Source organism: Sulfitobacter sp. SH22 (assembly GCF_965641905.1).
Lineage (GTDB): Bacteria > Pseudomonadota > Alphaproteobacteria > Rhodobacterales > Rhodobacteraceae > Sulfitobacter.
Window position 1 is genome coordinate 2,845,991 of the sequence record NZ_OZ282573.1, and the last position, 230,686, is coordinate 3,076,676.

Annotated in this window: 217 protein-coding genes and 1 pseudogene (2 of these 218 cut by a window edge); 122 read left to right on the forward strand and 96 right to left on the reverse strand. The window is 56.6% G+C overall.

The features are described from left to right. Together ACSQ13_RS15995 and ACSQ13_RS16000 are read right to left on the reverse strand one after the other, a co-directional pair. Positions 1-267 carry the beginning of a saccharopine dehydrogenase family protein gene (locus tag ACSQ13_RS15995; RefSeq protein WP_295512516.1) on the reverse strand. It extends 975 nt beyond the left edge of the window, so 267 of the gene's 1,242 nt are visible here — the first part of the coding sequence; the start codon lies at positions 265-267; the stop codon falls past the left edge of the window. A gap of 44 nt (positions 268-311) precedes the next feature. Then, on the reverse strand, positions 312-1,406 hold the full coding sequence (locus ACSQ13_RS16000) for a carboxynorspermidine decarboxylase (protein ID WP_176250432.1): 1,095 nt from the start codon (positions 1,404-1,406) through the stop codon (positions 312-314). 477 nt (positions 1,407-1,883) lie between these two features. Between ACSQ13_RS16000 and ACSQ13_RS16005 the strand changes: the two genes are divergently transcribed. From ACSQ13_RS16005 to ACSQ13_RS16080, 16 genes are all read left to right on the forward strand, one after another. Further along, positions 1,884-2,777 (forward strand): DMT family transporter, encoded by an 894-nt coding sequence (locus tag ACSQ13_RS16005; protein ID WP_176250431.1) that lies wholly within the window; start codon positions 1,884-1,886, stop codon positions 2,775-2,777. Between the two features lie 264 nt (positions 2,778-3,041). Continuing rightward, positions 3,042-4,247 (forward strand): 3-oxoadipyl-CoA thiolase, encoded by a 1,206-nt coding sequence (gene pcaF, locus ACSQ13_RS16010; protein ID WP_295512515.1) that lies wholly within the window; start codon positions 3,042-3,044, stop codon positions 4,245-4,247. Between the two features lie 29 nt (positions 4,248-4,276). Further along, positions 4,277-5,269 carry a 1,2-phenylacetyl-CoA epoxidase subunit PaaA gene (gene paaA, locus ACSQ13_RS16015; RefSeq protein WP_176250429.1) on the forward strand — a complete coding sequence of 331 codons (993 nt, stop codon included), beginning with the start codon at positions 4,277-4,279 and terminating at the stop codon, positions 5,267-5,269. A gap of 6 nt (positions 5,270-5,275) precedes the next feature. Next, positions 5,276-5,569 (forward strand): 1,2-phenylacetyl-CoA epoxidase subunit PaaB, encoded by a 294-nt coding sequence (gene paaB, locus ACSQ13_RS16020; RefSeq protein WP_295507941.1) that lies wholly within the window; start codon positions 5,276-5,278, stop codon positions 5,567-5,569. 29 nt (positions 5,570-5,598) lie between these two features. Beyond that, positions 5,599-6,321, forward strand: coding sequence for a 1,2-phenylacetyl-CoA epoxidase subunit PaaC (paaC, locus tag ACSQ13_RS16025; RefSeq protein WP_176250452.1), 723 nt, complete (start codon positions 5,599-5,601; stop codon positions 6,319-6,321). Continuing rightward, a complete protein-coding gene (gene paaD, locus ACSQ13_RS16030; protein ID WP_295507947.1) occupies positions 6,315-6,782 on the forward strand; it encodes a 1,2-phenylacetyl-CoA epoxidase subunit PaaD in 468 nt (155 codons plus the stop codon). Before paaC ends, paaD begins: the two co-directional genes overlap by 7 nt. A 3-nt stretch (positions 6,783-6,785) precedes the next feature. Next, a complete protein-coding gene (locus tag ACSQ13_RS16035) occupies positions 6,786-7,850 on the forward strand; it encodes a ferredoxin--NADP reductase (RefSeq protein WP_176250426.1) in 1,065 nt (354 codons plus the stop codon). A 10-nt stretch (positions 7,851-7,860) separates the two neighbouring features. Then, on the forward strand, positions 7,861-9,885 hold the full coding sequence (paaZ, locus tag ACSQ13_RS16040) for a phenylacetic acid degradation bifunctional protein PaaZ (protein WP_295507951.1): 2,025 nt from the start codon (positions 7,861-7,863) through the stop codon (positions 9,883-9,885). Next, the gene (locus tag ACSQ13_RS16045; protein ID WP_295507953.1) at positions 9,875-10,645 is read left to right on the forward strand and encodes a PaaX family transcriptional regulator C-terminal domain-containing protein; all 771 of its coding nucleotides are present in this window, start codon (positions 9,875-9,877) and stop codon (positions 10,643-10,645) included. Before paaZ ends, ACSQ13_RS16045 begins: the two co-directional genes overlap by 11 nt. Before the next feature lie 55 nt (positions 10,646-10,700). Further along, positions 10,701-11,315: a ribonuclease D gene (locus ACSQ13_RS16050; RefSeq protein WP_176250423.1), complete on the forward strand. Its 615-nt coding sequence runs from the start codon at positions 10,701-10,703 to the stop codon at positions 11,313-11,315. After that, positions 11,312-12,274: a KpsF/GutQ family sugar-phosphate isomerase gene (locus tag ACSQ13_RS16055; RefSeq protein WP_295507957.1), complete on the forward strand. Its 963-nt coding sequence runs from the start codon at positions 11,312-11,314 to the stop codon at positions 12,272-12,274. The genes ACSQ13_RS16050 and ACSQ13_RS16055 overlap by 4 nt, the downstream gene beginning before the upstream one ends. Before the next feature lie 5 nt (positions 12,275-12,279). Beyond that, the gene (lptC, locus tag ACSQ13_RS16060; RefSeq protein WP_176250421.1) at positions 12,280-12,888 is read left to right on the forward strand and encodes an LPS export ABC transporter periplasmic protein LptC; all 609 of its coding nucleotides are present in this window, start codon (positions 12,280-12,282) and stop codon (positions 12,886-12,888) included. A gap of 35 nt (positions 12,889-12,923) precedes the next feature. Then, positions 12,924-13,379, forward strand: a complete 456-nt coding sequence (gene lptA, locus ACSQ13_RS16065; protein ID WP_176250451.1) for a lipopolysaccharide transport periplasmic protein LptA — start codon at positions 12,924-12,926, stop codon at positions 13,377-13,379. After that, positions 13,379-14,137, forward strand: coding sequence for an LPS export ABC transporter ATP-binding protein (lptB, locus tag ACSQ13_RS16070; RefSeq protein WP_176250420.1), 759 nt, complete (start codon positions 13,379-13,381; stop codon positions 14,135-14,137). The genes lptA and lptB overlap by 1 nt, the downstream gene beginning before the upstream one ends. 251 nt (positions 14,138-14,388) lie before the next feature. Then, positions 14,389-14,955, forward strand: a complete 567-nt coding sequence (gene hpf, locus ACSQ13_RS16075; RefSeq protein WP_176250419.1) for a ribosome hibernation-promoting factor, HPF/YfiA family — start codon at positions 14,389-14,391, stop codon at positions 14,953-14,955. A gap of 44 nt (positions 14,956-14,999) precedes the next feature. After that, entirely contained in the window at positions 15,000-15,464 is a 465-nt protein-coding gene (locus ACSQ13_RS16080) for a PTS sugar transporter subunit IIA (RefSeq protein WP_176250418.1), read from the forward strand. A 5-nt stretch (positions 15,465-15,469) separates the two neighbouring features. Here the strand turns inward: ACSQ13_RS16080 and ACSQ13_RS16085 are convergent, their stop codons facing one another. From ACSQ13_RS16085 to cysQ, 9 genes are all read right to left on the reverse strand, one after another. Beyond that, positions 15,470-16,897, reverse strand: coding sequence for a nodulation protein NodH (locus ACSQ13_RS16085; RefSeq protein WP_176250417.1), 1,428 nt, complete (start codon positions 16,895-16,897; stop codon positions 15,470-15,472). A 3-nt stretch (positions 16,898-16,900) separates the two neighbouring features. Beyond that, the gene (locus ACSQ13_RS16090) at positions 16,901-18,598 is read right to left on the reverse strand and encodes a DUF5927 domain-containing protein (protein ID WP_176250416.1); all 1,698 of its coding nucleotides are present in this window, start codon (positions 18,596-18,598) and stop codon (positions 16,901-16,903) included. Further along, positions 18,595-19,575 (reverse strand): glycosyltransferase family 2 protein, encoded by a 981-nt coding sequence (locus ACSQ13_RS16095; protein WP_176250415.1) that lies wholly within the window; start codon positions 19,573-19,575, stop codon positions 18,595-18,597. Before ACSQ13_RS16095 ends, ACSQ13_RS16090 begins: the two co-directional genes overlap by 4 nt. 95 nt (positions 19,576-19,670) lie before the next feature. Continuing rightward, on the reverse strand, positions 19,671-20,801 hold the full coding sequence (locus tag ACSQ13_RS16100) for a glycosyltransferase (RefSeq protein WP_295507970.1): 1,131 nt from the start codon (positions 20,799-20,801) through the stop codon (positions 19,671-19,673). A 67-nt stretch (positions 20,802-20,868) separates the two neighbouring features. After that, positions 20,869-21,852, reverse strand: coding sequence for a UDP-glucose 4-epimerase GalE (gene galE, locus ACSQ13_RS16105; RefSeq protein ID WP_176250413.1), 984 nt, complete (start codon positions 21,850-21,852; stop codon positions 20,869-20,871). A gap of 20 nt (positions 21,853-21,872) precedes the next feature. Next, the gene (gene galU, locus ACSQ13_RS16110; protein ID WP_176250412.1) at positions 21,873-22,766 is read right to left on the reverse strand and encodes a UTP--glucose-1-phosphate uridylyltransferase GalU; all 894 of its coding nucleotides are present in this window, start codon (positions 22,764-22,766) and stop codon (positions 21,873-21,875) included. A 109-nt stretch (positions 22,767-22,875) separates the two neighbouring features. Continuing rightward, on the reverse strand, positions 22,876-24,108 hold the full coding sequence (locus ACSQ13_RS16115) for a glycosyltransferase family 2 protein (RefSeq protein WP_295507975.1): 1,233 nt from the start codon (positions 24,106-24,108) through the stop codon (positions 22,876-22,878). Beyond that, positions 24,105-24,905, reverse strand: coding sequence for a 3-deoxy-manno-octulosonate cytidylyltransferase (locus ACSQ13_RS16120; RefSeq protein WP_295507978.1), 801 nt, complete (start codon positions 24,903-24,905; stop codon positions 24,105-24,107). The genes ACSQ13_RS16115 and ACSQ13_RS16120 overlap by 4 nt, the downstream gene beginning before the upstream one ends. Next, complete coding sequence (gene cysQ / locus ACSQ13_RS16125; RefSeq protein WP_176250409.1) at positions 24,905-25,702, reverse strand: 3'(2'),5'-bisphosphate nucleotidase CysQ; 798 nt, start codon at positions 25,700-25,702, stop codon at positions 24,905-24,907. Before cysQ ends, ACSQ13_RS16120 begins: the two co-directional genes overlap by 1 nt. Before the next feature lie 113 nt (positions 25,703-25,815). Here cysQ and ACSQ13_RS16130 point away from each other — a divergent pair, with 113 nt between their 5' ends. After that, positions 25,816-26,640: an ABC transporter permease gene (locus ACSQ13_RS16130; protein ID WP_176250408.1), complete on the forward strand. Its 825-nt coding sequence runs from the start codon at positions 25,816-25,818 to the stop codon at positions 26,638-26,640. 1 nt (position 26,641) lies between these two features. Here ACSQ13_RS16130 and ACSQ13_RS16135 read toward each other — a convergent pair whose 3' ends face one another. Continuing rightward, the gene (locus ACSQ13_RS16135) at positions 26,642-27,244 is read right to left on the reverse strand and encodes an alpha-ketoglutarate-dependent dioxygenase AlkB family protein (RefSeq protein WP_295507981.1); all 603 of its coding nucleotides are present in this window, start codon (positions 27,242-27,244) and stop codon (positions 26,642-26,644) included. Positions 27,245-27,453: 209 nt separating this feature from the next. On the opposite strand from ACSQ13_RS16135, the gene dnaK reads away from it, so the two are divergent. From dnaK to ACSQ13_RS16155, 4 genes are all read left to right on the forward strand, one after another. Next, complete coding sequence (gene dnaK / locus ACSQ13_RS16140; protein ID WP_176250406.1) at positions 27,454-29,361, forward strand: molecular chaperone DnaK; 1,908 nt, start codon at positions 27,454-27,456, stop codon at positions 29,359-29,361. 77 nt (positions 29,362-29,438) lie between these two features. After that, complete coding sequence (gene dnaJ, locus ACSQ13_RS16145; RefSeq protein WP_176250405.1) at positions 29,439-30,596, forward strand: molecular chaperone DnaJ; 1,158 nt, start codon at positions 29,439-29,441, stop codon at positions 30,594-30,596. Positions 30,597-30,692: 96 nt separating this feature from the next. Then, positions 30,693-31,454 carry a RadC family protein gene (gene radC, locus ACSQ13_RS16150; RefSeq protein WP_176250404.1) on the forward strand — a complete coding sequence of 254 codons (762 nt, stop codon included), beginning with the start codon at positions 30,693-30,695 and terminating at the stop codon, positions 31,452-31,454. A 67-nt stretch (positions 31,455-31,521) separates the two neighbouring features. Beyond that, on the forward strand, positions 31,522-32,109 hold the full coding sequence (locus ACSQ13_RS16155) for a hemerythrin domain-containing protein (RefSeq protein ID WP_295507987.1): 588 nt from the start codon (positions 31,522-31,524) through the stop codon (positions 32,107-32,109). Positions 32,110-32,113: 4 nt separating this feature from the next. Here ACSQ13_RS16155 and ACSQ13_RS16160 read toward each other — a convergent pair whose 3' ends face one another. From ACSQ13_RS16160 to ACSQ13_RS16225, 14 genes are all read right to left on the reverse strand, one after another. After that, a complete protein-coding gene (locus ACSQ13_RS16160) occupies positions 32,114-33,676 on the reverse strand; it encodes a phosphate ABC transporter substrate-binding/OmpA family protein (protein WP_295507990.1) in 1,563 nt (520 codons plus the stop codon). A gap of 18 nt (positions 33,677-33,694) precedes the next feature. Beyond that, on the reverse strand, positions 33,695-34,702 hold the full coding sequence (locus tag ACSQ13_RS16165) for a hypothetical protein (protein ID WP_176250402.1): 1,008 nt from the start codon (positions 34,700-34,702) through the stop codon (positions 33,695-33,697). Between the two features lie 114 nt (positions 34,703-34,816). Continuing rightward, positions 34,817-36,946, reverse strand: a complete 2,130-nt coding sequence (locus ACSQ13_RS16170; protein WP_295507994.1) for a polysaccharide biosynthesis tyrosine autokinase — start codon at positions 36,944-36,946, stop codon at positions 34,817-34,819. Positions 36,947-37,184: 238 nt separating this feature from the next. Then, positions 37,185-37,748, reverse strand: coding sequence for a PqiC family protein (locus ACSQ13_RS16175; RefSeq protein ID WP_295507997.1), 564 nt, complete (start codon positions 37,746-37,748; stop codon positions 37,185-37,187). Positions 37,749-37,751: 3 nt separating this feature from the next. Then, on the reverse strand, positions 37,752-39,836 hold the full coding sequence (locus ACSQ13_RS16180) for an intermembrane transport protein PqiB (protein WP_255200200.1): 2,085 nt from the start codon (positions 39,834-39,836) through the stop codon (positions 37,752-37,754). 1 nt (position 39,837) lies between these two features. Next, on the reverse strand, positions 39,838-40,434 hold the full coding sequence (locus tag ACSQ13_RS16185; RefSeq protein ID WP_176250449.1) for a paraquat-inducible protein A: 597 nt from the start codon (positions 40,432-40,434) through the stop codon (positions 39,838-39,840). A gap of 11 nt (positions 40,435-40,445) precedes the next feature. Continuing rightward, positions 40,446-41,093 (reverse strand): paraquat-inducible protein A, encoded by a 648-nt coding sequence (locus ACSQ13_RS16190; protein ID WP_176250398.1) that lies wholly within the window; start codon positions 41,091-41,093, stop codon positions 40,446-40,448. 126 nt (positions 41,094-41,219) lie between these two features. Beyond that, positions 41,220-42,542 (reverse strand): aspartate aminotransferase family protein, encoded by a 1,323-nt coding sequence (locus ACSQ13_RS16195; RefSeq protein ID WP_176250397.1) that lies wholly within the window; start codon positions 42,540-42,542, stop codon positions 41,220-41,222. Positions 42,543-42,566: 24 nt separating this feature from the next. Next, positions 42,567-43,538 carry a C45 family autoproteolytic acyltransferase/hydolase gene (locus ACSQ13_RS16200; protein WP_295508006.1) on the reverse strand — a complete coding sequence of 324 codons (972 nt, stop codon included), beginning with the start codon at positions 43,536-43,538 and terminating at the stop codon, positions 42,567-42,569. Between the two features lie 18 nt (positions 43,539-43,556). Then, positions 43,557-45,017 (reverse strand): biotin carboxylase, encoded by a 1,461-nt coding sequence (locus tag ACSQ13_RS16205; protein ID WP_435988125.1) that lies wholly within the window; start codon positions 45,015-45,017, stop codon positions 43,557-43,559. Positions 45,018-45,034: 17 nt separating this feature from the next. Next, entirely contained in the window at positions 45,035-47,773 is a 2,739-nt protein-coding gene (locus ACSQ13_RS16210; protein ID WP_176250394.1) for an aminotransferase class I/II-fold pyridoxal phosphate-dependent enzyme, read from the reverse strand. A 79-nt stretch (positions 47,774-47,852) separates the two neighbouring features. Continuing rightward, positions 47,853-48,971: a carbon-nitrogen hydrolase family protein gene (locus ACSQ13_RS16215; RefSeq protein ID WP_176250393.1), complete on the reverse strand. Its 1,119-nt coding sequence runs from the start codon at positions 48,969-48,971 to the stop codon at positions 47,853-47,855. A gap of 170 nt (positions 48,972-49,141) precedes the next feature. Continuing rightward, positions 49,142-51,910 (reverse strand): TRAP transporter permease, encoded by a 2,769-nt coding sequence (locus ACSQ13_RS16220; protein ID WP_295508008.1) that lies wholly within the window; start codon positions 51,908-51,910, stop codon positions 49,142-49,144. Between the two features lie 122 nt (positions 51,911-52,032). Beyond that, complete coding sequence (locus tag ACSQ13_RS16225; RefSeq protein ID WP_295508015.1) at positions 52,033-52,992, reverse strand: TAXI family TRAP transporter solute-binding subunit; 960 nt, start codon at positions 52,990-52,992, stop codon at positions 52,033-52,035. Positions 52,993-53,437: 445 nt separating this feature from the next. On the opposite strand from ACSQ13_RS16225, the gene ACSQ13_RS16230 reads away from it, so the two are divergent. Continuing rightward, entirely contained in the window at positions 53,438-55,054 is a 1,617-nt protein-coding gene (locus tag ACSQ13_RS16230; protein WP_295508018.1) for an FMN-binding glutamate synthase family protein, read from the forward strand. A 116-nt stretch (positions 55,055-55,170) separates the two neighbouring features. Here ACSQ13_RS16230 and gabT read toward each other — a convergent pair whose 3' ends face one another. Then, positions 55,171-56,481, reverse strand: coding sequence for a 4-aminobutyrate--2-oxoglutarate transaminase (gene gabT / locus ACSQ13_RS16235; RefSeq protein WP_435988255.1), 1,311 nt, complete (start codon positions 56,479-56,481; stop codon positions 55,171-55,173). A 254-nt stretch (positions 56,482-56,735) separates the two neighbouring features. On the opposite strand from gabT, the gene ACSQ13_RS16240 reads away from it, so the two are divergent. Beyond that, a complete protein-coding gene (locus ACSQ13_RS16240) occupies positions 56,736-57,287 on the forward strand; it encodes a cupin domain-containing protein (protein WP_295508024.1) in 552 nt (183 codons plus the stop codon). Between the two features lie 21 nt (positions 57,288-57,308). Here the strand turns inward: ACSQ13_RS16240 and ACSQ13_RS16245 are convergent, their stop codons facing one another. From ACSQ13_RS16245 to ACSQ13_RS16260, 4 genes are all read right to left on the reverse strand, one after another. Continuing rightward, the gene (locus tag ACSQ13_RS16245) at positions 57,309-57,467 is read right to left on the reverse strand and encodes a hypothetical protein (RefSeq protein WP_176250388.1); all 159 of its coding nucleotides are present in this window, start codon (positions 57,465-57,467) and stop codon (positions 57,309-57,311) included. A 311-nt stretch (positions 57,468-57,778) separates the two neighbouring features. Beyond that, positions 57,779-59,500 carry a sensor histidine kinase gene (locus ACSQ13_RS16250; RefSeq protein WP_176250387.1) on the reverse strand — a complete coding sequence of 574 codons (1,722 nt, stop codon included), beginning with the start codon at positions 59,498-59,500 and terminating at the stop codon, positions 57,779-57,781. 2 nt (positions 59,501-59,502) lie between these two features. After that, a complete protein-coding gene (locus tag ACSQ13_RS16255; RefSeq protein WP_176250386.1) occupies positions 59,503-60,060 on the reverse strand; it encodes an RNA polymerase sigma factor in 558 nt (185 codons plus the stop codon). Then, positions 60,057-60,227, reverse strand: a complete 171-nt coding sequence (locus ACSQ13_RS16260; RefSeq protein WP_176250385.1) for a NepR family anti-sigma factor — start codon at positions 60,225-60,227, stop codon at positions 60,057-60,059. The genes ACSQ13_RS16255 and ACSQ13_RS16260 overlap by 4 nt, the downstream gene beginning before the upstream one ends. 104 nt (positions 60,228-60,331) lie before the next feature. On the opposite strand from ACSQ13_RS16260, the gene ACSQ13_RS16265 reads away from it, so the two are divergent. The 4 genes from ACSQ13_RS16265 (at position 60,332) to ACSQ13_RS16280 (ending at position 63,032) form a co-directional block, all read left to right on the forward strand. After that, positions 60,332-61,141 carry a response regulator gene (locus tag ACSQ13_RS16265; protein ID WP_176250384.1) on the forward strand — a complete coding sequence of 270 codons (810 nt, stop codon included), beginning with the start codon at positions 60,332-60,334 and terminating at the stop codon, positions 61,139-61,141. Positions 61,142-61,275: 134 nt separating this feature from the next. Further along, entirely contained in the window at positions 61,276-62,154 is an 879-nt protein-coding gene (locus ACSQ13_RS16270) for a glycosyltransferase family 2 protein (RefSeq protein WP_295508031.1), read from the forward strand. Between the two features lie 189 nt (positions 62,155-62,343). Continuing rightward, entirely contained in the window at positions 62,344-62,646 is a 303-nt protein-coding gene (locus ACSQ13_RS16275; protein WP_255200199.1) for a DUF883 family protein, read from the forward strand. Further along, positions 62,646-63,032, forward strand: a complete 387-nt coding sequence (locus ACSQ13_RS16280; RefSeq protein ID WP_255200198.1) for a hypothetical protein — start codon at positions 62,646-62,648, stop codon at positions 63,030-63,032. Before ACSQ13_RS16275 ends, ACSQ13_RS16280 begins: the two co-directional genes overlap by 1 nt. Before the next feature lie 65 nt (positions 63,033-63,097). Here the strand turns inward: ACSQ13_RS16280 and ACSQ13_RS16285 are convergent, their stop codons facing one another. Beyond that, the gene (locus ACSQ13_RS16285; protein ID WP_176250445.1) at positions 63,098-63,979 is read right to left on the reverse strand and encodes a YihY/virulence factor BrkB family protein; all 882 of its coding nucleotides are present in this window, start codon (positions 63,977-63,979) and stop codon (positions 63,098-63,100) included. A 386-nt stretch (positions 63,980-64,365) separates the two neighbouring features. Between ACSQ13_RS16285 and ACSQ13_RS16290 the strand changes: the two genes are divergently transcribed. After that, positions 64,366-65,616 (forward strand): aminotransferase class V-fold PLP-dependent enzyme, encoded by a 1,251-nt coding sequence (locus ACSQ13_RS16290; RefSeq protein WP_176250382.1) that lies wholly within the window; start codon positions 64,366-64,368, stop codon positions 65,614-65,616. 100 nt (positions 65,617-65,716) lie between these two features. Further along, the gene (locus ACSQ13_RS16295; RefSeq protein ID WP_176250381.1) at positions 65,717-66,997 is read left to right on the forward strand and encodes an acetylornithine deacetylase/succinyl-diaminopimelate desuccinylase family protein; all 1,281 of its coding nucleotides are present in this window, start codon (positions 65,717-65,719) and stop codon (positions 66,995-66,997) included. Between the two features lie 3 nt (positions 66,998-67,000). Here the strand turns inward: ACSQ13_RS16295 and ACSQ13_RS16300 are convergent, their stop codons facing one another. Continuing rightward, positions 67,001-68,272 (reverse strand): Hsp70 family protein, encoded by a 1,272-nt coding sequence (locus tag ACSQ13_RS16300; protein ID WP_295508038.1) that lies wholly within the window; start codon positions 68,270-68,272, stop codon positions 67,001-67,003. A 144-nt stretch (positions 68,273-68,416) separates the two neighbouring features. Here ACSQ13_RS16300 and ACSQ13_RS16305 point away from each other — a divergent pair, with 144 nt between their 5' ends. Together ACSQ13_RS16305 and ACSQ13_RS16310 are read left to right on the forward strand one after the other, a co-directional pair. Then, positions 68,417-69,895 (forward strand): ABC transporter substrate-binding protein, encoded by a 1,479-nt coding sequence (locus ACSQ13_RS16305; RefSeq protein ID WP_295508039.1) that lies wholly within the window; start codon positions 68,417-68,419, stop codon positions 69,893-69,895. Positions 69,896-70,057: 162 nt separating this feature from the next. Next, entirely contained in the window at positions 70,058-70,246 is a 189-nt protein-coding gene (locus tag ACSQ13_RS16310) for a CTP synthetase (protein ID WP_176250378.1), read from the forward strand. A 9-nt stretch (positions 70,247-70,255) separates the two neighbouring features. Here ACSQ13_RS16310 and ACSQ13_RS16315 read toward each other — a convergent pair whose 3' ends face one another. Together ACSQ13_RS16315 and ACSQ13_RS16320 are read right to left on the reverse strand one after the other, a co-directional pair. After that, on the reverse strand, positions 70,256-71,365 hold the full coding sequence (locus tag ACSQ13_RS16315) for an acetoin utilization protein AcuC (RefSeq protein ID WP_295508042.1): 1,110 nt from the start codon (positions 71,363-71,365) through the stop codon (positions 70,256-70,258). A gap of 99 nt (positions 71,366-71,464) precedes the next feature. Then, the gene (locus tag ACSQ13_RS16320; protein WP_295508044.1) at positions 71,465-71,911 is read right to left on the reverse strand and encodes an HdeA/HdeB family chaperone; all 447 of its coding nucleotides are present in this window, start codon (positions 71,909-71,911) and stop codon (positions 71,465-71,467) included. 178 nt (positions 71,912-72,089) lie between these two features. Between ACSQ13_RS16320 and ACSQ13_RS16325 the strand changes: the two genes are divergently transcribed. From ACSQ13_RS16325 to ACSQ13_RS16355, 7 genes are all read left to right on the forward strand, one after another. Next, positions 72,090-73,037 carry an ABC transporter permease gene (locus tag ACSQ13_RS16325; RefSeq protein WP_176250375.1) on the forward strand — a complete coding sequence of 316 codons (948 nt, stop codon included), beginning with the start codon at positions 72,090-72,092 and terminating at the stop codon, positions 73,035-73,037. Next, positions 73,034-73,849, forward strand: a complete 816-nt coding sequence (locus ACSQ13_RS16330; protein WP_176250374.1) for an ABC transporter permease — start codon at positions 73,034-73,036, stop codon at positions 73,847-73,849. The genes ACSQ13_RS16325 and ACSQ13_RS16330 overlap by 4 nt, the downstream gene beginning before the upstream one ends. After that, on the forward strand, positions 73,846-75,447 hold the full coding sequence (locus ACSQ13_RS16335; RefSeq protein WP_295508051.1) for an ABC transporter ATP-binding protein: 1,602 nt from the start codon (positions 73,846-73,848) through the stop codon (positions 75,445-75,447). The genes ACSQ13_RS16330 and ACSQ13_RS16335 overlap by 4 nt, the downstream gene beginning before the upstream one ends. Further along, positions 75,444-75,908, forward strand: a complete 465-nt coding sequence (locus ACSQ13_RS16340) for a GNAT family N-acetyltransferase (RefSeq protein WP_176250372.1) — start codon at positions 75,444-75,446, stop codon at positions 75,906-75,908. Before ACSQ13_RS16335 ends, ACSQ13_RS16340 begins: the two co-directional genes overlap by 4 nt. A 91-nt stretch (positions 75,909-75,999) precedes the next feature. Beyond that, positions 76,000-76,746 (forward strand): SDR family oxidoreductase, encoded by a 747-nt coding sequence (locus ACSQ13_RS16345; RefSeq protein WP_295508055.1) that lies wholly within the window; start codon positions 76,000-76,002, stop codon positions 76,744-76,746. Positions 76,747-76,811: 65 nt separating this feature from the next. Then, on the forward strand, positions 76,812-77,807 hold the full coding sequence (locus tag ACSQ13_RS16350; RefSeq protein ID WP_295508058.1) for a P1 family peptidase: 996 nt from the start codon (positions 76,812-76,814) through the stop codon (positions 77,805-77,807). A gap of 127 nt (positions 77,808-77,934) precedes the next feature. Continuing rightward, entirely contained in the window at positions 77,935-79,311 is a 1,377-nt protein-coding gene (locus tag ACSQ13_RS16355; protein ID WP_295508062.1) for a tetratricopeptide repeat protein, read from the forward strand. Between the two features lie 56 nt (positions 79,312-79,367). Here ACSQ13_RS16355 and ACSQ13_RS16360 read toward each other — a convergent pair whose 3' ends face one another. The 7 genes from ACSQ13_RS16360 to ACSQ13_RS16390 form a co-directional block, all read right to left on the reverse strand. After that, positions 79,368-79,805: a c-type cytochrome gene (locus ACSQ13_RS16360; protein WP_176250368.1), complete on the reverse strand. Its 438-nt coding sequence runs from the start codon at positions 79,803-79,805 to the stop codon at positions 79,368-79,370. A 77-nt stretch (positions 79,806-79,882) separates the two neighbouring features. After that, complete coding sequence (gene maiA, locus ACSQ13_RS16365) at positions 79,883-80,530, reverse strand: maleylacetoacetate isomerase (RefSeq protein ID WP_295508066.1); 648 nt, start codon at positions 80,528-80,530, stop codon at positions 79,883-79,885. Beyond that, positions 80,527-81,231 carry a fumarylacetoacetate hydrolase family protein gene (locus tag ACSQ13_RS16370; protein ID WP_295508069.1) on the reverse strand — a complete coding sequence of 235 codons (705 nt, stop codon included), beginning with the start codon at positions 81,229-81,231 and terminating at the stop codon, positions 80,527-80,529. The genes maiA and ACSQ13_RS16370 overlap by 4 nt, the downstream gene beginning before the upstream one ends. A gap of 69 nt (positions 81,232-81,300) precedes the next feature. Next, complete coding sequence (locus ACSQ13_RS16375; protein WP_295508073.1) at positions 81,301-83,547, reverse strand: heavy metal translocating P-type ATPase; 2,247 nt, start codon at positions 83,545-83,547, stop codon at positions 81,301-81,303. Positions 83,548-83,702: 155 nt separating this feature from the next. Further along, positions 83,703-85,211, reverse strand: a complete 1,509-nt coding sequence (locus ACSQ13_RS16380) for a heme biosynthesis protein HemY (protein WP_295508076.1) — start codon at positions 85,209-85,211, stop codon at positions 83,703-83,705. A gap of 10 nt (positions 85,212-85,221) precedes the next feature. Continuing rightward, positions 85,222-86,412, reverse strand: a complete 1,191-nt coding sequence (locus tag ACSQ13_RS16385) for a COG4223 family protein (protein ID WP_255200196.1) — start codon at positions 86,410-86,412, stop codon at positions 85,222-85,224. A 216-nt stretch (positions 86,413-86,628) separates the two neighbouring features. After that, entirely contained in the window at positions 86,629-87,333 is a 705-nt protein-coding gene (locus ACSQ13_RS16390; RefSeq protein ID WP_295508078.1) for a uroporphyrinogen-III synthase, read from the reverse strand. An 80-nt stretch (positions 87,334-87,413) separates the two neighbouring features. Here ACSQ13_RS16390 and tsaD point away from each other — a divergent pair, with 80 nt between their 5' ends. The 4 genes from tsaD to ACSQ13_RS16410 are packed head-to-tail and all read left to right on the forward strand — an operon-like array spanning position 87,414 to position 90,142. Continuing rightward, the gene (gene tsaD, locus ACSQ13_RS16395; RefSeq protein ID WP_176250362.1) at positions 87,414-88,499 is read left to right on the forward strand and encodes a tRNA (adenosine(37)-N6)-threonylcarbamoyltransferase complex transferase subunit TsaD; all 1,086 of its coding nucleotides are present in this window, start codon (positions 87,414-87,416) and stop codon (positions 88,497-88,499) included. Then, the gene (locus ACSQ13_RS16400; protein ID WP_176250361.1) at positions 88,496-89,449 is read left to right on the forward strand and encodes an NAD(P)H-dependent glycerol-3-phosphate dehydrogenase; all 954 of its coding nucleotides are present in this window, start codon (positions 88,496-88,498) and stop codon (positions 89,447-89,449) included. The genes tsaD and ACSQ13_RS16400 overlap by 4 nt, the downstream gene beginning before the upstream one ends. 1 nt (position 89,450) lies before the next feature. Then, the gene (locus ACSQ13_RS16405) at positions 89,451-89,723 is read left to right on the forward strand and encodes a YciI family protein (RefSeq protein ID WP_295508081.1); all 273 of its coding nucleotides are present in this window, start codon (positions 89,451-89,453) and stop codon (positions 89,721-89,723) included. Beyond that, positions 89,723-90,142 (forward strand): EVE domain-containing protein, encoded by a 420-nt coding sequence (locus ACSQ13_RS16410; RefSeq protein WP_295508083.1) that lies wholly within the window; start codon positions 89,723-89,725, stop codon positions 90,140-90,142. The genes ACSQ13_RS16405 and ACSQ13_RS16410 overlap by 1 nt, the downstream gene beginning before the upstream one ends. 235 nt (positions 90,143-90,377) lie before the next feature. On the opposite strand, the gene ACSQ13_RS16415 is transcribed toward ACSQ13_RS16410, so the two are convergent. Continuing rightward, entirely contained in the window at positions 90,378-90,719 is a 342-nt protein-coding gene (locus ACSQ13_RS16415; protein ID WP_295508085.1) for a DUF2853 family protein, read from the reverse strand. Positions 90,720-90,823: 104 nt separating this feature from the next. After that, positions 90,824-91,582 (reverse strand): MBL fold metallo-hydrolase, encoded by a 759-nt coding sequence (locus ACSQ13_RS16420; protein WP_295508087.1) that lies wholly within the window; start codon positions 91,580-91,582, stop codon positions 90,824-90,826. Positions 91,583-91,624: 42 nt separating this feature from the next. Between ACSQ13_RS16420 and ACSQ13_RS16425 the strand changes: the two genes are divergently transcribed. Together ACSQ13_RS16425 and ACSQ13_RS16430 are read left to right on the forward strand one after the other, a co-directional pair. After that, positions 91,625-92,761, forward strand: a complete 1,137-nt coding sequence (locus tag ACSQ13_RS16425) for a pyridoxal phosphate-dependent aminotransferase (protein ID WP_295508089.1) — start codon at positions 91,625-91,627, stop codon at positions 92,759-92,761. 28 nt (positions 92,762-92,789) lie between these two features. Next, complete coding sequence (locus ACSQ13_RS16430) at positions 92,790-94,142, forward strand: cytochrome-c peroxidase (protein ID WP_295508091.1); 1,353 nt, start codon at positions 92,790-92,792, stop codon at positions 94,140-94,142. On the opposite strand, the gene ACSQ13_RS16435 is transcribed toward ACSQ13_RS16430, so the two are convergent. Continuing rightward, positions 94,139-95,653 carry a CRTAC1 family protein gene (locus ACSQ13_RS16435; protein ID WP_295508093.1) on the reverse strand — a complete coding sequence of 505 codons (1,515 nt, stop codon included), beginning with the start codon at positions 95,651-95,653 and terminating at the stop codon, positions 94,139-94,141. The genes ACSQ13_RS16430 and ACSQ13_RS16435 overlap by 4 nt on opposite strands. Further along, positions 95,650-96,849, reverse strand: a complete 1,200-nt coding sequence (locus ACSQ13_RS16440) for an ROK family protein (protein WP_176250353.1) — start codon at positions 96,847-96,849, stop codon at positions 95,650-95,652. The genes ACSQ13_RS16435 and ACSQ13_RS16440 overlap by 4 nt, the downstream gene beginning before the upstream one ends. Positions 96,850-97,131: 282 nt before the next feature. On the opposite strand from ACSQ13_RS16440, the gene xylF reads away from it, so the two are divergent. The 6 genes from xylF to ACSQ13_RS16470 all read left to right on the forward strand — a co-directional run bounded on the left by xylF (position 97,132) and on the right by ACSQ13_RS16470 (position 103,836). Continuing rightward, positions 97,132-98,154, forward strand: a complete 1,023-nt coding sequence (gene xylF / locus ACSQ13_RS16445; protein ID WP_176250352.1) for a D-xylose ABC transporter substrate-binding protein — start codon at positions 97,132-97,134, stop codon at positions 98,152-98,154. Positions 98,155-98,279: 125 nt separating this feature from the next. Further along, entirely contained in the window at positions 98,280-99,593 is a 1,314-nt protein-coding gene (locus ACSQ13_RS16450) for a sugar ABC transporter permease (RefSeq protein ID WP_295508098.1), read from the forward strand. Continuing rightward, on the forward strand, positions 99,590-100,336 hold the full coding sequence (locus ACSQ13_RS16455; RefSeq protein WP_176250350.1) for an ATP-binding cassette domain-containing protein: 747 nt from the start codon (positions 99,590-99,592) through the stop codon (positions 100,334-100,336). The genes ACSQ13_RS16450 and ACSQ13_RS16455 overlap by 4 nt, the downstream gene beginning before the upstream one ends. A 22-nt stretch (positions 100,337-100,358) precedes the next feature. After that, entirely contained in the window at positions 100,359-101,792 is a 1,434-nt protein-coding gene (xylB, locus tag ACSQ13_RS16460) for a xylulokinase (RefSeq protein ID WP_295508103.1), read from the forward strand. Positions 101,793-101,814: 22 nt separating this feature from the next. Further along, the gene (gene xylA, locus ACSQ13_RS16465; RefSeq protein ID WP_295508106.1) at positions 101,815-103,113 is read left to right on the forward strand and encodes a xylose isomerase; all 1,299 of its coding nucleotides are present in this window, start codon (positions 101,815-101,817) and stop codon (positions 103,111-103,113) included. Between the two features lie 30 nt (positions 103,114-103,143). Then, positions 103,144-103,836, forward strand: a complete 693-nt coding sequence (locus ACSQ13_RS16470) for a DUF1045 domain-containing protein (protein ID WP_295508108.1) — start codon at positions 103,144-103,146, stop codon at positions 103,834-103,836. On the opposite strand, the gene ACSQ13_RS16475 is transcribed toward ACSQ13_RS16470, so the two are convergent. The 4 genes from ACSQ13_RS16475 to ACSQ13_RS16490 are packed head-to-tail and all read right to left on the reverse strand — an operon-like array spanning position 103,810 to position 108,815. Continuing rightward, positions 103,810-105,342 carry an indolepyruvate oxidoreductase subunit beta family protein gene (locus ACSQ13_RS16475; RefSeq protein ID WP_295508110.1) on the reverse strand — a complete coding sequence of 511 codons (1,533 nt, stop codon included), beginning with the start codon at positions 105,340-105,342 and terminating at the stop codon, positions 103,810-103,812. The genes ACSQ13_RS16470 and ACSQ13_RS16475 overlap by 27 nt on opposite strands. After that, the gene (locus ACSQ13_RS16480) at positions 105,339-107,474 is read right to left on the reverse strand and encodes an indolepyruvate ferredoxin oxidoreductase subunit alpha (RefSeq protein ID WP_176250345.1); all 2,136 of its coding nucleotides are present in this window, start codon (positions 107,472-107,474) and stop codon (positions 105,339-105,341) included. The genes ACSQ13_RS16475 and ACSQ13_RS16480 overlap by 4 nt, the downstream gene beginning before the upstream one ends. A gap of 10 nt (positions 107,475-107,484) precedes the next feature. Then, complete coding sequence (locus ACSQ13_RS16485) at positions 107,485-107,958, reverse strand: MarR family winged helix-turn-helix transcriptional regulator (protein WP_176250344.1); 474 nt, start codon at positions 107,956-107,958, stop codon at positions 107,485-107,487. A 59-nt stretch (positions 107,959-108,017) separates the two neighbouring features. Further along, complete coding sequence (locus ACSQ13_RS16490) at positions 108,018-108,815, reverse strand: cyclase family protein (protein ID WP_373028356.1); 798 nt, start codon at positions 108,813-108,815, stop codon at positions 108,018-108,020. A 177-nt stretch (positions 108,816-108,992) separates the two neighbouring features. On the opposite strand from ACSQ13_RS16490, the gene ACSQ13_RS16495 reads away from it, so the two are divergent. Then, complete coding sequence (locus tag ACSQ13_RS16495) at positions 108,993-110,045, forward strand: aminotransferase class V-fold PLP-dependent enzyme (protein ID WP_295508114.1); 1,053 nt, start codon at positions 108,993-108,995, stop codon at positions 110,043-110,045. Here the strand turns inward: ACSQ13_RS16495 and ACSQ13_RS16500 are convergent. Next, positions 110,042-111,202, reverse strand: a complete 1,161-nt coding sequence (locus ACSQ13_RS16500; protein WP_295508116.1) for a pyridoxal phosphate-dependent aminotransferase — start codon at positions 111,200-111,202, stop codon at positions 110,042-110,044. The genes ACSQ13_RS16495 and ACSQ13_RS16500 overlap by 4 nt on opposite strands. A 98-nt stretch (positions 111,203-111,300) precedes the next feature. On the opposite strand from ACSQ13_RS16500, the gene ACSQ13_RS16505 reads away from it, so the two are divergent. Then, complete coding sequence (locus ACSQ13_RS16505; protein ID WP_295508118.1) at positions 111,301-112,023, forward strand: SDR family NAD(P)-dependent oxidoreductase; 723 nt, start codon at positions 111,301-111,303, stop codon at positions 112,021-112,023. A gap of 72 nt (positions 112,024-112,095) precedes the next feature. Here the strand turns inward: ACSQ13_RS16505 and ahcY are convergent, their stop codons facing one another. Further along, entirely contained in the window at positions 112,096-113,484 is a 1,389-nt protein-coding gene (gene ahcY / locus ACSQ13_RS16510) for an adenosylhomocysteinase (protein WP_176250339.1), read from the reverse strand. A 208-nt stretch (positions 113,485-113,692) separates the two neighbouring features. Here ahcY and ACSQ13_RS16515 point away from each other — a divergent pair, with 208 nt between their 5' ends. After that, positions 113,693-114,289 (forward strand): HD family hydrolase, encoded by a 597-nt coding sequence (locus ACSQ13_RS16515; protein ID WP_295508120.1) that lies wholly within the window; start codon positions 113,693-113,695, stop codon positions 114,287-114,289. Further along, the gene (locus tag ACSQ13_RS16520) at positions 114,286-114,771 is read left to right on the forward strand and encodes a GNAT family N-acetyltransferase (RefSeq protein ID WP_295508123.1); all 486 of its coding nucleotides are present in this window, start codon (positions 114,286-114,288) and stop codon (positions 114,769-114,771) included. Before ACSQ13_RS16515 ends, ACSQ13_RS16520 begins: the two co-directional genes overlap by 4 nt. A 3-nt stretch (positions 114,772-114,774) precedes the next feature. Here ACSQ13_RS16520 and ACSQ13_RS16525 read toward each other — a convergent pair whose 3' ends face one another. Both ACSQ13_RS16525 and ACSQ13_RS16530 read right to left on the reverse strand, forming a co-directional pair. Then, positions 114,775-115,329: an ActR/PrrA/RegA family redox response regulator transcription factor gene (locus ACSQ13_RS16525; RefSeq protein ID WP_176250336.1), complete on the reverse strand. Its 555-nt coding sequence runs from the start codon at positions 115,327-115,329 to the stop codon at positions 114,775-114,777. 78 nt (positions 115,330-115,407) lie between these two features. Then, positions 115,408-116,025: an SCO family protein gene (locus ACSQ13_RS16530; RefSeq protein WP_176250335.1), complete on the reverse strand. Its 618-nt coding sequence runs from the start codon at positions 116,023-116,025 to the stop codon at positions 115,408-115,410. Positions 116,026-116,125: 100 nt separating this feature from the next. Here ACSQ13_RS16530 and regB point away from each other — a divergent pair, with 100 nt between their 5' ends. The 8 genes from regB to trxA all read left to right on the forward strand — a co-directional run bounded on the left by regB (position 116,126) and on the right by trxA (position 128,003). Continuing rightward, the gene (regB, locus tag ACSQ13_RS16535; protein WP_176250334.1) at positions 116,126-117,517 is read left to right on the forward strand and encodes a sensor histidine kinase RegB; all 1,392 of its coding nucleotides are present in this window, start codon (positions 116,126-116,128) and stop codon (positions 117,515-117,517) included. Between the two features lie 93 nt (positions 117,518-117,610). Further along, positions 117,611-119,125: a PAS-domain containing protein gene (locus tag ACSQ13_RS16540; RefSeq protein WP_295508127.1), complete on the forward strand. Its 1,515-nt coding sequence runs from the start codon at positions 117,611-117,613 to the stop codon at positions 119,123-119,125. A gap of 50 nt (positions 119,126-119,175) precedes the next feature. Then, a complete protein-coding gene (gene tsaE, locus ACSQ13_RS16545; protein ID WP_295508130.1) occupies positions 119,176-119,646 on the forward strand; it encodes a tRNA (adenosine(37)-N6)-threonylcarbamoyltransferase complex ATPase subunit type 1 TsaE in 471 nt (156 codons plus the stop codon). Beyond that, complete coding sequence (locus tag ACSQ13_RS16550; RefSeq protein ID WP_435988256.1) at positions 119,643-120,647, forward strand: aminoglycoside phosphotransferase family protein; 1,005 nt, start codon at positions 119,643-119,645, stop codon at positions 120,645-120,647. Before tsaE ends, ACSQ13_RS16550 begins: the two co-directional genes overlap by 4 nt. Continuing rightward, complete coding sequence (locus ACSQ13_RS16555) at positions 120,623-121,315, forward strand: nucleotidyltransferase family protein (protein ID WP_295508136.1); 693 nt, start codon at positions 120,623-120,625, stop codon at positions 121,313-121,315. Before ACSQ13_RS16550 ends, ACSQ13_RS16555 begins: the two co-directional genes overlap by 25 nt. Beyond that, positions 121,308-124,271 (forward strand): double-strand break repair protein AddB, encoded by a 2,964-nt coding sequence (addB, locus tag ACSQ13_RS16560; protein ID WP_295508137.1) that lies wholly within the window; start codon positions 121,308-121,310, stop codon positions 124,269-124,271. Before ACSQ13_RS16555 ends, addB begins: the two co-directional genes overlap by 8 nt. Then, positions 124,268-127,645 carry a double-strand break repair helicase AddA gene (gene addA, locus ACSQ13_RS16565; RefSeq protein ID WP_295508140.1) on the forward strand — a complete coding sequence of 1,126 codons (3,378 nt, stop codon included), beginning with the start codon at positions 124,268-124,270 and terminating at the stop codon, positions 127,643-127,645. The genes addB and addA overlap by 4 nt, the downstream gene beginning before the upstream one ends. A gap of 37 nt (positions 127,646-127,682) precedes the next feature. Continuing rightward, complete coding sequence (gene trxA / locus ACSQ13_RS16570) at positions 127,683-128,003, forward strand: thioredoxin (protein WP_176250328.1); 321 nt, start codon at positions 127,683-127,685, stop codon at positions 128,001-128,003. Positions 128,004-128,053: 50 nt separating this feature from the next. Here trxA and ACSQ13_RS16575 read toward each other — a convergent pair whose 3' ends face one another. Beyond that, positions 128,054-128,962: a hypothetical protein gene (locus ACSQ13_RS16575; RefSeq protein WP_295508142.1), complete on the reverse strand. Its 909-nt coding sequence runs from the start codon at positions 128,960-128,962 to the stop codon at positions 128,054-128,056. A gap of 100 nt (positions 128,963-129,062) precedes the next feature. Here ACSQ13_RS16575 and hslV point away from each other — a divergent pair, with 100 nt between their 5' ends. Genes hslV through ACSQ13_RS16590 form a run of 3 tightly spaced genes read left to right on the forward strand, consistent with a single transcriptional unit; the run spans position 129,063 to position 132,189 of the window. Further along, complete coding sequence (gene hslV / locus ACSQ13_RS16580; protein WP_176250326.1) at positions 129,063-129,620, forward strand: ATP-dependent protease subunit HslV; 558 nt, start codon at positions 129,063-129,065, stop codon at positions 129,618-129,620. After that, positions 129,617-130,924, forward strand: coding sequence for an ATP-dependent protease ATPase subunit HslU (gene hslU / locus ACSQ13_RS16585; RefSeq protein WP_176250325.1), 1,308 nt, complete (start codon positions 129,617-129,619; stop codon positions 130,922-130,924). Before hslV ends, hslU begins: the two co-directional genes overlap by 4 nt. 38 nt (positions 130,925-130,962) lie before the next feature. Further along, on the forward strand, positions 130,963-132,189 hold the full coding sequence (locus ACSQ13_RS16590; RefSeq protein ID WP_295508148.1) for an MFS transporter: 1,227 nt from the start codon (positions 130,963-130,965) through the stop codon (positions 132,187-132,189). Here ACSQ13_RS16590 and ACSQ13_RS16595 read toward each other — a convergent pair. Genes ACSQ13_RS16595 through ACSQ13_RS16605 form a run of 3 tightly spaced genes read right to left on the reverse strand, consistent with a single transcriptional unit; the run spans position 132,180 to position 134,448 of the window. After that, on the reverse strand, positions 132,180-132,761 hold the full coding sequence (locus ACSQ13_RS16595) for a Smr/MutS family protein (protein WP_176250323.1): 582 nt from the start codon (positions 132,759-132,761) through the stop codon (positions 132,180-132,182). The genes ACSQ13_RS16590 and ACSQ13_RS16595 overlap by 10 nt on opposite strands. Further along, on the reverse strand, positions 132,758-133,768 hold the full coding sequence (gene mltA, locus ACSQ13_RS16600; RefSeq protein WP_295508188.1) for a murein transglycosylase A: 1,011 nt from the start codon (positions 133,766-133,768) through the stop codon (positions 132,758-132,760). Before mltA ends, ACSQ13_RS16595 begins: the two co-directional genes overlap by 4 nt. Before the next feature lie 20 nt (positions 133,769-133,788). Continuing rightward, a complete protein-coding gene (locus ACSQ13_RS16605) occupies positions 133,789-134,448 on the reverse strand; it encodes a Tim44/TimA family putative adaptor protein (protein WP_295508151.1) in 660 nt (219 codons plus the stop codon). 102 nt (positions 134,449-134,550) lie between these two features. On the opposite strand from ACSQ13_RS16605, the gene ACSQ13_RS16610 reads away from it, so the two are divergent. Both ACSQ13_RS16610 and secB read left to right on the forward strand, forming a co-directional pair. Then, positions 134,551-135,048, forward strand: a complete 498-nt coding sequence (locus ACSQ13_RS16610; RefSeq protein ID WP_176250321.1) for an FxsA family protein — start codon at positions 134,551-134,553, stop codon at positions 135,046-135,048. 63 nt (positions 135,049-135,111) lie between these two features. Then, a complete protein-coding gene (secB, locus tag ACSQ13_RS16615; protein ID WP_176250320.1) occupies positions 135,112-135,603 on the forward strand; it encodes a protein-export chaperone SecB in 492 nt (163 codons plus the stop codon). On the opposite strand, the gene dnaQ is transcribed toward secB, so the two are convergent. From dnaQ to ACSQ13_RS16635, 4 genes are read right to left on the reverse strand one after another with little or no spacing between them, the layout of a single operon-like run. Further along, the gene (dnaQ, locus tag ACSQ13_RS16620; RefSeq protein WP_295508156.1) at positions 135,600-136,286 is read right to left on the reverse strand and encodes a DNA polymerase III subunit epsilon; all 687 of its coding nucleotides are present in this window, start codon (positions 136,284-136,286) and stop codon (positions 135,600-135,602) included. The genes secB and dnaQ overlap by 4 nt on opposite strands. Beyond that, positions 136,279-136,869, reverse strand: a complete 591-nt coding sequence (gene coaE / locus ACSQ13_RS16625) for a dephospho-CoA kinase (protein ID WP_176250318.1) — start codon at positions 136,867-136,869, stop codon at positions 136,279-136,281. The genes dnaQ and coaE overlap by 8 nt, the downstream gene beginning before the upstream one ends. Next, positions 136,869-137,702, reverse strand: a complete 834-nt coding sequence (locus tag ACSQ13_RS16630) for a shikimate dehydrogenase (RefSeq protein WP_176250317.1) — start codon at positions 137,700-137,702, stop codon at positions 136,869-136,871. The genes coaE and ACSQ13_RS16630 overlap by 1 nt, the downstream gene beginning before the upstream one ends. Beyond that, positions 137,699-138,298 (reverse strand): Maf family protein, encoded by a 600-nt coding sequence (locus tag ACSQ13_RS16635; RefSeq protein WP_176250316.1) that lies wholly within the window; start codon positions 138,296-138,298, stop codon positions 137,699-137,701. The genes ACSQ13_RS16630 and ACSQ13_RS16635 overlap by 4 nt, the downstream gene beginning before the upstream one ends. Before the next feature lie 402 nt (positions 138,299-138,700). On the opposite strand from ACSQ13_RS16635, the gene ACSQ13_RS16640 reads away from it, so the two are divergent. The 7 genes from ACSQ13_RS16640 (at position 138,701) to ACSQ13_RS16670 (ending at position 146,037) form a co-directional block, all read left to right on the forward strand. After that, positions 138,701-139,150, forward strand: a complete 450-nt coding sequence (locus ACSQ13_RS16640; RefSeq protein WP_295508160.1) for a CopD family protein — start codon at positions 138,701-138,703, stop codon at positions 139,148-139,150. 125 nt (positions 139,151-139,275) lie between these two features. After that, on the forward strand, positions 139,276-140,547 hold the full coding sequence (rho, locus tag ACSQ13_RS16645) for a transcription termination factor Rho (RefSeq protein WP_176250314.1): 1,272 nt from the start codon (positions 139,276-139,278) through the stop codon (positions 140,545-140,547). A 30-nt stretch (positions 140,548-140,577) separates the two neighbouring features. After that, the gene (mnmE, locus tag ACSQ13_RS16650) at positions 140,578-141,864 is read left to right on the forward strand and encodes a tRNA uridine-5-carboxymethylaminomethyl(34) synthesis GTPase MnmE (protein WP_295508164.1); all 1,287 of its coding nucleotides are present in this window, start codon (positions 140,578-140,580) and stop codon (positions 141,862-141,864) included. 14 nt (positions 141,865-141,878) lie between these two features. After that, positions 141,879-143,741, forward strand: a complete 1,863-nt coding sequence (mnmG, locus tag ACSQ13_RS16655; protein ID WP_295508165.1) for a tRNA uridine-5-carboxymethylaminomethyl(34) synthesis enzyme MnmG — start codon at positions 141,879-141,881, stop codon at positions 143,739-143,741. Next, positions 143,738-144,346, forward strand: a complete 609-nt coding sequence (gene rsmG / locus ACSQ13_RS16660) for a 16S rRNA (guanine(527)-N(7))-methyltransferase RsmG (RefSeq protein WP_295508167.1) — start codon at positions 143,738-143,740, stop codon at positions 144,344-144,346. The genes mnmG and rsmG overlap by 4 nt, the downstream gene beginning before the upstream one ends. Further along, entirely contained in the window at positions 144,339-145,139 is an 801-nt protein-coding gene (locus ACSQ13_RS16665; protein WP_176250310.1) for a ParA family protein, read from the forward strand. Before rsmG ends, ACSQ13_RS16665 begins: the two co-directional genes overlap by 8 nt. Before the next feature lie 10 nt (positions 145,140-145,149). Continuing rightward, positions 145,150-146,037 (forward strand): ParB/RepB/Spo0J family partition protein, encoded by an 888-nt coding sequence (locus tag ACSQ13_RS16670; RefSeq protein WP_295508170.1) that lies wholly within the window; start codon positions 145,150-145,152, stop codon positions 146,035-146,037. Here ACSQ13_RS16670 and hemW read toward each other — a convergent pair. Genes hemW through rph form a run of 3 tightly spaced genes read right to left on the reverse strand, consistent with a single transcriptional unit; the run spans position 146,034 to position 148,505 of the window. After that, positions 146,034-147,191: a radical SAM family heme chaperone HemW gene (gene hemW, locus ACSQ13_RS16675; RefSeq protein ID WP_295508172.1), complete on the reverse strand. Its 1,158-nt coding sequence runs from the start codon at positions 147,189-147,191 to the stop codon at positions 146,034-146,036. The genes ACSQ13_RS16670 and hemW overlap by 4 nt on opposite strands. Continuing rightward, the gene (rdgB, locus tag ACSQ13_RS16680) at positions 147,184-147,795 is read right to left on the reverse strand and encodes an RdgB/HAM1 family non-canonical purine NTP pyrophosphatase (protein ID WP_295508175.1); all 612 of its coding nucleotides are present in this window, start codon (positions 147,793-147,795) and stop codon (positions 147,184-147,186) included. Before rdgB ends, hemW begins: the two co-directional genes overlap by 8 nt. After that, positions 147,792-148,505, reverse strand: coding sequence for a ribonuclease PH (gene rph / locus ACSQ13_RS16685; protein ID WP_176250306.1), 714 nt, complete (start codon positions 148,503-148,505; stop codon positions 147,792-147,794). The genes rdgB and rph overlap by 4 nt, the downstream gene beginning before the upstream one ends. Positions 148,506-148,604: 99 nt before the next feature. Between rph and hrcA the strand changes: the two genes are divergently transcribed. Together hrcA and ACSQ13_RS16695 are read left to right on the forward strand one after the other, a co-directional pair. Beyond that, positions 148,605-149,669: a heat-inducible transcriptional repressor HrcA gene (hrcA, locus tag ACSQ13_RS16690; protein ID WP_176250305.1), complete on the forward strand. Its 1,065-nt coding sequence runs from the start codon at positions 148,605-148,607 to the stop codon at positions 149,667-149,669. Between the two features lie 9 nt (positions 149,670-149,678). Then, entirely contained in the window at positions 149,679-150,242 is a 564-nt protein-coding gene (locus tag ACSQ13_RS16695; protein WP_176250304.1) for a nucleotide exchange factor GrpE, read from the forward strand. Positions 150,243-150,308: 66 nt separating this feature from the next. On the opposite strand, the gene mutS is transcribed toward ACSQ13_RS16695, so the two are convergent. Beyond that, the gene (gene mutS / locus ACSQ13_RS16700) at positions 150,309-152,930 is read right to left on the reverse strand and encodes a DNA mismatch repair protein MutS (protein ID WP_295508190.1); all 2,622 of its coding nucleotides are present in this window, start codon (positions 152,928-152,930) and stop codon (positions 150,309-150,311) included. 151 nt (positions 152,931-153,081) lie between these two features. On the opposite strand from mutS, the gene ACSQ13_RS16705 reads away from it, so the two are divergent. From ACSQ13_RS16705 to ACSQ13_RS16715, 3 genes are all read left to right on the forward strand, one after another. Beyond that, positions 153,082-154,812: a glycosyltransferase family 61 protein gene (locus ACSQ13_RS16705; protein ID WP_176250303.1), complete on the forward strand. Its 1,731-nt coding sequence runs from the start codon at positions 153,082-153,084 to the stop codon at positions 154,810-154,812. Positions 154,813-154,887: 75 nt separating this feature from the next. After that, positions 154,888-157,146, forward strand: coding sequence for an NADP-dependent malic enzyme (locus ACSQ13_RS16710; protein WP_435988126.1), 2,259 nt, complete (start codon positions 154,888-154,890; stop codon positions 157,144-157,146). Next, positions 157,143-158,030, forward strand: a complete 888-nt coding sequence (locus ACSQ13_RS16715) for a ribokinase (RefSeq protein WP_295510950.1) — start codon at positions 157,143-157,145, stop codon at positions 158,028-158,030. Before ACSQ13_RS16710 ends, ACSQ13_RS16715 begins: the two co-directional genes overlap by 4 nt. Here ACSQ13_RS16715 and msrA read toward each other — a convergent pair. Then, positions 158,020-158,685, reverse strand: a complete 666-nt coding sequence (gene msrA, locus ACSQ13_RS16720) for a peptide-methionine (S)-S-oxide reductase MsrA (RefSeq protein ID WP_176250300.1) — start codon at positions 158,683-158,685, stop codon at positions 158,020-158,022. The genes ACSQ13_RS16715 and msrA overlap by 11 nt on opposite strands. A 147-nt stretch (positions 158,686-158,832) precedes the next feature. On the opposite strand from msrA, the gene ACSQ13_RS16725 reads away from it, so the two are divergent. Then, positions 158,833-159,741 (forward strand): D-amino acid aminotransferase, encoded by a 909-nt coding sequence (locus tag ACSQ13_RS16725; protein ID WP_176250299.1) that lies wholly within the window; start codon positions 158,833-158,835, stop codon positions 159,739-159,741. Further along, on the forward strand, positions 159,741-160,433 hold the full coding sequence (locus ACSQ13_RS16730; protein ID WP_295510953.1) for an HAD family hydrolase: 693 nt from the start codon (positions 159,741-159,743) through the stop codon (positions 160,431-160,433). The genes ACSQ13_RS16725 and ACSQ13_RS16730 overlap by 1 nt, the downstream gene beginning before the upstream one ends. Before the next feature lie 86 nt (positions 160,434-160,519). On the opposite strand, the gene ACSQ13_RS16735 is transcribed toward ACSQ13_RS16730, so the two are convergent. Further along, complete coding sequence (locus ACSQ13_RS16735) at positions 160,520-161,740, reverse strand: argininosuccinate synthase (RefSeq protein WP_176250297.1); 1,221 nt, start codon at positions 161,738-161,740, stop codon at positions 160,520-160,522. Between the two features lie 125 nt (positions 161,741-161,865). Between ACSQ13_RS16735 and ilvA the strand changes: the two genes are divergently transcribed. After that, positions 161,866-163,098, forward strand: coding sequence for a threonine ammonia-lyase IlvA (ilvA, locus tag ACSQ13_RS16740; protein ID WP_176250296.1), 1,233 nt, complete (start codon positions 161,866-161,868; stop codon positions 163,096-163,098). Positions 163,099-163,100: 2 nt separating this feature from the next. On the opposite strand, the gene ACSQ13_RS16745 is transcribed toward ilvA, so the two are convergent. Then, positions 163,101-163,433 carry an Hpt domain-containing protein gene (locus ACSQ13_RS16745; RefSeq protein WP_176250295.1) on the reverse strand — a complete coding sequence of 111 codons (333 nt, stop codon included), beginning with the start codon at positions 163,431-163,433 and terminating at the stop codon, positions 163,101-163,103. A 209-nt stretch (positions 163,434-163,642) separates the two neighbouring features. On the opposite strand from ACSQ13_RS16745, the gene ACSQ13_RS16750 reads away from it, so the two are divergent. Then, positions 163,643-164,845: a fused response regulator/phosphatase gene (locus tag ACSQ13_RS16750; protein WP_255200192.1), complete on the forward strand. Its 1,203-nt coding sequence runs from the start codon at positions 163,643-163,645 to the stop codon at positions 164,843-164,845. Here the strand turns inward: ACSQ13_RS16750 and ACSQ13_RS16755 are convergent. After that, entirely contained in the window at positions 164,832-165,275 is a 444-nt protein-coding gene (locus tag ACSQ13_RS16755) for an NUDIX domain-containing protein (protein WP_176250293.1), read from the reverse strand. The two genes, ACSQ13_RS16750 and ACSQ13_RS16755, sit on opposite strands and share 14 nt — an antisense overlap. An 80-nt stretch (positions 165,276-165,355) precedes the next feature. Between ACSQ13_RS16755 and ACSQ13_RS16760 the strand changes: the two genes are divergently transcribed. The 8 genes from ACSQ13_RS16760 to ACSQ13_RS16795 all read left to right on the forward strand — a co-directional run bounded on the left by ACSQ13_RS16760 (position 165,356) and on the right by ACSQ13_RS16795 (position 174,475). Beyond that, entirely contained in the window at positions 165,356-166,342 is a 987-nt protein-coding gene (locus tag ACSQ13_RS16760; RefSeq protein WP_176250292.1) for an Hsp33 family molecular chaperone HslO, read from the forward strand. 43 nt (positions 166,343-166,385) lie between these two features. Continuing rightward, entirely contained in the window at positions 166,386-166,928 is a 543-nt protein-coding gene (locus tag ACSQ13_RS16765) for a CoA pyrophosphatase (protein WP_255200204.1), read from the forward strand. Next, complete coding sequence (locus tag ACSQ13_RS16770) at positions 166,907-168,091, forward strand: CCA tRNA nucleotidyltransferase (RefSeq protein ID WP_295510959.1); 1,185 nt, start codon at positions 166,907-166,909, stop codon at positions 168,089-168,091. Before ACSQ13_RS16765 ends, ACSQ13_RS16770 begins: the two co-directional genes overlap by 22 nt. Before the next feature lie 67 nt (positions 168,092-168,158). Next, a complete protein-coding gene (locus tag ACSQ13_RS16775; RefSeq protein WP_295510961.1) occupies positions 168,159-169,994 on the forward strand; it encodes an ABC transporter ATP-binding protein in 1,836 nt (611 codons plus the stop codon). A 2-nt stretch (positions 169,995-169,996) separates the two neighbouring features. Then, the gene (locus tag ACSQ13_RS16780; RefSeq protein WP_295510964.1) at positions 169,997-171,826 is read left to right on the forward strand and encodes an ABC transporter ATP-binding protein; all 1,830 of its coding nucleotides are present in this window, start codon (positions 169,997-169,999) and stop codon (positions 171,824-171,826) included. Positions 171,827-171,865: 39 nt separating this feature from the next. Further along, positions 171,866-173,104, forward strand: coding sequence for a class I SAM-dependent RNA methyltransferase (locus ACSQ13_RS16785; RefSeq protein ID WP_295510966.1), 1,239 nt, complete (start codon positions 171,866-171,868; stop codon positions 173,102-173,104). An 11-nt stretch (positions 173,105-173,115) separates the two neighbouring features. Beyond that, positions 173,116-173,889 (forward strand): ion transporter, encoded by a 774-nt coding sequence (locus tag ACSQ13_RS16790; RefSeq protein WP_176250286.1) that lies wholly within the window; start codon positions 173,116-173,118, stop codon positions 173,887-173,889. A gap of 85 nt (positions 173,890-173,974) precedes the next feature. Continuing rightward, the gene (locus tag ACSQ13_RS16795) at positions 173,975-174,475 is read left to right on the forward strand and encodes a L,D-transpeptidase family protein (RefSeq protein WP_176250285.1); all 501 of its coding nucleotides are present in this window, start codon (positions 173,975-173,977) and stop codon (positions 174,473-174,475) included. 39 nt (positions 174,476-174,514) lie between these two features. Here ACSQ13_RS16795 and ACSQ13_RS16800 read toward each other — a convergent pair whose 3' ends face one another. Continuing rightward, the gene (locus tag ACSQ13_RS16800) at positions 174,515-175,024 is read right to left on the reverse strand and encodes a CAP domain-containing protein (RefSeq protein WP_295510969.1); all 510 of its coding nucleotides are present in this window, start codon (positions 175,022-175,024) and stop codon (positions 174,515-174,517) included. A gap of 170 nt (positions 175,025-175,194) precedes the next feature. Between ACSQ13_RS16800 and ACSQ13_RS16805 the strand changes: the two genes are divergently transcribed. Beyond that, entirely contained in the window at positions 175,195-175,800 is a 606-nt protein-coding gene (locus ACSQ13_RS16805) for a L,D-transpeptidase (RefSeq protein ID WP_176250283.1), read from the forward strand. Positions 175,801-175,940: 140 nt separating this feature from the next. Further along, on the forward strand, positions 175,941-176,120 hold the full coding sequence (locus ACSQ13_RS16810) for a hypothetical protein (RefSeq protein ID WP_176250282.1): 180 nt from the start codon (positions 175,941-175,943) through the stop codon (positions 176,118-176,120). A 135-nt stretch (positions 176,121-176,255) separates the two neighbouring features. Here ACSQ13_RS16810 and hemH read toward each other — a convergent pair whose 3' ends face one another. Both hemH and ACSQ13_RS16820 read right to left on the reverse strand, forming a co-directional pair. Continuing rightward, positions 176,256-177,302, reverse strand: a complete 1,047-nt coding sequence (hemH, locus tag ACSQ13_RS16815; protein WP_176250281.1) for a ferrochelatase — start codon at positions 177,300-177,302, stop codon at positions 176,256-176,258. A gap of 53 nt (positions 177,303-177,355) precedes the next feature. Further along, entirely contained in the window at positions 177,356-178,174 is an 819-nt protein-coding gene (locus tag ACSQ13_RS16820; protein WP_176250280.1) for an SAM-dependent methyltransferase, read from the reverse strand. 18 nt (positions 178,175-178,192) lie between these two features. Here ACSQ13_RS16820 and ACSQ13_RS16825 point away from each other — a divergent pair, with 18 nt between their 5' ends. Genes ACSQ13_RS16825 through ACSQ13_RS16840 form a run of 4 tightly spaced genes read left to right on the forward strand, consistent with a single transcriptional unit; the run spans position 178,193 to position 180,491 of the window. Then, on the forward strand, positions 178,193-178,921 hold the full coding sequence (locus tag ACSQ13_RS16825) for a ComF family protein (protein WP_295510975.1): 729 nt from the start codon (positions 178,193-178,195) through the stop codon (positions 178,919-178,921). Positions 178,922-178,958: 37 nt separating this feature from the next. Beyond that, positions 178,959-179,216 carry a glutaredoxin 3 gene (gene grxC, locus ACSQ13_RS16830; protein WP_176250278.1) on the forward strand — a complete coding sequence of 86 codons (258 nt, stop codon included), beginning with the start codon at positions 178,959-178,961 and terminating at the stop codon, positions 179,214-179,216. Then, entirely contained in the window at positions 179,216-180,046 is an 831-nt protein-coding gene (locus ACSQ13_RS16835) for a carbon-nitrogen hydrolase family protein (RefSeq protein ID WP_295510977.1), read from the forward strand. Before grxC ends, ACSQ13_RS16835 begins: the two co-directional genes overlap by 1 nt. A gap of 7 nt (positions 180,047-180,053) precedes the next feature. Beyond that, positions 180,054-180,491 (forward strand): MarR family winged helix-turn-helix transcriptional regulator, encoded by a 438-nt coding sequence (locus ACSQ13_RS16840; RefSeq protein ID WP_176250276.1) that lies wholly within the window; start codon positions 180,054-180,056, stop codon positions 180,489-180,491. Positions 180,492-180,500: 9 nt separating this feature from the next. Here the strand turns inward: ACSQ13_RS16840 and ubiG are convergent, their stop codons facing one another. Further along, positions 180,501-181,247 (reverse strand): bifunctional 2-polyprenyl-6-hydroxyphenol methylase/3-demethylubiquinol 3-O-methyltransferase UbiG, encoded by a 747-nt coding sequence (gene ubiG / locus ACSQ13_RS16845; RefSeq protein WP_295510981.1) that lies wholly within the window; start codon positions 181,245-181,247, stop codon positions 180,501-180,503. Positions 181,248-181,295: 48 nt separating this feature from the next. Here ubiG and pip point away from each other — a divergent pair, with 48 nt between their 5' ends. The 6 genes from pip (at position 181,296) to infB (ending at position 188,602) form a co-directional block, all read left to right on the forward strand. Beyond that, positions 181,296-182,267, forward strand: a complete 972-nt coding sequence (pip, locus tag ACSQ13_RS16850) for a prolyl aminopeptidase (RefSeq protein WP_295510983.1) — start codon at positions 181,296-181,298, stop codon at positions 182,265-182,267. Next, entirely contained in the window at positions 182,264-183,118 is an 855-nt protein-coding gene (locus ACSQ13_RS16855) for an ABC transporter substrate-binding protein (protein ID WP_295510985.1), read from the forward strand. Before pip ends, ACSQ13_RS16855 begins: the two co-directional genes overlap by 4 nt. A 149-nt stretch (positions 183,119-183,267) precedes the next feature. Next, entirely contained in the window at positions 183,268-183,846 is a 579-nt protein-coding gene (rimP, locus tag ACSQ13_RS16860; protein WP_295510988.1) for a ribosome maturation factor RimP, read from the forward strand. Then, positions 183,847-185,463, forward strand: coding sequence for a transcription termination factor NusA (gene nusA, locus ACSQ13_RS16865; RefSeq protein ID WP_176250271.1), 1,617 nt, complete (start codon positions 183,847-183,849; stop codon positions 185,461-185,463). Positions 185,464-185,485: 22 nt separating this feature from the next. Next, positions 185,486-186,106 (forward strand): RNA-binding protein, encoded by a 621-nt coding sequence (locus ACSQ13_RS16870; protein WP_176250270.1) that lies wholly within the window; start codon positions 185,486-185,488, stop codon positions 186,104-186,106. Between the two features lie 9 nt (positions 186,107-186,115). Beyond that, on the forward strand, positions 186,116-188,602 hold the full coding sequence (gene infB, locus ACSQ13_RS16875) for a translation initiation factor IF-2 (RefSeq protein WP_295510993.1): 2,487 nt from the start codon (positions 186,116-186,118) through the stop codon (positions 188,600-188,602). A 268-nt stretch (positions 188,603-188,870) separates the two neighbouring features. Here the strand turns inward: infB and ACSQ13_RS16880 are convergent, their stop codons facing one another. The 4 genes from ACSQ13_RS16880 to ACSQ13_RS16895 form a co-directional block, all read right to left on the reverse strand. Continuing rightward, positions 188,871-189,005: a hypothetical protein gene (locus ACSQ13_RS16880; RefSeq protein ID WP_255200191.1), complete on the reverse strand. Its 135-nt coding sequence runs from the start codon at positions 189,003-189,005 to the stop codon at positions 188,871-188,873. Positions 189,006-189,127: 122 nt separating this feature from the next. Further along, positions 189,128-189,526 carry a (deoxy)nucleoside triphosphate pyrophosphohydrolase gene (locus ACSQ13_RS16885; RefSeq protein ID WP_176250268.1) on the reverse strand — a complete coding sequence of 133 codons (399 nt, stop codon included), beginning with the start codon at positions 189,524-189,526 and terminating at the stop codon, positions 189,128-189,130. Beyond that, on the reverse strand, positions 189,523-190,749 hold the full coding sequence (argJ, locus tag ACSQ13_RS16890) for a bifunctional glutamate N-acetyltransferase/amino-acid acetyltransferase ArgJ (protein WP_176250267.1): 1,227 nt from the start codon (positions 190,747-190,749) through the stop codon (positions 189,523-189,525). The genes ACSQ13_RS16885 and argJ overlap by 4 nt, the downstream gene beginning before the upstream one ends. Positions 190,750-190,755: 6 nt before the next feature. Then, entirely contained in the window at positions 190,756-191,604 is an 849-nt protein-coding gene (locus ACSQ13_RS16895) for a peptidylprolyl isomerase (protein ID WP_176250266.1), read from the reverse strand. A 175-nt stretch (positions 191,605-191,779) separates the two neighbouring features. On the opposite strand from ACSQ13_RS16895, the gene secA reads away from it, so the two are divergent. Both secA and ACSQ13_RS16905 read left to right on the forward strand, forming a co-directional pair. Continuing rightward, a complete protein-coding gene (gene secA, locus ACSQ13_RS16900) occupies positions 191,780-194,458 on the forward strand; it encodes a preprotein translocase subunit SecA (protein ID WP_176250265.1) in 2,679 nt (892 codons plus the stop codon). Between the two features lie 115 nt (positions 194,459-194,573). Further along, a complete protein-coding gene (locus ACSQ13_RS16905; RefSeq protein ID WP_176250264.1) occupies positions 194,574-194,843 on the forward strand; it encodes a spike base protein, RCAP_Rcc01079 family in 270 nt (89 codons plus the stop codon). 49 nt (positions 194,844-194,892) lie between these two features. Here the strand turns inward: ACSQ13_RS16905 and ACSQ13_RS16910 are convergent, their stop codons facing one another. Continuing rightward, complete coding sequence (locus ACSQ13_RS16910; protein ID WP_176250263.1) at positions 194,893-195,564, reverse strand: sugar transferase; 672 nt, start codon at positions 195,562-195,564, stop codon at positions 194,893-194,895. 96 nt (positions 195,565-195,660) lie between these two features. Beyond that, positions 195,661-196,386: a metallophosphoesterase gene (locus tag ACSQ13_RS16915; protein WP_176250262.1), complete on the reverse strand. Its 726-nt coding sequence runs from the start codon at positions 196,384-196,386 to the stop codon at positions 195,661-195,663. Between the two features lie 140 nt (positions 196,387-196,526). Here ACSQ13_RS16915 and ACSQ13_RS16920 point away from each other — a divergent pair, with 140 nt between their 5' ends. The 7 genes from ACSQ13_RS16920 to ACSQ13_RS16950 all read left to right on the forward strand — a co-directional run bounded on the left by ACSQ13_RS16920 (position 196,527) and on the right by ACSQ13_RS16950 (position 204,467). Next, positions 196,527-198,647 carry a YjbH domain-containing protein gene (locus ACSQ13_RS16920; protein ID WP_176250261.1) on the forward strand — a complete coding sequence of 707 codons (2,121 nt, stop codon included), beginning with the start codon at positions 196,527-196,529 and terminating at the stop codon, positions 198,645-198,647. Continuing rightward, positions 198,644-199,303 (forward strand): YjbF family lipoprotein, encoded by a 660-nt coding sequence (locus ACSQ13_RS16925; protein ID WP_295511002.1) that lies wholly within the window; start codon positions 198,644-198,646, stop codon positions 199,301-199,303. The genes ACSQ13_RS16920 and ACSQ13_RS16925 overlap by 4 nt, the downstream gene beginning before the upstream one ends. A gap of 62 nt (positions 199,304-199,365) precedes the next feature. Continuing rightward, positions 199,366-200,721: a polysaccharide biosynthesis/export family protein gene (locus ACSQ13_RS16930; protein ID WP_295511004.1), complete on the forward strand. Its 1,356-nt coding sequence runs from the start codon at positions 199,366-199,368 to the stop codon at positions 200,719-200,721. A 185-nt stretch (positions 200,722-200,906) separates the two neighbouring features. Next, entirely contained in the window at positions 200,907-201,857 is a 951-nt protein-coding gene (locus tag ACSQ13_RS16935) for a glycosyltransferase family 2 protein (RefSeq protein ID WP_176250259.1), read from the forward strand. After that, positions 201,857-202,261: a GtrA family protein gene (locus ACSQ13_RS16940; protein ID WP_176250258.1), complete on the forward strand. Its 405-nt coding sequence runs from the start codon at positions 201,857-201,859 to the stop codon at positions 202,259-202,261. Before ACSQ13_RS16935 ends, ACSQ13_RS16940 begins: the two co-directional genes overlap by 1 nt. Beyond that, positions 202,258-203,031 carry a methyltransferase domain-containing protein gene (locus ACSQ13_RS16945; protein WP_295511007.1) on the forward strand — a complete coding sequence of 258 codons (774 nt, stop codon included), beginning with the start codon at positions 202,258-202,260 and terminating at the stop codon, positions 203,029-203,031. Before ACSQ13_RS16940 ends, ACSQ13_RS16945 begins: the two co-directional genes overlap by 4 nt. Positions 203,032-203,039: 8 nt before the next feature. After that, positions 203,040-204,467 (forward strand): hypothetical protein, encoded by a 1,428-nt coding sequence (locus tag ACSQ13_RS16950; protein WP_255200189.1) that lies wholly within the window; start codon positions 203,040-203,042, stop codon positions 204,465-204,467. On the opposite strand, the gene ACSQ13_RS16955 is transcribed toward ACSQ13_RS16950, so the two are convergent. Continuing rightward, on the reverse strand, positions 204,453-205,376 hold the full coding sequence (locus tag ACSQ13_RS16955) for a carbohydrate kinase family protein (protein ID WP_295511009.1): 924 nt from the start codon (positions 205,374-205,376) through the stop codon (positions 204,453-204,455). The two genes, ACSQ13_RS16950 and ACSQ13_RS16955, sit on opposite strands and share 15 nt — an antisense overlap. Before the next feature lie 124 nt (positions 205,377-205,500). Here ACSQ13_RS16955 and ACSQ13_RS16960 point away from each other — a divergent pair, with 124 nt between their 5' ends. Then, positions 205,501-207,093, forward strand: a complete 1,593-nt coding sequence (locus ACSQ13_RS16960; protein WP_295511012.1) for a GMC family oxidoreductase — start codon at positions 205,501-205,503, stop codon at positions 207,091-207,093. A 61-nt stretch (positions 207,094-207,154) separates the two neighbouring features. Here ACSQ13_RS16960 and idi read toward each other — a convergent pair whose 3' ends face one another. The 3 genes from idi to ACSQ13_RS16975 form a co-directional block, all read right to left on the reverse strand. Continuing rightward, positions 207,155-207,673 carry an isopentenyl-diphosphate Delta-isomerase gene (gene idi, locus ACSQ13_RS16965; RefSeq protein WP_295511014.1) on the reverse strand — a complete coding sequence of 173 codons (519 nt, stop codon included), beginning with the start codon at positions 207,671-207,673 and terminating at the stop codon, positions 207,155-207,157. Between the two features lie 188 nt (positions 207,674-207,861). Then, a complete protein-coding gene (locus ACSQ13_RS16970; protein WP_295511016.1) occupies positions 207,862-209,007 on the reverse strand; it encodes a CaiB/BaiF CoA transferase family protein in 1,146 nt (381 codons plus the stop codon). 10 nt (positions 209,008-209,017) lie between these two features. Then, a complete protein-coding gene (locus tag ACSQ13_RS16975; protein ID WP_295511019.1) occupies positions 209,018-209,791 on the reverse strand; it encodes an enoyl-CoA hydratase-related protein in 774 nt (257 codons plus the stop codon). A gap of 141 nt (positions 209,792-209,932) precedes the next feature. Here ACSQ13_RS16975 and ACSQ13_RS16980 point away from each other — a divergent pair, with 141 nt between their 5' ends. After that, complete coding sequence (locus tag ACSQ13_RS16980) at positions 209,933-211,327, forward strand: DUF2793 domain-containing protein (RefSeq protein WP_295511022.1); 1,395 nt, start codon at positions 209,933-209,935, stop codon at positions 211,325-211,327. Positions 211,328-211,441: 114 nt separating this feature from the next. Next, positions 211,442-213,934 (forward strand): calcium-binding protein, encoded by a 2,493-nt coding sequence (locus ACSQ13_RS16985; protein ID WP_176250250.1) that lies wholly within the window; start codon positions 211,442-211,444, stop codon positions 213,932-213,934. Between the two features lie 31 nt (positions 213,935-213,965). On the opposite strand, the gene ACSQ13_RS16990 is transcribed toward ACSQ13_RS16985, so the two are convergent. From ACSQ13_RS16990 to ACSQ13_RS17005, 4 genes are read right to left on the reverse strand one after another with little or no spacing between them, the layout of a single operon-like run. After that, on the reverse strand, positions 213,966-214,784 hold the full coding sequence (locus ACSQ13_RS16990) for an ABC transporter permease (protein WP_176250249.1): 819 nt from the start codon (positions 214,782-214,784) through the stop codon (positions 213,966-213,968). Further along, complete coding sequence (locus ACSQ13_RS16995) at positions 214,784-215,698, reverse strand: sulfotransferase (RefSeq protein ID WP_295511027.1); 915 nt, start codon at positions 215,696-215,698, stop codon at positions 214,784-214,786. Before ACSQ13_RS16995 ends, ACSQ13_RS16990 begins: the two co-directional genes overlap by 1 nt. 28 nt (positions 215,699-215,726) lie before the next feature. Continuing rightward, a complete protein-coding gene (locus tag ACSQ13_RS17000) occupies positions 215,727-216,383 on the reverse strand; it encodes an ABC transporter ATP-binding protein (protein WP_176250247.1) in 657 nt (218 codons plus the stop codon). Between the two features lie 8 nt (positions 216,384-216,391). Beyond that, positions 216,392-217,750 (reverse strand): capsule biosynthesis protein, encoded by a 1,359-nt coding sequence (locus tag ACSQ13_RS17005; protein WP_176250246.1) that lies wholly within the window; start codon positions 217,748-217,750, stop codon positions 216,392-216,394. Positions 217,751-217,867: 117 nt separating this feature from the next. Here ACSQ13_RS17005 and ACSQ13_RS17010 point away from each other — a divergent pair, with 117 nt between their 5' ends. Further along, positions 217,868-218,755, forward strand: coding sequence for a glycosyltransferase (locus ACSQ13_RS17010; protein WP_295511042.1), 888 nt, complete (start codon positions 217,868-217,870; stop codon positions 218,753-218,755). A 5-nt stretch (positions 218,756-218,760) separates the two neighbouring features. Here the strand turns inward: ACSQ13_RS17010 and ACSQ13_RS17015 are convergent, their stop codons facing one another. From ACSQ13_RS17015 to ACSQ13_RS17040, 6 genes are all read right to left on the reverse strand, one after another. Further along, entirely contained in the window at positions 218,761-219,525 is a 765-nt protein-coding gene (locus ACSQ13_RS17015) for a sulfotransferase family 2 domain-containing protein (RefSeq protein ID WP_295511031.1), read from the reverse strand. Continuing rightward, positions 219,522-220,247, reverse strand: a complete 726-nt coding sequence (locus ACSQ13_RS17020; RefSeq protein ID WP_295511033.1) for a CatB-related O-acetyltransferase — start codon at positions 220,245-220,247, stop codon at positions 219,522-219,524. The genes ACSQ13_RS17015 and ACSQ13_RS17020 overlap by 4 nt, the downstream gene beginning before the upstream one ends. A gap of 8 nt (positions 220,248-220,255) precedes the next feature. Further along, the gene (locus ACSQ13_RS17025; RefSeq protein WP_295511036.1) at positions 220,256-221,326 is read right to left on the reverse strand and encodes a hypothetical protein; all 1,071 of its coding nucleotides are present in this window, start codon (positions 221,324-221,326) and stop codon (positions 220,256-220,258) included. 26 nt (positions 221,327-221,352) lie between these two features. Next, positions 221,353-222,482 (reverse strand): IS3 family transposase gene (locus ACSQ13_RS17030; RefSeq protein WP_295513100.1). Its coding sequence is split into 2 segments (ribosomal slippage): positions 221,353-222,236 and positions 222,236-222,482, totalling 1,131 coding nucleotides; the frame shifts between segments, so codons are not numbered across the junction. Between the two features lie 12 nt (positions 222,483-222,494). Beyond that, positions 222,495-223,997 carry a glycosyltransferase family 2 protein gene (locus tag ACSQ13_RS17035; protein ID WP_295511918.1) on the reverse strand — a complete coding sequence of 501 codons (1,503 nt, stop codon included), beginning with the start codon at positions 223,995-223,997 and terminating at the stop codon, positions 222,495-222,497. A gap of 38 nt (positions 223,998-224,035) precedes the next feature. Then, positions 224,036-224,407, reverse strand: a complete 372-nt coding sequence (locus tag ACSQ13_RS17040; protein ID WP_295511920.1) for a hypothetical protein — start codon at positions 224,405-224,407, stop codon at positions 224,036-224,038. 81 nt (positions 224,408-224,488) lie between these two features. On the opposite strand from ACSQ13_RS17040, the gene ACSQ13_RS17045 reads away from it, so the two are divergent. Then, entirely contained in the window at positions 224,489-224,770 is a 282-nt protein-coding gene (locus tag ACSQ13_RS17045) for an acyltransferase (protein ID WP_295511921.1), read from the forward strand. Between the two features lie 323 nt (positions 224,771-225,093). Here the strand turns inward: ACSQ13_RS17045 and ACSQ13_RS17050 are convergent, their stop codons facing one another. Then, positions 225,094-225,549 carry a MarR family winged helix-turn-helix transcriptional regulator gene (locus ACSQ13_RS17050; RefSeq protein ID WP_176250240.1) on the reverse strand — a complete coding sequence of 152 codons (456 nt, stop codon included), beginning with the start codon at positions 225,547-225,549 and terminating at the stop codon, positions 225,094-225,096. A gap of 81 nt (positions 225,550-225,630) precedes the next feature. On the opposite strand from ACSQ13_RS17050, the gene ACSQ13_RS17055 reads away from it, so the two are divergent. The 5 genes and pseudogenes from ACSQ13_RS17055 to ACSQ13_RS17075 all read left to right on the forward strand — a co-directional run. Continuing rightward, positions 225,631-226,149, forward strand: coding sequence for a TRAP transporter small permease subunit (locus tag ACSQ13_RS17055; RefSeq protein ID WP_295511925.1), 519 nt, complete (start codon positions 225,631-225,633; stop codon positions 226,147-226,149). Further along, positions 226,149-227,456 carry a TRAP transporter large permease gene (locus tag ACSQ13_RS17060; protein WP_295511927.1) on the forward strand — a complete coding sequence of 436 codons (1,308 nt, stop codon included), beginning with the start codon at positions 226,149-226,151 and terminating at the stop codon, positions 227,454-227,456. The genes ACSQ13_RS17055 and ACSQ13_RS17060 overlap by 1 nt, the downstream gene beginning before the upstream one ends. 32 nt (positions 227,457-227,488) lie before the next feature. Continuing rightward, positions 227,489-228,508: a TRAP transporter substrate-binding protein gene (locus ACSQ13_RS17065; protein ID WP_255200185.1), complete on the forward strand. Its 1,020-nt coding sequence runs from the start codon at positions 227,489-227,491 to the stop codon at positions 228,506-228,508. 55 nt (positions 228,509-228,563) lie between these two features. Further along, the gene (locus ACSQ13_RS17070; protein ID WP_295511929.1) at positions 228,564-229,469 is read left to right on the forward strand and encodes an alpha/beta fold hydrolase; all 906 of its coding nucleotides are present in this window, start codon (positions 228,564-228,566) and stop codon (positions 229,467-229,469) included. 135 nt (positions 229,470-229,604) lie between these two features. Next, positions 229,605-229,834 (forward strand): annotated as a pseudogene (locus tag ACSQ13_RS17075) (integrase); the annotation flags it as partial. A gap of 796 nt (positions 229,835-230,630) precedes the next feature. On the opposite strand, the gene ACSQ13_RS17080 reads toward ACSQ13_RS17075, so the two are convergent. Continuing rightward, positions 230,631-230,686: the final stretch of an RNA 2'-phosphotransferase gene (locus ACSQ13_RS17080; RefSeq protein WP_176251362.1), read on the reverse strand. The gene runs 328 nt beyond the window's last position; only the last 56 of its 384 coding nucleotides appear in the window; its start codon lies off the right edge, out of view — the gene reads right to left on this strand; the stop codon is at positions 230,631-230,633.

Sequence of the window (230,686 nt, forward strand, 5' to 3'; positions counted from 1 at the left end):
CCCTACGTTGATCACGATCTGGGCACCGGTCTTGGTGATCAGGGCAGCGACCGCGTCACTGTCCATGCCGTCGACCTCATGCGCTTTGAACACGCCGTCCTGTTTCATCGCAGCCTTATCATGCACGCTTTGGATGATCGCCTCGCATTTCGCGACTGTCCGGCTGGCAATATGAAGATCGCCCAGAACATCGTTATTTTGCGCGCATTTATGCGCCACGACCTGTGCGACGCCACCAGCGCCAATGATAAGAACATTGCGTTTCATGTATCCAAAAGACCTCTTTTGTTGTTGCGTTCGTGTGAGCAGTTTTACGACAGGGCCGCGGCGAAATCATCGTAGTCAAAATCGCGTACCAAGCGCGTTGTCCCGTCGAGTTCACGGATCGCGATGCCTGGCATCTTGACCCCGTTGAACCAGTTTTTCTTGACCATTGTATAGCCTGCGGCGTCCTGAAACGAAAGCCGGTCCCCGGCCTTCAACGGCGCATCAAAGCGGAATTCGCCAAAGATATCGCCCGCGAGGCAGGATTTCCCGCAGATCATCCATTCATGATCGCCGGTGTTCGGGCTGATTTTCGCGGGCTCGCGGTAGATCAGCAGATCCAGCATATGCGCCTCAATCGAGCTGTCGACGATGGCAAGGTTCTTGCCGTTGTACATGGTGTCCAGCACGGTCACCTCAAGCGTTGCGGCCCCTGTGATCGCGGCCTCGCCCGGTTCCAGATAGACCTGAACGCCATAGGTCTGCGCAAAAGCTTTCAGCCGCGCGGCCAAGCGGTCAAGCGGGTAATCCGCGCCGGTAAAATGGATGCCGCCGCCCAGACTGATCCAGTCCATATCACGTATCACCGCGCCAAACCGATCCTCGATCAAGGTCAGCATCTCGTCAAACCGTTCAAAACTGTCGTTTTCGCAATTGTTGTGGAACATCAGCCCGCTGATCTGGTCCGCGACGGCGGCAATCCGGTCGGGATCATGTTCGCCAAGCCGGCTGAACGGGCGCGCGGGATCGGCCAGATCAAATTCGGAAGTGGATACCCCGGGATTGACCCGAAGCCCCCTGATATGGCCCTGCGACGCATCAGCAAATTTGGTCAGCTGACCGATGGAGTTGAAAATGATCTTGTCGGAGCATTCCAGCACTTCGGCGATCTCGTGATCGGCATAAGCAACTGAATAAGCGTGGGTTTCACCGGGAAACTTTTCGTGCCCCAAGCGGACTTCGTACAAGGACGATGACGTTGAGCCGTCCATGTATTGCGCCATGAAATCAAACACCGACCACGTCGCGAAACACTTGAGCGCCAACAACGACTTCGCCCCGGACTCCGCGCGCAGCCAGGCGATTTTCTCGAGGTTCGGCAGCAGGCGCGCCTTGTCGATCAGGTAATATGGTGTTTGCAATTCAAGATCTTTCAACACGTTTCCGAGGTCTGTCTAGGTAGGGCCGAATGATCAAATCGGCAAGGCTTTGAGTAGGGCAATGTGGCTGAATTAGCGTCAACGCCAACCAACAGCCCGCGCGTGTCCTGGGGCCGCAGGCGACGTCAACCACCAATCAGGACACACCCCTGCAACCAAAGGATCAGCGAAGAGCGCATGATCCAGACCCACGCGAGCCGTTTCACCCCAGACAAACAGGCGTTTGCGATTTGAAATCGGGCGGCGAAGATCCGCGCCAGAATCAACGCGCGGGCATTCAGCAACCCCGGCTGGAGAAGCAGGCAGTTTCAACGATGCAAGGCTCAGTGCGCCCGCCCTGCCCCTCAACCTGTGATGTTCGGTCAATTCCTTTGGCTTTCTCTTGCCCTGCCCCGATACTGGTCCTACTGCTGGTGGTCTGGGAATTTTCCCATCGTTTTTTGGGATGGCAAAGCGCAGATGACCACCGGAAATCCCTCACAGGTCACTGGCTATACGGCCGCTTGGGTGATCGTCTTTGTCTGGTCCTTTTGGCTGATCGTCAGCCGTGTCGCAAATAACAGCGGCCTGACAGTGTATGATCTGGCCGCGATGCGCTACGGGCTGGCGTCCATCGTGGCGATACCGCTTTGCCTTTATTACAAACCGTGGCGGGGGCTTTCGCTGACGCAGATTGCAGTGCTCTCGTTCATTCTGGGGCCTGTCTATATCCTGTCGGTGTTTTCCGGCTTCCTTTTTGCGCCTGCCGCACATGGCGGTATCTTCATGAACGGGATACTGCCGCTGGTCGGCATCATTTTGGGTCTGGTCCTTTTCAGCGCAAAGCCCAGCCTGCGGCAGATGCTGGGGGCCGCGCTGATCCTCGTGTCTGCGGTCGTGCTGGCCTGGGACGGGGTCGCCACCAGAAGCGAGACAGCATGGATCGGCGACCTGCTGTTCATCGTGGGGGCGGTGTTCTTTTCATTTTACATGATCCTGTCAGAGCGGTGGCAGCTGGGGGCGATGCAGATCATCTTTTGCGGCACCGTCGTGAATGCAGCGCTCTATCTGCCCGTCTGGGCGCTGTGGCTGCCCTCTGGCATTGCTGACGCGCCGATGGGGCCGCTTTTGTTACAGGCCGTTTATCAGGGGTTTGTGCCCAACCTGATCGGGCTGCTGTTCATCGCCCACGCCTCGCGCAGGATCGGAAACGGCAATACCTCGTCCATCCTTGCGGCTGTCCCAGGTGTGGGCGGAATTTTAGGTGCGTTGATCCTGGGCGAAAACCTGAGCTGGCTGAGCATTGCCGCCCTTGGCCTTTTGACAGTTGGATTGTTGATCAGCGTGCGCAAGCGCCAGATGCTGCCGCCATGATGTGGCACCGCCCGTCCACCTAAAGGGGCCATGTTTGCGGGCAAGCATCGCAGACTCGTTGACAACGCGCAGGCGAAACCTGTCGGCCAAGGTGAATGACGCACACGCCCCAGGGTTCACGCTTTGACAAAGGGTACACGGATTTGGGGGCCGCGCTATCGGAACATTGTGTTACAGTTATTTATATCACCCAATTTTTAAGTAACATTTAAGTTGCGGCGAATCACGACTAACCCTAAGTTCGTCAAACTAAGGGAGACTTTCATGGACGCTTACATTTGTGACGCACAGCGCACGCCCATTGGCCGCTTTGGTGGGGCTTTGTCATCGGTTCGGGCCGATGATCTGGCCGCAGTGCCGATTGCTGCGCTGATGGCACGCCACCCCGATCTGGACTGGTCAAAGGTGGACGATGTGATCTTTGGCTGCGCAAATCAGGCGGGCGAAGACAACCGTAACGTCGCGCGGATGGCCGCCTTGCTGGCTGGCCTGCCTGTCGATGTTCCGGGTGCCACGATCAACCGTCTATGCGCATCGGGTATGGATGCCGTTGGTGCCGCCGCCCGTGCGATCAAGGCTGGCGATATGGATCTGGCCATTGCCGGTGGCGTTGAAAGCATGACGCGTGCGCCGTTTGTGATGCCCAAGGCCGAAACCGCGTTTTCGCGCGGCAATGCGGTCTATGACACCACCATCGGTTGGCGGTTTGTGAACCCCAAGATGAAATCAAAATACGGCGTCGAATCCATGCCCGAAACCGGTGACAATGTGGCCACCGACTATAACATCAGCCGCGCCGATCAGGATGCGTTTGCCAAGCGCAGCCAGGACCGTTGGGATGCCGCCGACAAGGCTGGCATTTTCGCGGATGAAATCGCACCTGTGACAATCCCGCAGCGCAAGGGTGATCCGATTGTGTTTGACCGCGACGAACACCCGCGGTCCGGCACGTCGATGGAAGCGCTGACAAAACTGCGCCCTATCAACGGCCCTGATCTGACCGTCACAGCCGGCAATGCGTCCGGCGTCAATGACGGTGCCGCTGCAATGCTTATGGCGTCCGAAGCGGCGGCCAATCTGCACGGCCTGACCCCGATTGCCCGCGTCGTCGGCATCTCGGCCGCCGGTGTCGAACCGCGCGTGATGGGCATTGGCCCGGTGCCCGCCAGCCAAAAGGTTCTGGCCCGCGCCGGTCTGACCATCGACCAGATGGATGTGATCGAACTGAACGAGGCATTCGCCAGCCAGGGCATCGCCACATTGCGCGCCCTTGGGGTTGCGGATGACGCGCCACATGTGAACGCAAATGGCGGCGCGATTGCCATTGGTCACCCGCTTGGCATGTCGGGCGCACGGTTGGTGATGACTGCCGCGTTGCAACTGAAACGCACAGGCGGCCGCTATGCCCTGTGCACCATGTGCGTCGGTGTCGGCCAAGGTGTCGCCATCATTCTTGAACGCGCAAGCTAACTGGTAAATCCCCTGAAAGGATCTGAACGATGTATGCACAGATGATCAAATCCACCGGCGAAGGTGTCAAATCTCTCGAAGAGATGGATCCGCAAGAGCGCGCCTTTCAGGAACGGATCAATGCAGGCGGCAAGATAGAGCCGAAAGACTGGATGCCGGACGGGTATCGCAAGAACCTGATCCGGCAGATCGGCCAACATGCGCACTCTGAAATCGTCGGTCAACTGCCCGAAGGCAACTGGATCACCCGCGCGCCCACGCTGGAACGCAAGGCGATCCTGCTAGCCAAGGTGCAGGACGAAGCAGGCCACGGTTTGTATCTGTATTGTGCCGCAGAAACGCTGGGGGTGACCCGTGATCAACTGACGCGCGATCTGCTGTCGGGCAAGATGAAATACTCCTCCATCTTCAATTATCCGACCCTAACATGGGCAGATATGGGTGCTGTGGGCTGGTTGGTTGATGGTGCCGCGATCATGAACCAGGTGCCATTGCAACGCACATCCTACGGGCCCTATGCCCGCGCGATGGTGCGTATCTGCAAGGAGGAATCGTTCCACCAGCGCCAAGGTTACGACATCATGATGAAGATGGCGAATGGCACGGCAGCGCAGAAAAAGATGGCGCAGGACGCGCTGAACCGCTTTTGGGGGCCTGCGTTGATGATGTTCGGCCCGTCAGATGAAAATTCGGTCCATTCGGCGCAATCCATGGCGTGGAAGATCAAGATGAACAGCAATGACGAGCTGCGTCAGAAGTTCGTCGATGAATGCGTCCCGCAGGCTGAATATCTGGGCCTGACCGTCCCTGACCCCGATCTGAAATGGAACGAGGAACGCGGGCATTACGATTTCACCCAGCCCGATTGGGATGAGTTTTTCGACGTGCTTAAGGGCAACGGCCCTTGCAACACCGAACGGCTCGAAGCGCGCAACAAGGCGTGGGATGACGGCGCTTGGGTACGCGATGGCCTGATGGCCCATGCGGCGAAAAAACGCGCCGCAAAACTGGCAGCGGAGTAGACTGAAATGACCAATACAACACATGAATGGCCCCTGTATGAGATCTTTATCCGTGGACAACACGGGCTAAGCCACCGCCATGTCGGATCGCTGCATGCGCCCGACGCGGAAATGGCGATCAAGAATGCGCGCGACGTTTATACCCGCCGCAACGAAGGCGTCAGCATCTGGGTCGTTCAGGCATCAGATATCGCCGCGTCATCGCCCGAGGAAAAAGGGTCGCTTTACGAGCCTGCGAATGACAAGGTTTATCGCCACCCGACTTTCTTTGATATCCCCGACGAAGTGGGTGCAATGTGAGCGATCACCTGTTTGAATACCTCTGCCGGATGGGCGACAACACCTTGGTTTTGGGGCACCGCGTGTCTGAATGGTGCGGCCACGCGCCCGTGCTTGAGGAAGACATCGCGCTTGCCAATACCGCGCTGGATCTGATCGGGCAAACGACCCTGTGGCTGGATCTGGCCGGAGAAGTCGAAGGCGCAGGTCGTGACGCTGACAAACTGGCCTTTCACCGCGATGTCTGGGATTTCCGCAATCTGCTGTTGGTCGAACAACCCAACGGGGATTTCGGCCAGACCATGATGCGGCAGTTTCTGTTTGATGCGTGGCACCTGTTGCAGCTCAAGGCGCTGATGGGCAGTAGCAATGCGCAGGTTGCCGCCATCGCCGAAAAATCCTCCAAGGAAGTCACCTACCATCTGGAACGGGCCACCGACACGGTGGTTGGTCTGGGCGACGGGACCGAGGAAAGCCACAACCGGATGCAGGCCGCATTGGATAAATTATGGCCCTATGTCGGGGAAATGTTCACTTCTGATGATGTGGACGCCGCTATGGTAGATGCTGGTATCGCACCCGATCCGGCATCCTTGCGCCCTGCATTTGACGCGCTGCTGGACGATGTGTTCACCGCCGCCACGCTGGTCAAGCCGCAGGATGACTTTGGTCACAAGGGCGGCAAATCCGGCAAGCGGCATACCGAACATCTGGGTCACATGCTGACGCAAATGCAATGGCTGCAACGCGCCTATCCGGATGCCACATGGTAGTCGAAAAGCCCACGTTAGAGACTGTTTGGGGCTGGCTTCACGCGGTACCAGACCCCGAAATCCCAGTCATCTCGCTTACCGATCTGGGGATCATCCGGGATGTTCAGTGGCAAGATGACACGCTAGAGGTGACAGTGACGCCGACCTATTCGGGCTGCCCTGCAACCACGATCATCAACCTTGATATCGAAACCGCCCTGCGCGGGCATGGCATCGAAAAACTGGCTCTGAAGCGGCAACTTTCGCCTGCCTGGACGTCAGATTGGATGACGGATTCAGGCCGCGCCAAATTGGAAGAATACGGCATCGCGCCGCCCCAGCCTGCGGGCGGGCCGCAGCACTGCCCCCGTTGTAAATCCACAGATGTGGAAAAGATCAGCCAGTTCGGTTCGACCCCTTGCAAGGCGCAATGGCGCTGTACCGACTGCCTGGAACCCTTCGATTATTTTAAGTGTATCTGACCCATGAGCCAATTTCTCCCCTTATTAGTCACTGATATTCACCACACAATCCGCGATGCTGTGGTGCTGACGCTCAAGCCCGAAGACGCGGATGCCTTTGCGTTCAGGCAAGGTCAGTACCTGACGTTCAAGCAGGATTTCGACGGCACCGAACTACGCCGCAATTATTCCATCTGTGCCGGTCTGGACGATGGCGTGTTGCAGGTCGGCATCAAGCGCGTCGACGGCGGGGCGTTTTCGACCTTTGCCAATGAAACGCTCAAGGTGGGCGACACGCTGCACGCGATGCCGCCACAGGGCAAGTTTTTCACCGAGTTAGAGCCTGATACCGCCAAGAACTACCTTGGTTTTGCGGGCGGGTCCGGCATCACTCCGGTGCTGTCGATCCTGAAAACCGTACTGAAACGCGAACCGCAATCCACCTTTACGCTGGTCTATGCCAATCGCGCCGTGAACACGATCATGTTCCGCGAAGAGCTTGAAGACCTCAAGAACCGTTTTATGGGGCGGCTGAGCGTTATCCATATGTTGGAATCCGGTCAGGATATCGACCTGTTCACCGGCCGCGTCGATCAAGCCAAATGCGATGCCTTGTTCGAAACATGGATCGACATCAAAAACATCGACACCGCGTTTATCTGCGGGCCGGAACCGATGATGCTGGCCATTGCGGAATCCCTGAAAACCCATGGGTTAGAGCCTGATCAGATCAAGTTCGAGCTGTTCAGCGAAAGTCAGCAAGGGCGACTGGCCAAGCAGGAAATGGCCAAGCGCAGCGAAGACCAGGCGCTGACCCAAGTGACCGTCACCATTGACGGTGCGGCCCATAATTTCACCATGACCAAAGGCCAGTCCGTGCTTGAGGCTGCGTTGGAAAACAATCTTGATGCGCCGTTTGCCTGCAAGGCGGGCGTGTGTTCGACCTGCATGTGCAAGGTCACCGAAGGCGAGGTAGAGATGCTGTCGAACCACGCCTTGGAGGATTACGAGGTGGAACGCGGCTATCGTCTGAGCTGCCAAAGCTATCCGATCAGCGACAAACTTTCCATCGACTACGACCATCACTAGGGAACTTATTATGCGCGATATTCAAAGCTTTGCCGCCGGTCAGTGGATCAATCCGGGGGCCGGTTCCCGCAATATCGCGAGCGCCATTACCGGCGATGTGATCGCGCGCGCTGGCAACGACGCTTTGGATATTCAGGCCATGCTGGCTTACGCCCATGACGTTGGCGGACCGGCCCTGCGCAAGCTGACGTTTCATGACCGAGCCAAGATGCTCAAGGCGCTGGCGACCTATCTAAAAGAACATAAACAGAGCCTATATGACCTGTCCTTTGACACCGGCGGCACCAAATCCGACCACATGATCGATGTGGATGGCGGCATTGGCACGATGCAGGTCTACGCCGCCAAGGGCCGCCGCGAGATGCCGGATGATCAGGTATTTCTGGATGGCCCCCCCGAACAACTGGGCCGTTCCGGTCAGTTCATGGGCCGCCATATTTGCACACCCCTGCAAGGTGTCGCCGTCCACATCAACGCGTTCAACTTTCCCGTCTGGGGAATGCTGGAAAAGCTGGCCCCGACCCTGCTGGCCGGTGTCCCTGCGATCGTAAAACCCGCAACCGCGACCTGCTATGTGACCGAGGCGTGTTTTCGCCTGATGATCCAGTCGGGCATCTTGCCAGATGGCGCTATCCAACTGGTGACAGGGGGATTGGGCGATATGCTGGATCAACTTGATTGTCAGGACGTGGTCAGCTTTACCGGATCCGCCGAAACTGCCAACAAACTGCGCAGCAATCCCGCGCTATTGGAACGGTCCGTCCGGTTCGCATCCGAGCAGGACAGCCTGAATGCGTCCGTGTTAGGGTCTGATGCAGCGCCGGGCACGCCCGAATTTGTTCTGTTCGTCAAAGAGGTCCAGCGCGAGATGACTGCGAAAGCGGGTCAGAAATGCACGGCCATTCGCCGGATCATGGTGCCTGAGCCGCATGTCGACGCGATGATCGCTGCGATCTCAGCACGGTTGGCCAAGGTGACCATCGGTGATCCACGGCTGGAAACAACGAAAATGGGCGCGTTAGTGTCACAATCGCAACGCCGCGACGTGCTGGAAAAGGCCGCGCTGATCGGGGCCGAGGCCGAGCGGGTCTTTGGTGACCCTGACAGCTTTGCAGTCGATGGGGCCGACTGCGAAAAGGGCGCTTTTGTCCCGCCGATGCTGTTCCATTGCGCCGATCCTGACAACGCGATCCGTGTTCACGATACCGAAGCGTTCGGGCCCGTTTCAACGATCATGCCCTACCGCGACACCGACCACGCCATCGCACTTCTGAACAAGGGCAAAGGGTCGCTTGTCGCCTCGGTCATCACCCGCGACGGAGATATCGCGCGGCAAATGGCAATGGGGGCAGGTGCCTTTCACGGGCGGCTGTACTTCAACAACCGCGATTCCATGGCCGAGGCGACAGGCCACGGTGCCCCCCTGCCCCACATGGTGCATGGCGGGCCGGGCCGTGCAGGCGGCGGCGAAGAACTGGGCGGCATTCGCGGGGTCATGCATTACATGCAGCGCACCGCCATTCAGGGCAGCCCCGACATTCTGACCGCCATCGGCAAACAATGGGTTCCCGGCGCAACCGAGATTTCAGACCGCGACCACCCGTTCACCCGTGTCTTTGGTGATCTGGATCTGGGCGAGACGTTCAATTCAGCCAGCCGGACCATTTCGCTGGACGATATCGAAACCTTTGCGCACTTCACTGGCGATACCTTCTATGCCCACATGGACGAAGACACCGCCAAGGCGAACCCGTTCTTCCCCGGTCGTGTTGCCCACGGTTACCTGCTGCTGTCCTTTGCCGCCGGTCTGTTCGTGCAACCCGATCCCGGACCTGTGCTGGCAAACACCGGTTTGGACAACCTGCGCTTCATGTCACCGGTGCAGGCTGGCGACAGCATCAAGGTCCGGCTTAGCGTCAAGGCAAAGACCCCTCGTAATGATGAATACGGTGAGGTACGCTGGCACGTGACCCTGACCAATCAGGATGATGCCGCCGTGGCCGAGTATGAACTGCTGACGATGAATGCCTACTGACGATTTTACAAATGCAATAACCCCCCTAAAACAACTTGGCGGACAGCGCGTCTGGTCGCTGATGATCAGCCTGTTCGGCGACCTTGCGCGACGCAAGGGCGATATTATCGACGGGCCGGTACTGTCTGCAATCATGGCCGAAATGGACGTGCGCCCCGAAGCGGCGCGCGTGGCGCTGCACCGGTTGCGCAAAGACAATTGGATCGCATCGGAAAAGCAGGGGCGGATCAGCAGGCACAGCCTGACACCTGACGGTCGCAGCCAGGCCGATGATGCAAGCGCACGTATTTACGCAACGCCAGATGAACTTTGCCAGGGATGGCAGATGGTGTTGCTAAGCGGTGTCGCCGCTGAGGCGGATGATTTAAACGGATTCACCCAAGTGAATGGCCGCGTGTATGTGGGCCCGTCTGACATCGAACCACCGCAAGATGCCTTTGTTACCACGGGAAACACTGCGCCCGATTGGCTCAAGACCGAATTGGAACCCGCAACGCTTGAACAAGCCTATGCCCAGCTGCAAGCGGCGTTGGAACACGCGGCGCAGCATCTGCCCGCCCACGAGTCCCTAAGCCCGCTGCAAGTCGCGACCTTGCGCTGTTTGATCGTCCATAACTGGCGGCGCTTGGCGCTCAAGCATCCTGCATTGCCGAAACCGCTGATGCGAAACGACTGGGTCGGGCTGAAATCTCACGTTCTGGTTGCCGATCTGCTGGCGCAGTATCCGCGGCCGGATCCGTCGATGATTGCCGCCGCTTAACCGGCGCTCAAAAGCGGCGCTTTCCCAAACCGCGCGAGGGCGATATAGGGAAGGCATGAAAAATAAAGTTTACCAAAATGACCTGCCGGACGGGCTTGATCTGGGTGCAATCGTCGCGATTGATTGCGAGACGATGGGCCTGCATCCGCATCGCGACCGCCTGTGCGTTGTGCAACTGTCAAGCGGCGACGGCCACGCGCATCTGATCCAGATCGCCAAGGACCAGACCACGGCACCCAATCTATGCGCATTGCTGGAAAATCCGGATGTGCTCAAGCTGTTTCACTTTGGCCGTTTCGACATCGCCGCGATGCTGAACCGGTTCGGGGCCAAGGCCACGCCGGTCTACTGCACCAAGATCGCTAGCCGCCTTGTGCGCACCTATACTGACCGCCACGGGCTGGCAAAGCTGTGTCAGGAACTGCTGAGCGTCGATATTTCCAAGCAGCAGCAATCCAGCGACTGGGGCGCGGAAAAGCTGACCAAAGCGCAGATCGACTATGCCGCGTCGGATGTTTTGCACCTGCACAAGCTGCGTGACGCGCTGAATGTGATGCTGCTGCGCGAAGACCGTATGGAGATCGCGCAAGCGTGTTTTGATTTTCTTCCCACCCGAGCCCAACTGGATCTGGCAGGCTGGCCCGACACGGATATTTTTGCACACGTATGAGCACCCCATTCCTTGATACTGCCCGGCGGGTCATCCGCACCGAGGCTGACGCGCTGACGGCTTTGGCTGACAGTCTGGATGATCGCTTTCGTCAGGCGATTGACCTGCTGATCGCCACCCGTGGCCGCGTGATTGTTACCGGTATCGGCAAATCCGGCCATATCGCCAAGAAAATTGCGGCCACGCTGGCCAGCACCGGTACGCCTGCCCAATTCGTCCACCCCGCCGAGGCAAGCCACGGCGATCTGGGCATGATCACGGGCGATGATGTGGTGCTGGCGATATCGAATTCGGGCGAGGCCCCTGAGCTGGCCAATCTGATCGCCTATTCCCGGCGCTTTTCCATTCCCTTGATCGGGATCACCAGCCGCGAGGGCAGCAGCCTTGGTGCCCAATGTGATGTGGTGCTTTTGCTGCCGCAACTGGCCGAGGCCTGCGGCACCGGCGTTGTGCCATCGACATCCACGACCATGACCCTTGCGATGGGCGATGCGGTTGCGATTGCATTGATGGAAAACCGGTCGTTTACCGCGGAACATTTCCGCGAATTTCACCCCGGCGGCAAATTGGGCGCGCGACTAAGCCGTGTGGTCGATCTGATGCATACGGGCGATGCCCTGCCCATGGTCAAAGACGATGCGCCGATGTCTGACGCATTGATGATGATGAGCAGCAAATCATTCGGTGTGGTGATCGTTACCGACGCCGCCGGCACCCTTGCCGGGATCATCACCAGCGGCGACTTGGGGCGCCATCTGGACGGACTGATGTCAAAGACCACGCGCGATGTGATGACGACAGCGCCCGTGACAATCGCCCCCGATGCGCTGGCCGAAAAAGCCGTGGGAATCATGAACACCCGCAAGATCACCTGCCTGCTGGTTGTCGAACCGAACGGCAAAAACGTCCCTGCGGGGCTGATCCATATCCACGACTGCCTGCGCGTCGGATTGGGCTAAGGATCATGCAGGGGGACCGCTACTCCAAACTGGTATCCTGGCTAAAGGTCTTGTTCCCGCTGATGGCTTTGGCGCTGTTATCGACACTATTCCTGATTTCGCGCGCCATTGATCCCGGTCAGTCCATCCCCTTTGCTGAAAAGGAAATTCAGGAAAGACTGCGCGACCAGCAACTTACGGCACCTTTTTTTACCGGTACCACGGCTCAGGGCGACGAACTGACGTTCTATGCTGATATATTGACCACGCCGGACGGGAAAATCGGGTCGAACAAGGCCGAAAACATCCGTCTGACGATCAAAACGGCCCAAGGCGCATCCTATCGTCTGCAATCCGGCCAGGCCGAGATTGATCTGGCCAAGAATATCGCCGAACTGACCAATGATGTGATCATCATGACTTCGACCGGATATCGCATGACCAGCGACTATATGACATCCGGCCTGTCGTCTCTTGATCTGGAATCTCCGGGGCGTGTGTATGGCACAGCACCCGAAGGCATCCTCGAGGCCGGTTCAATGACAGTATCGCAACCAGAAAATGGCGAAGCGACCCAATTGTTTTTCACAAATGGGGTGAAGCTGATATATAAACCGAAACCTTTGATAGAGTAACTTGCGTGAAATACATTCTGCTGCCGCTTTTTTTGATGTTCTCTGCCATGTCGGTTGCGGCCCAAGGGGCCAATGTGGCCTTTGGAACGATCCGCCAGGATACCGGGCTTCCTGTTGAAGTGACCGCTGACAACCTGTCTGTCGATCAGGCAACAGGAACCGCGATTTTCACCGGAAATGTGCTAATTGGACAGGGTGAAATGCGTTTGTCCGCATCGCGGGTTCTGGTCGTGTACCGCGCCAACGGCGACGGCATTGCCCGGCTAGAGGCGACGGGCGGCGTTACGCTGGTATCCGGCCCTGATGCCGCCGAATCAGAGCGGGCAGATTACGATATCGACAAGGGTACAATCGTGATGTCTGGCAATGTTTTGCTGGCTCAAGGCCGCAATGCGCTCAGCTCCGACACGATGAGCGTCAAGCTTTCTGACGGTACGGCGCAGATGTCGGGCCGGGTCAGAACGGTTTTGCAGCCCGGTGGCAATAACTGATGTCGACCCCACAATTGACTGTTAAACAGGGTGGCAGTGGCCTGCGTATCGAACACCTGCGCAAATCCTATCGCAAAAAGACGGTCATTCGCGATTTTTCAATGCATCTTGATCGGGGTGAGGTTGTCGCCCTGCTGGGGCCGAACGGGTCTGGCAAGACGACGACATTCTACGCCGTGGCAGGCCTTGTGATGCCCGAAGGCGGGACTGTCACCATTGACGGCAAAGACGTGACGTCCTTGCCCATGTACCGTCGTGCGCAGTTGGGTATTGGCTATCTACCTCAGGAAATGAGCATTTTTCGTGGGTTGAGCGTTCAGGATAACATCTCGGCGATCTTGGATATTTCCGTGCCGGACGCGCGCAAACGGCGTGAACGCCTCGAGGCACTGCTGTCCGAGTTTTCAATCGAACATTTGCGCCGCGCACCTGCCTTGGCCCTTTCGGGCGGGGAACGTCGCCGCGTAGAGATCGCCCGCTGTCTGGCCGCCGATCCGAAATACCTGCTGCTTGATGAGCCCTTTGCCGGGGTAGATCCGATATCGGTCGATGACATCCGGCATCTGGTCGCAGACCTGAAAAAACGCGGAATCGGCGTGCTTATTACCGACCATAACGTACGCGAAACACTCGAGATCGTGGACCGCGCCTATATTCTGCACGAAGGCAAGGTTCTGATGTCGGGCACCCCGTCCGAAGTCGTTCAGAACGAGAACGTCCGGCGTGTCTATTTGGGTGATAATTTTCGTATCTCCTAATTTTTCATGAATTTGCTGGGCTATTTTTCGCACATTTTTCTGCCAGATTCATTTGACAATCGGTGCCTTTCGGGCGCTCAATGGAGTTATGGCGACACTACGTTCCTTGTTTGTCCTACCTGACCCTTTCAACCAAGGGCCAAAGGCATTCATTCTGAACGCATCGCCATTCACCCGCATCTGACCCCGCCCCAAACCGCGTTTTTCGCGGTCATGGACGCTGTTCAGAACGTTATGAATAAGGAGACTATATGCGGTACCAAATCAGTGGCAAACAGATCGACATCGGCGAAGCCCTGCAGACCCATGTGAAAACCGAACTGGGCGAAGCAGTCAAAAAATATGCAGAGCGTCCGACGGATGCGAATGTCATCTTTTCCAAGTCCGCCCATGAGTTTGTTTGCGAAGCGACGGTGCATCTTTCAACCGGTCTGACCGCGTCGGCAAAAGCTCATGCTACTGATATTTATGGCTCTTTTGACTCCTGTGCAGCCAAGATGGAAAAACAGCTTCGCCGTTACAAGCGACGGTTGAAGGACCACCACAGAGAGCGCCCGGAGCCTGTTGAACTTTTCGGCGCTTCCTCGTATATCCTCGCATCAGAAAGCGATTCAGATGCGCAGGAACCCGAAACCCTCCAACCCATGATCATTGCCGAAATGCAGACCAAGATCGCAAACTTGTCTGTCGGAGAAGCGGTTATGCAAATGGAAATTTCAGGCTCACCTGTCGTCGTGTTTCGTAAAGAGGGTAAAGAAGGCGTAAACGTTGTGTACCGTCGTGATGACGGAAACATCGGCTGGATCGACCCGTCCTAGACACAACGGATCGCGAAAAAGCGGACCAGAATTGAGCCAGCAGAATGAATTTTGCGACACTCCTAAAGCCCGGGGCCGTTAAGGTTCTGACGTCCGCATCAAGCAAGAAGCGTCTGCTCCACGATATCGGGGAGTTGGCGTTTCACGCATATGGTCTGGAGTCTGGCGCTGTTGTCGAAGCTTTGCAAACGCGCGAATCCCTTGGCCCCACAGGTGTGGGCCACGGGGTCGCCTTGCCACACGCACGTCTTGAAGGGTTGGAAACTGTCCTTGGCGCGTTCGTGTTGCTGGACAAGCCGATTGATTTCAACGCAGTCGACCGACAGCCGGTTGATATTGCCTTTGCGCTTTTTGCCCCCGAAAATGCTGGTGTTGAGCATCTAAAGGCATTGGCACTGGTATCGCGCACGCTGCGCAACGCATCGGTCTGTGCCAAGCTGCGCGCAAACCCGGAGCCGACGACGCTTTACACAATTCTGACAGAAGCACAGGCAACGCAAGTGGCCTGAGGTCGCTATTGCCAGCTGTCAAACCCGAAAATCATATAATCCCGCTGATAGGCATCCGAGGCGAGCTTTTCGATCTCGGCATCGTAAATTTCTGGCAGGTCAAACGGGCCGGTTTGCAGGCGCTTCGGCACGGCTGGCGCCGCCGTGACGCCAACGGATGCCGCCAGTTCGGCCAAATCGTTTTCCAGATCTGCCTCGCGGATAATGCGGTCGGGAAGGGCGAATTCGCCGAAACCCTGTACGGCTTGCGCTTGGGTACACCAGGCTTGATCAACACGAATGGCGGTCTGGCCATTCAGGTTCCCCTTGAGGAAAACCAGAAACGCCTTGAACGCCGCGCGATGCGCATCCGCGTCATAGTTGGCATCGGGTTCGCCTTCGGGCAAAGGCAGTTTATAGCGCCTGATCAGATTGCCCCGCAGCTGGGTATAGCTGCCCTTGCCGGTCGTCACGATATGGCGGCAAAAGGCGTCATGGGCGCGGTCAACGGGGTGGCGCAGCACCGTAAAGCTGCGATGCCCGACATTGCGGCGTTTCCATTGGCGCAAATCCTTTTGGCTCATCTTGTTGTGCAACTGGTTGCGCTTTACCCCATCAACGGCAGCCAGCCAGTCCAGAACCTGCGGTTCCGGCCCGCTGCGCAGCGGCAGATACAGCAAGGGTGCTTCGGCCGCAGCAACATAGGACGGCACCACAGGCCCGCGACGGGGCTCGAAATTCGGCGTGCGCGTCAGATCAAAGCGGTCCAGCCGCGCCAGAGCCGAAAGCATATCATCGTAATTGCTGACCTTGGTCGAGATAGGTTCGGGATTTTGCTTTTTCAGGCTTTTGTCCAACCCCTCAAGCGCCTCGTCCACACCCAGGAACCGCGCAAGCCCGTTCATCACCTCGACGCTTTGCAGGTCTTCGTAGGCGACATAAAATGCAGTCTGGCCCAAAACCTGAAGACGGTTCAGCAACAGCAACTGGAACTCTTGCAGGGCTTCCAGATGGGCCGCGAATTCATCCTCGTCAAACAGCGCCTGACCGGCCTTATGTGCCTTCATGTCGGTCAGCTTCCACTGTCCGGTGGCCTGCGCGATCTTCCAGCTGACATAGCTTTCGACGGGGTTGCGGGTCAAAATGATCTTGGCACAGGTGTCGTCATTCAGCAGCGTGTCCAGCACGCGGGGGTCGTGATCGTGAAAATAGCGAAAACCGCCCAGCCCGTCGGATTTTGTCCGTATCGCAGCCAGCAGGACGTCAGGGTTGGTATCACGGGTTTCCTGATCGACACCCAGAATATCCGCCGCCTTTGGGTAGCCAATAAAATGCGGGTTAAAGGCCTCTCCGTGGCAGGAGATACCCTTGAAAGCGTTCAGGTTGGTTTCAAGAAAATTCGATCCGGTGCGCATCTCGGCGAAAACAACAAAGCTTTTGAAACTGGAAGGCATGATTTACTGCACCAAATAGGGTTTGCGCGACGACGCCTGATTGGCTGCCACACCGCGTTCCACAGGGAAGTCGCCCATAAGATGCGGATGCATCCCCTGATTCTTGAGGTTTTGCAAAAATTGCCCGAACCCTGACAGATCGACCATCCTTGGGACCTCGGCAATGCGGTTCAGCTTGGTGTGTCCGATCTCGTCCAAAATCCCTTGAAGCGGCTCCATCGGAGCCTCGATGAATTCGGCCATATTCCAGATCCGGACGCGCGCCTTGGTATAGGGCGACCGCAGGATGTTCATATGTTCGCTTTCGACTTTTTGCAAAATCGCAGCCTCGCGGCGGATGTCGGCGAAATCCATATTCGACCGGAACAAAGGCACCGACCACGCACCCGTAATAACGGACACCTGCGCATTCGGGTCTTTGGCAATACGCCAGCAAACGTCCTGATTGTCACCCGGCCCGAATTGGAAACATTGCCGTTCGCCACGGGTGTTCCAGATCAGGTTGGTTAGAAACGCCTTGGCATTGTAATCGCGGGTCGTGGCACTGTCGCTTAGCGCACCGTTGATGGCTGTCTGGTTTTCGGCATAGTGAACCTTGTCAGGGGCAAACAGATGCCCGTGCACGCGCGCGCCTGTGGATTTTGCCAACCACGGCTCAAAATTCTCGAACAATTCGGCAAAGCCCTGAAACATCGAATACGTGGCCGCAGTCACCCCGTTTTCCCAGTCTTCATTCGGGAAACGGCTTTGCATATACAAACCCGACCGCCCGCGCGTCCGGCGTTCAACGGCCTTGGCAAAGATGCGGTCGATCTTGCCGGGGTTCGGCTCGGTCTTTTTCAGCGCGTCGGCTTCGTCGGTCAGAAACGCCTCGTAGAGGCGATCTGCGTAGGGCCAGATCTTGCGCGCGACAAAGCAGTCAGAGCGCCGCAAAAGCTGCAAATGGTCATCATAGAAAATATGCGGTTTACCCTGAAAGTCGAATTTGGACAGGGTCAGTGAACGGCTTTCGATCTTGATCGCATATTGCCGCGCCAGGGTCTGGAAATAGCTTTCGTCGGGAATCCAGACATGGCGGAAATAGCGGTCGTATTCATCACGGTCAGGGTCTTGTAAAATAGCTGATAACGTCTGGCGCGTAAGACACCACCATTGTGACCCCATATGCGGGACAAGGCCGTTCGGCATTTTACGCTTCAGGCCGATAATGCGTTGGAGAGCGACTGATTTATCAAACAAATACCGCTGCTTCTTCCAGGAAAACGGGAAGTGCATGGTAAAGCGTTCTTCGTCCAGACCGCCCACTGTCCATGGCACATCCGCTGTTGTCGCGCTTTCGATAAAGTCGGTTTTGGGACGTGCTGCAAGATAGTTGATCAGCTCTTGGACCGGGCGAAGTGGCAGGCAGGAACCGGATGCAAGATAGACATGGCGCACGTCGGGAAACTGCGCCAGCATCATCTCTGATCCCGCCTGAGAGGCCGCGATGATGCCCCAGGTGCCCCATTCACACCGGAACCGTTTGCAGAATTTCAGGTCCGGCACATCAGACAGGCTTTTGACAAAGGCGTCATAGACCTTGCGCGACACGTTTTTGTCGACATGGATAACGACGGGACAGCCCGCAGCCGACCAATGGCGCGCGACCTGCTCCGCCCGGCCAAGGGCAGTATGCACCAACATGACAACACCGACAGTCATGCCCAGTTCCCCTTGGACATGAGGCCCAGAATTTCAAGCTGGCGCCAGTTGATATAACGTTCAGACCATTTGCACCAAAGCTGGGGATCGGACTGCAAGCTTTCGGCATAGGCCTTGTATTCGACCGACCCGGCATAGTGTTGACCGCGCTCAAGTTCCTCAAGCGCTTTGGCGCTAAAGGTATCAATGAACTTGGCATGCAGCAGCACGCCCGACGCCTTTTCCCCGCCCCATTCGTCATAGACCTGGTTCAGCCCGCGTGGCAGCAGCATATGCGTCGAACTGACATAGACATAGCGCCGGTCCCATTTCACCAGCGGTATCTTGTTGAGCGCCGGCGCTTTCTTGGGATCGTCCTTGAAGAAGACACGCGCGCGCGGGCCACCCTGAATCCATAAATTCGCAAAACCGAAGTTACGCGAGAGCGAATAGTTTCCGCTGTCGAACCACGATGCAATTTCGATCGGGTTTTGCCCCGATTGATAAGGTTGTTCGTCAAGCCGCCCCTTGGGGTACATATCCAGCAACATCGCGGAAAACGACTTGATCGACGACGCATCCAGCCAGTCGGTTAGCGCCCGCAACGGTCTTGTATCACAAAACGGATAAATCAGGAATTCATCAGGGTCGACGGTCAGGGTCCAATGACCGTGGGCATGTTTCATCTGCAACCAATTCAGCCAATCCACACCAAACCGCGCGCTCTTATAGCTTGCGCGAGCGTGCCATACCGACACATCCGGCTGATCCGCCAAGTATTCCGCAGATCCGTCATCGCTGTTATTGTCCACGAAAAAGAAATGACCAACGCCCAGTTTCCGGTAGTAATCAAGGAAATAGGGCAGGCGTATTTTTTCGTTTCGCTGCGTGCAAAACAGCAAAATATCGTCGGGCTTGATCTGTTTGGTGCGGTTCACAATAGGCTTTAGCTCGCGGCGCTTGCGAAACGCGCGAATACGCCATCTCTTGCGCTGCATTCTAAGCCGATATGATTGAACGATACCCAAAAACTGCCCTTCATTCTCGGGGGTGTGCTAAGCTTTTTAACCAGAGTGGCCCGTTATGGGACAGTCTACGCCCGCAGGCTTAACACACTATTGAAATGATTTTGCCATGTCGGACCTTTAAACCCCGTCAAAGTATCATCTATTTCTGGCGCGCTGGCCCATTTTTTTATTACCCTTAACCACTGATACTGGTCTGAAACGCTTGCGTAAACAGGCTTATCACTCAAAAACTCGTGCAAGACCTCAAGATCGTTGCATAAAACACGCGTTTCCAGCATCAGCGCCTCAAGCGGAGGCAGGCCAAAGCCCTCGGCAAGGCTAGGGAACAATGCGCCAGCAGCATTTTGCACCAGTGCCCCAAGGGCAGCATCCGACAGATCTGGCAATTCTCGCACGCGGCTATCGGGGCCCAGAGAATCAAGACGGGCAAACAGCGCTTCATTGTTCCAGCCACGGGTACCACAGATCAGCAAAAGCGGTGCATCCGCGCCCAGAGCGTCCCAAATATCCAGCAAGAAGGCGTGGTTTTTGCGAGGTTCAATTGTTCCGACGGTGACAAAATACGGCCCCTCTGGCGGCAGGCCCACAGGCAGCGCTGACAGGTCTGACTGGGGTGTTACTGTTCCCAGATGCGCAACAATACCGTTTGGGACAGCCCCCCATTCGGCCATTCTCGCCTCGCTCCGGCGTTGTGTATCGGCCGAATTATAGATCACACGATCAGCCCATTTTTGCACGCGCTGCAACTTGTCTTGAAACGGCTTTACCGTCCCGGGGCGCTGGTATTGCGGATATTCAAGCGGGATAACGTCGTGGACCAGCACATTGATATCGATGCCTTTGGCGTTCATCCCCGATAAAGCGCGGGTGGTCAGGTTGCTGTGGCCCACATTGAAATAGCTGCACGGTGCAGGCAGTTTAGCCAGCAACCGTGACAGACGCCAAGGCGTAGCGCGTGCAATAGCCAACCGCCGGAAATCAGCCTCGGCGCGCTTCCCCGCCATCGACCGGCCCCGCAGGAATCGGGAAAGAACATCAGGCGGGCCCCAGCCAGATCGCCCGACCATCCGGTCTTGAAGCCCCTGCAAACCGGCGCGATCCAGCAAAAGGTAGCCATACGCGGTGCGGGCCAGGCCAAAGCAAGGCGCATCATCCGATAAAAAGCGCGCGAGATAGGCAAGTTCGACCCGATCCACACCCGTCGCCATACGCCCAGCGCGGCGCAGAGTCCGCGTGATATCCAGCAGCCGGGCGGGCGGTGCTTTATGTGTCGTAGCGGCCAGTTTGGTGCCATCTCCATGCGTCAGAAATCATTTGCGACATGGTGGACCGTTTGGGGGACCACCCCAGCTCTGCCATAGCGCGGGTGGACCCCGAAACCAGCTTGGTGCAATCGCCCGGACGACGCGCGCCTTCCTTGACGGGTACCGCGCGATTGGTCACCTCGCCGCTGTGATCGACCACTTCGCGCACTGAAAACCCGGTACCGGTACCCAGATTGAACACCCGGCTGGGCTTGCCTTCCAGCAACCAGTTCAGACCCAACACATGGGCATCAATCAGGTCGCAGACATGCACATAGTCGCGGATGCAGGTGCCATCGGGCGTATCATAATCCGTGCCAAAGATTGTCAGCGCGTCGCGTTTTCCGTCGATCGCATCCAGCATCAAGGGCACAAGATGTGTCTCGGGCTGGTGGAATTCGCCCACCTCCCCCTCGGGATCAGCGCCAGCCACATTAAAGTAGCGGAAGATCACATTCTTCAGGCCATAGGCTACTTCAAAATCGCGCAGGATGTCTTCGATGGCACGTTTGGACGCGCCATAGGCGTTGATCGGCAGCTGAACGCTGTTTTCGTCCAGAACAACATTATCCTGATCACCATATGTCGCGCAGGTGGATGAGAACACGAAATTCTTGCACTCGGCCTCAACCGCAGCTTCGATCAGGTTCAGCGATCCCTGAACGTTATTGCGCCAATAGACACCGGGCTGATTCATGCTGTCGCCCACCTGACTAAGTGCCGCGAAATGCATGACTGCAACGGGTTTATACTGCGCAAATGCCGCGTCGATTTGGGCGCGGTTCAGCAAATCCCCTTCGATCATCGGCCCGAACTTGACAGCATCACGCCAGCCGGTGACAAAATTATCAAAGGTCACGGGGGTAAAGCCGGCAGCGGCAAGGGCTTTGCATGCGTGCGATCCAATATAGCCCGCACCGCCGGTTACCAAAACATTCGCCATCAATTCGCCTTTGCCAAAGTCTATTGAGCAGCTCTATCAACGCTCATGATATCTTGCAAATAGGCATAGAGATCATCGCGCAGGTCTTCCCGGGCCAGACCAAAGGAAACAGTCGCCTGAAGGAACCCTGATTTAGAACCACAGTCAAACCGTTGCCCCTTGAAGCGATAGCCGTATACGTCATGGCCTTGCGTCAATTCCGCCGCAATCGCATCGGTCAGCTGGATTTCCCCGCCCGATCCGGATTTCAGGTGGCTCAGGTTCTTGAGCACGTTTGGCGACAGGATATAGCGGCCGATCACGGCCAGATTGGATGGAGCGTCTTCGGCTTTGGGCTTTTCGACCATGCCGCGCACCTTGACCAATGCGCCCTGATCGTCCGCCACATCCAGCATCCCGTAGGAAGAGGCGCGTTCTCGGGGTACTTCCATCGCGGCGACCATGTTGCCGCCGGTTTCTGCGTAGGCCTCGACCATTTGTTGCAAGCAGGGCTTTTCGGCGGCAATCACGTCATCTGGCAACATAACCGCGAAAGGTTCGTTGCCGATCAGACGACGGGCACACCAGACAGCGTGACCCAACCCCAACGCCTTGTGCTGGCGGATATAGGCGATGGCACCACTTTCCATGTTTGTATTCTTCAGAATTTCCAGAAGCTCGGTTTTCTTTTTCGACCGCAATTCCTGCTCGAGCACAGGGGAGTGGTCAAAATAATCTTCCAATGCGCCTTTGCCGCGCGAGGTCACAAAGATGAATTCCTTGATGCCGGCAGCGCGTGCTTCGTCAATCGCGTACTGGATCAAAGGGCGGTCGACCAAGGTCATGATTTCCTTTGGCACCGATTTGGTCGCTGGTAGAAACCGCGTACCCAAACCCGCCACCGGAAAAATTGCTTTTGTTACCTTCTTGCGCATAAATGCCCCTGTAGACTTCATATTTGTTTTTTGCTCTGTAAGACACAAACCACTAACAATGCAGTGTTAAAATAGTTTTGCCTGAAAAATATAGCGAGATTTTGCCCGTTTATCGGCGAAAGCCTCTTTGTAAAGCGATCCGCCGGGTTTCCTGCTCTGCCTTTCTGGCTCTGGATGACAGCTTGAACACACGATCACTGCGCTCAACCTTACCAAAAAGCCCGCCTTTCTGCACCCATAATCCGTCATCCGTGAACGACACTTGGTGGAATGCAACCGTGGGTGACAGAATCAACAACGTCACGATATGGCCCGACGCCAAATCTTCCAGCGCGCGCTTGCGGTCCCGTGTGGCGCTGAGCGGTCTGCTTACGATCATCTTGGGGTGTCTTGGCTGGCTCGGGAAACGCTTGAACGGATCAATGGGATGTTTCGCAAGCGGCGCAGGTGCGACTTTGCGTTCCAGCCCTTCGGCATAGCCGCGATCCAACCGCTGCATCAGGCGACGTATATCGCGCGGTTCCAGCGCGCCAGTTTGAAGAAACCTAAGCGCCCTTTGACGCTGTTCTTTGCGAAGGCTGCGCCATTGGGCGGGTCTGTCGCCTTGGGGTACGTGTTTGCGTTGGAAAACGGCCCAGCTTGCCCCGATATCGAACAGGTCGGTCGGCACCCTCGCCGCTGTCCGCATTCGGTTTTCTGCGTAGCCGTGGTGGACCTCGGCCAAAGGGACAATCGCCGTGGCATAGCCCGCTTTGGCCAAGCGCATGTTCAGATCGGTTTCGTCCAGATAATAGTGAAAGGCCGGATCGAACCCGCCCAGATCAATCACCACATCGCGCCTAAACGCCATGTTAGTGCCTTCTGTCTTGATCGCGCGGCCTTTTGGTGGCGTCATCACTGTCGCCTGTTGCGGATCAAGCGTCAGCGCGTGGGGCATCCCGTTATTGTCCAGACTGGCAGCTTTCCATTGATAGGAAATGCCATTGCGTCCGCGCACATATCCCCCCATCGCCGCAACACCACTGCGCATGGCAGGGGCAACCAGATGGCGCAGCCACATGGGTTCAGGCACCGCATCATCGTCAATATACGCAATGATCTCGCCCGCAGCATGGCAAAGCCCAAGATTGCGCGCAGCCGAGATATTAGGCGTATCGTAAGGGACCAGCTTTAGGTCGTCGGCAAAGGGCAAGGCTGTGGCCGATGCGATCCCTGCGGGGTCCGCAACGACGACCACCTCGAAATTCCAGTATTGCAGCTGCGAAATGCCTGTCAGCGTGCGAGCCAGTGATTGTGGGCGTCCACGACTGACGATCACAACACTGACAGGCAGGTCGATCATTCCAAACCCATCTGCGCCATCATTGCCTCGATCTTGGGCACGTCTTCGGGGTTGTTCAATTCCCAGAACTGGCGGCCTTTTGCCTCCACCTCGACGCACAAAACCGTATGACTGTTTTCCATGAACCGAAGCTGTTCCAACCCTTCGAGCTGCTCAAGCGGGCCAACGGGCCACGCGGGGTATGCAGCCAGCGCATCGGGGCGATATGCATAGACACCCACGTGATGAAAAACCGGTGTCGGATCATCGTCGCCATAGGTTTTCGACGTGAACGGCACGACTTCTTTCGAGAAGTAGAGCGCACTGTGATCGGCCGCAAAGACAGATGTCGTGCCCCCGACGCGCCCCGCTTTGCGATCGGCAAGCAGGCTGTTCAACGCAGCACCATCGCAACGCAACACAGGCGTGGCTATCCCTGCTTTAGGGTCGCTTTTCAGCCCCTCGACCAGGCTTTCGACGAACCAATGCGGCGTCAGGGGGGCGTCCCCCTGAAGGTTCACAACGATGTCGTATCCGCCGCCCAGAACCGCGTGTGCCTCGGCGCAACGTTCTGTTCCATTGGCGCATTCAACCGACGTCATGACGACTTCGGCACCAAAGGCTTCTGCCGCCGATTTGATCCGGTCATCGTCGGTTGCGACAACAACCTTGTCCACACCCTGCACTTCGCAGGCCGCGCGCCAGCTGCGTTCAATCAGACTGCGGGATGTGCCGCTGGCCCCCTTGAGCATCGCCAAAGGTTTCGCCGGATAGCGGGTCGATGCATAGCGGGCAGGGATTACAATCAGGACCGACATCAAGACGCCTTTAGATCGACGCCGGGTGCATAGGCGATAAAGAACGGATTTGCGAAATCAGCCTTGCCGTATGTCAGCGGTGTCAGATCATCAAAGCGCACAACCGCACCGCCTGCCCCGTTCAGGACTGCGTGACCCGCGGCAGTGTCCCATTCCATCGTGCGACCCACACGCGGATACAGATCAGCCTCGCCCGTGGCGATCAGACAGAACTTGAGCGACGAGCCCGCGCTGGTCATGTCACGCACGTTGTATTTGGCGATATAGTCATCGGTCGCCTGATCGCGATGCGATTTCGATGCCACGACCATAAGCGCCGAATTATCCGGGTTAGAGACTGTAATTGCCTTTGTCGGGCCCGTTTCACCCTTGGGGAAATCACCGGTTTCTTCAACAGCGCTGCCATCTGCCAGCGTAAAGAACATACGCCCGCGCGCAGGGGCATAGACGACACCACGGGTCGGCACGCCGCCTTCGACAAGGGCGATGTTCACGGTGAAATCACCCCGGCGGTTGATAAATTCCTTGGTGCCGTCCAGCGGATCAACGATCAGGAACGTATCGCCACTGGCGGTATGTGTGGCGGATTGTTCTTCGGTGACCAGCATAACATCGGGAAATGCAGCGCGCAGACCGTCGGAAATGATCTTGTCCGCTGCCTCGTCCGCGATTGTGACGGGGCTTTCATCAGACTTGGTTTTCACCTCAAAATCATCGGTTCCGTAGATCTCCATGATCTTGTCGCCCGCCTCCAGCGATAGACGCCGCATCACTGTCACCAGCTTTTGATAATCCATTATGACGCGACCCCTTCAGTTTCGTTGATTACTTTGCGCAGACCCCTTATGATTATAGATTAACGGAACAGCAAGAATTCCGTGCAAAAACCCATTGCATAGAGGCTTTTGAGATGTTCCAACCCCGCCGCACTGCCCAAGGGCCACTCGCCTCCGCCCTTTCGATTGCTGAACTGGTGTATCATTCGGTTGTCCGGCAGGTGCGCAAGCAGCACAACAATGCCTTTGCTGCGATCGGGATCAACATCTTTCAGGCGGTGATCTTTGTTGGCGTCTTCTATGTGATGTTTTCGCTCCTCGGCATGCGTGGATCTGCGATCAGGGGTGACTTTGTCATCTATATCATGAGCGGCATCTTCCTTTACATGATGCACACCAAAACGGTGACGGCTGTTGTCGCAGCCGAGGGGCCCGCCAGCCCGATGATGCAACATGCCCCGATGACAACGATGGTCGCTTTGGCGGCTGCGGCGTTGGGGTCCCTTTATGTTCAGATGCTGTCGCTGGTGATGATCATGTCGGTCTATCACCTCGCCTTTAATCCGGTGGTTATCTACGACTGGTCAGGGGTGTTTGGCATGATGATGGTGGCATGGTTCACCGGAGTAGCCGTTGGCATGGTCTTGCTTGCAATCAAACCTTGGGCACCGTCTTTTGCGACGATTTTCACGTCCCTGTACCAGCGTGCCAACATGATCGCGTCGGGCAAGATGTTTCTGGCCAATTCACTGCCCAGTTTCATGCTGGCCATGTTTGACTGGAACCCGCTGTTCCACATCATCGATCAGGCGCGCGGTTTCGCATTCATCAATTACAACCCACGCTACAGCAATTGGGAATACGCGGTCTGGGTTGGTGTCGTTTTGATGGTGATCGGTTTGATGGGCGAATTTTATACCCGCAAACACGCCTCGGCCAGCTGGAACGCGCGGCGCTGACCTAATCGACCACACGCAGGGTCAGGTTGATACGCCCGCCTTTAGGCAGCAACTTTGACGATCCGGCCCTGATCCGGTCCACCCCGTGATGGTTCAAACGCGCCTCGCCGCCCATGACAACCACATCGCCTGATTGCAGCCAAAGACTGTCGGTTTTGCCGCCGCGCTTTTGGCCGCCGATCCGAAACAGCGCTTCGTCGCCCAGCGAAACCGATACCACCGGCCACCTGAAATCGGCCTCGTCGCGGTCTTGGTGCATGCCCATTTTCGCGTCAGATGCGTAATAGTTGATCAAGCAACACTCGGGCCTGCGCTCCAACCCTGTCAGGCTGTCCCAAATCGCCGAAACGGGATCAGGGATCGCAGGCCAGACCGCCCCGTTCGGATGGGTTTCTGCATAGCGATAGCCGTCGGCATCCGACATCCAGCCATACTGACCCGCAGACGTCATACGCACAGACATCTTTTGCCCACCGGGTGTGACCGGGCGGAAAAACGGGGCTGCCTTGACCACAGTGCGCACCCCATCCAGCACGGCGCGCTGCGCATCGGGATCAAGAAACGCTTTGTGGATTTCAAAGCCACGCAACCGCAAAACCGTCATTTATTTGCCCCTCATGGCCTGAATACGGAAAAATCCACACAGATTCTCCATTTCCTTTCTCATGCAACGGTTGCAGGGTCCAGAACTGCTCCTTATATACCCATCGAACCGCTGAGGGCATCCCGCCCTTGGTCCAAAAGATCGGGGCACGGGTGCCACAATGGGCCCAAGCCTCGTGTCATCGCCTTAACTCAATGAGGGATCAAACCATGGCCAAAGTAATTGGTATCGACCTAGGAACCACCAACAGCTGTATCGCCATTATGGACGGCAGCCAGCCACGCGTTATCGAAAACGCGGAAGGTGCACGTACAACTCCATCAATCGTCGCCTTTACCGACGACGAGCGTCTGGTCGGCCAGCCTGCCAAGCGGCAAGCGGTCACAAACCCAGAAAACACAATTTTCGGCGTTAAGCGCCTGATCGGGCGTCGCAACGATGACCCGGATCTGGCCAAGGACAAAAAGAACCTGCCGTTTAACGTCATCGACGGCGGCAATGGCGACGCATGGGTCGAAGCCAAGGGCGAGAAATATTCCCCTTCGCAAATCTCTGCGTTCATCCTTGGCAAGATGAAGGAAACAGCTGAATCGTATCTGGGCGAAGAAGTGACCCAGGCGGTTATCACTGTGCCTGCATACTTTAACGACGCCCAGCGTCAGGCCACCAAAGACGCGGGCAAGATTGCCGGTCTTGAAGTGCTGCGGATCATCAACGAACCGACAGCGGCGGCCCTGGCCTATGGTCTGGACAAAAAAGAAACACAGACAATCGCGGTCTATGACCTTGGCGGTGGTACATTCGACGTAACCATCCTGGAAATCGACGACGGTCTGTTCGAAGTTAAATCCACCAACGGTGACACGTTCCTTGGTGGTGAAGACTTTGACATGCGCATCGTGAACTACCTTGCGGATGAATTCAAAAAGACCAATGGCGTTGACCTGACCAAAGACAAGATGGCGCTTCAGCGTCTGAAGGAAGCGGCAGAAAAGGCCAAGATCGAACTGTCCAGCGCAAGCCAGACAGAGATCAACCAGCCGTTCATCTCGATGGGCAAAGACGGTTCGCCCTTGCACATGGTGATGAAACTGACCCGTTCCAAACTGGAACAGCTGGTTGGTGACCTGATCAAAGCGTCGATGAAGCCATGTGCCGCCGCGTTGAAAGACGCTGGTATCTCGGCCTCTGACATCGACGAAGTCGTTTTGGTTGGTGGTATGACCCGCATGCCGCGCGTCATCGAAGAAGTGACCAAATTCTTTGGCAAAGAGCCGCACAAGGGTGTGAACCCTGACGAGGTTGTTGCCATGGGTGCGGCCATTCAGGCGGGCGTTCTGCAAGGCGACGTGAAAGACGTTGTTCTGCTTGACGTTACACCGTTGTCGCTGGGTATCGAAACATTGGGCGGCGTATTTACCCGTCTGATCGATCGTAACACCACGATCCCGACCAAAAAGTCTCAGGTCTTTTCGACTGCCGAAGACAACCAGAACGCTGTGACCATCCGCGTGTTCCAAGGTGAACGCGAAATGGCTGCGGACAACAAGATCCTTGGTGCCTTTAACCTGGAAAGCATCCCGCCAGCACCACGCGGCATGCCCCAGATCGAAGTGACCTTTGACATCGACGCGAACGGTATCGTTGCTGTTGGCGCGCTGGACAAAGGCACAGGCAAGGAACAAAAGATCACGATCCAGGCCTCTGGTGGTTTGTCCGATGCAGACATCGAAAAGATGGTGAAAGACGCCGAAGACAATGCCGAGGCCGACAAGGAACGTCGCGCATTGATCGAAGCGAAAAACCAAGCGGAATCGCTGATCCACTCGACCGAAAAGTCGTTGGAAGAGCATGCCGACAAGGTTGACCCAACCACCGTCGAAGCGATCGAACTGGCCATCGCGGCCCTGAATGACGAGCTGGAAACCGACAACGTCGAAAAGATCAAATCGGGCATTCAGAACGTCACAGAAGCAGCGATGAAATTGGGCGAAGCCATCTATAAGGCCGCACAAGACAGCAACGAAGACATGGCCGAGGCAGCTGATGCACCTCATGGCGATGACGATATCGTTGATGCCGACTTCGAAGATCTGGACGACAACAAGCGCGCGTAAGCGTGCCATTGGAACCACTGATGGGGCCGGTCCGCTTGCCGGGCCGGCCCGTCACGTTCCAGCGTAGGAGCTAATTCATGGCCAAACGTGACTATTACGAGATCCTCGGGGTTGCCAAAGGTGCATCCGCTGACGAGATCAAAAAAGGCTACCGTACCAAAGCCAAAGAATTGCATCCCGACCGCAATGCCGACAATCCCAAGGCCGAAGCCCAGTTCAAAGAAGCGAACGAAGCGTATGAGGTTCTAAAGAACGCCGACAAGAAAGCAGCCTATGACCGTTACGGTCACGCCGCTTTTGAAGGTGGCATGGGCGGTGGCGGTCAGCGTCCTGGTGGTTTCGGCGGCGGCGGTCAGGGTGATTTTTCATCCGCATTTTCCGATGTATTCGACGATTTGTTCGGCGATTTCATGGGGCAACGTGGTGCTGGCGGCGGCGGACGTCGTGCCGCGCGCGGTGCTGACCTGCGCTACAACCTTGGCATCTCGCTTGAGGATGCTTTCACGGGACTGCAAAAATCGATCAATGTGCCAACATCCGTTGCCTGCGATTCCTGTAGTGGCACAGGTGCCGAAGGCGGCGCTGAACCCACGACTTGCCCGACCTGTTCCGGCATGGGCAAGGTGCGCGCGCAGCAGGGGTTTTTCACGGTCGAACGTACCTGCCCGACCTGTTCGGGTATGGGTCAAATCGTTAAAAACCCATGCAAATCCTGCCGGGGTGCGGGCCGCCTTGAAAAAGAACGCGCGCTTTCGGTGAATATCCCCGCGGGTGTCGAAACTGGCACACGTATTCGCCTTGCTGGCGAAGGCGAAGCCGGGATGCGTGGCGGTCCATCGGGTGATTTGTACATCTTTATCGAAGTGCAAGATCACGAGCTGTTTGAGCGTGACGGGCCAAACCTGTTTTGCCGCGTTCCCGTGTCAATGAGCACGGCCGCCTTGGGTGGCAGCATCGAAGTGCCGACCATTGATGGTGGGCGCGGGCGTGTTCAAATCCCGTCGGGCAGCCAGTCGGGCCGTCAGATGCGTTTGCGGGGCAAGGGTATGCCCCCCCTGCGCGGTGGTGGCACGGGCGATATGATCATCGAACTGGCGGTCGAGACGCCCGTGAACCTGACCAGTCGCCAAAAAGAATTGCTGCAAGAGTTTGAAAAGGAATCCGAGAACAACAACCCGGAATCCAGCAGCTTCTTTTCCTCGGTCAAATCCTTTTGGGATTCGATGAAGGGCTAAAATTAGGGTGGGGCTTTGGCCCCGCCTGACCCCACATCCTGTGTTTCTTCGGACGCGTTAACTTGTTTGTAACCAGTGGCCATAGATGCTGCTGCTATGCGAAAAAACGCCTCCTCTTTTGCTGATCCACTGCTGCCCTTCCTTCGGGATGAAGCACCTTTGGCGACCCCTGTTTCAGCCAAGCAACCTTCCTACATTGCCGATCACCGCCAACGGTTGCGGGCGCGGTTCATGCAAGGAGGTGCTGACCCGCTCCCGGATTACGAACTGCTTGAACTGGTCCTGTTCCGCGCTATCCCCCGCCGCGATGTGAAACCGCTTGCCCGTGCACTGATGGACAGGTTTGGCGATTTCAACCGCGTTATCACAGCCCCCGAGCCGCGCTTGCGCGATATTTCAGGGGTCGGCGATGCCGTTATTGTCGAGCTCAAAATCGTCGAAGCAGCAGCGCATCGCATGGCCCGGTCAAAAATCATGCAGCGCCATGTTGTGTCCAGTTGGGACGCCCTGCTTGATTATTGCCACACCGTGATGGCGCACCGCGAAACCGAACAGTTTCGGGTTCTCTATCTTGACCGTAAAAACGTCATCATCACAGACGAGGAACAAGGCAAGGGAACGGTTGACCATGTGCCCGTCTACCCCCGAGAGGTCGCAAAACGGGCGCTTGAATTAAACGCCAGCGCGTTGATTCTGGTGCATAATCATCCATCCGGCGATCCGACCCCGTCCCAGGCTGACATCGACATGACACAGCAGGTTATGGCAGCCTGCCAGGCCCTTGGGATGACCCTGCACGACCATCTGATCATTGGAAAATCAAACGAGCTGAGCTTTCGATCCGAAGGATATCTTTAAATCTGCGGCTGACCTGTTCGGATTTGCAGAATTTACGTGACGGCCCGTATCTTCTATCACGCACTCCATGACAGATATGAATATCCCCCAAGATTTGCTTCTTTCAAAACGCGACGGGTTGCCAGATGCACTGCGCGCCCTGATCAAAGCATACCCCCGTGCCGGTTGGGTTCAAAACCCCAACTATTCCCAGCTGATCGCCTTTTGGCTTGACCGTCACATGATGTTTCGCCGCTTGCTGGACCAGTTGGACAGCGACGTCAAAGCAGCGCTGGATGGCGCTGAATCCCAAGACGTTTATAAACGTAAACTGCACCGGTTTGGCGGCATGCTGATCAATGAATTGCACGGACATCATCAGATCGAGGATGCACAATATTTCCCCGTGATGGCCAAGCTTGAAAAAAACGTCGAGCGGGGTTTTGATATTCTGGATGCCGATCATCATGCCTTGGATGGCATCCTGTCGGATCTGGCAACCAGCGCCAATGGCGTCTTGCAACACGGCGGGGCGACTGAGGGGTTTATCGATGCGGCAGCCGCGTTCAAAGGGCGGTTGGATGCGTTTCGCCCGATGCTGAACCGTCACCTTACCGACGAGGAAGAATTGGTCGTGCCGGTCTTGCTGAAATACGATCCGCCGCAGTTCCGTTAACGGCCTAGCGCACCCAGACTTCGACGCGCCGGTTGGCCTGCCGGCCCCACGCGCTGTCATCGCAGGCCATTGGCAACGCCTCGCCGAACGCATCAACATCCAATGTCACACGTTCAAGGTTAACGGTTACGGCTGCGGTGGTTACGGCACGGCGCACGGCTTCTGCACGGCGCAGGGCAATCTCTCGGTTGGCGCGGGCAGCCCCTTCACCATCACTGAAACCTACGAACAAAAGGCGGCGCGCATCATACTGACCAACCTCAAGCGCGCGGGCCAATTGCTGTACGTTTGACCGCGATTGCGCATCCAGTCTGACCGACCCTGTTTCAAACCGGAAAGACGTGGAAAGCCGCGCCATCGGGGTCAGCGTCGCAGTCATGCGTTGCAGTTCTTCCAAGGTGGTTTCGGGGCCGGCGACACTGATCGCGTTGGCAAAACGATTGCCCTGATCATCGACCGGGATTTCTTCGGGGGTTTGATCCACAAATCCCGCCCGGCGGATTACGATCTGCGCCGTCGGGCTGCGGGTGAACGACAGAAAATCCCGCGCCAATTGCGGCAAACGCCGAGCCGGAAAATACAGAAACATCGGTGCCGTCAACGGATAGTCTTCGGTTTTGATCGTCCGGCGAGAGGCATCAAGCGCAAACCCGCAAGCGCCTGTTAACGTCAACACATTGGTATTTCGCCGCTCGGCATAGCTGGTGATGCCCAGGGAAAAAGTATCAGCTGCAACGGCAGTCGCCAAATCAACCGGCAGCGCATGGCGGGTGATACCTTTCGCCAGTTCCAGGTCGACAGGGCCCAAGACCTGATCCGTGATCGCCTGCGCCAGACCGCTGCTGTCATCGGGCAGGTGCAGATCAATCGGCGCGTCAGGCCCGCCCAAGCTGTTCCAATTCGTGATCTTGCCGGAAAAAATTCCAGCCAGGGTGACTGGCGAAATGGATTTAACCGGGCTCGACGCCGACACCACCGGAACAACCGCATCCAAGGCCAACACACGGCTACGGTTCAGCCCTGTCATGTCGCCCATTCCTGCTTCTCGGGCACGTTGGCGTTCCTCGGGGCGCATTTCGCGCAGGGACATCACGATATCGGCCTCATCGGCCAGTAGATCGGCAAAGCCCTCGTCGGTATTGCTGGCATGAAACATAAAGATGCCAACTGTCTTCCCGGTTTTCTCGTCTTCCAGAAGATAGGTAAACCGGTCGTCTTCCTCATCTTCACGGCGGGCGCGATAGCCGCTTCGAGCGGCAAAGGCGTCAATGAGGGCGGGCATCAGAACCTGCCCCATTGTGGCCGAGCCGGATAATTGCAGCTCAGCGACATAGCTTTCGAGGTTGGGACAGCCCGGACCAGAACATTGTACTCCTGACCCGTCGACGGTCAGTTCGCCATATTCGGTGTCGATCCGGTAAAATTCGCCGTCAAAACCCAGCAGTGTCCCGCTAAGTTCGATCTTGCCATCCCGCGACGTCAGCGCCACATCCTGTGCCACCAAGGATCCAGCCCAGCCAAATATGAAAAGTGCGGCGAAAACCGCCGCACGTAATGAAGTGAGCATGTACCCTCAAACGCTGATTTAGTTGCTGGCAACTTTCAGGTCTGTGAACAGATTATTCAACACCAGAAAGCTACCAACTGCATCACAATCGGGCACAGACAGGGTTAAATCTCGTGTTCGGATATCATTCCCCGAAACCAGTTCCAAGGATTGGGCTTCTATCTCCTGGCCGCAATTGCGTGAATTCACCTCTGCCTCGACGCTGATTGCAACGCCGCCATCGCGGCCAACACTGTCAGCAGGCAAGGTATACACTTCGGCAATCATCGGTGAAGTCGCGCTCAAATCACCGTTGATGGTGATAAACCCGCCTTCGCCTGTGATCGCTGACGCCATATCGCGCGGCTTGCCAGACCAGACATGGCCGGCGTCGCCGTATCCTGCGCCGAACTCAAGCGCGTGAATCTCGAAGCCGGCGTTGTCTTTCCATTGCAGGACCACACGGTCAAAATCGGCAAGGTCTTCGACTTTGGCCTGCGCCACGGCACCGTCACCATTGCCAAAGGCAAATACAAACACGGCTGTTTCGCTTAGGGCGGGAACGTTGATGTTCAGCCCGCCGGTGGACGACGTGGTTTGCGAAAAGATCATGCCGTTGTGATGAACGGTGATCCGTTCGTTCGGAAGGCACGGCGCATCAAGGGTAAGGTTTACCATTGCGGCGGCCATCGGGCGCGCCTCGGCGCTGATCTCGCAACTGTCAGAGACCACCTGTGCCGAAGACCCTGCCACAGGCGCTTCAACGTCTGATACGGCGGCAAGCGTTGCCTCTGTAGCGGGTACAGAAAACTCGACCTCGACTTTCTCTTGGTCCAGATCAAAGGCTGCCGATGTCAGTTCGATATCCTGCACCTCGAGGATCGACGATTCAGCGGCAAGGCCTTGCATCTCACGCTCATGCTGCGCCACGTCCGATGCGGCCCCGTAACGGTCGGTCGCCGCGTCAGAGCTTTGCATGATAAATCCGATGCCCAAAGCGCAACCAAGGGTGCCTGCGGCAGTAAAGATTTCTTTGGTACGTGACATGTCGATGACCCCGCTTGGAATGATTCCAGTCGAATATCGGACATAAGGACGTCGAAGCTAAGGCAACGCAAAGGTATCAATCAGGCAATTTTGAGGCAGCGACACCCGGTGGCGTCAGGTTTCGTAATAGCCCTGGCCATACGCGGCATATGCACCGCCCTTGGCACCATAGCCGTATCTTTTCATGCCCTTTTCATCAATCTGACCCAGAACAAACCCGGTAATACGCTGATTGGAATTGTGGAACATCCGCATGGATTCGTCCAATAGCGCCTTGCTGGTGCTGTCCCATTTCACCGAGAACAGGATCGCGTCAGCATTCTGGGCAATGATCCGCGCGTCGGGAACAACCAACACTGGCGGCGTATCGATGATGATAAAATCATATTGCTTGCGCATCTCGGCGATGAACGTCTTGAAGGTATCGGACGAGAAAATATCCGCCGCGTTCACGCTGGTTTTTTCACCCGCCAGAACATCCGCTTCAAAACCCTTTGGGCGGTGAATGGCATCGGCAAAATCAATTTCCCGGTTCAACACGGACGCAATGCCGACTTTTGGCAGGGAGGGGAAATATTCGTTCAACGTCCGGCGTCTGATATCACCTTCGATCAGCAGCACGGATTTCCCCAGACCGGACAGGAACTTGGCCAGAGCCAGCGAAACCGTGGTTTTACCCTCGCCGGGGATCGACGAAGTTGACACGATGACCTGAGGCTTCTTATCAAGATTCGACAACATCAAGGAGGTTCGCAGGTTGCGAATGGCTTCTGCTGCGGCCGATGTTGGCTTGTCCGAAAGATACTGCAACGTGTCCTGACGTTTACGGGTCGGGATCAGCGGTATTTGCCCCAGAACGGTATAACCTGTGTAGGCTTCCAGATCGCCCGCCGTGCGGAACGTGCTCATCCGGAACTCGCGCAGCAGCACAAGGCCGGAACCGATCATGGCCCCAAGGATCATGGCAAGCGCTACGATCTGCGATTTCTTGGGCGCGCTCGGGCGCGCGGGCACAACAGCATGGGACAAAACCCGGCTATCCGCTTTTTGAATGCCTTCCTGGGCGGATGTTTCTTTCAAACGGGTCAGGAAATATTCGTACAACAGCCGGGTTGCCTCGGATTCACGGGTCAACTGTTGCAGCGCAATCAGGTCTTGGCCTTGGTTCTCAAGCTGGCTGCCAAGCTCCGTTTCCGACAGGCGCAAGGCGGTCAATTGTTGCCCGGCCCGTGTGATATCTGTCTGCACGCGATTGATGATCGTCTGAAAGCGCAGATCAAACGTGTTCAGGTTCGCCGCAGATGACATCCCGCCACTGGCGATACGGTTAAGCGTCGCATCATTGGCCACGGCCAGTTTTTCGTCAGGCGTTTTGGCGGCGTTCAGCTCGTCCAGCGCTTTCTCAAGGCCAGCCTTGGTGATCTCGGCATTGGTGATCCGATCCCGCAGATCCTTGATCTGCCGCTCGAGTGCTTGCAATCCGTCAACAGAGACAAGCTGCGTTTGCGCGGTGAAATCCGATACTTTCTTTTCAGCGGTCTCCAACTGGACCTGCAATTCGGAAACCCGATTGCTCAACCATTCTGTCGCTTGCTCGGTTGCGGCGAACTTCACTTCGATCTGGTTCAAAATATAGATTTCGGACAGTGTATCAGCGATTTTTGCAGATTTGACCGGCGATTGGGTTTCAACTGCAATATTGAAGACCAGACTTTGCCGGATGTTGCTTACCGCAATTTTGCTCAGCAAGTTGGCAGTTACGTTATCGCGGATACGGTTCTTCTTTAGAACTTCATCCTGCGCGATTGCATCGGAACTGCTGGGGCGGATGATAGATTTGATCATGCCAATGACCGATCCGATCAGCGACGGTTCCCTCAAACTGCCGTTAAACTCCGGATCTTCGATCAGGTTTAGCCGCTCGACCACTTTTTCAGCCAAACCACGAGACCTCAACACCTCTACTTGGGTGTTTACCTCGGTGCTGTCGCCCGACAGACCGCCGGCAACGGATTGCAGGTCAACAATGCTATCCTGCTTTGTCTGCAAAATTACCACCGCAGTGGAGCGGTACATCGGAATTGCCACGAAATACGCATAGTAAATGGCCAGGGTCATTGCGATGCCGGTCACGATCGCGATCAGCCACTTTCCCCGCCATAGAGTCCCGATCAGGGCACCAATGTCGATTGTATCCTCTTCGGCTTCGGATCCGCCCTGAGGTTTCTGCAAAATATCGCGCATTGTATTCCTGTCGTTCTTCAAAAGGTGGCTCAATTCCGTGGAGGAAATCCGCCACCAAATCAATTTCAACCAAAGTTCGGCTCAGTAAAGTTTCATGTGCCAGCTACCGTGCTGATCCTATTGTCCTGCTAAGAATTGGCTACCCTGTCATATTTGGGGGACTACTAATGGCTTGGTCGGAAATTTCAACATAAAGTTGACTGCCACACACTAGTTCGCGTGACTTTCAGCGCTGCCATTACATCAACCCGTCTTTTGCAATAAATTCGGCCAGCTTGAGAATCACCTGCCCGCGTGCAGCGGCAATTCCGGCGGGGCCGCTCTTGGGGTCAAACGTGACGGTTTGATCGAACAGGCCCGACCGTTCCCGGCCACCGCCGGTGACGGCAACGAAATACTGGCCGGTTGCGCGGAACTGACCGGTTTCTGTCGCCAATAGCTCGGCAAAACGCAGCTCGAGCCGGGCATCGGGGTAGGCCTCAAAGGGCCACGGCTCGGATGCGATGCGGCGGTTGGTTAGGCGGGACAGGCTTTCACTCAGCTCAAGCGCGACGGCGCGTTCGGGCGCATCGGCCCACAGTTGATCTGAAGAGCTGACCAATGTGCCGTCATTTTTACGAATGTGGATTTCGTCGGCAGCTGCATAGCTGGGCAAGGACACATCGCGCACCTCGACCGATCTAAATGCAATGCGCACGGTTTCCGTCACAGGGGGGATCGTAACAGCATAGCGATCCACAGACCCGCAGGCCGCAAGCGCCAAGGCAAAGCCCAATGTTGCAATCGTTTTCAAAGCATTCATTTTTTAGCGTCCTAGCAGTAGCGAGTTTGGATTACGTTCAATGGTCCGCGCCAAAGAAGCAAGCGCGTCAGCCGCTTTTTGAATATCACGCAGTGTCTCTTGTGCGGTGCGGCTTATCTGTTCGCCTTGATCATATCCCTGAATTGTACGGCTGGCCTGATTGAACAGCGATGACAGTCGGTCAACGATTTGTGGCAGGTCTTTTGCCGATACGGCGATATTATCGGCGGCATTGCGTGCGGAAGCCAGGGTTTGGTTCACATTTTCAACAGCCCCGCCTTCACGCAGTTCTTGCAGGGTGTAATTCAGCTCGTCCAACGCATTTTTCAGCGATCCCGGCAATGCAATAGCATCAGGGGTACCGATAACGGCGTCGGCTGAACGGGTCAACGCGGTCAGCTCGTCCACCAATTGCTGCAACTCGATCTCGCCGGCTTTCGCGGCGACGGCCTGCATCTCTGTGATCAGTTCCGGCACGCCTTCGGTTGAGCTTGTGAACGCATCCGCGGCACCGGATACCGCGTCAACGGCATCCATCAACCGCCTGGCCATTTGCTCTTGCTCAAGCGTTGCGACCAGCGCTTCGACCCGCGACAAGGTCGCGTTCAAGGTAACCGGGATGTTTTGCACGGAATCCGATGCAACCAATCCGGTGACTTCGTTGATCAACGTCCGCACATCTTTGGGCGTCTGTTGCAATTCGTCACTGCCGATAAACGACTGGGCCGAATTCATCAGGGCAATGGCGCTGTTCAACAGCTCTTCGATGGGCAGGTTATTGATACGGGTGAACACACCTTCCACGGTTGCAGCCGCGTCAGAGGTTTCGTTTTTCGTTGTCGGCATGACAGGCAAACCATCAGGTGCCGCAACCAGCCGTGCCGTTGGCGCGCCTTCGACCGTCACCAGTTCAACCTTAAGGCCGCCGGTCAGCAGGCTGGCAGAGGCCAGACGCGCGCGCAAACCGTTCGCCACGCGGTCTTGCAGGAATTCCAGCGCGCTTTCTGCCGATACCTCGCCGGGAAGGCCAAGGCGCGCGGGCTGGATCGAAAGGGTCACATTCAAACGGACACGGCTGTCGCCAAACTGGTCGTAATCAACAATGCCGGACAATGCTTCGACCTGACCGATGTTCAGCCCGCTCAATTCAACTGCAGCCCCGACCGCAAGGCCCGAAACATTTTCATCAAAGATCACGCTTAGCTCCAGCGGATCGACGGCAGAGGAATTGAATACCGCGCTGCGGGCCTCTTCTTTGCTTGAAAAGATTTCAAACACGGTCCCGTCTTGGACCCGACCCCCGCCTGACACGAATGTGTCAAAGGTCACGCCACCCCCAATAAGTGTCGCGATGGATTGGAAATCGATTTCGGCACCGCTTGGCCCGATAGAGACGCTAAATCCGGAACTTTCCCAAAAGCGGGTGGATGTGTTTATCAGATTGCGGTGCTCTTCATAGATCAACGCCTCCACGATTGCGAAATTGCCAAGCGGTGCGATTTCGGCCTTGCCCAGACGGCCCACTTCGATGCCGCGATACAGGATCGGCGCGTCGTCTGTCAGTTGACCGTTCCCGACCGTACGAAACGCGATCTGCAAACCGTTCTGTCCCGCCCGGATCAGCGGCGCAGAGTCAGCCCCGCTAAAGCGGTTTTCAAAGGTGCCGATTTCGTCGTTCCAGGACCCTTCAATATAGACCCCGCTTAACACGGTACTCAGACCGGTAATCCCTTTGGCAGACACTTCGGGCTGCACGATCCAGAATGCGGCGCTGTTATCAATATAGGGTGCCACATCTTTATCGACGCGGATCGTGGCAACAACCTTGCCCAATCCCCGGGAGAACCCGACCGCTTCGACGCGGCCGACGGTCACATCGCGATACCGCAATTCGGTTTCACCCGCCTTGATGCCGGCACCCTTTTCGAATTCAACGTAAATTTCGGGCCCGCGCGCATTATAGCTGTTCCACGCGACACCCAGGGCAACCAAAAGCGCCAATAACGGAATGATCCATACGATCGACGCGCCGCTCAGGAATATCTTGCGTGCGGATTTGATCGACACGTCAGGTGGTGTATCAGTCATTTTAAACGGAGTCCCCATCCCTTGCCTGGTCATCCCAAATCATACGGGAATCGAAAGCCTGCGCCGAAAGCATCGTGAAGATCACGGAAAGTGCGAAAAACATGCTCGCGGGTCCGGGATTGATTGTTGCCAGTGTCTTGAGTTGCACCAGCGATGATAAAATCGCAACGACAAAGATATCGATCATTGACCAACGGCCAATGTATTCAACGATTTCATACATAAAATGCCGCGCGTGGTTTGACGCCATTTTACTGCTTTTGACGCTGATCGCCAAAAAGGCGATGGCCCAGAATTTTGCCAAAGGAATGACCACCGAGGCCAGCAAAATGATAAAAGCGATGCCGAATGCGCCGTGCTGGGCCAATTCAACGGCACCGCTGATAATCGTGCTTTCGTCTTTCTGAAACAACGTCTTGGTCTGAAGCATGGGATATAAATTCGCGGGAACATAGCACATCAGCCCCATCACCCAAAACGCCCAAACCCGCTGCAAGCTGCCAAAATCGCGCGACACCATTTTATGGCCACAACGCCCGCAGATTTGCGTGCCAAAAGGCCATGCCTTTGTGCAGCGCGTACAGGCCACAATGCCCATCTGGCGTGCGCTCAGGATTTTTTCGGGTTTTCCAGCGAATTCCATACCGACCATCTACAAATATAGTTGTCTTGGGCAACAACCAGAACCACCAAGCCGCCAAACATCCAGAACGCGGGGCCAAACCCCACCGTCGCCAGATCGGCAATCTTGACCAGCGCAACCGCGCAACCCAATGCGAAAATCTCTGCCATTGACCACGGGCGCAACGCCTCGGACAGGCGAAATGCCTGTATCGCGTATCGCGAAGGCGGCAGATCCAGCACAATCGGCACCAGCACATAAAGCGTGATCACCACACGTATCAGCGGCACAATCAGGATCAATCCTGCGGTCGCCAGGGCCAACATCAGCAAAGGCCCGCTGGAGAATGCCAGCGCCGCATCCATCACAGAGACCGAATTTTTGTTACCAGCCGCATCAATATCAAGAAACGGAAAGAACGCCGCGCCAATAATCAGAATGAAGGTCGCAAACGAGATCGCAATGATCTTTAGCCCGGCCTTGTGCCGTGGGGCGATCAGAACCGTATGACATTGCTGACAAATTGCCTTTTCGCCCATTTTCGGAATTTTCAGATGATACACGGCATCGCATTTCGGACAGACAATAATATCTGACAACGGCATGGATGTTTCATGATCAAGGGCGTCTTTCATGCTGGGCTTATACAGTGCCTTTCAGGGGTATAATATCCGAAACCTCACACGATTTAGTCATAGGGTTGCATCGTTTCACCATTTTTACGGGCGGTTTTCTCAACCGCAAAAACCCTGACCTGACGGTCAGGCCAGCGCTTGGGTGATGCTTTTACCCAGCTTTTCAACCAATTCGTCGATCTGCGCGTCGGTGATGATAAAAGGCGGGGCCAGCAGCACGTGATCTCCGGTTTTGCCATCAATTGTTCCGGACATCGGATAGCAGATCAGGCCATTCTCGAAGCCATGTTTCTTGATCTTGGCGGCGATACCACGGGACGGATCAAAGGGGGCTTTTGTCTCTCGGTCGGCGACCATTTCAACCCCCATAAACAGGCCACGCCCCCGGATATCACCAACATTCGGGTGCTGCCCAAAGGCAGCGGTCAACGCATTGCGCAATGTGTCGCCCTGCCGCTGCACATTGGACAGCAGATCGCGGCCCAGCACGGCAGAGACAACAGCAACCCCGGCAGCCGCCGCCGTAGGGTGACCGATATAGGTATGCCCGTGCTGGAAGAACCCTGTGCCGTCCTGGATGGTTTTATAGATATGTGCGGTACACAGCATGGCACCGATGGGTTGATACCCGCCGCCCAAACCCTTGGCGATACACAGGATATCGGGGGAAACACCCTCTTGAGTGCAGGCAAACAGCGCGCCGGTGCGCCCCATGCCGCACATGACCTCGTCAAGGATCAGCAAAACACCGTATTGATCGCAAATCTCGCGGATGCGTTTGAAATACCCCGGTGCAGCGGTCAACGCGCCAGAGGTCGCCCCCACCACAGGTTCCGCGATAAAGGCCATGACGGTCTCAGGCCCGACGCGCAGCAATTCTTCCTCAAGCAGGTTCGCGGCGCGAATGCCGTATTCTTCGGGCGTTTCACCGTCACGCTTCAGGCGGTATTCATAGCACGGGTCAATGTGGCTGATGTCCAGCAGCAGCGGCGCGAATTGCGCGCGACGCCATTCATTGCCCCCTGCCGACAGCGCCCCGATCGTATTGCCGTGATAGCTTTGCTTGCGGGCGATGATGCGGCCCCGTTCCGGCTCGCCGCGTTCCACGTGATACTGGCGCGCCAGCTTGAGCGCGGCCTCGACCGCCTCTGACCCGCCGGACACCAGATAGACGCGGTCCAGATCACCGGGGGCGTGTTTGATCAGCAGATCGGCAAGGGTTTCGGCAGGTTCAGACGTGAAAAAACCCGTGTGTGCATAGGCCAGACTGTCCAACTGCGCCTTGATCGCGTCGATCACCTCGACGTCGCCATGACCAAGACACGACACTGCCGCCCCCCCAGATGCATCCAGATATTGTTTGCCACTGGCATCGGTTAAATAGCACCCTTTGCCGCTGACAGCGACCGGCGGGAGGTTGCGGGTATGACGGGGAAAAATATGGGACATGGGCAGGCTCCTAGGGTGAAAGGGTCAGGCAGCACCGGGCAGCAGAACGTTACGCGACCCTTCTTCGAAAGTGTCGATGGTTTGGGACCAGACAGTGCCGGGCCAACGCAGTTCCATCTGACGTTTGCGGGGCCGGTACACAGCAGTATAAAGCGTTCCAAACCCGGCGTTAAAGGCATGGGAATACAGGGGCGGCTTTAGGAACGTGCCGATGAATTTTTCTTCGGGGTCGCGATGAAAGCGCAGCCGTTGCAACAAATAGCGTTCGCGTTCAACCGTCGCAGTGAAACGCGCGTGGCTGATCCATTCAACGGTTTCTTGATGGTTGGTGGCCACGGCGGCATTGGTGATGATTGTCTCGCGGTCGGGGGCCATAAACGCGGTCAGATACTTGCGTTTGCGGTCCAGCACAGTGACGTTATAGCTCATGTGGGTTGGGACGCGGGCCAATACTTCGCCCGCCTGTTCGGTGTTTTCGCACGTTTGCAGAACATAGCGCAGAATCAGCGGCACGCCAAATCCGACACCCACAACCCGCCTGCCGCCAAAGGTTAACGAAATCGACAGGCCCGCGTCATTCACGCCGTCCACCAACCCGAACAGCCCGTCCGACGTGCCCATGGCTTTGCGGCCTTGCCACCCCGTGTGCAAAACCAGACTGTCAAAGGCGTTGGTGTTATAATCATAATTGCGCACCAGCACGGGTTCCCTGCCGCCCCAAACCGCCTGACTGCACCCCGAAAGGTAAGGGGGCGGGCAGTAGAAGCTTAGGAACCGCGCTGCCAGATCGCCGCCGCCTGCTTGTTCGCACAGTTCTTCGTAGAGCGGGATCATCTCGGGCATGTGCTTTTTCAGCGCACGCACGCATTCGGCATAGGTCGGGCGCACGGATTCACCCTCCTTCAGCCACCATTTACGGTAGTGAGGCCAATATTCGGCGAAAAGCCCGGCCCATTTGGGACCGGGCGTTTCTTCTGATATCGCACGCCAAAGCATGTGCTGGCCTCTCGAACCTTAGAGGATTTTAAAAGCCGGGTCTGAAAACGCCGGACCTGCCTCTGCCACTGGCAAAGGACGGCCGTGAACCGACTGCTTGATGCCGTGAATCCACTTTTTCGCGCGTTCATTCAACTGGAATGATTTGGTCATCGACCGGCCACGGGTCACAAGGATGCCAATATCGGCCCCTTCATAGCGGTAATCGCCGGGCTGGAGGATGCGCAAAAAGAACGCTTCGTTTTCGGATTCAACCGCACGACGGTGATAGTCAAACCGGTCAAACACCACACGACCGTCTTCAAGCATCTTGTAGATGCCGGTTTCAGGCGCATCGCTACAGATATCGACGCTGTCATCGGTGTGCTTGATCACCATCTGCGACCAGCCATCGATCATCGCAGGATCGGCCCAACGGTTGTTCAGCTCTGTTGTGTCCAGATTGAATTTCTTTTTCGAGAATTCAAGCAGGTGGAACAGGAACAGAGGGGCATCGGCATGGGCGAAAGCCGCGTGGTTGGTCATGGAGGACGCGCCGGTGATGCGCGGGTTCAATTCGCCCAACCAAAGATCGCCGGTCTTTTTGTCGATCAGGAAATCGAGCTCGAAATAACCACGGTAGCCTTCCTTGCGCAGCTGTTCACCGAATTTAAACGTCAGTTCACGGGCCTTCTGGCGCACTTTCGGTGGGAAGGCGGTCGGCAGGATTTCGTTACCACACCAGCCACCCCGATAGGGTGTGAGGTCTTTGAAACCAACAAGTTCGGTCATCAACGGGCCAACGATCGTGCCTTCTTTGGTGGCACAGGCCTCGATCGCGGAACCACGGCAATCGATGCGCTTCATGATCTTGATCTCGCCCTCGCCGACGATCTCGGATTCGTGACGGCGGAAGTCGGCCTCGGATTTGATGAAGAACGTGGTGTGGCCACTGTCGCCAAAGGCCGATTGCAGCACCAGATCGTGACCGATACCCGCTTTCTCACAGGTTTTCTTGAGGTCTTCGTAATCCTTAACCTCGGCCAGCACGTTTGGCACCGACGGCACGCCCGCCTTGTTGCCGATGCGGACGGTTTCGATCTTGTTGTCCATCTTGGTGCGCAGCTTGGCCTTGGGGAACCAGACTTCGGCACCCAGCTCTTTCGACAGACGCTCGGTTTCTTCATCGAACATCAGGAACACGAACTTGGGCTTGCCACCGCGGCGCTTGATAAAGTCGATGACTTCTTTGTGCTGCAACAGATAGTTGTTGATGTCTTCGATGCTTTGGAATTCGGCATGGGGCTGTTCGGACGGGCAGAACACGTTCGGGTGCTTGCCGCCGTAGCAGTCGATGTAGCAGATATATTTAAAGTTCTTCACCCATTCATCGAGACCCAACAGGTTAAAATTGGTCGCCGAAATGAAATAGATCGGGTCTTCGTTTCGGTGAAAGAACCGGCGGATTTCCGAGATATTCTTGAGAACAGTCGTGGTCATAGGTTTGGGTCCTTTTCTTATTCAGGTGAAGACGAAAGATTTTTCTTCCGCACGCGTTTCAGCGCTGCTTCGGTAAAGACGCGTAGCCCCAGATCGGGGCGGTAGCCGTGTATTTCGCTGACATCCAAGGCACGCATGAACGACAGGATTTCCTGGCTGACGACCTGCCCGGGGACAAGGATCGGAAAGCCGGGAGGATAGGGGATGATAAAGCTGGCCGACACCACGGTTTTACCCGCATCCATCGCCTCGCGCAGGGTGCCGTCAAGATCCAGATAATCCGTGTTCTTTTCCTCATAAGCGAGGAAGAAGGCGGTGCGAATATCCCCTTCCGACGTCACGCTATCGGTACGGAACGCATCATGAAAACGACTGAAATCAGGCAGCGGCGGATAGTTTTCCATCAGGTTCGCCACGCGATTGTCGAATGACCGGCGCTCCATCTTGCTGGCGTCATCCAGTAGATCATCCAGCGATTTGGCGATCTCGACCAAAACCTCGATCAGATAGGCAACGCTGGACCGAGTCGTGCCGATGTTGGTCATGAACAACACGGTGTTGCGCGATGTCTTGTTGATCTGGATGCCGTATTTATCCATCAGGATATCGGTCTTGAACGTGTCGCCGTCCCAGCCTGTCCCGCCAACCAGCAAGGTCACACGGCTGGCGTCCAGAACGAACTGGTCTTTCTCCCAGCAGTCCCACATGTCGGTCCAGCCCTGTTCCTGATCGTAATAACTGGTCACCCCGCTTTCGCGATATTCTTCGGGGATCATGTCACCTGCGGTCAGCACCTTGAAGTATTTCGACAGCAGCGGATGGTCGGCAATGGCACGCCGCATCGAAAGCGCCGCTTCGATCTGGCGCTGGACGAATTCGAACCCTTCCAATTCCACCTGACGCCGGCCCACATCCAGTGACGCGATGATCTGGTAGTTCGGCGATGTAGACGTGTGGGTCATATAGGCTTCGTGGAACGACTGTTCGACCTCGCCCTTGAAATCCTGATCGTTGACGTGGATCATCGACCCTTGGCGCAAAGATGTCAGCGTTTTATGGGTCGATTGCGTGGTATAGACCCGCACCCGCGACTTTGGCGGCGGGATCAGGCGCGTGTTCATCAGCGTCTCGTCATCCGCGTCTTTCAGCTCGGCCTGTTGTTTTTCGTAGGCTTCGGCGTGCTTGGCGGATTTGAACTTTTCGCGCAGGGTGTTGGCGGCGTTCATGCCGGTGCGCTGGCGATAGGTCGGGTTGAACCGGGCAAAGGCAAACCACGCTTCGTCCCACAGGAAGATCAGGTCGGGCTTGATCGCCAGACATTCTTCCATGACGCGTTCGACGTTATACACCAGGCCGTCAAAGGTACAGTTGGTCAGCAGCAGCATGCGCACCTGATCCAGCTTGCCCGCCGCTTTCAGCGCCAGCAACTGGTGCTTGATCTCGCGCAGGGGCACAGCGCCATACATGGAATATTCGTTCAGCGGATAGCTATCAAGGTAACAGACCTGCGCACCGGCCAGCACCATGCCGTAATGGTGTGACTTGTGGCAATCGCGGTCGACCAGCACGATATCACCGGGACGTACCAGCGCCTGAACGACAATCTTGTTGCAGGTCGACGTGCCGTTGGTGGCAAAGAACGTCTGCTTGGACCCGAAAGCCCGCGATGCCAGTTCCTGCGCTTCCTTGATGGGGCCGTGCGGTTCCAGCAAGCTGTCCAGCCCCCCCGAGGTGGCAGAGGTTTCGGCAAGAAAGATGTTCGGGCCGTAGAACGCACCCATGTCCTGAATCCAGTGCGACCGGGTGATCGACTTGCCGCGGCTGATCGGCATGGCGTGGAAAACACCGGTTGGCTGTTTGGAATATTCGACAAGCGCCGTAAAGAACGGCGATTTGTTACGTGCCTGAACACCGCGCAGAATATTCAGGTGCAGTTCCATAAAGTCTTCCTGATTATAGAAAACCCGACGGCAGATCCCCAGATCAAGACCGGCGATATCTTCGACCGACCGTTCGGTCACCAGATAGGCATCAAGCTCGGGGCGCACTTTGGCGATCATCCGGCACAGCTCGGGGCCGTAGTTTTCCGGCTGCAACTTGTCGATCTCTTCCTGACCGCCTGCACGGGCCAGATACCGCGTCAAAATCGACTCGTCGTTTTTGGATTTCAGCGTCAATCCGGGACGCACGACAATGGCTTGAATATTGTGGTTGAACAGGACTGCGATCAGCGCGTCTTCGATGGATTTAACGACCACGGCCTCGTAATGAAACGGGTCTTCCGACCGGCGCATGCGGCTGACGTTGGATTTCAGCCAGCGTTCCTGCTGGTCGTTCACATCATCAACGATCAACACTTCGAAATACGGCTTGGTCAGGGCGCGCGCCTCGGGAGAGAGCATCGCTTCGTCATCATGTTCGTCGTGGTCAATGCTGTCGCGCTCCAGCGGAATCGACCGGCGGCGATAGGCCCCTGTGGTCAACGCGCGGGTGATGCGGTTGACGGCAAATGACAGATCTTCAAAGCTGTTGTGGTTCAGCATCCGTTGCAGATGCTCGAACGCGGGCATGCCCGGAAACGCCCAATAAGGTTCAATCAGCGCAAGCGACGCGAACAGAGCCTGGCATTTGCTCCGCAGCCTTTCGGTCTCTTCTTTGCTTGGGCCACGGGTCAGGGCCATGCTGGATTCGCGCAAGGCGCTCCACCGGTCTGATCGTAACTGTATAGCCGACGAATAGTCGTTCATAGAATGCATCAATCGTACTCCGCTATGGGCGTTTGGCTGCTGCATGCTATGACCCGACCAAAGAATGGTCGGGTCGAAATGCCTCAGCTTAGCCGCTGGATGTTTCTCCGCTGCCAGCATGAATGCCCGGCTTTACGGGTGGAATGGGTGTCTCTGCGGGGGCAACCGCATGAGCATGAGCGTGGACGTCGACCGGAACGGTCGCTGTTCCGGCAGTTGGGTTCGGCAAGGGTTCGGGTGCAAATTCAGGCTGAACCGACGCGAAACCGGGCTGGGTTTCTTGGCCCTTGAAAACAGGCGCATCGGGGATCCGTTGCGCGGGCACATCAACATGCAGACCTGCGCGGGTCCCCTGATGGGGCACCTCAAGCGGGCCGAGCGTGTTCAGATAGGCATCCGTTCCGCTGCTGCGATCATAAACCGAAAAATCGGTCGAACGGTCGCGGAAGGATTTCAGAACCTGACCCAGACCCTTCATGCCGGTTTCACGCTGACGACGGACCATCGACAGGTCGACCTCGATCGGGAACATGTCTTCCTGGCCAGCGGACTGGTGCAGAACCATGGATGTGGGATCAACAACCAGAGATTTGCCAACGCCGCCTGCGCCCAAACCGTTCACGGCGAAAACATAGCACTGGAACTGCGCCGCCGTGGCACGCGCGATGGCCAGTTCGGCATCGCGGTCGGTTGTGCCGGTCAACACAGGTGTCAGCAAAACTTCGACGCCCTGGCTGGTCAGTTGGCGCGTGGTTTCGGGGAACCACATGTCATAACAGATCGACAGGCCGAAACGGCCCACTTCCGGCACGTCGAATACGCAGAATTCTGTGCCCGCAGCGATGCCGGATTCGTAAGGCCGGAACGGAAACATCTTGGCATAACGGCGGATGATCTCGCCTTCGGGGTTGATCACCACGGCGGTGTTGTAAACGCGGCCGTCTTCGGGGTTTTTCAAGAACATAGACCCCGGAATCAGCCAGACCCGATGCTTGCGCGCCGCAGCTTGAAACAGCTCAAGCGTTTCATTTTCCTGCGGCAGGGCAAAGCGGTCCAACGGGCCAAAAGGGGCCAGTTCCGAAAACAGAACCATCTGTGTCCACGGAAAACGCGCCATCAGGATATCAAGCCGGTGGATCATACCCGCGACGTTGGATTCCAAGGCGTTCACGTACATTTGCACGCCGGCAATTGCGAAAGGTGTCATAACTGGTCACTCCGTCCAAAGGGGCTGGTCTGGCGGAAAACATCCCCGCCAGAAGCCCAAGTTGAACCGTCCATATCCCGTCTGTTCAGGATATTAAACAGGTGACATGCTGGTGCCCTCAGCGCCCTGTGCATGGCTTCTATGCGTAACTTGCACATCGGTTTTTTTGCTTAAACTGCTGCGGTCTTGCGGGAGCCGCGCGCGTTGCGGCCCCGTTGCAGCAAGACAACCAGCGCAAGCAACAAAAGCGCAGGGATAAACATCCAGTATTTGCTTGGTGTTGGCACAGGCTTGAGCACGCGCAGCACCTCTTGATCCCAGTCCAGACCGGCGGTCGACGCCGGTGAATTGTACAGCACATCATCAATGATCATCTTGTCGCCATCCATGCGCGTCACGATACCGGCAGCTTCCAGCTTTTCCTCGCCCGTGGTGCCCGCACCGATCGGCAGCAGCGCCACGAATTCGATCGGATCGCCCAGATCACCAACGCCGGACACGCGCAGGCGCAAGTCTTGGCCAATAGGTGTATCGGCTGCGGCCTGCACGATCTCGGCCGGGGCTTCCTCAAGATAGGGTGGGAAGACCATGTCCATCCAGAACCCCGGACGGAACAGCGTAAAGGCGATCAGCAGCAGGGCAATCGTTTCGTAGAAACGGTTTTTCGCCAGGAACCAACCTTGGGTCGCCGCCGCGAACAGCAGCATTGCAAAGGTCGCGACAATGAAGACGAATATGCCTTGGAACATGGTCACGTTGATCAGCAGCAGTTCGGTGTTGAAGATGAACAGGAACGGCAAGGCGGCGGTGCGCAGCGAATAGAAGAACGCGACCACACCGGTCTTGATCGGATCACCACCGGATACAGCGGCAGCGGCAAAGCTGGCCAGACCCACAGGCGGCGTCACATCGGCCATGATGCCAAAGTAGAACACGAACAGGTGCACAGCGATCAGCGGCACGATCAGTCCGTTCTGCTGGCCCAGTGTTACGATGACGGGGGCAAGCAACGCGGACACAACGATATAGTTCGCTGTGGTCGGCAGACCCATGCCAAGGATCAGCGACAAGATTGCGGTCAGGAACAGGATTGCAAGGATATTGCCGCCCGACAGAACCTCGACCACATCGGCAAGCGCTGAACCAACACCGGTCTGGCTGACCACGCCCACGATGATACCCGCCGTCGCCGTGGCGATACCGATACCGATCATGTTGCGCGCACCGACGACCAAGCCGTCGATCAGGTCTTTCAACCCTTCGACCACATCATTGGCGAATTTGCTTTCGCCGCGGAAAATCGCCATCAGCGGACGCTGGGTAACAAGGATGAACACCATATAGGTCGTCGCCCAAAAGGCCGACAAACCGGGCGACAAGCGGTCAACCATCAGCGCCCAGACCAGCACAACGATCGGCAGGATAAAGTGCAAACCGGACCGGACCGTTGGGCCAGGCATTGGCAAACGTGTGACAGGCGCGTTCGGGTCGTCCAGCTTGAGCGGCTCTTCTTTTGAACCGATATAGAGCAGGGCAGCGTAAACGGCTGTCAGCACCCCGAAGATGATGTAGCCCGCGCTGTTGGGGAATGCGGGGCGCAACCAGCCCATACCATAGTAAACGGCAAAGCTGAGCGCACAGATGCAAGCCACGATAAACGCGGAAACCAGCAGGCGTTGGATGATGGGTTTGGGGGTATAGGGGCGTTCAAGGCCGACCATACCGGCCTTCAGGGCCTCAAGATGCACGATATACACCAGCGCGATGTAGGAAATCACCGCTGGCAGAAACGCGTGTTTGACCACGTCGAAATAGGGGATACCGACATATTCAACCATCAGGAACGCGGCCGCGCCCATAACGGGTGGCATGATCTGGCCGTTCACAGACGAGGCAACCTCGACCGCGCCCGCCTTTTCAGAGCTGAACCCGACCTTCTTCATCAACGGAATCGTAAATGTACCCGTGGTCACCACGTTCGCGATGGAGGACCCCGAGATGAGGCCCGTCATGGCCGAAGAAACAACGGCAGCCTTCGCAGGCCCGCCCTTCATGTGACCCATCAGGCTGAACGCCACCTGAATGAAGTAATTGCCCGCGCCAGCTTTATCCAGCAATGCGCCGAACAGAACGAACAGGAAAACAAACGAGGTTGAGACACCAAGCGCGATACCGAACACACCTTCGGTGGTGATCCACTGGTGGTTCACGATCTCGGACAGGCTGTTGCCCTTGTGTGCGATGATGTCGGGCATGACCGGACCAAGCACGTTGTAGATCAGAAACACGGACGCAACGATCATCAAGGCAGGCCCAAGCGCGCGACGGGTCGCCTCGAGCAGGATCATGATGCCGATGACGAAAACAACGGTGTCTTGCATGTTTGGCGCACCGACGCGGCCCGAGATTTCACGGTAATAGACGAATAGATACAGGGCAGAAGCAGCCCCGACGACGGCCAAGATCCATTCCCAAACCGGTATGCGGTCTTTGGGGGATCCCAGAACAACAGTGGCGACAACAGCAATGGCAACCAGCGGAATCCACCATGTCGAAACGCCATCTTTGGCACCGACCATGAACAGATAGGCCAGAATAATGGGAACCGCGACGCCAAGGCCCAGTTGCACTTTGGTGCGGGCGGCAGGGAATGCGGCGATCCCCAGGAAAATAGCAAAGGCAAGGTGGATCGAACGGGTTTCGGTGTCGTTGAAAACACCCCAACCCACAATAAAGGGAACAGGTGACGCGATCCAAAGCTGGAACAGCGACCATGCAAGGGCGGTCATGGCAAGGAAAACACCAACGCCCCCTGTCGCAGAACGGCCACCGGTATCAGAGGAAGCAACCAGCTCATCCAGTTCCGTTTGGCTCAGGCCACCTCGGCCTGCGGCTTCGGCTTCGACGGCGGCGGCTTGCTGTTGATCGTTGTTTGACATGTTACGTCCCCTTGGCGGCCCCGTCTTAGGACAGGTGCACTTTTATTATCTTTGGGTAGATCGTCGGTAACGCAGGGCCGGAAGCGGGGCGCGCCCGCTTCCGGTTATTTTAGAGGGGTGGATTACTCCATCCAGCCACGCTCTTTGTAGTACTTCACAGCACCGTCATGCAGAGGGGCGGACAGACCATCCGTGATCATCTCTTCTTCCTTGAGGTTCTCAAACGCGGGGTGCAGCTTCTTGAAGCGGTCAAAGTTGTCGAAAACAGCTTTTACAACTTCGTACACAACATCGTCGGCAACATCAGAAGACGTCACGAAGGTTGCTTTCACACCAAAGGTTTTCACGTCGCTGTCTGTACCTTTGTACATGCCACCCGGGATCGACGCATAGGCGTAGAACGGGTTGTCAGCGACCAGCTTGTCGATTGCTTCGCCCTGGACTGGAACCAGCTTGGCATCCACTGTGGAAACGGCTTCCTGGATCGACCCGTTCGGGTGGCCAACGGTGTAGACGATTGCATCAACCTTGTTGTCGCCCAGTGCGGCGGCTTGCTCGGCTGGCTTCAGCTCGGATGCCAATGCAAAGTCATCCATTGTCCAACCCTTGGCGGCCAGAACGACCTCCATCGTGGCCAGCTGACCGGAACCGGGGTTGCCCACGTTCACGCGCTTGCCCTTAAGGTCGTCAAAGCTTTCGATGCCTGCATCGGCACGTGCAATCACGGTGAACGGTTCGGAGTGTACAGAGAAAACCGCACGCTCTTTGTCGAACTTGTCGCCTTCGAACTGCGAGGAACCGTTATAGGCGTGGAACTGCCAATCGGACTGGGCAACGCCCATGTCCATGTCGCCGGCCTTGATCGCGTTGATGTTGGCGATGGACCCGCCTGTCGAAGGTGCCGTGCACTTCAGACCGGTTGTGGCGCTGTCACGGTTAACCAAGCGGCAGATCGACTGACCCACAACAAAGTAGACGCCCGTTTGGCCGCCTGTACCGATGGTGATGAATTTTTCCTGTGCTGTCACAGCTGTACCCGCAAGCAGTGCGGAAGCGATAGCGATGGACTTGAAAATCGTCATTTTAAGTCTCCCAACTTTTTCTCAGAACCCCCGTCATTGTGCGCGGGGTTTCAATAATACCTCGAATGAGCGCAGATATTCAGGCGTAAAACAAGCAAATTTATCCCGCAAAAAGGGTTGTTTTGCGCTGCATGACAGCAACTGAACCTTTACCGGCCCGCTTGCTGCGCATTTTGCACAATCGCGCGTATGCGTTGGATTTAATACCCACACCTTCCAGTCGCTCCGGATCAATACGGACTAACCAATTGTTTTTAAAAACATATAGGAAAATTATTTTCACCCACTAAACCCCGATAATTTCCAGACGTTGAAAAAATCAAACGACCGGATTTCATATCTGACGGGGTAAAAGATGATCCGTTCGTGAATTCTCAAGTTTTTATGCTATAGGCTGTATCAACCTTACCGAATGCCCATCAAATGCCCATCCGCAGGAGCAAATATGAAAAGAATCTCTTCCCTCGCCCGCTTTGGTACGTTCGCGGGGGTGCTGCTTTTAGCCTTGCTGTCGCTTATCCTTTTGATCACCTGGTCGCTCTGGTTCATCGTGCCGCTTGTCCTGTTCGGGGTCCTGTCGGCGATGGGCGTCTACGACGTCATTCAGGAAAAACATTCCATCCTTCGCAACTATCCGGTGCTCGGCCACATGCGGTTCTTCTTTGAGGGGATTCGCCCGGAAATCAGACAATACCTGATTGAATCCGATCAGGATGAAGAACCCTTTAGCCGCGACGACAGGTCGTTGGTCTATCAACGCGCCAAGGGTCAAGAGGACGCCCGGCCCTTCGGGACCCGGATGCGGGTCTATGATGCGGGCTATTCCTGGGTGACCCACTCTGTCCAGCCCGTCCATATTGAAAACACTGATTTTCGCGTCCGTATCGGGAACAAGGATTGCAAACAGCCCTACGATGCGTCGATCTACAATATCTCCGCGATGAGCTTTGGATCGCTTTCCGCAAACGCCATCAGCGCCCTGAACAAAGGTGCCAAGATGGGCGGTTTTGCGCATGACACAGGCGAAGGCGGGGTCAGCCGTTATCATCGCTCCGGCGGGGGTGATCTGATCTATGAGGTCGGTTCGGGCTATTTCGGCTGCCGCACCGATGACGGGCAATTCGACCCCGAAAAGTTCAGGGATCAAGCCAGTAGCGATCAGATCAAGATGATCGAGGTTAAACTAAGCCAAGGCGCAAAGCCGGGGCATGGCGGCATGTTGCCAGCCTCGAAGATCAGCAAGGAAATCGCAGAGGCGCGCGGCGTGCCGATGGGGCAGGATTGCGTGTCCCCTGCGGCGCATTCGGCATTTACAACGCCGATCGAGATGATGGATTTCCTGGGTCAACTGCGGGACTTGTCGGGCGGCAAACCGGTGGGGTTCAAGCTGTGCATCGGCCACCAGCGTGAATTCATGTGTATGGTAAAAGCGATGCTGGAAACCGGCATTGTCCCTGATTTCATCGTGGTCGACGGCACCGAAGGCGGCACCGGGGCTGCACCGCTTGAGTTTGCCAACCATGTCGGTATGCCGATGGTCGAGGGGCTTACCTTTGTGCACAACACGCTTCGGGGTGCCGGCATTCGCGATCAGGTCAAGCTGGGCGCGGCGGGCAAGGTCGTATCGGCCTTTGACATCGCGCGGGCCTTGGCCTTGGGGGCAGACTGGTGCAATTCCGCGCGCGGTTTCATGTTTGCGATCGGCTGTATTCAGGCGCAGGCATGTCACACGAACCATTGCCCCGTTGGTGTCGCAACACAAGACCCCACCCGCCAACGCGCGTTGGATGTCGGCCACAAAAGCGAACGCGTTGCCCGGTTTCATCGCAATACCCTGAAAGCGTTGGGTGAAATGACAGGCGCTGCGGGGCTGGAAAACCCGAGTGAGTTTCTCCCCCGCCATATGATGCTGCGCCAAGGCGACAAAAGCATGGTGCAAGGCGACGAGGTCTATGGCTACCTTCCCGAAGGGTATCTGCTTGATGGCAAGGCACAGGACTACAAGGGCAACAAAACCCGCTGGAGCCGCGCGCAGGCTTCGAGCTTTGTGCCCTTCGATTAACGCAGACGCCGGAATTTTTCAAAATTCCGGACCGTTTTCTTTGAAAGAAAACGTCCACAAACGCAAAAGGCGCGCTGGTTTCCCGGCGCGCCTTTCTCAATTCGGGTGATCCCGGCTTATTCAGCCATTGCAGCCTGAACAGACTCTTCGAATATGGCCAGGCCTTCTTCGATGATTTCATCCGACGCCGTCAGGGGCACCATCACACGGATGGCATTGCCATGCATGCCACAGCTAAGCAGCAACAGGCCGCGCTTCATCGCATGGGCGATGACACGTTTGGTAAAGCCGCCGTCAGGCGCTGCTGTTTCAAAATCCGTCACGAATTCGACTGCAACCATAGCACCCAAACCGCGGATATCCCACATGCGGAACGGTGCGGAGCGTGCGCCGATCTCGGCAAAGCGCGCCTTGAGGTGATCACCCATCGACGCTGATCGCGCCAGCAGGCCTTCTTCCTCGATCGCGGCGATGGCTGCCAAGGCTGCGGCGCAAGCAACAGGGTTGCCGCCATAGGTGCCGCCCAAGCCGCCCGGGGCCATTGCATCCATCACATCGGCACGGCCAATCACGCCCGCCAGAGGATAGCCGCCCGCCATGGATTTCGCCACGGTGATCAGGTCAGGCACAACGCCGGAATGTTCGATTGCGAACCACGTACCTGTGCGGCCGAAACCGGCCTGTACTTCGTCAGCGATCAACAGGATGCCATGTTCGTCGCAGATGTCGCGCAGTTGGCGCATCATGTCGAATGGGACGGGGGTATAGCCACCCTCGCCAAGTACGGGTTCGATGATGATGGCAGCAACACGTTCGGGCTGCGCATCTGTCAGGAACAGGTTTTTCAGGCCGGTAATCGCATCCTGCACGGTGATACCGTCACGCTGGGACGGGAAAGGCGCGCGGAAGATGTCGGACGGGAAAGGACCCACGTCTTTTTTGTAGGGCGACACTTTGCCAGTCAGGCCCAGCGTCAGCAGCGTGCGACCGTGATATCCGCCGGAAAAGGCGATCACACCGGGGCGACCCGTTGCAGCGCGTGCAATTTTAACAGCGTTTTCAACCGCTTCGGCACCTGTGGTGACCAGCAGCGTCTTTTTCGGCATATCACCGGGGGCCAGCGCGTTCAGTTTCTCGGCCAGCTCGATATAAGGGCCGTAAGGCACAACCTGAAAGCTGGTGTGGGTGTACTGGTCTTCTTGGGCTTTTGCTGCCGCGATCACCTTTGGGTGACGGTGGCCTGTGTTCAGCACACCAATACCGCCAACGAAATCGATATAGCGGTTGCCTTCAACATCCCAAAGCTCTGCGTTCTCGGCGTATTTTGCATATATCGGCGCGGCAGAGGCAACACCACGTGGCACAGCCAGTTCGCGGCGGGCAATCAACTGCGCATTTGTTTCAACTGTCACGTTCGCTTGGAGCATATCTGGGACCACCGTGCTTTTGGCCGATTTCTGTGCAGCGCCTTTGCGGGACTGCTTTTTGACTGTGCTGGACATATACAATTCCTTTTGTAGGACGCAGGTGTTGCGTTTAAAATCCTCTTATTGCGTTTAATTTAATTGTCAATGAAGTTTGGTTTGCCCAGATGGGTAGAGTCGAGGCGCGGCTAAAATTCGCCTGTGATCGCACGCAGATACAGGTTAGAGGTCAGGAAAGAAAAATTCAGGGGCCAGACATGAACATCGGTCAAAGGCTAAGAACGATTCGCGAGGAGCGCGGGCTTTCACAACGGGAGCTTGCCAGTTTGGCTGGCCTAACTAACGGCACAATCTCGTTGATTGAAAAGAACAAAACCAGCCCGTCTGTCGCGTCGCTGAAAAGTTTGCTCGATGCGATCCCGATCAGCATGGCAGAGTTTTTCGCCACTCTCGAGGATCAGGAGACCCCGAAGGCCTTTTACCGCAAGAATGAATTTGTCGAAGTTTCGCCTTCAAGCGAGGGTCAGGTTTCCCTTCGCCAGCTTGGCAATGCGGAGCAGCACAGTTTGCAGGTTCTGCACGAAACCTATCAACCCGGCGCAGATACCGGGCCTGAATGGATCGTGCACGAGGGAGAAGAGGCCGGCGTCGTGATTTCGGGCGAGGTCGAAGTGACTGTCGATGGCATGATCGAGGTGCTTGGCGCAGGTGACGGCTATCTTTTTGATAGCCGGCTGCCACATCGTTTCCGGAATATCGGCGATACGGTCTGCGTAGTTGTCAGCGCCTGCACGCCGCCCAGCTTCTGAAAACAGGCGATCCGGGCCTGCCTACGTACCCGTCATGTTGTTGTTGTCGTCATCATCCGATCGGAAACCCGACCATCTGTTCTTGCGTTGGTCGCCGCGTCTGCGGGTCGTCAAGGAAATGATGGCGATGACAGCCAAGGTCAGGATCATCAAGGATCCGATGAACAAGTCTACTGTCACAGCTGCCTCCTTTCAAAATTCGTGTTTCAGGTCTCGGGGCCTCAACGGGCGTCACAGCTTATGGTTCCATATCGAAAATCGGGTTTCGGTCCCATTTTCGTGAACGCACAGCTGAAAATTCGCCGAAATATGGCTCGCGACATTATGGTTGGGCGCGGCCGACACGGAATATCGCCTTTATTTCAAGGCGTTTCGCATGATAATTCCAAAACTGTCGGTCAAGTTCTTTTGGCTCTTGAGCAGAGGCTGACGTATAGAAATAGTTATATATGTAACAATTCCGAGAGCGCGTTTCAGAGCGCAGATGCCCGTTAGTAATCGTAAACGATCTTGGATTTCTGCGGCACTGGGAATTCGACGGTCAAGGTATAGCTGTCGGCTTCTTCCAGCACTTGGAACTGCCCGTTCAACTGGCGCGAAAACGCATTGATCAGCCGTGACCCAAGTCCGGTACCTTCTTCGACTTCACCATGACCGGTCGAGTTTTTGACCGTCAGCAAAGCCATTTCTGGGCCAGTGTATTTCAAGCTAACCTCGATCGACCCTTTTTCGACCTGATCCACGGACACGTATTTTAGCGCGTTTGTAACGGCCTCCGACACCAGCAGCGTCAAAGGTGCCGCATCATCGGGGTCAAGCTGGATCGCTTCGTAATTCTGCCTGACTTTGATGCCCGACCCGCTGGGCAGGCCGACGCTCAGCAACTGGTTCACAATTTCATGCATCAACACGCCGCCATCGACACGCGTCAGGTTGTCGTTTTGATACAGGCTTTTGTGGACAGTCGCGAGGCTGAGGATACGGTCCTGAAGCCGCTGCAAGACGCGCTTGGCGTCGGGCGTTTTTGCCTGCCGGATCTGCATGTTCATGATCGACGAAATCAGTTGCAGGTTATTTTTGACCCGATGATGCACTTCTTTCAAAAGGATGTTCTTTTGGCGCAGGTTGTCTTCCAATTTGGCTTCGTCCCGCAGGATCGATTCCGCCATCCCGAGGAATGCTTCTTCCATGTCCACAATTTCGGTGGGAACAACGCCGCTCAGGGCGGTGCGTGGCAGCGTTCTGTTCAAAGCGAAATGCCGCATCTGCCGGCCAAGTTTGCGAATGTGTTTAATCGCCAGTCGGTTCAGCGCCCAAAACGCCACAACCAAGCTTGCGATCCACATCACAACCGGCAGCAACAGGTTCAACCGGGAAGCGGCACCGGCCTTCAGAAAAAGGGAATCAGGCGGCCAGACGCTCATGGCATAAACAACACCCGGAACAATGGGAAGGATCGCATAAACCCGGTCATCGCCTGCGCCATTGGTGTCACGGATCACCCGGCCCGATTGGCCAGTATACCACTTAAGCTCTTGAAAGGACGGGAGCTCTTTTTCTGCAAAAGCGCGATCATTTTCTGTGGTCAGGATGTCGCCATCAGCGTTGAAAGTCACCATCGCGGTGGGCCGGATTTCCAGGTCCGGCTCTAGAACCTGACGAAAGACACGTTCTGGGATCGACATATTTACAAAGCCCAGCAATTGATCTTCGACATTTAACGGCACGCTGACGATAAGCACGGGTTCTTTGCTGAAAGGGGGGGTCAACGACAAGTTTGCCGCACGTTTCTTATTATGCAGCAGCCTTTTGAAAATCACGTTTTCGCTCAGGTCCGCCGATGCACTCGACGAAACGCACTCCATCTTCCCGTCAGCAGCGACAAAGCTGACAATCGTATAAAGATTGGAGGATTCCTGATATTCACGTAAAAACGAGCTGCACGAGAAACTATCGGCCTTGATTAGGTTAACGACAGCCGCCAGCGCATCTGCAGCACCAAAGGCTTCCTGGATCAGACTGCTTTCGGTCGACGACGCCTGCTCTGTAATAGCAAGCAAAGACAGTTCGGCATTTACCATGTTCTGATCGGCGATCTCGCGGGTCTGCACCACCGAGATCAACCCGATCGGCAGCAACGCCAAAGACAGAAACAGCAAAACCCGAAAGGTCAGCCCCCGAAAGACGTCAGCACCAAGAAAACCTGAGGTCATCGTTAAAAGGACGAAACTTTGGAAGACGAGATAACCGACATCGTCGCGTCATCTGTCATCTCGAGGCTCTCATCATCCCGAAGGCCCATAAGCTCGGCGATTTTTGCACGTGCGCGGTTCGTGCGGCTTTTGATTGTCCCCACGGCAACGCCACACATCTCGGCGGCTTCCTCATAGGAAAAACCGGACGCCCCAACCAAAAGCAGTGCTTCGCGTTGTTCGACTGCCAGTTCGTTCAATGCCTTGCGGAAATCCGTCATTTGCATGTGGCCGTCATGTGCCGGCTTTTCAGCCAAACTTTCGGTAAAGACACCATCAACATCCGCAACTTCGCGGTTGGCCTTGCGACGTGACGAATAATAGGTGTTGCGCAGGATCGTGAACAGCCAGGCCCGCATGTTGGTCCCGACCTCGAATTTGTCGATGTTGGTCCAGGCTTTTACGACCGTATCTTGCACCATATCATCCGCAATCGCAGAATTTCGCGTCAAGCTGATGGCAAAAGCGCGCATGGCTGGCAGGTGTTCTACCAGCTCATCGCGTGGGTCTGACCTGCTCATTCGGACTTTCCAGTAGCTGGCTGCCCGGAGCTTTCTTCCTGCTCTTTCAGCTTTTTCAGCAAATCCTTGAACTTGTCAGGTATGCCTTCCTCGACAGTCTCTTCATAGACACGGCGAAGATTTTCGTCGATAAAACGCTCGTTGTCATCGTTTTTGCCCAGCTGCATCAACAATTTTCCTGACTTTACTTAAGATTTCTTGCACACGATATGGAACTAAACACATACCCGCGGGGTTTGGTTCCATAAATATTTTAAAAGGACAACGATAAATGACGGACGCCAAAGAAACCACCAGTGTCAGCGATGCGTTAAGTCAATGCCTGCCATATCTGCGCCGCTATGCCCGCGCGCTGACCGGTAGTCAAACCAGCGGCGATGCATTTGCGGCCGCAGCCCTCGAGGCAATTCTGGTTGATCGCTCTGTGCTGGACGGCATGGATGTGCGGACCGGAATTTTCAAAGTATTGTACAGCATTTGGGCCAGCGCCGGTGCCCCCATTGAGGAAGGCGAAAGCGGCGCACGTGCCCGCGCGCAAAAGCATCTGGCAAAGCTGACCAACCACAGCCGCGAAGCATTGCTGCTGCACACCATCGAAGGGTTTTCTTTTGCCGAGGTCGGTATGATCATCAACGTCGAAGAAGAAGAAGCCAGCCAGCTGGTGCAGATCGCCCGCCGTGAAATGGCCGACAGTGTCACAGGTTCGGTGATGATCATCGAAGACGAGGCGATCATTGCGATGGACATTGAATCCATCGTTGCCGACATGGGCCACCGGGTCACCGGCATCGCCCGCACCCGTGATGAAGCCGTGAAATTGGGCAAGGCCGATGTGCCTGACCTGATCCTTGCGGACATCCAGCTTGCGGATAACTCCTCGGGTATTGATGCGGTGAATGATCTGCTGGCCGATCTCGGGCACCGTCCGGTCATTTTTATCACTGCGTTCCCCGAACGTCTGCTGACAGGTGACAAACCGGAACCCGCGTTCCTGATCTCCAAGCCATACACCGTCGATCAGGTTGTATCGGCCGTATCGCAAGCGATGTTCTTTTCCTCGACGGAAACGCTGAACACCTGATCGGTTTTCGGAACAGCATTCAAAGGCCGCGCCCCAAAGCGCGGCCTTTTTCGTTGGGTCATCGCCACATGGTCCAACGCCGCTAAAAATCAAAAGCCCTTGTCACAGCTTTTAGACGCGGCATAAAAGAACCCATGAGCACATGCGCAATCACAATGGTTTACAAGGACTACTGGGCGCTCTCGCAATGGTACGCGCATTATGGCCGCCTGATAGGGTACGATAACCTTTATATCGTCGCCCATGGCGCTGACCCGATGATCGCCGAACTATGCCCCCAGGCAGATGTTATTACCGTGCCGCGTGAAACCCTCGAAGGGTTCGACCGGCGTCGTGGGCAGATGTTGAACAGTTTCGCGGATGGCTTGGGGCTGTCCTATGACTGGGTCATTCGCACCGATGCCGATGAACTGGTTTGCTTTGACCCGGCGCTTTACGCGTCTTTTGACGATGTTTTCAAAAATCCCACGTCGAATGCCATGTTCGCCTTGGGCTTGAATGTTGCCGAAACGATAGGCGACCAGATTTTGAACGCGGGCGAAATGGCCCTGGGCCACCGGTCCACAGCAGTTTTCACCGGCCATTACAGCAAGGCCTGGGCCTCAAAACGCGGGACAGCATTGTGGCGCCACGGCATCTGGGTCGGCCCCCGCAAGCTGGCCACGGCCGCGTTCCAGCTTCCTCAGGGGGTGTATCTGTTGCACCTTAAATACGCCAACCTGAAGGCCCTTGAGGATGCCAACCACCACCGGATGGAAGTTGGAAACGCCGAAGGCAAAGGTCTGCCCGGTGCCGCCTGGCGTGAGGCTGACAAAGACGCTTCGCGGTTTTACGCAAATTTGGCGCGGTACAAAGAAAAGGATTGGACCAGCGCCCGGGATGAAGCCTATCGGTCAATCACCACCGAGCCTATCCGCGATGAAAAAGAGAACGTACTCAGAAGCAGCTCCAATGTGTTCAAACACCGCGTGACATTGCCAAGTTGGTTCAAAACGCGGTTCGGTACCCGCTAAGGCACAACTGCCAATCCTAACCCAAAGCCAGACAGCCCCGACCAGGGGACTGCACTTCCTTGCGGGCCGTTTTCAGGCAACCCTGATTGATTTGCATCAAACCGTTCGTGCCCCGACCGCTATGATATAATGGAACTGAATCACAGCCCGCGCGTTTGTAGGACAGATAATACGTTAAGGAGACAGAAAATGGCTAAGGACATTAAAATGAGCAAAGACGTCACCGTAGAAGATCTATCCACGCAAATCGCAATCCTCAAGGATGACATTGCTGCCCTGACCAGTTCGGTCAGCCAGTTCAGCAAAAGCACAACACGCGATGCCGCAAATCAGGCAAAGGCAGCCGCCCATGATTACGCCGACCTTGGCAAAGAAAAGGTCGTTGACGCGCAGAAAACCGCAGAAGACTTTATTCGCACGCAGCCAGCCACAGCGATGGGTGTTGCAGCAGGGGTTGGTTTTCTGATCGGGCTGATCACGGCACGCCGGTGATGCAAGCCATATTGGACGCCCTCACCGACAGAGTAGCCCAAAGAGCGGCTGAAACAGCCCAGACCGCAGCAATCGGTCTGGGTGCTGGTTTGTGCCTTGTGGTTGGATCAATCTTTCTGTCTGCGGCAGCCTGGATATTCCTGCTCACGATCACCTCGACATTAATTGCATGTCTGGTCATTGGTGGCGTGTTTTTTGGCGCGGGTCTGGTAATGGTCGCTGCCACCAGCATCCGATCGCGGAACCTGAAACACCAAAGAGAAGCAGAACGCTTGCGCCTTCAGGCACAGCAGCGTGCTCAGGCGTTGGGCGGGGTCGAAGGTATCGCGACTTTGGTCGTCGCTTTGATCAACGGCTTCAACGCAGGCAAGAACGCGCGTTTATAACCGCTTGGGTCAAACTCTCATCGGTAAAAGGGGTTTGGGACCGCAGGCATCCATTAAAGGGCCGTCTATTCAGACTGGCCCTTTTCTGCTGTGATGAACGTCTCTGCAACGGCAGGCCCGCGCTTTGCCGGTTGATGCGGGTGCCCGATAGCGGTGTCCGGGCGCAGACGCATTTCGACCTGAGCATTCCAGGACGCGCCCATAAGCACCAGAAAACTGCTGATCCAAAGCCACACCAACATCGCAATCACAGCCCCAATGGACCCGTAAACCTGATTGTAGTTGCCGAAATTAGCGACGTAATAGCTGAATCCGATGGATACCACCGCCCAAGAGGCCACGGCGAATATAGCGCCAAAGCTCAGCCAGTTTGGCTTGGCTGTGCGGTGGTTTGGTCCGAACCGGTATAGCACCCCGATACCCGCCAGCAGCACCGTAATGGCAATGCTCCAGCGGATCAGATCAGCCAAAATAACTCCGAAGATACCCAAGGGGATGAAGGCCAGAACGATCGGCGCAATAACCACGGTGACCAGCGCAATGATCCCGACCATCACCAAACCAAAGGTCAGCATCAGCGCACGAAAGTAATGCCTTGCCACATTCCGATTGGGCTGGTGATAGACACTGTTCAACCCGATCATCATCGCCCCGACACCGGCACGGGCAGACCACAACGCCGCAAGCACCGATATCGCGCCGGCCCAACCCAATGTCTCGGAACTGGTGGTCACCAAAGACACGATTTGCTGGTTCATGATGTCATACACGTCGTCAGGCAGCAGGCCACGCATCTCTTCGAGCTGGGCAATCACAACGACCGGGTCCGAAATCAGGCTCAGCAAGGTGACAAGGGCCGCCAATGCGGGAAACAGCGACAACATCCCATAAAACGCCACACCCGCCGCAATCAGCGCAATATTCCGTTCGCTGATATCTTCAATCATCGCCCTGAAAGCAGTCCAATACAGCACGACCGTATCCAATGTTATTTTTCCCAAGGATCGGGTCCTTTCAATGCGGTCCGGCAATGCACCCACGGGCTGACAAACGCCTCGGGATATAGCTATTTCAATACTTCTACCTCATCGCGCCGCTGACCCCAAGCCGCGAGGGCAAAACTGATCACCCCCAGACGATATTTTCCGAAATTGCCGGAATAAAAACCCCGAACACAGCCCCCGGACCCGGTTGTCCCTTCAGGATCAACGCCACCATTTCGACCCACCGCGCCTAAATGCTGATGACCCAAGCAGATAATTGTGGTTGTGATTCAAGGGCGAACCAGCGCAGAAATCTCAAATCCACTCACGCCAACGCAGTCAGGGCCAAAATGTTCACGCACAACTCAGACCTCATGCAATCGATCCGCGCCAGCTTTGCCCATGTGGATACCTGCCCGTTCCAGGGGCCGCGCATCTTCTTCGAAAATGCCGGTGGCGCTTTGACGTTGAATTCGGTGGTACAGACCTCGACCCTGTTCGCGTCGATCCCGGACAATCAGGGCCGCGACAACCCCGCCTCACATGCGCTCGTTGAAACCATCAAACAGGCCAAGGCTGACATGGCCGTGTTTTTCAACGCGCCCAACGGCCAGTTTTTCGTTGGCGAAAGCGGCACAGAACTGTCCTTCCGCCTGATCCGCACCGCTGTGACGGGCACCCCCGATGGCGCTGTGATAGGCTCTAGTGTTGAACATCCCGCCTCGCGCAGCGCCGCGCTGCATTGGGCCGAAAAAACGGGCAAAGCCTATATCAACGTCCCCCATGATGATGCCACAGGGCAGGTCACACCCGCCGCCTATGCCGCCCTGATGACACCCCAAGTACGGGTCGCGACGATCCTGCACACGTCACCCGTCACCGGCATCGCCAATGATGTCGCCGGTATCAGTGCCGCGATCCGCGCCGTTGCCCCCGATGCGTTCATTTTCGTCGATGGCATCCAGCACGCCAGCCACGGGCGTATCGACATCGCCAGCTACGACATCGACGGCTATGTGATCTCGCCCTACAAACTGTTTTCGCGCCACGGCTATGGCATCGCCTGGGCGTCGGACCGCCTGAGCACGCTGTCAATTGAAACGCTCAAGGACGGCCCCGCCGGAAATTGGGAAATGGGCACGCGCGATACTGGCGCTTACGCCACCTTCAGCGATGTGGTGCGCTATTTCGAATGGCTGGGCCAGCAGGTTTCCGATGCAACCGCCCCCCGCGCCCAGATCGAAGCCGCCGGTGTCGCGATCCATGACCACGAAAAACACCTGACCGACGCCCTGCTGTTCGGCACAGGCAACCTTGCCGGTCTCGCCGATCTGCCCGATGCCACCATTCTTGGGGGCACGGGTAACCCCGACCGCGAAGGTCTGGTTTGTTTTAGCCTCAAATCGGTCCCCGCCGCCGAGATTGTCGAAAAACTCAATGCCCAGGGCATCCGCACCCATCTGCGCAAGGCGGATCACTACTCCGGAAACATCCTGACCCCTCTTGGCCTGGATGCTGCCGTGCGCGTTTCGCTGTGCCATTACAACACATTGGACGAAGTCCGCGCTTTGCTCACCGCAATAAAGGACATCGCCGGATAATCCCTCCGGCCCTGTTTCATTTTGCAAAATAAACTCAAATCCGACGGCGCAACCCAAGTCACCGCTTGCCATATCAATGCACACGATCAAACATGCACCTATGACAAGCACACTCTCCGCCGCCATTATCGCCAAGCGTGACGACCTGATCGCGCTGACCCAGGATTTGATCCGCATCCCGACGCTCAACCCGCCGGGGCGCGACTATCTGTTGATCTGCGAATACCTCGACAAAAGGCTCAAACAGCACGGGTTCGAGACGCAATTGATCCGCGCTCACGGCACCCCCGGCGACAGTGCGAAATACCCCCGTTGGAACATCATCGCCCGCCGCGAGGGCACGCAGTCCGGGGAAACGGTGCATTTCAACAGCCATACCGATGTGGTCGAAGTCGGCGCAGGCTGGACGTTTGACCCTTTCGGGGCCGAAATCTCGGACGGCAAGATTTACGGGCGCGGCACCTGCGATATGAAAGGCGGGTTGGCCGCGTCTATCATCGCCGCCGAAGCGTTCATCGAAACGCATCCCGAATTTTCCGGCGCGATCGAAATTTCCGGCACCGCAGATGAAGAATCCGGCGGCTATGGTGGCGTGGCCTATCTGGCGGAACAGGGGTTCTTTAACCCTGAACGGGTCCAGCATGTGATCATCCCCGAACCCTTGCAGAAAGACCGGATTTGTTTGGGCCATCGCGGTGGCTGGTGGGCGGAGATCGAGACAAAGGGCGAAATCGCCCACGGCTCCATGCCGTTTCTGGGCGATTGCGCCGTGCGCCACATGGGTGCCGTCCTGTCCGAGTTCGAGAACAAGCTGTTCCCCGCCATGGCCGCACGTCACACCGATATGCCCGTCGTCCCCGAAGGGGCGCGCAGTTCAACCATGAACATCAATTCGATCCACGGCGGTCAAAAGGAAAACGACGAAGATTTCGACGGCCTGCCCGCCCATTGCGTGCCCGACAGTTGCCGGATCACCATTGACCGGCGGTTCCTGATGGAAGAACCGCTCGACCAAGTGCGCGACGAAGTGCGCGCCCTGCTGGAAGGGTTGCGCGAAACGCGGGTCGATTTTGATTACGAGCTGACTGAGCTGAATTCGGTGCTGCCCTCAATGACAGACCGGGACGCCCCCATCGTTCAAACCGTGGCCAGCGCCATTCAGGATATCATGGGCAAAGCGCCAGAATACGTCGCCTCGCCCGGGTCATATGACCAGAAACACATCGACCGGATTGGCAAGCTCAAGAACTGTATCGCCTACGGTCCGGGCCTCTTGGAACTGGCGCACAAGCCTGACGAATATATTGGCATCGACGATATGATCGACAGCGCCTGCGTGATGGGTGCCGCACTCGAAACGCTGCTTTTGCCGAAACAATAGGCTCTATTCCGTCGCAAAAGCGTGGGACGCGGCAATTGCCAGCCCGTCGACGATCGCGGTCATTGCGGCACCCCGATGCAATTCAGCCTGCGGAAAGGTGCCGCGCATGGCGATGTCGATCACCCCCATCAGGCTCGACCCGCCGACAAAGATCAGCTTGTTCACATCCGAAGGCGCAAGGTCGGCCTGCGCGACCAGATCGGTGGCAACCTGCGCGATGCTATTGGCCATTTCATTCAATGTCGCGGCCATCATCGCGGGGGGCAGCGGCACGCGCAGACCACGCTCCAGAATATCGAGTTTGATTTCGGGCGGCGCGGTCGCTGCCACATCATTCGCCGCGATCTTCCCTGCCTCGACGGCAAAGGCGATGTCGTGGCCCAGCTCGTCCTCAAGCACCTTGACCAGACGGTTCAGCAAATCAGGCTCGACCGCATATTTCGCCAGATCATCGACGGCACGCCGTTGTTCGCGGGTATAAAGGAACGGGATTTTTTGCCATGTCGCCAGATCGGTGAACACGGCATGGGGTGCGGCATGGGTTTCATCGCCGAACACATGTTTGATCTGGCTGCCCATGCCCAGATGCGGCATGACGTGATGCAAGCTGAGCTCCCGGTCGAAATCCGTACCGCCCATGCGCAGGCCCTTGCTGGCCAAAATATGAATGCCTGCGTCGCCTTGCTGGCGAAACAGCGTAAAATCCGATGTACCCCCACCGATATCCACGATCAGCCCCAGATCACCGGGTTCAAGCACGCCGCGGTTGGCCAGGGCGGCTGCTTCGGGTTCAGGCATGAAACGCACGTCTTTGAAACCGGCAAGGTGATAGCATTCGGTCAAATCGACCAACGCCTGGGCATTGCGCGCGGCATCGGCGCTGTGAAACATCACAGGGCGCCCCGATAGCGCACGATCGAATGTCTGGCCTGTGGCCGCTTCGGCGCGTTTTTTCAGCTCGGCCAGAAAGCTGGCCACGATGGCGACAAAATCCATCCGCTTGCCCATCAACATCCGGCTTTCGCGCATCAAGGGCGTGCCCAGCAGGCTTTTGAGCGCGCGCATATACCGCCCCTCGTCGCCGCCGATCAGCGCTTCTTGGGCACCGCGCCCGTATATGATCCGCTTTTCCTCGACATCGAAAAACAACGCCGTGGGAAGGGTGTTTTCGCCTGCCTCGACATCAATCAGACGGGGCACACCGTCGATGGCATAGCCCGCCGCAGAGTTGGACGTCCCGAAATCAATTCCCAATGTGGAAGATACCGCAGTCATAACGCACCCCTGCCTGATAAGCGAAGGTGGCGCATAAACCGCCAGCGCAAGCGGCACAATACAAATTTGTTAGTGTTATGGCAGTGCTGGTCAAAGCGTTTCGAACTGGATAGACTTTTTTTGAAAGTTAACAGGAGACCTCCGATGTTTCACCTTCGCTCGCTTATTCTTGGTACTTGCGCTGCCGCGCTGATGGCCGGTGGTGCCGCTGCACAATCCGACATTACCGTCGCAATGCAACTTGAACCGCCACATCTGGACCCGACAAGCGCCGCTGCTGGCGCGATTGATCAGGTGCTTTATTCCAACGTTTTTGAAGGCCTTACGCGGTTCATGGGCGATGGATCGGTTGTTCCCGGTCTGGCAAAATCGTGGGAAATTTCAGAAGACGGTCTGACCTATACGTTCAAGCTGCAAGAAGGTGTGACCTTTCACGATGGCACCACAATGGACGCCGAAGATGTGAAATTCAGCCTTGACCGGATCGGGGCCGAAAACAGCGCCAACGCGCAAAAAGCGTTGTTTAGTGCCATTTCCGAGGTCAATGTGATTGATCCCACAACGGTCGAGATCAAGCTGAGCGAGCCGAACGGCAACATGCTGTTCAACCTTGCGTGGGGCGATGCCGTGATTGTGGCACCCGAAAGCATCGACAACATCAAACAGCTGCCCATCGGCACCGGTGCGTTCAAGTTCACCAGCTGGACGCAGGGCGATAACATCATGATCGAAAAGAACCCCACCTATTGGGGTGCGCCTGCCGCGCTGGACATGGCAACATTCAAGTTCATCTCGGACCCGACTGCCGCTTTTGCGTCGATGATGGCCGAAGATGTCGATGTTTTCGTTGGCTTCCCCGCCCCTGAAAACCTGCCCCAATTCGAGGCAGACCCGCGCTTTCAAGTGCTGGTCGGATCGACCGAGGGCGAGACCATTCTGGCGATGAACAACAAGCAAGCGCCGTTCGACAACGTCAAGGTGCGCGAAGCCGTCGCCCATGCGATCAACCGTCAGGCCATCATTGACGGTGCGATGTTCGGCTATGGTACGCCCATCGGCACCCATTTCGCACCGCACAATCCGGCCTATGTAGATGAAACCGCGATCAGCGCGTTTGATCCTGAAAAATCCAAAGCCCTTCTGGCCGAGGCCGGTTTCCCAGACGGGTTCGAGACAACGCTTGACCTGCCGCCCCCTTCCTATGCCCGCCGTGGCGGTGAAATCATCGCGGCGCAACTGGCCGATGTGGGGATCACCGCAAAGATCAACAATGTCGAATGGGCGCAATGGCTTGAGACTGTGTTCAAGGGCAAGAACTTTGGCCTGACCATCGTAAGCCACACCGAACCGATGGACATCGGAATCTACGCAAATCCGGATTACTATTTCCAGTATGACAACCCCGATTTCCAGGCGTTGATGGCCAAATTGAACGCAACCACAGATGCGGATATGCGGACCGAAATGCTGGGCCAAGCGCAAAAGATGATCTCGCAAGACTATGTGAACGGCTATCTGTTCCAATTGGCCGCCATGTCAGTCGCCAAGGCCGGGGTGCAAGGCCTTTGGTCAAACGCACCGACGCAGGCAACCGACCTGACGGGCGTAACCTGGGCTGAATAGACCTTCGTCTTTTAATGAAATTGAAACGCCTCCGTTTTGCGGGGGCGTTTTTCGTTGGGAAAGGGGCCGGGATTCACACGGGCTTTTGTTGATATACATCAAGGACGGGCCACCTGCCCCGCCGATAGTTTGCCCACAAACCAAACAACCGGAGAGCGCGACATGTTACGCCTTGCATCAATTCTATATTCAATCGTCGCAACATCTTTGGCAGGCTCTTTGATCATTGTCGCTCTGGCTTCAGGCTACGATACCCTCACGCCTATTCTTGGCGGGGCCGTGATTGGTGCGGTGCTTGCCATTCCGGTCAGCTATTTCGTGGCACGGGCGATTATTTCCAACAAACGATAGCGCCTGCCCTCAGCTGCGTGCGGCAAGCAGCTTTACCATCTGTCTGATTTCATCCCGAACGCCCCCTTGGCGCGGCGTGTCGCGCAAGGTTGTGAACCAGTGATCGGGCGGGTTTTTGCCCCGACGGTTGCCATCAAACCGCAAGGCGCGCAGCACGGTCTGGGCCTTGTCGGGCAGACGTTCAGGTATTTCCAACACGTTCAAAGTTGCCCAGACCCCTGTCCATAACCGCCCGACCGACCACGGGTTATACCCGCCCCCGCCAAGCACCAGCAGGCGCGGGGCCATACCCATCAGCCCGCGTAAAACATCCAAATGCGCGTTGTTAGAGAGTGATAGATGCGACAGGGGGTCTTCCTCCACGGCATCAGCACCACACAGCAACACAATCGCATCGGGCCTGAACGCCTGAACCTTGGGCAAGATCAGATGATCGCGGATATGGGCCATTTCACTGTCGTTCAACCCGCGCGGCACAGGCAGGTTAAACGCATTTCCACCCGCATCATTTTCGATGGGCCCACTGCGCGGCCAAAGACGGTCTTCGTGAATTGAAATCATCAGGCAGTCGGGATCACCGCCAAAACCGACCTCGACCCCGTCGGGATGATGCGCGTCGATATCAACATAGGCGATGCGGCGGACACCATGATGGCGCAGGGATTTCATCGCCAACACCGGATCGTTCAGATAACAAAAGCCGTTGGCGCGGTCTGGCATCCCGTGATGGGTCCCACCAGCAGGGTTATAGATCACGCCGCCATCGCGCAGCAATTCACCGGCAAGGATCGACCCGCCCGCAGCTGTGGCAGGTCTGCGGAAAATTTCACCAAAGACTGGGTTGGTCACACTGCCGATATCATGGCGATCCAAATCATCAGCGGTCGCTTTCTGGTCCGCTTCAACGCGCTGCAAGGCTGCGATGTATTCTGGCGTGTGCCAACCGATCAAGGCCTTTGGTTTCGCCCGAGGAGAGGTGATGTATTGCGATGGAGGCAACCATCCCATTGCACGGGACAGGTCGATTACCGTCGATACGCGCGGCACGCGCAACGGGTGCCAGCGCCCATAACTGGAACCCCGGAAAATTTCGTGCCCGATGAACATTGGTCTGCGCATAGCCAAGATATCTAACGCTTTGGCATCGGATAGCGAGGCATGTTTCACAAAAAAACGGGCGCAAAAATGCGCCCGTTCAAACTCGTTAACAAACAGCTATTACTTGGTGCCAACAAGGCCAGCTGCTGCTTCACCTACTGTCGCGTCAAAGTTGAGCGAACAAATGCGGTAAAGCTGCTTTGTTGCCGTCACAACAGTCGGTTCCGCCGTTTCATTGGACGCTTCGGTGTTTCCGCCTGTTGGCTCTACCGCTCTGGCTTCGCCGTCTATGATCGAATCGCTGACAGCCACACCATCAGTCGCGACTTCAGCGGTGACATCCGCTGACATATCGGTGGCACGGGCGTTATCATCAAAGGATTCGCCGTTATAGCCATCGTCGATTTCAGCAATCGCCATGGATGCGACGGTCGCTTGGTCTTCCTCGGACAGTTGGTTGAACTCGCCACATGTCATCTGCGGGCTGGCGTGAGCCGCGGCAAATGCCGGTGCGGAAATGGTACCCATCAGGGCGGCAATTGCGAGAGTTTTAAAAGTATTGGTCATCGTTAAGCTCCTTGTTACTAACTTCTGCATTACCAACACGACCAGTTGCCATATTGTTCCAACTTTTGCGAACATCCTGTAATTTTATTTTATTTCAGATGGTTAAAAGCTGCCAAATCAGCGGGTGACATTCCTTTCCTATCTGGACGCGTTCAAAATCCGCGCCTAACCTGTGAAAATGTTGCGTTATACAATCAAACGATTGCTTTCCCTTTGCATCAGCCTTGCTGTGGCATCCCTTGTCATCTTTTCCGTTATCGAAATCGCGCCCGGTGATCCTGCCTCGTTCATGCTGGGCATGAATGCACAGCCCGAAACATTGGCCGCCCTGCGCACGGAACTTGGCTTGGACGCCTCAAAACCCGAACGGTATTTGTCATGGGTTGGCGGTTTGCTGACCGGTGATTTCGGCACGTCCTATACATACCGCACCCCCGTCGCTGATATGATCGCCGCGCGCATGTGGGTGTCGCTGCCGCTTGCGCTTTATGCTTTGGCTCTGTCCACGCTGATCGCCTTTCCCGCCGGAATATATGCCGCCTCGCGTCGGGGCCGTGCGGGGGATCTGGGCGTTATGGGGGCCACGCAACTGGGTGTCGCTGTGCCGAACTTCTGGTTTGCGATGATGCTGGTGCTGATTTTTTCGATCAATCTGCGGTGGTTTGCAGCGGGCGGGTTTGTTGGCTGGGACAAAGGGCTGTTGGCCGGTCTGCATGCCCTGACATTGCCCGCAATCGCGCTGGCCTTGCCCCAGGCCGCGATCCTTGCGCGGGTGATGCGGTCATCGCTGCTGGATGTCTTGGGCGAGGACTACATGCGCACCGCACGCGCCAAAGGTTTGACCGAACGCCAGGCGCTGTGGCGGCACGGTTTGCGCAATGCGTTGATCCCGGTGCTGACGATCATCGGTTTGCAATTCTCGTTTTTGCTGGCGGGGTCCATCATCATCGAACAGGTGTTTTACCTGCCCGGATTGGGGCGGCTGGTGTTTCAATCCATATCCGCGCGCGATCTGATCGTCGTGGAATCTGTTGTGATGTTGCTGGTGTTCTCGGTTATTCTGGTCAATTTTCTGGTCGATCTGGCCTATGCCGCCGTCGATCCGCGCCTAAGGTCCCGCACATGAACCGCAATCTGATCATTGGCGCGGCGCTCACCGGATTTTTCATCCTTGCCGCTCTGGTATCATTCGTCTGGACGCCATTTGATCACACCGCGATGGACATCCCCAACAAGCTAAAGGGAATTGGCGGCGATCATCTGCTGGGCACAGATCACTTTGGCCGCGATATTCTAAGCATGATCATGGTGGGGGCCCGCACATCCATCGCCGTTGCGCTGGTGGCCGTTGGCATCGGCATGGGGCTGGGCATACCGTTAGGCCTGTGGGCGGCAGCACGGCGCGGGTCGCTGGTGGACGAGCTGATCATGCGCGGCAACGACCTGATCTTTGCCTTCCCCTCGCTGGTGATTGCCATCCTGATCACAGCAATCTTCGGGGCCAGCGCGATCAACGCCATCATCGCCATCGGCATTTTCAACATCCCGGTCTTTGCCCGCATCACCCGTGGTGCCGCGCTAAGCCTTTGGGAACGCGAATTCATCCTTGCTGCCCGAGTTGCTGGAAAATCCGCCACGCGCATATCGGTTGAACATATCCTGCCGAATGTGACCAACCTGCTGATCGTCCAAAGCACAATCCAGTTCAGTCTGGGTATTCTGGCCGAGGCGGGCCTTTCCTATGTGGGTCTAGGTGCCCAACCGCCGACACCGTCATGGGGGCGGATGCTGGCAGACGCCCAAACACTGGTGTCGATCGCGCCGCATATGGCGCTTATCCCCGGCTTTGCGATCATCCTGACCGTGTTGGGGTTGAACCTGATGGGTGACGGTTTGCGCGATTACCTTGACCCACGGTTGCGGGTGGCGCGGGTATGACATTACTCAGCATCACCAACCTGTCGGTCGCGATCCACAGCTATCCGATCTTGCATGATGTAACGATCACCGTGGATCAAGGCGAAATCGTCGCCGTCACGGGGGAAAGCGGATCGGGCAAATCCATGACAGCCCTGGCTGCGATGCAACTGCTGCCCAAGGGTGCCCATGCCAAAGGGCATATCATGCTGGGCGATCAGGATTTGCTGAAACTGTCCGAACAGGAACTTTGCGCGATCCGTGGCAACGACATCGGCATGGTGTTTCAGGAACCGATGACCGCGCTCAACCCTGTGCAAACCATTGGGGATCAAGTCGCCGAAACGATCCGTGTGCATGACCGGTCAGTCTCACGCGGTGATGCGCTGGCGCGGGCGGCGGAAACCCTGGAACGTGTCGGCCTTCCAAATGTGAAATTCCCCCTGTCCCGCTATCCGCATGAACTGTCGGGTGGCCAGCGCCAGCGAGTTGTCATTGCCATGGCGATTGCCCTTCGCCCCCGGTTGCTGATCGCCGATGAACCCACAACGGCGCTGGATGTGACCACACAGGCGCAAATCCTTGACCTGCTCAAATCGCTGGCCAAGGCCGATAATATGGGCCTGCTGATGATCACCCATGATTTGGCCGTCGTTGCCGATATGGCTGACCGCATTGTCGTCATGCGCAAAGGCGAAGTGGTCGAACAAGGCGAAACCCGATCCCTGCTGCGCGACATGCACCACCCCTATACGAAAATGCTATTCGCGGCTTCGAACCACAAGGTTGCACTGCCCCCCGCGCCACCACCCGCCCCCCTGCTTGAGGTGCAAAATGTCAGCCGTGATTACCGTCTGCCCCGTACCACTGTGCTTGGCAGTTCCGGCACATTCAGGGCCGTCGATAACGTGTCCTTTACCCTCAAACGAGGCGAGCGTCTGGGTCTGGTCGGTGAATCCGGCTGTGGAAAATCGACCCTGACAAAGGCAATATTGGGCCTTGAACAGATCCAGTCAGGCACAATCACCCTCGAGGGAGAGCCGGTTTTTTCCGGAAACAAGCCGAACCTTTCCGTGCGCCGCAAAATGCAGGTGGTGTTTCAGGACCCCTTTGGCAGCTTCAACCCCCGTCACCGCGTTGACCGCCTGATCACCGAACCCTTTCACCTGCTGACCGACCCGCCCAAAGGTGCCGCGCGTGAAAATGCCATAGCCGAGGCCCTGACCGCTGTCGGTCTGACCCCGGATGACGCGCGCAAATACATTCACGAATTTTCCGGCGGCCAGCGCCAGCGCATCGCCATCGCACGCGCCCTGATCATCCGCCCCGATCTGATCCTGTTCGACGAGGCCGTCAGCGCCTTGGATGTGTCCGTGCGTGCCCAAATCCTCGACCTGCTGGCCGATCTTTGCAAAGCCTATGATCTGACATATCTTTTCATCTCGCATGATTTGTCGGTGGTGCGGACCATTACGGATCGCGTGTTGGTGATGAAATCCGGCCAGATCGTTGAACAAGGGGACACCGAAACCGTTTTTGAAAACCCTCGGCATCCCTATACCCAAGCGCTGCTTGCCGCAGCGCCCGTGCTGCCCGAACTTGGGGGGATTAACCCGTGACGCTTTCAATCGCACCCGTTCCAGAACACAACCGTTCGGTGTTGGATACGATGGCCAAAACGTATTTCGCCGAACTGCTGCCCGATGGGCCGGTCTATTACCCCTCGGCGCTTGACCGCTACTGGATCGAAAAGGGCCGGCACCCCTATCTGATCAACCTCGACGGGGTGCCCATCGGGTTCGCCCTGGTATGGAACCATGCGGATGGCACCCACGAGCTGACAGAATTCACAATCCGCCCCGACCACCGCCACCAAGGGATTGGCACACAGGCCGCGCATCTGATATTCAACGCCCTTGGCGGCGATTGGACATTGGGCGTTGCCACCCATTCTCCCGGCGGCATGGCGTTCTGGGAACAATGCCTTTCCGACTGCGAAAACGTCTGCGAGATCACAGCAGGCCCACCCAAAACGGCGCAGCAGATCGGCTGCTTCACCTTTCGGATCGAACGCCCCTGATGTCCCCGACACCTTCTTCAACACGCCACTTGGCGGCGGCACAGATCCTGCGTAGCATACCTGCAACAAACCCCCAACAAGGAGACCCAAGATGCGACTGACAGGAAAAACCGCAATCGTGACAGGTGGTGCCTCCGGCTTTGGGGCCGGCATCGTGCGCCGTTTTTTGCAAGAAGGCGCACGCGTGATGGTCGCCGATATCAATGGCACCGCAGCCGGACAATTCGCCATTGAAATGGGCGATCATGCAATTGCCCAACAGGTTGATGTGGGCGACGGTGCTTCGGTTCAGGCGATGACAGATGCGGCTCTGGCGGCATGGGGCCATATCGACATCCTGGTCAACAACGCAGGCGTTTCGCATATACCTGCCCCCCTCGAGACGATCAGCGAAGACGATTTTGACCGTGTCACCCGCGTAAATATGAAATCCGTCTACCTGACGGCCCGCAGCATCGTACCGCATATGAAACAACGCCAAACCGGCGTGATCCTCAACGTTGCCTCTACCGCCGGTGTGTCCCCGCGGCCGAACCTGAACTGGTACAATGCTTCAAAAGGGTGGATGATCACCGCAACAAAGACCATGGCGGTTGAACTTGCCCCCCAAGGCATCCGCGTCAACGCGATCAACCCCGTTGCGGGTGAAACGCCGCTGCTGAAAACCTTCATGGGCGAAGACACCCCCGAAATGCGCGCCAAGTTCCTGTCCACCATCCCGCTCGGCCGTTTCAGCCAACCCGAAGACATGGGCAACGCTGCCCTGTTCTTGTGCTCGGACGAGGCAAGCATGATCACCGGCGTCGCAATGGAAGTCGACGGCGGCCGTTGTATCTAGGCCATTTTCATTTTGCCAAATAAACTCCCCGCGGAGCGTTCCGCCCTTGCTACAGGCACGAAGCCATGAAAACCGGTCCCAAAAACCTGATTACGGATATCGCCGGGCTTCGTGTCGGCAACGCTCAGGATGACCCCTTGAAATCCGGCACCACGGTCTTGACCGCCGATGCACCTTTTACCACCTCTGTCCATGTGATGGGCGGCGCACCGGGTACGCGCGAAACCGATTTGCTGGCACCGGACAAATCCGTCGCTGCCGTCGATGCCTTGGTCCTGTCGGGCGGGTCTGCTTTCGGCTTGGATGCCTGCTCTGGCGTGGTTGACCGTCTGCGCGCCGTCGGTCGCGGCTTTCAGGTGGGGCCTGCCACGATCCCCTTGGTGCCCGGCGCAATTTTGTTTGATTTGCTGAACGGCGGCCAGAAAGACTGGGCCGAAAACCCCTACCGCGCCCTTGGTCGTGCTGCATTTGATGCGGCCAGCGACAGTTTCGCCTTGGGAACGGTTGGCGCGGGCACTGGCGCGCTCAGCGCTATGGTCAAAGGCGGGCTTGGCTCTGCCTCGTTGCAATTGCCCGACGGCACGATGGTTGGCGCATTGGTTGCCGCAAATCCCGTGGGTGCCGTGACAACCCCCGGCGATCGTCATTTTTATGCTGCCCCGTTTGAAATGGGCAGCGAATTCGGCGGGCTTGGTCCTGATCCCGCCAGCGGCCTGGGGCTTACCCTTGATAGTCGGAAAATCGCAGCAATGTCGCCGCGCGAAAACACCACGATTGCGATTGTTGCCACAGATGCGACCCTAACAAAGGCGCAGTGCAAGCGGATGGCGGTTGCAGCCCATGACGGTATTGGCCGCGCAATAGTCCCCGCACACACCCCGCATGACGGGGATCTGGTGTTCGCGCTCAGCACCGCAGGTCATCAGGTTGAGGATCGGATGCTGGCCCTTATCGGCCACGCGGCATCATTGTGCCTTGCCCGTGCAATCGCCCGCGCGATCTACGAGGCCACCCCTGCCCCGGGTGACCTGCTGCCGTGTTGGAGGGATCTGAATGCCTGAGCATTCCCTTCCCAAGTGGGCCGGCATTTGCTTTGGCGGGGAATGACATGATTGTTCTGCGCGTCTTGCTGAACGATATCATGACGCATTTTGGCTCTAACACAGGGCATTTAGTAAAGGGTGCAGTATGACAACCGATCTATACGGTCTGCCGATCACCACGCAAAACCCGCAGACCCTTCAGGGGATCAATGATTTCATTCACGGTTTCATCGCCTATGAGACGAAGGCCCCGAATATCATTCCGACAGCCGATGCCGACCCGGCCTGTGGGCTGGCAAATGCCTATGCCGCGATGCTGTGGATGTTTCTTGAGGCCCCCGCCGCCCCGGCCAAGGCTGCACCCTATATGGCCCGCGCGCGTTCAGCCGACCCCAGCACCCAACGCGAGGCGCAGGTGATTGAAACCATCGGCCATTGGGTTGATGGCGATATCCCCGCGATGCTGGCAGGATGCGATGCCATTACCAACGACCATCCGCGCGATGTCACCATGCTCAAGCTGGCGCAGTATCATCTGTTCAACACCGGTGATGCCGCCGGTATGCTGCGCTTTGCCCTCAAGGCCCTGCCAGACGCCGTTGATATCCCCTATGTGCACGGTATGATCGCGTTCGGCTATGAACAATGCCACCTGCTGGACGATGCCGAAGCCGCCGCGCGGCGGGCCATGTCCCTGCGCCACGACGAACCTTGGGCCCATCACGCCTTGGCGCATGTCATGCTTACCCAAGGGCGCGTATCCGAAGGGGCCGCGTTTCTGGAAAGCGTTGCTGGCACATGGCAGCCCCTGAATTCCTTTATGCGCAGTCATAACTGGTGGCATCTGGCGCTGTTTTATCTGTCACAGGGGCGACATGACGACGTGCGCTGCGCCTATGACACGCATATCTGGGGCTTGGCCAAAGACTATTCCCAGGATCAGGTCGGTGCCGTGTCGCTGCTGGCGCGGATGGAATTCGCAGGCGTCAGCGTGGGTGACCGATGGGCAGATGTTGCCGATCACATCGCATTGCGCGGGCAGGATACGGTAAATGCATTCCTGACCCTGCAATATCTATATGCGTTAGGTCGCACAGCCAAACCGGAGGCACAGTCCCTGATGGCTGCCATCAAAGCCCGCGCCGCAGATACCCGCCAACATGATCATATTGCGTGGGCAGAAGTCGCCCTGCCTGCTGCCCGCGGGATCATCGCACATAGCAAGGGCGATTGGCCGACTGCGATCACGCTGTTGGGTCAGGCGTTGCCCCGCATGGCGGAATGTGGCGGCAGCCATGCGCAGCGCGACCTATTCGAGCAAATCCATCTGGATGCGCTGGTTCACGACGGGCGTGCATCAGCCGCGCAACAAGTGCTTGAGATGCGCCGCACCTATGACCCTGACGGCGTGCCGCTGAACATGCTTTTGGGCGATATCTATGAAAAAACAGGTTTGCCCGAACAGGCATCCAAGGCCCGTGCCCGCGCGGAAAAGACCCGCACATCGGTCGCATCACAGTAAAAGGCCCGCACAACGATACCGTTGGGCGGGCCTTTTGGTTATCCGTTCAAGGTCGTTTATTCGCTTTTAGGCTCTGCTTCGCCCGCGGCGGGGGAAACGCTGGCCAGATATGCAGCCACGTCTTCGCCACCCTTGCGCAGTTTGAACGACATGTTCGACCGCACCTTGGCGTCGTCCAATGTTTCACGCAGAAAATCGGTCGGGTTCGTCATATAGGCGGCCAAAGTGGCTTCGTCCCAGATCAGGCCCGCTGCGCCAGCCGCAACCAGTGCATCGCTATATTTAATGCCATCAACCGAGCCGGCCTGACGCCCAACGATATTGAACAGGTTCGGGCCGGTTTTGCCACCCTTCTGGATCACTTCGCCCGCATCATCGACGATCGCGTGACAGGCCTTGCACTTGCCAAAGTTCTTTTCGCCATCGGCTACGTCGCCTGCGAATGCAGGGGCTGCAAAGGCGGTTGCCAAAAGTGCTGTATAGATCAGTTTCATGTGTCGTCTCCCGTTTAAAGCTTGTGGATTAAGATAGCGCGCAACGGCACTAGTCAATATCGACCAATGGGCAGGTTTCAGCCGGCATCGGGCTGGTTGGGCGGTGATGCCTGCACCAAAGCGGGGATCGCCATGCAGTTCTCGTGGATCCGCCGGATCGTCGGGAAGGGTGTCATATCCACCTCGAACCGCACGTTATTGAGCACTTGCGCATAGAGGCAGAGATCGGCAAGACCCACCTTGTTTTCATGACAAAAATCGCCTGTTTCCGGTTCCGATGCCAACCGCTTTTCTAATGCCTCAAGGCCCGCACTTGCCCATTTGCGGAACCACGCGGCCTTGCCTTGGGCATCCACCCCAAACTCTGTCTCAAGATGTTTGAGGATGCGCAGATTGTTCACCGGATGGATGTCCAATGCGACAATATGCGCAAGGCTGCGCACCCGCGCACGGCCCCAAGGGTCGGAAGGCAGCAGCGGTGGCTCCGGATGCGACTCGTCCAGCCACTCGAGAATAGCGAGCGATTGCGGTAATGCACCCTGCGGTGTGACCAAAGTGGGGACGAGGCCCGAGGGGTTCAGCGCCAGATGTTCGGGGCTGGCCTGTTCGCCCTTGAGCAAAGACAGCGGGATATAGTCGTATTCCAACCCCTTGAGGTTCAGCGCCGCCCGCACCCGTACCGAGGTAGAGCTGCGGAAATAGTTATGCAGCGCAAAACCCGTCATGCTCGTGGGCCTATGGTGACCTCGAGCGTGCCAATGCCCTCAACGCCGCCCGTGACAACATCGCCCGCTACGATTGCACCAACACCGGCCGGTGTGCCGGTCATGATGATATCACCGGGGGCCAACGTCATCGCGCGCGACAGGGTCGCCACATGTTCACGCACAGACCAGATCAGATCGGCCAGATCGGCGTCTTGTTTCGTCTCGCCGTTCACGGCCAGCCAGATGCGCCCGTTTTCAACAGAAGGCACATCGGCAATCGGGACAATCGGCGCGATGGGGGCCGAATAATCAAACGCTTTACCCCAATCCCACGGGCGGCCCATCGTTTTGGCCTCGTTCTGCAAATCACGGCGGGTCAGGTCGATGCCGACCGATGCCCCCCAGACGTGATCCATCACGTCTTCCTCGGCGATATCAGCGCCGCCCTTGCCAATCGCGATGATCAATTCGATCTCGTAATGCAGGTTTTCGGTCAGTGGCGGATAGGGGATGGTGCAAGGCGTATCAATCGCCGCGTCAGCGGGTTTCGTGAAAAAGAAGGGGGCCTCGCGTGTCGGGTCTTTGCCCATTTCGATCGCATGGGCCTCGTAATTCCGGCCAACGCAAAAGATACGGCGTACGGGAAACCGTGCGTCTGATCCTTTGATCGCAAGACTTGCCTGTTTTGGCGGCTCAAATGCATAGGTTTCAGACGTCATGTGCGTGCCCTTTCTGAAGATTACATGTCTGGGATAGCGCCCAATTTTTCCGGCGTCATCCGTTAAGGATCAAACCTTTACATTTATGCGCCGCAACCGCAGAGCGTTGGTCAGCACAAACACCGACGAAAACGCCATGGCCGACGCGGCAAGGATCGGTGACAGCAAAATCCCGAACACCGGATACAGCACACCTGCGGCAACGGGGATCAACGCCACGTTATAGCCGAACGCCCAGAACAGGTTCTGGCGGATATTGCGCAAGGTTTCATGGGACACGGCAATGGCGCTGTTTACGCCGGTCAGACTGCCGGACATCAACACCACATCGGCGGATTCAATCGCGACATCGGTGCCGGTGCCAATGGCGATCCCGACATCCGCATGGGCCAAGGCAGGGGCGTCATTGATGCCATCCCCGACAAAGGCGATCTTTTTGTCCGATCCGCGCAGCTTGTCCAGCGCATCGATTTTACCATCAGGCAGAACGCCCGCAACGACGTGGTCAATGCCAAGGGTCGCTGCCACGCTATGGGCTGTTTTGGGGTCATCGCCGGTAATCATCGCGACCTGAATGCCGCGTTGGTGAAGCGCTGCAATCGTGGCTTTGCTATCGGGTTTGATCGGATCGGAAATTGCGACCAAACCTGCAATTTTCCCCGCAACAGAGACATAAAACACGGTTTCACCCTGTGCTGCGCGGGTGTCGAATTCGGTCACGAAGGATGATGTATCAACATTCAGCTCCTCCATCAGCCGCGCATTCCCGATGTGAATGTCCTGACCATTTACTGATGCGGTGACCCCTTGGCCATTAATCGCCTGAAACCCTGTGGCTTCGGGCAGTGTCATGTGTTTTGCGGCGGCGGTAATCGCGCTTGCGATCGGGTGTTCCGACAGAATTTCCACTGCCGCAACCTGCGCCAACAGGCTGTCGCGCGACCGGCCTTGCGCAGGGATCAGGGCGGTCAGCGCCGGGTGGCCCTGGGTCAGGGTACCGGTTTTATCAAACGCCACGATATCAACGCCACTTAAGGCTTGCAGCGCGTCGCCCTTGCGGAACAACACGCCCATTTCAGCCGCACGGCCAGTGCCCACCATAATGGATGTCGGTGTGGCCAGACCCATTGCACAGGGGCAGGCGATAATCAGCACCGACACCCCCGCAACAAGCGCATGGGACAACACCGGCGAAGGCCCGAAAAATGCCCAGATGGCGACCGTCAGCAGCGCGATCCCCAGAACGGCAGGCACAAACCAAAGCGTAACCCTGTCAACCAACCCCTGGATCGGCAACCGCGCGCCTTGGGCTTGCTGAACCATACGAATGATCTGCGCCAGCGTCGTATCATCCCCAACCGACGTCACGCGGCATGTCAGACTGCCTGTACCATTTACGGTACCACCGGTCACAGGATCCCCAGCCGTTTTGCGTTGCGGCATCGGTTCGCCGGTGATCATGCTTTCGTCGATGCCGGAATCGCCGCTCAGGATCTTAGCATCAGTCGGCAAGCGTTCACCCGGACGGATCAATATTTCATCACCGACTTTCAGGGTCGAAATATCCACATCAACCCAATCTGCCCCGCGTTTGACCCGCGCCGTATTGGGTTGCAGCCCCATCAGTTTTTGGATCGCGGCACCTGTCCGGCCCTTTGCGCGCGCCTCGAGCCAGCGGCCCAGCAAGATCAGCGCGATGATTGCGGCGGCGGCTTCGAAATAGACCTCGCGGGCGGTGGCCGGCAAAAGTTGCGGCAAAAACAGCGCGACGGTCGAATAAGAAAACGCAGCCCCCGTGCCCAAGGCAACCAGACTGCTCATGTCAGGTGCGCCGCGCAGAAAGGCCGGTATGCCCAATGAATAGAACCTGCGGCCGGGACCAAGGATCAGAACCGTGGTAAGGACAAACTGGATCAGCCAACTGCCCTGATGGCCGATTGTGCCAGCGATCAACCTGTGCATCCCAGGGACCATATGAGCCCCCATCGCCAGGATAACTACCGGCAACGCCAGCGCCGCAGCAACATAGAAGGCGCGCCCGACTTCCTCTGCCTCTTCGCGTTTGTGGATGGCGTGGTCTTGCGTTGTGGTTTTGGTCGCGGCCACGGCGGGATAGCCCGCATCTGTCGATGCTTTGGCAAGGGTTTGGATCGTTACCGCGCCCTTGGCATGGGTTACCATCGCCGTGTCGTCCGCAAGGTTCACACTGACCTCGGTCACACCGGGCACGGCCCGCAAGGCCTTGTCGACCCGCGCGGCACAGCCTCCGCAGGTCATACCGCTTACCGACAGTGTTTGTATTTCGTCCCGCGCCATTTCAAACATCCTAACCGAAAGGGTTACCCACTATATAGGCCTTCGGGGGATGCATTGAACAGGGGGCGCTGATCAAAGCGCCTGCGTCACAAAAACAAAGACCGACGCCAACGGGGTACGCTGGCATCGGTCTGACGATTTGTGCAGTCCGGCGGTTACTTTTCCGCAGGGGTATCCGGCTGTTTCTTATCTTGCTCGGCATCAACAGGGTCGTCGATCAATTCGGCGTCCTCAATATCAGCCCGCGTTGCAACGGGTGCTTGCGCATCCGCACCTGAATTATCTTCGATTGCGCCTACGATCAGCGGCAGCATTTGCAACCCGCCCGGCATCGCGACTTCGGACATGGGCGGTGTTTTCCACGCCAGCGTATCAAAGCTGTGGCAGTTTTCACAGGTCGGTGCCCATGCAGCGTGGATATGCTGGCAGTTGTCACAAATCCACTGCGGGCCACGCGATACGGTCAGCGCGCGGGCAAGCCAGCCTTTGACGACAGTATCAGACGCGCCCTCTCCCCGCTCAATCGCAGCCATCAAAGTGACGGACCGCGCTGTCGGATCGGTTTCAACCAGATCACCCAAAGACCGCCGCGCTTGCGGGAAATCTTCGTTGGCGATGTTCAGTTCAGCAAGCAACATCTTGGTTTCAGCATGATCCGGCTGCGCTTTGGTCAGCGCCGTGAACCGTTTCAACCGTTCGCTCGGGCTCTCGTTTGGTGCAATTGCGGCAAAGGCTGCGGCCAGATCGGGGTGCGGTTGAACGCTCCATGCCTTTTTCAGCAGACGGGCGGCGTATTTGGGTTTGCCTTGATCGATAAAACCATGCGCCGCCATCACGGCCGCCGGGATCAGGTCAGGCGACAAACGGTTCGCTTCGATCGCCGCTTCGCGCGCTTCGATGCTGCTGCCGTCGCTGATGATGTCTTTTGCTTCGGACAAGGCCAGAACGGCATCGCGGCGTTTGTGAACATCGCGCGGCAACTGGCCATTTTTCAACTTGGTGTTCAGCGTTTCGCGTGCACCCTTCCAGTCTTCTTTTTCAGCCTGAAGCTTTAGCAAAACATCGCCGGTTTCTTCGTGCTTTGGCTTCAATGCAAAGGCTTTCTTTGCCAGCATCAGCGCTGTGTCCGTGTCACCATCGGCCAATTTTTGCTTCATGATGCCGCGTATGCCCACAAAACGGGTCGATGTATTTTCCACCATCTTGCGATAGGATTCTTCGGCCAAACGGCGGTCGCCGGCCATTTCGGCGGCTTGGGCAATCAGCAGATTGGTCAGTTCAGGCTTTTCCAGATATTTGTCCGCTTTGGCGGCCTTGGCCAACGCCAACCGGCCCTCGCCACTGGCCAGCGCCATCAACCCTTCGGACAGGGCCTCGTAACCTTTTCTTTCGCGGTTGCGATCAAAATAGCGCGACAACGCGGTCTCATCGCCATTCAGGAAGTGCCAGATCGCCACCAAAAGCGCGATCACCTTGAGCAACACCCAAACTGCGATAACCAACAGAATAATCGCGATAACAGATTGCAGCGGCCCAAAGTTGAATTCCGTCCCCATGACGGTCACCTGCAATCCGCCCGAGCTTTCCAGCAGGAAACCGGCACCCCATGCCAAGGCGGCAATGGCCGCAACAAACACAACGATCTTAATCAATGACCAAAGCATATCAGTTTCCTTAATTTGCCGTCAGGCGTTGCGTCAGGGTGTCTACGGCATCTTGCGCTGCCTGACGGGCTTGCGCATCCGCGATCCAGTCGGCCAATGGCGCCTTGGCGCTGTCGGGCAGGGCGTCGATTTCGGTCAATGCTTGTGCCAGTTGCCCTTCGCGCATCGCCGCTTCGGCACGCGACAAGATTGCGTCGGGGTCATTGCCTTCGCGCGGGATAACAGATCGCGCCCCAAGCTGGTTTTTCAAGAAATTGCCCAAGCCGCCAGTGGCACCCGCAGGCTCTTCTGCACGCGCAACCGCCAAGGATGCCCGCGCGGCATCGGGGAAACGGTCTTGCAAATTCGCACTGGTCACAACGCCCGTTTCGGCGGCTTCTGCCAGAACGGTGGGCAGATCGTTGATACCGTTGGCCTGCAATTCGGCAAGTTCATCCGCAAACGGCTGGCCGGTGCTGATCGCCGCAACGATCCGGGCAAGGGCCGATTGTGCTGCTGCGGCCTTCGCGGCTTTTTCTGTTGCTTCCTCCACGCTCAGCGCGTTCTCCAAAAGCTTCGCGATTTCGTCACGTTGGGTTTCAACCGAAGACTTGAGCCCGGCCAGTTCGGCCTCGAACCCTGATGTGTCGATTTGTGGGCCATCACCCGCGCTTGGGGCTGGACGGCTGGCAATCTCGTCTACACGGGCGGACAAATCCGCGATCGCGGCTTCAATTCCGGACATATCTGCGGGGGCAGCAGCAGGCGCTGCGCTTGCTTGCTCAAGCTTGGCGATCCGCGCCTCTTGTGCGGCAAGGTCCTGCGTAAATGTGGCTGGTGCTGCATCCTCAGAACGCAGCCCCAAAACGTTCAGCTCTGCTGCGGCAAACCCGATGGCACCGGCAACGATCCCCCCCAGAACCATCGGAAAAAACACGCTTCTGGATTTTTCGGGTTCTACCTTGGGCGCAGCAGGCGGGGACGACACAGATGCGGTGCTGGCTGTTTTCACAGGCTCGGTTGCCGGCTTTGCAGGTTCGGCCTTTTTCTCAACCGGTTTATCGACGGTTTCGGCCTTGGCTGAGGTTTCGGGTGCGATAGCAGGCTTTGCGCTGTCCATCTTGGGCACATCCGGCGTCGAAGATGTCGTTGGATCTTTGGGTGCCTTCGCGGCGGCAGTGGGTGCCGGCGTCGCGGGTGCAGGCTGGGTCGGCTTTTTCACTTGATCAGCCTTCTCAGCGGGTTTCGTTGTTCTGGCTGGCGTTTTACGCACGGGTTTCGGCTTGGCCGCGGCAGAGGACGCACGCGAGGCCGTATTTTCCGTGGGCTTGTCGCCGCCAGTGGTTGGAGTTTTCGCTTTCGCCACGCTTGAAACCTTTCCGATTCTGACTGTTTGTCAGGCAATATCCTCAACCTTAGACGGCAATCAGGTTGGTCTTCAAGGTAACGTGGCCCAATCTACGGCAGTTTCAAGCGCAATATGCATGGATGCGGCGTTAGGGCAGTCGGCAACCACAAGTTTACCGATGTCGGACTGCGCAAGCGGCTTTGCCACAGCATCGCTTAGCGCAATCACCACGGCTTTGTGTAAGTTTGCGCAGTCAGCAACGAACTGCGTCGCCGTTCTGGGCGAGAACAGCGGCACGATACAGGGGATTCCAGCGGCAAGCGCGGTTTGTGCAGCCATCGAGAGCGGCAAAAGCTGTTGATCGTACACGGCAACAACATCCGTTTGCACCCCCGCAGCTGTCAATCGCGCAGCGATATCCCCGCGCTGGTGGACGCCGCCGATATGCAGCAAAGGGGCCGGGGGCGGGGCTTTGATCAGGTTTTCAATCAATTCATCTGCATTTTGACCCAAAACGCTGGCATTCCAGCCGCGCTGCCTTGCGGCCTCGGCCGTGCGGGCACCGACGCAATAGCCCGGAAAACCATCACCGTTCCCCGCATGATCGACCCCGTTTGCCGAAGTGAAAATCACCCCGCGATAACGCGTCAGGTCCACGACCGCATCTGTCGGCATAATTTTCAGCAAGGGGCTGGTAATCAGCGCCAGCTTTGCCAGCACCTCAGGCTTGATCGCGTCAACAAACCGCTGGGACGCAAGCGCAGGGCGGGTCATGATCAGCACAGGCAATGTCATTCGGCCAAGGCACCCCAAGGATTGTTCCGTCTGTCCCAAGGTGTTACTTGGCCCGGAACACCCTTGCAACGGAAACGGCCATGATTGTTCTTGGATTGGAAAGCAGCTGCGACGATACCGCTGCCGCAATAGTACGTCATACACCCGGTGAAAACGGGGTTGTTTTGTCGTCGGTTGTTGTGGGCCAAACGGATCTTCACGCCGCTTTTGGTGGTGTCGTTCCTGAAATCGCCGCCCGCGCGCACGCCGAAAAGCTGGACCTTTGCGTAGAAGAAGCCCTGAAAAAAGCGGCTCTAACATTGGGTGATGTTGATGCGATCGCCGTGACGGCTGGCCCCGGTCTGATCGGCGGTGTGCTGTCAGGGGTCATGTGTGCCAAGGGGTTATCGGCCGCAACGGGCAAGCCGCTTTACGGGGTGAACCATCTGGCGGGTCACGCCCTGACGCCGCGCCTGACCGATCATGTCGCCTATCCTTTCCTGATGCTTTTGGTATCGGGCGGCCACTGCCAGTTTCTGCTGGTGCACGGGCCGGACCGGTTTCAACGGCTTGGCGGCACGATTGACGATGCCCCGGGCGAGGCATTTGACAAGGTTGCGCGGCTGATATCACTGCCGCAACCGGGCGGGCCTGCCATCGAACAGGCCGCTTTGACCGGCGATGCCAAACGCTTTGCGCTGCCCCGGCCCCTGCTGGACCGTCCCGATTGCGATATGTCGTTTTCCGGTTTGAAAACGGCTGTTCTGCGGGCCCGTGACAAGGTTATTGCCGAAAAAGGCGGGCTTACCGTTCAGGATCAAGCCGACCTTGCCGCCGGATTTCAAGCCGCTGTCGTTGATGTACTGGCGGAAAAGACGCGACGCGCGATGAAGGCCTATATGGATCACGACCCTGCCGAGCCTGCCTTGTGTGTTGCAGGCGGGGTTGCGGCGAATCTGGCCATTCGCGCTGGGTTAGAGACTGTTTCAGACGAATATGGTGCCCTGTTTGTCGCGCCCCCGCTGGCCTTGTGCACAGATAACGCCGCCATGATCGCCTTTGCCGCAGCAGAGCAAAGCAGCCTGCGCGGGCCGGATGATCTGACGTTATCCGCACGGCCAAGATGGCCGCTGGACACCAACCAACCGTCAATGTTGGGCAGCGGAAAAAAGGGAGCAAAAGCATGAGCATTGCAGTTCTTGGTGCCGGTGCCTTTGGGACCGCGCTGGCGATTTCACTGGCGCATAAAGGGCCTGTTTCGCTTTGGGCGCGTGACAGTGGTGACATGGCGCTGGTGCGTGAAAATGCCAAACGGCTGCCGGGCTGCCCCTTTCCCGACCCGCTGTTTGTGACCGATATGATCGAGGACGCGACCAAGGCCGATATCCTGCTGGTGACGGTCCCCATGCAAAAACTGCGCGGATTTCTGACCCAGAACGCCGGCTATTTGAACGGCAAGAACATCGTCGCGTGTTGCAAGGGGATCGAACTGGAAACCGGGCTGGGGCCGATCGCAGTGATCCGCGAAACGCTGCCCGATGCGGTGCCTTCCATTCTGACAGGCCCCAGCTTTGGCGCTGATATCGCGCGCGGCCTGCCCACTGCACTGACCCTCGCCTGTGCGGATGCGAATGTGGGTAAAATGCTCCAGACCGCTTTGACCACCAATAACCTGCGGCTTTACCGGACCACTGACACAATCGGTGCCGAACTGGGGGGCGCATTGAAAAACGTGGTCGCCATCGCCTGTGGTGCCGCGATCGGTGCCGGTTTGGGGGAAAGCGCGCGTGCCGCTGTGATGACGCGGGGCTTTGCCGAAATGCAACGGCTGGCCGAACACCTGAACGCCAAGCCGGATACCTTGGTAGGGCTATCGGGGTTTGGTGACCTTGTGCTGACCTGCACATCGACCCAATCGCGGAATTACCGGCTGGGGCTGGCCTTTGGCGAAAAGCAGCCCTTTGACAGCACAACAACCGTCGAAGGGGCTGCCACCGCGCGCGCCGTTGATACGCTTGCCCGTGAACGCGGTCTTGACCTGCCGATCACCGCAGCCGTTGCAGGGTTGGTCGAGAATAGATTAGATGTGCCCAGCGCCATGAAAGCGCTTTTGAACCGTCCGCTAAAGGAAGAATAACATGTTTGTTGCCCTATTCGCCCACGACAAACCCGGTGCACTGCCCTTGCGTCAGGAAAACCGTCCCGCCCATGTCGACTATCTGAAATCGACCGGATGCGTTGCGCAGGCCGGCCCTTTGCTGGATGCTGACGGCCAAATGTGTGGATCGCTGGTGATCTTGGATGTGGCAGATATGGCTGCCGCGCAAAGCTGGGCCGACAATGACCCCTATGCCAAGGCCGGTCTGTTCGCGGATGTGCAATTAATCGCTTGGAACAGGGTCATCGGCTGATGGCGTTTTGGCTATTCAAATCCGAACCATCGACCTGGGGCTGGGATGACCAGGTCGCCAAAGGTGCCGAGGGCGAAGAATGGGACGGCGTACGCAACTATCAGGCGCGGAATTTCATGCGCGAGATGGCGTTGGGGGATCGTGGATTTTTTTACCATTCCCAAGGCGAACGCGCGATTGTCGGCATCGTAGAGGTGTGCGCCGAGGCGCATCAGGACAGTTCAACCGACGATGAGCGTTGGGAATGCGTCGATATCAAAGCCGTGCGACCGTTCAAAAAGCCCGTTACGCTGGATCAGATCAAATCAGATGACAGGTTTGACGATATGCCATTGGTCACAAGCCCGCGTTTGTCAGTGCAGCCTGTTACGGATCAGCAGTGGCAGCAGATTTGCGCGATGGGCGATACGGAAGCGTGATTTGTAAAAGGGTTCCGGCACCCCGCCAGAACCCTTTCTCACCCCACACGTCCCCCGAAAGGCCACCTCGTGTGTATCGAAATTTGTTCTGGCCATCCTGGCCGACTTGGTTTGGATACAGCCGCAACTGCGTCGGCGCAAGAATCTAATGTTTAAAAGGCCTTACAATACATAAACGCCCGATTAACCAACCGGGCGCCTATGACTTGGTCTTGGTTTCGTAATCTGTCCGGGCTTAACCGTAGACGGATTCTTTGCCGAAATGCTTGGTCAGCATATAATAAATCACCGCGCGGTATTTGTTGCGCTCTGATTTGCCGTATACTTCGATCACTTTATTGATCGCTTCCATCAGCTCGGGGCCGTCTTCCATGCCCAGCTTTTTGATAAGAAAGTTATTCTTAACCAGCTCAAGTTCGCTTGCTTGCGATCCGGCCACTGTTTGCGCATCCGCGTTGTAGATTGACGGTCCGCAGCCAATTGTAACTTTGGTCAGCAAAGCCATATCCGGCGTCATGCCGCATTTATTTGTCAGATCATCCGCGTATTTCGCGATCCATTCGTCTCTTTTTCCCATTTGATATCTCCCACAGTTGTATTTGACCGATGATTACGGCCTTGGAGCGAAGCCTAGTCAGAAATTTTCAGTCGCAAAAGGTTTTTTGTGACGTTGACGCAAAGTCACGGAAACCAATGCGGTGCCTTTTTTAATATGGGCCAGTCTTCGGGGCTGTGGCCAAAGATGATAAGGGCATCCCGCTCGGCCGCCATCTGCATCAACCGATCACCATGATGGATGGCAAGATCAACATCCCATGATCCCGCGAATTTCTCGTCAATCTCGGACGCGCGGCTGATCGCGTCTGACGTCAGCAACACCCAGCCGGTTTGTGGAAGCCGCAGCATAAACGCCAACTGACCCGGCGCATGTCCGGGGCACAGCAGCACGTCAAACCCATCCCCCAGCGCGAAATCCTGCGTGACCAGTGCGTAATCGGCATCCGGCCACTCCATCGCCTGTTTGCCGGACCAATAAAGTGGCCGTGGCAACGCGCGCTCGGCTGCGGCGATCAGAATTGGTGCTTGGGGATAGCCGCCCATATCGCCCACATGATCGATATGCGTATGGCTTTGGATCATCAGCGTCACATCACCTTTGGACAAGCCCAGTTTGGCCAATTGCGGCCCGGGCATGTTGTCGGCGGTCACTGACAAAACCTGACCAAAGCCACCCAGGCTGTCCTGAGCCGTGGCTGCATCTGCATCCTTCGCATATTTTTGCGGAAAACCAGTGTCTATCAAGACGGTTTCCCCTGCGTCCGTCTGGATGACGTACCCACAGATCCCGACATCACGGGGCCCTGAATGCACGCGGAATAACCCGTAATCCAGCACCGCCAGACGGATCGGTTTGCCTTTCAACGAAACTTGCATATTCATATATCCGGCCCCTATCGCGGGCATGTTAGCCCAAGGCGCGTCATGAAAGTCAAGATACACACCCTGTTCCAGTATCTGCTGGAAACCACCGATGCCGCCCCCGAGGCGATTGTCGGCTTTTCGCTGTCAGGGTCACCCAAGCTGGGGGATTATCTGGCCGACCTGAACCCCGAACAATCGCTGGATTGGAACAACCGCGACTTTCGCGGCCTGCCGGAACTGCGCGATCATGTCTTGGCCCAAGCGGGACTGACGGGCATTTGCACCCCCGCCGATGTCCTGATTACCGCCGGGGCAGCCGAGGCGAATTACCTCGCAATCATGCAAACGCTTCAACCCGGCGACGAGATCGTGATCGAAACACCCGGCTGGCCGCAAGCCGAGGTGCTGGCCAAGGCGATCGGGGCCAGAATCACGCGGATCGAACGGCGCGAGGCGGACGGCTGGCGACTGCCCATCGACCAGATTGCCGATGTGGTAAACGACCGGACCAAGATGATCTTTCTCACCAATCCGAACAATCCCACCGGCGATCTGCTGTCTTCAGACGAAATTGCCCGGCTGGTGCGCATCGCCGATCCGGTCGGGGCGTGGTTGCTGATCGACGAAGTGTACGCAGGGCTAGAATGGGATGGCCCCCGCGCACCGTCTGTCGCCGGTAGGTATCAGCGTGGGATCACCACCGGATCTGTCTCAAAGGCGTTGGGGCTTCAGGGGTTGCGCACGGGCTGGATGATTTGCCCCGATCCCCAGATGATCATGGACGCGGTTATTTTACGTGAAAATTCATCCGAGATCATGAACATCATGGGCGAAGTCATTGCCGAAATTGCCCTGCGGCCCGACCGCTTTGGCGCAGCCATGCACAAGGCCAGAGCAGAAGGCCGCGCAAACCTTGCCCAGATGAACGCTTGGGTGGAGGCGCAGGACGGGCTTTCTTGGGTATCGCCGCGTGCGGGGCTGATCGGGCTGGCACGTCTACCTGATGGTATTGACAGCGATCTATTTGCCCGCACCCTTTTGGCGGACCCGTATCGCACGTTCCTGCTGCCGGGCAGCGCCTATGACCAGCCGAACCACATCAGACTGGGTGTCGGCGGCGGTGCTGCGGTCAATTTGCAAGTCGGCTTGGAACGTGTTGCCAAGGCCCTGCAAAATTGGGATCACCAGCCTTGTTGAGACGGAAAAATTGCGCAATGTTGTCCCCATGATTTTACGTCGTTCATCCCCTGTTCTGTTTGCCTTCAGCGCGGTTGCCGCTTTGGCCGGCCCCTTGCCTGAACCTGTACCGGCATCAGCGTTTGATCCTGTGAACTTGGACGAAGCGATATTGGGGCAATTGCTGTTCTATGATCCGGTTCTCTCAGGCAATAAGAACATCGCCTGTGCAACCTGCCACCACCCGGATTTCGCCACCAGTGACGGGGTATCGCTGGGCTTGGGCGAAGGCGGCGTTGGTCTGGGGCTTGAGCGGCGCGGTGATCCTGACAACCTGCCAGAGCACCGGATTCCCCGCAATTCGCCCGCTTTGTTCAACCTTGGTGCATCGGAATTCACCGTTCTGTTCCATGATGGCCGGATCGAAGTTGACGCGGCCATGACCTCGGGGTTTCGCACCCCGCTGGACGACGACATGCTGGAGGGCTTTGCCTCGCTTTTGTCGGCGCAAACCATGTTTCCGGTTCTCAGCCCGGATGAAATGGCGGGGCAAGGGCGCGAAAACGATGTGGCCAAGGCCGTGCGACAGGGGCTGATCACAGGTGAAGGTGGCGCTTGGGATATTCTGGCGCGCAGGGTTGCGGCGCTGCCCGGCTATGCCCAGCGGTTCCAAGCCGTTTATGACCATATCGACAGTCCTGACCAGATTGCCTTTACCGATATTTCCAACGCGATAGCAGTGTTTATTGCCCATGAATGGCGGTCGGATACATCTATTTTCGATGCTTACCTGCGTGATCCCAAGACGGATTACCCCTTGGATGCGGCCAAGGGGCTGGACCTGTTTTATGGCGATGCGGGATGCAGCACCTGCCATTCCGGCCCGTTCCAGACCGACCATAAATTTCACGCGATGGGTGCACCGCAGCTTGGCCCCGGCAAGGCAGCGGCCTTCGAGACCCATGCCCATGATTTGGGCCGCCAAGGAGTTACCGGCGATCCGGCTGATGCTTTTGCCTTTCGCACACCGTCCTTGCGCAACGTGATGCAGACCGGGCCGTGGGGCCATGCCGGTGCCCACAGCCGGATCGAAAGGTTTCTTTACGATCACCTTGATCCGGCATCCGCCGCAAAAACCTATGCTGATGATACCGACGAACGACGCGCGGTGCGCTTGCCCCCGCTTGCCACCGATGACTGGCGTGAAATGGATGACCCGACCGCCCGCGACAACATCCTTCAGGCCGCGCTGATCCGCGCGCCTGTCGGGCTGAGTTCAACAGATATCGCCATGTTAGTCTCGTTTTTGCGCACACTGGATGATGAAACGGCGTTGAATGGCCGGCTTGGCATCCCGCGTGACGTGCCCAGCGGTTTGCCCGTGGGCGGTGCCCCGAATTAATCCGCTTGAACAATCACGGCTGTTTCGCCTGCCTTGGCGGTGATGGGCGCGCTTGTTGTACCATCGGGCCAGCGTACGGTGATCTGGGCCGTTTCCGCGCGCCCGATCCCGAAATGCAGCGGCAAGGCCACGCCGCCCGCATGACCCCCGCCAACAGTGACCTGCTGGCTTTGCCCTGATCCGCCCGCGTTGATCATGACCCGCGCGCCTATAGCAAAGCGGTTGCCACCAGCCCCGTCAAGCCGCACCGCGATGGCGTTGCCCGAATCTGTGCTGACGTTATGATACAGTCGCATCGGTGCGCGCCGGTTCACCACCACCAAATCCAACAAACCGTCGCCATCAAAATCGGCCAAACCCGCCCCACGGGACCGCGCCACATCGGCAAGACCAGCCGTTTCGCCTGCTTCGGCAAACCGGCCATCTGCGCCTTGGATCAACAGGTTGTTGGGGTCACGCATTGCCATCCCGGGCATCTGGTCGACATTGCCCTTTGCGATAAACAAATCAGGCAGCGCATCGTTATTCACGTCACCAAACGTCGCGTGCCAGCCGGTCGATGGCCGCCCATCGCCCTTGATATAGGGGTTATGCGCAAAGGTGCCGATATCGTAGGGCGCGTTTATATAGGTGCCATCCGGTTGGGCGATCTGCATCAGTTGATCCCCCATCGACGTCAACATCAGCTCGTCCCGACCGTCCCCCGTCAGATCACGGCTGGCAATTCCCATACCCCAAAGTGACACGGTCGCAAAACCGTCATCAGGACCCAGAAAGCGGCGCTCCTTGATATCCCACACCTGTTCCGACCCGCCGGAAACATAGTAATGCCGATCATTCGAAATGCGCAGCGACATTACACCACGCGCATCTTGGGCCGCCAGCATCGACAAGGTGCAATATCCGGGCGCAAGCGTTTCGGCGGCATAGGTTGGCGTATCGGTGGCGGCTGGGGACAGGATGGTTTGCGTATCACATGTGCCAAACGGGCCGTCAGGGTTGGCGCGGTCAACATAGTGACCGACAGCCAAGGTGGGAAACTGCGCGCCTTCGTCCCACCAGGCGGTAAAGGCGGTTGTCCATTGATCGGTCTGCGGAATGGCCCAGCTTTCGGTAACATCCGTGAAACCGCAATCAGGCCCGCCGCGCAACACACGGTCTGGCCCGACACGCATCACATACAGATCCAGAACCCCGTCGCCATCAATATCAACCGGATAGACCCCCGTTACGCCGGTCAGCTCGCCCGATACAGAGACCGGATCAAACGCGATAGCCCCTGCGTTAGAGACGTTTCTAAGCAAGATCATCGGTGACGTGCCGCCCGCTGCCACAAGATCGGGCAAACCATCGGCCGAACAGTCAAAGGCCGACACGCCACCGCCGACAAAATGTTCCCAGCCGCCGGTGTACATATGGTCGGGCAACGCGGTGGTGATATCGCTGAACACAGGTTCGGCCTGCAATGATCCGGCTGCCAGGACGCAGACAATAGACAGCCGGCAGATCATGCGGCGTTTTCCCCCAGCAGCGCATCTGTCACTTCGGACAAGGCAAGCGCCGCAGCACCCTTGGCCCAGACTGAGCCGCCCCAGGCGTGAATATCGACGGGGGTTGGCGTCCGTCCGGCAGGGAGAATCATGCTGTTCATCTCGGCTAACATATCGTCGGTGGTTAAATAGTCATAGCGCATCCGCTCGCCGCTCAGGATGATCCGCTCGGGATCAAACAGCTGGACGATATTCGCCAAACCCACACTCAGGAACCGCCCTGCCCGCCGGAAAATGGCCAATGCGGCCTCGTTTCCGGCATTTGCTTCCTCGTACAATGTCTCGATCATGGTCACCGCAGAACTGTTGGATCTGGGATCGCGGTCCAGCGCGGTGCCAGCCTCGCGGACAAGGGCGTAATCAGCGACATAAGCCTCAAGACACCCGCGCTGGCCACAGCGGCACAGCGCCCCATCCAGCTGCACCTTGGTGTGGCCCAGCTCCATCCCCGGGCCCAACGCGCCGCGGAACAGCCGGTTGTTCAACACCAGCCCCATGCCAACGCCGCGTTCAATGGTAACAACAACAAAATTCGACGTCCCCCGCCCCGCACCGAACCACAATTCGGCAAGCGTCAGCAGGTTGGTGTCATTGTCCAGCGATACGGGCAGGTCCAACTGCTCCATCAGCAATTCGCGCAGCGGAATGTCGGTGTCGGTCATCACCGGCGACCATTTTACAACCCCTGTACCTGCATCCACGATCCCCGGCAGGCCGATCCCGACGGCACTGATGGAATCATGCTCTTGCCCGGCTTTCTGCAAAAGCTTCTTAATTAGGGTCGAAACCTCGGCTAAAACTTCGGCTGTGCTTTGGCGTAATGCACCACTGGTCAACTGCGCCTCGGCGATGACCGTGCCCGCCAGATCCAGCAGGATAGCGGTATGGCGTTCGTCTGAAAGCTTCATCCCGACCACAAACCGGCTGCACGGGGCCACACGCAAGGCGATTGGCGGACGGCCACGGCTGGTGCCGCGCTGGCTGTCCTCGACCTCTTGCAGCAGGCCGCGCGTGATCAGGTCGGATGTGATCGTTGTGACCGAACCGGGGCTGATATCAAGGGTGCGCGCCACGTCCATGCGGGGCATGTGCCCTGCCGCACGCACCTGTTCGAACACCTGCTGACGCAGCGGGCGGGTATCTTCTTGCGACAGCATAAGTCGCGGCCCGCAGCCAAAAGGCGCTGCTTCGCTGCCTTCCAATCTGCCCTGCCGAATTAGTTCGCTAGCCAAACTTTATCCCCCCATAAGATCCAGTGATCCAAATACTTCTCCCCGGATCAGTCGAAATAAGCCGCCTTTTGCGGACATCTGTCAAATTATTTATCGTTTTTTTGAAAATTTATTTTGACAACTGAATTAAAACGCGCAACCTCAGGACACGGAGAAAAAATCGATGCCATCTGGGACATCGGAATCATTTCATCTGGGAGGAAAGAAATGCGTAAACTCTTTATGGCAGCGGCTGTCGCCACTGCCGGATTCACCCATGCCGCAGCAGCACAAGACATCACTGTCGGCGTGAGCTGGTCCAATTTTCAGGAAGAACGCTGGAAGACTGACGAAGCCGCGATCAAAGCTGCTTTGGAAGCTGCCGGTGCGAAATACGTCAGCGCCGATGCGCAGTCGTCTTCAGCCAAGCAATTGTCCGATGTTGAAAGCCTGATCGCCCAAGGCGTTGATGCCTTGATCATTCTGGCACAAGACAGCCAAGCGATTGGCCCGGCCATCACAGCCGCGGCTGATGAAGGTATTCCGGTTGTTGGCTATGACCGCCTGATCGAAGATCCTCGTGCGTTTTACCTGACATTCGACAACGTCGAAGTTGGCCGTATGCAGGCCCGCGCCGTTCTGGAAGCCATGCCAAAAGGCAACTACGTCATGATCAAGGGCTCGCCCACCGATCCAAACGCCGATTTCCTGCGTGGCGGCCAGCAAGAAGTGCTGCAAGCTGCAATCGACGCGGGCGACATCACCATCGTTGCCGAAGCGTACACAGACGGCTGGTTGCCTGCCAACGCACAGCGCAACATGGAGCAGATCCTGACAGCGCAAGACAACAAGGTTGATGCGGTTGTTGCATCCAACGACGGTACAGCTGGCGGTGCGGTTGCAGCCCTGACAGCACAAGGCATGGAAGGCACACCTGTGTCCGGCCAAGATGGCGACCACGCTGCGTTGAACCGCGTTGCAATGGGCACACAGACCGTCAGCGTTTGGAAAGACGCCCGCGATCTGGGTAAGAACGCTGCTGAAATCGCAGTTGCCCTTGCTGGTGGTGCAGAAATGGGTGCCGTTGATGGCGCACAGGAATGGACATCGCCCGGCGGCACAACATTGTCGGCCAAGTTTCTGGCACCTGTGCCGGTTACCATCGACAACCTGAACGCCGTTCTGGACGCCGGCTGGATCACCAAAGAGGCGCTTTGCCAAGGTGTTACAGACGTCGCAGCCTGCGAGTAATCAAAACAATTGCATCCCGGCCCCGGTCGGGATGCACCCCCTTATTCCTTTTATGCGCGGGCTGTTTTTCGAACCAATGCCCTGACCGCTGAAAGAAACCGCGACCCAATCCGGAAGCCAATCACATGACAGATACATCGACACCCGGGACAGATTCACATCGGTCACCGACAGCCTCTAAACGTTCTTTCCTGACCCAGCTTGAGATCGACACACGCCTGTTGGGCATGATCGGTGCCTTTGTTCTGGTCTGTCTGGTGTTCAACGTGCTGACCGACGGCCGGTTCTTGACGCCGCGCAATATTTTCAACCTGACCATCCAGACCGTCAGCGTCGCCATTATGGCCACTGGCATGGTGTTTGTGATCGTCACACGCCACATCGACCTGTCTGTGGGGGCCATGCTGGCGACCTGTTCGGCCGCGATGGCGATTACCCAAACCGACATTTTGCCCAAGATGCTGGGGCTTGGCCTTGGTCACCCGCTGATCCCTTGGATCTCTATTCTGGCGGGATTGATCGTAGGCACCGTGATCGGCGCGTTTCAGGGATGGCTTGTCGGTTATCTGACGATCCCCGCCTTTATCGTGACGCTGGGCGGCTTGCTGATCTGGCGCAACGTGGCGTGGTACATGACCGACGGTCAAACCATCGGGCCGCTGGATGAAACATTCCGCAATTTTGGCGGCATCAATGGCACCTTGGGCGAAACATGGTCCTGGGTCGTTGGCGTGATCGCCGTCGTCCTTGCGCTTTGGGCCCTGTCGGCGTCGCGTCGCAACAAGATCGGGCATGGCTTTCCGGTCAAACCCGTCTGGGCAGAAGCGATTGTCGGGTTGATCATCACTGTCGGCATCCTTGGCTTTGTCGCCATCCTGAACGCCTATGAGGTGCCCACCGCGCGGTTGATCCGTGAATTCAAAGCTGACGGCGAGGCGATGCCAGAGGGTTATACCGCCGCCTATGGCATTCCCTATTCCGTGCTGCTGCTGATCGCGATTGCCATTGGCATGACCGTGATTGCGAAACGCACGCGGCTGGGACGCTATATCTTTGCGACAGGCGGCAACCCTGACGCGGCAGAGCTGTCCGGCATCAACACACGGATGCTGACGGTCAAGATCTTTGCGCTGATGGGTGCCTTGGTCGCGCTGTCTGCGGTTGTCGCATCGGCCCGTCTGACCAACCATTCCAACGACATCGGCACGCTGGATGAACTGCGCGTCATCGCTGCTGCGGTGATTGGCGGCACGGCCCTTGCGGGCGGGATCGGCACCATTCACGGCGCAATCCTTGGGGCGCTGATCATGCAATCGCTGCAATCGGGCATGGCCATGGTGGGCGTCGACGCGCCACTGCAAAACATCGTTGTGGGGGCTGTTCTTGTCCTCGCCGTTTGGATCGACATTGTCTATCGCCGCCGCACAGGAGGGAAATGATGACACCTTTAGTAGAGCTTAAGAATATCTCGTTGTCCTTCGGGGGCGTGCGCGCCGTCGATAACGTGTCGCTTGATCTATATCCGGGCGAAGTTGTCGGCCTGCTGGGCCACAATGGCGCGGGCAAATCGACGCTGATCAAGATTTTGGCCGGTGCCTATCAGATGGACGAAGGCGAAATCTGGATCGAGGGCAAAAAGGTCAACATCCAGTCGCCCCGTGATGCGCGGCGTCACAACATCGAAACGATTTACCAAACGCTTGCGCTGGCCGATAACCTTGATGCGCCCAGCAACCTGTTTCTGGGGCGCGAATTGACCACGCGTTTCGGTCTGGTCGACGACGCCAAGATGGAGGCAGAGACGCGCAAGATCATGGCGCGGCTCAACCCAAACTTTAAAAAGATCAGCGAACCTGTTTCGGCGCTTTCGGGTGGCCAGCGGCAGTCGGTGGCGATTGCGCGCGCGGTGTATTTCAACGCGAAAATCCTGATCATGGATGAACCGACTGCCGCTTTGGGCGTGCACGAAAGCAAGATGGTCGCCGATTTGATCAAGGAGCTGAAGGCCCAAGGTCTGGGCATCTTCCTGATCAGCCACGACACACGCGAAATGCTGGATCTGTGCGACCGCGTATCGGTAATGAAAAACGGCACGCTGATCGGCACTGAAAAAGTCGGTGACGTGACCGAGGATGACATCCTCAGCATGATCATCATGGGTAAAGCGCGCGACGCCGCTTAGGCTCTAACACACGGGGAAACACATGTTTTTAGGTCTTGATTTAGGTACTTCGGGCCTGAAAGCGCTGCTGGTGGACGGTGATGAAAACATCATCGCCGAAGCCAGCGCGCCTTTGCAGGTATCGCGCGCCCATGACGGGTGGAGCGAGCAAACCGCCGATGATTGGTTCACCGCCTGCGCAGCTGCCGTGCGCGGTCTTGGCGTCGATCTTAGCGCTGTTCAGGGCATCGGGCTAAGCGGTCACATGCATGGCGCTACGTTGATTGATGCAAACGGCGCGGCGTTGCGCCCCTGTATGCTGTGGAACGATACCCGCGCTGCCGTTGAAGCGGCTGAAATGGATGCCAACCCGATCTGGCGCAAGGTCACGGGCAACATCGTTTTCCCCGGCTTTACCGCGCCCAAGGTTGAATGGGTCCGGCGGCACGAAGCAGATATCTTTGCCAAGATCGACAAAGTGTTGCTGCCCAAAGACGCCCTGCGGTTCTGGCTTACGGGCGAAGCCGTGTCAGAAATGTCCGACGCCGCTGGCACCAGCTGGCTGGACACTGGCGCGCGCGACTGGTCGGATGAACTGCTGGCGCTGTCGGGTCTGTCACGGGCGCAAATGCCCCGTCTCGTCGAAGGCTCCGAGGTTTCTGGCACCCTGACCGGATCAATCGCCGCCAAACTTGGCCTGCCTGCGGGCATTCCCGTCGCGGGGGGTGGTGGGGATAATGCCGCCTCTGCCATCGGGATGGGTGTTGTGAAACCGGGGCAGGCGTTTGTGTCGCTGGGCACCTCTGGCGTGTTGTTCGCCGCGACGCCCAACTATGCCGCAGCCCCCGAAAGCGCCTTGCACAGCTTTTGCCATGCCTTGCCTGATCTGTGGCACCAGATGGGGGTGATCCTGTCTGCGACAGATGCGCTGAACTGGCTGGCGGGGGTGTTGAACGAAGATGCCCAAACGCTGACCGGTGATCTGGGGCAGCTACAGGCCCCAAGCCGCACGATATTCATGCCCTATCTGGGCGGCGAACGTACGCCCCACAACGATGCGCAAATTCGCGCCGGATTCCTGCATTTGGGTCACGCGACAGATCGCGCCGCAATGGTCCGCGCCGTCCTAGAGGGCGTCACCCACGCCCTGCGCGACAGCTTTGATGCGATGGCGCTGACCGGTACCAAGATCGACAGCCTGATGGCAGTCGGCGGCGGGTCAAAGTCCGATTACTGGCTCAAGGCGATTGCAACTTCGCTGGATATGCCGATCCAGCTTCCTGCGGCTGGTGACTTTGGTGCCGCCTTGGGCGCTGCGCGTCTGGGCCGCATGGCCGCAACTGGCGAAGGTGCCGAAATTGCTGTGCCGCCCCCCGTTTCCCGCGTGATAGAGCCTGATCAAAAGCTCGTTCCAGCTTTTGCTGACGCGCACGAACGCTATTCCGAGACATATCGCGCAATCAAATCCCTGCGCTGACCTACACTTAAGGAGCCTCCCCATGACCGACTTTTTCGCTGGTATCCCGACGATCACCTACGATCCCGATGCGACCCATGATTTCGCCTATCGCAGCTATGACCCTGATGAGATTGTCATGGGCAAGACGATGGCGGAACACCTGCGCTTTGCCGTTGCCTATTGGCACAGCTTTGCCTGGGAAGGCGGCGACCCGTTTGGCGGCCAGACGTTTGAGCGCCCCTGGTTCGGCGACACGATGGATCACGCCAAGGTCAAGGCCGATACCGCGTTCGACATGTTCAAGATCCTTGGCCAGCCGTATTTCTGTTTTCACGATGCCGACGTCCGGCCCGAAGGCGATACATTCGCCGAAAGCACTGCGCGCCTGCACGAGATCACCGATTATTTCGGCGAAAAGATGGAGCAGACAGGCACCAAGCTGCTGTGGGGCACCGCGAACCTGTTTTCGAACCGCCGCTATATGTCGGGTGCGGCGACCAACCCGGACCCTGATGTCTTTGCCTATGGTGCCGCGACCGTCAAAGAATGCATTGACGTCACCCACAAGCTGGGTGGTGAAAACTATGTGCTGTGGGGCGGGCGCGAAGGCTATGAAACCCTGCTGAACACCGACATGAAACGCGAACGTGAACAGGCGGGCCGTTTCCTTCAAATGTCGGTCGAATATGCACGCAAGATCGGTTTCAAGGGCGGCATCCTGATCGAGCCTAAACCTCAGGAACCCACCAAACACCAATATGATTACGACGTCGCCACCGTTTACGGTTTCCTCAAGGATTTCGGGCTTGAGAACGAGGTGAAGGTAAACATCGAACAGGGTCACGCGATCCTGGCCGGGCATTCGTTTGAACACGAGCTGGCGCTTGCCTCTGCGCTTGGTATTTTCGGGTCGATCGACATGAACCGCAACGATTACCAATCGGGCTGGGACACCGACCAGTTCCCCAATTCGGTGCCCGAAGTCGCATTGGCCTATTACGAAGTGCTCAAGGCAGGCGGTTTCACCACAGGCGGCACCAATTTCGACGCAAAGCTGCGCCGTCAATCGCTGGACGCACAGGATCTGATCCTTGCCCATGTCGGCGCGATGGATGTCTGCGCCCGTGGTCTGAAAGCCGCAGCCGCGATGCTGGAAGACGGCAAGCTGGAAGCCGCCCGCGATGCCCGCTATGCTGGTTGGGGTTCGGCGCGCGGTCAGGACCTGTTGAACAGCAACCTCGAGGCTATCAACGCACAGGTCAAAGCAGACAACCTGAACCCGCAGCCAGCCTCGGGCCGCCAAGAGGCGTTGGAAAATCTGGTGAACCGGTATCTTTGACCTTTAGCCCGCGTCGGAGTAGCTGAACCCATGTTCAAACGCTACGCCATCTATTTCACGCCGCAGTCAGGCCGGTTTGCCCAATCGGGTGCCGCCTGGCTGGGGTGGGATTTGGCCAAAGGCTGCGCCGTTGCGCAGCCACATATCGATGGTATCGACGTTGCCGCGATAACAGACAGGCCGCGCAAATACGGGCTGCACGCCACGATAAAGGCCCCGTTTACCCTAGCCGCCGCCGTGACCGAGCAGGATTTGACGGAGGCGTTAGGGGATTTTTGTGCCTCGCATCAAGAACTGTCGATTGAAGGGCTGCACCTGACCCAGATTGGCCGATTTTTGGCTCTGACCCCCAAAGGGGATGTGTCGCAGCTGAACACGCTGGCCGCCGCAGTGGTGCGTTCGCTGGACCGGTTTCGCGCACCGATCACCACCGCCGAATTTGACCGCAAGAACCGACGCAACATGTCCGATCGCCAGCGACAGCTGTTGCGCCAATGGGGCTATGCCGGGGTCGAAGAATTCTTTCAGTTTCACATCACACTGACCGGGCCGATCCCCGACGATGTTAAAGACCGCGTAATCGACTTTCTGGATGGCTACCTTTGCCCAACGATCCCCGCGCCATTGAAAATCGACGGCCTTTCCCTGTGTGCAGAACGAACGGATGGTTGTTTTCAACAAATCGCGCGGTTTGCGTTAAACAAAGCTCCGAACAGTCTCTAACGCGCCGGAAAGCGCCTTTCCGTCGGGGTCTTGCAAGGCGGCTTCGCGCAGGCGGGCAACCCAATCGGACGCATCTTCGCGCCCCTTCAACATGTCGGCGGCGTTCATGACGCTGTCAAATTTCGCCAATCCCCGCGCATGGGTGTCGGAATACCCTTTCACCAGACGCCTGCACCGCAGCAGTTCAACGCAAAGCTCGTAATCATTGGTAAGCGGCGCAAGACTGCGGTCAAGCCACGCCTCAAGATGCGCAACCTCGACCGCATGGCGGCGGGTTTTCAGGCGGTAGGATTTCAGCCCGCCCAGAAGATGCAGCATCACAAAGGCAGGCAGACTGTCTGTGCGCAACCGCCGCCCCATGCCAAACCACCGATCCAGCCGCGCCATCGCCTTTGGCTTTCCTTCGATCCACGCGCCAAGCCTTGCGGGCAAAAGCCCGGCAATTTCCTCTGCCCTTGGGTGGAAATATTCGGTCAATTGCATGACCTGATCGAGTTTCGCGCCCATTTCGTTGCGGATGCGGTCGAATCTGGGGCTTCGCGTCTTGATGTCGGCAACGCGGATCATGTCGTCATAGGCCATCGCGTTGGCGATATATTTCGCGGCTGTCACGCTAAGCAGCCAATCTTGCGCGGCGCTGTCACGGGCGATCATCGCGTTGAGCCGATCCAGATAGGTCGCGCCATAGCCGCAATCCTGAAAATCGACGACCTTTCGCAGGCCCGCCGTAGCCATCTGCTGAACGGTTGGCGGCATTGCGTTGATGCGGTCGACCAGCGCGTTCCATTCGTCCAACACCCCTTGGGGTCCGGTGATCTTCTGTTCGGGTTCCGGTTTCTGCACGTCCACCGTTTCGCGATGCTGCGCCGCATCGAAGCCCGCTTTGAAGGCGCGCAAACTGGCATCGACTCCCTTGCCGCTTTTGCGGATCGCGTCCTCGAACGCCTCGCGCGGAAATGGCAAAGCGCCGGACCCGGCAAGGGCACCAAACAGGCTCGCCGAAATAACCGAGCTCTGATCGACGGCCAATTGCTCCATATTGGCCAATATCAGTCTCTGCGCAGCGATTTCAGCGGCGGCGCGGACTTCGTTGGCATCTGCAATACCGTCACCCGGCACCGTCTTTTCAGACACGGCGAGTGCGCGGTGGGTTGATCCGATCAACACGGTCCGGTCCGGCGTCACGAACCCCCGCAAGACGGCGCGCCCGACCTCCATCATCTCGGCTGCGATCAGAATATCAACATCGCCGGCGGACGGAGCCAGGGCAAAGACCGGCAGCTGATCGGTTCTGGGGATCATTTCGATGTAATAAATCGTCGCCCCGGTGCGTTGCGCCACACCTGCAACGCTGGTGGCCTGCACATCATAGCCCTGCGCACGGGCCAATGCCTCGATCCAGCTCGTCAGAACGCCGCCGCCCTGCCCGCCAACAGCCATCACCGCCAGCTTGGTGATCTTGGCAAGGCCCGCATCTTGGGGCTTTTCCGGAAACAGCGCGTTCATAGGGCCAACCGTTTGGCAGCACGGCGGTTTTGCAGCCAGCCGATAATCTTGATGCGTTGTCTTGCCCGCCATGCCTCAAAACCGGTCGGGTTATGCACCACATCCGCCTGATAGAATGACGGACACAGGATCGCCTCGTCCGCGACTTCGCCGCAATTGCCGCAGCCAACGCAGGTCTGGTCAATATGCGCCACAGGGTCGTCGCGCAGCGGGTCATCAAGCTTCTTTAACGACAGCGACGGGCAGCCCGACAGCCGGATACACGCGTGATCGCCCGTGCAAATATCGGGGTCCACGCCAAAGCGCGGGATATCAACGCGGCGGCCATCCTGTATCGCTTGATTGCGCAGCGGCTTTTCGCGGCGCTGTTTGTTCAACATACATTCCGACGATGCCACGATCACCTTTGGTCCGGCGTAATCGGTCGTTAACGCCTCGCGCAGAACCTCGCGGACTTTGCCAACGTCATAGGTGCGGTCGATCTGGCGCACCCATTCGACACCAACCCCCTTTAACGCTGCTGAAATCGGGTTATTCGTCGATTTAGTGTCGTTTATTGCGCGGCTGGACAGCACGTCCTGCCCGCCCGTTGCGGCGGAATAATAGTTGTCGACAATCACCGCGACCGTGTCTGATTTGTTGAACACCATGTTCCCGATCGAGGAACTGAGCCCGTTATGCCAGAACCCGCCATCCCCAAGGATAGAGATCGCCCGCCGTTCGCCACCGCCATCAAAAGCGGCGTTTGACGCAGGCCCCAACCCATAGCCCATCGTCGAACCGCCAATTTCAAACGGAGGCAAGGCGGCAAATAGATGGCAGCCAATGTCGCCACTGATCTGATGCTTGCCAAGTTCCTGTTCCGTCAGCTTCAACGCAGCGAAAATCGGGCGTTCGGGGCAACCCGTACAGAACCCCGGTGGCCGGATCGGCACGGTTTTGGACAGGTCCGGTATCTGCGGGGCCTTTGCATTCGGGGCACGAACGGCACCCGGCAACATTTCAGGCGCGGCGGCCTTTAGAAATGCGGTCACACCGTCCAGCATCACCTGCCCGGTATATTCGCCAGCCATCGGCAGCATGTCTTTGCCATGCAATTCGACCGAGCTGCGCGCTTTGTACAGAAAACTGCCAAGCTGCTGCTCGATAAACTCAGGCTGACCTTCCTCGACAACCAGCACATGATCCTTGCCCTCGCAAAACCGGTTAAATTCGTCCCTAACCAAGGGATATGTGACGTTCAGAACATAAAGCGGCACGTCGCTGTTGCCATAGATATCTGCCAGCCCCAACCGCTGAAGCGCCCGCACCACGCCGTTATACATGCCCCCCTGAACAACGATCCCCAAAGGGGCGCGGTTGGGGCCGATGATTTCATTCAGCTTGTTGTCGATGATGAATTTTTCCGCCGCAGGCCAGCGGTTTTGAACTTTGTCCTGTTCGTGAAGATAGCTCATCGGAGGAAGAACCACGCGGGCGAAATCACTGCGCGGGGCAGACAGGGCATCGCGCACCGTCAACGGCGGCGGCACGTTATCGCGGGTTTCAAAGCTGCCTGTAACGTGGCACGATCTGATCCGTACCATCAACATCACAGGGGTATTGCTGGCCTCGGACAGTTCAAAGCCATCTTTCACCGCTTTGGTAATGCTGGGCAGGTTCGGGCGCGGGTCCAGCATCCAGAATTGCGATTTCATGGCAAAGGCGTGGGATCGCTCTTGCATGATCGACGACCCTTCGCCGTAATCTTCGCCCACGATCACCAAAGCGCCGCCCGTCACACCGGATGAACTGAGGTTCGCCAGCGCATCCGACGCCACATTTACGCCAACCGGCCCTTTGAACGTCACGGCACCACGGATCGGATAGTGGACAGACGCCGCCAACATCGCAGCGGCTGCCCCTTCGCTTGCGTTTGCCTCGAACCTGACGCCAAGTTCGCCCAGCACGTCCTGGGCATCGGCCAGCACGTCCATCAAATGGCTGATCGGCGCACCCTGATAGCCGCCAACATAGCCAACGCCGTTTTCCAACAGCGCTTTGGTCAGGGCCAATATCCCTTCTCCGGTAAATACGTCTCCGTCGCCCTTGCGCAGATGCTCTACCTCTTTTTTGAAGGAACGTTCGGCCATCTGAGCCCTTTCAGAAATCGTGTTTACGAATGTTTTTCAGCACTTTTTGCAATGTGCCGATGAACGCCTGTTTTTCGTCACCCTCAATGCCCACAAACATCGCGTGATATGCATCAGACATATGTGGCCATAGACGCCTAAATGCCTCTCGGCCGGCATCGGTCAGAAAGATGCGGGTCGCACGGCTGTCGTCGGGGTCAGGCTGACGCAGAACCAAACCGTTTTGCGCCAATGTATCCAAGCCCCGGCTAAGGGTTGATTGCTGAACAACGGCATAAACCGCAAGTTCGCGGATCAGGATCCCGTCGCGCACAGACAGCACGGCAAGGGACCGCATCTGGGGCGTCGTCAGACCCAGCTTGGACATTTCTTCCTGCAAGGCAGCGTTGTAGCGCCCCATGATCCTGTTCATCAGATAGGGGGCAAAGCCGTCCAGCCCCATATCGCCCAAGGAGTCTATTTCAGCAATTTCCTTGCCAGTCATCCGAAAGGTCCCTTCCAATAGCCGACCCCAGGTTAGGGCCGAAAGTGGGGTGTTAAATCTCAAGCTTTGGGGATCAAGGCAAGGGCGCGGATCGGGCTGCCGGTGCCCCGTTCGATCTTGAGAGGCGCGGCAATCAGAATGGCCCCCTTTGCAGGCAGTTTGTCGAGATGTGCAAGGGAGGCGAGGCCAAAGCAATTGTCACGGTGCAGCAGGTTATGGGCGGGGTATGGCGGCTCCATTCCTCCGGCTTGGCCGGCGTCGGTGCCGATACATTGCGTGCCCCATCCAACGATCCCTTTGGACAATAGGTATTCGATACAGTCGGGGGTCGGGCCGGGGCTGTGCGGGCCTGTGTCGTCAGCGTTCAGGAACTTTGCCGCATCATCAGCGCGTTTGTCCCAATCCGTGCGCATCACGACCCATTCACCCTTGCCGATCGCGCCATGTTCGGCTTCCCAGGCTTTAACGCCATCCGCAGTCAAAAGGAAATCTTCGTTCTGGGCAGATTGTGCCGCGCAGTCGATCACGTTGACGGGTGCCACAAGGCGCTGCACATCCAGCGTATCGGTATAGCCGTCTTCGTAATCCTTGCCCGTGATCCAATGGTGCGGCGCATCAAAATGGGTGCCGGAATGTTCGCCGAGTTTCAGCCAGTTCCACGCGAAAAACGGGCCGTCGCTGTCGTATTCGCTGATTTTGTGGATCTCGATTTTCGGGGTGTTTTTGGCAAAATCTTCGGGCAGTTGCAAAATCGGCGTATCGGGGCCAAGGCTGCCAGAGCAGTCGATCACTTCGACAGCCCCTGTCGCCAACATCATCGCAAGGTTCGTCAGACTATCTGCGCCGCTCATATTCATTTCTCCCCTGACTGTGTGGCTGCACTGTTGTTGATATAAGATGCTACGTAGCGTTATATGCGTTTGCAACTAAATTCACATGCCATCTGGGTTCTACATTAAAACGAGGGGCTTATGCCTGATCCTGCTTACTTTCTTTACCATTCCATTGGTCAATATCCCGGCAAAGCACAGGATATGGCAGCCGCCCTGGCCGCGTTTTCAACTGTCTGGGGTCAGCCGGATGATGCGCAGTGGCCCACTGTTTTGGGCAAACGCCAAAAGTTTCTGACCCTTTGGCGTGATCTGATCGACGCACCGGCTGACACCCTGACCAGCGCCGAGAATGTGACAACCGCGTTGTTTTCGATCCTTGGCGGGCTGCCCAAGGGACAATTGCGCGGCAAACGGGTGTTGATCGCGGCAGATTGCTTTCCCTCGCTGCATTTCCTGCTGAACGGCTTGGCAGATCGGATGGGGTTCACCTTGCACACCGTGCCGATACGCGATGGTGCATTTTGGGTAAATGATGATGATCTGCTTGACGCTTGGGGCAGCGATGTCGGCCTCGCGCTTTTGACTTTTGTCACCTCGACCAGCTCGCACCGCTGCGATTTGCAACGGCTGATCGCCCACGGGCGTGAAATGGGCTCGCTGATCGGGGTCGATCTGACCCAAGGAATCGGGATCATCCCGTTTTCGTTAAACGACTATCCCGCCGATTTCGTGATCTCGACCAGTTTGAAATGGCTGTGCGGCACACCGGGTGCGGGCATTATCCAGATGCGCAAGGAATTGATCGACGACGTGACGCCCGAATTGCGGGGGTGGTTTTCGCAGGACAATCCGTTTTCGTGGGATCTGGATGCGTTTGATTATGCGCCCGATGCACGGCGTTTTGACCATGGGACACCATCTGTTTTGGCCTGTTTAGGGTCTATTCCTGCCCTGCGCTGGCACGCGGCGCAACCTGACTTGCCGGGCCAGAACCGCGCATTGACCGATCTGATTATCGCTGCCGCAGACGATGCCGGGCTGACCATTGCGACCCCGCGAGACCCTGAAAAACGGGGCGGGTCCATCATGGTGCAATTGTCGCCCGCCGTTGATGCGCAGGCGCTGGTTGGCCAATTGCGGGATCAACATATTCACGTTGATTGCCGTGGCCGGATTTTACGGTTGTCACCGGGTGCAGTCACCACAGCGGCGCATGTTTCAAACCTGTTTATCGCGTTGAAAACACTGATCTAAAGACCGTTAAAGAACCGTTGCATCCTGTCCATCGCATCGGTCAGCACGTCAATTTCAGCGCACCCGAAACACACACGCAAATGCCCCTCGCCTGCGTCACCGTAAAAGCTGCCTGCCTCGACCACCACACCGATTTCCTCCAGCAGGCGGTCCGCACAATTCTGCGCCGTCAATCCGGTCGCCGTAATATCCGGAAAGGCGTAAATCGTCCCTTCGACCGTGGCGCAGGTCACACCGGGCATCTGGTTCAGCCGCCCGATCACCAGATCGCGCCGCGTGCGATCCCGTGCGACCATGCCCGCCAAAATGGACGGGTCGCCCGTGACCGCCGCAAGGGCACCGTGCTGAATGAACGTGTTCACATGGGTCACTTCGTTGGTCGTGATCTTCATCAACGGTCCCATCAAATCGCTATCGGCGACAACATAGCCCAAGCGCCAACCGTCCATCGCATAGGCTTTGGTAAAGGCAAACATCGAGATCGTGCGCGCCTTCATGCCGGGCAAGGACGCAATGGAAATATGCGTCGCGTCATAGGTGATCTCTTCATACACCTCGTCCGAGATCACCAATAGATCGTGTTCCTGTGCAAGATCGGCGATGACTTGCAGTTCATCACGGGTATAGACGCGGCCTGTCGGGTTGCAGGGGTTGATCAAGGCAATCGCGCGGGTCGCCGAGGTGATATGTGGCTCTATCAAGGCGCGATTGATGGAAAACCCGTTTTCAGCATCCAAGGGCGCGATGGTGACCTTGGCACCTGCCAGCTCGGCTTTGCCGATATGTTGCGGATAATAGGGGGCCAGCAACAGTGCCTCGTCGCCGTGATCCAGAAACGCCATGAAGGCAGCAAATGACCCTTGGGTCAGACCGTTGGTGATCAGCACATTATCGGCTGTCACGTCCAGCTTGTTCTGGCGGCGCAGCTTATCCGCCAAGGCGCTGCGCAGTTCCGGCAGGCCTTGCAGATCGGAATAATGCACCGCCCCCCGTTGCAAGGCAGCAATCGTTGCGTCCTTGATGTGTTGGGGGGTATCTTCGGCTGGCATGCCAAGCTCCAGATGGATCAAATCGCCTGTCCTCCCGACCGCCTTGGCAAACATTCCAAAGTTCTTTGGGCTGGTATCGGTAATTCTGCGGGCGGGTCGAATGGGCATCTGGCTCTCCTTGCATGGAAAAATACATGCGTTTACATCTATTTTGGATAACGCGGGTTTGATGAAAATGCCAACCGCAAATGGCGTGGGGGACTGAGATGAAGAAGATTGCAGTGGTTACAGGGGCCGCAGGCGGCATGGGGCGGGCGATTGTAGACAGGCTTAGGGCTGACAATTTTCATGTCATCGGCTTGGATATCGACGCAATCGGGCTGGCTGACATGCTGTCGGACGGTTTCGAAGGTATCTCCATCGATCTGACCGACCCGAAAGAGATCAAAAAGGCGTTCAAGCAGATTGAGGCCAATCACAAGGGTGTCGATGCGCTGGTCAACAACGCAGGCACCTGTTTCATGTCTGAATTCCCCAACATTCCTGTGGGCGAATTCGAAAGGCAGATGGCGCTGAACTTTTCCGGTGCGTTCCACTGCTGTCAGGCCGCGATCAAGCTGATGGCCGGGCGCGATGGCGTGCGAAAAATCGTCAACATCAGTTCCAACGGGGCGTATAATTTCGACGCCTTTGACCCGCCCCATTATCGCGCCTCAAAAGCGGCATTGGACACACTGACCAAGGATCTGGCGCGGCGCTACGCCACCGACAAGATCGCCGTGAATTCGATTGCACCCGCGATGACAGAAACGCCCCTGTTCGGTGTGGTCAGCAAGGAAGTGCTGGAAAAAGCCATCGCGCAAATGCCCCATGGCCGTGCGATGCAGCCGTCAGAGATTGCGGCATGGGTCGGGTTTCTGATCTCGCCTGCGGGGGATGTTTCCAGCGGGAATGTGATCATCCTGAACCAGGGGCGCGATGTCAGATAAAAAAACGCCGCCTCGCATTTCTGCAAGGCGGCGTTGATGTGATCGTAGGGTGGGGTTAACCCCACACCCCGCTTAGTAGCGATAATGCTCTGGCTTGAACGGGCCATCAGCGGATACGCCGATATAGGCCGCTTGTTCGTTGCTCAACTGGGTCAGTTTAACGCCGATCCGTGCAAGGTGCAGACGCGCAACCTTTTCATCCAGATGCTTGGGCAGGATATATACGTCGTTTGTATATTTGCCGGTGTTTTCCCACAGTTCGATCTGTGCCAAAACCTGGTTGGTAAAGGACGCGGACATCACGAAAGACGGGTGGCCAGTCGCGTTACCAAGGTTCAGCAAACGACCCTCGGACAGCAGGATCAGACGGTTGCCCGAAGGCATCTCGATCATGTCGACCTGTTCTTTGATGTTGGTCCATTTGTGGTTCTTCAACGCAGCAACCTGGATTTCATTGTCAAAGTGGCCGATGTTACCAACGATCGCCATGTCCTTCATCTCACGCATATGCTCGATGCGGATCACGTCTTTGTTGCCTGTGGTGGTGATAAAGATGTCGGCAGTTGCCAGTACGTCTTCCAGCAGCACAACTTCGAAACCGTCCATCGCGGCTTGCAACGCGCAGATCGGATCAACTTCGGTGACTTTTACGCGGGCACCGGCACCAGCAAGGGACGCAGCCGACCCTTTACCAACATCACCGTAGCCCATGACGACGGCAACTTTACCGGCCATCATGGTGTCGGTGGCGCGGCGGATGCCGTCGACCAGCGATTCCTTACAGCCGTATTTGTTGTCGAACTTGGACTTGGTGACGCTGTCGTTCACGTTGATCGCAGGGAACGGCAACTGGCCTTGCTTGACCAGTTCGTACAGGCGGTGAACGCCGGTTGTTGTTTCCTCGGAAACGCCTTTGATCTGGTCGCGCATTTTGGTGAACCAGCCGGGGCTTGCTTCCATACGCTTTTTGATCTGCGCCTTGATCGCGACTTCTTCTTCGGATTGCGGCACTGCAATCACGTCTTCACCGGCTTCGGCACGGGCACCCAGCAGGATGTACAGTGTCGCATCGCCGCCATCGTCCAAAATCAGGTTCGGGCCTTCGGGGAACATAAAGGATTTATCAAGGTAATCCCAATGCTCTTCCAGCGACTGGCCTTTGATCGCGAATACAGGCGTACCACCGGCAGCAATCGCCGCAGCAGCGTGGTCTTGGGTCGAGAAGATGTTGCACGATGCCCAGCGGACGTCGGCACCAAGCTCAACCAGCGTTTCGATCAGAACAGCGGTCTGGATCGTCATGTGCAGGGATCCAACGATGCGCGCGCCTTTCAGCGGCTTCTTCGTCCCGTATTCCTCGCGCAGCGCCATCAGGCCCGGCATTTCTGTTTCAGCAATATCAAGTTCCTTGCGGCCATATGCAGCAAGGTTAATGTCTTTAACGATATAATCGTTGGCCATTTGGCATCCCTTTTCAAAAGATCGGATATTTGCCACGCGCGTAGCACTTTAAAGCGGCAATCTCAACGATTGATGGGAAGATGCATTAACAAGTGATCTATTTTGCACCATTCCGGCGCTCGGAACCGGGCCGCCCTGCGCATTTCCGGTTCCATGATTGCGGGCTACGTGGGATGAACAGGGCAAAACCGAATGACGGAGGATCATCATGGCGCAGCAACCCCGTGCATGGCAACGCATGCTGTCGGGCCGCAGGCTGGACCTGCTTGACCCCACCCCCGTCGATATCGAGATTGAAGATATCGCGCACGGGTTGGCTTTTGTCGCCCGCTGGAATGGTCAAACCCACGGGGATTACGCCTATTCCGTTGCTGAACATTCGCTGTTGGTCGAAACATTGTTTGCGCGTCTGAATCCGAAATCACCCGCCAAATGGAAGCTGGCCGCACTGCTGCATGATGCGCCGGAATATGTGATCGGCGATATGATTTCACCTGTAAAGGCAGCCGTCGGGCCCGGCTACGGTGCGCTGGATGAGCGGTTAACGGCCGCAATCCACATTCGTTTCGGGCTGCCTGCCGCGATACCAAAGACCGTCAAACAACAGATAAAGAAAGCGGATAAAATCAGCGCCTGGATGGAAGCGACCCAGATCGCAGGGTTTTCAGAAACCGAAGCAACACGGTTTTTTGGCAAACCCGACACCCGCATCATCGAAAATCTGGCAATCGTGCTGCGCCCGCCTGTTGAGACCCGCAATGATTTCACCGCCCGTCACGCGATCCTGCTCAAGGAGATATCATGACCAAAGTCAGACCCCCCATTGCCCTGGATGCCCCCGATATGGCGCGACTGTTGAACGAGATTATCGAGATTGGCGGCGCCACCGCAATCACCCGGCCTGTCACGGGGGATGATCTGAAACAATGGATGGCGTCAAACGCGGAGCAAAGCGCGTGGCATGTTGCCTTGGACGAGAATGAAAAGGTCGTCGGCTTTCAATGGATCAGCCCCCATCCCGATTTGCCAGCCGAGGCCTGCGATGTCGCGACATTTGTGCAGGTCGGGCGCACCGGTCTTGGCATCGGGTCGGCGTTGTTTAACGCCACATCAGCGGCGGCAAAACAGCTGGGCTATGTCTGGATCAACGCAACAATCCGCGCCGATAATTCGGGCGGGCTGACCTATTATCAAAGCCGCGGGTTTCGCGACTGGCATTTTGACGAAGGGGTGTCGCTTGCGTCTGGCCAGATCGTCGACAAGATCAACAAACGATACGACGTTTAGATCCTAACGCGGGCTTCTTTTCGCAAGAATGCGCTGCAATGTCCGGCGGTGCATGTTCAGGCGCCGTGCTGTTTCAGACACGTTGCGATCGCATAATTCATAGACCCGCTGGATGTGTTCCCATTTCACGCGGTCCGCGCTCATCGGGTTTTCGGGGGGCGGGGGCAGGTCATCACCATTCGCCAACAGCGCATTGGTGATGTCATTGGCGTCAGCCGGTTTGGACAGATAATCCGTTGCGCCGATTTTCACGGCAGCCACCGCAGTCGCAATCGCGCCATATCCGGTTAGCACAACGACCCGCGCGTCAGGGCGTTTCTCGCGCAGAACTTCGACAACATCCAGACCGTTCCCGTCCTCAAGCCGCAGATCAATCACGGCATAAGCTGGGGGGCGGGCTGTTGCGATGGCACGACCCCCGGCGACGGAACCTGCGGTTTCCACCTCGAAGCCGCGTTTTTCCATGGCTTTGGCCAGACGACGCAAGAACGGTTCGTCGTCGTCCACCAAAAGCAAAGTCCGATCATCGCCTAGATCAAGCGCCTGCGTCTCAGCCATGTTGTGCCTCGCTCTTGTCGGGTTGGTCGTCACATTCATAAACAGCTATGTAGTGCTTCTTTGTGCAGGTCAAATTTTCTACTGATTTTCGATGAAGCAGCCGATCTTGTCTGCCATCTGGTCAGGCGACACATCGCGCCGGAAAAAGTCGACAAATCCTTCGCCGGGCATCACCAGATAGCTAAAGGTCGAATGATCAACGAGATAGAACTCATCCTTGGCCTCATGGGCTTTGTAATACGTGCGGTACGCTGCACTTGCCGCTGCGACCTGTTCAGCCGAGCCGGTCAGCCCGATCATCTTTGGGTGCATGTTATCGGCGAATTCGCCAACGGTTTCAGGCGTATCGCGTGCCGGGTCGATCGAGATAAAGACAGGCGTGACCGACATGCCGCGTTCTTCCAGAATATCAATGGCAGTGGCATTGCGCGCAACATCAAGCGGGCAGACATCGGGGCAGAACGTATAGCCGAAATAGATCAGGCTTGGTTCGGTGATCACATCCGTATCGGTCACCGTCTGACCGGCTGAATTCACCAGTTCGAACGGGCCGCCCAAATCACTGTCACCTGCAACGGCAGAGTTCTTGCATTGCGCATATTTGTCATCGCTATCCCCGCCAGTGCCCAGATAAAGGGTCAATGCCATGAAACCGAGCGCCACCACGGCGGCACATATTGCAATTATTCGCGTCATCATCATTCTCCTGCGCCAATTGGGGCTCTTGATCACTGTGTATAGCAGACCTACGCTTGTGTCCTATCTATGCAATGTATCAAGTTGAAAAGATGCGCCAATGACGCAGGCCACAATTACACCCTTGGGCGATCGTACCCGGGCGAACTGGATCAGACTGCGCACAATGATCGTGCTGCGGTGGGTTGCCATCGCCGGACAGTTAACCGCGATAACCGTGGCAGAACGGCTGTTTGGCCTCCAGCTTGAGCTTGGGCTTTGCTATCTGGCTATTGGTGTGTCCGTTGTGGGCAACCTGGTCGCGATCTTTGTATTCCCCGAAAACAAGCGCCTGTCAGAGCGTGAAAACCTGTCGATGGTGCTGTTCGACCTGCTGCAACTGTCGTTTTTACTGTTTCTGACGGGCGGGCTGCACAATCCGTTCTGCTTGCTGCTTTTGGGTCCGGTCACCATTTCAGCAACGACACTTAGCCTGCGATCAACGGTGATTTTGTGCACCACCGCAATCGTTCTTGTCAGCCTGTTGTCGCTGTATCATTTGCCGCTGAAAACCCAGACTGACGGGGTGTTGGTGATCCCGGGTATCTTTGTTTTCGGCCACTGGGTCGCGCTTGTCATCTCGATCCTGTTTTCGACCGCTTATTCCCGTCGGGTTACGACCGAAATCCATTCCATGTCGGACGCGTTGGTTGCCACACAGATGGCACTGGCGCGTGAACAGAAGCTGACCGATCTGGGCGGGGTGGTCGCCGCCGCCGCGCACGAGCTGGGCACCCCGCTGGCAACGATCAAACTGGTCAGCGCAGAGCTGCTGGATGAATTGCAAGACAACCCCGAACTTGCCGAAGATGCCGCGTTGATCCGCGATCAGGCCGATCGGTGCCGCGATATTTTGCGCGACATGGGCCGCGCCGGAAAAGACGATTTGCATCTGAGGCAGGCACCGCTCAGCGCCGTGATAGAAGAGGCCGCTGAACCGCATAAAGACCGTGGAAAAGCGATCGAGTTTTCATTCGGGAAAACCGCAGGTCCGGCGCAAGAGCAACCTTCTATCCTGCGCAAACCCGAAATCATTCACGGTCTGCGCAATTTGATTCAAAACGCCGTCGATTTTGCCGATAGCACAGTCTGGGTCGAAGCGAATTGGACAGATACCCAGGTTTCAGTCCGCATTTTCGATGATGGCAGGGGCTTTCCTCCGCATCTTTTGGGCCGGATCGGTGACCCGTTGATGCGCAGACGCAGGTCACAGCAGACCTCGGCCGAGCGTCCCGAATACGAGGGGATGGGCTTGGGGTTGTTCATTGCGAAAACCCTGCTGGAACGGTCGGGCGCTGAGCTGAGCTTTGCCAATGGATCAGACCGCGCATCACGTGCAGACCGGCGCAGGCTTGGCGCGGTGGTCGAGGTCGTTTGGCCCCGTCGCAAGATTGATGCCGTGTGGGGAGAAACCCAAATCCCGCAGGGCGAAAATATGCCCATCGTTGTCTAGGATCGTCGCGGGCAAACCTCACGTCGGTCAAAAATTAACCATTAGTTAACATTTGAACCGCAAACATTCCGCTACAGTCACAAGGAATGTCGCGTGATCGATCCAATCGATTTCATTTTGATGATATGTTTCGCCATTGTTTCTGGCGGACTTGCCCTTGGCTGGATCAACAGCCCGACAAAACACCAAAATCCACATCACAAAACCGCCGCTGACGATCAGGTTTATCATTTTGATCACGGGGTTTTGCAGTACACATCCGAAGGGACCCGAAATCTTGTACCGCTCGAAGCCGGATTTCACGAATGGGACGATCTGCGCGAAAAAATACTGGACCGCTTTACCCTTTTTCCAAAACAGCCAAGACTGGAAGGTGCGGGCAGCCTGACCCTTGAGGCAATTGACCTGAACGGGCCAACGCAGATCCATATCAGTTGGGACAATGGCCTCAGCAGGGTCCAGTTTCTTTGCCACGAGGATCACCAGCATGCAGAAGCTTCTGAAAGCAGGATTTTATCCAACGGATTGACCGCCTCTTTGACAGTCCCCGTGTGGCAAGCAACCAAAGACGGCACAGTGCTTTGGTGGAACCCCGCCTACGAAGAATTACATGCGCGGATATTCCCGAACGAAGCTGTCGAGGAAACGCCGCTGTTTACGCCCGAAAGCGCTGCATCATCCCAGCGCGTTTCCCTGCGCGATACCGTTTCAGGCAAGAAAGAATGGTTCGATGTCCAATATCGCGAGGTTGACGGGATGTTAAACTTTCAGGCCATTTGCATCAGCAACCTTGTCCATGCCGAAGAAGCGCAACGCAATTTCGTGCAAACCCTGACCAAGACATTTGCGCAACTGTCTATTGGTCTCGCCATTTTTGATCGCAACGGTCAGCTTGCCCTGTTCAACCCTGCGCTGGTCGATCTTACCGGTCTGCGGGCGGAGTTTTTGAGCGCGAGACCAGCCTTGCAAACCTTCTTTGACCGTCTGCGCGAAACCCGCAAAATGCCCGAACCAAAGAACTATGCCGATTGGCGCACCGCAATCTCTGAACTGGTCAACGCGGCCCATGATGGCAGGTACGAGGACATCTGGTCGCTGGATTCAGGCCAGACCTTTCGCGTAAAGGGGCGCCCGCACCCCGACGGGGCCACCGCATTTCTGATCGAAGACATCAGCGCCGAGGTCAGCCTGACCCGCAATTTCCGCGCCGAGCTTGAGCTGGGGCAATCCATGCTGGACACATTGGACGATGGCATTGCGGTATTTTCCGGCACCGGCATTCTGACATTTTCCAACACGGCCTACCAAAATCTTTGGAAAGTCGACCCAAATACCAGCTTTGCCGATATTACGATCCACGATGCGATCCAGGATTGGAAACGAAAGGCCGCTGAGAATCCGATGTGGTTTGAAATTGAAAATTTCGTGCGCAGTTTCGCAGACCGCAAAAGCTGGAGCATCCCAGTCTATCTGACAGACGGCACCCATATGACCTGCATGATTTCTCCGATTGTTTCAGGGGCGACCCTTATCAGGTTTCACATTATCAAACCCCCCGATGTGGTTGTCCCCCTCAAGCCCTTCCTTGGCTTTCCGCAAGACAGCTAAGCACCGCTTTCACCTTGCAGCGCACCTGCCTGGCCAAGTAGCTTGGGCATATGTCTGACCACACCCTTACCCTTGAGCTGCCAGATGCAGACCACACCAGCCAAGCCGCCCGTAGCCTGGGTGCTGCTTTGGCGGCTGGCGATACAATTTTGCTGACCGGCGATGTCGGGGCGGGCAAAACCCATTTCGCGCGGTCCCTTATCCAGTCGCTGCTGACCGCCCCCGAAGATGTGCCTTCGCCGACGTTCACCCTTGTGCAAACCTATGACACATCCGCCGGCCCGGTTTGGCATGCGGATTTATACCGCCTGACCTCAACATTCGAGATCGAGGAACTGGGCCTTTCAGATGCGTTCGAGGATGCGATTTGTCTGGTGGAATGGCCGGATCGTCTGGGGCCGCTCAAACCTGAAAATGCGTTGGAGATCACGTTGACGACAACCGGCGACGACGGCCGCGTTTTGACGGCAAGCTGGGACGCCGACAAATGGGGCCCGAAATTGAAAAGCTGGCGCAAATGACACCCCGCACCACCGCAGCACAAGATTTTATCAAAACCGCAGGATGGGGCACCGCCACGCAATCCTTGGTGGCTGGCGATGCATCAAACCGCCGCTATGACCGGCTGACACAGCCCGATGGCACCACGGCGATTTTCATGGATGCCCCTGCCGACAAGGGCGAAGACGTCAGACCCTTTGTGCGTATTGCCAAGTTCCTGATCCTGAACGGGCTCAGCGCCCCGCGCATTCTGGCACAGGATACTGAAAACGGGTTTTTGATCATCGAAGACTTGGGCGATGCGCTGTTTGCACGGTTGATGGTCGACACACCCGACATGACCGCCCCGCTTTATACTGCCGCCACCGACATGCTTGTGGCCTTGCACAACGCCCCACCGCTGGAATTGCCCATCTGCAATTCCGACTGGCTGGTGAGTATGACCGATCTGGCCTTTGGCTGGTATGCAAACGACGAAACCGCATTCGCCGGTTTTGATGCCCTGTTCCGGCCACTGGCCCGGCGGCTTGATCAGGCCGCCCGCGTTGTGATCCTGCGGGATTTCCACGCCGAGAACCTGCTGTGGCTGCCCGACCGGAAAGGCGTTGCGCAAGTCGGTGTGCTTGATTTTCAAGACGCGCTGCTGGGGCATCCGGCCTATGATCTGGTGTCGATCCTTCAGGACGCCCGCCGCGACGTTCCACCCGCGATCGAAGCCGATATGATTGCGCATTACACGAGCGTCACAGGCACAAAGCCTGATGCTTTCAAAAACGCCTATTCCGTTCTTGGCGCGCAGCGCAACCTCCGCATTCTGGGGATTTTCGCGCGGTTGTGTCTGCGGGATGGCAAGGCGCATTATGTTGATTATATCCCGCGGGTCTGGGGCTATTTGCAGCGCAACCTTGATCATCCCGATCTGGCTGAACTGGCCACGTTTCTGGGCAAGACCCTGCCCTATCCCAGCCCCGATTTCCTTGAGGATTTGAAAGCACGATGCGCAACACACCCCACGCCGTGATGATGTTTGCCGCTGGCTTTGGCACGCGGATGAAACATCTGACACATGACCAACCCAAACCGATGGTCAAGGTCGCGGGGCGGCCCCTGATTGATCACGCGCTGGATCTGGCAACGGGTATTGCTCAGGATCGCATTGTCGCGAACCTGCATTACAAACGCGAACCCTTGCTGGCCCATCTTAAGGGGCGCAATGTTCAAACCATTGTTGAACATCCCCAGATCCTCGAGACGGGCGGCGGATTGCGCAATGCATTGCCGTTGTTGGGGGATGATCCGGTTTTCACCATGAACACCGATGCGATCTGGGCCGGACCGAACCCTCTGGCGATGCTGCTAGACGCCTGGAACCCCGACCTCATGGATGCCCTGCTGATCGGAATTCCGACAGATCAGGCTGTGGGCCATTCCGGCAAGGGTGATTTCATACTGGGGCAAGACGGGCAGCTTTCCCGGGGAGCCGGGGTGATTTATGGCGGCGTGCAAATCATCAAAACCGGCCTGTTAGAGACTATTCCAGATCAGGCATTTTCCCTGAACCTGCTGTGGGACAAGATGCTGGCCAAAGGCCGCATGTACGGTATCAGCTATACGGGGCAATGGTGTGATGTCGGCCACCCCGAAGGGATCACCCTTGCGGAAACCATGCTAAGGGATGCCAATGTTTGAGCCCTCTGACACGCCACGTATCTTTGGCCTCGCCCCCGGTGTGGATTTCCCCCAAGAGCTGCTGAACGGCCTGCTTGACCGGTTGAACGGCCATCCCCCCCAAGCGATCGGGCGGATTGATCTGGTTGTTAACACCCGCCGGATGCAGCGCCGCCTGCGCGAGCTTTTCGACAAAGGCCCCGCCAGCCTGCTGCCGCGCATTCATCTGATTGATAACCTTGATACCCTGTCGTCCGGCATCGCCCTTCCCCGCCCCAGCCCGGCGCTGCGGCGACGGTTGGAACTGATCACGCTGGTTTCAAAACTGCTGGATCAAGCGCCCGAATTGGCCCCGCGCGCATCGCTTTATGACCTGTCCGACAGTCTGGCTGGCCTGATCGACGAAATGCAGGGCGAAGGCGTCCCGGTCGAGGCGGTCACCAATCTGGATGTCAGTGACCAGTCGGGTCATTGGGAACGCGCTAAGCAATTCCTGGACATCGCCCATCGTTATCTTGGGGAAAGCGTCACCCGCCCCGACCCGCGCGCGCGTCAGCGCCAAGTCGCAGCGCAACTGATTGCCAGCTGGGCAGAAACACCACCCCAACACCCCGTGATCGTTGCGGGGTCAACCGGATCACGCGGGACATCCGCCCTGTTGATGCAAGCGGTTTCGCGGTTGCCGCAGGGCGCTATCATCTTTCCTGGTTTTGATTTCGACATGCCCGGCAATGTCTGGACAGATCTGGGCGACGATCAGGAAAAGCTGTCGCAGGATCATCCGCAATACCGGTTTCGCGACATGTTGCGTGCGCTTGATATGTCGCACAGGCATGTCACCGCCTGGACAGACAGGCAGCCCCCGTCGCCCGAACGCAATGCCTTGGTTTCCTTGTCACTGCGCCCTGCCCCCGTCACCCACGTCTGGCTTACCGAAGGGCCCAAATTGCCGGACCTTCAGGCCGCGACCCAAGGGCTGACGCTGATCCAGGCCCCGACCCCCCGCGCCGAAGCGATTGCGATTGCGCTGCGCTTGCGGAAAGCCGTCGAAGACGGGCAGACCGCTGCGCTGATCACGCCGGACCGGATGTTGTCGCGGCAGGTCACATCGGCGCTGGACCGCTGGAATATTGTGCCCGATGACAGTGCCGGATCGCCCTTGCACCTGTCGCCCCCCGGCCGTTTCCTGCGCCACATTGCCGATCTGTTCGTGCGCAAGCTGGATTCAGAGGCGCTGCTGACCATCCTGAAACATCCGCTGACCCATAGCGGCGGCGACCGTAACCTGCATCAGCTCAACACCCAGCGGCTGGAATTGCAGCTGCGCCGCGACGGTCTGCCCTATCCTGACGCCGAAGGCATCCTGCGGTTGGCGCGCAAATCGGTGGCCAGATCGCCGGACCCTGATCAAATGGATGTCTGGGCGACCTGGGTCGGCCAAAGCTTTGCCGATCTTGAGGGCACGGGCGACGGCCCTCTTGAGGCGTGGGTGGCGCAGCATCTTAGCCAGGCCGAAACAATCGCCAACGGATCAAACCCCACAAGGGAAAGCCGGCTGTGGCACCATACGTCGGGCGAAGAAGCCCGCAAGGTCATGACCAATCTGGCGGAAAATGCGGAATATGGCGGTGACATGTCTGCGTCGGACTATGCCGATCTGGTCGGTGCCCTCCTGCAAAGCGGCGAGATCAGGGAACGTGATGCACCGCACCCCCATGTGATGATCTGGGGCACGATGGAGGCCCGCGTTCAGGGTGCCGATCTGATCATCATGGGTGGTCTGAACGACAGTACCTGGCCCGAGGCACCGCCGCCAGATCCGTGGTTGAACCGCCAGATGCGGCTAAAGGCCGGATTGCTGTTGCCCGAACGGCGCATCGGGTTGTCTGCGCATGATTACCAGCAATCCATCGCCGCGCCCGAAGTCTGCCTGACCCGCGCCATCCGGTCGGACGAGGCTGAAACCGTGCCATCCCGCTGGCTGAACCGCCTGGGCAACCTGCTAAACGGCTTGCCCGATCAGGGGGGCGATGCGGCGTGGAAGGCGATGATCAAACGCGGCGATCACTGGCTTGAACAGGCTCGCGCCCTTGAAACGGTGACCCGCGTCGCCCCTGCTACGCGGCCTTCGCCACGGCCACCACGTGCTGCGCGGCCCCATGCCTTGTCAGTGACGGAAATCAAGCGACTGATCCGCGACCCTTACGCGGTTTATGCCAAACACAGCCTGAAACTGCGGGCCCTTAATCCGCTGGTTCAATCGCCTGATGCCCCAGTGCGCGGCATCATCGTTCACGAGATCATGGAGCGGTTCATCAAATCCGTATCCGCAAACCCTGCAAATCTGACGAAATCCCACTTGTTAGAGACTGCCGCGCAGGTTCTGGAAGTCGAAGCCCCCTGGCCTGCCGCCCGCGTCATGTGGCTGACCAAAATTGAACGCATCGCGGATTGGTTTGTGGAAAACGAGATCAAACGCCAAAGCTATTCCAGCCCCGCCGCCTTTGAAAAAGCCGCTAAGGGCAGCCACAGCTTTGCCGATCTTGGCTTTACCCTCACCGGCTTTGCCGACCGGATCGACCGGACGGATGATGGTGAGATCCTGATTTATGATTACAAAACCGGCGCACCGCCCAGCAAGGCCGAACAAAAAGCATTTGATAAACAACTGCTGCTTGAGGCCGCGATGGTCGAGGAAGGCGGCTTCAAACAGATCGGTGTCGCCCGTGTTGCCAATGCCGCCTATATCGGGCTCGGCAGCAATCCGGTTGAGCTTTCTGCCCCGCTAGAGGAAGAGCCCCCGCACGAGGTTCTGGCCAAGCTGCATGCGTTGATGACCAGCTATTTGTCGGATGATCAGGGGTTCACATCGCGCCGCATGGTGAAAACCACCGATTTCGCAGGTGATTACGATCAGCTTGCCCGTTTTGGCGAATGGGATGGCACGAATGACCCCGTTCCAGAGGATCTGACATGACATCGGAATTTGATGATGCAACCCGCGCGCAAATTGATGCCGCCCGGCCCGATGCGTCAACATGGTTGGGTGCGAATGCGGGGTCCGGCAAGACACGGGTGTTGACCGACCGTGTCGCACGTCTGCTGTTGAACGAAGTCGAACCACAGCACATTTTGTGCCTGACCTATACCAAGGCCGCCGCGTCAGAGATGCAGAACCGGTTGTTCAAACGCTTGGGCGCTTGGGCGATGCTCAAGGATAATGATCTGCGCGCGTCATTGGCTGAACTGGGCGTGACCGATGCCTTCACCCCCGAAAAGCTGCGCATGGCACGCACGCTGTTTGCCCGCGCGATTGAAACCCCCGGCGGGCTGAAAATTCAAACGATCCACTCGTTCTGCGCCTCTTTGCTGCGACGGTTTCCGCTTGAGGCCGGGGTAAGCCCGCAATTCACCGAAATCGAAGACCGCGCTGCTGATCTGCTGCGGGCCGAGATCGTGGATAAAATGGTCGAAGGTGATGACGCGGAGCATGTGATTGCTTTGGCCCGGCATTACACCGGCGAGGATTTCAGCAAGCTGACCAGCGCCATTGTCGGCGAACGCGAAGGGTTCGAGTTGCCGCTGGCCTGGGGTGACGTGCTGGCGCTGTTTGATCAAGCCCCTGACCTGACCCCCGAAACCATCGCATCGTCGGTATTTTTGGGATCAGAGGCCGCCATCATCGACGAGATGATCGCCGCCATGAAAGACAAATCCGTCACCGACCAGAAAAACGCGGAAAAGCTGCGGTCGATTGGCGCGCTCGACATCACCGCCCTGCCCGTTCTTGAGGGGGTCTTTCTAACCGGCGGTTCAGCCGCGTCACCGTTTACCGCGAAAATTGGCACCTTGCCAACCAAGGCCACACAAAAGGTTTTGTCGCATATCATGCCACAGATCGACGATCTGATGGCGCGGGTTGAAACTGCCCGTAATGCGCGGCTTTCGCTTAAAGCGGCGCAAAAGACGTTTGTTCTGCACCAATTCGCCCATGCGTTCCTGAAACGCTATGCGCTTGAGAAACAAAAACGCGGCTGGCTGGATTTCGACGATCTGATCCTTAAAGCGCGGGCATTGCTGACCGACCCCACCGTTGCTGCATGGGTTTTGTACCGCATTGATGGCGGCATCGACCATATTCTGGTGGACGAAGCGCAAGACACCAGCCCGCGTCAATGGGACGTGATCGAACGGCTGACAGACGAATTTTACAGCGGCGATGGTGCCAACGAGGGCGATGCGCGCACCTTGTTCGTCGTGGGCGATAAAAAGCAGTCGATCTATTCCTTCCAAGGGGCTGACCCACGGGAATTCGATCACAAGCAAACCCTTTTTGAAGGTAAGATCACCGATGCCGGACAGGTATTCCAACGACGCAGTCTGGATTATTCGTTCCGGTCGTCATCGGCGATTTTGCAACTGGTCGATACCAGTTTCATCCCCCATGCCAGCGCCGGCTTTGCAGCAGATAGCCAACATATTGCGTTCAAATCCGCCCTGCCCGGCCGTGTTGATCTATGGCCTTTGGTCGAAAAATCAGAAGAGCCGGATGATCGCGAATGGTCCGATCCCGTCGACCAGCAATCGGGTCACCATCACACGGTCGTGCTGGCGGATAAAATCGCGGCGCAGATCAAAACCCTGATCGAAGGGGATCATTATCTTCCTGTCGATGCGGAAACACCGGGCGGGTTTGAACGGCGGCGCATTCGGGCGGGTGATTTCCTGATCCTTGTCCAGCGGCGCAGCGCCCTGTTTTCCGAGATCATTCGCGCCTGCAAAACCGCTGGCTTGCCCATTGCGGGTGCGGACCGCCTGAAGGTTGGTGCCGAACTTGCGGTCAAGGATCTGGCGGCGCTGCTGTCGTTTCTGGCCACACCCGAAGACAGCCTGTCACTGGCCACGGCGCTGAAATCGCCCTTGTTCGGGTGGTCCGAACAGATGTTGTTCAAGCTGTCGCACTACCGGACCCAAGACCACCTTTGGCAGGCTTTACGCGATAATCCTGATTACCCCGAAACCGTCGAAATCTTGCGTGATTTACGCGACAAAGTTGATTTTCTGCGGCCATATGACCTGATCGAGCGGATTTTGACGCGTCACGAGGGACGGAAAAAATTGCTGGCGCGTTTGGGACCCGAGGCAGAGGACGGCATTAACGCGATGCTTGCCCAGGCGCTGTCTTATGAACGCGGCGCGATCCCCAGCCTGACCGGGTTTCTGGTGTGGATGCAGACCGACGACCTCGAGATCAAGCGCCAGATCGACAATGCCTCTGACCAGATCAGGGTGATGACGGTGCACGGCGCAAAGGGGCTTGAGGCACCGATCGTGATCCTGCCCGACACCGGCAAACGCAATCTTGTGATCCGCGACGAGATTATCAAAATGGGCGAAACTCCCGTTTGGAAAATGTCGGATACCGATATGCCGAACGCCATGCGCGCAGCGCTTGAGGCACGCAAAGACCGGGAACGCGACGAGCGGTTGCGGTTGCTCTATGTGGCGATGACGCGGGCGGAAAAATGGCTGATCGTCGCCGCCGCCGGTGAGCTGCCAAAGGATGACAGCAGTTGGTACCAGATGATCGGTGCTGCAATGGGTCAGGCCGGCGCTGCACCGATTGGAAAGAACGGGAAACTGCGCTTTGAATATGGTGATTGGGATGGGCTGCCCATTCGGGACCAACGGTTTGAGACGCCAAAGCGCCCCTTATTAGAGCCTGTTTTCCTCGAAAAACTCGACAAAGTTCCGCAGCGTTTCGCAACGATATCACCCTCTAACCTCGGGGATGCCAAGGCGCTTGCCGGCGAGGACGGGATGACCGAAGCAGAGGCCAAAGCATATGGCAACCTTGTCCACAAACTGCTTGAAACCATGCCCGCCTTGCAAAGCGATCTGTGGGATGACCAGCTGCGCAGCATCAGCGACGGCTATGACCCCGCAATAGCCAACCGCACCCTTCAAGAAGCTGTGGGCGTGATGACCAAGCCAGAGATCGCACATATCTTTGCGCCTGATGCCCTGGTCGAGGTGCCGGTTACCGCGACGATCCCCCTGGGTCGCATTCACGGAACGATTGACCGGTTGCTGGTGACCGATACCGACGTGCTGGCGATTGATTACAAGACGAACCGCGTTGTGCCGACCACGCCTGCCGCCTGCCCCGGTGGGATTTTGCGCCAGATGGGTGCTTATGCCGCAGCGCTGGCGCAGGTATTCCCAAACCACCGTATTCGCACTGCAATTTTATGGACGCGGGGTGCGACCTTGATGGAACTGCCCGACGATCTGATCACAAATGCCTTGTCCCGCGCTGTCGATCTTGACGAAGTCACGGCGGCTACATAGGTTCCCACTCTAATCATTCCTTGTGCAGGAGAGCATCATGGCCACGGTCGCAGTCACAGACGCAACATTCGACGCTGAAGTTAAAAATTCCGATATCCCCGTTGTGGTGGATTTCTGGGCAGAATGGTGTGGCCCATGTAAGCAGATCGGCCCATCGCTGGAGGAGCTTTCTGCTGAGATGGACGGCAAGGTAAAGATCGTCAAAGTAAACGTTGACGAAAACCCCAACAGCCCAGCGCAAATGGGTGTTCGCGGCATTCCGGCCTTGTTCATCTTTAAAGGTGGCGAAGTTGTTTCGAACCTGTCCGGCGCACGCCCAAAAGGCCAGATCCAAAGCTGGATCGAAGAGTCGATCTAAACCTGATCTGAGTTCAGTTTTTCAAAGGGCGTGCCGGAAACGGTGCGCCCTTAATCTATGGGCCAGTCAAATCGCCGGAACCGCGCGGCGATCTTGCCATAAACATCATCCCGCCCTGCGTTGATGCTTTGGTCTTGCCAGAACCAGTACAGGTATTTCGCATAGTCAGGGCGATGGGTTTGTACCTGGGCAAAGCTGTCTGCCAGCCTGTCCATATCTGCGCGCACGGCAATGTGGTGAAAATCAATATCGCCAAACAGCAGCGCCGGTTTGCCAAAGAAATATCCGGCAAAGGCAACGCTGGAATTCTGGCTGACAACGTAATCACAGGTTTGCAGCAGCGGGATCATATCACCCACATCCACGCGCAAACGCGGGTATTTCCGCTCCAGCGCCTCAAGCGCGGCAATTTCGGTATCGGTATAGGTTTCGGTCGGGTGGATCGTCGCAATCACCTGACGGGTTTTGTCATGGGCCAGACAGTGTTCGACCATCGCGATCGGACTGCACGACTGGAAAGACCGATGCTCGGTCAGGTGCCCTTGCAGGGGAATATAGACAAAACCGTCACGGGACGTGGTTCGGGGGGCATTCTGGTACTGGCGCTTTTGCCAGAACTCATAGAATTGCGCAGCCTCTGGCCCAGAAATCAGCGCCGGATCGAATGCAGATTTGGCAACATCCCATTCCCAGCGCTGGGCCGACCCGTCAATTTGCCAGAACGGGTATTCATAGACGCGCCGGAATACCAAGCCACGCTTTTCCGGCGGCGGCTTCATATGGCTTAAAACATAGGTGTCGTTGCTGCGATCTGTATCGCCATGGTCGCGATATTCGACCCTGAACCCCGCAGATTCCAGCACAAACGCCATTTTTGCGATGAACGGATGCTCACCCAAGGCCGCCGCCTGTCGCAGGTCTGGTTCGAGGTGAAAATGCAGATGATGTGCGTCGCTCATAGGGGCAGGCTAGCCTTGGCAAGTCTGTGCCACAAGTGGCGGCACCCTTGTCCCCCGCGTTTTCGGGGACCATATAGAAGATCAAAGAAGGAGACCGCGCATGTCTAGCCAAGAATTCCCCGGATGGCACGGGACCACGATCATCGGCGTCAAGAAAGACGGAGAGGTGGTCATTGCAGGCGACGGTCAGGTCAGTCTGGGCCAAACCGTGATCAAGGGTACCGCGCGCAAGGTGCGCAGGTTGAACCCCGGCGGTTTTGACGTGGTGGCAGGTTTTGCCGGATCAACAGCAGATGCATTTACCTTGCTGGAACGGCTTGAGGTCAAGCTTGAGGCAACGCCGGGGCAGCTGGCGCGCGCAAGCGTCGAGTTGGCGAAAGACTGGCGGACTGACAAATACCTGCAAAAGCTTGAAGCGATGTTGATTGTCACCGACGGTACCGAATTGCTGATCATCACAGGTGCCGGCGACGTGCTTGAACCTGAACATAACGTGGCTGCCATCGGGTCGGGCGGAAACTATGCGCTGGCCGCAGCCCGCGGCATGATGGACAGCGACCGCGATGCCGAAGCTGTCGCGCGTGACGCAATGAAGATCGCAGCGGACATCTGCGTTTACACAAATGGCAACCTCACGGTGGAGAAAATCAAACCATGACCGATCTAACCCCCCGCGAAATCGTATCCGAACTTGACCGGTTCATTATTGGCCAGAATGACGCGAAACGCGCGGTTGCCGTGGCCTTGCGCAACCGCTGGCGCCGCAAGCAGTTGGGCGACGACCTGCGCGACGAAGTGTACCCCAAGAACATCCTGATGATCGGGCCCACAGGCGTTGGTAAAACCGAGATCAGCCGCCGCTTGGCCAAGCTGGCCCGCGCGCCGTTCCTGAAGGTTGAAGCCACCAAATTCACCGAAGTCGGCTATGTCGGGCGCGATGTTGAGCAGATCATCCGCGATCTGGTTGACAGCGCCATCCTGATGACCCGCGAACATATGCGCGAAGACGTCAAAGCCAGCGCCCACAAGGCTGCCGAAGAACGTGTGATTGATGCCATCGCCGGTGAAGACGCCCGCGAAGGCACCCGCGAGATGTTCCGCAAAAAGCTGAAATCAGGCGAGCTGGACGCCACGATGATCGACCTTGAGGTAAGCGATACCTCCAGCCCGTTCCCGACCATGGATATCCCCGGTCAGCCCGGCGCTGGCATGGGCATGATGAACCTGGGCGACCTGTTTGGCAAAGCCATGGGCGGCCGCAAGACAAAGAAGCGGCTTTCCGTATCGGAAAGCTATGAAATCCTGATCAGCGAAGAGGCTGATAAACTGCTGGATGACGAAACGGTAAACCGTGCGGCGATTGATGCGGTCGAACAGAACGGCATCGTGTTTCTGGACGAGATCGACAAGGTTTGCGCGCGCTCTGACGCGCGTGGCGGTGATGTGTCCCGCGAAGGGGTGCAGCGCGATTTGCTGCCGTTGATCGAAGGCACGACCGTTTCGACAAAATATGGCCCCGTGAAAACCGACCACGTCTTGTTCATCGCCTCGGGGGCGTTTCATATTGCGAAACCGTCTGATTTGCTGCCTGAATTGCAGGGTCGTCTGCCGATCCGGGTTGAATTGCGCGCCCTGACCGAAAACGACTTCGTGCGCATTCTGACAGAGACCGACAACGCGCTAACCCTGCAATACACCGCGCTGATGGGCACCGAGGAAGTGGAAGTGTCCTTTACCGAAGACGGTATCAAAGCGCTGGCCAAGATCGCGGCAGATGTGAACCATACCATCGAAAACATCGGGGCGCGGCGGCTTTATACTGTGATGGAGCGGGTGTTCGAAGAACTGTCGTTTAGCGCACCGGATCGCAGCGGTGAAAAGATCGTCGTCAACGGTGATTTCGTCGAAAAGAACCTGGGCGAACTGTCGCGGTCCACCGATCTGTCGCGCTACGTGCTTTAACGCTTTCCATTTCACCATGCGCCTGAGAATGATGGCGCATGGTTTATCTTCAGTTTATCCGCGCCAATTGGCTGTTTTTATTGGCTGGTTTTCTGCTGACCTTTACGTCTTCCTATGGGCAGACCTATTTCATCTCGCTTTTCGCAGGCGAGATTAAGGGCGAATTCGGCCTGAGCGATGGTCAATGGGGCGGTATTTACACCATCGGCACGACGCTTTCGGCGATCACGATGGTCTGGGCGGGGGTTCTGACAGACCGGTTTCGTGTGCGCCGTTTGTCATTCTGGGTGATGATCGCGCTGGCAACGGCCTGTCTGGCGATGGCCACTGTGCCCAATTGGATCGCGCTGATCTTTGTGATCTACGCGCTGCGCCTGACCGGACAGGGGATGATGTCCCAACTGGGGTCCGTCGCCATGGTGCGCTGGTTCGAAGCGACGCGGGGCAAGGCGCTGTCGCTGTCGTCTATGGGTTTTGCAGCGGGGCAGGCGATCTTGCCAGTTGTCTTTGTGGCCTTGTTCGCCAGTTTTCACTGGCGCAGCCTGTGGATGCTGGCCGCCGCGCTTGTGCTGATCACCATGCCGGTAATGCTGATGCTGCTACGTCAGGAACGCACCCCGCAATCCATGGCCGAGACCACGCAAAGGACAGGGATGGACGGGCTGCACTGGACGCGGATGCAAATGATGCGTCACGGGCTGTTCTGGCTCATGATCCCGATGATTATCGGGCCTGCTGCCTGGGGAACGGCGCTGTTCTTCCAGCAGGTCCACCTGACCGAGGTCAAAGGCTGGACGCTGGTCAGTTTTGTCGCCCTGATGCCGCTTTATACCGTGACATCCGTGATCTCGACCTTTGTTTCGGGTTGGGCGGTTGACCGTTTTGGTGTCAACCGTGTGACGCCCGTGCAAATGCTGCCCTTTGCCCTTTCATTCGCAGTGCTGGCCTATGCCGATACGATCGTCATGGCGGGCGTCGGGCTGATGATCTTCGGCGTCGGGCAGGGGATGCAGGCCACTGCGACATCCGTGTTCTGGGCAGAGTTCTACGGCACGCGCTATATCGGGTCGATCAAGGCGGTCGCAGCGGCGTTGATGGTGTTCGGATCGGCAATCGGGCCGGGCGTTACCGGCCTTTTCATTGATTTGGGCGTGAATTTCCCTGAACAGATGATCCCGATTGCGATCTATTATGTGATCGCCGCTGCCATGGCGACGACTGGCATCCTGAAATACCAAGGCAGGCTAGGCCGATTTCAGCGGTGACGCCGCAGATAGACGTAATAAGCGCCGCCGCCGCCGTGGCTGATATGGGCCTGACTGACCTGCAACACAGCACTGGCCAACGGTGCCATCGACAGCCATTGCGGCACCTGATGGCGCAAGACCCCGTGCCGCACGGGGATTGGCCCGCCTTCGTCGCGCATTTTGCCTTTGCCGGTGATCACCAGCACCAGACGTTTGCCGTTTTTATGCGCGTTCAGAATGAACCGCGTCAGGGCAGGGTGGGCACGATCCAATGTCATGCCATGCAGATCGATCCGGCCTTCGGGGCTTAGCTTGCCACGTTTCAACCGCGTAAAGGCTTTGCTGTCCATCTGGACAGGGGCCTTGCGGATCTGATCTGGCAGGGACGGCATCAGGTCGTGGGTAGACCGGCGCGGTTTGGGCTTGGGTTTGCCCAGAATAACCGACGTCGTTTTGCGGATCTGCGGTGCGCTGGGCGCGGGCGCATCAATTTCGGGGCGGAAAAGCTGGTTCATGTCCAGTTTCTCTGTCCGTTCGGTCACTTTCTGCCACAGCGACAGGTCATCCTTGTTCAACCGCTTCCGGGTCATAAGAGGGGCTCTGACAGCAGGGCATAGGCGCGTTGGATTGGCATCAAGACCATCATCCGCCCGGGATCGCGCAGCTTGCCGGCAGCCCGGCCCGCTTTGTCGCCCGTCCCAAAGAAGATATCGGCACGTTGGGCCCCTTTGATCGCTGATCCGGTATCCTGGGCGATCATCAACCGGTGCAGCGGTTTCTTACCTTCCTTTTCAATCCAGACTGGCGCGCCAAGGGGGACAAACTTTGGGTCAACCGCAACGGTCCGCATATCGGTAACAGACCGGTTCATCGCGCCAAGCGGCCCCTTGTCTGTGGGCACTTGGCTGACCTCGCGAAAGAAAACATATGACGGGTTGTGATACAGCAAATCGCGCCCGTCTTCGGGGTTACGGCGCACCCAGTTCTTGATGACTTGGGCGCTGACCTGATGGGCATCATAGACACCGCGCCGCACCAGTTCGACACCAATGGACCGATAGGGATGCCCGTTTGCGCCACGGTATCCGACACGGATATATTGCCCGTCTGGCAGACGAATACGGCCAGACCCTTGGATTTGCAGGAAAAACAACTCAACGGGATCATCGACATAGGCAATCTCGAGGCCGCGGCCCTTCATCACGTCTGTGTCCAGAATATCCCTGCGGGGCAGCCAGGGGTTGTTCGTTTTCGCCTCGTCCGGCATGGAATAGATCGGATATTTATACCGCGATGACGGGTAGAGATCACCGTCAAGTTCAGGTTCGAAATAGCCGGTAAACATCGCCTCTGCGCCGTCTTCGATCAGCACGGGGCGAAAAAACAGCTCAAAGAACTGGCGCGGTTCAGGTTCGGCTTCGGCGAATTTGCACAGATTGCGCCAATCCACGTCTTTCATGTCGCGGCAGGTGTTCAGAAACGTCGTCAGCGCGGCCGCGTGGTCATCGGTTTCCCAAGCGGCCAGCTGGTCGTAATCCATGATGGTATAGGTCACGTCTGCAAAAGCGGGCGGCACCGTTAGGCCCGCCCACAGCATTGTACCCGCACAGGCACGAATTAACCGTCTGTAGAAACGAGCAGCCAATTTGGATCATCCGAGCCCATGACCCGCGAGAATACCCACGTGTCTTTTTGACGTTTCACTTCGGTCGGGCTCCCTTCGACAACATTGCCGTCCTGGTCTTTCACAACCGAAGTCATTTCAGCAACGAAACGAATGGTCAGGTCAGCCTCGTTGGTGGCTTTGTCCATTGTCGCGCTGTCCAGTTCCATTTCGCGAATGCCAATGAAATGGGATTCAACAGTCAGGCCCTGATCTTCGCGGGCGGCAACACCGTCCACAAAGCTTTCGTAGATTTCTTCGGACAGGAACGGTTTGATTTCGTCCAGATTGCCATGCTCATACCCCATGACGATCATCTCATAGGCACCGCGCGCACCGCCCAGAAAATCGCTGACGCCAAAGGAGGGTTCGACGCGCTTCATATCGGCCAGAGCGATTGCAGTGTCAGACCCTTCGGGAGCGTGATCGGTGATGTCCAGATCGGGGCCGCCCTCGATGACTTCGAATGCGGGACCGGCATGTTTTTTCGGAGACACGTCGACCTCGGGTGTTTTTTCAAACCCGTCGCGTGTGCCCAAGGCGTTTTTCAAACGCAAGATCAGGAATACCGCAATGCCGGCAAGCACCAGAAGCTGTATCATAGGCGAATTCATAGGAACCTCTTGGTGAGAAACATGGAAACGTCGTGTCGTTGCCCTTATGTAGGGTGTGAACCGGGCCAAGTCCACTCTGGCCCTTATGAAAGGACCCGCGACATGTGGTTGTTTTTGGCATTTCTTGCCGTACCATTGATTGAAATCGCTTTGTTTATCCAAGTAGGTGGGGCAATTGGCCTCGGCTGGACGCTTGCGATTGTTGTTTTGACGGCCCTTATCGGCACGTCATTGATGCGCACACAGGGGGCGATGGCAATGAGCCAGATCAAATCCTCCCTTTCCGAAGTCCGCGATCCGACTGAACCGCTGGTAAACGGCGCGATGATCCTGTTTGCCGGCGCATTGTTGCTGACGCCGGGGTTTTTCACCGACGCCCTTGGCTTTGCCCTGTTGGTACCGGGTATTCGGCGGGCTGCATTTCAGGCCATGCGGTCGCGCGTCAAGGTCAGCGGCTCCATGAGCTTTAGCGGCGGGTTTACCAACACCCGAAAAGAACCACACCGGCCCATGCAAGGTGATGTGATTGACGGCGAATACCACGAATTGTCCGAAGACGAAAAGAAAGCCCAGCATCCATCGGGTTGGACAAAGCATTGAGCGCCGCCGCCAGGTCTGATAAAGCCAGCAAAACGCATTTTTTACCCTCAAGGAGCCCGCAACATGGCTGAAGAAGCAGCACCACAACCGACACAAGCAGCCCAGCCGCAAATGCGCATTTTGGGTCAGTTCATTCGCGACATGTCGTTCGAGAACATCATGGCGCAAAAAGGGGCACCAAGTGATGTGCAGCCTGACGTTCAGGTTCAGGTAAATCTGGACGCCAAAAAGCGTTCGGCAGACAACCAGTATGAATCTGCAATCAAGTTGCAGGTCACATCAAAGGCTAAAGACGGCGACGCCATGCTGTTCCTGTTGGAAATCGACTATGTCGGCATTTTCCACATCGAAGGTGTGCCAGAAGACCAGATGCACCCGTTCTTGCTGATCGAATGCCCACGGATGATCTTCCCGTTCCTGCGCCGCGTTGTCAGCGACATCACGCGCGATGGTGGTTTCCCGCCGCTGAACCTGGAAAACATTGATTTTGTTGCGCTTTACCGCAATGAAATCGCACGCCGTCAGGCCGAGAATCCCCCAAAAGCCGACGCCTAAAGCGTCTTCCACACCGCGCCGTCGCCCAGCTTGCTGACAAACTCAGCATGGGCGGCGGCCTCGTCCTGCGAAATCCGCGAGGGCAGGGGATTGGGCCGCGGCTTTGGCGTCCACTCCACCGACATATCACCGGCCTTGCGCTCCGGCTTGGTTGACAGACCAAAGTCAGGCTGACGCCCGCCGATCAGTTCCAGATAAACTTCGGCCAGAATTTCACTGTCCAGCAACGCGCCGTGAAGCGTTCGTGACGTGTTGTCGATGCCAAAACGGCGGCACAACGCATCCAGCGACGCGGGTGATCCGGGAAACCGCTTGCGGGCAATCGCCAGCGTATCCAACGCTTGTTCCCAAGGGATAAGGGGCAACCCCATCCATCTCAGCTCCGCATTCAGAAACTTGATATCGAATGCAGCGTTATGGATGATCAGCTTGGAATCTCCGATAAAATCAAGAAATCTTTGCCCGATCTGCGCGAACTTGGGCTTATCGCGCAAAAAGTCGTCACCAAGCCCGTGCACCTGAAACGCCTCGTCCGGCATGCTGCGTTCCGGGTTGATATATTGATGATAGGTTTCGCCCGTGGCCACGTGACCCATCAGTTCAACCGCACCAATTTCGACAATCCGGTCGCCGCTTTCGGGGTCAAATCCGGTGGTTTCGGTATCCAGAACGATCTCACGCATGGTTCATTTTTCCTTTGATATCGTCGATAATGGCCAGCACCTGGGCGCGGGCATGGTCAAGGGTATCAGTCTCGATCACGTAGTCGGAAAGCGCACATTTCTGGTCATTCGGCATCTGTTTGGACCGGATATTCTCGAACTGTTCCAAGGTCATCGTCCCGCGCGCCATCACGCGTTCCTGCTGGGTTTCTGCCGAAACAGTGACACATGCAACCGCATCCATATTTTTATTGCCGCCGGTTTCAAAGATCAGCGGAATATCCAGTACAACAATGTCCGAAGGTGCCTGCGCCAGAAACGCGGCACGGTCCTGACCGACCAGCGGATGCACAATCGCTTCGATCTTTTTCAATGCTCCCGGGTTCTGGCCGATGATCGCCTTGAGCGCGGGGCGCGAAACGGCACCGTCGATCACAGCCTCAGGAAATGCCTCTTTAAAGGCGGGCACGGCCGCGCCGCCCTTGGCATATAAACGGTGCACTGCGGCGTCGGCATCCCAAACGGCGCATCCCGCCTCTGCGAACATGGCGGCGGTTGTCGATTTACCCATCCCGATTGAACCGGTCAGACCTAGCAGAAACATCAGCGCAGCGCCGCCGCACGGGTGGCGCGGTCAATCTCGGGGCGGGTACCGAACCAGCGTTCAAATCCGGGAACCGCCTGATGCAAAAGCATACCCAACCCGTCCACGGTCACGCAGCCAACTTCTTCGGCTGTCAGAAGCAGGTTCGTCTTGAGCGGCGCATAAACCAGATCGGTCACAACAGTCTGCTTGCGCAACCCGTCCAGCGGCACACGCAATTCCGGCTTGCCGACCATCCCGAGCGAGGTTGTGTTTACCAAAAGGGCGGCATGATCCAGCATATTCCCGGCCTGCACCCAATCATAAACGGTCACGCGGGGCCCAAAGACCGTTTTCAAATTATCCGCACGCACCCGCGTCCGGTTGGACAAAAGGATTTCAGGCACGCCTGCGTCCAGCAGCGATGCAATAACGGCGCGCGCGGCCCCGCCGGCACCAAATATCGCTGCGGGCCCAGCCTTTGGGTCCCAATCGGGCGCGCCGCTTTTCAGGTTTTCCAAAAACCCGTAACCATCTGTATTATCGCCTTGAATCTTGCCGTCGGCGCGAAAAATAAGTGTATTTACCGCCCCGATCAAAGCTGCGCGATCCGTGATTATATCGACAATCTCCATCACTGCTTCTTTATGCGGAACAGTGATATTTGCGCCGACGAACCCCATTTTCGGCAGGGTGCGCAACACCTGTTCCAGATCCTCAGCCGCAACATCCATAGGGATGTAAGCGCCCTGAATCCCCAGATTTTTCAGCCAATGGCCATGAATTTGGGGTGATTTTGAATGTGCTATTGGCGATCCGATCACGCCAGCAAGCGGAATTTTTGGCAAAGTCATGCGGGCAGGTCTCCCCTGATCGTTAGGTAGTTAATAAGCTCAATCAGCGGCAATCCTAGGACATTAAAGTAATCCCCTTCAATGCCACTGAACAGGCGCACACCCTCTTCCTCAAGTTTATATGAACCCACAGCATGTTGGATGCTATCCCAGTTTCGTTCAACGTAGTCGGCAATATAGGCGTCAGACGCATCGCGCATGCGCAACCGGACCTGACCCACGTGACGCCAGATCGGTTTGCCATCCTCTACGATAACGGCTGCTGACAGCAGGCTATGGCGATCCCCGCGCAATCCGGTCAGCTGTTCGATCGCGTCCTGGGGTGTTTTCGGCTTGTTTAACAGCTTTCCACGATGATCAAGCACCTGATCGCAGCCCAGAACCAAGGCACCGGGGTTCTTGTCACTGACCCTGCGGGCTTTCATCTCCGCCAGAGAGTCGGCGATATCACGGGGCGGGGCCCCTTCGGAAAGCAAGGCAGCTTTGATCATTTGTTCATCAATCCGCGCGACGCTGACCTGATGCGGGATGTTTGCCTGCTGCAACAACTGCGCCCGGATGGAGGAGCCGGAGGCAAGGATGAGGGTCTGAACCATGTGGATAACCTGTGTGCGATGTTAAGGAGTTTTTAAGGACTTATCCCCGAGAATGCGAGGGCAAGCACGTTGCCACGGGATATCCGTGAATTCCGCTGCGACTATCCCGATTTATGCGGGGTAGGATAAGGATAACTTTGCAAAGCCCTGGATCGCGTTTATAACAAGATTATCCACAGTCTTGTACAGTAGCATCACTTGATTATTTTACATTAAACATCTGTTATATATTTATTATTTTTGGCACTTTGATATTTCTCGTTCATCTGTGATCTAAACGTTAACAAGTGGATAACCACTCGTATATCTCGTTAATCCACAGAAAATCGCCTCCCTACTTACATCATCATCTTTCTTCTTTTCTTATTTATATTAGAAAGGAGGCAATGAACGGAGTGTGACATGTCTGACTTTCTGGCCCTTGCCTATCCTTGGACAAAGTCGATCCATATCATGGCGGTGATCTCGTGGATGGCAGCCTTGTTCTATCTTCCCCGTTTGTTGGTCCATCACACGGAACGGGTCGGCCTTTCCGGGGAAACTCATGAATTGTTTACCATGATGGAATTCAAGTTGGCCAATGTGATCATGCGCCCAGCAATGATTGCCACCTGGATTTTTGGCCTTTGTCTGGTTTTTACGCCCGGTATCGTCGATTGGTCGATGATCTGGCCCTGGACCAAGGGATTGGCCGTGATCGCAATGACAGGCTTCCATGAATGGCTGTACGCACGGGTTAAGGGGTTTGCCACGGGGCAGAATACCCTAACCGGCAAACAATACCGGATGATGAACGAAGTTCCGACAATTTTGATGATTGTCATTGTCTTGTCGGTTGTCGTAAAATTCTAAGCGGATTGACGAAAGCACCTGTCCTGACTATGTATCCCTTCGCACCCTGTTCTGGGATTGCATCCGTCTGACAAATTTAACGATACGACCCGCCTGATGTGATCTGGCCGGTACAGGATATTTCCATGACAACCGAAACGCTGAACCTCGCTGATCTTAAGGCGCAGACCCCCAAGAACCTTCTGGCAATGGCCGAAGAGCTTGAGATCGAAAACGCGTCGACGATGCGCAAAGGCGAGATGATGTTCCAGATCTTGCGCGAACGCGCGGATGAGGGCTGGGAAATCTCGGGCGACGGTGTGTTGGAAGTGTTGCAAGACGGGTTCGGCTTTTTGCGTTCACCCGAAGCAAACTATTTGCCGGGCCCTGACGATATTTACGTTTCACCCGAAATGATCCGCCAGCATTCGCTGCGGACAGGTGACACGATTGAAGGGTTGATTAAGGCCCCTGATGACACGGAACGCTATTTCGCGCTGACCGAAGTCACCAAAATTAACTTTGAAGATCCTGAAAAGGCCCGCCACAAAGTTGCGTTTGAAAACCTGACGCCGCTTTACCCTGACGAACGTCTGACGATGGAAGTCGAAGACCCAACCGTCAAAGACCGTTCTGCCCGGATTATCGATCTGGTATCGCCCATCGGTAAAGGCCAGCGTTGCCTGATCGTGGCCCCGCCGCGCACTGGTAAGACGGTTCTGCTTCAAAATATCGCCAATTCGATCGAAAAAAACCATCCTGAATGCTATTTGATCGTTCTGCTGATTGATGAACGCCCCGAAGAAGTTACCGACATGCAGCGTTCGGTTAAGGGCGAAGTTGTATCTTCGACCTTTGATGAACCGGCGACACGCCACGTTGCTGTTTCCGAAATGGTGATCGAAAAGGCCAAGCGTCTGGTTGAGCACAAGCGTGATGTTGTCATCCTGCTCGATTCGATCACCCGTCTGGGACGTGCATTCAATACGGTTGTCCCATCGTCGGGCAAGGTTTTGACCGGTGGTGTTGATGCGAACGCCTTGCAGCGTCCGAAACGGTTCTTTGGTGCCGCGCGCAACATCGAAGAGGGTGGATCCCTCACCATTATCGCGACTGCATTGATTGATACCGGCAGCCGCATGGACGAGGTGATCTTTGAAGAATTCAAAGGGACCGGTAACTCTGAAATCGTTCTGGATCGCAAGATTGCAGACAAACGTGTGTTCCCGGCCATTGATATTCTCAAATCTGGTACCCGCAAAGAAGACCTGCTGGTTGATAAAATCGATTTGCAGAAAACATTTGTTCTGCGCCGTATTCTGAACCCGATGGGTACAACGGATGCGATCGAATTCCTGATCGGAAAACTGAAACAAACCAAGACGAATTCCGACTTCTTTGATTCAATGAACACCTAAGTTATTAAATTATAACAGTGGGTTAGACCAATGGATACGATTTTTGCCCAGGCCACCGCGCAAGGGCGTGCTGGGGTTTGCGTTATCCGTATCTCTGGCGCTCATGCGTTCGAAATTGCGGAGAAAATTGCACACCCGCTGCCCCCTGTTCGCCACGCTGCGGTCAGGCCGATTGTCGGTCTGGATGGCGGGACAATTGATAACGCTTTGGTTTTGGTCTTTCAGGGACCAAGCAGTTTTACAGGTGAAGATGTCGTTGAACTGCATCTTCACGGAAGTATCGCTGTTGTAAAAGCGGTTCTGACCTTGCTTTCGACGTTTCCGGATACCCGTTTGGCTGAGCCGGGGGAGTTTACCCGCAGGGCGATGGAAAACGGCAAGCTTGATCTGACCCAGGTTGAAGGTTTGGGTGATCTGATCGAGGCAGAGACAGAAGCACAACGCAAGCAGGCGTTGCGCGTTCTATCCGGGCATCTTGGTCAGCGTGTTGACGATTGGCGGGAAAAACTGATCAGAGCGGCGGCACTTTTGGAAGTTACCATTGATTTTGCCGATGAAGATGTTCCCGTTGATGTTTCCGGTGAAGTTGGTGAGCTTCTTGCATCTGTTAACAATGATATATTGAATGAACTCAAAGGCTTCCATACGGCGGAACGTATTCGGACAGGGTTTGAAGTCGCAATTATCGGCCGGCCAAATGCTGGAAAATCGACGCTTTTGAACGCACTTGCGGGGCGGGATGCTGCGATTACGTCTTCTGTCGCCGGCACAACCCGTGATGTCATCGAAGTCCGGATGGATATCGGTGGTCTTCCGGTGACTTTGCTGGATACCGCTGGCCTAAGAGAAGGCGCCGATGAGGTAGAAGCGATTGGCATAGATCGCGCGATGACCCGCGCGGCACAAGCAGATTTGCGTGTCTTTCTGTTAGAAGAGGGCGAGGAATTGCCGGTCTTGGCTGAACCGGAAGACATCCGCCTTTTGCCCAAAGCAGATTTGCGCGACGATCCTTCCGGTGCTGTCTCTGGCACAACGGGGCAGGGGTTAAGCGATTTGATCGCTCAAATTCAGTCTGTTTTGGCAAAGCGAAGCCTGACTGCTGGCCTTGCCACGCACGAGCGGCATAGAAATGCTCTGCAGAAAGCCGCTGATGGTCTGGAATTTTCGATGTCAATTCTGGATCATGGACCGGATCAGTATGATATAGCTGCTGAAGAGCTGCGGCATTCGATTCGTGCGCTGGAAGCCTTGGTTGGGCGAATCGATGTAGAAAATTTGCTGGACGTGATCTTTTCCAGTTTTTGTTTGGGTAAATAGATGGAGTGTTTCACGTGAAACATTTTGACGTCATTGTTATCGGTGGTGGTCATGCGGGGGCAGAGGCCGCCCACGCATCCGCGAGAATGGGCGCATCGACAGCGCTGATTACAATGTCGCGCGACGGAATTGGCGTTATGTCTTGCAACCCGGCAATCGGGGGGCTTGGTAAAGGTCACCTGGTCCGCGAGATTGACGCAATGGATGGCGTGATGGGGCGGGTCGCCGACAAGGCGGGCATTCAGTTCAGGTTGCTTAACCGCCGCAAGGGGCCGGCGGTTCAAGGTCCTCGCGCACAGGCGGACCGCGCCATATATCGCACCGAGATGCTATCAGAGACCGAAAAGCGAGATAATCTTGAGATTATCGAGGGTGAGGTTACCGATTTTGTTGTCGAGGATAGCCGCGTTTGTGGGGCAGTTCTGGCGGATGGTACGACGATAAGGTCCAAAACCGTAATCCTGACTACGGGCACCTTTTTACGTGGTGTTATTCACATTGGTGATGTGTCCCGCTCCGGTGGCCGGATGGGGGACAAAGCGTCGGTCGATCTCGCAAACCGGATCGATTCATTCAATCTGCCTTTGGGCCGCCTAAAGACCGGTACGCCGCCGCGCTTGGATGGGCGCACAATTGACTGGGCCAATCTTGAGATGCAACCGGGTGACGATGATCCCGTTGTGTTTTCGTTTTTGTCGAAAGGTGTGTCGGCCAAACAGATTTCTTGCGGAATCACGCATACAAACGAAAAGACCCACGAGATCATCCGATCGAATCTGGAACGCTCGGCGATGTACGGCGGTCACATTGAGGGGATCGGCCCGCGCTACTGCCCATCGATCGAGGATAAAGTCGTTCGTTTCGCCGATAAAACGTCCCATCAGGTGTTCTTGGAGCCTGAAGGTGTTGATGACCACACGATATATCCGAACGGTATTTCCACATCCCTACCTGAAGATGTGCAGCTTGAATATGTTCGATCGATGGCGGGGCTGGAGAATGTAAAGATTCTGCAACCTGGCTATGCCATTGAATATGACTACGTTGACCCGAGGGCGTTGGATTTGACGCTGAAAGTCCGGACAGTCCCTGGGCTTTACCTTGCTGGTCAAATCAACGGGACAACCGGTTACGAGGAAGCGGCAGCACAAGGCCTTGTCGCCGGATTGAACGCGGCACTTGAAGCGCAAGGCAAAGAACCTGTGATATTCAGCCGTGCACAAAGCTATATCGGGGTGATGATCGACGACCTTACCACGAGAGGTGTTACCGAACCGTATAGAATGTTCACGTCGCGTGCTGAATTCCGCCTGTCGCTGCGGGCTGATAATGCGGACCAGCGGTTGACGCCGCTTGCGATGAAGCTTGGATGTGCCTCTGAGGAGCGTTCCGCCGTTTTTCTAGACAAGATGGAACAGATGGACAAGGCGATGCAGCTTTTATCCGATGTTACTTGGTCGCCGAAAGAGATCGCGCAAGTGGGTATCAAAATCAATCAAGACGGCACCAAGCGGTCTGGTTTCCAACTCTTGGCTTTTCCAGATGTTGTTTTTGAGGATTTGTTAAGCTTGCAGCCAAATCTGGCTGAGGTTTCCGATGAAATCCGCCGCCAGGTAGAGCGTGACGCGCTTTACGCGAACTATATCGCGCGCCAACAGAGGGATATTGATCTTTTGCAGAAGGATGAAGCTCACGTCATTCCGGCGGATTTTCATTACGGTCAAATTGACGGCTTGTCGAACGAGCTTACGTCAAAACTCGAAAAGACAGCACCTACAAATCTTGCGCAAGCAGCTAGAATTGATGGCATGACCCCCGCCGCGCTTACGTTGCTGCTATCGCATTTGAAGCGGGATAGCAGAAAGAAGTCAGCGTGAGTGCGTTTGAGGGTGCAGATGTTTCACGTGAAACATCTGATCGGCTGGCGCAATTCGCGCAGTTGGTCGAGAAGTGGACCGCCAAGATTAATCTGATCTCAAAGCCAAGCATACCGCATATCTGGGAGCGGCATATCATTGACTCCGTTCAACTCTATCAGCACGCGCCTGTCGCAAATCATTGGGTTGATCTGGGAAGTGGCGGAGGTTTCCCTGCAATAGTCTTGGCAATTTTGTCAGCAGAAGATGGTCGCGAGACGAAGTTTACGATGGTCGAGAGCGATCAGCGTAAGTGTGTGTTTCTGCGAACCGCCTTGAGGGAGCTGGGCTTGGAAGGTCAGGTGCTGAACAAGAGAATTGAAGAACTGCCAAGCCTTGAGGCTGATGTTTTGTCCGCAAGGGCGCTAGCGGATCTGACAACCTTGCTACAGTTTACCGATTTGCACCTCGGAAATGATGGAACGGCGCTTTTCCCGAAGGGTGAAAACTGGCAGGTTGAGGACGCAGCTGCAAAAGCTGCTTGGCGATACACCTGCGAGCCCATCCCAAGCGTTACAAATCCTGCCGCCGCTATTCTTAGAATCAAGGAATTAACCCATGTCTGATCTTTCGCGCCCTGCAGGACCAAAAATTATTGCAGTCGCAAATCAGAAAGGCGGCGTGGGGAAAACCACGACGACAATTAACCTTGCTGCAGCCCTTGCCGAACAGGATCAGCGGGTTTTGGTCGTTGATCTGGATCCGCAGGGCAACGCGTCGACGGGTTTGGGTATTGATCTTGATGACCGCGAATTCACTACCTACGAACTGCTTCTTGAGGACATTTCGCTGGATAAAGTGGTTCTGAAAACCGAAACGCCAGGCCTGTATATCGTGCCTGCAACCGTGGATTTGAGTTCGGCTGATCTTGAACTTATCTCGAATGAGAAGCGGAGTTTTCTTTTGCATGACGCGCTGCGGCAGACGCAAATGGACAGCTATGCGTTTGATTATATTCTAATTGATTGCCCGCCGTCGCTGAATTTGCTGACCGTTAATGCTATGATTGCCGCACATTCGGTGCTTGTTCCGTTGCAAAGCGAGTTTTTCGCGCTTGAGGGCTTGTCGCAACTTATGCTGACAATTCGAGAGGTCCGGCAAAGCGGCAACAAGGATCTCAGGATTGAGGGGGTTGTCTTGACGATGTACGATCAGCGCAACAACCTTTCCCAGCAGGTCGAACAGGATGCGCGGGCAAATCTGGGGGAGCTTGTTTACAAGACTGTCATTCCTCGAAATGTTCGGGTCAGTGAAGCGCCCAGTTTTGCGATGCCGGTGCTGAGCTATGATAGCGGATCAAAAGGCGCAAAGGCGTATCGCGATCTGGCGCGGGAAGTATTAGAAAATAGCGTAATTTAAGGGGTCAAACATGGCAAACAGAGAAAAACGGCGCGGATTGGGGCGTGGGCTTTCGGCTTTGATGGCAGATGTTGCTGAAACACAGACGGTAGCTGCCCAGGGGAGTGCCGAACAGTACATCCCGATCGAGAAAATATCCCCGAACCCCGAACAGCCAAGAAAACGGTTTGATCCAGAGGATTTGAACGATCTCGCGAACTCGATCAAGGAAAAGGGGGTTATTCAGCCTCTTATTGTGCGTCGCAGGGAAGATGGGACATTTGAAATCGTCGCCGGCGAACGCCGCTGGCGCGCGTCGCAAATGGCAAAACTGCACGAACTTCCTGTAATCGTTCGTGAATTTACAGATCTCGAAGTTCTCGAGGTTGCGATTATCGAGAACATCCAGCGGGCTGACCTCAACTCCATCGAGGAAGCCGCCGGGTATCGCCAATTGATGGACAAGTTTGGTCATACGCAGGAAAAGATGGCCGAAGCGCTTGGTAAAAGCCGGAGCCACATCGCCAACTTGTTGCGCCTTTTGAACCTGCCGGACACCGTGTTGGAAATGGTTCGCACAGGCGATCTTACTGCAGGACATGCCAGAACTTTGGTTCCTGCCGATGACCCCGTAAAACTAGCCAAGCAGATTATTGCGGGTGGTTTGTCTGTTCGGGCGGCGGAAGCTTTGGTTAAGAAAGAGCAAAACGCTGGAAAAGACGACGCGCCACTTAAGGCCCCCAAGGCGCTAACCGAAAAGGACGCAGATACGCGTGCGCTTGAGAGCGATCTTTCGGCAAGCTTGGGGATGAAAGTGACATTGAACCACAAGCCGGGGCAGGAAGCCGGGCAAATGGTTCTAAGCTATAAAAACATGGACGAACTGGACGAGCTTTGCCGCCTTTTGTCGGTCAGCTAGTCGGCCAATAGCTCAGCCAGAATAGCGTTAAGGACCATAAAACCCTGATCCGTTACTTTCAGCTGATCACGCTCCAAACTGATCATCCCGATGTCTTGCATCCGGATGATCTTTTTTTGTGACAGAGGGGTGCCAGCGAGCGCCGAATATCTTTTCAGATCGACCCCCTCTTTGAGACGCAGGCCCATCATAAGAAATTCACTGGCTTGATCCTCAGGAGAAAGCGCCTCTCGGGGTTTTTCTGTTTTGCCAGAGGCCGCGGCATCCAGCCAGCGCTGCGGATTGCTGAAACATTCAGTCGCAAAGCGGTGGCCGTTCTGGGTTAACCGGCCATGTGCGCCGGGCCCGATCCCAAGATAGTCGCCATAGCGCCAGTAGATCAGATTGTGCCGCGATTGAGCCCCGTCGCGCGCGTGGTTTGAAACCTCGTAGGACGGCATGCCCATCTCGTTGCAAATGTCTTGGGTGGCGGCATACATATCTGCGCCAAGATCGTCGTCGGGCAACCCGCGCAACTTGCCAATTGCGTAACGGTCACCGAAGGCCGTGCCTTGTTCGATCGTGAGTTGATAAAGTGAAATATGGTCTATCGCTAGGGATAGGGCCTGTTTTAACTCGGATTGCCACGCTGGCAAGGTCTGGTTTTGCCTGCCGTAAATCAGATCAAAACTCACCCGATCGAAGGTAGAACGCGCAATATCAAAGGCTGCCAATGCCTCTGCCGTGTTATGGATACGACCAAGACGTTTCAGATCCGCATCGTTCAGCGCCTGAATCCCCATTGAAACGCGGTTGACCCCGGCGTCGTGAAATCCCTTGAACCGTCCTGCCTCGACCGAACCGGGGTTGGCTTCCAGGGTGATTTCCAGATCATTTGCTGTTGGCCACAGACGGTAGATCGCAGCGATCACATCTGCAACGATATCCGGGTCCATCAGGCTGGGGGTGCCACCGCCAAAGAACACTGCGTTCAACACGCGCCCTTGGGTTTCGGCAGCACCACGTTCAAGCTCGGCCAGGTAGGCATCGCGCCAGGCTCTCTGGTCAATTTTGCGACTAACATGGCTGTTAAAGTCACAATAGGGGCATTTAGCCTCGCAAAATGGCCAGTGGATATAAAGGCCAAAGCCGCCCTGGCACCAATCTTCAGTCAAAGCAGGCAGAGGTCAGTTTGGCGAATGCATCCGCGCGGTGGCTGATCCGGTTCTTGGCATCATGCGACATTTCACCAAAGGTCTGTTCGTATCCGTCAGGTTGGAACATCGGATCATACCCGTGACCAATTTCGCCCCGCATCGGCCAAACCAAGGTGCCGTCAACTTTGCCTTCGAAAATCTCTTCGTGACCATCGGGCCAAGCCAGGACCAAAGTTGCGCAAAACCGTGCGCGACGGGGGTGAGGGGCGTTCTTTCCTTCAAGCAGGTTGTGGGTTTTTGTCATCGCCATGACGAAATCACGGCCATTTGGTGTCTCTGACCAATCCGCGGTATAAACGCCGGGCGCTCCATCCAGAGCTTCGACCTCTATCCCTGAATCATCGGCCAGCGCAGGAAGGCCAGTTGCCTTGACCGCCGCAACCGCTTTGATCCTCGCATTACCGATAAAATTGTCCTCAGTTTCTTCAGGCTCGGAGAGGTTCATTTCGGCGGCACCCACAACGCGCACGCCAAAAGGGGCAAAGAGTTCGGCCATCTCTGCCAGTTTGCCCGCGTTATGTGTGGCGATCAGGATTTGATCGCCAGTGAATTTACGTGTCATGCAGTTGCGGCTTTCTGTATTTCGACCAACTCGGCGACGCCTTTTTCGGCAAGATCCATCAGATGGTTCATCTGTTCGCGCGAATAGGTGGACCCTTCGGCGCTCATCTGGGTTTCGATCAGGCGGCCAGTGCCCGTCATGATAAAGTTGCCATCAACACCGGCTTCGGAATCTTCGGGGTAATCCAGATCAAGAATGGGCTGGCCCGCGTAGATGCCACAGCTGATCGCGGCGACGGGATCAATCAACGGGTCGTTCTTTACGTCGCCAGCTTTCATCAGCTTGTTCACAGCCAGTTTCAAGGCAATCCAGCCCCCGGTGATCGACGCGCAGCGGGTGCCGCCATCGGCCTGCAAAACATCGCAATCGATGGTGATCTGACGTTCGCCAAGGGCGCTGCGATCAACGCCGGCACGCAGGGCGCGGCCGATAAGACGTTGAATTTCAACGGTGCGCCCGCCTTGCTTGCCCATTGCGGCTTCGCGGCGCATGCGGGTGTTTGTTGCGCGGGGCAGCATCCCGTATTCAGCGGTAACCCAGCCCAGACCGGACCCCTTGATAAACGGGGGAACGCGGTCTTCGATGGTCGCGGTGCATAGCACATGGGTGTCGCCCATTTTGATCAGCGCCGACCCTTCGGCATGTTTGGTAAAGCCTGTTTCAACAGACACAGCACGCATTTCGTCAAGTTTCCGTCCGGAGGGGCGCATAAGATTATCCTTTATGAGTTGCATTGGGGATAACTCTGCACGCCATCTTGATGCAACCCCGATTGACGTTTGCCCCCCGAGCCCCTTTATTAGGGCATCATGGAAAAAACACCCACAGTTCTAGATGAAATGAATGACCGCTCGCGCGAAGTGTTTCGCCGCGTGGTCGAAGGATATCTGGCGAATGGTGATCCTGTTGGGTCGCGAACCCTCACGCGTGACTTTAGCGAAAAGGTCAGCGCGGCGACCATTCGCAATGTGATGCAGGACCTGGAATATATGGGTCTGCTGGGCAGCCCCCATGTCAGCGCTGGGCGTATTCCGACCCAGATGGGGTTGCGGATGTTTGTCGACGGGATGATTGAAATCGGCGATCCGACCGATATCGACCGCGAGAAAATCGACGCAACCATGGGCGATAACGGTGCCGATGTGGGTGGTATTCTGGACCGCGTCGGATCGGCGCTGTCGGGAGTTACAAAAGGGGCTTCGCTGGTATTGACGCCCAAACACGAAGCACCGATCAAACATATCGAATTCGTCTCTCTTTCGCAGGATAGAGCCTTGGTCGTTCTGGTTTTCTCGGACGGCCATGTTGAAAACCGCTTGTTCACGCCACCGCCCGGCCAGACGCCAAGCAGCATGCGCGAAGCGGCGAATTTCCTCAATTCATTGGTTGAAGGAAAAACCATTTCCGAATTGCAGCGGACCATTCTGACCCAGATCAACCAACGCCGGCAAGAAATCGACATTCTTGCGCAACAGCTTGTCGAAAGCGGCCTTGCGTTGTGGCAAGGCGACGGCGAACACCCCGAGCGTTTGATCGTGCGGGGACGGTCGAATTTGATCAACGCAGAAGGCGAGGCGGAGAACGTCGAGCTGATCCGGCAACTGTTTGATGATCTGGAGCGCAAGCGGGATATTGCCGAATTTCTTGAACTTGCGGATGGCGGCGACGGTGTGCGCATTTTTATTGGGTCTGAAAACAAACTTTTTTCACTTTCGGGTTCCTCTCTCGTCGTTTCCCCTTATATGAACGCAGATCGTAAGGTGATTGGTGCCGTCGGTGTGATTGGCCCCACACGCCTTAATTATGGACGTATCGTGCCGATTGTGAATTACACGGCGCAGCTGGTTGGGAAACTGATCTCAAACCGCAGCTAGAGGTGGACTATGGCAGAGCCGAGAGACAACGAATTTTTGGACGACATTGATGACGCAGAGGCAGAGGCCTATGCGGATGAAATGGAAGAGATCGACGATGAAGCGCTGGAATTGGACCAGCTGCGCGCCGAACGTGATCTGTTGAAAGACCGCTTTATGCGGGCACTGGCCGATGCAGAAAACGCACGCAAGCGGTCCGACAAAGACCGCCGTGAGGCCGAAAACTATGGCGGGTCAAAGCTGGCCCGTGACATGCTGCCGGTCTACGACAACATGAAGCGCGCGCTGGAAGCCGTGACCGACGAGCAGCGGGCGATTTCGGGCCCATTGCTGGAAGGGATTGAACTGACAATGCGCGAGCTTTTGAACGTGTTCAAAAAGCACGGTATGGAAGTGATCGCGCCCGAAGTCGGCGATAAGTTTGACCCGCAGCTGCATCAGGCGATGTTTGAAGCACCTGTGCCAGGCACAAAGGCCGGTGAAATCATTCAGGTCGCAGCCGAAGGGTTCATGCTGCACGATCGCCTGTTGCGCCCTGCGCAGGTTGGCGTTTCGTCCATGCCCGCAAGCTGAGGCGTTTTGCCTTAGCGGCGGACCCTTCGGGGAGGATTTATTTCCATTTGGAATTTAAGGGGGCGGTCAATCTTTGGCCGCCTCTTTTAGTTTATAGAGCAGATCAAGGGCTTCGCGCGGGGTCAGTTCATCTGGTAGAATATCAGCGAGGGCCGCTTCGACTTTTGATGCCTTTGCCGGTTTCGGTGGTGGCGTGGGGTTGATAGCGAAAAGCGGCAAATCGTCGATCAGGGTTTTTTGCGTGGCACCCCCTTCGCGTTCGCCTTTTTCAAGCGCCTCAAGAACAACGCGGGCGCGGGCGATGACAGAGGGCGGCAGGCCAGCCAGTTGGGCAACTTGCACACCATAGGATCTGTCGGCCGCACCTTTTTTCACCTCGTGAAGGAAGATGACTTCGCCTTCCCATTCCTTGACGGTGACGGTCGCGTTTTCAACGCCGTCCAGCTTGTTCGAAAGCGCGGTCATTTCGTGGTAATGGGTGGCGAACAACGCGCGGGACCGGTTCACATCATGCAGGTGCTCAAGGGTTGCCCATGCGATGGAAAGCCCGTCATAGGTTGCCGTTCCGCGCCCGATTTCATCCAGAATGACCAAGGCGCGATCATCGGCCTGGTTCAGGATCGCCGCGGTTTCGACCATTTCGACCATGAAGGTCGACCGGCCACGGGCCAGATCATCAGAGGCCCCGACGCGGCTGAATATCTGGCTGACCAAACCGATATGCGCCTGCGACGCGGGCACATAGCTGCCCATATGCGCCATCAAGGCGATCAACGCATTCTGACGCAGAAAAGTTGATTTACCAGCCATGTTCGGGCCGGTGAGCAACCAGATATGCGCGTTTTCGTCATTTGCGGAAAGGGTGCAATCATTGGCGATAAAGGCCGCGCCCGATTGTTGGGCAAGCGCGCGTTCGACAACCGGGTGACGCCCGCCCGTAATGTCAAAGGCGCGCGAGTTATCAACGCGTGGTTTCACCCAGTTTTCGGACTGGGCAAGTTCTGCCAAAGCGGCGGCCAGATCGACTTCGGCCAAACCGGCAGAGACCACACCAATAGGCCCGGCCTGTGCCAGAATAGCGCTTTTGAGGCTGTCATAGAGCCGCTTTTCAATTTCCAGCGCATGATTTCCGGCGTTGAGGATCTTGGTTTCCATCTCGGACAGTTCGACCGTGGTAAAGCGGACCTGGTTCGCGGTGGTTTGGCGGTGGATAAAGGTTTCGGACAGGGGGGCCGACAGCATTTTATCGGCATGGGTCGAGGTTACTTCGATGAAATACCCCAAGACGTTGTTATGCTTGATCTTGAGGGCGGTAATGCCTGTGGTCGACACGAACTCTTGTTGCATCTGGGCGATAACGCTGCGGCCTTCGTCGCGCAGGGTGCGGACCTCGTCCAATTCGGTGTCATAGCCGGGTGCGATAAATCCGCCATCACGGGCCAAAAGCGGTGGTTCGGCGATCAACGCCTGATCCAACAGGTCGATCAAATCATCATGGCCCCGCAAACCCTTGATGGCTTGGGACAAGAGATCGGGCAAATCCGAGGTATCGGTTTTTTCTGCCAATTGGCTGGCTTCTGCCAAACCGTTGCGGATGGCAGCCAGATCACGCGGGCCGCCACGGTCAAGCGAGAGGCGGGACAAGGCGCGTTCAAGATCGGGCACATTCCGCAGATGCTGGCGCAAGTCTTCGCGCAGACGGGTGTTTTCAACGGCAAAGGAAATTGCCTCAAGCCTTGCGTGAATCGTCTCTAAAACCCGGGATGGGGATGAAATACGCCGTTCCAACAGTCGGCCTCCACCGGCGGTAACCGTCTTGTCCATGACCGCCAGCAACGTGCCGGCACGGCCGCCCGAAAGCGCGTGCGTCAGTTCAAGATTGCGACGTGTCGCTGTGTCGATCTGAACGCTGCGGGCTTCGGATTCTTTCACGGGCGTGCGCAGCAGGGGCAGTTTGCCCTTTTGGGTGATCTCGAGATATTCGATGACCGCGCCCATCGCTGAAATATCCGCGCGTTCGAAATTGCCAAAAGCATCAAGCGACCCAACGCCAAACAGGTCGCAGATGGACTTTTCGGCGCTGCTGCTGTCAAAGGCAGAGCGGGCGAGGGGCGTGAGCGACAGGTTGAAATCGGCAACCAATTCGCGGAGTTCCGCTTCCTTTGCTTCGGATACGATCAATTCGGAAGGGGACAAACGCGCGAGTTCGGGGCCAAGCCGTGCCAGCGTGACAGGCATCACGTGAAAAGCACCGGTGGAAATATCCACCCAAGCGAGCGCATGTTGGCCGCGGACCTCGGCGAAGGCAGCCAGATAATTATGGCGGCGGGCATCAAGAAGGGATTCTTCGGTTAATGTGCCGGGCGTCACCAGGCGCACGACATCGCGTTTCACGATCGCCTTATAGCCGCGTTTTTTGGCTTCGGCCGGGCTTTCCATCTGTTCACAGACGGCGACGCGAAACCCTTTGCGGATCAGGGTGAGCAGATAGCCTTCGGCGGCATGAACGGGAACGCCACACATTGCAATGTCTTCGCCGCCGTGTTTGCCCCGTTTTGTCAGCGCGATATCCAGTGCTTCGGCGGCCGCGACGGCGTCATCAAAGAACATTTCATAGAAATCGCCCATGCGATAAAATAGCAAAGCGTCGGCATATTGCGCCTTAAGCTCAAGATACTGAGCCATCATTGGCGTGATTTTTTCGTCGCTCACCACAAACCCCCGTTCAACATATGCCTGTTTACAAAACCAATGGCGGGCATGAAAGGGGCGATCCTGATGGACCTGCGTCCGGACTGTGCTAGAAAGATGTTCAATGACCTAATTTGAAGAGTTTTCTGTGCGTAATCAGGTGGACCTTGCCCAAGAGCCAGAGCAGGTTTTTTTGAACCCCTGGTCGGATGGCGGCGTCACATTATTGGCGCAGCCCCCCTATTACTGGCGCAAGATCGCGCCTGCGTTGATCGACGGTGTGGGGGCCAGCGACAGCCCTGCCTTGAACGAAAAAATCGAGGCGTTTCTTACGCAAACCCGGCGGCATCGGAAATTCAAAGAGCCGATCATGTATGCGACCGTGCCAGCCGTTCTTGAGAATGTCGGCTTTCGAAAATCGCTGCTGATGGCCCAGGGTAAGATTGTGTTAAGCGGTGCGCCGGGCGTACGCGCATTGAACAAGTATCGTTGGGCAAATGAGCAGGCAGAGTTTGATCCGCAGCAGCGGCTGATGGAATTTTTTGCCAAGGGGTTGAAGGAAAACAAGGGGAAAACGTTAAAGCTGGACCCCGATGCATTGGGGCCGGATGTCGATTTCGCCATCATTGCCCGCAACACGTTCAACTATTACCACTTCATCACCGAAACGCTAAGCCAGCTATGTGTTTTGGACGATCTGGATTTTCAGGGCCGCGTCTTCATCCACTTCCCGAACCGCGAAGATAAAACGCGGGATTTCGCGAAGAACTTTGTTGATGTGCTGTTTCCCGAGCTTAAGGACCGCGTCTTCTTTGAACGGGCACCGAAAGACTATGATCGGGTGTTAACGGCCTATGATCTGGTCAGTGTCCATTATCTAAACCCAATGTTAGAGCCTGAAAAACTGAATGCGCTGGCCCCCTCCGACCAGTTCTGGAACGGTCAGGCCGCGACGATTTCATCGCAAAACCTATTGCAGATGAATGTTGTTCAATCGGGTCTGGCCGCCCTGCGTGACCGTGCATTGCGCCGGATCGAGGGGTTTGATTTCAGTGATCTGCCCAAAAAATTCTATGTCGGGCGGGATACGCGCCAAAGCCGGACAAGACATATGGAGGGGGAGGACGAGTTGTTCGATCATCTGCGGCTGTTCGGTTTCGAATATGTTGTGTTTGAGAATATGCACCCGCTGGAACAGATTGCGCTGATGGCCAATGCCGAGGTGATGATTTCGTATCACGGGGCGGGGTTTACGAATATGTTGTTCGCCAACCCCGATGCCTATGTGATCGAGGTTGGAACCTTGCAAACTGCGATGACCCGTTGGGGTGATTTCTGGCCCGTCGCGAATGCGGCGCAGTGTAAATACATGAGCTTTTTCGCCGACTATAAAGGAGTCAAAGCCGGGCAGGAGCCGAGCCCGTTCAAGGACGAGCTGTTGCCTGCCGCGCTGAGCCGTCAGGCGATCGGGCAGTTGATGGCTTTTGTCGTGTCTCTGGATGGTCATGTGCCCGAAATGCCCAAGCGTCGCGATCTTCTTCGGCTTGCGCGGTCGCTGTTTCGCGCGGACGAGTTTGCAAAAGCGCTGGCCGTTCTTGAGGCGCATCCAAAGCTGACTCTGGGGCATTTCGATCTGCAAATGCTGATGGCCGACTGCTATAAATCCGTGGATGAGCCCAAATCCGAGCTGAAGGCCCTTGATGCGGCCTTCAAGGCTGACAAATCGCGGTGGCAAACCCTGATCCGGATGATCTGGTGCGCGAACCGCTGCGAAAGGCCGCAGGTGATCCGTTGGGCGGTTTCACGTTTGCAGGCGGATTTCCCCGAACGGCATGACGCATTTGTCGAAAATCACGACTGGGTTCGCTACGTCGTCTGACTGTGAGCGCCATCATGATTGTACGCAGGGCTGTTCGTCGATATTAAACCCTGAAACAACAGGGAAGCTTTGTCAGTGTCCAAGAACCGTATCACATCCGAAGAGGCGCTTGCCTTTCACCTAGAGCCAACGCCCGGCAAGTTCGAGATTACTGCGACTGTCCCGATGACAACGCAGCGCGATCTTAGTCTGGCCTATTCGCCGGGTGTTGCCGTACCTTGTGAATCCATCGCGGCGAACCCCGAATTGGCGTATGATTACACCAACAAGGGCAATCTGGTTGCGGTGATTTCAAACGGGACGGCGGTTCTGGGCTTGGGCAACCTAGGCGCGTTGGCCTCCAAGCCGGTGATGGAAGGCAAGGCAGTTCTGTTCAAACGGTTCGCCGATGTGAATTCGATTGATATCGAACTGGATACCGAAGACCCCGAAGCGTTCATTAACGCGGTCAAACTGATGGGCCCGACCTTTGGCGGCATCAACCTTGAAGACATCAAGGCACCTGAATGTTTCATCATTGAACAGCGCCTGAAAGAAGAGATGGATATCCCTGTCTTTCACGACGACCAACATGGCACGGCGGTTATCTGTGCCGCTGGCCTGCTGAATGCGCTGCATATCTCGGGCAAGAAAATCGAAGACGTCCGCATTGTGCTGAACGGTGCCGGTGCTGCCGGGATCGCCTGCCTTGAATTGCTAAAGGCGATGGGCGCACAGCATAACAACTGCATCATGTGTGACACCAAGGGCGTGATTTATCAGGGCCGTACCGAAGGTATGAACCAGTGGAAATCGGCCCATGCCGCGTCGACCGAATTGCGCAGTCTGGAAGAAGCTATGGTGGGTGCCGATGTATTTTTGGGCGTCTCGGTCAAGGGTGCCGTGACCCCGTCGATGGTTGCCAGCATGGCCGATAATCCGGTGATTTTCGCGATGGCGAACCCCGATCCCGAGATTACCCCCGAAGAAGCGCACGAAGTCCGCCCCGATGCGATCGTTGCCACGGGCCGCAGTGATTACCCCAACCAGGTCAACAACGTTCTGGGCTTTCCCTATCTGTTTCGCGGTGCCCTCGATATTCACGCCCGCGCGATCAATGACGAGATGAAGATCGCTTGCGCCCATGCTTTGGCAAACCTTGCGCGCGAAGACGTGCCGGACGAGGTCGCGTTGGCCTATGGCAAAAACCTGAGCTTTGGCCGTGATTATATCATTCCGACGCCGTTTGACCCGCGTTTGATCCACCGTATTCCGCCAGCCGTTGCGCGGGCGGGGATGCACACCGGTGTGGCACGGCGCCCGATTATTGATATGGACGCCTATGAGCTGAGCCTGAAATCGCGCATGGATCCGACGGCAAACATTCTTCGCGGTATCAACGCTCGCGCACGTGCGAACCAAGCACGCATGATCTTTGCCGAAGGGGATGATCCCAAGGTGTTGCGCGCTGCGGTCACCTATCAACGGTCCGGTCTGGGCAAAGCGTTGGTTGTCGGCCGCGCGGATGACGTAAAATCCAAGCTGGCAGCCGCCGGTCTGGAAGATGCGTTCCGCGAACTTGAGATCGTGAATGCGGCCAATACCCCGCATTTGGAAACCTATAAAACGTTCCTTTATGATCGTCTGAAACGCAAAGGGTTCGACAGCAAGGATATCCACCGGCTTGCGGCGCGTGACCGCCATGTTTTCGCATCGTTGATGTTGGCGCACGGACATGGTGACGGCCTTGTCACTGGCGCGACACGCAAATCGGCGCATGTTCTGGAACGCATCAATCATGTGTTCGATGCCGATGCCCAACACGGTGCGGTTGGCATTACAGCCGTTTTGCACAAAGGCCGCATCGTCTTTATCGGCGACACTTTGGTGCATGAATGGCCGGACGAGAATGATCTGGCGAACATCGCAGAAAGCGGTGCCAAGGTTGCACGGCATTTGGGGCTTGAACCGCGTGTGGCTTTCGTCAGCTTTTCAACATTCGGGTACCCGATTTCCGAACGTGCAGAAAAAATGCAGCGCGCCCCGAATGTTCTGGATCAGCGCGGCGTGAATTTCGAATACGAAGGCGAGATGACTGTTGACGTGGCGCTGAATGCGGAAAGCCAAAAGAACTATCCTTTCTCGCGGTTGACGGGTCCGGCGAATATCTTGGTCGTACCAGCCCGCCATTCGGCCAGCATTTCCGTCAAACTGATGCAGGAAATGGCCGGCGCGACTGTTATTGGTCCGATTTTGACAGGTTTGGACAAATCGATCCAGATTTGTTCAACTACATCGACGGCCAATGACATCTTGAACATGGCAATTCTGGCGGCGTGTAAGGTCGGCGAATGATCTGGAACCTCGGCTCGATTAACGCGGATAATTTCTACTATCTGCGCCATTTGCCGCAACCCGGTGAAACAATCGCCGCCGAGGAATTTCGCCAGGGTTTGGGCGGCAAGGGGGCCAATATGTCGGTCGCCGCCGCCCGCGCCGGAGCCCGTGTCATGCATATCGGGGCTGTCGGGCCAGACGGTAAATGGGCGGTCGAACGTCTGTTGGAATATGGCGTTGAAACCCAGCATATCCACATGATCAACATGCCAACGGGCCATGCAAATATCTGCGTGGCCGAAGATGGCGAGAATTCTATCGTTTTGTTTGCAGGCGCAAATCACGAGGTGAACGACCGGATCATCGGCGCAGCCCTGGCCGAGGCGTCGCCGGGTGACTTTTTGCTGATGCAGAATGAAACATTGGGTCAGGAATTTGCAGCCCCTACCGCCAAGACGCTTGGGATGCGCGTTGTCTATGCCGCCGCCCCCTTCGAGGCCGAAGTCGTCGCGGATGTGATGGCTGATGTTGACCTGCTGGTTTTGAACGAAGGCGAAGCCGCCGAACTGGAAGAGGTTTTGGGGCAATCGCTGGAGGAGCTTCCCATTGATGATATCATTGTCACCTTGGGGGCCGACGGGTGTAAATGGGTCTCTAACAAAGGGAAAAGCGAAGAGATTTTCCCAGCTTATCCGGTCGAGGTTGTCGATACCACGGGTGCGGGTGATACATTCACCGGCTATCTGGTCGCCGCACTTGACCGCGGCCTTAGCATGCAAAGCGCGATTACCCTGGGCATGCAAGCTGCGGCGTTGATGGTTATGCGCAAGGGCACGGCAGACGTGATCCCGGACCTGAAGGAGATCCAGGATCACGATTTCGACGGCGATCTTAGTGAGTAAAAGCGGCAGCTTTGCCCCATAATTGTTTCACCCGCTGGTCGCGGCCACATCCGTTCCGGTAGCGTTTGTAAGCGACTGATTTTTTCACGCCCAAACCAACGCTGCTGAACGCCAAGCGGTCATCGCTTTTGTAGTAATTTTGGTGGTAGTCATCAGCCGGATAAAACGCTGTCTTGCCCAAGATCGGCGTGACCACCGTTTTGCCCAATGCCGCTTGCGCGTCTGCTTTGGCTTTTTCGGCTGCGGCCTTTTGGGCGGAACCATCCGCAAAGATTGCGGAGCGATAGCTGTCGCCGCGATCGCAGAACTGGCCACCTGCATCTGTCGGGTCAACCGACCGGAAGAACAACGCCAGCAATTGATCGACGCTGACAACCGCCGGATCAAACTGGATTTGCGCGACTTCATAATGCCCTGTGCCACCTGCGACGACCTGCTTGTAGGTCGGGTTTTTGACCGACCCGCCGGCAAAACCGGAAACGACCTCTTTCACGCCTTTGACGCTTTCGAAATCGGATTCAACGCACCAAAAGCATCCGCCAGCAACCAGAAGCGTCTCTGTTCCAGCGGCTTTTGCGCTGGTTCCTTGGACGATCAGGCCCAGACCGATGGTCGCAGACAGGGCGATCAACTTCAGATTTGTTGCGATACTCATCATTCTTCTCCTCTTTGCGGAAACGGTGACGTGGTTCGCGCCGTCACGCAACACACGGCTTGGCGATGTCACGGCCTAGTGATTTCAATTTCAGGCTTGGCGCGGGCTGGCGAAATTCATAGCGTCACGTTCAAAAGGGGATTCCAGATGCAAGATCACGTGACCACACATCAAGCCGAAGAAGACGCGCGCAATGACGAGATCCTGATTTATCTGAATGGTCAGATCGTTCCCAAGGCGCAAGCGATGGTCAGCGTGTATGACAGTGGTTTCATGTTGGGCGACGGCATCTGGGAAGGCTTGCGCCTGTATGACGGCTGCTGGGCCTTTATCGATGAACATTTTGACCGCCTGTTCGAGGCCGCAAAAGCCATTGATCTGAACATTGGTATGACCCGTGAAACATTGATTTCAGCCTTGTTAGAGACGCAAGAGGCCAATGGTATGACCACCGATGCCCATGCGCGGCTCATGATTACGCGCGGCGTCAAAACGCGGCCTTTCCAACATCCTTCACTGTCGCAATCCGGCCCGACGATCACGATTATCATGGAGCATTCGCGCCCCAGCATCCCGCGCCCGATCCGGTTGGCGACCGTTCCGCATTTGCGCGGCTTGCCGATGACCCAAGACCCCAAGCTGAACAGCCATTCCAAACTGAACTGTATTCTTGCCTGTATCGCTGCGGAAAAGGCGGGCGCAGACGAGGCGTTGATGTTGGATATCAATGGTTTCGTGAACACGACCAATGCCTGTAACTTTTTCATTGTCCGGAAGGGCGCGGTTTGGACCAGTACGGGCGATTACTGCATGAACGGGATTACCCGCCAAAAGGTGATCGACCTGTGTCGCGCCAATGATATTCTGGTTTTTGAACGCAATTTCTCGCTTGTTGATACGTATGGCGCAGACGAGGCGTTCTTGACCGGCACCTTTGGGGCGCAGACGCCCGTTGCGTCGATTGACGGGCGGCAGATTGGGACAGGTGACATGGGGCCGATGACCCAGCGTTTGCGCGATTTATACAAGGGTCTGATCAAGCAGGAGTGTCGCTGATGCGGATTGCGATGTGGTCCGGTCCGCGCAACCTAAGCACGGCGATGATGTACAGCTTTGGCAACCGCAGTGATTTCGCGGTGATGGACGAGCCGTTTTATGCGGCCTATCTGGCGGCGACCGGCGATGATCACCCGATGCGCGCCGAAATTCTGGCAGCCCACGAAGCCGATCCACAAAAGGTGAGCGCGCTGTGCCAGCAGCCGGGAAGCCCGCATATGTACATGAAGCATATGCCGCATCACATGCTGGATGGTTTCCCGATGGATTGGGCCAAGGATTGCGTGAACATTCACCTGATCCGCCATCCCGCCCGCGTGATCGCCAGCTATACGGCCAAACGCGAAGCCCCCAGTTTCGATGATATCGGGTTTGGTCAGCAGACCGCGCTTTATAACAAGATCGGCGGGCTGGTTATCGACAGCGCCGATATTCGTGCGGACCCCGAGGGGATGTTGCGCAAACTATGCGCTGCGATTGATCTGCCGTTTGATCCTGCGATGTTGACCTGGCCCGCAGGTGCGCGGCCCGAGGATGGGGTATGGGCATCCCATTGGTATGGTGCTGTCCATCAAAGCACAGGCTTTGCCGGGGCCGAAGGGCCATTGCCAACATTGTCCGGCGCCGGAAAACTGCTTCTGGATAAGGCTTTGCCCTATTATGATCAGCTATACCGCCAACGTATCACGTAAACTTTGGCCAGCCGGAAACGGTTGATTTAGCATAAAAAAGGCCCGGACAGATATCCGCCTCTCCGGGCCTCTTTCGTCTCTAACGCTTAGCTTTTCAGGCGTTTGTCGCGGGCAGCCAGCAATTTCAGGCGCAGCGCGTTCAACTGGATGAACCCGGCGGCGTCTTTTTGATCATAGGCTCCGGCATCATCTTCGAATGTTACATGCGCTTCGGAATACAGCGAATGATCCGACCAGCGGCCAACAGTGCGCGCGTGGCCTTTGTACAGCTTCAGGCGCACAGTACCGGTCACATGGGTTTGCGACGCGTCGATCGCGGCCTGCAACATGGTGCGTTCGGGGCTGAACCAGAAACCATTATAAATCAGTTCGGCATAGCGCGGCATCAGTTCGTCTTTCAGGTGCATCGCGCCACGGTCCAGCGTGATCGATTCGATCCCGCGGTGAGCTTCCAGCAGCAATGTGCCGCCGGGGGTTTCATAGATGCCGCGTGATTTCATCCCGACAAAACGACCTTCGACCAGATCAAGACGGCCACAGCCATGCTTGCCGCCCAATTCGTTCAGCTTGGTTAGGATCGTGGCGGGCGACATTGCTTCGCCGTTGATGCTGACGGCATCGCCGCGCTCGAACCCGATTTCGACATATTCGGGCGTGTCAGGCGCATCTTCGGGCGCAACAGTGCGCTGATAGACATATTCTGGCGCATCAATTGCGGGGTCTTCCAGCACTTTGCCTTCGGAGGAGGTGTGCAGCAGGTTCGCATCAACGCTAAACGGTGCTTCGCCACGTTTGTCTTTGGCGACAGGAATCTGGTTCTTTTCGGCGAATTCAAGCAGCTTGGTGCGGCTGGTCAGATCCCATTCACGCCAAGGCGCGATTACTTTGATATCGGGGTTCAGCGCATAGGCGGCCAGTTCGAAACGAACCTGATCGTTGCCCTTGCCGGTGGCACCGTGAGCGACAGCATCGGCACCGGTTTCGGCAGCGATTTCAACCAGACGTTTGGAAATCAGCGGGCGCGCGATGGAGGTGCCAAGCAGGTACAACCCTTCGTACAACGCGTTGGCGCGGAACATCGGAAATACGAAATCGCGCACGAATTCTTCGCGGACATCTTCGATATAAATCTCGGATGCGCCCATCATTTCGGCTTTGGCGCGGGCGGGCTCAAGCTCCTCGCCCTGACCCAGATCGGCGGTGAATGTGACCACTTCACAACCGTATTCGGTCTGTAGCCATTTCAGGATGATCGACGTATCTAGCCCACCGGAATAGGCGAGCACAACTTTTTTGGGCGCTGACATGTTATTTCCTTTGCGGTTTGCATCGCGAGGTATCGGGTTTTAAAGGCGTGAGCAAGATTGAAGGCTGCGTTGACCGCACGCATTGGGGGTCGTATCGACAGTTATTCAACGCAAAGGCCGATGAAATGACTGATACGTTCAAAACCGCAGCGCAAAAAGCAACCCAAGCCATGCGTGACGTGTTCCCGCAGACACCGCTGATGCGCAACGAACATCTGTCGGAAAAATATGGCGCTGACATCTGGCTCAAGCGCGAAGACCTGAGCCCGGTAAGGTCGTACAAGCTGCGCGGTGCGTTTAACGCCATGCGCAAGGTGATCCCTGAACAAAAGCTGTTTGTCTGTGCAAGTGCGGGCAATCACGCGCAGGGTGTCGCGTTTATGTGCAGCCATTTCGGGGTGAAGGGTGTGATTTTCATGCCGGTCACGACGCCACAGCAAAAAATCCAGAAAACCAAGATGTTTGGCGGTGCCCAGATCGAAGTGCGGCTGGTTGGCGACTATTTTGATAAAACGCTAGCTGCGGCGCAAGAATTTTGCGTAGCTGAAGGCGCGCATTTCTTGTCGCCGTTTGACGACGATGATGTGATCGAAGGGCAGGCGTCTGTCGCGGTCGAAATTGAAGAGCAGTTGGGCCGCATTCCTGATCATATTATTCTGCCGGTTGGCGGTGGCGGGCTTTCCTCGGGTATCTACAGCTATTTCGGGAAATCCTGCGAATACACGTTTGTCGAACCGAAAGGCGCGCCAAGTCTGGCCCGCGCTTTGGCCGAAGGCAGGCCTGTTGATATTTCGCCGATCAATAGTTTTGTGGACGGTGCCGCGGTGGCCAAAATCGGACAGCGGAATTTTGACCGGCTCAAGGGGGTTGATCCGAAAGACGTGATAAACTTGGCCGAGGACCGGATTTGCGTAACGATCATCGAAATGCTGAATGTTGAAGGCATCGTTCTGGAGCCCGCCGGTGCCCTGTCGATCGAGGCGCTGGGCGATGTTGCGGATCAGATAAAGGGCAAGACCGTTGTGTGCGTCGCGTCAGGCGGCAATTTTGATTTCGAACGTTTGCCCGAGGTCAAAGAACGCGCCCAGCGCTATTCCGGTGTGAAAAAGTATTTCATTCTGCGCATGCCGCAGCGCCCCGGTGCGCTCAAGGAGTTTTTGAATCTTCTGGGGCCGGACGATGATATCTGCCGGTTCGAATACCTCAAGAAATCGGCCCGCAACTTTGGGTCGGTTCTGATCGGGATCGAAACGCGCAGCCCTGACAGCTTCGGGCCATTCCTGACGCAGCTAAAAGACGCCGGTTTTACCTATACCGACATCACAAATGATGAAACATTGGCGCAATTCGTGCTGTGATTTCAGCGGGTCAGGGCCATGGGTAGTGCCGACAGGAATTCCGCCTTCGATTCATAATAGGCTGATAATATTGTTGGGATATCGACCTGATCCGCGCGACCCGCCGCCGAATTTGCTTCGCCCTGCTGGCATTGTTCTGAAAATGTCGAAAACCCAAGGTTCAGGGCGCTGCCTTTAAGAAAGTGCAGATCATCACCCAGATTTTTCAGGTCGGGTGTCGTGCGCAGCCTTTCGAAAACGCTTTCTACCTCCTCGATAAAAATATCGATAATTTCAGCAAATTCTTCTTTTCCAACGTCATCACGCAAGGTGTTGATCTGTGCCCAGTCAATCATTGTGCAACCTCCATACATTCAATGGATAGACGACCAAGATTAACGGCGCGTGGGCCTGAGCCGTTTTTCTGTTCAATTTTTATGCTTCATGAGCTGTTAAATAACCGTGCAGTAGGGCGGTGTTTTCAGCTTGAGAGTTGCGCAAATAAATGCCCCAGAGCCAGCCAATCCCAGATTCAGCGCAACGTCTTGGCGTTATGCAGCTTGCCATGGTCGTGGATGATAGCAAATTGCAGCGCCGTATCCTTGGTGCGTCGCTGAAAAAATGGGGTTTCAAGGTGGTGGAAGCGGCATCAGGCCCCGAGGCCATCGAGAAATGCAAAGATCGCCTGCCTGATCTGGTCCTGAGCGATTGGGTTATGCCCGGTATGTCCGGTCTGGAATTCTGCCGTGAATTTCGCGCGTTGTCCGAAACGCAATATGGCTATTTTATTCTACTGACCTCAAAAAGTGAAAAGGCCGAAGTTGCCAAGGGGCTGGACAGTGGTGCCGACGATTTTCTAAGCAAACCGGTCGATGTTGACGAACTGCGCGCACGGATCGCGGCGGGCGAACGTATCTTGGAAATGCAGCGGCAGTTGACCGATAAAAACCTGATTATCACCCATACATTGGACGAACTTCAGCGCGTCTATGACCTGCTTGATAAGGATCTGATAGAAGCAAAGAAATTGCAGCAATCACTGGTTCGCGAACGCACCCGTGATTTTGATGGTGGAACGCTTTCGCTTTTGTTGCGGTCCAGCGGCCATGTTGGTGGGGATCTGGTGGGGTTCTTTCCGGTTAACGATACCAAACTGGGCCTGTTCGGGATCGATGTGTCCGGCCACGGCATCAGTTCCGCCCTGATGACAGCGCGGCTGGCAGGCTATCTGTCTGCTGCCGTGCCCGATCAAAACATCGCTTTGATCCTGCAAAGCAACGGAACCTATGCCATGCGTCCCCCGGACGAGGTCGTGTCCGAGCTGAACGAACTTGTGCTAAGCGAAATGGAGACAGAGCATTATTTCACGCTGCTTTTGGCCGAGGTTGATTTGACCACAGGGCATGTATCCATGTGTCAGGCCGGCCACCCCCATCCGGTTGTGCAGCGGCGTGGTGGCCAGATCGAACAGAACGGGCCGGGGGGGTTTCCTGTCGGGCTTATGGCGGGTGTCGAATATGGAAAATTCGAATTGAAATTGTTGCCGGGTGACCGGCTGCTGATTTTATCGGATGGGGTGACGGAATGCCCCAACCTCGATGGCGTAATGATTCAGGAGGAAGGCCTTGCCGATCTGCTTTATGAACTGCGCGACGTTACAGGGCCGCCCTTGCTTGAGGCGATGCTGTGGAAGCTGGCCGAATTCGCGGGTCAGGGGGATTTTCCGGATGATGTGTCGGGAATTCTGTTCGAATTCACCGGGCGCTAGCGTGATATTTCTCTAGAAATGACCGGTCCCCGTCATTGCCCAGCACAGTAAGCGCTTCTTCGGCAGACAGAACGATGGTGGTGTGATCGGGTTCGATCGGATCTTTGATCTGGCGGATGGGGTGCGCAACATAAATATGGCACAGCTTTTCAGCCCAAAGGTCATATTCAGGCATATAGACAAACCGCCTGAATGCACCCAAGCGGCGGGGGTACGCGATGGACCAGCCGATTTCCTCCATCACCTCGCGGTAAAGCGCCTGAAGGGGTGATTCGCCTTGATCAATACCGCCGCCGGGCAGTTGCACATCCACCTGCGGTGACAGTTGCGCTGTCATCAAGAACCGGTTTTTCAGGGGCAATATCGCGTAAGCACCGGGCCGCAAGGTATAGGTTTTCCCCGCCAATGGCGGCTCTCCGAATCTTCGCATGACGTGACACCCCTTTTCGTGTGGCTTGTTGCCCTTATATAGACGCGGTATGCCAATCGTCCGCCTGTAAGGAAAGCCTGATGAACCAAGGAACTAAAATCGCGTGGGACGACACCGTTCTTCCCTTTCAACTTGATGCGTCCGACATCCGGGGCCGCGTTGCCCGTCTGGATGGCGTCCTTGAAGGGATTTTGCGTCAGCACGATTACCCCGAAAAGGTCGAAGCCCTGGTCGCTGAGATGGCTTTGCTTGCCGCGTTGATTGGCCAAACGATCAAATTGAGGTGGAAATTGCAGTTGCAGGTCCAGTCAAATGGCCCCGTGCGCATGATCGCTGTTGATTATTATGGCCCCTCCGACGAAGGCGAACCGGCCCGCATCCGCGCCTATGCCAGCTTTGATGCGGATCGCATTACCGACGCGCCTGCCTTTGATCAGGTTGGCGAAGGGTATTTTGCCGTGATGATCGACCAAGGCAAAGGGATGACCCCGTATCAGGGGATCACACCACTGGCAGGTGGGTCGCTGTCTGCCTGTGCCGAAGCGTATTTTGCACAGTCCGAACAGTTGCCGACGCGGTTTCAGCTGAGTTTTGGCAAATCGTCGATGCCGACCGAGGCCGAGCATTGGCGCGCAGGTGGTGTGATGTTGCAGCATATGCCCAAAGCGTCCCCCTTTGCGGCCAAAGCCGAAGGAACCGGCGATATCCTGACGCCTGATGATCTGGTTGACGGAGAAGAAGGTGAAAACTGGCGGCGCGCCAATGTTTTGCTTGATACGGTTGACGAGCTTGAGCTGATCGGGCCGACCTTGCCGCCCACGGATTTGTTGTTGCGCCTGTTTCACGAGGAAACACCGCGCGTCTACGATACCCAACCGGTACGTTTCGGTTGTTCCTGCTCCGAAGACCGTGTGCGCCAAAGCCTGTCGATCTATTCTGCCAAGGACATCGAAAAGATGACCACGGAAGATGGCCGTGTGACCGCAGATTGCCAGTTCTGTAGCGCGCATTATGATCTTGACCCAAAGACGGTTGGATTTGAGGCCGAAGCCGCCCGTGGTGAATGATCAGATCAACCGTTTTCGGACGGCGCTGGCGCAATCGGGCGTCATGTCGTCCGATTTCGACCTGAACAAGGATGTCGTGCTGCCTGCGGATCGCGTCTTGCGGCCTGCGGGCGTCCTTGCCCCGATCATTGAAAAGAACGGCCGGCTTGAACTGATCCTGACCAAAAGGTCATCGTCGCTAAAGCACCATCCGGGGCAAATCGCGTTTCCGGGTGGCAAGCAGGACGATGGCGATGTCGATGTGATTGCCGCCGCCTTGCGTGAAGCGCGCGAAGAGATTGGGCTGCCGACTGAACTGGTCGAGGTTTTGGGCACGTTGCCTGCCCATGAAACAGTGACCAACTTTCACGTGACCCCTGTTATTGGCCTTGTTAGAGACGTTTTTGACTTTCTTCCCGAGCCCGGAGAGGTCGAAGAAGTGTTTACTGTGCCGCTAAGCCACGTGTTGAACGCCGATAATTATTTGATCCAATCGCGTCGTTGGCGTGGAAAACAGCGGCATTATTACGTTGTTCCCTACGGCCCCTATTACATTTGGGGTGCAACCGCGCGTATGCTGCGAGCATGGACAGAACGTATGACTTAACCCTTCCCGGCGACACCAGCTGGCTGGCCGATTCGGATGCGCAGGCGGTTTGCGAAGCTGTGGAAGCAGGCGGGCATCGCATTTACTTTGTTGGCGGCTGTGTGCGCAACGCGTTGTTGGGCGTGCCTGACAGCGATGTGGACATGTCGACCGATGCATTGCCTGAACGGGTGATGGCCTTGGCCGCGCGCGCTGGGCTAAAGGCCGTGCCAACGGGTGTCGAGCATGGAACGGTTACGGTCGTCTCGGGCGGTAAACCGTTCGAGGTGACAACCTTTCGTCGGGATGTTGAGACCGATGGTCGCCGCGCTGTTGTTGCGTTTTCGGACAATATTGATGACGACGCGCGCCGCCGCGATTTCACCATGAACGCGCTATATGCCGATGCGTCTGGTCGCATTATTGATCCGCTCGAGGGGATGGCAGACCTGCGTGCCCGCCGCGTGCGGTTCATCGAAGATGCGGATGCCCGCATTCGCGAGGATTACCTTAGAACGCTCCGGTATTTCCGGTTTTGTGCCTGGTACGCGGACCCAAATACCGGGTTTGATCTAGATGCCTTGTCGGCAATTGCGTCGAATACCGATGGGTTAGAGACACTTTCGGCAGAGCGGGTCGGTGCCGAGATGAAAAAGCTTTTGCTGGCACCGGACCCGGCACCATCCTTGGCAGTTATGCGCCAGACCGGGGTGTTGCCCACGGTATTGCCCGGATCGGATGACCGTTGGGTCGGCATGTTAGTGCATTTTGAACAGCTTGCAGGGCTGTCGATCAACTGGTTGTGGCGGCTTGCCGCACTTGGCGGGGATGATGTGGCAGAGCGGCTTAAGCTAAGCAAAGCCGACGCGCGAGAGTTGGAGCGCTTGAGGATTGCCGCGTATGAAGGGCCGGGCCTTGCAGAAATCGCCTATCGAAATGGTGAGGGGATTGCGCAGGGTGCGTTGCTGCTTCGGGCCTGTATGGCTGAAACTCCGCCCGATTTACCAATGTTAGAGACGATTCATCACGCAGCCCAAGCCGTCTTTCCTATCAAGGCAGGTGATCTGATGCCTGACTATTCAGGGCCCACGCTTGGCAAACGTCTAAAACAGCTAGAGACGGTATGGATCGCATCGGATTTTACCGCCGATCCTGCAACTTTATTGAATACACCGGATAATTGATCGCAACGGATGGCTTTTTGTCACCAACGGTCAATATTTCAAACCAAACCGTTGGAAAATGCCTGCCATGTTTCGTTTTTTTGAAAACCTCGTCGACCCCTATGTCGATTACCCCGAGCAGGACACACCGCCAACCGGGCTGTGGGCGTTTTTTCGCGACTATAGCCAGCCGTTCAAAAAGGTATTCATCCTGACTGGCATCATGTCGATTGTCGTCGCCGCGATCGAAATCGGGCTGATCTATTACATGGGGCGTCTGGTGGATCTGCTGGATGGGTCGCCGGCAGAGGTTTGGCAAACATACGGGACTGAATTCATCTTGGTCGGTTTGTTCATTCTGATCCTGCGGCCTGCGTTGCAAGCTTTGGATGTGTTGCTGCTGAACAACGCGATTATGCCCAACTATGGCACGTTGTTTCGCTGGCGCGCGCACCGGCAGGTGTTGCGGCAATCGGTCGGCTGGTTCGAGGATGACTTTGCCGGGCGCATTGCCAACAGGATCATGCAAACACCCCCCGCCGCCGGAGAGGTCGTGTTTCAGGTTTTTGACGCGATATCCTATTCCTTGGCTTATCTGATCGGGGCTGCGATCTTGCTGACAACGTCGGATTGGCAGTTGCTGGTTCCGCTGGTGATTTGGTTTACGCTTTATGCGCTGCTGACCCGTTGGACGGTCAAGCGTGTCGGCGTCGCGTCCAAAGCGGCGTCAGATGCCCGGTCCGAGGTCACGGGGCGGGTCGTTGACAGCTATACCAACATCCATTCGGTCAAGATGTTCGCGCATCATGACCGCGAGGTGAATTATGCCAAGTCAGCGATCGAAAATGCCCGCAAAACCTTTCAAAAGGAAATGCGCATTTTCACGGTGATGGACGTGAGTCTGGTCACTTTGAACGGGTTTTTGATCGTTGGTGTCGTGGGCTGGGCGTTCTTTTTGTGGTCTAACGGGCACGCCACGGTTGGTGCCGTGACAGCCGCCGCTGCGCTGACCTTGCGGCTGAACTCCATGACCGCCTGGATCATGTGGGCGCTATCGACGTTCTTTCAGCAGCTTGGCGTCGTCGCCGAAGGGATGGAGACGATTGCCCAGCCGATAACCCTTGTGGATGATGCGGGTGCGTCGGCGCTTGATCTGACCAAGGGGCGGGTCGAGATGATCGGTTTGTCCCATCACTATGGCCGCGGGTCGGGGGGATTGGACAAGGTTGATCTGGTCGTGAAACCCGGTGAAAAGATCGGGTTGATCGGGCGGTCGGGTGCCGGAAAATCGACCCTGGTAAAGCTGCTTTTGCGGTTTTACGATCCCGAAACCGGTCAGATTTTGATCGACGGTCAGGACATCACCAAGGTCGGTCAGGACAGCCTGCGCCAGAACATCGGCATGGTGCAGCAAGACAGCGCGCTGTTGCACCGCACCATCCGCGAAAACATTCTATACGGCAGGCCAACCGCCACGAATGACGAGGTGGTCGCCGCCGCCAAGCAAGCCCAAGCGCATGATTTCATCACCGATCTGGCAGATGCCGACGGACGGTCGGGCTATGACGCGCAAGTCGGTGAACGGGGGGTCAAGCTGTCGGGTGGGCAGCGGCAGCGCATCGCCTTGGCGCGTGTCATTCTGAAAAACGCCTCGATCCTGCTGCTGGACGAAGCAACGAGCGCGCTGGACAGCGAGGTTGAAGCCGCCATTCAGGAAACGCTGTACGGGATGATGGAAGGCAAGACCGTCATCGCCATCGCGCACCGTCTGTCTACGATTGCTGAAATGGACCGCATTCTGGTGATGGATGCAGGGCGCATCGTCGAAGAAGGCACCCATGACATGCTTTTGGCGAATGGCGGGCTATATGCTGATTTCTGGGGCCGGCAATCCGGCGGGTTCCTCAAGACGGAAGATTTGTGAAGATGAAGATTGCCAATTGGATTGACCCCTTTGCTCCCGCAGATGGCGACCCGCCGCAGCGTTTACTGCCGTTCTTTGGCTGGACGCTCAAAGGGTGCGGCTATGCGTTGGCTTTGGCGGCCGTGCTTTCCATCGCGGCAGGTGTGGTCGAAGTCTTGGCGGCGCTGGTGTTGGGCTGGGTGGTGGACGCCGCATTGTCATCGACGCCAAGCGCGGTTTTCAGCGATCAGACGGGTTTGATGATCGGCTGTCTGGGGTTCTTTTTGGTCCTGCGGCCGCTGATTTTCGGCGTTAGTTCTTATATGCAGTCCATTGTCGTGGGGCCGAATGTGTTCAACATCGCCCTGTCGCGGCTGCACCGCTATACCTTGGGGCAGGCGGTTACGTTTTTCGACAATGATTTTGCGGGCCGGATTTCGCAAAAGGAAATGCAGACCAGCCGCGCCCTGACCGATGTGGTGATCGAAATGATCCACACAGTGTTGTTCGCGGCGGCGTCTTTTGTCGGGGCTGTGATGCTGCTGGGAACGGTGGATTGGCGGATTGCGGCAGGGCTGGTGTTGTGGATGGTCGGATATGTCTTTTTGATCCGTCATTTCATGCCCCGCGTCCGCAAGTTTTCGCAGGCGCGTGCCGGTGCGCGGGCGATGGTGACTGGGCAGGTGGTTGATACCATCACCAATATCAAAACCGTGAAACTATTCGCCCATGCCGATTTCGAAGACCGTGCCGCCCTTGGCGCGATGAACAAGTTTTTGGACACAAGCCTTGATTTTGGCCGTGTTAGTGTCTCTTTTCGGTTTTGGCTGATGACGATTGCGGGGCTTTTGCCGGTGCTGCTGGTTGGCGGTGCGCTTTGGTATTGGTCGCTGGGTTTGGTGACGGCGGGCGATATCGCGGCAACGGGTGCGGTGTCTTTGCGCTTGGCGCAGATGACAGGCTGGGTCAGCTTTACGCTGATGGGGCTTTACGCAAACATGGGCGAAGTCGAAGACGGCATGCGCACATTGACGCCGCGCCAGCAGTTGCGTGATGTCTCTGGTGCGCAGGATCTGGTTGTGGACCGCGGTGCAATCACGCTGGACGATATCCGCTTTACCTATGGCCGCGAGGCCGGAGGCGTCGAACATCTGGCGCTGGATATCAAACCGGGTGAAAAGCTGGGCATCGTCGGGGCGTCAGGGGCGGGCAAGTCCAGCCTCGTTTCGCTCCTGCTTCGGCTCTATACCTTGGAGGAAGGGCGCATTCTGATCGACGGTCAGGATATCGCCAACGTCACGCAGGAAAGCCTGCGGCGTCAGATCGGGATGGTCACGCAGGAAACCGCGATGTTCAACCGGTCGGCCTTTGACAACATCCGCTATGGCAAACCCGACGCGACCGAGGAAGAAGTGATTGCCGCCGCCACCAAGGCCGAGGCGCATGAGTTTATCAAGAACATGCAAGACCACACAGGGCGCAAAGGCTATGCTGCGCATCTGGGCGAACGGGGTGTAAAACTGTCCGGCGGACAACGCCAGCGCATCGCCTTGGCCCGTGCGATCTTGAAAGACGCCCCGATCCTGATTTTGGACGAAGCAACAAGCGCGCTGGACAGCGAGGTCGAAGCCGCCATTCAAACCGCGCTGACCCGGGTGATGGAAGGCAAAACCGTTGTTGCCATCGCGCACCGTCTGTCGACCCTGACCGAGATGGACAGGATCGCCGTTATGGACGCTGGCCGGATCGTTGAAATCGGAACCCATGATGCGCTGCTGGCGCAAAACGGGTTGTATGCGCGCTATTGGCAACGCCAGTCCGGCGGGTTTCTTGATATCAAGGCCGCTGAATAGGGGCTTTTGCTGGCGCTCCCTTCGCGCTATGCGCGGTGTATGACAGAATATGTAATTCAGCGACTTGGTCACCTGGGCGACGGCATTGCCGCTGGCCCGCTTTTTGCCCCCATGACTTTGCCGGGAGAGGTCGTCACAGGCACGCCCGACGGGCAGACCCTGACCGACATCCGCATCGTTAAGCCTTCGGAAGACCGCGTTGCGGCCCCGTGCAGGCATTTCAAAGCCTGCGGCGGTTGCCAGTTGCAGCACGCCTCGGACAGTTTCGTGGCGGATTTCAAGATGGGTGTCGTCAAGGCATCGCTTGATGCACACGGGATCGAGACGGTTTTCAAGCCGATCCAGACCTCGCCACCGCAATCACGTCGCCGCGCGACCTTTGCCGCCAAGCGCACCAAAAAGGGCGCGATGGCCGGGTTCCATGGGCGCGGATCAGACGTGGTGATCGAAATACCGGGTTGCCAGTTGCTGGACCCTGCGGTGATGGCCGCGATCCCGATCGCGGAACAACTGGCCGTTGTTGGCACCAGCCGCAAGGCTGCCTTGGCCGTCACCGTGACGACCTCGCGGGCGGGGCTGGATATTTCGGTTCAGAACGGCAAGCCGCTGGATGGGCCGTTGCGTCAGGAGCTAGCGCATCTGTGTGATAAGCTGGGCCTTGCCCGTCTGACGTGGGATGGCGACGTGATCGCCATGCGGACGCCGCCGGTTCAACGCTTTGGCGTGGCCAAGGTAACCCCGCCCCCCGGTTCGTTTTTGCAAGCGACCCCGCAAGGCGAGGCATCTTTGGTGACTGCCGTGCGTGACGCGGTCGGGTCTGCCCGTCAAGTGATCGACCTGTTCGCCGGTTGTGGCACGTTCAGCCTGCCGCTGGCCGAAAACGCCGAAGTACACGCCGTTGAAGGGGACGCTGGCATGACAGCGGCGCTGGATCACGGCTGGCGCATGGCAAAGGGGCTAAAGCCCGTTACGTTTGAGACACGCGATCTGTTCCGCCGTCCGTTGTTACCGGATGAACTGGCCAAAACCGATGCGGTCGTCCTGGACCCGCCCCGCGCCGGAGCCGAAGCGCAGGTGGCCGAGATCGTCAAAGCAATGCCGCCTGTCGTGGCCTATGTGTCATGCAACCCTGTGACTTTTTCGCGGGATGCTGCCGTTTTGATCGCTGCGGGATATACGCTTAATTGGGTTCAGGTTGTTGACCAATTCCGCTGGTCTTCCCATGTGGAGCTTGCGGCGCAGTTCACTGCCCCCGAGGTCAAACGCAAACACAGATAGGCAGCACATCCATGGGCGAACGTCTTAATGCCTGGGTCGAATCCCCGGCAGTCGGCAATTTCATTATTGGTGTGATTGTTTTCAATGCGGCATTGCTTGGGATGGAAACCTCGCGAAGCCTGATGGAATCTTTTGGCCCGACGATCCTGTTTCTTGATTCCGTCTGCCTTGCGATTTTCATCATTGAAATCACGCTCAAGATCATCGGGCGGGGCACCGGTTTTTTCAAAAACGGCTGGAATCTGTTCGACTTTGCAGTTGTGGCGATTGCTTTGGTGCCGGCGGTGCAAGGGCTGTCGGTTCTGCGGGCGCTTCGGATTTTGCGTGTCTTGCGGGTGATTTCGGTCGCCCCGCGTTTGCGCCGCGTCGTCGAAGGGTTCATCACCGCATTGCCGGGCATGGGGTCGGTGTTCTTACTGATGACGATCATTTTCTACATCGGGTCTGTGATCGCGACCAAGCTGTTTGGCAGTGCGTTCCCTGAATGGTTCGGGTCGCTGCCTGCCAGCGCATATTCGCTGTTCCAGATCATGACATTGGAAAGCTGGTCCATGGGAATCGTCCGCCCCGTAATGGAGGTTTACCCCTATGCGTGGGTGTTTTTCGTGCCGTTCATTCTGATGACAACCTTTGCCGTGGTGAACCTGTTGGTCGGTTTGATCGTCAATTCGATGCAAGACGCGCATCAGGCAGACGAGGTGCAGCGCACGGATGTTTACCGCGAAGAAGTCATGCGCAAGCTCGATTTGATCGAACGACAGTTGGCTGGAAAACAGCAACAGTAACGGCTTTTTGACCTCGAAAATTTTTGCTACATGCTAGGCGAAGCTGATAAAGGTCGAAAAGGCCGTGGCGAAACGAGGCATGTAAATGAAACGCAGAAATTTGATCTTGGGGGGTACCGCATTGGTGGCCCTTGGTGCGTGTGGCGGTGACAGCAAATTCAAGCGGTATAGTGGCCCCGAGGTCACCTATGTGATCGTCAACAAGGCGGACCGCCGGATGTACTTGATGCACAAGGACAAGGTGCTTGAGTCCTATGACTTCAAGTTGGGCTTTGCGCCTGTCGGGCATAAGCTGCACGAGGGCGATGGTAAAACACCCGAGGGTTTGTATCTGATTGACCGTCGCAATCCGAACAGCAAGTTCCACTTGTCGCTTGGAATATCGTACCCCAACGAAGAAGACCGCGCGCGCGCTGCAGCGTTGAATAAAAAGCCCGGTGGCGATATCTTTATTCACGGGCAGAAAAGGCCCGGTGAAAAGAACCGTCACGATTGGACGTGGGGCTGCATTTCAGTCACTAACAAAGAGATCGAGGATATTTATGCGATGGTGGGAGATGGCACGCCTATCGCGTTGAACCCCTAGCGTATCCTTCGGGGAATTGGCGAAAAGTAACCCGCCGGGTTACTTGCCAATGACCAAGGTCCACCAGATTTTGCCATTGCTTTCCTGGTGCCACGAAAAGCCCATGTTCACGGCATCGGATGCCATGATGATGCGGCGGGTATCGGGCTGTTCCATCCAGGCAGCGAGGGTTTCCATCTCGGTTTCGTAGGTTTCCGAGATAACTTCGCCAACCAACGCGCCTGTGTATCCAACGCGCTGGATGCGATCCACTGGGGATGATCCGTCAGAGCCAAAGTGCCAAGGGCGGTTCTGGTTCGCCATATCGCGGGAATGTGTCGCGGCGGCAGCGTTCAGTTTGGCATCAAGCTGAAGCTGGGACAGGCCGGATGCGTTGCGCAATGCGTTGACCGAATCAAGCATACGGAACTGGAGTTTTCCGGAATCGCTGCGGCCGATGCGGTATACTTTTGGCAGCGCTTTGCCATCGGTGCCCATTGTGGTTGGTGCAGGCGTACAGGCGGCCAACGCCACGGACAGGGCAATCAGGATGGAAAATAGACGGATCATGGCGCAGCTCCACTCAATTTGGTTTTTGATCCCTTACCCTGACCAGCGTTGCAGATCAAACGCACATCAGCGTGAGTGCGCCTGTTAACGTCGGTTTGATTTGATACTGCGACTTTCGGGTCATATATGAGTAACAATATCGGGCTTTTCTCATTTCCAGGAGACATCCAATGTCTGACCACAAATTCAATCTGTCGTCGCGCCGTGCATTTTTGGCCGGCAGTGCTGCAATGTTGGCCAGCCCCGCGCTGGCGCAAAGCAGCGTAAACGGTACCGAAACCACAGAAACCGAGAGAGACGTCACTGAGACCGTGCGTCGCAACATCTCGAGCTTTCGGACTTTGGATTGGCGGCCGTATTTTAGCAATACCAACAAAGGTGCTGTGCTGGTCGATATTGACAGCCGCGCCGTTCACTTCTGGTCCGACGACCAGTCGGTCTATAAGCTCTACCCTTCCAGCGTTCCGCTGACAGCCGAGCTGACCCGCCGTGGCCGTACGAGTGTCATTCAAAAGGTGGTTGGTCCGACATGGCGCCCGACACCATCCATGCTGGAGCGCAACCCTGAGTGGCCGGCCGTGATCGAAGCGGGCCCTGATAACCCCTTGGGTACGCACGCTTTGTACCTCGGCTGGACATATTATCGTATCCACGGCACCCACGATACGCGCAAAATTGGCCGTCGGTCGTCAAACGGCTGCATCGGGCTTTATAACGAGCACATCGCCGAGCTTTTCGAACTGACGAACGTCGGTACCCAAGTGTTGCTTATTTGACGATATTTCGGTGATTGTGGGGCTGAAACGCTGAATCCGGGTTTGCAATTACCCGGATATGCTGTTTAGAAAGTTTCACGAGGTAAGTCTTGGGCGCGTGCTATCACCTTGTGAGGCACGCCTTTTCTGGAGGTTATGATATGAAGAAACTCGTTCTCGCCGCTGCACTGACAGCTGCTGCATCGAATGCATTTGCTGGCTCGCTGGCAGATCCAATCATCGAAGCACCCGTAATCGTTGAAGAGTCCACCTCTTCTTCTTCGGGCATTTTGATTCCTTTGCTGCTGCTCGTTGTTGTTGCTGCTGCTGTTGCTGACTAATTCAGTCACGTGACACGAATAAAAGGCGGTGTTCTGCACCGCCTTTTTTTATGTCTTTTTTCCAAAGAAAAGACCCAAAGCTATGCCCGCCTGAATGCGTAAGCGGGCAAAAGCTTGAGGATCAGGCAAACTGGCCTAGTCGATCCACCCCTGCAGGTTTTCTTCGATCACGTTAGACAGCGCTTTGATGTGCATGTCGTCGTCGTTCAGGCAGGGGATATAGTGAAATTCCTCACCGCCCGCATGTTCAAAGCTTTCCTTGATCTCTTCGTTGATCTCTTCGAGCGTTTCGATGCAATCCGCTGAAAACGCAGGCGCGCAGACGGCGATCTTTTTATTGCCTGCTTCGGCCTGACGCGCGACTTCTTCCACGGTATAGGGCTGCAACCACTCTTCGGGGCCGAATTTCGACTGGAAGGTGGTCATGATCTGGGTGTCGTCCCAGCCCAACCGTTCCTTAAGCAAGCGCGTCGTTTTCTGGCACTGGCAGTGATAGGGGTCGCCCTCCATCAGATAGCGCTGCGGCACACCGTGGTACGAACACAGCAGTTTGTCCGGCTTGGTTTCCATCTTCGCATAGGCGTTTTCGATCGAGGTCGCCAAGGCGTCGATATAATCGGGACGATCGAAATAGGGCTGAACCGTGCGGGCCGCCGGTTGCCATTTTTCCTTGGCCAAGGCCGCAAAAAACGCATCATTTGCGGTGGCCGACGTGGCCCCGGCGTAATGCGGGTACAGCGGGAAAAACAGGATCTTTTGACAGCCTGCCTCGACCAGTGCCTCGACCTTGGATTTGGTCGACGGGTTGCCATAACGCATACAGAAATCGACCATCACTGCGTCACCATACCGCGCCTGCATCGTCTCTTTGATCTTGGCAGTTTGGGCTTTTGTGATCGTCATCAATGGGCTTTCGCCGTCTTTCTCGTTCCAGATCGACTTGTACGCAGCGCCGCTGGTAAAGGGGCGTTTGGTCAAAATGATCAGCTGCAGCAGCGGCTGCCACAGCCACGGGCTGTAGTCGATAACGCGACGATCCGACAGAAATTCACCCAGATAACGGCGCATTGACCAGTAATCATAGTTATCCGGCGTGCCTAGGTTGGCCAGTAGAATGCCCACCTTGGGTGTCGGGATCATGGGGTGATCCGGTTGGGCATGGACTGGGCAAGACTTGGTCATCAGGATATCCTTTTTACGTGAATAGCGGTGAGATAGACGGTTTGTCTGTTACGTCAATCGTTCAGCGGGGTTTCATTGGTGGCAAGCGCATCTGCCAGCCGCTGTTGCGCTGATCCGGGGCGCAAGGGTTTTGGCTGGCTATCCGCAGGGGCCCACCCCGCCAAAAAGACCATTTCAAAGGTTGCTGAAATGCGCCCTGTTTCAGTGCCAAAGTTGTCTTGGTAGAGCTGTGCTGCTGATTGGAACACCGCGCGGCGCGTGGGGCGGCGCAGGCGTGACTGCATTGCGTTGGTTTCACCCATCGCCCGCAAGTCGCGCATCAGGTGCCAGATGTCGGTGTATTCGGTCTTGAGCGTCACAGAATCAGCGACAGGCAGGGCAAGGTCGGCCCGCTGCAACAAGCCGCCGATGTCGCGCAGTTCGGCCATCGGGGCCACGCGGGGCGACAGGCCGCCGGTGATCTGTGCCTCGGCCTGGGCCAGACAGGCGCGCAGTTCGTTCAGGGTTTGCCCGCCGAAACTGACCGACAGAAACAACCCGTCAGGTTCAAGCGCGCGACGGGATTGGATGATCTGGCCCACAGGGTCATTGGCCCAATGCAGGCTCATCGCATGAACCACCAGATCATGCGCCTTTTGATCCAGCGCCAACGTGTCGGTATCCGGCACAACCGGCGCTTGGGGATAAAGATCGCCCCAGACCTGCGGAAATCCGGTGACAATGGCCGGTTTGGTAAACGTCCTGTTAACCAAGCTTAGCCGATCATCGACCTCGTCCAAGGCTGCGCGATGCAAGAACAGCCCGTCATCGCTGGCGCGGCTTCGGCTGCGGGACAGGGCGGTGATGTCCGTGAGGATATTTTGTGCGTTCATGCAAGGAATAATACGGTGATGCTGGCCCAGATACAAACCACTGTTGGTCTAATTTATCCGCCCGCCTGCCTGAGTTGTGGCGGGGCGGTTGACCGGCACGCAGGCCTGTGCGGCCCGTGTTGGCGCGATACGGCGTTTATTGGCGGCGTGGTCTGTGACAGCTGCGGCATTCCACTGCCCGGTGGCAGCAAAGGCGAGGTTTCGCACTGCGACGGGTGCCTTGCCCATCCGCCGCCATGGGTGCAGGGCAGGTCGGCGTTTTTATATGCCGATGCGGGTCGCAAGATGGTGCTGGCGCTGAAACATGGCGACCGGCAGGAAATCGCAAAACCCGCTGCTCTTTGGATGGCCCGCGCGTTTCGCGGAAAATTGCCAGCCGAAACGCTTGTCGCGCCGGTTCCGTTGCATTGGCAGCGTTTGGTCAAACGGCGGTATAACCAGTCGGCGTTGCTGGGGCGGGCATTGGCGCGGGAAACGGGGCTGGCGTGGTGCCCTGATCTGTTAAAACGCGTCCGTAAAACCGCATCGCTGGATGGCAAAAGCCGGATCGAAAGGTTTGAAATCCTGCAGGACGCGATTTACGCCCATCCAAAGCGGCAGCACCTTATGCTGGGCCGACCGGTCTTGATCGTTGACGATGTGATGACCTCCGGTGCGACTCTATTTGCAGCGGCGCGCGCCTGTATTGATGCTGGTGCAGGTCCGATACGCGTTGTTACACTGGCAAGAGTGGCCAAAGACACCTAAGTCTGTGTTCAACTGATTTGCTGAAAAGGACACAGCCATGAAACCCGTTGAGATTTACACCTCGCCGCTTTGCGGATTTTGCCACGCGGCCAAGCGGTTGCTGAATGAAAAAGGCGTGAGCTTTGCCGAGGTTGATGTTCTGGCGCACCCCGAGCGGAAGGCCGAAATGATCAAACGCGCCAATGGTGGTCGCACGGTGCCGCAGATTTTCATTGGCGATATCCATGTGGGCGGTTGTGATGACCTGTATGCGCTGGAACGCGCGGGCAAGCTGGATGCGTTGTTGGCAGCGTGATGAAAGCAGCCCTGGTTCAACTTAACGTCACGGATGATCCGGCCCGCAATCTGGCGGGTACGTTTGAAATGGTGCGGGATGCCGCGGACCAGGGCGCGCAATTTGTGCTGACGCCCGAAGTTACGAATTGTGTGTCGACCAGCCGTGACCACCAGCGCACGGTGCTGACACACGAGGCGGAAGATATCACCCTTGCTGCCCTGCGCGATGTGGCGCGGGACAAGGGGATCTGGCTGCTGATCGGTTCGCTGGGGCTAAAGACGGACGATGCGGACGGGCGATTTGCCAACAGATCGTTCATGGTCGACCCCAATGGCCAGATCGTCGCCCGCTATGACAAGATCCACATGTTCGACGTCGATATCGATGCCACCGAAAGCTACCGCGAATCAGCCGGCTACCGTCCGGGTGACAAGGCGGTCGTGGCTGATACCGGTTTTGGCAAAGTGGGGATGAGCATTTGTTATGATATGCGGTTTCCGTTGCTTTATCAGGCATTGGCGGATGCCGGCGCTGATATTCTGACGATGCCCGCTGCGTTTTCGCCGGTTACTGGTGCCGCACATTGGCATACCTTGCTGCGGGCGCGGGCGATTGAAACAGGATGTTTTGTTTTGGCCCCAGCGCAAACGGGCGAACATCTTAGCGAAACCAACAAAACGCGGTTCACATACGGCCATTCGCTGGCGGTTGCGCCTTGGGGCGAGGTGATCCTGGATGCGGGAGAGGCCCCCGGCGTATATCCGTTCGAGATGGACATGAACCGCCTTGCAGATGCGCGCCGCCGCGTTCCAAGCCTTGCCAACCGCCGTGAATTTCAGGCACCTTGACCAAGTTATGATGGAAAACCGAAACTCACTCGCGATTACGTTGATCAGCGAATTGCTGTCTGCTGATCAAAAGATGCGCAACCGTTTGACGCGGGTGCTGCCCAAAGGCATGGAAATTTCGCATTTTTCGGTGCTGAATAATCTGGCCTGGCACGAGGGTGAAAAGACACCCGCGCAGCTGGCCGAGACGTTCAATGTTACACGTGGTGCCATGACCAACACCCTGAACAAGCTGCTTTGGGCGGGCTATGTTCACATCCGCCCCGATTGGGATGACGCACGCCGCAAGATGGTGGCAATCAGCCCCGCCGGTCGAAATGCCCGCGATGACGCGATACGTTCGATTACGCCACTGATTAACAATGTTGCCGATGAATTGGGCGAAGATCAGGTGCGTGCGACCCTCGAAACCCTGCGCGCGTTGCGCAGGCATTCCGAGGACTAGCGCAAGACCTTACGCAGGCTTGGTGCTTGCGGTTACATAGTTCACGCTCAGGTCGCGATCAGACAGGCTCCAGGACCACAGGATCGGATTAAACACAAAACCCTTGCGATCAACCGGCGTAAGCCCCGCGTTGCGCAGCAGGTCAAACAATTCATCCGGTGTGATGAATTTTGACCATTCATGGGTGCCCTTTGGCAGCCAGCGCATGATGTGTTCAGCGCCAATAATCGCCATCATAAATGACTTTGGATTGCGGTTTAGGGTCGAACAGATGTGCAAACCACCGGGTTTCAGCAACTGGCGGCAGGCGGTCAGATAATCAATGGGGGAGGCAACATGTTCAACCACTTCCATGTTCACAACGACATCGAATTGCTCGCCTGCTTCGGCCAGTGTTTCGGCTGTGGTGTGGCGATAGTCGATGGTCAGGCCGGATTGTTCGGCATGAAGCTGCGCGACGGGAATGTTACCCGCAGCGGCATCTGCACCGACGACATCGGCCCCCAGACGCGCCATCGGTTCGGACAGCAACCCGCCACCGCAGCCTATATCAAGGATGCGCAGCCCCTTGAACGGCAGGGGGGCTTTTAAATCACGGTCAAATTCGCCTGCAATCTGGTTGGTGATATACTCCAACCGGCAGGGGTTCAGCATATGGAGCGGCTTGAATTTGCCATTCTCGTCCCACCATTCGGCGGCCATGGCCTGAAACTTTTCAATCTCGGCGGGGTCAACGGTGCTTAGTGGCGCTTGCATTCTGATCTCTCTGTGCTCTTTTAGGTCCAAAGACTATATAGGCCTGTAATGGACAAAATCCCGGACCAAAAGCACGCAGTTCAATATCTTTATCCGCCCGTTGATCCATTTGATCAGCGGATGATGGACGTGGGCGATGGTCATACCGTGTATTTCGAACAATGCGGAAACCCCAACGGGATACCTGTTGTCGTTTTGCATGGCGGGCCCGGAGGCGGGTGCAGCCCGTCGATGCGGCGCTATTTCGACCCTGAAAAATACCATGTGATCCTGTTTGACCAGCGCGGCTGTGGGCGGTCAAAGCCCTTTGCCTCGGTGACCAATAACACCACTTGGGATCTGGTAGCCGATATTGAACGTATCCGGGCAGCGTTGGGCATCGACAAATGGATCGCCTTTGGCGGCAGCTGGGGTGCTACGCTTGCGTTGATTTATGCCCAGACCCATCCCGATCGCGTGCGTAACATCGTTTTGCGCGGTGTGTTTATGATGACCCAAGCCGAACTGGACTGGTTTTACGGTGGCGGTGCGGGAAAATTCTGGCCGGATTTATGGGTGCGTTTTGTGAACCTGATCCCCGAAGACGAACGCGATGATCTGATTGCGGCCTATCACCGGCGGCTTTTCTGCGGCGATATGCAGACCGAGATCAAATACGGCAAGGCATGGGCCGCATGGGAAAATGCGCTGGCGTCGATCCATTCGTCGGGCGGCGGTCACGAGGGGCCGGGGGAATATTCACGCACCTTCTCGCGGCTCGAGAATCACTATTTCACGCATGCGGGCTTTCTGGAATTTGACGGCCAAATCCTTGCGCATGTGCCGCGCATTGCCCATATTCCCGGCGTTATCGTCCAAGGCCGCTATGATATGATTTGCCCCCCCACAAGCGCCTATAATCTGGCCCAAGCCTGGCCGAATGCGGAGCTGAAGATGGTGCGCAATGCGGGTCATGCCTTGTCTGAGCCCGGAATCAGTGCAGAATTGGTGCGCACGATGGACAGGATTGCCGCCCAATGACCAAAACCCGTTCCTTGATGGATCGCCGTGCGTTGTTTGCCACGGGTGCTGCCGCCGCGTTGCTGGCGGCGACTGGTGTGTCTGCTGCTGCGATGCCACAGCAAGGCGGGCGTTTGCGGATGGCGCTTTCGGGCGCATCACGCAGCGACAGTTGGGCCAAGGGCGATGGTCTGTTCATGAAGGTCGCGCGCCAGGGGCTGATTTTCGACACCCTGACCGAAGTTGCCGCCGATGGCACCTTGCGCGGTGAATTGGCGACCGGATGGCAAGGGTCTGATGATGGCCGGGTCTGGATGTTTGATCTGCGTCAGGATGTGGCGTTTCATGACGGTCAGCCAATGACGGCGCGCGATGTTGCCGGGTCTTTGCAACTGAACGGGCGGGTCGAGGTTTTGAACGACCATCAGATTTGTATTGCCCTTGATGCCCCTGCGATGGACCTGCCTTTTACGCTGGCGGGGCCTGATCATGTTATCCGGCCCCTGCATGCCGCTGATCAAGGGATCGGTACAGGGCTGTACCGTCTGAAAAAATTCACCCCCGGTCAGCAGGTTTTGGCCGAACGCGTGGCGGATCACTACAAGGGGAACACTGCCGGATGGTTCGATGCGGTCGAACTGGTCTCTGTTCCATCTGATGCCGTTCGGGCGCAGGCGTTGGCAGAATACCTGGTAGATGCCGCCGATCTTGATGATGCCGGATTGGTGCAAGGGTTTGATGACATTGCCCAACTCCCGTTTTCCCGCGCCATGACACATGCTGTTTCGCGCAGCGTGGCAATGCCTGTCAGAATCGGCCAGCATCGCCCCCTGGACAACCTACGCGCGGCTGAACGCTGGTGGTTCGCCTAACGGGGCTTGCAGTTTCGGGCATCACGGCGTATATCCCCTTTCAACAGCGGCGCATTCGGGTCCACACCAGATGCTCCACCGATCTTGAACACGGGCCGCGCGCCCGTTTTTTTATGCCTGCTGAAAATTGCAGGATGATAAGAGAGACTATGAACAACGATCTGATTGCTAAAGCCGCCATCGACCGCCGCATGGCCGAGATCATCACACCGGTGATCGAGGATCTGGGGTTTGAACTGGTGCGCGTTCGCCTGATGTCGGGAAAACAGACCACGTTGCAGATTATGGCCGACCGCCCCGATGGCGGGATCGAAGTTGATGAACTGGCATTGGTAAGTCAGGCCGTCAGTGCCGTGCTGGACGTCGAAGACCCGATCGTCGAGGAATATACGCTGGAGGTTTCCAGCCCCGGTATCGACCGGCCCCTGACACGTCTCAAGGATTTCGACATGTTCGAAGGCTATGAGGCCAAGATTGAAACCGGTGATCTGATTGATGGCCGCCGCCGCTTTAAGGGTACGCTGGCCGGGGTCGACGGCGACGAAGTGTTGATCAATGTCGAAGAAGGCACGATCGGCCTGAAGTTCGACTGGCTTACGGATGCCAAACTGGTCCTGACCGACGATCTGATCAAAGAAATGCTGCGCCAGCGCAAAGCGTCGGGTGCAATTGACGAAACCAAATTCGATGACATCGAGACCGAAGGGTCCACCGAGGGAGACGACTAAATGGCCATTACATCAGCCAACCAGCTTGAACTGCTGCAAACCGCCGAGGCTGTTGCCCGCGAAAAGATGATCGACCCCAATCTGGTGGTCGAAGCGATGGAAGAATCGCTCGCCCGTGCGGCGAAGTCCCGCTACGGCGCTGAAATGGACATTCGCGTGGCCATCGACCGCAAGACAGGTCGCGCGACGTTCACCCGCGTGCGTACCGTTGTGGCCGATGACGAGCTGGAAAACTATCAGGCTGAATTTACCGTCGAGCAGGCCAAGCAATATATGGCCAACCCCGAAATCGGTCAGGAATTCAGCGAAGAAGTTCCGCCCGTCGAAATGGGCCGGATCGCAGCACAATCCGCCAAGCAGGTGATCTTGCAAAAGGTCCGCGAAGCAGAACGTGACCGTCAGTACGAAGAATTCAAAGACCGCGCCGGCACGATCATCAACGGTCTGGTCAAGCGCGAGGAATACGGCAACGTCATCGTCGATGTGGGCGCTGGCGAAGCGATCCTGCGCCGCAACGAGAAAATCGGCCGCGAATCCTATCGCCCGAACGACCGTATCCGCGTTTACATCAAGGACGTGCGCCGCGAGCAGCGCGGCCCGCAGATTTTCCTGAGCCGTACGGCGCCGGAATTCATGGCCGAGCTGTTCAAGATGGAAGTGCCCGAAATCTATGATGGCATCATCGAAATCAAGGCCGTTGCTCGTGACCCCGGTTCGCGCGCCAAGATCGCTGTGATCTCTCATGACAGCTCCATCGATCCTGTTGGTGCCTGCGTTGGTATGCGCGGTTCGCGTGTTCAGGCCGTGGTAAACGAGCTTCAGGGTGAAAAGATCGACATCATCCCGTGGAACGAAGACCAGCCCACATTCCTGGTGAACGCGCTTCAGCCTGCTGAAGTATCCAAAGTTGTTCTGGACGAGGAAGCTGGCAAGATCGAAGTCGTCGTTCCAGAAGAGCAGTTGAGCCTTGCGATTGGCCGTCGTGGTCAAAACGTGCGCCTTGCATCGCAGCTGACCGGTTTGACCATCGACATCATGACAGAAGAGCAGGAAAGCGCGCGCCGTCAGGCCGAGTTTGAACTGCGTACCAAACTGTTCATGGACAACCTTGATCTGGACGAATTCTTTGCCCAGTTGCTGGTCTCCGAAGGGTTCACCAGTCTGGAAGAAGTCGCCTATGTCGAAGTTGACGAATTGCTGGTGATCGACGGCGTTGACGAAGCAACTGCTGGCGAATTGCAGGCACGTGCCCGTGATGTGCTGGAAGCGCAGAACAACGCGGCCCTGGACGCAGCGCGTGCATTGGGCGTGGATGACACGCTTATTGAATTCGAAGGTCTGACACCCCAAATGATTGAGGCGTTGGCCAAAGACGACGTAAAAACGCTGGAAGACTTTGCAACATGCGCAGATTGGGAGCTGGCCGGTGGCTGGACGACAGTCGATGGCGTGCGGACCAAAGACGATGGCACGCTGGAACCGTTTGACATGTCGCTGGAAGAAGCGCAGCACCTGATCATGACGGCCCGCGTCTTGCTGGGTTGGGTTGATCCGGCCGAACTGGAAACAACCGAAGTCGAAGAAGACGACGTAGAAGACGAGGAGGCCGAGGCCTGATCGTAGGGCCTTGGGGAACGATATGGTGCGCGGTGGCGTTTCGAAAGACCGGGAAGACGGTCCAGAGCGGAAATGCATCGCCACGGGCGAAGTGCAGCCGAAAAATGGTCTGATCCGCTTCGTTGTTGGCCCTGACTTGCAGGTTTTCCCGGATATTCTGGGAAAGCTGCCGGGTCGGGGTATGTATGTGGCGGCCGATCGGGATGCGCTGCTGCTGGCTGTGAAAAAAGGGCTGTTTGCCCGCGCAGCTAAACAACCTGTTAAGGTTGATGAAGGATTGGTAGACGAGGTTGAAAAGCAACTCGTCCGCCGTGTGGTTGATCTGATTTCGCTTCAGCGCAAGGCCGGTAAGGCCGTGGCGGGATACGAAAAGGTCAAAGGTTGGCTGCAAATGGAAGAAGCCGAAGTCCTGATCCAAGCAGTGGATGGATCGGGTCGCGGCAAATCGAAACTAAGTACGCCGCACTTCGGTCACTACATTGGCTGGCTGACGGCAGACGAATTGGGTTTGGCATTCGGACGCCAAACTGTGATACATGGGGCGCTCGCCTCTGGTGGACTCACCTCTCGTGTTGTAGAGGAAGCCCAACGGCTAAGAGGCGTACGCATAAACGAGGGTGGCAACGGTCACCCGAAAGGATAGACGAGCTAGATGAGCGATAGTGACGGCAAAAAGACATTGGGCCTGCGTGGCGCGCCAGCGCGCCCGGGTAACGTAAAGCAAAGCTTTAGCCACGGGCGTACCAAAAACGTCGTGGTCGAGACCAAACGCAAGCGCGTTGTGGTGCCTAAACCTGCGGGTGCCAAAACCGGCACCGGTGCCAATCCGTCACTTGGGGATCCCAAGAAGCGGCCGGCAGGTATCACCGATTCCGAAATGGAACGCCGCCTGAAGGCAGTTCAAGCTGCCCGTGCGCGCGAGTCCGAAGAAGCGGAAGCACGTGCGACTGAAGAAAAAGAACGCGCAGCAGACCGTGAGCGCCGTCGTGCCGAGATCGATGCCAAAGAGGCGGAAGAGCGCGAGCGCGAGGAAAGCCTGAAGGCGAAAGCCGAAGAGGATGCACGTCGCAAGGAAGAAGCCGAAGCAGCAGCTGTTGCAGCGCCCGCACCTGCGTCAGTGGCGCAGCCGGCATCGGCTAAATTGCCGAACACCAAGGGCGGTGCACCAGCACCTGTCGTGCGCAAGAAAGAAGGCGACCGCGAGGAAACCAACAAGCGCAACAAGGGCAACGACGACCGTCGCTCTGGCAAGCTGACAGTGAACCAGGCGTTGACCGGTGGCGAAGGCGGCCGTCAGCGTTCTATGGCGCAGATGAAGCGCAAGCAGGAACGTCAGCGTCAAAAGGCGATGGGCGGCACGGTCGAGCGCGAAAAGGTCGTGCGCAACGTGAACCTGCCTCCGGCGATTGTGGTTTCCGAATTGGCGAACCGTATGGCTGAACGCGTTGGTGCTGTTGTAAAAGCGCTGATGAACAACGGCTTGATGGTTACGCAGAACGAAACGATTGATGCGGATACTGCGGAACTCATCATCGAAGAATTCGGCCACAAAGTGGTTCGTGTTTCTGATGCTGACGTCGAAGATGTCATCAAAGAGGAAATGGACGATCCGAAAGATCTGGTCACACGTCCTCCGGTTATCACGATCATGGGCCACGTTGACCACGGTAAGACATCGTTGCTGGATGCGATCCGCAAAGCCAAGGTTCAGTCCGGCGAAGCAGGCGGTATCACGCAGCACATTGGTGCCTATCAGGTGACAACCGACAAGGGTCAGGTGCTTAGCTTCCTCGATACACCCGGCCACGCTGCGTTTACGTCGATGCGGTCGCGCGGTGCTCAGGTGACTGACATTGTTGTGTTGGTTGTTGCGGCGGATGACGCTGTGATGCCGCAGACGATCGAAGCGATTAACCACGCAAAAGCGGCCAAAGTGCCGATGATCGTGGCAATCAACAAGATCGATAAATACGAGGCGAACCCGGACAAAGTGCGCACCGATCTGCTGCAACATTCGGTCATCGTCGAAAAGATGTCCGGTGACGTTCAGGACGTCGAGGTTTCGGCCACTACCGGTCAGGGCCTTGATGAGCTGCTTGAGGCGATTGCGCTGCAGGCCGAACTGCTGGAACTGAAAGCCAACCCGAACCGCGCCGCAGTTGGTGCCGTGATCGAGGCGCAGCTTGACGTTGGCCGTGGCCCTGTTGCGACTGTTCTGATCCAGAACGGTACGCTGCGCCAAGGTGATATCTTTGTTGTGGGTGAGCAGTACGGTAAGGTTCGTGCACTGATCAACGATCAGGGCGAGCGCGTCAAAGAAGCGGGTCCATCCGTCCCGGTCGAGGTTCTTGGCCTGAATGGTACACCTGCTGCGGGCGACGTTTTGAACGTAACTGAAACCGAAGCCCAGGCACGCGAGATCGCTGAATATCGCGCAAACGCTGCCAAGGACAAACGTGCCGCTGCCGGTGCTGCAACGACGCTGGAACAGTTGATGGCGAACGCCAAAGCTGATGAAACAGTGTCCGAGTTGCCGCTGCTGATCAAAGCCGATGTTCAAGGTTCTGCCGAAGCGATCCTTCAGGCGATGGAGAAAATCGGCAACGATGAAGTTCGTGTACGGGTTCTGCATTCGGGTGTTGGTGCGATTACCGACACGGATGTTGGCCTGGCCGAAGCATCAAACGCACCGATCATTGGTTTCAACGTACGTGCCAACGCATCGGCCCGTGCAACAGCGAACCAAAAAGGTGTCGAGATCCGGTATTATTCGGTCATCTACGACATGGTTGACGATGTAAAAGCTGCCGCAAGTGGTTTGCTCAGCAACGAAATCCGCGAACACTTTATCGGCTATGCGTCGATCAAAGAGGTGTTCAAGGTGACCGGTGTTGGCAAGGTTGCTGGTTGTTTGGTCACCGAAGGCAAGGCAAGCCGCGCCGCTGGTGTACGTTTGCTGCGCGACGATGTTGTGATCCACGAGGGCACATTGAAGACGCTCAAGCGCTTCAAAGACGAAGTGTCCGAAGTACCGTCGGGTCAGGAATGTGGTATGGCGTTCGAGAATTACGAAGACATCCGCCCGGGCGATGTCATCGAAATCTTTACCCGCGAAGAAGTTGTTCGCACGCTCGACTAATCAACCTCGAGATCAGGAATTAGCAAAAGCCCGGCTGAAAAGTCGGGCTTTTGTCGTTTCGCGCGGCTGTATTTCGGAAGATTTTAGGGGGATCGCTGGTGCCTCGCAAAGTAATAGGTCAACTTTGACGCCAAGGCGTACACTGCGGAATGCGATCGAACCGCAGTCTGTAATAGGGATAATCTGCCGGCCTGAACCCAGAACCCGCCATTACGCAGCGGATTGGCACCGCAAGTCGTTGGTCGGCTGAAAACTCTAGCGGAGGCAGTTAGCTTTTGCGGGTGATTGGCTTGCCGGTAAAAATGTCATTGTCGACTTTGACCGACACACGCCCATCAGGCATATCGCGTACGAAGATGCCCTGAACAGACACGGTCGTGCCAATTGTAATTGTACGTAGCATTTACTTTCCCCCCAGAAACTTGGCTATGTTTCACTTATAAGTAGTATCTCGATTGTGTCTAGCAATAATCGCAACAATCTACTCAAATTTGGCTTCAATCTGGAACAATCAGTCCCTTCAAGCTAGAGCCAGTCCCTGAGGATTGGAATCAACGGCACATCTGCTGCCGGCATCGGGTAATCCTTGAGGGCGTTTGCACGAACCCATTTCAAGGTTTGCCCTTCGCGTGCGCGCGGTGTCCCTTGCCATTTGCGGCAGGCAAACAGCGGCATCAAAAGGTGAAAATCATCATAGGCGTGACTGGCAAAGGTTAACGGGGCCAGGCACGACGCCCAGGTGTCGATCCCCAACTCTTCTTGCAATTCACGGATCAGCGCCGCCTCGGGCGTTTCGCCGGTCTCAACCTTTCCACCGGGGAACTCCCACAAACCAGCCATAGATTTGCCGGGCGGGCGCTGTGCCAAAAGCACGCGCCCGTCCACGTCGATCAGGGCTACAGCCGAGACCAACACCATCTTCACGAACGGTAATCCGCGTTGATATCAATATAGCCGTGGGTCAAGTCGCAGGTCCAAACGGTTGCTTTGCCGTCACCCAAGCCCAAATCGACGCCAATCACGATGTTCTGGCCTTTCATGTGGGCTGCTGCTGCTTCCTCCGAGTAATCGGGGCTGCGCCAGCCGTCTTTGGCGACCTCGATATCGCCAAAGCGGATCGACAGGCGGTCACGGTCTGCCGCGGCACCGGATTTGCCGACCGCCATAACAACGCGACCCCAGTTCGGATCCTGACCCGCAATCGCGGTTTTGATCAGCGGAGAGTTCGCAATTGCCATGCCGTGGATCTTGGCATCTGCATCAGTTGCGGCACCGGTTACTGCGATTTCAACAAATTTTGTTGCGCCTTCACCATCTTGCACAACCTGATGCGCGAGGTTCAGCATCAGCCCGTGCAGGGCCTCCGAGAAGTCGGCACTGTCGCTGGCATCGACGCGCGAAGCGCCGGTTGCCGCCAAAATCAGGCTGTCTGATGTGGATGTGTCGCTGTCGACGGTGATGCAGTTAAAGGTGCTGTCCGTGTGTTTCGACAGCATTGCTTGCAGCGCGGGTTGGTTCACGACTGCATCGGTAAAGATATAGACCAGCATCGTGGCCATATCCGGCGCAATCATCCCCGAACCCTTGGCAATCCCAGCGATAGAGACTGTTTTCGACCCGATCTGGACCTTTGCAGCGGCACCTTTTGGAAAGGTATCGGTGGTCATAATCGCCTTGGCGGCGTCAGAAATGCCACCCGCATCAAGCTTGCCCTTGAGGTCGGACAATACCGCGGTCACGCGGTCATAGGGCAACGGTTCACCGATCACGCCAGTGGACGACGTGAACACCCGCGACTGGGGAATGTCACAGACCTTGGCGACCGCTGCTGTGATTGCTTCGACCGCAGTCACACCGCCTTTTCCGGTAAAGGCATTCGCGTTGCCGGAATTCACCAGAATGGCAGCACCTGTATCAGAGGTGCCACCGATCTTGGCCTGACAATCCAGAACCGGCGCTGCCCGCGTTGCGGATTTGGTAAATGCACCGGCAATGGTGGACCCCGGTGCCAATTCGGCCAGCATCACATCGGTGCGGCCCTGATACCGGACCCCAGCTGCGATTGTGGCAAACCGAACCCCGTCAATGACGGGAAGGTCGGGAAATTTCTCGGGTGCGAGGGGGGAAACGGCAGTTATCTTGCCCATGTTTGCTTACTCCAGCAAGCCGAGGTTGGTCAGCACCGTTGGGTCAACCCCTTCGGAGGCGGAGCGGTCAACATCAGCTTCTTCAGTCATCTGCTCGATCGCTTTTTGAACGCGGACCTGACGGATTTGCGTTTCAAGCTCTGCTTGTACTTCTTCCAGCGGGGGCGCATCTTTCAGGCGCTTTTCTGAAAGCTTGATTACATGCCAGCCAAACTGCGTCTTAACCGGTGCGGATACTGCGCCGACTTCAAGCTCAACAACTGCTTCTTCGAATGCGGGGACCATCATGCCAGGGCCAAACCAGCCCAAGTCGCCACCACCGGGGCCGGAAGGGCCGGTCGATTTTTCTTTCGCGACTTCGGCAAAATCAGCACCACCTTCGATTTCTTCGATGATGGCGAGCGCTTCTTCCTCGGTTTCGACAAGGATATGCGCGGCATTGTATTCTTCCGAAGGCTCGGCCGATCCATATGTCTCGGCATAGGCGGCGTTCAGCTCGTCTTGGGGGATCGGGGCCGCCATGTTTTTCTCAATGACTTCGCCTGCAACCAATTGGCGTTGCTCGTTCTCGATCGCCAAGGTGACGCGCGAAGGCAGGGCACCTTCAAAGCTTTGTGCAAGCGCTGTTTGCTGCACCAGCTGATCCAGAATGCCTGTGAACAGAACCTCGGGTGGCAGCTGTTGATACTGCTCGGGCAGGGTGGCCCGTGCGATGATCATGTGACCAATCGTGATATCAGTTCCGTTCACAGTTGCCACAACGGTATCGGCCTTAACCTCGTCTTGCGCGGCGACAGGCAGGGCAAGCGAAGCGGCAACCACGAAGGGTGCCAAGAAAGTGAGGGTTTTTTGCATGTATCTGTCCTAGGTTTGGCCGCCACGGGGGGCTGCACATTGACACGGTTTGGTACGGCCCTTACATCGCCCTATGGGCGCGGCTTTGGCGCACGTTCAACCCTTTATCTAGGGGTTGTCCGGCGGCTGGGCAAGCAGATCAGCGCTACACATCATAACTTCGGCAGGAGATTACATGCTGGGCATCGGAACACTCGCCAAAAAAGTCTTTGGGACACCCAACGACCGTAAAATCAAGGCGACCCGCCCGCTGGTTGAACAAATCAACGCGCTGGAAGATCAATTTCTTGCTCTGACCGATGAGGGTCTCAAGGAAAAAACCGAAGAGCTGCGCAAGCGGGCACTGGATGGCGAAAGTCTGGATGATCTGCTGCCCGAAGCCTTTGCCAACTGCCGCGAGGGCGCGCGCCGCACCTTGGGTTTGCGGGCGTTCGATACGCAGCTGATGTCGGCGATTTTTCTGCATCAGGGCAATATCTCTGAACAGAAGACCGGAGAAGGTAAGACACTGACCGCGACGCTGGCCGCATATCTGAATGCGCTGACGGGCAAGGGTGTGCACATCGTCACCGTGAACGAATATCTGGTGCAGCGCGATGCTGACTGGATGGGCAAAGTGTTTGCATCGCTGGGTCTGACGACCGGTGCTGCCGTGTCGAACATGACCGAAGAAGACAAGCGCGCCGCGTATAATTGCGATGTCACCTATGCCACGAACAACGAGCTGGGTTTCGACTATCTGCGCGACAACATGAAATCCGAGCTAAGCCAGATTTACCAGCGTCACCACAATTTTGCGATCGTGGACGAGGTCGACAGCATTCTGATCGACGAAGCACGGACGCCCCTGATTATTTCCGGCCCGTCGCAGGACCGCTCCGAGATGTATAAAATCGTCGATGATGTGATCCCGCTGCTTCAGGATGATCACTATGAGTTGGACGAAAAAACCCGCAACGTGACCTTTACAGACGAGGGTAACGAATTCCTTGAGGCAGAACTGCACGCGCGTGGTCTGCTTGAGGAGGGGCTGACCATGTATGACCCTGAAAGCACATCCATCGTGCACCACGTGAACCAAGGTCTGCGGGCGCACAAGCTGTTCCAGCGCGACAAGGATTACATCGTGCGTGACGGCGAAGTGATGCTGATCGACGAGTTTACGGGCCGGATGATGGCAGGGCGCCGCATGTCGGACGGCCTGCACCAGGCGATCGAAGCCAAAGAACATGTCGACATCAAGCCAGAGAACGTGACTCTGGCCTCGGTGACATTCCAGAACTACTTCCGTTTGTATGACAAGCTGGCTGGTATGACCGGTACAGCCGAAACCGAAGCAGAAGAATTTTCTGAAATCTACGGCCTTGGCGTTATTGTTGTTCCGACAAACGTGCCTGTTGCACGTGTTGACGAGGACGATCAGGTTTTCCGTTCAGCGCTTGAGAAATATAAGGCGATGATCGAAGAGGTGAAGATTGCCCACGCCAAAGGCCAGCCTTGCCTTGTTGGTACGACATCGATCGAAAAATCCGAGATGCTTAGCCAGATGCTGACGCAAGCCGGAATTGAGCACAACGTTCTGAACGCCCGCCAACACGAGCAAGAAGCGCAGATTGTTGCCGACGCCGGTAAATTGGGTGCGGTGACCATCGCGACCAACATGGCCGGTCGCGGGACCGACATCCAGTTGGGCGGTAACGTCGAGCTGAAAGTTCTGGAAGCGCTTGATGCGGACCCTGATGCAGACCCGGTCGCAATCCGCACCAAGATCGAAGCAGAACATGCCGATGAAAAGAAAAAGGTGATCGAGGCAGGCGGTCTGTATGTTCTGGCATCAGAGCGTCACGAAAGCCGTCGCATTGATAACCAGTTGCGTGGCCGGTCAGGCCGTCAGGGTGACCCGGGTCGTTCGTCCTTTTATCTGTCACTCGAAGACGATCTGATGCGTATTTTCGGGTCGGAACGGCTTGAAAAAGTGCTGACAACCTTGGGCTTGAAAGAGGGCGAAGCGATCATTCACCCATGGGTCAACAAGTCGCTAGAGCGCGCGCAAGCCAAGGTCGAAGGTCGCAACTTTGACATCCGCAAGCAGCTGTTGAAATTCGATGATGTGATGAACGAACAGCGCAAGGTGGTGTTTGGCCAGCGCCGTGACATCATGGAAGCCGCTGACCTGTCAGAGATTGTTTCGGACATGCGCGAGCAGGTCATTGATGACCTGATTGACCAGTATATGCCGCCGAAAACATATGCAGATCAATGGGATACAAAAGGTTTTCAGCAAGCCGTTCTTGAACAGCTGAACATTGATGTGCCGGTTGTTGCGTGGTGCGAGGAAGAAGGCGTGGACGACGAAGTCATCCGCGAGCGCCTGACAGAAGCATGTGAAGCGCAGATGGCAGCCAAGGCCGAGCAGTTCGGCCCCGAGAACATGCGCAACATTGAAAAGCAGGTTCTTTTGCAGGCAATCGACGCAAAATGGCGTGATCACCTGCTGACGCTAGAACACCTGCGGTCTGTTGTGGGGTTCCGTGGCTACGCGCAGCGCGATCCGTTGAACGAATACAAGAATGAATCCTTTCAATTGTTTGAATCGATGCTCGACAGTTTACGTACTGATGTGACCCAAAAGCTGGGTCAAATCCGGCCAATGACCGAAGCCGAACAGCGCGAGATGGTTGCGCAGATGCAGGCAAGTCAGCCACAGGCTGCCGCGCCAGCGGTTGAAAACGATGCCGCCGCAAACGGGTTTAAAGAAGATGATCCGGCGACATGGGGCAATCCGTCGCGCAATGATGAATGCCCCTGCGGTTCCGGTAAAAAGTTCAAGCACTGCCATGGCCGTGTCGTCTAACCCATAGACTGAACCAAACGAATAACGCGCGTCCTGTTCCACAGGGCGCGCGTTTCGTTAAGGAAAGCTACATTTTCGTAAAGGATGGTCTGGCAACCTCATTACGGAGACGGGTATGCCTACATTTGATAATTTCCATGACTATAGCGCCGGGTTGACCGGGCCAATTTGCGGCGGGTTTACAATCGCGCCCGATGACGCAACTGATGTCGCGCAAGTCACCCGCGCAATCATGGTGTCGGTGGCGGGGAATGTTTCTGTTGTGCTGAAAAGCGGCGATACAGTGACCTTGCCAAACCTGATGGCCGGCGTTGTTTATCCCTTTCGGGTTGCCCGGGTGCTGGATACGGGAACGACCGCAACAGGGATCACGGGGTTGGTATAAGGCTCGCCGCATTGAACCGCAGTGGCAGGTAGCCCGTTTATATGGCCGGTTACCGGCCCGTGGGGCGGAAAAGCACGGGCAGTGTCCAAAGCAATATCCGCAAATCCCCGGAAAATGTCACATTGCGCGCATATATGCGATCAAGTTTGACGCGGCGAATGTAACAGGGCGTCCGGCGTGCCTTGACCTGCCAAAGACCGGTAATGCCGGGTCTGATCGCCAAATAGTCGTTCGTACCATCGCCAAACAGTGACATCTCGGACCGGGTGACGGGACGGGGGCCAACCAATGACATATCGCCCCTGATCACGTTCCAAATTTGGGGAAGCTCGTCCAGGCTGGTTTGACGCAAGTATTTACCAACGGGCAATATGCGCGGATCGTTAGAAAGTTTACGGCTAAGAGCCCATTCAGACTGTTTTGCGGGGTTTTCTCTAAATACCTCTAGCAATGCATGATCGGCATTTTCGACCATTGTCCGAATTTTCCAGCACCGGAAGGTAACACCGTTTCGCCCGACCCGCGGGTGCGCGAAAAATCCGGTTGATGCACCTGACCTTGCGATAAGCCACAAAAGCAGAACAATCCCCCCGACCGCCGGTAACAAAAGCAGGCAAACCGTTACGTCAAAGATACGTTTGCCGCCCTGGGCATAAAAGCCCTGAGCGGGTTGTTGATACCCCAACCTGATATGTTTTGATGGATGGTCGAGAAACGCCATAATGTGCCCGCGCGGCCCTTTTGCCAATCAATAAGTGATCGGCGGATCATGCAGAGCGGGTGCTAAATTCGCGTTAAATCCGGCAGAATGTTATGGTCAAATATATTCAAACGAGACATCTCCGGACGTGATCGTTGCGGCTGTCAGGTTTCCGGTTGCGTAGGCACCGGTGTCAATTGAAACGATACCGGATTTGAGCTCGGGCGTATCGGTGATGGTGTGGCCGTGCACGACCCACATTCCGTCCTTGCGCGGCACAGTGCCGAAATCCTTGTGACCCCAAAGCAGTGTGCGGTTGCTTTGGGCGTCGATGGGCAATGCAGGATCGGCCGCTGCATGTACAAAAGCGACGTTTCCCGATGTCCAGCATTTGGGCAGGTTCGATACCCAATCCAACAAATCACGCCCCATCGCATCGACAAGCGCATCGCGCGCACGCTCAAGCTCGCCTCCGGTTGAGGTTTCAGAGATTCCGGAGACGCCAAAACTATCAAGTGTTTGCAACCCGCCATAGCGCAACCACCGGCCACCATGGGCCTGCGGCTGGGCAATGAAGTCGAGCATCATTTCCTCGTGGTTGCCCATCAGGCAAATCAGGCCAGGTACGGCGAACAGAACTTTCAAAACATCTGCGCTGTGATCGCCCCGGTCAATCATATCCCCCAAAAAGACAATCTGCGCGCCAAGACGATTTTCAGGAAACCGCTGGAGTAGATCAAAGCGGCCGTGAATATCACCAATGGCAAGGAAGGGTTCATCGGGGCAGATCGGATCAATATGTGTGGTCGGTTCCTCGGAACGTTTTAACCATTTTCCCAACATTTAATCAGCCCGTTAATCTGTGTTGCAAAACTGGCGCATTACTGCGCTAAAAGCCGGAATTGTCGCCCCAACGAAGTGAAATCCCCAGCAAAACTCTGTATTGCTCGCCTACTGAGCATAAATAATTAGAAGGACCGCAGATGCAAGAGCGGGCTACAAGAATAGTCTATGCCGCAGGTTTGCTTCTGGTCGGTATCACGGGTGCGTCGAGTCTTTCTGGTCAGTCTTTAACGACTTACGGCACGCCGGGTCTTATAGAAATGCCAACTGCCGAAGTGATGAATGATGGCGAATTAGCCGTCACCGCAAGCGCATTTGGCCCTAATTTCCGGTACACGGCTGCTTTTCAGGTATTGCCACGTGTTTACGGAAGTTTCCGTTATTCAAAGATCAGCAATATTGGCCCGTCAACGGCGAGATTGGGCGGGGATACGTTTGACCGCAGTTTTGATATCCATTTTCAAATGCTTGATGAGACGAAATACCGCCCGGCTGTTGCCGTGGGTCTGCGTGACTTTCTTGGGACCGGTATTTTAAGCAGCGAATATGTCGTTGCGACCAAAAGCTTTGGTTCGAATATCGAGGTTACTGGCGGTATGGGCTGGGGTCGCCTGGCCGGGCGCGGGTCGTTTTCCAACCCTCTGAGCATTTTTTCAGACAAATTTGACACCCGAAATAAGGGGTCAAATACTGGTGGCCAGCTGGAAACCGGTAACTGGTTTCGCGGCGAGGCTGCGCTGTTTGGCGGTGTGAAATGGAAGATCAACGACAAGGCGACCTTTTTTGCCGAATATTCACCTGATCTGTACACACGGGAATCTGTAAATACCGGGATCGACATCGCATCGCCGCTGAACTTTGGGCTGGAATACCGGTTCAAGAACGGCGTGAATCTCAAGGGGTTTGTGGTTGGCGGCAAGGAGGTCGGGGCGCAACTGAGCTATGTCATCAATCCGGCCAAGCGCAGAGTTCCAGGGGGCTTAGAAAACGCGCCACGTTCTGTTGGGCAGCGCAACCGGCTGGCGATTGCGGATTGGAACAACTCTGAAAAGGGTGGTGGCAAGGACGCAGTGCAACGTGTTCTTAAATCACGCCTGGCCGCTGATGGCCTTGCTCTTCAAGGCTTTACGATGAGCGGCACACAAGCGACCGTGCGTGTCGAGAATGACCGTTGGGACGTTGAGGCGCAAGCCGCTGGCCGTGCTGCGCGGGTGATGGCAGAAACATTGCCGCCTGAGATCGAAGAGCTTACAGTCGTTTTCCAAAGCAACGGTATGCCGATCAGCCGGATCGTAACGCAGCGGTCCGACCTCGAAGAGCTCCAGTTCGATTATGACGGATCCTGGCGTACGCTGGCGCGGGCAGATATCGAAGACGCGCATGACGAAAGCCGTCTGGGCGAGCTTGAAGATGCCTTTCCGGTTTTTGAAACGTCGTTCGGCCCGTATATTGCAACGTCATTCTTTGACCCTGACAGCCCGCTTCGCGCTGATTTGGGCGTGCAGCTCAAGCTGGCATATCGCCCGACAGCGGGCCTGACCTTTGCCGGTCAGTTCCGCTATCCGCTGGTCGGCAATATTGCGGATTCAGATCGGGTTTCGAATTCATTGATCGAACCCGTGCGCACCAACGCGGTGCGCTACGCCCAGCAATCCGATCTTGAAATCAACAATCTGACAGCGGAATACATGTTCCGTCCGGGCAAGGATCTGTTTGGCCGGGTTTCCGCAGGCTATCTGGAAAGCATGTTTGGCGGCGTATCGGCGGAACTTCTTTGGTATCCGACATCCAGCCGTTTGGCCTTGGGTGCTGAAATCAACTATGTGAAACAGCGCGATTTCGACATGCTATTCGGCTTTCAAAGCTATGATGTCGTGACGGGCCATGCGTCCGCCTATTATGATTTCGGCAATGGTTTCTTCGGCCAGCTGGACGTGGGTCGTTACCTTGCCGGTGACTATGGCGCGACGGTTTCAATCGACCGGGAGTTCAACAACGGCTTCAAGATTGGCGGCTATTTCACGTTGACAGACGTGCCATTCGACACCTTCGGCGAAGGGTCGTTTGATAAGGGTCTGCGCGTTGAAATTCCGCTATCGTGGCTCACAGGGAAGCCATCGCGTACGACCGTTTCCCAGAAAATCCAGCCGATTACACGTGACGGTGGCGCGCGTTTGATTGTTGAAAACCGCTTGTACGGTGTCGTGAGGGATTATCGCGGCAAGGAACTGAGCGACGGTTGGGCGAGGTATCTGCGATGATCACACGTGTTCTTGCGAGCTTCCTTGCGCTTGCTTTGTTGGGTGCCTGTTCCAGCGCCGATCGCCTGGTTGATCGCGGTATTGCAATTGCGACGAATGATCCCGGACAGAAACCGTTACCGAAAGGGCAGTTCCCGCCCCGCTTTGCGGCATTGGTGGCTGATACATCTGTGCCGCTTATGGTTGTCACGGTCGAAAGCCGTGGCCAGTCGGGCCGATTGCTGCTGGAAAACACAGTGAATGGCATAGAGACTTGGCTGAGCGCCGACATGAGCGCCTTGATGATCCAGAATGGTATGCTTCAGGGCACGCGGGGCGTCGGGTCTGAACTGTTTGCCGCTGACATTTCCGAACCGATCGGCCTGATCCTGTCTGGTAGCACGGGATATACGGACCGTTTTCACAGCAATCTGACCGGCGATGACAAAATCAGCACGCGTACCTATCGCTGCTTGGTCGAAAACAAAGGGCCGACTGTCATCAATCTGGAAACAGGAAGCATACCCACGAGGGTGATGACCGAAGACTGCAAAAGTCTGGACCAGTCGTTTACAAACACCTATTGGGTTAGCTCGAATACAGGCGCAATTGTACAAGCGCGCCAGTGGGCCGGAAGCGAACTTGGGTATATCAAAACCCAAGATGGTATCCGCTAAATTAAAGTGAAGTCGGAAGCGTTCTGCTGCTGACACCGAATACTGGATGGGAGTGACGTATTGTGAGATACTTATTGGTGGCCGTATTGGGCCTAAGTCTTGCAGGTTGTGGATCCGTTTACCGCACCCCCAAAGTTGTTGAGGGTGTCGCAGGCGGCGCGAATGTTCGGGTTCTGGATCTAAATCCGGAAACAGTCATTCAGGCCAACCGCTCTCCTTACTCTCCGCAAACGCTTCCTGCGTTCTTTTCGCAGACAGCCGGGTCGGGTTCCGGCCCGCGCGGCACTGGTGCGCTTCCTGTTCCGCCGCTTGAAAGTGAATCGCGTCCGGCGGCGCTTGAGATGCGGCTGCCACCGGCTGCGGATCCTGGCCCTTATGAAATTGGTGTGGGTGACGTTGTCTTGCTTGCGACGCCACGCGCCACATCGTCGGTCGAGCAACTTTCGGGTTTGCTTGCTGCGCAGAATTCCCGTCAGGGTTATACCGTTCAAGATGACGGATCGATCAACATCCCCGATGTCGGTCGTGTTCGGATTGCCGGCCTGACGATCGAAGACGCCGAAGCGGCATTGTTCCAGCGGCTTGTCGAAAACCAGATTGATCCGACGTTCAGCCTGGAAATTTCCGAATTCAATTCGCGCAAAATCTCGATCGGGGGGGCTGTTGCCTCGCCGACTGTGGTTCCTGTGACGCTCACACCGCTGTATCTGGAAGAGGCGCTGGCCGCTGCCGGTGGCATCACGGTTGAGGATCAGGACTATGCGTCGATCCGCTTGTACCGCGATGGCACGTTGTACCAGATTCCGCTAACCCAGCTATATTCGCGCGCAAGTCTGACAAAGACACGCCTGTTGCCGGGTGATGCGGTGTTTGTGGATACCGAATACGAACTGTCTCAGGCTCAGGATTATTTCACCCAGCAGATCACTCTGGTGCAGGCACGCCAATCTGCACGTTCCTCCGCCTTGGCAGAATTGCAGGCCGAGGTCGGCTTGCGCCGTGCGAACCTTGACGAGGCACGCAGCAACTACAAGGCACGCGTCGATCTGGGTGCCGATAAGCGCCAGTATGTCTATCTTGCTGGCGAGGTTGGCAAGCAATCGCGTTTCGCCCTTCCATACGAGCGGACAGCAAGCCTTGCGGATGCGTTGTATGATGCAAATGGTGTTGCGTCTTTGACGGGTGATGTTTCGCAAATCTATGTGTTGCGGTCCTCGTCTGATCCGCGCGAGTTCGGGGCGATTACAGCGTGGCATCTTGATGCACGTAACGCTGCGCATTTTGCATTGGCCCCACGGTTTGAACTGCGCCCGGATGACATCATCTTTGTCGCGCAGCAGCCCGTCACCAAATGGAGCCGTGCTGTTTCGCAGATCCTGCCGCAGATATTGAGTGTTGGAAGCGCCGTTACCAACTGATCTGTATCGAGTTATACCAGAAGGCCGGGTTCACGCCCGGCCTTTTGCGTTGCGACCCCTGCCCAATTCAGACTGTTTACGCATAAAGAACAGTCTGATCCTCAAATTCACCCAATCCTTGCCCAATTTCGGCCACATCACCGGATTATTCCTTAAAAGGTCAATAATCTGGGCGGAGTGCCGGAATGTATCTTTCAGTTGTTATCCCGTGCATGAACGAGGAAGAGTCGATCCCCGGTCTGGTGGAGCGTCTTGCGCAGGCCATCAAGCCCTGGAAAGATCAGGCTGAGATCATCCTGGTCGATGACGGATCAACCGATGCCACCTGGAAAGCTATTGAAGCTGCGAAACTGATCTGCCCCCAGCTGGTCGGTGTCAGGCTGTCTGCGAACCGGGGTCATCAGATTGCGCTGACTGCGGGCCTCGAGGCGTCGCAGGGCGACCGCATCTTTATGCTGGATGCCGATCTGCAAGACCCGCCAGAGCTGCTGACCGATATGATGTTCATGATGGATCGCGGTTTTGATGTTGTATACGGCCGCCGCAGCGAACGTCGTGGCGAAACGATGTTCAAGAAAGCCACGGCGCATCTATTCTACCGTTTCCTGAATGCCATGTCCGATGTGCCGATCCCGCAGGATACCGGCGACTTCCGCCTTGTGAACCGTCGTTCGCTGGACGCGGTTCTGGCGATGCCGGAAAAAGCGCGGTTTATCCGTGGCATGTTTGCCTGGGCCGGGTTCAAGCAGGTTGGCATCGAATACATCCGCTCACCCCGCGAATTGGGCGAAACCAAGTACCCGTTCCGCGCCATGCTGCGCTTTGCGATCGACGCGATGACAGCGTTTTCGACCAAGCCGCTCAAGCTGGCGACGCGCCTGTCGTTTATCAGCTTGTTCATGGCGGCCCTGATGGCGGTCTACGTGATCTACTCGCTTGTTGTGTACCAAACCGCGCCCGGTTGGGCATCTGTGGTGCTGGCCGTCAGTTTCTTCTCGGGCGCACAATTGCTGACCTTGGGAATTCTGGGCGAATATATCGGCCGCCTTTATGTCGAAGCCAAGAACCGCCCGATGTATTTCGTCAGCGAAGACACCCGCGACGTCGCACCTGTTAGCCGCCGTTTGCGTGCCTGATGCAGATTCTGCAACATAAACTGATCCGGTTCGGGATCGTCGGGGGCGGCACGGCATTAGCCTATGTGTTGCTGTACCTGACGTTTCTGGCGGCTGATCTGCCGCAGGTTTTGGCCAATGGTTTGGCCTTTTTGCTGGCCGTGATGCTGCAATATGTCGGGCAGGCCGCGTTTACCTTTGGCCGCCAGTTGAACGACTTTGGCCAGATTTTGCGTTTTGTTGTGATGGTTGGTCTCGGCTTTGCCAGTTCTGCGCTGATTACGGCGGTTCTGCCTGCCATGACGGGCACGCCAGATTGGACCGCTGCGGCGATCGTGACGGTCTATCTGCCCGTACAGAATTACATCTTCATGACCCTGTGGGTCTTTGCTTCTCCTTTTTCTAAAACGGAAATTACATCATGAGCCATATATATAACGATACGTTTTTCGACTATATCAACCAAAGTGCGCGCGCCTCGGCCAAGCCGATGATTGCCTTGCTGTTCCCCAAGCTTGCGCCGCAAAGCGTGATCGATCTGGGCAGTGGTCGTGGCGTCTGGCTGGATGAATGGCAAAAAGCCGGTGCGTCCGATGTTCTGGCCGTCGATGGTGATTATGTGAACCGCGATCAACTTGCAGTCGCGCCCGAGGATTTCTTGGCCGCTGATCTGACACAGCCTGTTGAAACAGGCCGTCGTTTCGATCTGGCACAAAGCCTTGAGGTCGGTGAACATCTGCCCACCAGGGCATCCGAAACGCTTGTCGATAGTCTGACAAATGCGTCGGATCGCGTGTTGTTTTCGGCTGCGGTCACGGGGCAAGGCGGAGAGTTTCATGTGAATGAACAGCCGCTGTCCTTTTGGCAGGATTTGTTCGCTGCCCGTGGGTATGTCGCGTTTGATTGCGTCCGTCCCGATCTGAAAAACAACACGGATATCGCCCCTTGGTACCGGTTTAACGCGATCCTGTACGTGAATGCCGCTGGTCGCGAGGGGCTGCCACAGGATATTCTGGATACCGAAATCGCTGCTGGTCAGCCCGTCAGGAATGCGGGTAATTTGGGATGGCGTTTGCGTTTGGCGACAGTCAGATTGCTGCCGCGCCCTGCGGTCACCTTTATCGCTCAGGCACGGGCCTTGATTTTGGCCATTCGTGCCCGCCGCGCAAAGACAGTTGGCACCGTATCGGCATGACTGCGGCGATGACGACGAACATCGGAGCTGCGCAAGACAGCAAAACTTTGCAGCTTTTTCCCACATTTCTGGTGGCGCTGATTGCTGTAACGATCATGTCGGCCATGAATCTGGCTGATCCGATGATCAGGCATGACGATTATCCCGCACTTTTCGCTGATGCGCCGTTGTTTTGGAACAAGACGCTGCACGAAGGGCGCTGGCTGAACTATATCTGGCACCTTCGCGAGGTGGTGACGCCGGCGTGGTTGAACTTTGCCGTCTATCAATCTTGCTGGGCTTTGTTTGTTGCGTCGCTTGCTGTGGTGGCAAGTGGTCGCAAGGGCACCAATTGGTTCACCTTGCTCATGGTTTTGATGCTGATGGTATCACCATCCGCGATGCTGATTTCGGTCTGGTTTAACACGTTGATCCCCGGCCTTGCCGTCGTCGCCTTGTTCGGGCTGCTTGCCTGCAAGGTTTCAAGCGGGACGTTGCGCGCGCTTTTGCCCGGGTTCGTGATCGTCAGCTTTATGGCTTACACGACCTATCCCCTGCTTTTGCTGGCGGTCTGTATCGCCAAGACCGAGGATCATTCCCTGCGTGATCTTGCGGGATTGCTGTTCTTGTTCTGCGCCAGTTTTGTTGCAGCGGTTCTAACCGTTTATGCGATCAATTGGCAGGTGCACGGGGTCTTCGGTGTGCCCATGGCAGACTGGCGCGAGGCCACATCGGCGAGCGGGTTTGCCGGTATCGTTCAAAACATCCCCAAACTTGAGGAATCGTTCAAGGTTATCTTTAACCGCAACGGTTTTGCCTTCCTGCCGTTGATGTTGTTTTTCCCTGCCCTTTCGATCACGTCTTTTGTCGTTCTGTTCAAACGTGCCCCCTTGGAAGGATTGTACATCCTGAGCGGGCTGGCTGTTGGCATGGCGCTTGTGATTGTGCAGGTTCTCAAGATCGGGGTGATCGTCCCGCCCCGGGCTTTTGTCTTTATGTGGGTGTTCGCCGTATTGGCGATTGTCCGTGCGGTTCAGTTGATGAGCGTTAAAAAAGGGTTGCCAGCGCGTCTGGGTCAGAATGCGATTTTGCTGATCATCTGCGTTTATTTCATTCAGATTTTTCTGTTCTACGGTCAATTCCGCGCCTGGCATGCGGACACAAAGGCAATCGCGCAGGAAATCGCGCCGCTCAAGGGTGAGGTATTTGTTTACGGCAATCCGATGTTCATCGCGTCGGGACAAAAGGCCAGCATTCAGTCGAACGAGGCGCTGACCCTCCGGTTAAAGCACCTGACTGGCCGTGATGTGATCGCCTGCGATAAAACGCCCGATCTTTGCCCGGCGCAGCCCGATCTTGGCGATACCGGTCTAACCGAAATCCATGTGCGGACCACAGATGCAGGTATATTTGTGATCTTTACCCCGCTCAAAAATTTCAAATCAAACGGGGTTTGAAAGCTCGGCCAGCAGGGGCGGGTTTGCACCTGCGCGCGACACGGTGATTGCGGCGACTTCGGCACCCAGACGCAAAGCCGCCAGCGCATCGTCGGCAGATAGTTCTGCAATGCCCTGTTTCGTTAGGCAGCCCAGTTGCGACAGCTTGGCCAGCACCCCTGCGTTAAAGGTGTCACCGGCACCGACCGTATCGACGACCGTGACCTTGCGGGCTGCGGCCTCGACGGTTTCGCCGCTTGCAAGATAGGCCTTTGCGCCAGCGCTGCCTTTGGTCACAATCACGACTTTTGGCCCCTGCGCCATAATTTGGGCAGCCTTTTCATCAAGGGGTGCAGCGCCGTCGATCATCCAGTGCAGGTCATCATCGGATACCTTGAGAATATCGCAAGCAGCGATCATGGTGGCCAACCGCACCCGATAGGCGGTGGGGTCGGTTATGAATTGCGGGCGAATGTTGGGGTCAATCATGATGACGCGGTTCGCTGATTGATCAACAGCAAGCGCTGCATAGAAATCGGCGGCGGGCATGCCAATCAGGCTGATGCCCCCGAAATACAGCGTGCTGACCGTGCCGGGGATTGCCGGAAGGTTCGCTGCATCAAGCGAGCGGCCCGCGGTGTTTTCATCATAGAATGTGTAGGTGGCATTGCCGCCGGACAGTTGCACAAAGGCCAGCGTTGTTGGCCGGTTTGCGAAGATGACCTGCGACGTGTCGATGTTGCTTTCTTGCAAGGCGTCGCGCAATTGGGTGCCGAACATGTCGGTCGACAGGCCAGAGACAAAGCCGACGGGCTGTTCAAGCCGCCCCAACGCGCGGGCGGTGTTGAACACGGCACCGCCAACATGGGGCGTGAATGCGCCGTTATCTTCGATCATGTCGATCAATGCTTCTCCGCAACACAGTATCATGGTGTCCCCCAGCCCTTGCACTTTGGAATTTGATAAGGGTGTGAGCGCTAACGGTCCAGAGAAAACTTAGACCATTGCCCATGGTCAGCCAGACGGTAAGATGCGGTAACTCGGGGAGTATCCAGTGGAATTTGACTATATCATCGTGGGGGGCGGCACTTCGGGCTGTGTTCTGGCCAACCGGCTTTCTGCCAACCCCAAGACCCGCGTGCTGCTGCTTGAGGCGGGAAAAGACGATAATTATCACTGGGTACATGTGCCGATCGGGTATTTGTACTGTATCGGCAACCCTCGCACCGACTGGATGATGAAAACGGCGGCAGAGCCGGGTTTGAACGGGCGGTCTTTGTCTTATCCACGGGGCAAATTGCTGGGCGGCTGTAGTTCTGTGAATGGCATGATTTATATGCGCGGGCAGGCTGCGGATTACGACGGCTGGCGGCAGATGGGCAATGTGGGCTGGAGCTGGGATGATGTCCTGCCCTATTTCCTGAAAAGCGAAGACCACCATGATGAGGCCAAGCCATTGCACAGCTCTGGTGGTGAATGGAAAGTATCGCGGCAACGGTTGCGGTGGGACGTTCTGGAAGCGGTTCAGGAAGGCGCGAAAGAGTTCGGCATAGAGCCTACGTTAGACTTTAATTCAGGCACAAACGAGGGATCAGGCTTTTTCGAGGTGAACCAGAAGAATGGCGTGCGCTGGAACACATCCAAGGCATTCCTGCGCCCTGTGATGCAGCGGAAAAACCTAAAGGTCATGACGCAGTCCCATACACGGCGGGTGATTTTGGATGGCAAGCGCGCAACGGGGGTGGAGTTCGAGCATAATGGCCGGGTCGTAAAGGCCACTGCGGCGGCAGAGGTTATTTTGGCAGCCGGCGCGATCAATTCGCCCAAGCTGTTGGAGCTTTCGGGCATTGGGCAGGCTGACCGCTTGTCAGATTTGGGAATAACGCCGCTGCACGAGCTGCAAGGGGTCGGTGAAAACCTGCAAGACCACCTGCAAATCAGAACCGTATTCAAAGTTACCGGTGCAAAAACCCTGAACGAGGTGGTCAATAGCCTTTGGGGGAAGGCCAAGATCGGGATGCAATACGCGCTTACCCAAAGCGGGCCGTTGTCGATGGCCCCCAGCCAGTTCGGGATGTTCACCAAAAGCGATCCGAGCCTTGAGACGCCTGATCTGGAATATCACGTCCAACCCTTGTCGACGGACAAGCTGGGCGATCCTTTGCATCCGTTTCCGGCGATCACGGTGTCGGTGTGCAACCTGCGCCCGGATTCGGTTGGCGCGACGCATATCGACAGCACCGATATCAACCGGCAGCCTGATATTCGCCTGAATTACCTAAGCACAGAACGGGACCGGATGGTCGCCGTTCAATCCATCAAGCAAGCGCGGCAATTGATGACTGCGCAGGCGCTGGAAAAATACCAACCGGAAGAAATGTTGCCCGGCACACATATCGCGACAGATGATGAATTGCTGCGTGAAGCCGGAAATATCGCCACGACGATCTTTCACCCTGTTGGCACATGCAAGATGGGCAGCGACGAACGCGCCGTTGTTGATACGGAATTGCGGGTGCATGGGATTGAGGGGTTGAGGGTGGTTGATGCGTCGATCATGCCGAAAATCGTATCGGGCAACACCGCGTCGCCTGTTATCATGATCGCGGAACGTGCAGCTGATATGATATTGTCGAAATCGCGCTAGGCGTTTTGGGCTGATTAGAGACGGCTATAGGCTCTGATACGGGGTTTTGGCGACTATATTATCAGCGGGCAAAAATGCTGTCTTTGTGCTGGGCCAGATAAATGCGAAGCCATGGGGTGAATTTTTCCGGCTCATCGCGGGTCTGCTGGGCGAGGTCGTCCAGATCGACCCAGGCGGTGTCCATGACCTCGTCCGGGTTTGGATGAATGCTGGTAAAGGCGATTGCTTCGGCTGTGTAGATATCGACCAGTTCATGTTCGATCAGACCGTTGCCGACATCAGCGCGGTATTCGATCTGGTCGCGATGTATCAGGCGCAGGCCGCTGATCCCCAGTTCTTCGTCCAGACGGCGATTGGCGCAGGCCAAAGCGGGTTCGTCCCAAAAAGGGTGCGTGCAACAGGCGTTCGCCCAAAGCCCCGGTGTATGATATTTTGACAATGCGCGGCGCTGGATCAACGTTTCGTTTTCACGCATGACAAAGACCGAAATCGCTTTGTGACGCAGCCCGCGTTGGTGCACCTCCAGCTTTTCAACGGGGGTCAGCGCCCCGCCAACCCATGCCGGGATCATCATGCTCATGTCGTTTTCCGAGTGATTTGGCGGATTCGAATTGCCAATGTCCTGATCCTAGTTTCGATACGCGGCGGTCGCCGCGGCCTCGTGGGCCTGTTTTAAATATAGTTCCTGATTTCCGCTTTTGTATATCTAACACAGCAGGGTGGTGAATATACAATTTCGCGGCGGATCAATGCCTGTCGCTTAAGCCGTCACGAGACCCCGCCAAGCGACAGCGTGGTTTCGATCTGTTCATCCGTGTAGCCCAATCCCGCGAGGAGTTCGCGCGTGTGGGTCTGCCCGTTGGACATTTCAGGCGGGGTTGTTTCGATCGAGGAATAGCGCGGTGCAGGGGTCGGTTGGCGAACACCGCCAGCTGTTACAAAGGTATCCCGGCTGCGGTTATGGGGGTGATCCGGCGCTTCGGTCAGGGACAGGATCGGGGCATAGCAGGCATCAGAGCCAACCATGATACCATCCCATTCGTCACGGGTTTTCGCGGCGATCACCTTGGCCAGTTTGTCGCGCATGTCGTCCCATTTTTGCGGATCATTTTGCGCAACCATATCAGGATCACCGGCAAGGCCGGTCAGTTCCAGCATCTTCGCATAAAACTGCGGTTCAATCGGACCAAGAGAGATGAATTTGCCGTCGCGGGTTTCGTAGACGTCATAGAAATGCGCACCGGTGTCCAACATGTTGACCCCGCGTTCATCCTTCCACCAGCGTTGGCCATGAAAGCTGTAGATCATCGACATCAGCAAGGCAGACCCGTCGGTCATGGCAGCGTCGATTACCGTGCCGGTGCCACCCCGTTGGACGTGCAAAAGCGCAGATACCATGCCAAAGGCCAGCATCATCGCACCACCGCCGAAATCGCCCATCATATTGATCGGCGGCGTGGGCTTTTCCCCTTTGCGGCCAAAGGCATGAAGGGCACCAGACAGTGCGATGTAGTTGATGTCGTGACCGGCCATCTGGGCATAGGGGCCGGTCTGGCCCCAGCCTGTCATGCGGCCGTATACCAATTTCGGGTTCAGGTTCAGCATGTCGTCGGGGCCAAGGCCAAGCCGTTCCATGACACCGGGGCGGAACCCTTCGATCAGGCCGTCTGCGGTCGCGATCAGATCGCGCAGAACCGCCTTGCCGCTGTCGGTTTTCATATCAATCGCGATACGTTTGCGGGACCGCAGCAAGATGTCGGTGCTGGCGTCGCTTTCGGGGCCGCCCTGAGTGCCACCGGGGCGTTCAATACGGATCACTTCGGCCCCGTGATCGGCAAGCATCATGCAGGCAAAAGGGCCGGGGCCAAGACCCGCAAATTCGATGATGCGCAAACCGTCGAGTGGACCGGGCATGGGGGTTCTCCTATTCGAAATTAGCTTTGCGTTTCTGCAAGAAGGCGGTGACGCCCTCGGTAAAGTGTGGATGTTTTCCGGCTGAGGCCTGGGCATCGCGTTCTTCATCCAGTTGCGCCTCAAAGCTGCCATCGCCCGCTTGCCACAAAAGCTTGCGCATCAGGCCAAGCGCGTGGGTCGGCCCCTTGGCCAAGCGCGTTGCGTAGTCTCGGGCGGTGGCCATGACGGCGTCGTCCTCGACAACTTTGGTGATCATGCCCCAGTCGAACGCCTGTTGCGCAGGGAGCTTTTCACCCAGAAGGGCCAGTTCGGCGGCACGCACACGCCCGACATTGCGCACCAGCATCCACGTGGCACCCCCATCGGGCACCAAGCCGATATGGCAAAATGCCTCGAGGAAATAGCTGTTCTTGCCAGCGACGATGATGTCACCCGCCATTGCGATTGACGCGCCGATGCCCGCGGCGGGGCCGTTTATGGCTGTGATCAGGGGCACATCCAGATTGCGGATCGTCATCATCATAGGGTTATAGGCCAGACCCAGCGATGATCCTGCGTCGATATCGCCGGGTTTCGCGGTTGGGCTGGCATGCAAATTCGCACCGGAGCAGAACGCGCGGGAGGAGCCGGTAAGGATAATCACCCGGCTGGTTTTGGCCGCGTTTTCCAATGCAGCGCTCAGCGATACCGCCAGATTTGGGGTCAAGGCGTTCAGGGTGGTTGGGTCGTCCAGCGCGATCGTCGTTACGCCGTCCGAGGTGTCGATTTTTAGGCCGTTTGTCATATATATCTCCCGATTTTGGGCAGCAAAGCATTGATCGCGGGGATAGGCAAACGGGTGTTTGCCGTTCGGCGGCCCAACGGGTCGTTAACGGGTTTCACGCAGCTTGGCCAAGAACCGATGCCCAAGCCATGGAGCCCAGTAATGTCAGATACTTCACCGATCCTGTCGATGCCCTATATCCAGCCTGCGCAAGCGCAAAAGCACGTGACCCACAACGAGGCCCTGCGGCTTTTGGATGTGGTTGTGCAGTTGGCGGTTGTGTCTGTGGATCACTCCGTTCCGCCCGCCACAGCGGTCGAGGGGGACCGCTATGTCGTGGCATCGAATGGTCAGGCGGAATGGGCGGGGCAAAGCGGAAATATCGCGGCTTTTATTGACACGAGCTGGCAGTTTTTTACGCCCCTTGCAGGGTGGACGGCGCAGGTGCTGGATACCAAAACCACAGTCGTTTTTGATGGCGCGGCTTGGGTCGCTGCTGTTTTGGATAATTTGCCGGGCCTTGGCATCGGGGCAAGCTTTGACAGCTATAACAAGTTGGTTGTGTCATCGGATGCGGTGTTGCTGAACAATGCCGGCGGCGGGCATCAGCTCAAGATTAACAAGGCATCCCAAGGTGATACAGCAAGTCTGTTGTTCCAGACAGGATATGGCGGGCGTGCTGAAATGGGCATCGCAGGCAGTGATGATTTCGCCCTGAAGGTCAGCGCGGATGGCGCGAGTTGGGTTGAAGCGTTGCGTGTTGATGCGGTGACGGGGCGCATTACGACTGCGATTGCAGGATGGCGCGAAATGTTGACCGCGCCGCGCAATTATTTCGTTGACCCGGCATCGGGGAGTGACGCAAATGACGGCTTGTCAGCCGGTGCGGGTGCGTTTGCCACGCTCCCCAAGGCATTTGCGGCGGCGCAGGCAATTGATACCGGTGGCCACGATATCACCGTTCAGCTTGCGCACGGCACCTATGGTTTGGTGCAACCGATTGTGGTCAGGCGCGCGTTGGTCGGCGGCGGGCAGTTGATCGTCCAGGGGGATGTGGCGGCACCGGGGATGGTCGTCGTTGATGCCGTGGAACAGGCGTTTGCCATTTCTGCTGGTCAGGTTTTGCTGCGCGGCATCAAGGTGCAAAACGCGAGTGCCGTGGCGGCTGCATTATCTGTGACAGGTCAAGCGCATCTGATGGTCGATGCTGTTGTTTTCGGTGATGCCGGTGGGCATCTTGAGGGGGTCGCCGCCCGCCTGTCATTGGAAGGCGCGTGTTCGATCGACGGGAACGCCGGCTTTCACCTGCGTCTGACTGACGGGGCGCAGTTTAACGGGAACGGGCATAGTGTGACCTTGGCGGGGACGCCGGAATTTCTTGATGCGTTTTGCATCTGTACACACGCCAGTGTCGCGCGTTTTGCCGGGCAAAGCTTTGTTGGGAGCGCCCTTGGCGCAGGCTATGATCTGGCCGCGAATGGCGTCATCGACAGCGGTGGCGTGACCCTTCCGGGTGACAGTGCCGGGGTGGTGCAGACGGGCGGGATTTATCTGTGATGTCCAATCGATCAAATTCGCGGTGAATGCCATTAAGTTGCCACAGAGCACATAGGAGCGGTTAACGAAGCTTGCGCATTATCATCCCCGATGGACGTCTGGGGATTGGAATAAATGGAGTTCGAACACAAGGTAACATTGTCGGGCAGGCCAGATTTTTTTCTGACTGGGGTGACCGACATGGTTGTGTCCGACACGCCTTCGGGGGCGATCCTATACACGACCTCGCGCTTTGGAGGCGGTGATTTATTGGCCTACCGCATTGGTGCTGACGGGGGGCTGACACAGCTTGATAGCCGGGCGATTGCAGGTTCGACCCAATCGGGGTCGGTCAATAAACTGACCCTTGTTGGCGACAGCTTGTATCTGACCGGCGTTCAAAATGCAGCGTTGACGAAGATCGACCTTGCGGCGGATGGCACATTTTCAAACTTGGCGGCTGTGACTGGCGCGCCCTTGCCGCAGCAGATGCTGGGGGCCGAAGTCGCCGAAATTGACGGCCTGCCCTATTTATACGGTATCGCCCGTGGGTCCGATACTGTCGGGGTGTGGCGGATCAATGACAACGCATCTGTCACAATGGTTCAGGACGCGGGTGCGGGGGTATCATCGCAGGCGGCCCTGACCGGGCTGTGTATTGCCGATATTGGCGGATCACCTATCCTTTTGGTCGGCTCTGCCTCTGAAAATGCGCTGATCAGCATGACGCTGGACAGCGCTGGCCGCCCGATAGAGGTGTCCAGGGTATCGGCCAATGATGGTGTGGGTATTGCCAGCCCCAGTGCGGTTTCGATTGTCACTGTCGGGGATCAGTCCTTTGGCGTGATGGCATCATCGGCCAGCGGTTCCCTTACCGTTGTGCGGTTGGGTGCAGATGGATCGATGCAGTTGACAGACCACCTGCTGGATACGCTGGACACCAGATTTGATGATGTATCGCATTTGCGAACAGTGGTGCACAACGACCGCGCCTATCTGGCGGCGGCGGGCGGGGATGATGGTGTATCGGTTTTTGAACTCTCCCCCGATGGGCGGTTGTTACACCTGAGCACGATCGTCGACGGGATAGACACCACCCTTGATGCGGTGTCGGCGCTAGGTTTTTCTGTGCAGAATGATGCCTTGCACCTTGTTGTCGCGTCAGGGGCCGAGGCAGGGCTAAGCGCCTTTACCCTCGATATCTCTGGCCGTGCTGCGCCGGTTTCGGGCACATCCACGGCCGAAGTTATGTCCGGCACCACCGCGGATGATTTCCTGATGGGGAATGCGGGGAATGACACGATTTCTGGGGGGGAGGGGGCCGATTTCTTGGTAGATGGCACCGGATCCGACCTGCTGACCGGCGGCGCGGGTGCTGACAGGTTCATCATGACGGCGGATGGGTCGTCGGACACAATCGGTGATTTCGACATTGCGCAAGATCAGCTTGATCTTTCGGGCTGGCCCCTTGTGCGCAACATACCGCAATCGGCGTTCCAGTCGACCAGTACCGGTGCCATTCTGACCCTTGGCCAAGAAAGCCTGACCGTTCAATCCGCGGATGGAAAGCCGATTTCATACGCGGAAATGATGCCCCGGATTACGTTGGGAACATCGTATATTCCGCAAAATCTGGTGCTGCCTGACGAACCGGACAGCGAAACGGCCCCTGCTATCCCTGTGCCGCAGAACCTGAGCGGCACCCCTGCGGCCGACACGTTAAATGGCGATGACGCAGCCGATATTATTCAGGGCCTTGCGTCCAATGATACCCTTTCGGGAATGGGTGGCAATGACACGATCAACGGGGACGAGGGCGATGATGACATTCTTGGCAACGCCGGCAGTGATGTTCTTGAGGGCGGTCTGGGGGCCGATCAGATTTGGGGAGGCATCGGTTGGGATACCCTGCGCGGCCAAGATGGTGACGATTTCATTTGGGGCGGGGACGGGTTTGATGCCATCGGCGGTGGCAGTGGCAACGATGTGATAAACGGGAATAATGGCGCTGACCGGCTTTATGGCGATGACGGCAATGATCAGCTGACAGGCGGTCTGAATTCTGACAGTCTGTGGGGCGGCAACGATCAGGACACGCTGGCAGGAAGCGCGGGTTCGGATGAGCTGTATGGCGGGAATGGCAATGACCGCCTGTACGGAAATGCAGGGGCGGACAAGCTGGAAGGCCAAAGCGGCAATGACTGGCTTGCTGGCGGGATCAACAACGACACGTTAGACGGCGGTGACGGTGATGACCGTTTGCAGGGCGATAACGGCTCCGACTTTCTGACCGGCGGGTCTGGGAATGACCTGCTCAAGGGCAACGCCGGCCATGATACATTGGATGGTGGGGATGGTGATGACCTGTTGGCCGGGGGGATTGGTGCGGACAGGTTCATTTTCACCTCCGGCCATGATCAGATTTTCGACTTTCAGAATGAAATTGATACGCTGGTTCTTGATTCGATGTTGTGGGGCGGCGGAACGCGCACCGTGTCGCAACTGTCTCAATATGCCAGCCTGACTGCCGAAGGATATGTTTCGCTGGATTTTGGGAATGGCAACATCCTTGATCTGCTGGATGTGGAATCCCTTGATATACTGGAGAATGATCTGGATTTGGTCTGATGTCTTGTCTTCTGGGTATGCCTCTGCCCGCTCAAAGCTCCATGATGTCACGGTGATATCTGCGCAGGAACACCAGCCCCAAGAAGCCAAGCAGACCTGAAAGCGCAAACACATAGGTCTGGTTTGCATAGACGGCATCATAGCTGTTGTAATAACCGGCGCGCATGGTCCCGATAATATGCACAAGCGGGTTGTACCAAAGCCAGTCCTGATAAGGGTGGGGAACGGCCTCCAGTGTGAAAATGACGCCGGAGACCAGCAAAAGAGGGCGGGTTAGAATGCTGTACACGCGCTGCCAGATCGGGAACATCGACATCAGAAAACAGTTGAACGTCCCGACCCCCAGCCCAAAGGCGGCGGTCATCGTGAAAGCGCTGATGATCTTTCCCCACTCAAGACTTGTTCGGGTTTCAAAGGCAATAATGATGCCTGAAAACACGATAATCCCCACAAGGAGCTGCGTCAGAAGGTTGAGAATGAACCGGCCCGCGATTGCATCGACGAAAGTGACCCGCGGGTAGGAGAGCAGTTGTTTCGAATAGTTGATCGCCTGCGCTGTCTTGGTGCTAAGGTCATTGAACATCAAAAAAGGCAGCAGGCCAGTTGCATAAAACATCGCAAAATTTGTGCCCAGCAGGGGGCTGCGAAACCCGATTGAAAAAATCACCGACAGCAGCGCGATGCCAAGAACAGGTTCCGCCAAGGCCCAGAGATACCCGCCGGGGGACCGACCGTAGCTTGTTGTCATTTCTCGCAAAATGAGCGCGCAGATCGTTCGTGCGGTCATAAAGCGCTGGGGGCTGCGGACCCTGCGCAATGGGCGCGCTACCGTGACGGGATCGACGATCATCAGGCGGTCCCGGTTGGGGGAAGCGTTGATTGAAACCCGCCATCCCATTGATCGGGTAACAGATCGCCAAAGCGTTCCTGAACGAAAGCATATTGCGGGGCAAAGGCATCAAAAAGCCCTGCGCGAACATCCTTGGGCATAACCGCCTTTGTGCCCGGATTAATATGCGTGTCTGGGTCTGCCGCGATCTTTCTGATCCCCAAAAACCCGCAAAGGCGATCCATCGAAGCAGGTTTGAACAGATCCTCGTAAAACAGGTACTTGATCCGGTCGGATGGGATCGCGGCCTCTAACTCATTAATAGTGCGCCGGTAATCCGCTCTTTCGATCTTGGTCAATCGCCCGGTTGAAATCAGATGTTGCGCGCGGGCAATGCAGGCATCCTGAAAACAGGGGGGCGGCGGATTGGTCGTTTTGATCGCCATTCTGATCTGTGACCACATCCGGTCAATCGGGTCGCGCAGGATAAAGATGAATTTGGCAGACCCGATCTGCCCCATTTGCGCGAAAACCTCGCGATCCAGAACCGCATAGGCTGGCGTGATATCACATACGACAGGTTGGCCGTCATACTGATCCAGCAAATAATCAAGATAGGCCGAGTGGTCGTCAGCCTGAGAAGTATAAATATCCAAAAGATCGGTGAGGTCGCGCAGCTGTTGCAGGTTGGCGCGGTTTCGGGGGCCCAACTGTGGGACCAATCGTTGCGCCAAGGTCTGGGCCGCGTGAATACGGATGTCGAACACCTGTCTCGCCTTGCCGGCAATCACATCGAAATAATGCAGTTCCTTGTTCCGCGAGAAATATACCTCATCGCTTTGTCGCAAAGCGTCGTAAAGCCAGGTCGTCCCTGCCTTTTGGGCACCAATGCAAAAAACCATCGTGGCCGTTGATGGAAAGGAATAATCAGGCATGAATGAAACCTTGTCCAAACGCGTGGGGTCAGGGTTTCATGTTGTACTCGTGCAGTTCTATCGCTTCGTTAATATCGTCAAAGTAAATCAACTGACCTTTCTCAAGAACCGCACCCGCGCTGCACATCTCGCGCAGTAACCCGATGGAATGGCTTACAAAAATCGCCCCGGCACGCGACATTCTATCGGCAAAGACGGCTTTGCTTTTGCGTTTGAACGCGGCGTCGCCAACGGCGGTAATTTCATCAATCAGATAGGTATCAAAGGTCAGCCCCATCGACACACCAAAGGCAAGGCGGGACCGCATCCCCGATGAATACGAGCGGATTGGCGCATGGAATTGGGGGCCAAGTTCGGCAAAATCCGCGACATAATCCATAAGGGCGTCACTGTTGGCACCGTATATGCGCGCAACAAATCTGGTGTTTTGCGCGCCAGTCATATCGGGGTGAAAGGACCCGGCAAAGCCAACCGGAAACGACACATTACCATCGCTCAACACTTCGCCGGATGTCGGGTCGGCCGTGCCCGCAATCATCCGCAACAATGTAGATTTTCCTGCCCCGTTGCGCCCTAACAGCCCCACGGAAACTTGGCCGGGAAAGGCTGCATTTATCCGATCGGCGACAAGTTTTCGGGTGCCGTTCACATGATAGGATTTTGTCAGATTGCGCAAAAGGATCATGGCGAAATCTAGCGCCGATCCCTTAAGGAATAGCCAATCATCACAAGAATTGCCCAGATCAGAAAGCTGAATAATGCAACCAGCGCCATGGTGAGCAGCCGGTCGGGGCGCATAGATTTTTCAGCCAGGGTCGGTTTGACGTGCGCGGCAAGGTAACGGGTCTGGCGGCGCGATTCCGCGACTGCGGCGTCATAAGAGGCCAGCGCCGCAGTATAGGATTGTTCGGCAAAATCGCGGTCAACCGACAGGCTCTCGAACTCTCCTACCAGATCGGCGAAACCGCTGTCAGCCGTGCCGTTGCCACTGCCGATCCCCAGTTTCGCACGCTCTTGCTTCAGCCGTTCTTCGATCACGGCCTGACGCCGCTCTGCCTGCTTGGTGCGGGGGTCTTTTGCCGTGCTGGTCTGTCGGAGCATATCAATATCAATCAGCGTTTCGGCCAGTTGCGTTTCCAGCGAAGACAGCAGCCCCGTCTGGATTTGCAATGTCGCATCGGGCGATACCACCTGATTGAGATTGCGGAACCTCGTCACCTCGGATCGGGCAATTTTCAGCCGTTGAACGGCGGTCTCCAGCTCTTCGCGGGCATGGCGTGTTGCGTCTTCTCTCGCGATATCGGACAGCTGGTTGATCATCCGGCTGCTTTCTTCATAGATCAACCGCGCGATGTCTTGGGCGTCTTGTGGGGTAAACGCCTGCACTTCCAGATCAATCAGACCGGTGCTGCCATCGCTATAGACATCGACCATGCGCGCCCAATAGTCGGTCAGATCCTCGATCGTGCCCGGGGGGTGATAGCTGAAAACCGGGTCGATTTCCGGATCGGCCTTTGACCAAAGACTGCGCAGATCAAGCGCCTCGTCCACGGTGCGCACCAGATCCTGGCTTTGGATAAACTCGTACAGAATATCTTCATCGGAAGACCCGGATCCAGACAGCTCTGCAACGCCGCCCAACAGTTCAATCGCCGAACTGGTATCTTCGGTACGAACAGAAAACCCGGCAACCGACACAAAGCGGTCTGCTGCGCGTTCCCACAAATACCAAGCCGACACGAGGTTTGTGCCCAAGACGCAGATCACAAAACTCAGGAAAACCGCACGGTGGCGCGGTTTGATACGGGCATCCCGCACAGGGGGGGCAACCGGATGGTGCGTTTGCCGCAAGGCGGGCAGATTACCCTGCGCAAGGATCAAATCTGTTTGCTGCACTTTCGCGGCGATCTCGGCCTTTTTGGCACTGCGCTGTTTTTCAATTCGCGCCAGGGCGGTCTCTCTCTCCCTCATCTTTAGCGCCTTGCGGATGTCATGGGTCAATTTGCGCGTGCGGGCAGGCGTGCCATCGGGCAGCGGATCTGTGTGTGCCATATCCTAAACCCGATCACTGAATATTAAGCGGACTGTGTTTTTTGTTGGCCTGTAAACGAGTGGTGTAAGGGGTGAATTGTTTTGAAATCGCCGCATGTTCATATCTTGCTTTGTACGATGAATGGCGCGCCGTTTATCGGGGCGCAGCTGAATTCCATTCTTGCCCAAACCCATCGGGAATGGAGCCTTTGGATCAGCGATGATGGTTCGACCGATCAGACCGTCGAATGCGTCAAAAGGTTTATCGCAGACCACACCGATCGTAATATCCGTTTGATTTGCGGACCCGGTCAGGGATGCGCGCAAAATTTCATGACAATGTTGGGGCACTCTGAATTGGACGGTGCTTGGATCGCCTTTGCCGATCAGGATGATGTTTGGTTGCCCCATAAACTGGCGCGTGCGGTTGATATGATCTGGCGCGGGACAGGTGCTGAAATCTATTCGAGCCGCAGTATCTATACCGATGCCAGCCTGAACACAGTTGGCATATCTACCGATTTCCAGCGGCCGTTCGCATTCGGGAATGCCTTGGTGCAGAATGTTTTGCGCGGCAATACCCTTGTGATACCGCCCGACGTCACCGATTTTTTGCGCAGTGCCTTGCCTTTTGCGTTGAATGCGGGTGTCCCGTTTCATGATTGGTGGGTGTATCAAACTGCGACTGGGGCCGGTTTTGATATCATCCATGATGCGAGGCCCGGCCTTTTTTACCGTCAGCATGGCGGTAATCTTCTTGGGTGTAGTCAGGCACATGCGGGGCGCCGGGCGATGGCAGTGATCCAGCATGTATTTGCGGGTTGGGTCGACCGAAACCTGAATGTACTGACCGGTCTTTCGCCCGTTCTGACCCGCCGAAATCGCCGCGTTTTGTTCGATTTTGCGGATTGGCGGGCGCAGCCGGCGATCAACTGGCGGCCATCCCCGCAATCGCTTGGTGTCTACCGGCAAACTCTGGCTGGTGATTTGGCCCTGCGCATATTGGCGCGATTGGGAAAGCTGTGAACGGCTCATCCGTGCAAAACTCCTTGATGGCGCAGACGTCGCATCAACTCGATATCCTTGACGGCAAAACCCGTCAGCTTTTCACGATTGGCATCACTTTCGATTTTCTCAAGCAGTTGGGGCCAGCGTTTCGTGCCCTCTGCTTGCGGCCCCGCGTTGACCCGCTTTTCTGCGACTGAAATGCGCGCCCCCGTAAGGCGGGCAATATCCGCTTCAAGCAGGGTTAGCCCTTCGATGGGGTATATGCGGTCCAGCAGGTCTGCCTGCTTTTGGGCCATCTCAATCAGATCATTGGGGTGAAGTTTTGCGACGTCGCTTGCCCCGCGGATTTTCCGGGTCGCGAAATACGTGCAATAGAAGTTGTCGTAGTGATCAAGAATGAACTGCTGCCAATTGGCAGCACCGCCAAAGAAATAATCATCAACCGTCCGTTCCCTGATGTTCCTAAGGCCGGTGTGCGCGGGTTCGTTCAGCGTCGCCGGGGGCAGCGCCAACGACTTGTGATGCAGATAGAAGTAAAATGACGCGATACGTTCAAACGGATTCCGCAGTATCGTGAAAACGAACCGGTCTCCTTGCACTTGATCAAGATGTTCCCAATCCAGATGCCCGGAATATAGCGTGTATCCGGGAGGAAACTGCCCGTTTTGCTCCGCTTGAGTGTGCACGCGGACCGGCGATGTCTGGCCTGGCCCCACGATACGTGAAAGTTCCGAGTGCACCGTTTGCCCGGCGGTTTTAGGGATATGAAGGAATACGATTTTCCTCACGCTGGAATGCCATTTCGCAGGTCGACTGGGTCAGGCTGATAGGGGGCCGTTCCGGCAAGCATATGATGAATGCCCTTGCAAAATTCGGTCGGGTCTGACGGATCAAGGTGGTCCATTTGCCACGGCGCAAATCGCCACCATTGGCTGCGCAACATCGGAGTAATGAGCGAGGCGGGCAGTCGCATTTTTTTGATGCTGGCAGGGTTTCCCGCGACCACGGAAAATGCTGGAACGTCGCGTGTGACAACGGCGTGGGCACCAATAATCGCGCCATCGCCAATCGTCACGCCAGCGGCAATATATGCGCCATGGCCGATCCAAACATCATTGCCGATCGTCGTGATTTTGACCTTGGTTGGTGGCCCTTTGAAGGTAAATTTATAGTTGTGGTAATGTTCGGCCGCCGCAAAACCATCTGCAAGATCAAACAGTTTATCCCCCAAATAAAAGGCCGGGCTGGTGGATGCCCAATGCGTCGGATGGTTCTGCCGACCGATTTGCACACCTTCGCCAAATGAACAGTACCGTCCAATCCGTGCGGCAAAACAATATCCCGAAACCTGATAAGAAAAGGCACCAAGCTCGATCGAATGTTCGTACTGGGTCCACTTCAGGCTTGCGGGCGCTTCGATGATCGTATGCTGCGGCAAGTTCACAGCAGAACCGCCGCGGTTCAACACCTCTACACCGACAGCCTGTAGCTTTTTGATGGGGACAGACATGGGGCTCATTACGCAGCATTCCGGTGCGGGTGAAGGTATCTGTGGAAATGCTCGATCAGGTTTTTGTGCTGAAGGCCGCCTTGCGAAAATTCAATCGGAAACCCGTTCTTGGCCTGCCTGACTGCGGCCCCTTGCGCACCAAGGTCAAAGGCGTGGACAGGCAGACCCGTTGCCAACGCTTCATGGGTCGTAAAGGAAAATGTCTCCGGCCAGATTGACGGAATAAGCCAGTCGGTCACCCCGTATCGTGCACAAATATGCGTAAGGTTTTCAATCCGGTAGCTGCCATGAACGGGCACGGAAGGCGGAATGGGAAAACTGTTGTCAAAGTTGCCGATAATGACGAGGCCGATGTCGTTTTTCTCAAAATTCCGGGCGAGATCCTTGATGATCCCTGCGCCTTTCTGAAGGCCAATGTCCCCTAGAATCGCAACGACCCGCCGCGACCCGACTGGGCGTGCAGGGATGATCGGGACATCTTGCAACAGTCGGTGAGGGCGAATTGAAATTTTTTCCGAAATGCCCGGATATACGGATTTCACAATCTCTGCGCTGCTGGGCGAAAAGACGATGATGTCTTTTGCAGTTTCCAAAATCATGGACCAGGCGTTTTGCCAGTCTTTAAGTGTTTGCGATGGAAGGGAGCCCGCAGGTTTGACGCCATCAGTGTTCAAGGCTGGGGGCACGCCGTGATAGATGCCTGTATCATCCAGTAGCGTATAGGATGGAGATATGGGGAAGTAATCGTGAAAGAGAACTTCGATCGTGTGGCGACCGTTGTTGCTGAGCTTGAAAAGCGCACCGGGTAAACCGATGGGATCATGGTCACCGACGCCGCAGGAATAGACGATGCGACGGCGCGAGATCGGTGCCAGCATCTGCAACACGTAATCCAGGCTGTTGGTGTTGCCGGATATGGTTCCATCAGGGGTTACAAGTTCGATCTGCCACCGCTGTTTGCCCCCCACCCGCAGCACCACAGCAGACCGGTCAAGGGTGTGGTGCTTCGTGGCGATCCTTTTTGCAAGATAGGCATCTGCGCCGCCCCCCATGCTGTGCGCGAGATATGGTCTTGTCACGGTTACGTTCCGGTCTCTCAACTCATTTATGCGGCCTTTCGTTCGAATGCCAAGGGGCTTTTCCCGCCGAGCGATGAGTGACGTCGGCGTGGATTATAGAAGCCATTGATATACTGGAATATCGCGCCTTCTGCCTGGCGGCGTGTGTCCCAACGATTGCGCCAGATCAGCTCTGCCTTGATGGATTTGAAGAATGTCTCAACCATCGCATTGTCGTAACAATTGCCCTTGCCGCTCATCGAGACCTTGAAGCCGTGCTTTGACAGGCGGCGCTGATACTCGTTGGAACAGTATTGCGACCCGCGATCCGTATGGTGAATGCAGCCTTCGGGCGGTTGCCGTAGCGCCACAGCCATGTCCAACGCCCGGATCGCCAAATCCCGTTTCATGCGGTTGCTGACAGCCCAGCCGATGACGCGGCGAGAGTAGAGGTCGAGGATGACAGCCAGATATAGCCAGCCTTCGCTGGTCCAGATGTAACTTATATCACCGGCCCATTTCTGGTTCGGGCCATCCGCAGTGAAGTCCTGATCCAGCAGGTTGGGCGCGATGTTGAACGTGTGATCGCTATCTGTTGTGACCTTATATTTTTGGGTCCTGACGACCTTGATGCCGTTCTCGCGCATCAAACGGCCCACACGCCCGTGGCCGACGCTCAGCCCCAGTTCTTGCAGTTCTTCAGTCATCCGTGGGCGTCCGTAGCTTTGCAGGCTAAGCCGATGCTGCTCACGGATGTGGGCGAGAAGTACCATATCATCTCGCTGCCGTTGGCTCATTGGGCGTATCCGCCACGCACGAAACCCACGAGACGTGACCTGCATGATACGGCAGAGAAATTCTACGGGCCAAGCTTCCTTCCAGGCGTCGATGAAGGCGAACCTCACCGGCTTTCGCCTGCAAAGAAGATTGCCGCCTTTTTTAGCACTTCCCTCTCCTCGCGCAGTAGCCGGACTTCTTTGCGAAGGCGGATGTTTTCCTTCTCAACATCCTCATGCGGCCCAGACATCAGATCGTCGTGCTGATGTTGCTGAACCCACTTGTTCAGCGTGGAGACGCCAACCCCTAAATCCGATGAAAGCTGCGGGCGCGTTAAGCCGCTGGTCGTCGCCATTCGCACAGCATCACGCCGAAACTCGTCTGTGTATCGCTTTGCCATTCCTTATCTCCTTCATAGCAAACATTGCTCGAAAGAGACCGGAACTAAAACGGGGCAAGACCAATATATGGAAACCGGATAGTTGTCTTGTGCCCCCACCCAAGCGAGCGCGAGCGCCAGTCTGGTGGACCGTAGCGGATCAGATTGAACAAAGTGTTGAACGTCGCGGTCGAAATCCGGATATCTTTGGCGAATTTTCTTATTATTTTCAGCAATAAGGCGCTGCTTTTCCTCATTTCCGAAACTCTGACCGCCGCGGTGTTCAACGAACAGGTTATTCGCGCTTAGATGCAGGCCGCCCAAATCGCGGACCCGCTGGCACCAGTCGACTTCTTCGCCATAGCCACGCCCGAAAGCCGTATCGAAATTGGGGATTTTCCAAAGATACGCAAGATTCATCGCCATGCAGAATCCGACCCCTGTTGGCATCGCGATTTGTTCAGCCGTCGGGTTCAGGGATGCTGCCGTTTTGTCAATAAGATCCCCTTGCCCTGTGGTTAATTCTTGTGGATGGCAGATCAGCGGGGCCGAAAAAATCTCGGCGTCGTTGGACATGGGGGTCACCGTTGCGACGTTCTTGCGTGCAAAAAGGGGCCCAATCAACCGGGCCGCCCAGTTGACCGGAACAAACGCGTCAGAGTTCAGCAAGACCACAGGGTCATACCAAAGCAAGGCCTTTTCAAACCCTTTGTTAACACTTCGGATGAACCCAAGGTTCTCCTTGTTTTCTATAAGGATAACCTGATCGGAATGCCCGTTTTCCCAACTTCTGAGGAAGGGGCGGACGCGGATATCTGTCGAGGCATCTTCGATCAGGATGAGCCGCCATGGCAGTTCGGTGTGGTTTTTGACCCGTTCAAGGGCGTCTTGCAGTAGCTCAAACGCGTTGAAAACAGGCATAATGATCGTGATACGGCTGTCTGGTCGCAGCTGTGGCAGTTTGTCGGGAATGCGAAAAAGATCGGGATCCAATTCGCGCGATTGCGGCAGCGCGGTAAGCTGCAAACCCTGTTTGATGCGCCCGCGGTATTTGGGGTTGCTGGTCGCCAGCCATCCAATCCCAGGGGGGATTTGCGTAAAAATCGCAACAAGAAAGGCATAGAGAACCTGCAGGCGAACCAGGTGCAGATGGTCCAAGGGCAGTGTCATCGCGATCGTTGGCTGGTCTGGTCCAACGCTATGAAATTCCAGCCCAAAGCGCGCGATTTCAGTCAATTTCAAGGGCCCCAACGGCACGGTGATATCGAAACCAAGATGTGCATCAAAACCATAAGCCTGCGCGACATCATCGCGGCGCAAACCGGGCTGAACGCTGGCCTTGATGCCGTTCATATGCAGAACAATTTCATCGGCGCGTGACCAGCCAGCCAGCCGGATATGCCCCTTGTCCAAGGTTATGACGTCCAGCGCGCCAATAACCCGCCCATCGGAACCAGTAAGCGCCTGCGGTTTCCCCTGCGCTTTCAGGTGCGCAGCGGTGTATCGGGCAAAAAGAGCGGCGAGCTGTTTATACAAAATCAGTCTTTTCGATTCTAAGTTCTTTAGATTGGATGTCAGATCTGCACGCCTTTGCTTAAGGGGAGGTTAAATTGAAAAGATCGATTTTTTTCGGGAGAACCGCCAGGCCGCTTGTCGATAGACCCACCATGAGAAGGCTGGATATAGTCGATAACGGATTGAATAATCAGGTGGATATTGATGCATCCGCCGAGCTGGGCAAAGGAGTCCAGATACGGATTTTTGGCCGAAACAATCACCTTCTGATTGGTGCGAATACGATCCTTGGCACCGGAATGATCGAGCTCAGAAACAGCGAAAGCTCGATCAAAATCGGCGAGGATTGTGTGCTGAACGGGAGTTTTCGATGCCGTGCCGGGCAGACCCATCTTAGGGTTGGCGATAAAACCACGATGATGATGGCGCATATTTCACTGCATGAGGCGGGCAAAATAACGCTTGGGGACAACTGCATGTTGTCGGGCGATATCACAATGGATGTGAGCGATATGCACTCGATTTTAGACGTTCAATCAGGTGAACGGCTAAATCCACCGCGTGATATCGTGATCGGTGACCATGTGTGGCTGGCGCATGGCGTGCGGATCATGAAGGGCGCGCAGATCGGGCAGGATTGCATTGTCGGTAGCCGCGCTATGGTGTTTGGCGAAATTCCTGCGAATTCGCTTGCAGTCGGGTCGCCAGCGCGGGTGGTGCGGAGCGGCGTTACATGGGATCGCAGGCGGATACCGAAGTCAAACGGGGCCGAGATTGAGCGCGCCGTGATCTGATACCTGTTATCCATGATCCAGACCTAGATAGGCACCGACATTTCCAACAACGACGTCTTCAGCGACGATTTCAAGGCTGCACTCGATGCGATCGAATTGGGGGCACCTTGCCGGAAACCCGCAGCATTTGCGTGAAGATGCGGCCGCAATCTGGGGGGCGGTGAAGAAGTTTCTTGCAGAGTAAGAGGTAGGATATTGGGCTTTCGGGACAAACCCGTCATTCGGTTCACGACCCGCACCCAGCGCAGCTTCGCAGTTCCAGTACCCCCAACGACAGACAGGGGCGGCATGCTCCGGTTGTACCTGCTGAATTGAGCAGGTTTTTAACTGCGCCAATTCTCCACGTCACGCGCCACCTTGTCGAGAAGACATAGCAGATCAGTCTGTTCCTGCTTTGACAGGACGCCCAGCATCTTTTGTTCGGCTTGTGCGAACCGCGTCATGATCTTGTCATGCATAACGCGCCCTTCGGGCGTGATCCGCAATACCTGTCGCCGGGTGTCGTCCGTGTCGCGCGTGCGGGCCAGGTAGCCCTTCTTTTCCAGCGAGGCGACGCCGCGGCTGACTGTGTTCGACGGCTGTTCCGTCACCTCGCAAATGTCGCGGGCATGCACGTCGTCGCGAAAGCTCAGGCACATCAGCACAGTCAGTTCCGGGCGGATGATGCCAAAGTCCTTCTCCATCTGCCGCAGGATCGGTTCCCGCCAGAAGTTGGTCAGGAAGGCCAGCCGGTAGCCGATGCCAAAGGGCGTCGCGTCAAGAATGTCAATTAGCTTCATAATGCGATCATAGCCTAAAAAAAAGATTGCTCCAGATGGAAATATATTGTTCCATGTGGAACTAACTGGGAGGAGAGACACATGGGCAAGACGCTGGAGCGCCTGTCCCTGACCGCGCTTGGCGCATGCATGGTGGGCATGATGGGCGTCATCGTGGTGCAGGTGGCCTGCAGTGCGCTCGACGTGAATCCGGTGGTTGCGTTCGACCGCGCTTGGGCACTGGTGGGCACTGCGATCACGTTGAATTCGCTGCTGGATCTGCAATGGCACCTGCTGGTCATCACCGGGCTTTTGCCGGCCGGGCTGGTTTGGCTGACAGACAGTCATGTACGTGTCGATTTCCTGTACCAGACCCTTGGCTCGCGCACGCAGACGCGGATCAATCTGGCCGGAAACCTGCTTTTTGCCGCGCCCTTTCTGGCGATGGCGCTGCCCGCCGCGTGGAACTTCACCGCGCGGGCCTGGCGCGCCGACGAAGGGTCAAGCAACGGCGGACTGGCCGACCTGTGGCTGATAAAGGCGATGTTGCCGCTCGGACTGGCGCTGCTGGCGGTGGCTGTGCTGGTGGAAACCTGGCGCTTGCTGCGGGGTGTGCGCTGATGGACATGGTGCTTCCGCTTGCCATGGCCGCCCTGACGCTTGCGGGGATCATGGCCGGATACCGCGTCGGCATGGTGCTGGCGGGATCGGCCGCGCTGTTCATCCTTGTGTCTGATCTGCCCACCGCGTTTTTCAACCTGCTGGTCAGCCGGATTTACGCCAACGTCCTGTCGAACTGGCTGCTGGTGGCGATCCCGATGTTCATTTTCATGGGGCTGATCCTGGAAATGTCCGGCGCCGCGGAACGGTCTCTGCGTGCGGCGCAGCGCGCCTTGGGCGGCAGCGCCGCGGGCATGGGCATTTCGGTGCTGGTGATCGGCGTATTGCTGGCGGCTTCTTCGGGAATCGTGGGCGCTTCGGTCGTGCTGCTGGCGATGCTGGCACTGCCAAGGTTGCAGGAGGCGGGGTTCGACAAGCCCACCTCGGCGGGGCTGATCGCGGCCTCCGGCACGCTGGCGATCCTGATCCCGCCCTCGATCATGCTGATCGTGTTGGGTGACCAGTTGCAGACCCCGGTGCCTCAGATGTTCGCCGGAGCCATGGGGCCGGGGCTGCTGCTGGTGACGGTTTACGGTGCCTTCGTGATCTGGAAAGCACGCGGGCTGCCCGCCCTGCCGCGCAGCGACCGCCCCTCGCCCTTGCGCTTGCTGTTCGATCTCGGGCCGTTGCTGGCGCTGGTGATCACGGTCCTCGGCTCCATCGTCGCGGGCCTGGCCACCCCGACCGAGGCCAGTGGGTTGGGTGCCTTCGGCGCGCTGCTGATCACCGTGATCTATGGCAAGTTCAGCACCAATATGCTGATGAATGCCGCGCGCCAGACTGTCGTCACCACGGCGCTGGTGCTGTTCGTGATGATCGGGGCGACATGCTTTTCTGCGGTGTTCAAGGGCATCGGCGGCGATGACATGGTATCGGCGGCGATCACCGCCTTTGGCACCGACCCCTATACGGTTCTGGCGGTGGTCATGGTGGCCATCTTCGTTCTCGGCTTTGTGCTGGACTGGTTGGAAATCACGCTGATCCTGCTGCCGATCTTTGCCCCCGTGGTGGCGGGCCTTGATTTCGGCAACGGGCTGGCCGGGCAGGACACAAAAATCTGGTTCGGCATCCTCGTGGCAGTCAACCTGCAGACCTCGTTTCTGACCCCGCCGTTCGGCTTTTCGCTGTTCTACCTGCGCGGGGCGGCAGGAAACGCGCTGACGACCCCGCAGATCTATCGCGGCGTGCTGCCCTTCATCGGTTTGCAAGTGCTGGTGCTGGTGCTGCTGATCCTATTTCCCCGGCTGATCACCGGGTTCACATCATGACCAAAATGACCATCATGAAAGGGAGGAACCTCATGAAAAAGACAATGCTGATGGCCGCGCTGGCGGCCCTGACGGCCACCGCTGCGGTGGCGGACAAATATACATTGCAAAGCGCCTTTCCCGGCCTGCCCGTACTGGACCCGACGGCGAAACGCTTTGTCCAGAATGTAGGAACCCTGACCGGCGGCGAGGTTGCCTTCGACTACCTTCTCGCGGGGGAACTGTCGCCTCCGGGCGAGATATTCGACAACGTCAGCGCGGGTGCGATCGACGCGGGCTGGTCCTTTGCGGCCTATGCGGCGGGCAAGGAACCGGCGGCGGCGCTGTTCGGCTCGGTGCCTTTTGGCGGTGATCCGCTGTCCTATATCAGTTGGCTGAACCATGGTGGCGGGCTGGAGCTTTGGCGCGAAATTTACGCGCCCTACAACCTTGTCCCCATGGCCTGCGGGGTGATCCTGTCCGAGGCGGGCGGCTGGTACACGAGGGAAATCAACACCCCCGAGGACATCCAGGGCCTGAACATCCGCATCGGCGGCCTGGGGGGCACGATCCTGGGCAAGCTGGGTGCCAACGCCATGAGCCTGCCTGCGGGCGAAATCTCGACCTCGCTGGAAACCGGTCGGCTGGACGCGACCGAGCTCAGCTTTCCGCTGGTCGACAAGCTGATGGGCTTTGATGCCGTGGCCAAGAACTATTACTTCCCCGGCTGGCATCAGCCCGCCGGTTTCATCGAATTCTACATGAACAAGGACAAGTGGGAGGCGCTGACCGACGCGCAGCGCACCGCGATCGAAGTGTCCTGCGCCGATGCGGACCTTTACGCCATGGGCGTCGCCGCCGGTGCCCAAGGCGAGGCGCTGGAGGAGTTCCGCGCCAATGGCGTGAATGTGCAGCGGTTCCCTGACAGCGTTTTGGACGCGCTTCGCAAGGCTGCGGACGAGGTCTATGCCGAGGAATCCGCCAAGAACGCGATGTTCAAGCGGGTCATCGACAGCTACCGCGCCTATGCCGCCAGCTACAACGAGTATCAGGCCTTGTCGGACCTGAACTGACCCCAACGACCCCTGCGGCGCGCGCGTGCCGCAGGGACAGAACCGGAGGGTTTCAGTGTCCCAGACTCCACCTTATCTTTTGCGCGATTTCGGGTCTTATACCGCGGGCGGGCGTATCGCAGAGGTCACCACGGGGACGCCGCGTCAGGTGAATTTCACCCGCACCGCGTCGCTCGAGGTCGACCCGCGCGGCCATTTCGCCATCGAACACGCCTATGTGCAGTATTTCATCCCCCAAGCCCGCAATGATGCGCCGCCGGTGGTGCTGCTGCACGGCGGTGGCATGTCCGGCAGTTGCTGGGACAAGACCCCGGACGGTCGCCCCGGCTGGCTGCAGCTGTTGCTGGCGCAGGGCTACGAGGTGCATGTGGTCGACAACGCAGAACGTGGCCGCGCGGGCTTTGCCCCAGGTCATTGGCAAGGTGAGCCGTTGTTGCGCAGTATGGAGGAGGCCTGGACCCTGTTCCGCATCGGCCGGCGCGAGGGGTTCACGTCCCGCACGCCGTTTGAAGGGCAGCAATTTCCTGTGGCGCAGTTCGACAGCTTCGCCCGCTGGTTCGTGCCGCGTTGGTTGACCACCTCGGGCGTGCAGACCGATGCCCTGCTGGCTGTTCTGGACCGCACCGGCCCCGCCACCGTAATCTGCCACAGCCAAGGGGCCGAGATTGCGTTTGACGCGCATCGCCGCAACCCGTCCGGGTTTGCCGCGATCATCGCGCTCGAGCCATCGGGCTATCCCGAAGATCCTACCGAATTGCACGGCACGCCGACCCGCATCCTTGCCGGAGACTATCTGGAGGCGGATCAAGCCTGGATCGCACGCCGCGCCGCCTGGCGCGCACTGGCGTCAGGTGACAGCGTTGCGTTTATCGAGGCACCAGATATCGGCACCGGCAACAGCCACATGCTGATGTGTGACAGGAATGCGCACGAAATCCTCGACCTCGCGCTGGCCCTCTGATCTGCACGGAAAAAGGCATGACGCAGACCTTGATCGCCCCGAGCCCCTGAAGCGCAACAAGAGTGGCGCAAGCGGCCGTTGAGGATGGCGACCTTCCACCCGACAGCTTCCGATTGGCCCTATCGTGATCAACCGGGCACCCGCGGCTCCTTTGCGAAGTGGAGGGAAGACCCGCTGATGGTTGGGCCCGAATATCTCTGGCCCAGACGTTTTCACGAGCGCCTTGACACCTCACCGCGCCAAAACGGTCGGGTTATCAGGGATCGGGTTGGTAGTGACGGCTTATGGTGCGCATTGAATGCGGCGGACAAAGGCCACCCAGATATACAAGAAAGGCGGGCAACCTGCGCGCCGTTCAGCTCTTGCAGCGGCGCGGCCCGCGAGGCCGGCCATTCGCTGCAACGGCCACATCCGGCTGAGGGTGAACCTACAGTGTGCGGTCTTTCCAGCAGGATGCGACTGCTGCGTAGAACCGTGGGATAGACATATGCCCGAGACCCCAGTGGCATAGCACATTTCCCCGAACCGGCCCTTTGTCTTTCCGAACTGGCAAGGTACTACAACCTGCCCATTTCCAATGTCGGCGTCACCTCTCCTTCACCCGGCAAATTGGTGCATTAGCCGAGCAGGAAGCGCCAAGCATGGTGTCGATACGTCGGCGCATACTGCCATCGCGCATGGTCCAACAAGGTGGTGCAAATTGCGAGACGCGCTTCCCGCCCCAATGTCGCGAATGTCCGTCAATACAACCAAGCAACGGCTTGGGGCCCGCTCTCTTCTAAGGCGGACCCACCAAAATAGGCTGGCGTATTACGTTTCCCGCGAACTAACGCTGATCCATATCTAAGACACCATAATCTTGAGCGCGCGAAAACCTTTGCGCAAATTGTGAAAACTTATGGCGCGAATACACCTATTGTTGACGCGCAGGTAACGGCTTGCATCTTTCATTGATTTGAAAAGAAAAAATTCCCGAAAGTAGCGCGAAATATTTCATGGAGTTTGCGCAATAATTTTCGTATTTAGCTACGCATATTTTTGTGAAATCTGTTTCTGATAGCAATGAAACGAACCAACCCCCTTAAATCTGGGAAGTGTATAGAAGTCAAAATTGAAAGGAAAAATTCTGGAAATTTGAGCTTGAAGCGCACCTGGATGTAATCAACTTCCGCTCTCGATTCCCCCAAATGCCAGAATTGACGGCGGAACGTGACCAG

Coding starts and splice junctions, on each gene's coding strand:
- ACSQ13_RS16005 (WP_176250431.1), top strand. CDS start 1,884: ATGACCACCGGAAATCCCTCACAGGTCACTGGCTATACGGCCGCTTGG.
- pcaF (WP_295512515.1), top strand. CDS start 3,042: ATGGACGCTTACATTTGTGACGCACAGCGCACGCCCATTGGCCGCTTT.
- paaA (WP_176250429.1), top strand. CDS start 4,277: ATGTATGCACAGATGATCAAATCCACCGGCGAAGGTGTCAAATCTCTC.
- paaB (WP_295507941.1), top strand. CDS start 5,276: ATGACCAATACAACACATGAATGGCCCCTGTATGAGATCTTTATCCGT.
- paaC (WP_176250452.1), top strand. CDS start 5,599: ATGGGCGACAACACCTTGGTTTTGGGGCACCGCGTGTCTGAATGGTGC.
- paaD (WP_295507947.1), top strand. CDS start 6,315: ATGGTAGTCGAAAAGCCCACGTTAGAGACTGTTTGGGGCTGGCTTCAC.
- ACSQ13_RS16035 (WP_176250426.1), top strand. CDS start 6,786: ATGAGCCAATTTCTCCCCTTATTAGTCACTGATATTCACCACACAATC.
- paaZ (WP_295507951.1), top strand. CDS start 7,861: ATGCGCGATATTCAAAGCTTTGCCGCCGGTCAGTGGATCAATCCGGGG.
- ACSQ13_RS16045 (WP_295507953.1), top strand. CDS start 9,875: ATGCCTACTGACGATTTTACAAATGCAATAACCCCCCTAAAACAACTT.
- ACSQ13_RS16050 (WP_176250423.1), top strand. CDS start 10,701: ATGAAAAATAAAGTTTACCAAAATGACCTGCCGGACGGGCTTGATCTG.
- ACSQ13_RS16055 (WP_295507957.1), top strand. CDS start 11,312: ATGAGCACCCCATTCCTTGATACTGCCCGGCGGGTCATCCGCACCGAG.
- lptC (WP_176250421.1), top strand. CDS start 12,280: ATGCAGGGGGACCGCTACTCCAAACTGGTATCCTGGCTAAAGGTCTTG.
- lptA (WP_176250451.1), top strand. CDS start 12,924: ATGTTCTCTGCCATGTCGGTTGCGGCCCAAGGGGCCAATGTGGCCTTT.
- lptB (WP_176250420.1), top strand. CDS start 13,379: ATGTCGACCCCACAATTGACTGTTAAACAGGGTGGCAGTGGCCTGCGT.
- hpf (WP_176250419.1), top strand. CDS start 14,389: ATGCGGTACCAAATCAGTGGCAAACAGATCGACATCGGCGAAGCCCTG.
- ACSQ13_RS16080 (WP_176250418.1), top strand. CDS start 15,000: ATGAATTTTGCGACACTCCTAAAGCCCGGGGCCGTTAAGGTTCTGACG.
- ACSQ13_RS16085 (WP_176250417.1), bottom strand. CDS start 16,897: ATGCCTTCCAGTTTCAAAAGCTTTGTTGTTTTCGCCGAGATGCGCACC.
- ACSQ13_RS16090 (WP_176250416.1), bottom strand. CDS start 18,598: ATGACTGTCGGTGTTGTCATGTTGGTGCATACTGCCCTTGGCCGGGCG.
- ACSQ13_RS16095 (WP_176250415.1), bottom strand. CDS start 19,575: ATGCAGCGCAAGAGATGGCGTATTCGCGCGTTTCGCAAGCGCCGCGAG.
- galE (WP_176250413.1), bottom strand. CDS start 21,852: ATGGCGAATGTTTTGGTAACCGGCGGTGCGGGCTATATTGGATCGCAC.
- galU (WP_176250412.1), bottom strand. CDS start 22,766: ATGCGCAAGAAGGTAACAAAAGCAATTTTTCCGGTGGCGGGTTTGGGT.
- ACSQ13_RS16115 (WP_295507975.1), bottom strand. CDS start 24,108: ATGATCGACCTGCCTGTCAGTGTTGTGATCGTCAGTCGTGGACGCCCA.
- ACSQ13_RS16120 (WP_295507978.1), bottom strand. CDS start 24,905: ATGTCGGTCCTGATTGTAATCCCTGCCCGCTATGCATCGACCCGCTAT.
- cysQ (WP_176250409.1), bottom strand. CDS start 25,702: ATGGATTATCAAAAGCTGGTGACAGTGATGCGGCGTCTATCGCTGGAG.
- ACSQ13_RS16130 (WP_176250408.1), top strand. CDS start 25,816: ATGTTCCAACCCCGCCGCACTGCCCAAGGGCCACTCGCCTCCGCCCTT.
- ACSQ13_RS16135 (WP_295507981.1), bottom strand. CDS start 27,244: ATGACGGTTTTGCGGTTGCGTGGCTTTGAAATCCACAAAGCGTTTCTT.
- dnaK (WP_176250406.1), top strand. CDS start 27,454: ATGGCCAAAGTAATTGGTATCGACCTAGGAACCACCAACAGCTGTATC.
- dnaJ (WP_176250405.1), top strand. CDS start 29,439: ATGGCCAAACGTGACTATTACGAGATCCTCGGGGTTGCCAAAGGTGCA.
- radC (WP_176250404.1), top strand. CDS start 30,693: ATGCGAAAAAACGCCTCCTCTTTTGCTGATCCACTGCTGCCCTTCCTT.
- ACSQ13_RS16155 (WP_295507987.1), top strand. CDS start 31,522: ATGACAGATATGAATATCCCCCAAGATTTGCTTCTTTCAAAACGCGAC.
- ACSQ13_RS16160 (WP_295507990.1), bottom strand. CDS start 33,676: ATGCTCACTTCATTACGTGCGGCGGTTTTCGCCGCACTTTTCATATTT.
- ACSQ13_RS16165 (WP_176250402.1), bottom strand. CDS start 34,702: ATGTCACGTACCAAAGAAATCTTTACTGCCGCAGGCACCCTTGGTTGC.
- ACSQ13_RS16170 (WP_295507994.1), bottom strand. CDS start 36,946: ATGCGCGATATTTTGCAGAAACCTCAGGGCGGATCCGAAGCCGAAGAG.
- ACSQ13_RS16175 (WP_295507997.1), bottom strand. CDS start 37,748: ATGAATGCTTTGAAAACGATTGCAACATTGGGCTTTGCCTTGGCGCTT.
- ACSQ13_RS16180 (WP_255200200.1), bottom strand. CDS start 39,836: ATGACTGATACACCACCTGACGTGTCGATCAAATCCGCACGCAAGATA.
- ACSQ13_RS16185 (WP_176250449.1), bottom strand. CDS start 40,434: ATGGGCATTGTGGCCTGTACGCGCTGCACAAAGGCATGGCCTTTTGGC.
- ACSQ13_RS16190 (WP_176250398.1), bottom strand. CDS start 41,093: ATGAAAGACGCCCTTGATCATGAAACATCCATGCCGTTGTCAGATATT.
- ACSQ13_RS16195 (WP_176250397.1), bottom strand. CDS start 42,542: ATGTCCCATATTTTTCCCCGTCATACCCGCAACCTCCCGCCGGTCGCT.
- ACSQ13_RS16200 (WP_295508006.1), bottom strand. CDS start 43,538: ATGCTTTGGCGTGCGATATCAGAAGAAACGCCCGGTCCCAAATGGGCC.
- ACSQ13_RS16205 (WP_435988125.1), bottom strand. CDS start 45,017: ATGACCACGACTGTTCTCAAGAATATCTCGGAAATCCGCCGGTTCTTT.
- ACSQ13_RS16210 (WP_176250394.1), bottom strand. CDS start 47,773: ATGCATTCTATGAACGACTATTCGTCGGCTATACAGTTACGATCAGAC.
- ACSQ13_RS16215 (WP_176250393.1), bottom strand. CDS start 48,971: ATGACACCTTTCGCAATTGCCGGCGTGCAAATGTACGTGAACGCCTTG.
- ACSQ13_RS16220 (WP_295508008.1), bottom strand. CDS start 51,910: ATGTCAAACAACGATCAACAGCAAGCCGCCGCCGTCGAAGCCGAAGCC.
- ACSQ13_RS16225 (WP_295508015.1), bottom strand. CDS start 52,992: ATGACGATTTTCAAGTCCATCGCTATCGCTTCCGCACTGCTTGCGGGT.
- ACSQ13_RS16230 (WP_295508018.1), top strand. CDS start 53,438: ATGAAAAGAATCTCTTCCCTCGCCCGCTTTGGTACGTTCGCGGGGGTG.
- gabT (WP_435988255.1), bottom strand. CDS start 56,481: ATGCTCCAAGCGAACGTGACAGTTGAAACAAATGCGCAGTTGATTGCC.
- ACSQ13_RS16240 (WP_295508024.1), top strand. CDS start 56,736: ATGAACATCGGTCAAAGGCTAAGAACGATTCGCGAGGAGCGCGGGCTT.
- ACSQ13_RS16250 (WP_176250387.1), bottom strand. CDS start 59,500: ATGACCTCAGGTTTTCTTGGTGCTGACGTCTTTCGGGGGCTGACCTTT.
- ACSQ13_RS16255 (WP_176250386.1), bottom strand. CDS start 60,060: ATGAGCAGGTCAGACCCACGCGATGAGCTGGTAGAACACCTGCCAGCC.
- ACSQ13_RS16260 (WP_176250385.1), bottom strand. CDS start 60,227: ATGCAGCTGGGCAAAAACGATGACAACGAGCGTTTTATCGACGAAAAT.
- ACSQ13_RS16265 (WP_176250384.1), top strand. CDS start 60,332: ATGACGGACGCCAAAGAAACCACCAGTGTCAGCGATGCGTTAAGTCAA.
- ACSQ13_RS16270 (WP_295508031.1), top strand. CDS start 61,276: ATGAGCACATGCGCAATCACAATGGTTTACAAGGACTACTGGGCGCTC.
- ACSQ13_RS16275 (WP_255200199.1), top strand. CDS start 62,344: ATGGCTAAGGACATTAAAATGAGCAAAGACGTCACCGTAGAAGATCTA.
- ACSQ13_RS16280 (WP_255200198.1), top strand. CDS start 62,646: ATGCAAGCCATATTGGACGCCCTCACCGACAGAGTAGCCCAAAGAGCG.
- ACSQ13_RS16285 (WP_176250445.1), bottom strand. CDS start 63,979: ATGATTGAAGATATCAGCGAACGGAATATTGCGCTGATTGCGGCGGGT.
- ACSQ13_RS16290 (WP_176250382.1), top strand. CDS start 64,366: ATGTTCACGCACAACTCAGACCTCATGCAATCGATCCGCGCCAGCTTT.
- ACSQ13_RS16295 (WP_176250381.1), top strand. CDS start 65,717: ATGACAAGCACACTCTCCGCCGCCATTATCGCCAAGCGTGACGACCTG.
- ACSQ13_RS16300 (WP_295508038.1), bottom strand. CDS start 68,272: ATGACTGCGGTATCTTCCACATTGGGAATTGATTTCGGGACGTCCAAC.
- ACSQ13_RS16305 (WP_295508039.1), top strand. CDS start 68,417: ATGTTTCACCTTCGCTCGCTTATTCTTGGTACTTGCGCTGCCGCGCTG.
- ACSQ13_RS16310 (WP_176250378.1), top strand. CDS start 70,058: ATGTTACGCCTTGCATCAATTCTATATTCAATCGTCGCAACATCTTTG.
- ACSQ13_RS16315 (WP_295508042.1), bottom strand. CDS start 71,365: ATGCGCAGACCAATGTTCATCGGGCACGAAATTTTCCGGGGTTCCAGT.
- ACSQ13_RS16320 (WP_295508044.1), bottom strand. CDS start 71,911: ATGACCAATACTTTTAAAACTCTCGCAATTGCCGCCCTGATGGGTACC.
- ACSQ13_RS16325 (WP_176250375.1), top strand. CDS start 72,090: ATGTTGCGTTATACAATCAAACGATTGCTTTCCCTTTGCATCAGCCTT.
- ACSQ13_RS16330 (WP_176250374.1), top strand. CDS start 73,034: ATGAACCGCAATCTGATCATTGGCGCGGCGCTCACCGGATTTTTCATC.
- ACSQ13_RS16335 (WP_295508051.1), top strand. CDS start 73,846: ATGACATTACTCAGCATCACCAACCTGTCGGTCGCGATCCACAGCTAT.
- ACSQ13_RS16345 (WP_295508055.1), top strand. CDS start 76,000: ATGCGACTGACAGGAAAAACCGCAATCGTGACAGGTGGTGCCTCCGGC.
- ACSQ13_RS16350 (WP_295508058.1), top strand. CDS start 76,812: ATGAAAACCGGTCCCAAAAACCTGATTACGGATATCGCCGGGCTTCGT.
- ACSQ13_RS16355 (WP_295508062.1), top strand. CDS start 77,935: ATGACAACCGATCTATACGGTCTGCCGATCACCACGCAAAACCCGCAG.
- ACSQ13_RS16360 (WP_176250368.1), bottom strand. CDS start 79,805: ATGAAACTGATCTATACAGCACTTTTGGCAACCGCCTTTGCAGCCCCT.
- maiA (WP_295508066.1), bottom strand. CDS start 80,530: ATGACGGGTTTTGCGCTGCATAACTATTTCCGCAGCTCTACCTCGGTA.
- ACSQ13_RS16370 (WP_295508069.1), bottom strand. CDS start 81,231: ATGACGTCTGAAACCTATGCATTTGAGCCGCCAAAACAGGCAAGTCTT.
- ACSQ13_RS16375 (WP_295508073.1), bottom strand. CDS start 83,547: ATGGCGCGGGACGAAATACAAACACTGTCGGTAAGCGGTATGACCTGC.
- ACSQ13_RS16380 (WP_295508076.1), bottom strand. CDS start 85,211: ATGCTTTGGTCATTGATTAAGATCGTTGTGTTTGTTGCGGCCATTGCC.
- ACSQ13_RS16390 (WP_295508078.1), bottom strand. CDS start 87,333: ATGACATTGCCTGTGCTGATCATGACCCGCCCTGCGCTTGCGTCCCAG.
- tsaD (WP_176250362.1), top strand. CDS start 87,414: ATGATTGTTCTTGGATTGGAAAGCAGCTGCGACGATACCGCTGCCGCA.
- ACSQ13_RS16400 (WP_176250361.1), top strand. CDS start 88,496: ATGAGCATTGCAGTTCTTGGTGCCGGTGCCTTTGGGACCGCGCTGGCG.
- ACSQ13_RS16405 (WP_295508081.1), top strand. CDS start 89,451: ATGTTTGTTGCCCTATTCGCCCACGACAAACCCGGTGCACTGCCCTTG.
- ACSQ13_RS16410 (WP_295508083.1), top strand. CDS start 89,723: ATGGCGTTTTGGCTATTCAAATCCGAACCATCGACCTGGGGCTGGGAT.
- ACSQ13_RS16415 (WP_295508085.1), bottom strand. CDS start 90,719: ATGGGAAAAAGAGACGAATGGATCGCGAAATACGCGGATGATCTGACA.
- ACSQ13_RS16420 (WP_295508087.1), bottom strand. CDS start 91,582: ATGAATATGCAAGTTTCGTTGAAAGGCAAACCGATCCGTCTGGCGGTG.
- ACSQ13_RS16425 (WP_295508089.1), top strand. CDS start 91,625: ATGAAAGTCAAGATACACACCCTGTTCCAGTATCTGCTGGAAACCACC.
- ACSQ13_RS16430 (WP_295508091.1), top strand. CDS start 92,790: ATGATTTTACGTCGTTCATCCCCTGTTCTGTTTGCCTTCAGCGCGGTT.
- ACSQ13_RS16435 (WP_295508093.1), bottom strand. CDS start 95,653: ATGATCTGCCGGCTGTCTATTGTCTGCGTCCTGGCAGCCGGATCATTG.
- ACSQ13_RS16440 (WP_176250353.1), bottom strand. CDS start 96,849: ATGCTGTCGCAAGAAGATACCCGCCCGCTGCGTCAGCAGGTGTTCGAA.
- xylF (WP_176250352.1), top strand. CDS start 97,132: ATGCGTAAACTCTTTATGGCAGCGGCTGTCGCCACTGCCGGATTCACC.
- ACSQ13_RS16450 (WP_295508098.1), top strand. CDS start 98,280: ATGACAGATACATCGACACCCGGGACAGATTCACATCGGTCACCGACA.
- ACSQ13_RS16455 (WP_176250350.1), top strand. CDS start 99,590: ATGATGACACCTTTAGTAGAGCTTAAGAATATCTCGTTGTCCTTCGGG.
- xylB (WP_295508103.1), top strand. CDS start 100,359: ATGTTTTTAGGTCTTGATTTAGGTACTTCGGGCCTGAAAGCGCTGCTG.
- xylA (WP_295508106.1), top strand. CDS start 101,815: ATGACCGACTTTTTCGCTGGTATCCCGACGATCACCTACGATCCCGAT.
- ACSQ13_RS16470 (WP_295508108.1), top strand. CDS start 103,144: ATGTTCAAACGCTACGCCATCTATTTCACGCCGCAGTCAGGCCGGTTT.
- ACSQ13_RS16475 (WP_295508110.1), bottom strand. CDS start 105,342: ATGAACGCGCTGTTTCCGGAAAAGCCCCAAGATGCGGGCCTTGCCAAG.
- ACSQ13_RS16480 (WP_176250345.1), bottom strand. CDS start 107,474: ATGGCCGAACGTTCCTTCAAAAAAGAGGTAGAGCATCTGCGCAAGGGC.
- ACSQ13_RS16485 (WP_176250344.1), bottom strand. CDS start 107,958: ATGACTGGCAAGGAAATTGCTGAAATAGACTCCTTGGGCGATATGGGG.
- ACSQ13_RS16490 (WP_373028356.1), bottom strand. CDS start 108,815: ATGAATATGAGCGGCGCAGATAGTCTGACGAACCTTGCGATGATGTTG.
- ACSQ13_RS16495 (WP_295508114.1), top strand. CDS start 108,993: ATGGCAGCCGCCCTGGCCGCGTTTTCAACTGTCTGGGGTCAGCCGGAT.
- ACSQ13_RS16500 (WP_295508116.1), bottom strand. CDS start 111,202: ATGCCCATTCGACCCGCCCGCAGAATTACCGATACCAGCCCAAAGAAC.
- ACSQ13_RS16505 (WP_295508118.1), top strand. CDS start 111,301: ATGAAGAAGATTGCAGTGGTTACAGGGGCCGCAGGCGGCATGGGGCGG.
- ahcY (WP_176250339.1), bottom strand. CDS start 113,484: ATGGCCAACGATTATATCGTTAAAGACATTAACCTTGCTGCATATGGC.
- ACSQ13_RS16515 (WP_295508120.1), top strand. CDS start 113,693: ATGGCGCAGCAACCCCGTGCATGGCAACGCATGCTGTCGGGCCGCAGG.
- ACSQ13_RS16520 (WP_295508123.1), top strand. CDS start 114,286: ATGACCAAAGTCAGACCCCCCATTGCCCTGGATGCCCCCGATATGGCG.
- ACSQ13_RS16525 (WP_176250336.1), bottom strand. CDS start 115,329: ATGGCTGAGACGCAGGCGCTTGATCTAGGCGATGATCGGACTTTGCTT.
- ACSQ13_RS16530 (WP_176250335.1), bottom strand. CDS start 116,025: ATGACGCGAATAATTGCAATATGTGCCGCCGTGGTGGCGCTCGGTTTC.
- regB (WP_176250334.1), top strand. CDS start 116,126: ATGACGCAGGCCACAATTACACCCTTGGGCGATCGTACCCGGGCGAAC.
- tsaE (WP_295508130.1), top strand. CDS start 119,176: ATGTCTGACCACACCCTTACCCTTGAGCTGCCAGATGCAGACCACACC.
- ACSQ13_RS16550 (WP_435988256.1), top strand. CDS start 119,643: ATGACACCCCGCACCACCGCAGCACAAGATTTTATCAAAACCGCAGGA.
- ACSQ13_RS16555 (WP_295508136.1), top strand. CDS start 120,623: ATGCGCAACACACCCCACGCCGTGATGATGTTTGCCGCTGGCTTTGGC.
- addB (WP_295508137.1), top strand. CDS start 121,308: ATGTTTGAGCCCTCTGACACGCCACGTATCTTTGGCCTCGCCCCCGGT.
- addA (WP_295508140.1), top strand. CDS start 124,268: ATGACATCGGAATTTGATGATGCAACCCGCGCGCAAATTGATGCCGCC.
- trxA (WP_176250328.1), top strand. CDS start 127,683: ATGGCCACGGTCGCAGTCACAGACGCAACATTCGACGCTGAAGTTAAA.
- ACSQ13_RS16575 (WP_295508142.1), bottom strand. CDS start 128,962: ATGAGCGACGCACATCATCTGCATTTTCACCTCGAACCAGACCTGCGA.
- hslV (WP_176250326.1), top strand. CDS start 129,063: ATGTCTAGCCAAGAATTCCCCGGATGGCACGGGACCACGATCATCGGC.
- hslU (WP_176250325.1), top strand. CDS start 129,617: ATGACCGATCTAACCCCCCGCGAAATCGTATCCGAACTTGACCGGTTC.
- ACSQ13_RS16590 (WP_295508148.1), top strand. CDS start 130,963: ATGGTTTATCTTCAGTTTATCCGCGCCAATTGGCTGTTTTTATTGGCT.
- ACSQ13_RS16595 (WP_176250323.1), bottom strand. CDS start 132,761: ATGACCCGGAAGCGGTTGAACAAGGATGACCTGTCGCTGTGGCAGAAA.
- mltA (WP_295508188.1), bottom strand. CDS start 133,768: ATGCTGTGGGCGGGCCTAACGGTGCCGCCCGCTTTTGCAGACGTGACC.
- ACSQ13_RS16605 (WP_295508151.1), bottom strand. CDS start 134,448: ATGAATTCGCCTATGATACAGCTTCTGGTGCTTGCCGGCATTGCGGTA.
- ACSQ13_RS16610 (WP_176250321.1), top strand. CDS start 134,551: ATGTGGTTGTTTTTGGCATTTCTTGCCGTACCATTGATTGAAATCGCT.
- secB (WP_176250320.1), top strand. CDS start 135,112: ATGGCTGAAGAAGCAGCACCACAACCGACACAAGCAGCCCAGCCGCAA.
- dnaQ (WP_295508156.1), bottom strand. CDS start 136,286: ATGCGTGAGATCGTTCTGGATACCGAAACCACCGGATTTGACCCCGAA.
- coaE (WP_176250318.1), bottom strand. CDS start 136,869: ATGTTTCTGCTAGGTCTGACCGGTTCAATCGGGATGGGTAAATCGACA.
- ACSQ13_RS16630 (WP_176250317.1), bottom strand. CDS start 137,702: ATGACTTTGCCAAAAATTCCGCTTGCTGGCGTGATCGGATCGCCAATA.
- ACSQ13_RS16635 (WP_176250316.1), bottom strand. CDS start 138,298: ATGGTTCAGACCCTCATCCTTGCCTCCGGCTCCTCCATCCGGGCGCAG.
- ACSQ13_RS16640 (WP_295508160.1), top strand. CDS start 138,701: ATGTCTGACTTTCTGGCCCTTGCCTATCCTTGGACAAAGTCGATCCAT.
- rho (WP_176250314.1), top strand. CDS start 139,276: ATGACAACCGAAACGCTGAACCTCGCTGATCTTAAGGCGCAGACCCCC.
- mnmE (WP_295508164.1), top strand. CDS start 140,578: ATGGATACGATTTTTGCCCAGGCCACCGCGCAAGGGCGTGCTGGGGTT.
- ACSQ13_RS16665 (WP_176250310.1), top strand. CDS start 144,339: ATGTCTGATCTTTCGCGCCCTGCAGGACCAAAAATTATTGCAGTCGCA.
- ACSQ13_RS16670 (WP_295508170.1), top strand. CDS start 145,150: ATGGCAAACAGAGAAAAACGGCGCGGATTGGGGCGTGGGCTTTCGGCT.
- rdgB (WP_295508175.1), bottom strand. CDS start 147,795: ATGACACGTAAATTCACTGGCGATCAAATCCTGATCGCCACACATAAC.
- rph (WP_176250306.1), bottom strand. CDS start 148,505: ATGCGCCCCTCCGGACGGAAACTTGACGAAATGCGTGCTGTGTCTGTT.
- hrcA (WP_176250305.1), top strand. CDS start 148,605: ATGGAAAAAACACCCACAGTTCTAGATGAAATGAATGACCGCTCGCGC.
- ACSQ13_RS16695 (WP_176250304.1), top strand. CDS start 149,679: ATGGCAGAGCCGAGAGACAACGAATTTTTGGACGACATTGATGACGCA.
- mutS (WP_295508190.1), bottom strand. CDS start 152,930: ATGATGGCTCAGTATCTTGAGCTTAAGGCGCAATATGCCGACGCTTTG.
- ACSQ13_RS16715 (WP_295510950.1), top strand. CDS start 157,143: ATGATCTGGAACCTCGGCTCGATTAACGCGGATAATTTCTACTATCTG.
- msrA (WP_176250300.1), bottom strand. CDS start 158,685: ATGAGTATCGCAACAAATCTGAAGTTGATCGCCCTGTCTGCGACCATC.
- ACSQ13_RS16725 (WP_176250299.1), top strand. CDS start 158,833: ATGCAAGATCACGTGACCACACATCAAGCCGAAGAAGACGCGCGCAAT.
- ACSQ13_RS16730 (WP_295510953.1), top strand. CDS start 159,741: ATGCGGATTGCGATGTGGTCCGGTCCGCGCAACCTAAGCACGGCGATG.
- ACSQ13_RS16735 (WP_176250297.1), bottom strand. CDS start 161,740: ATGTCAGCGCCCAAAAAAGTTGTGCTCGCCTATTCCGGTGGGCTAGAT.
- ilvA (WP_176250296.1), top strand. CDS start 161,866: ATGACTGATACGTTCAAAACCGCAGCGCAAAAAGCAACCCAAGCCATG.
- ACSQ13_RS16745 (WP_176250295.1), bottom strand. CDS start 163,433: ATGATTGACTGGGCACAGATCAACACCTTGCGTGATGACGTTGGAAAA.
- ACSQ13_RS16750 (WP_255200192.1), top strand. CDS start 163,643: ATGGTCGTGGATGATAGCAAATTGCAGCGCCGTATCCTTGGTGCGTCG.
- ACSQ13_RS16755 (WP_176250293.1), bottom strand. CDS start 165,275: ATGCGAAGATTCGGAGAGCCGCCATTGGCGGGGAAAACCTATACCTTG.
- ACSQ13_RS16760 (WP_176250292.1), top strand. CDS start 165,356: ATGAACCAAGGAACTAAAATCGCGTGGGACGACACCGTTCTTCCCTTT.
- ACSQ13_RS16765 (WP_255200204.1), top strand. CDS start 166,386: ATGTCGTCCGATTTCGACCTGAACAAGGATGTCGTGCTGCCTGCGGAT.
- ACSQ13_RS16770 (WP_295510959.1), top strand. CDS start 166,907: ATGGACAGAACGTATGACTTAACCCTTCCCGGCGACACCAGCTGGCTG.
- ACSQ13_RS16775 (WP_295510961.1), top strand. CDS start 168,159: ATGTTTCGTTTTTTTGAAAACCTCGTCGACCCCTATGTCGATTACCCC.
- ACSQ13_RS16780 (WP_295510964.1), top strand. CDS start 169,997: ATGAAGATTGCCAATTGGATTGACCCCTTTGCTCCCGCAGATGGCGAC.
- ACSQ13_RS16785 (WP_295510966.1), top strand. CDS start 171,866: ATGACAGAATATGTAATTCAGCGACTTGGTCACCTGGGCGACGGCATT.
- ACSQ13_RS16790 (WP_176250286.1), top strand. CDS start 173,116: ATGGGCGAACGTCTTAATGCCTGGGTCGAATCCCCGGCAGTCGGCAAT.
- ACSQ13_RS16795 (WP_176250285.1), top strand. CDS start 173,975: ATGAAACGCAGAAATTTGATCTTGGGGGGTACCGCATTGGTGGCCCTT.
- ACSQ13_RS16800 (WP_295510969.1), bottom strand. CDS start 175,024: ATGATCCGTCTATTTTCCATCCTGATTGCCCTGTCCGTGGCGTTGGCC.
- ACSQ13_RS16805 (WP_176250283.1), top strand. CDS start 175,195: ATGTCTGACCACAAATTCAATCTGTCGTCGCGCCGTGCATTTTTGGCC.
- ACSQ13_RS16810 (WP_176250282.1), top strand. CDS start 175,941: ATGAAGAAACTCGTTCTCGCCGCTGCACTGACAGCTGCTGCATCGAAT.
- hemH (WP_176250281.1), bottom strand. CDS start 177,302: ATGACCAAGTCTTGCCCAGTCCATGCCCAACCGGATCACCCCATGATC.
- ACSQ13_RS16820 (WP_176250280.1), bottom strand. CDS start 178,174: ATGAACGCACAAAATATCCTCACGGACATCACCGCCCTGTCCCGCAGC.
- ACSQ13_RS16825 (WP_295510975.1), top strand. CDS start 178,193: ATGCTGGCCCAGATACAAACCACTGTTGGTCTAATTTATCCGCCCGCC.
- grxC (WP_176250278.1), top strand. CDS start 178,959: ATGAAACCCGTTGAGATTTACACCTCGCCGCTTTGCGGATTTTGCCAC.
- ACSQ13_RS16835 (WP_295510977.1), top strand. CDS start 179,216: ATGAAAGCAGCCCTGGTTCAACTTAACGTCACGGATGATCCGGCCCGC.
- ACSQ13_RS16840 (WP_176250276.1), top strand. CDS start 180,054: ATGATGGAAAACCGAAACTCACTCGCGATTACGTTGATCAGCGAATTG.
- ubiG (WP_295510981.1), bottom strand. CDS start 181,247: ATGCAAGCGCCACTAAGCACCGTTGACCCCGCCGAGATTGAAAAGTTT.
- pip (WP_295510983.1), top strand. CDS start 181,296: ATGGACAAAATCCCGGACCAAAAGCACGCAGTTCAATATCTTTATCCG.
- ACSQ13_RS16855 (WP_295510985.1), top strand. CDS start 182,264: ATGACCAAAACCCGTTCCTTGATGGATCGCCGTGCGTTGTTTGCCACG.
- rimP (WP_295510988.1), top strand. CDS start 183,268: ATGAACAACGATCTGATTGCTAAAGCCGCCATCGACCGCCGCATGGCC.
- nusA (WP_176250271.1), top strand. CDS start 183,847: ATGGCCATTACATCAGCCAACCAGCTTGAACTGCTGCAAACCGCCGAG.
- ACSQ13_RS16870 (WP_176250270.1), top strand. CDS start 185,486: ATGGTGCGCGGTGGCGTTTCGAAAGACCGGGAAGACGGTCCAGAGCGG.
- infB (WP_295510993.1), top strand. CDS start 186,116: ATGAGCGATAGTGACGGCAAAAAGACATTGGGCCTGCGTGGCGCGCCA.
- ACSQ13_RS16880 (WP_255200191.1), bottom strand. CDS start 189,005: ATGCTACGTACAATTACAATTGGCACGACCGTGTCTGTTCAGGGCATC.
- argJ (WP_176250267.1), bottom strand. CDS start 190,749: ATGGGCAAGATAACTGCCGTTTCCCCCCTCGCACCCGAGAAATTTCCC.
- ACSQ13_RS16895 (WP_176250266.1), bottom strand. CDS start 191,604: ATGCAAAAAACCCTCACTTTCTTGGCACCCTTCGTGGTTGCCGCTTCG.
- secA (WP_176250265.1), top strand. CDS start 191,780: ATGCTGGGCATCGGAACACTCGCCAAAAAAGTCTTTGGGACACCCAAC.
- ACSQ13_RS16905 (WP_176250264.1), top strand. CDS start 194,574: ATGCCTACATTTGATAATTTCCATGACTATAGCGCCGGGTTGACCGGG.
- ACSQ13_RS16910 (WP_176250263.1), bottom strand. CDS start 195,564: ATGGCGTTTCTCGACCATCCATCAAAACATATCAGGTTGGGGTATCAA.
- ACSQ13_RS16915 (WP_176250262.1), bottom strand. CDS start 196,386: ATGTTGGGAAAATGGTTAAAACGTTCCGAGGAACCGACCACACATATT.
- ACSQ13_RS16920 (WP_176250261.1), top strand. CDS start 196,527: ATGCAAGAGCGGGCTACAAGAATAGTCTATGCCGCAGGTTTGCTTCTG.
- ACSQ13_RS16925 (WP_295511002.1), top strand. CDS start 198,644: ATGATCACACGTGTTCTTGCGAGCTTCCTTGCGCTTGCTTTGTTGGGT.
- ACSQ13_RS16935 (WP_176250259.1), top strand. CDS start 200,907: ATGTATCTTTCAGTTGTTATCCCGTGCATGAACGAGGAAGAGTCGATC.
- ACSQ13_RS16940 (WP_176250258.1), top strand. CDS start 201,857: ATGCAGATTCTGCAACATAAACTGATCCGGTTCGGGATCGTCGGGGGC.
- ACSQ13_RS16945 (WP_295511007.1), top strand. CDS start 202,258: ATGAGCCATATATATAACGATACGTTTTTCGACTATATCAACCAAAGT.
- ACSQ13_RS16950 (WP_255200189.1), top strand. CDS start 203,040: ATGACGACGAACATCGGAGCTGCGCAAGACAGCAAAACTTTGCAGCTT.
- ACSQ13_RS16955 (WP_295511009.1), bottom strand. CDS start 205,376: ATGATACTGTGTTGCGGAGAAGCATTGATCGACATGATCGAAGATAAC.
- idi (WP_295511014.1), bottom strand. CDS start 207,673: ATGAGCATGATGATCCCGGCATGGGTTGGCGGGGCGCTGACCCCCGTT.
- ACSQ13_RS16970 (WP_295511016.1), bottom strand. CDS start 209,007: ATGCCCGGTCCACTCGACGGTTTGCGCATCATCGAATTTGCGGGTCTT.
- ACSQ13_RS16975 (WP_295511019.1), bottom strand. CDS start 209,791: ATGACAAACGGCCTAAAAATCGACACCTCGGACGGCGTAACGACGATC.
- ACSQ13_RS16980 (WP_295511022.1), top strand. CDS start 209,933: ATGTCAGATACTTCACCGATCCTGTCGATGCCCTATATCCAGCCTGCG.
- ACSQ13_RS16985 (WP_176250250.1), top strand. CDS start 211,442: ATGGAGTTCGAACACAAGGTAACATTGTCGGGCAGGCCAGATTTTTTT.
- ACSQ13_RS16990 (WP_176250249.1), bottom strand. CDS start 214,784: ATGATCGTCGATCCCGTCACGGTAGCGCGCCCATTGCGCAGGGTCCGC.
- ACSQ13_RS16995 (WP_295511027.1), bottom strand. CDS start 215,698: ATGCCTGATTATTCCTTTCCATCAACGGCCACGATGGTTTTTTGCATT.
- ACSQ13_RS17000 (WP_176250247.1), bottom strand. CDS start 216,383: ATGATCCTTTTGCGCAATCTGACAAAATCCTATCATGTGAACGGCACC.
- ACSQ13_RS17005 (WP_176250246.1), bottom strand. CDS start 217,750: ATGGCACACACAGATCCGCTGCCCGATGGCACGCCTGCCCGCACGCGC.
- ACSQ13_RS17010 (WP_295511042.1), top strand. CDS start 217,868: ATGAATGGCGCGCCGTTTATCGGGGCGCAGCTGAATTCCATTCTTGCC.
- ACSQ13_RS17020 (WP_295511033.1), bottom strand. CDS start 220,247: ATGTCTGTCCCCATCAAAAAGCTACAGGCTGTCGGTGTAGAGGTGTTG.
- ACSQ13_RS17040 (WP_295511920.1), bottom strand. CDS start 224,407: ATGCGCCATCATCATCGTGGTTTTATCGCCAACCCTAAGATGGGTCTG.
- ACSQ13_RS17045 (WP_295511921.1), top strand. CDS start 224,489: ATGCACTCGATTTTAGACGTTCAATCAGGTGAACGGCTAAATCCACCG.
- ACSQ13_RS17050 (WP_176250240.1), bottom strand. CDS start 225,549: ATGAAGCTAATTGACATTCTTGACGCGACGCCCTTTGGCATCGGCTAC.
- ACSQ13_RS17055 (WP_295511925.1), top strand. CDS start 225,631: ATGGGCAAGACGCTGGAGCGCCTGTCCCTGACCGCGCTTGGCGCATGC.
- ACSQ13_RS17060 (WP_295511927.1), top strand. CDS start 226,149: ATGGACATGGTGCTTCCGCTTGCCATGGCCGCCCTGACGCTTGCGGGG.
- ACSQ13_RS17065 (WP_255200185.1), top strand. CDS start 227,489: ATGAAAAAGACAATGCTGATGGCCGCGCTGGCGGCCCTGACGGCCACC.